The sequence below is a fragment of the Ruegeria sp. AI2 genome, assembly GCF_056541275.1.
This window is the reverse complement of the sequence record NZ_JBQFYB010000001.1, coordinates 168,427-399,112: the sequence shown is the minus strand read 5'-3', so window position 1 is coordinate 399,112 and position 230,686 is coordinate 168,427. Positions and strand designations below refer to the sequence as shown.

The window sequence follows — 230,686 nt, the reverse complement described above, 5'->3', positions numbered from 1 at the left end:
CTCGCAACGCGAATGCAATTCAACGCGCCCTCTGTCATCTCTTGCTTGCAATGGGTCTCAGTGGAGTTCCCTATTTCCCTCGCGGAGAAATTTTGAAATTTCGATAACATAATTATATAGTTACAATCATTTACAGCGGTGGAAACAAATTCAATTCATGCGGCCCCGAAGTGCCTGAACGTCAATTACTAAAAATTTAGTTTGACACATACGCAAAAAATCGCTGATGCTGTTCTGCATCCGGTTCCCGCCGGAGAACCATAATTTTTGGGAGGAGACAGATGCGGAGACATCTACTTTCCGCAGTGGCGGCGGCTGCCGTCATTGCGGGGCACGGGTCCGCTTGGGCCGACGAAGCCGCAGCACAACGTTGGATCGACGACGAATTCCAGCCATCGACCTTGTCGAAAGACGAACAGATGGCCGAGATGCAATGGTTTATCCAAGCTGCACAGCCCTACGCTGGCATGGAAATCAACGTCCTGTCCGAAGGTATTCCGACGCATTCCTACGAGTCGGAGGTTCTGACCAAGGCGTTTGAAGAAATCACCGGCATCAAGGTCAATCACCAGATCCTTGGCGAAGGCGAAGTGGTCCAGGCTGTTCAGACCCAGATGCAGACAGGTCGGAACCTGTATGACGGCTATGTCAACGACAGTGACCTGATTGGTACCCACTCACGTCTGCAACTGGCCTATCCGCTGACCGACATGATGGGCGGCGACTGGGCGGCGACAACCTCGCCGACAATCGATCTGGATGACTTCATGGGCATTCAGTTCACCACCGGGCCGGACGGCAAGCTGTATCAGCTGCCCGACCAGCAGTTTGCGAACCTTTACTGGTTCCGCAAGGACTGGTTCGATGACGAGGCCAACAAGGCCGCGTTCAAAGAGAAATACGGCTATGATCTGGGCGTTCCGGTCAACTGGTCGGCCTATGAAGACATCGCCGAGTTCTTCACCAATGACGTGAAAGAAGTCGACGGCGTTGCGATCTACGGCCACATGGACTACGGCAAGCGCGCGCCCGACCTTGGCTGGCGCATGACCGACGCCTGGCTTTCGATGGCCGGTGCTGGTGACAAGGGCGAGCCGAACGGTATTCCGGTTGACGAATGGGGCATCCGCATGGAAGCGGGCACCTGTAACCCGGTCGGCGCCTCGGTGTCGCGCGGTGGTGCTGCAAACGGTCCGGCTGCGGTCTATGCGATCCGCAAATGGGACGAATGGCTGCGGGCCTACGCGCCTCCGGGTGCGGCGTCTTATGACTTCTATCAGTCGCTGCCGGCACTGAGCCAAGGCAACGTGGCCCAGCAGATTTTCTGGTACACCGCCTTTACCGCCGACATGGTGAAGCCGAAGTCCGAAGGCAACAACACCGTGGATGACGAAGGCACTCCGCTGTGGCGGATGGCGCCCAGCCCGCACGGCCCCTACTGGGAAGAAGGTCAGAAGGTTGGCTATCAGGACGTGGGTTCCTGGACGTTCCTGAAATCGACCCCCTCGGATCGTGCGCAGGCAGCCTGGCTTTATGCTCAGTTCGTGACGTCCAAGACTGTTGATGTGAAGAAGTCCCATGTGGGTCTGACCTTCATCCGCGACAGCTCGGTCAACCACGAGTCGTTCACCGAACGCGCATCCAAGCTGGGTGGCCTGGTCGAATTCTATCGCTCGCCTGACCGCGTGGCATGGTCGCCAACCGGCATCAACGTACCGGACTATCCAAAGCTGGCACAGATCTGGTGGCAGCAGATCGGTGACGTGAACTCGGGCGCCTTCACACCGCAAGAGGCGATGGACCGTCTGGCCGAAGAGATGGACATCACCATGGCTCGTATGCAGGCCGCGGATGAAAGCGCCGGTGTCTACGGTGGCTGTGGCCCGCGTTTGAATGAACCGCAGGACGACGCATTCTGGCTGGAAAAAGCGGGTTCGCCCAAGGCCAAGCTGGAAAACGAAAAGCCGCAGGGCCAGACCGTCAACTATGACGAACTGGTTAAGCGCTGGCAGTCCCAGTAAAAGCAACATCGTAGGCCGGGCTAAAGCCCGGCCTACCCCTGAATGCCCCGCGAGTTTCCCAGATGATCGAACTTCAAGACGCGACCAAACGGGTCGGCAACGTCATCCATATCAAGCCAACCAACCTGACGCTGCAAACCGGCCATTTCAACGTGCTATTGGGCGCGACAGGTTCCGGAAAAACGTCACTGATCAAGATGATGGCCGGGTTGGACCCGATCGCCTCGGGCAAGGTCCTGATGGATGGACAGGACGTGACACGGTTGAACACGCAAAAGCGGCAGATCAGCCTGGTGCACCAGTTTTTCGTGAACTACCCACATATGACCGTATTTGACAACATCGCCTCGCCCCTGCGCGTGGCTGGCATGGCTAAGTCCGAGATCGATGGCCGCGTGGAAGAGGCCGCCGATCTGCTGCAACTGCGCCCCATGCTGCACCGCCGCCCGCATGAGCTGTCGGGCGGGCAACAACAGCGAACCGCGCTGGCGCGTGCCATCGCAAAAGAAAGCCGCGCCGTCTTCCTTGATGAGCCGCTGGCGAACCTTGATTATAAACTGCGCGAAGAGCTGCGCGAACAACTGCCCGATCTGTTCGCTGGTCGCGGGGCCGTCGTTGTCTACGCCACCTCGGAGCCTGAAGAGGCATTGCTGTTGGGAGGCTACACCGCACTGATGGAAGACGGCCGTGTGACCCAGTTCGGCCCAACCACAGACATTTATCGTAATCCGGAAAACATTGCCGCGGCGCGTGTTTTCTCGGACCCGCCTATCAATGTGGCTCGTATCACCGTTGCCAGCGCCCGGGCGCAATTGGCAGGTAATGTCGGCTGGGCTGTCTCGGACATGTCCGACGGGGAATATATGGTCGCCGTGCGCCCTCATCGCGTGACGCCATTTCGTACGTCTGACGCCGATGTCGAACTGACTGGACGTGTGATCGTGACCGAACTGTCAGGTTCGGATTCCAGCGCGCATTTCCAGCATGGTGATGAAGCCTGGGTTTCACTCGCCGCTGGTGTGCATCCCTATCAGGTCGGCGAAGATCACAGTTTCTACATGAACCCGGCGCATTGCCGGTACTTCAGCCAAGACGGCAAAAGGGTGGCCTGACATGGCACAGATCAAGCTTTCAAGCCTCCGACACAGCTATATGCCGTCACCAAAAGGCCCCGAGGACTATGCGCTGAAGGAAATCGACGTGACATGGCGCGATGGCGGGGCCTATGCGCTTTTGGGGCCATCAGGTTGTGGCAAGTCCACGCTGCTGAACATCATATCCGGTCTTCTTACCCCCTCAGAAGGCCGGATACTGTTCGATGATAAGGACGTCACCGCCCTGCCCCCGGACCAACGCAACATCGCGCAGGTATTTCAGTTCCCGGTGATCTACGACACGATGACCGTGGGCGAGAACCTGGCCTTCCCGTTGAAGAACCGGGGTGTCGACGCCGAAACCATCAAGCGTCGCGTTCTGGAAATCGCCGAGATGTTGGACGTCACGGACATGCTGAACACCCGCGCGTCAGGTCTGAGCCCGGACAACAAACAGAAGATCTCGATGGGTCGCGGCCTTGTTCGCGACGACGTGAATGCGGTGATGTTTGATGAACCGCTGACCGTGATCGACCCGCACCTGAAATGGAAACTGCGGTCCAAGCTGAAAGAGCTGCATCAGCGCGTGCGGGCAACCATGATCTACGTGACGCACGACCAGACCGAGGCGCTGACCTTCGCCGACGAGGTGGTGGTAATGCAGGACGGTGAAGTGGTTCAGATCGGAACGCCGGTCGAACTTTTCGAACGGCCACAGCACACATTTGTCGGCCATTTCATCGGCTCGCCGGGCATGAACGTCCTTCCATGTGAAGCCAAAGGCGACCGCGCCGTTTTTGAAGGGCACGAGGTCATGCTGGAAGGTCCCACACATGGTGACGGCGGCCGCACCGATCTGGGTATCCGCCCGGAATATGTAGGTTTCGGCGACACCGGCATTCCGGCACATGTGACTAAGGTCGCCGATATCGGCCGCCACTATGTGGTCAGCGCCGTGGTCGGCAACACCGCCCTCAAGGTTGTGACCGAACACAGTGTACCGGAACCGGGATCACAGGTCTTCTTGCAATTCAAACCCGAACAATCCCGCGTCTACCGCGACGGCTGGATCGCAACTCAGGAGCGGGCGCAATGAGAACGGAAAACCAAAAAGCATGGTTCTTTGTCCTGCCCGTTCTTGCGCTGGTGGCGTTCAACGCGCTGGTGCCCATGATGACGGTGGTCAACTACTCGGTGCAGGAAACCTTCGGCAACAACCAGTTCTTCTGGGAAGGTTTGGGCTGGTTCGAACAGATCCTGCGATCCGACCGGTTTCAGGCAGCACTTGGTCGGCAATTCCTATTCACCTTCCTAATCCTGCTGATCGAGGTGCCCTTGGGCATCATCGTCGCCCTGTCGATGCCGCGCAAGGGCTTTTGGGTGCCGGTCTGTTTGGTGCTGATGGCTTTGCCGATGCTGATCCCATGGAACGTTGTGGGTTCGATGTGGAACATCTTCACTCTGCCCAAAATCGGATTGCTGGGATATTTCCTGAATGACGTGCTGGGCATCAACTATGATATGACGCAACAGCCGCTTTCGGCCTGGACCACCGTCATCGTCATGGATGTGTGGCACTGGACGTCGCTGGTCGTGCTGCTGTGCTATGCTGGCCTCGTGTCGATCCCCGACGCCTATTATCAGGCCGCCAAGATCGACGGCGCCAGCCCGTGGTCAGTGTTCCGCTATATCCAGTTGCCCAAGATGAAGACGGTTCTGACCATCGCTGTTCTGCTGCGGTTTATGGACAGCTTCAACATCTATACTGAGCCATTCGTGCTGACCGGCGGCGGTCCCGGCAACTCGACCACCCTGCTGTCGATTGACCTTGTGAAGATCGCACTGGGGCAGTTCGACCTTGGCCCGGCGGCAGCGATGAGCCTGATCTACTTCGCCATCACGCTGCTGGTGTCGTGGCTCTTCTACACTCTGATGACAAAGGACGACGCAGAATGAAAAAGCGGTCCATCATCCCGATCCTCTATATCGCGTTCCTGATGCTGCCGATCTATTGGCTGGTGGCGATGTCCTTCAAGACAACGAACGAGATTCTGTCGGGCTTTTCCCTGTTTCCCCAGACTTTTACGCTGGAAAACTATATTACCATCTTCACAGACCCAACCTGGTACTGGGGTTACATCAACTCGATCACCTATGTGACTCTGAACACAGTGCTTTCCGTCTGCGTTGCCTTGCCTGCGGCTTATGCGTTCTCGCGCTATCGGTTCCTCGGTGACAAGCAACTGTTCTTCTGGCTATTGACCAACCGCATGGCCCCAGCGGCGGTGTTCGCCCTGCCGTTCTTCCAGCTCTATTCGTCGATCCACCTTTTCGACACCTATCTGGCCGTGGCTTTGGCCCATACGCTGTTCAACGTGCCGCTGGCGGTGTGGATTCTGGAAGGGTTCATGCGTGGTATCCCAAAGGAGCTGGATGAAACCGCCTATGTGGATGGATATTCGTTCCCGCGCTTCTTCGTGACAATCTTCCTGCCCAACATCAAGGCAGGTGTCGGTGTCGCGGCGTTCTTCTGCTTTATGTTCTCATGGGTGGAAATGCTGCTGGCCAAGACCCTGACCGCGGTCGAGGCCAAGCCCATCGCTGCTGTGATGACCCGTACAGCATCCAGTGCCGGGTACGAATTGGGTCTGCTGGCCGCCGCGGGCACCCTGACCATCATCCCTGGTGCCATTGTCATCTGGTTTGTTCGCAACTACATCGCGCGTGGCTTCGCGATGGGACGTGTGTGAGGTTCGACATGCGAAAACTGCTTCTCACCCTCCCCTTCCTGCCCTCAACAGCCTTTGCCCAGGCCAAGGCCGGATGGGGCAATGTCGGACAAGAGGCCGAAAAAGGGTTCTCGTGGACGGACCCCCTTTGGCCTGATTTCTGGATGGCATGGACACCTGCCACGCTGGCCGTGTTTGTCGGTATCTTCTCGGCCATAGCATGCATTGGCTTGCTGGAGGGCTTCAAATTCCGCGACGGAATTGAACGGCGCGGGGTTCTGGGGCTGACAACCACGCTGGGGGATCGCCTGTTCATCACCCTTCTGGGGGCCGCATATATTTTCCTGGCGTGGCTTGGACTGGTCGGGCAACCCGTCTGGACACCGCTGTTCCTGTCCATTGGCTGGGGCGTTTTTGTTTTCTGGAAAGTTTAGACTTTGAGAAATCGCGAAAGGATGCTTGTCTGTCAGGCATACTAACCATGACGACACCGAGACCAATGCGAAAGAAAAAGACAACAAATCTGCTGACCGAGGTCGAACTGGAGTTCATGAACGAGCTCTGGGCCCTCGGGCAAGGCTCGGTGCGTGATGTCCTGGACCGCCTGCCATCAGAACGCAACCTGGCCTATACATCCGGGGCCACGATCCTGCGCATTCTGGACGAGAAGGGTTTTGTGGAAAGCCACAAGTCGGGAAAGACCCTGATCTATACGCCGCTTCTGGAAAAGGACAGATATCAGGCCCGTTCGCTTCAAAATCTGTCGCGCACGCTTTTCGACGACACCCCCGCCACACTGGTGGCGCGGCTGGTCGACGACGCGGGGCTGAGCGAAGCCGACCTGGAGGAAATTCGAGCACTGGTAGAGAGGAGACTGCAAAATGACAGCGGTTAGACCGGTTCTCGACGCATTCATCGAACTCAACATCGTGCTGGCATTTTCGGCGGTCATCTGGCTGGTGACCCGCACGGCCCTAAGCCGCACCGTCCTACGCAATGGCTATGTCGCACAGTTGCGGGTGCTCAAGACCTTGAGCATTTGTGTTCTTGCCAGTCCGTTTCTCGCGGTTTGCGTGTCGTCGCTGGCGACTTACGTTTGGCCGGGCAGTGCCGTGGCCCTTGGCGATATCGCCGTTGCAGCCTATCTGCGCGGTGACATCGCAATGCCTGCCACGCAGTTCGAAGCACTGCTGAACACCCGCGAAAGGTGGGTTGATCTGGCATTGTCCGGACAGCAGCCTGTGATCACCCTCGTTGCCGCCATACTTGCCTGTATCGCAGCCGTGTACGCTGCGCGTGCTTTGCGGGACGCAATGACGATCCGTCAGACTGTCAATTCCAGTTTTCTTTGGCGGCGGTCCGCCAAGGTGGATATTCGACTTTCCGATCGCATCACTGTGCCCTTTGCCGTGCGAGGACTTCGCCGCCGCCACGTCGTTCTACCCAGCCATCTGCTGGACACCCCGCGCGAGTTGCGTTTTGCACTTGCCCACGAGTTTCAGCATATCCGTACGGGTGACGTCGAATGGGAACTGGGGTTTGAGCTGCTGCGTCCGCTGTTGTTCTGGAACCCGGCCTATCTGATGCTCAAGTATCAGTTCGGCCGGCTGCGCGAGTTGGCCTGCGACCAGTCGGTTGTTGCGCGCAAACGGATTGATGCGCGGGAATACACGGCGTGCCTGCTGGACTATTGCGCCCGGACAATCTCAACCAACAGCCCACGCGTTCTGAATGTTGCTTTTGTGACTGGCGGCAAGGCAAAACGCGTGTTGCGGCAACGTGTAATCGCGCTGACCGATGTTCAGCCATCGGTACCTGCCCTACCGGGAGTGTTCCTTGGAATGACGCTGATCTTTGGTGCGCTTTTGGCTCTGGGGTCGGCCTCAATCCAGCAGACACGGGATTGGAGCCATGACCGCCTGATGCTGTCGACAGTGGTCAACCTGGAACGGCTGGAAGCGCGCAATCAGGGGAACTGACCTGATCGCTTACCAGCCGCGACGCCCGAACAGCGAGTGAAGCCGCCCCTGATCGGCAAAAGGCTCGGGCGTTTGCACGCGTTCCAGCCGTGCCACTACGCGCGCGACAAGAACCCATCCTATGACAGCAAAGATGACGCCCCCAAAAGCCTGACCCAGCAGAACGCCCGACGCCCCGGCGATTTGTGAGCCAATCATGGCAAACACCCATGTGCCAATAGTGTGACGACCCCAGTTTATCCATGTGGAATAGACCGGATGGCCCAGATTGTTGAAACTGGCATTTGTCACAAAAATCACACCGTTGAAGAACGAAGCCAATGCCAGCGGGCCGCAGAACAGATAAATCAGTACGCGCGTTTCCCCCTGGGCTGCGAACAAATTCGCAATTGGCGAACGCAGTAAAAACAAAATGGCCGACATGCAAAGAACGTAGATTGCGGTGAACTTGATCCCGGCCAAAAACGCGGCACGCACGCGATCAAATTTTTCTGCCCCGAAATTCTGCCCGATGATTGGCCCTATCGCGCCGGACAGCGCAAAGATGACCGAAAACGCCACCGGCAACAGCCGCCCAATCACCGCCATGCCCGCAACCGCATCCGTTCCAAACTGTGCAATTTCCCGCACTACGATGGCATTCCCGATCGGCGTGGCGACATTCGTCAGAACGGCAGGGATTGCGATGGCCCGCACGGGCCGAAAATCCTGTGCCACCTGTTTCAGCGATGGGCGTGCAAATCCCTGATGCACCCGCAGCGCGGGCCACAATGCTGCTCCCAACATGCATAGCCGCGCCAGAACCGAGGCTATCGCGGCCCCATCCAACCCCAGCCCGACGGCAAAGATCAAAATCGGGTCAAGAACTGCATTCACAACGCCGCCGTAAATCGTTGCCATCATTGATCGGCGCGCATCGCCGTGCGCGCGCAGCACAGCCATCGCCGCCATCGCAATCGACATCACCCACATGGTCGGCAGAATGATCGACACATAACGCGTCGCCAGCCGCAAAACCTCGCCCTTTGCGCCAAGCAGCGACAGCAGAAAACTGACGTTCAGCAACACCAGAACAGAGGTTACCAACCCGACGATCAGCCCCAGAACGGCGACACTGGATGCGTATTGCCTTGCCTGTTCAGCCCGCCCGCCGCCCAACTCACGCGCGACCAGCGCCCCGGCAGAAATCGACAGACCGATATTGATTGCGTTGGTGAAAAACAGCAGCGTCCCGGCATAACCTACCGCTGCGGCCAGCGCGTCGTTGCCCAGCATCGAGATAAAGACCATATCGACAAAATCGACAGCAAATATCGCCATCAATCCAATGCTCGTGGTCAGCGACATGCGCGTCACATGTAGCATCAGACTGCCACTTAGAAAGATTGCCTTACCTGCCGATTTTTCCACCAAGTCTTTGGTCGTCCCACCTGCGCGACCCGGACGGGCCCATGATGCCACTGCGTTCGACAAGGGAAAGCCCCGGACAACGCCTAAGTAAACTCACGCGTTTCCGGGGCTTTGTACACCGAATATTTCAGTTCAGGCTCAGCCGACCGGAATTACACAAAGCGGTTCACGTAGTTCTCAAGCACTTCCTGACGCCCCGAGCGTGGCTGAGGATTGAGGTCTTCGGCAAGCACCCGCGCTGCAATCTCGTCGAGGCCAAAGGTTAGCATCGCCTGAGCTTTAGGCGTTTTCCAGCCTGCATACCGGTCGGCCAGCGCCTGTTCCAGACCACCATCTTCAAGCATCGCAGCTGCCGCCTTCAGGCCCCGGGCGCAGATATCCATCCCGCCCACATGCGCCGCGATCAGGTCTTCGGCATCGATGGATTGCCTGCGAAGCTTGGCGTCGAAATTGGTACCACCCGTGGTAAACCCGCCCGCTTTCAGGATGTGGTAATAAGCCAGCGCGACTTCAGGCGTGTTGTTGGGGAACTGATCCGTATCCCACCCGGACTGGTAATCGTTCCGGTTCATGTCGATGGACCCAAGCATACCTTCGGCCGAGGCAACAGCGATCTCATGTTCAAAGCCGTGTCCTGCCAGGATTGCGTGCCCTTGTTCCAGGTTCAGCTTGACCTCATCCTCAAGGCCGTACTTGCGCAGGAAACCGATGCAGGTTGCCGCATCGAAGTCATATTGATGCTTGGACGGCTCCTGCGGTTTGGGTTCTACAAGGATCGTGCCTTTGAAGCCGATCTTGTGCTTGTACTCGACCACCATGTTCAGGAACCGGCCCATATGATCCAGTTCGGCCTTCATGTCGGTATTGAGCAGCGTCTCGTAGCCCTCGCGCCCGCCCCAAAGCACATAGTTTTCGCCGCCCAGCTTGTGGGTCGCGTCCAAACAGGATTTCACCGTGGCGGCGGCAAATGCAAAGACATCTGGGTCGGGGTTGGTGCTGGCACCCCCCATCCAGCGACGGTGGCTGAACATATTGGCTGTGCCCCACAACAGCTTGGTGCCGGATGCCTGCATCTTTTCACCGATATATTCGGTGATCTCGTTCAAAGTGCGCAGATTGTCGGCGAAGTTCCCCTGTTCGGGGCGGATATCCGCGTCATGCCAGCAGAAATAGGGTTGGCCAAGGATCTCGAACATCTCAAAGGCGACATCGGCCTTCATTTTGGCGCGGCCCATGTCGTCTTGCGGATGCCATGGGCGTTCAAAAGTCGAGCCACCAAACGGATCCCCGCCTTCCCAGGCGAACGAGTGCCACCACGCCACGGCAAAACGCAGGTGATCCTCCATACGCTTACCCATCACGATCTCGTCCGGGTTGTAGTGACGGAATGCGAGCGGGTTCTTACTGTTCTCGCCCTCGAATTGGACCTGCTCGATCCCCTGAAAGAAACCGCTCGTCATCTCGTTTACCTCATTCCGTCTTTTCGCCGGGCTTCTTGCCCAGAATGATCATCGACAACAGATCGTCATCCGTGACATCGGCGATGTCGACAGTGCCAACCAGTTGCCCGTTTTTCATGACCGAAGCCCGGTCGCACAACTCCATCACTGCATGCACGTCGTGGTCGATCAGGAAAATCCCGATCCCCTGCGCCTTGAGCTGCTGGATCAGGTCCGCCACCATCTGTGTTTCGTGCGGGCCAAGCGCGGCTGTGGGCTCGTCCATGATCAGGATACGCGCATTGAAATATACCGCCCGCGCAATGGCCACTGACTGCCGCTGACCGCCGGATAGCGCCGAGACCGGGTCGTTGAACTTCTGAAAATTCGGGTTCAACTGTGCCATGATCTTGCGGCATTCGGCCTCCATCGCGGCATCATTGACCAGCCCGAAGGGCGTGACCATTTCCCGCCCCAGGAAAAGGTTCGAACTTGCATCCAGATTGTCCGCCAAGGCCAGCGTCTGGTAGATCGTCTCGATATTGTTGGCACGCGCATCACGGGGGTTGTTGATCTCAACCTTCTTGCCGTCGATCAGAATCTCTCCGTGGTCCATTTGATAGGCGCCGGAAAGCACCTTGATCAGCGTAGATTTGCCGGCCCCGTTGTGGCCCAGAAGGCCCACAACCTCGCCCGGGTACAGATCGACCGAGACACGGTCCACCGCCTTGATACCGCCGAACGAAATCGAGATATCGCGCATTTCGACAAGCGGAGGCTGGCCGGACCCACGGCCCGAAGTTTGGTTCTGTGTTTCTTGTGCTTGCATCATTTCGCTCCCAGACGTTTGCGATAGACGATGTCGATATAGACGGCCAAAACCAGAACGGTGCCCACGACGATGTTCTGAAACGGTGCGTCCACGCCAACCATGGCCATGCCCGATTGCAGCGCCTGCATGATCAGCGCGCCAAGGATCGCGCCGTAAATCGTACCGATACCGCCAGACAGGGCGGTGCCGCCGATCACGGCCGCAGCAATCACGCGAAGCTCATCCAATGTGCCGATATCGTTCGAGTGGTTGGCCAGACGGGCCGAGGCCACGACCGCCGACAGCGCACACAGGAACCCCATCAGGGCAAAGATCTTGACGGTCATCATACGGGTATTGATGCCCGACAGTTCCGCCGCATCCGGGTTGCCCCCCGTGGCAAAGATATAGCGGCCAAATCGGGTTTTGCGGGCCACAACAGTCAAGGTTACTGCAACAAGGATCAGGATCAGAACCGAGATCGGGATACCATAACCCACAACAAGCCCTTCAGGCATGGTCTCGCCCCGCGCTTCGAACATACGTTCCAGCCTGCGTGTGGGGATCGAGTAACTGTTGACGATCAAGACATAGCCCATAATGGCAATGCCAATGATCCCCGCCAAAGTTGTTTCGGCCCAAACCGGTTTCACAGGGAACCCATGGGCAGCCTTGGAGCGGCGTCCGCTCCACAACGCCCAGACCGCAATAGCGGTGGCGGCAAGGCCGAACAGAAGGCTGACCGTTGTTCCCAACGTCCCGTTGGTTCCGCCAAATATCAGGAACGTGCTGTCCAGCGGGCCGATTGTCTGGCCATCGGTCATGTACCAGGCGACGTTGCGCCAGACCAGAAAACCGCCAAGCGTCACGATAAAGGCCGGTATCGTCAGATAGCCTACCATCCAACCGTGGAATGCGCCGATCAAGGTTCCGACTGCGAGGCCGACAACAAGGGTGATTGCCCAAGTCGCCGGGTGATTTAAACCTAACCCCAGCACGTTCGGCAGAAGTTCGGTCTGTGTCATCGCCATGACGGCGGATGTGGTCGCCAGCAGCGCGCCGACCGAAAGATCAATGTGGCGCATCACGATAATGAACACCATGCCGCAGGCCATTATCGCGACCGAGACGGTCTGGATCGACAGGTTGAACAGGTTTCTGGGCGTCAGAAAACGGCCATCCGTTACGATGTTGAAGCCGATGCACAGGATGATGAAGGCGCCGATCATGCCCAATAGCCGCATGTCCAGTTCCAGTTGCTGGAACAGGTTGGCCTTTGCTTTTTGGGGTACCGGCTGAGACGAAGTTTCGGTCATATCCGATCTTTCATGTTCAGCTATGGTCTCTGGCCCGGCCTTGCGGGCCAGAGACATTATGGTTTGGAGACTTGACTTAGTTGCAGGGTGCAGGGCCGTTTTCGACGCCCTGGCACAGGTCTTCCAGCGGAATCCAGCCAGCATCGACCACAACGGAAAGGTTGTCTTTTGTGATCGGCACAGGCGCCAGGAAGACTGACGTCATTTCGGTCCCACCGGGCGAAGTCCAACTGACCGCGCCTTCGACGTCCGCCGCAGCCGTTCCACCGCTCAGCGCGACTGCGATTTCACCTGCGGCCTTGCCCAGCTCACGTGCGTCTTTCCAGACCGAAACGGTTTGCGTGCCTTTGGCCACCCGGTTCAGCGCCGCATGGTCGCCATCCTGACCCGACACCGGAATGCCGTCCATACCTTGTGCGGTCAGTGCAGCAACTACACCGCCTGCGGTTCCGTCATTTGACGCGACCACAGCATCAACTTTGTTTTCGTTGGCCGTCAGGATCTGTTCCATGTTGCGCTGCGCGTTCGCAGGCAGCCAGCCGTCGGTATAGGCTTCGCCAACGATCACAATGTCACCACTGTCAACAGCACCCTGAATGATCTCCTGTTGACCACCGCGCAGGAAATCCGCGTTCGGGTCGGTGGGCGAGCCCTTGATCATCACATAGTTGCCTTTGGGCATGGCGTCGAACACCGCACGCGCCTGCATACGACCGACTTCGACATTGTCAAAAGTCAGGTAGAAGGCCCGATCATCTTCGATCAGACGGTCATACGCGATGACTGGGATACCTTCGTCAGCCGCTGCCTGAACAGCTGGACCGATGGCCTGGGAATCCTGGGCCAGAATGATCAGCGCATCAACGCCCTGGGCGATCAGGCTTTCAATATCCGACAACTGCTTGGCCGACGACGATTGCGCATCTGCCGAAATATACTCGGCACCGCCCGCCTCAAGCGCGGCTTTGATTGCCGCTTCATCGGTTTTCCAGCGCTCTTCCTGGAAGTTCGACCAGCTTACACCGACCGTGGTTTCTGCAAACGCAACCGTCCCCATCAGGACGGCCACAGCAGAAGCGCTGAGAATTCGTTTCATGATTTCCTCCCGGTTTATTGAGCCATCGCTTCATGATTCGTGGCTCTCACAATTCTGCGTAGCATATTTATTTCAGTCAGTAAAATATTTATGCTACCCGAAAGAAGAAAAACCGCTTACGCTTGGGAAATCACCAGATTCGCGAGGGCAGAATGCTGAAAAGCAAGGTTTCTTCAAACGCTACGGATCAACGAAACATCACCCGCTTGCGCGTGCTGGAACAAATCCGGTCGACCGGAGCGATATCGCGGATCGACATTGCAAGCGCGCTTGAGACCAGCCCGGCGACAGTGACAGCGGCAACGTCAGATCTGCTTTCAGCTGGTCTGATTCAGGAAATCGAAAGCGAAACACCGTCAAAATCCGCGCGCCGCGGCAGACCCCGTGTGCTGCTGAAACTGCATGGCGGATGTCACCTGATTGCAGGTGTAAAAGTGGCCCGGCACCAGATTTCAGTCATCCTAGTCGATTTTGAAGGCACTGAGATCATCTCCTACACACATCCGTTGGAAGAGGCCCGGATGGCTCCGGAGGCGTTTGCAAAAAAGATATGCGCGGCGCTGGAACAGGCCTGCGCCTCTGCAAGCAGGTCCCTGACAGAGGTCTCCGGCGTCTGCATCGGGATTGCCGGACTGGTCGACGCAGAGCGGAATTTTGTACATTGGTCATCTTCGCTGACAGAGCGCAACGTGGATCTGAGCCCGCTTCTGTCCCAAGCGCTCCCCTGCCCAGCATTTATCGAGAACGACGCCAATCTGGTTGCAAAGGCCGAACAGCTTTTCGGTCTTGGCAAAGGGCTGAAGAACTTTCTGGTTGTCACGATAGAACACGGCATTGGTCTGGGCATTGTTTTGGATGGCAAGCTTTATCGCGGCGAGCGCGGCTGCGGCGCGGAATTCGGGCATGTCAAAGTTCAGCTGGATGGCGCATTGTGCCAGTGCGGGCAACGCGGATGCCTTGAAGCTTATGTTGGGGAATATGCCCTGATCCGCGAGGCAACCATTGCCAGTCAGGCAACTGACCCGCACACTCTTGCCGATATTCACGCCGCCGCCCAATCCGGTGATGCCCGGTCCATTTCAGTTCTGTCCCGCGCTGGCCAGATGTTTGGAATGGGGCTTTCCAACTTGATCAATCTGTTCGATCCGGAATGTATCATCCTGTCCGGCACCCGAGGCAGCTTTGAATACCTGCATTCTGAGGCAGTGATGACCCGTATCAAAAACGGTGTCGTCAGCGTTGACGCGCCACTGCCTGAAATCAACGTAAACCATTGGGGGGATTCAATGTGGGCAAAAGGGGCAGCAGCCTATGGGATCGAACAAGTCTCGATCCTGAAAGTCAGGGAACTGGCGGAAAATGCGAGTTGAACTGACGATCCTGCTAGCGACAGCGTCTGCCGCCACGGCCGACATCAACCTTCCGCAGTTTCACAGCATCGACATCCCCAGCCATGTTTACGACGGCGGATGGGAGCACTTCGTGGGCGGAGGCATCGCCGTTTTCGACTGCAATGGCGATGATCGGCCCGAACTGTTTGCCGCAGGGGGAACCAACCCGGCGCAATTGTTTGTCAACACATCAGGACCCGATGTCAGTTTTCGGTCAGAAACGCCAAGCGCACTGTCCCTGACCGGCGTGACCGGTGCCTACTCACTGGATATCGATGGGGACGGGTTTCTGGATCTGGCGGTTTTGCGCGTTGGCGAAGACGTTTTGTTGCGTGGCAAAGCGAATTGCGCATTTGAACCGTTCACCTCGTTGAATTTCCAGTCTCAGGATCACTGGACCACCGGTTTTTCCGCCACCTGGGAAAGTGGTCAAACCCTGCCGACACTGGCTTTTGGAACATATGTCGACCGAACCAATCCCGATGGCCCGTTTGAAGCCTGCGGGCCGACGCTTTTGTATCGCCCAGAAGGGACGGCCTATGGCCCGCCTCTCCACCTGGTACCGGGACATTGTTCCTTGTCCATTCTGTTTTCCGACTGGGCGCGCACCGGGCGCGCGGACCTGCGTGTCAGTAACGACCGCCATTACTATGTGCGCGGCGGGCAAGAGCAGCTTTGGGCTATGGAAGACACGCCACGCCTTTACGCGCCGGAAGATGGGTGGCTGCCCTATTCGATCTGGGGCATGGGGATTGCATCACGGGATATATCAGGGGACGGCTTCCCTGATGTTTACCTGACCTCGATGGGGGATCAGAAGTTTCAGATCTTTGATCCCACTGCAGAGGGGCCGACATGGCGCGACGCGACTTATGACCGGGGGACAACGGCGCACAGGCCGCATGTCGGTGGCGATGGTCGCCCCTCAACCGGCTGGCATGCGCAGTTCGGCGACGTCAATAACGACGGGCGCGACGACATATTTGTCGCCAAGGGCAATGTCGAACAGATGCCTGATGCGGCGCAAACCGACCCCAACAACCTGTTGCTGCAATCCGCAAATGGTCAGTTTTACGAAGCTGCCTCAGCGGCGGGTGTCGCCTCTATGGGCAAGTCCCGCGGTGGGGCCCTGGCGGACCTGAACGGGGATGGATCGCTTGATCTGGTCGTGGTCAATCGCGGGTCAGCGCTTGAGGTATTTCAGAACGAACAACAACTTGGAAACTGGATTCAGGTTGATCTTGGCCAGGATCGTCCCAACCGCGCAGCTGTCGGAAGCTTCATCGAGGTTAAAACCACCGACGGAATCCAAACGCGGGAAGTGACCATTGGTGGCGGCCATGCAAGCGGCATCTCCGGGCTTCACCACTTTGGCTTGGGCCACGCGGACGAACTGGAGCTGCGGGTTATCTGGCCAGACGGCACGGTTGGTGATTGGCAGACCTTCAGAAGCAACCAAGTGCTTCGCATCGACCGCTGATCATTGATCAACAGGCAAACCGCTGGGAACATGCGCTGGCACACCCAGCCGGACTGCCGGGTCTTCCAATGTGCTGAGAAAACTCAAAATGGCGTTCACCTCGTCATCACTCAGGCTGATTGGGGCCAGATCATTCGACGCTGCAATCGCCTCGGTCAGCGTGGGGTCGAGCAAGGCTTTTTGATCTTCCGCGCCCGGAAACTCTGGCAAAGCTGCTTTTTCAACCGAGTAGCTGCGCAGAGCTGCGACCGGGCCCAGATGATGACGGACAACATCTTCAAGCCGCGCGTAGGCTCCGTTGTGACCATAGGGTGCCGTAAGGGTCACATTGCGCAAGGATGGCGTGCGAAATGTGAAGGCGTCATCCGCATTGCCCGTCACACGCAATCGCCCGTCATCGCGAACATGGTTCTCGAACCGGGCGGCTTTTCCCGGCCCGATTTGCGGCATGGCGATAGAATGAAATCCATGATCCGTCTGGAACCAGCCGGAATGGCAGGTGCTGCACCCGGCTTTGCCGTAAAAAAGGTCGAGCCCCATTTGTGCCTGTTCGGGCAGCGCCTCTTTCCCCTGCATCGCGCGATCAAACAGGCTGTTGTCAGCGCGCCATTCAAAGGCGATGAAATCGGCAATGATATTGGCGATTGCGGTAAAAGTGATCTCTTCTCCGGGCGCGAGCTGGTCAAAGCGCGCCCTGTATTCCGGGATTGCGGCAACACGCGCCGCGATAAGGTCCCATGCGCCGTCCTTTTGGGTCAGCAAACCAAGACGCACAGCTTTGCTCACTTCGTTTTCCGAATAGTGGCCCGCCATTTCGTCAGCCGACAAGACCGGGAACATCGCTTGCGCGGCCAGTGCAGATTGGAAGCCCGGCCTCATATCTGTGCCCAAGGGCGTTCGGAACCCGTCAGGCTGTGACGGGTCTGCCTCAAGACGCCCGTCATGAAAAAAGGTGGTGAATTCCAGCGCTCCAAGGTTCCACAGCCCCGGTGCATTTCGGGGAATGCGCTGCTCGGGCATGTTTTCCTGATCAAGCCTGCGCGCTGCCCCCAGCCCCACACCGCCTTCGCCGATACCCAGAGACAGCGCGTCTGACGTTCCCAGTTTCGGATGATGACAAGTGGCGCAGCTGATGTTTTTGTTCCCCGACAGGATCGGGTCGTAAAACAGCAACTGTCCCAGTTCGACCTTGACAAGGTCCGGTTCTACAAATTGCGGAAGCGACCCGAGGTCCTGCGCCTGCGCCTGCGCCGCCGACAGTGTCACGCAAAAGGCCAGAGCATACACCGATGCCGCAACTTTCATGCCTGATCCTCTGCGATTTCCAACGTCAGAACTTGTTTATACGGATTGTCCGGAGAATAGATGACGGACGGAAACAAGGGGTGGTTCACAGCGTCCGTGTAACCGGAAGGCTCAATGCAAAGCCCTGCGCATGGCGTGAAAGGATCGGACAGGTGCGCGGCGGAATAGACCTGCGCGCCGGGCTGATCAGAGTAGATATTCATACGCAAACCTGACGGTGTTTCGACTGTGGCAACCGGTCGATCGAAATTGCCCGCCTCTTCAAACACGAAGTAGTGGTCAAGGCCGCGCCCCTCATCACCGATAACGCGCGGGGATGAGAAATCCAGCGCTTGGTTTTCGATCTCATCCACGACGCCTGTCGGAGTGGAGCTGTCGTCCAGTTCCAGTACCCGCTTGGAATTCAGGGTCAAACGGTTGCCAAGAATACCGCTTTGGCACCCAAGAGTATAGTAATTGTGCTGCGCAATGCTGATCGGCGTAGGCCGGTCCGGCCATGCGGTGATCGTGTAAGTCAGCCGTGGAAAAGCCAGCTCGACATGAATCACGAATCTGATTTCTCCGGGAAAACCGTCAGCGCCGTCAGGTGACGTCAAGGACAGAACCGCACGGTTCGGCTTGGTCTTCCTGATAATCCAGTGGCTGCGTGACAGCCCGACCACACCGCCATGCAGCGTGTTTTCCCCCTCATTCGCCATCAGGCGATAAGCGGCATCCTGAATTTTAAACTTTGCGCCACCGATCCGATTGGCGACGCGACCCACGATTGCACCCAGAAAATACGGGTCCGTCAGATATTCCTGCGGGTTTGGATAGCCCAGGATCAAGGGCGTTTCACCGATCCACCACCCTTGTGTGATCGCCCCATAGCTCAGCAGGGAAACCGACATCGCACCATCTTCCAGAACAACCTGTTCGATGGGTAGGGAAGTGACGCCCTTCATCATGGCGTAGACAAGGGGGATAGTGCCGCATAAAACTGGCGATATCTTTGATATTCAGCCTCATAGGCATCGAATAACCCCGCGCGCGGCTGAACAATTTCAGAGATTTCTGGCGATGTCATGAGTTCCACCGGGTCTGCGCCGTCTACTGCACAGGCAGCAAGGCGCGCCGCGCCGATGGCGGCTCCGAATTCACTGCCTTTGGGCAAGGCAAGCGGGACGCTCAGAACAGTTGCCAGCGTCTCGACCCAGAACCGGGATCGTGCGCCCCCACCCACAACCATCAGGCTTTCAGGCTTTGTTCCCGTGCTCCTGAGGGCCTCAAGGCAATCGCGCAGCGCGAATGAGACACCTTCCATCACGGACTGTGCAAGATCCGCTGGATCCGACGCAATATCCAACCCAAGAAACGCCCCCCGGATGGCGCTGTCATTATGAGGGGTACGTTCCCCCGACAGGTATGGCAGGAACTTGGTCTTCGACGGCCCGGTGACGGTATCCGGCAAAGCCGATGCGAGTGCACCAACGGATTGGCCGAGATTCCGGGACAGCCAGTTCAGGCTGTTGGTCGCCGACAGGATGACGCCCATTTGAATCCAGCGCTCCGGCACCGCGTGGCAGAAGCAGTGAACCGCCGTTTCCGGTGCGGGCGCGTAACTGTCCTTGGCAACCAGCAGCACACCCGACGTTCCCAGCGATAGAAAACCGCTGCCTTCGGCGATGCTTCCAATACCACAGGCCGCCGCCGCGTTGTCGCCAGCCCCGCCGGCAACGACAACGGGTCCGGTCAGACCCCAGTGCTGCAAAATCTCCGCCCTCAGCTCGCCCCCGGCAGCGCTACCTTCGACCAGTTCGGGCATCTGATCCCAACGCATGTGGCTTAGCTCAAGCGCTGTTTCCGACCATTCACGGCATCCGACGTCCAACCACGCTGTACCCGCGCTGTCAGACATGTCGCTGATGTATTCTCCGGTCAGCCAGAAGCGTAAATAGTCTTTGGGGAGCAAGACTTTGGCGGTCTTTTCAAAAACGTCAGGTTCATGCCTGCGCACCCATTCCAGTTTAGGCGCAGTAAAGCCGGGAAAAACGATGTTTCCGGTGATCGATCGCATCGCGGAAAGCGCATCCAGTTCGGCAGCTTCACGGGCAGACCTGGTGTCGTTCCAAAGGATACAGGGCCTCAAGACGCTACCATTTCGGTCCAGAAGCGTCGCGCCATGCATATGCCCGCTAAGACCAATGCCGCGCACTGCCGAAAACGCAGCGTTGTTTTGCCCGCGCAACTGGGCAAAGACCTTTTGACACGCTTCAACCCAATCCGCAGGTTCTTGCTCTGACCAGCCCGGATGCGGTGTCGATGTATTCACGCTTGCTTCGGCCTCGGCAACGACGTCGCCGTCTTCACTGACCACAATTCCCCGAAGACCTGACGTCCCCAAATCAAGACCGAGATACACCTGTTCCTCCCACTTGTAAGCCGCAATACGTAGGCAACAGAAACCCAGTTTTGCAAAGGTATCAGGCTTCACTGGCACAGTTTGCGCTAACATAACAAGGTGAAACAACACAAGGCACATAAAAATTGATGCCGTGCTGGACAGCACCGAATGACCGGGACCCAGACAGCGACCAATGCGAAGGCACCCGGTGAGAGGTGACCTGAACTAAGCCGCAGGAGAGATTTTTTGCGATTGTCTGGCGCCATGTTTCCGTAAAAACTTCGGAACGTTCTCATCTTACTGATTTCGGGCAGGCAGAGCGTCTGACACCATGATCAGTCGCAAGAAGGAAATCGGCAAATGAAGTCACATGCCAAAGTTGTTGTCGTTGGCGGCGGATGTGTGGGCGCGTCCATTCTGTATGGGCTGACACAGCACGGCTGTAGCGATGCGGTGATGCTGGAACGGACCACGCTGACCTCAGGCTCGACCTGGCATGCGGCCGGTCTGCTGGTCACCTTCGTGCGGTCCCGAAACGTGTCGAAGATGACGATGGAAACCATCCGCATCTATTCCGAAGTCGAACAGAAGATGGGTGCATCTGTAGGCTTGCGCAAAGTGGGTCAGCTGCGCGTTGCCAACACCCAGGAGCGTTGGGATGAATTCCAGTCATATATCTCGATTGCCGAGGCCGCCGGTGTGCCCTGCAAACTGTTGACGCCGGCGGAAATTGCCGATGTTCACCCCCTTTTGAGCCAGTCCGAGCATATTCGCGGCGGTATCCTGCATACCGAGGACGGCTATGTGAACCCGGCCGACATCACCATGGCAATGGCAAAACTGGCGCGGGATGCAGGCGCCACAATCTGTCAGAACACCGAAGCACAGGCGTATAAAAAGCTGGAAAGCGGTCATTGGAAAGTTACCACCAATCAGGGTGAGATTAACTGCGAGCATCTGGTTTTTGCCACCGGCAACTATGCCCGTGAAAATGCCCGGCGCGTTGGGCTGGACCTGCCCTGCATTCCCATCGTTCACCAGTACTGGACCACGGAAACCGTTCCACTGCTCAAGGAACGTCGCGCGCAGGGTTTGCCCGAGTTCCCGATCCTGCGGGATGAGGATTACGGCGCATATCTGCGCGAAGATGTCGGTGGCATTCAGTTCGGGCCCTATGAATTCACCAAGGACCTAAAACTGTTTGCCGAAGACCGCGTGCCACCTGACTTTGGCGCAGACCTCTTGCCCGAGGATTTCGATGCCGTGGAAACCCAATGGGCACGGGCAATCGAACGGGTTCCAGTTCTTGGCGAGGTGGGCATCAAGGCCAACACGCGCGGCCCCTTCCAAATGACGCCGGACGAATTGCCACTTGCCGGGCCAGCGCCGGGGTACAAAAACCTGTGGCTGGCCGAAGGGATGCCCGGTGGCATTCTGTGGGGCGGCACCGTGGGCGAACGGCTGGCCCGCTGGATCGTCGACGGTGATCCGGGCATGGACATGTCGGAACTGGACCCGCGCCGTTTCTCTGACTACGCCTCCAAACGCTGGACCATGGATAAGGTTCGCGAAACCTGGGGAACACATATGAACGCGCATATCCCCGGCGAAGATTTCCCGGACGCGCGCCCAATGAAAACCGTGGGGTCTTACGATCTGCTGACGGCGCATGGCGCAGTCTGGACCAGCTTCAACGGCTACGAATTCCCGCGCTGGTTCGCCAAATCGCCGCAAGAGGCGATCCCTGAACATTCTTTCCGCCGCACTAACCACATGGAACGCGTTCAGGAGGAAGTACGTACCACCCGCGAGGCGGCCGGGTTCATCGAGATGTCGCCGATGACCAAGTTTACTGTACGCGGTCCCGGCGCCGCGCGGTGGCTGGATGGTCTGATGGCAAACAAATTGCCCAAAGTGGGCCGGATGAACCTGTCGCTCTTGTTGAATCCAAAAGGTGGCATGGATGCGGAATACACAGTTGTCCGCTATGCCGAGAATGATTTTTACCTGGTCTCTACCCCGAATTGGCGCGCCTATAACTGGGATCAGCTGCAACGCCTGCTACCACAAGATCAATCGGTTATCCTTGAAGACGTTTCGGAACAGTTGGGTGTGATCGCGCTGGCCGGTCCCAAGGCGCGCGAGATTTTGCAACCATTGACCGACAACGATTTGTCGAATGCTGCTTTTCCCTGGCTCTCTGCACAAAAAGGTGAAGTGGGCTATGCCAAAGACGTTCACCTGCTTCGGGTATCTTACACAGGCGAGCTGGGTTGGGAACTGCACCATCCGGTCGGGTATAACCGCCACCTTGTCGACCTGCTTTTGAAAGCCGGTGTAAAACCCTTCGGTCTTGAGGCTTTGGAATCCATGCGCCTTGAAAAATCCTATCGCGCCATCAACCGCGAGATTTGCAAGGACATGACGCCGTATGAGGCCAGCCTTGATCGGTTTGTTGTCACCGAGGGGCGAGAGTTCATCGGAAAAACGGCGCTGGAGAAGCAGAGAAGCGAGGGCAATCACAAACGGCTGGTCACGTTGAAACTTCCCTTTGGCGAAACTTCGGTGATGTTCGATGAAGGCGTTTATGCAAACGGTGAACTGATCGGGCACGTTACGTCGGGCGGGTTCTCTTATTATTGCAACCACGACATAGCGATGGCACTTGTACCAAACGATTTGACCGCGCCGGGTACACGGATGCAGGTGTTGGTCCATAACGAAATGCGTGATGCCGAGGTGATCGATACTTGCGCCGTTGATCCCACCAGCGCGCGTGCGCGTGCCTGACCCCTGAAGTAAAAAGACTGGATTTGAAAAGATGACCGAACAATCGACCAAAACGCTTTCTCTTGCCGAGGTTCGGGCGCTGGCGAAATCCGTACTTGTTTCTGCCGGTGTAAACGCGCAGGGCAGCGATATTCTGGCCGACATTGTTACCCGGTCCGAGCGGGACGGACCGCGCAGCCACGGATTGCGTATGCTGCCGGTCTATGTCCAAAGCTTCACCTCGGGCTATGCAAACGGCAATGCGAAGCCCAAGTTAGAAAAGGCTGCCCCGGGCGTTCTGCGCTGTGACGCAGATAACGGGTACTATCAGGTCGCCGCAGCAGAAGCCCGCGACGCGTTGATCGAAATGGCGCGGGAAAACGGCATTGCCGCTTTCACCTGCGCAAATTGCCACCATCTGGGCGCGTTGCGGTTTGACACCGAACCGCTGGCCGAAGCGGGTCTGGTAGCTTTCGCCGTGATCAACTCTTTGTCCATGGTGGTGCCGCAAGGCGGGGTGCGCCCGGTATTTGGCACCAATCCGATGTCTTTTGCCTGCCCGCGCGAGGACGGCGCGCCGATAGTCTGGGATCAGGCGTCTTCAATGGTTGCTTTGATGGATATCCGCATGGCCGCAGCCGAAGGGCACGACCTGCCCCGCCCTGCCGGGCTGGACCCTGACGGCGCACCCAGCACGGACCCGAACGCCATTCTGGAGACCCGCAGCCTGTTACCTTTTGGCGAGCACAAGGGCGCCGCAATCGCTTTCATGGTTGAAGTGTTGGGTGCAGCTCTGGCTGGTGGAACCCTTTCCGTAGACAATCAGGAACGCGAGGCGTTCGGGGCCCTGAACATCAAAGGCGGCGCAACACTGATTGCGATTGATCCGACGCGGTTCGGCAACGCGGCCTTCAATCAATATATCACGCGCATTTGCGCAGAAATTGTCGGCAATGGGGAAGCCCGTGTTCCGGGTGACGGGCGTCTGGCCAAACGGGCGGCAGCCGAGGCTGACGGTGTTGTGGTCAGCACCGAGGTTCTGGCCGCGTTAAACGCGTCCTGAAATACCCGCGCTTAGCTTCCTGGCTAGAGAGCCTTCCTGCGACACGGGCGGCTTCAAGCGCCAATCCAGATTTGCCCAGGCGGCAATCCTGCAGAACCAAGCACGGATGCGACAAACCATTCTCCCCTCGGAACGGCGGTCCGTTGTGACCTGAGACGTCGTACTTATCGACCGCCGCCCGAAACAAATAGTCTGGAGAAGAAGTCAAACAGGTCAGCGTGACACTCCAGAGGCAAAACATGCGCCACATATTGGTCCGGTCTGACGACGACCATACAGCCCTTTGTCCGGTCAATTCCGCGCATTTCGTAGATGTCTTCGCGCCTCTTGTGATCAACGCAAAAAACCTTCTCGAAGTCGCGCAGGCCATACCTGCCCTTCTCGGGTTTCAAAAGAGACGGCATATCCTCATAGGCCAGCGAATTGAAATCCTGCGGGAAGATGGCCCGTAGATCTATCAAACCGTCGATGTCTTCGTCAGGGCGCGTAAACCGTCGCAGAGGAGAGTTCGGATCGCTTTGCAAAGCCTCGCAAAGGTGATGGATCGATCCGCCTTGCGTACCTGCGTCTCCCTGTCCAGCGAAGGCATAGAGCCTCCAACGCGCATCCGCTTCGGCCACATGTCCCAATTGCATAGGCATGGCATCCGCAAGCCGGACAACTGGTGCGGAATGAAATCGCTTGCCTATAACCAGCCCACGCGCCAGATGCTGGTGAACCGGTTCGGCGACCAAGTCCGAAGGCCCATAGTGAACCGAAAGCCCGCCGGTGAATTCCAGATTTTCGATAAACTGTTTTTGAAATCGGGGCATGTCGGTGCCGTCAAGCTCTGACTCGCCCGGTGGCGCACTCATGATCCGGGCCCATTTATGGTCGGTTTCGACCAGTCTTTTGGCCTCTTGCAAACGCTCGGCCGAGTAGCTGTGAAGAAGGTCAGGCATTGACCTTCCTGTCAGCACATGTACCAGTTTCCAGCCCAGGTTGAATGTATCGCCCATCGACACGTTCATCCCCTGACCCGCCTTGGGGCTATGGGTGTGGCAGGCGTCGCCCGCCGTGAACACGCGCGGGGTGCGTGTTGCAATTTCATGCTGCGGGACATCGTCGAACTTGTCGGTTAACCTGTGGCCGATCTCGTAGACCGACCACCAAACGACTTCTTTTACGTCGATGGAATAAGGACGCATGATCCGGTTCGCGGCAGCGATGATATGGTCAGCCGTCAGATTGCGGTTGGCGACCCGCTCATCCGGGTTCAGCTTGTCAAGCTCGACATACATTCGGAACAGGTATCCGCCTTCGCGTGGAAGGATCAGAACGTTTCCTTCCGAAGCCGATTGAACAAGGCATTTCCGCCGCAAGTCGGGGAAATCGGAATTCGCCAATATGTCCATAACGCCCCACGCCTGGTGTGCGGCGTCGCCTTGCAGCTTACCCCCGATAGCCCTGCGCACATTGCTGCGTGCACCGTCACAGCCTACGACATAGTTCGCACGTACTGTAAGCCGTTTAACCACGTCACCATCATCGCCCAGGCGTTCAAGCTCGGCCGTGACAGGGTGATCCGTGGAACCGGTATCAATCGTCAAATCGCTGACACGAAGCCCGTAATGGGGTTGCAACCGCGTTGGAGCATTTCTCATCACCTCCAGAAACAGCTCATGAATCCGGGCTTGATTCATCAAGGTATGTGGCATCTCGGATTGATCGTCGGCCACGTCCTGCACCGTGCCCGCCCGGCGGATGTGGTCCGGGTTTGCGGGATCGGGCGTCCAGAATGCCGTTTGGTTGACCCAATACGCTTCGCGCTTCACTTTCTCAGCGAAACCAAACGCCTGAAACATCTCCATCGAACGGACGTTGACACCGTCCGCCTGGCCTTTCTCCATCGGACCCGGCTTTTGATCCACGATCATTGTCGAAATTTCGGCGAACCCGGCCAGTTGCGCCGCAAGGCAAAGCCCGGCCGGTCCACAACCCGCGATCAGAACATCAACCTTTTCGGGGAAGGTTGTGGGGTGGTTGTGGTGACCGAACGCAGCCGGTTTGATATCCGGATCACCCGGACGAAATCCATCAACGTAATATTGCATTGCCCCCTCCTCCGCAGGTTCATGCAATTTTAATAACTATACTTACTATTTCTTGTCAACAAAGATATGTACACTCACTAATTGCCGCGGTAGTTCTGAAAAAGTGACGGCGTAAAGTGATTTCGGAGGTTTTGAATGAGTATTTACGGAATGGCGGGTCACCTCATCCGCAGGCTCAATCAGATTTCAACCCACGTGTTCTCGGTCCGGATGCAGGAGGCCGGGATCGACCTTACATCCGTTCAGTACGCAGCACTTGAAACAATTCGCGCCGAACCCGGCATTGATCAGGCCACAATCGCGGCGAAAATCGCCTATGACCGCGCGACAATCGGCGGGGTTATCGACCGGCTGGAGCAGAAAAACTACGTCAAGCGCGCGGTCAGTCAACGTGACAGACGCGCGCGAGAGGTCACCTTATCCGAAAAAGGAAAAGACATCCTAGCGGCAGCTGCGCCAGTCGTAATTGACCTGCAAAACGAGATACTCGAAGGGCTAACTCCGAATGAACGCGAAACATTCCTGAAGCTCGCAGGCAAGGCAGTTGAAGCTGTCACCGACGATAACACACGGTCTTGAATTCCACCGCGGGCGCTGGTCCAATTGAAACAGGGAAAGCAAATCCACCGTTTTCGCGCTTTAGTTACCGAAAACAGAAACTAAAATCTAAGAAATCTCAATTTACCTTTGAGCCAACCGAGGGCAATGTAATCCTGAGAGGATAACTTGGCGTCCGCGCATAACCTGTCTGTTGCGTAGCGTTTCGACGAAAAGGTTCACATGTGTGAGCATTCTGTTTTCCGAAAAGGACCTGAAACCAAACACTAAGAAAGTGGATCAAAATCGTTATATAACATAACTAATATGAGCAATCATGAACAGGGATGATACTCATAGGTCATCTAGGGAGGAGACCATGACCAACTTGCGCAGAACCATACTCAAATCTGCAGTGGCGGCGATTGCTTTTGGCGCCATGTCAACCACTGCCATTGCGGCCGAAGTGACACTGCGGATGCACCAATTCCTGCCAGCACAAGCCAACGTACCCAAGAACGTTCTGGATGTCTGGGCCGACAAGGTCGAAGCGGATTCGGATGGCCGGATCGAAATTCAAAGGTTTCCGTCCATGCAGCTTGGGGGCAAACCCCCCGAACTGATCGACCAGGCCATTGATGGTGTGGCCGACATTGTCTGGACGGTGTCCGGATATACGCCGGGCCGCTTTCCCCGGACCGAAGTGTTCGAACTGCCGTTCACCATGACGAATGCAGAAGCCGTCTCACGCGCCTATTGGGATCTGGCCGAAGAAACCATGATGGACGATGACTTCAAGCAATTCAAAGTTCTCGGGCTCTGGGTGCACGGGCCCGGTCTTATCCATTCAAAGGAGCCGATCGAAAGCATCGAGGATCTGAACGGTGTAAAGCTGCGCGCACCGACACGCGTAACGAACGGCCTTTTCAGCTCGCTTGGGGCGACCCCGGTTGGCATGCCTGTTCCCGCGGTACCTGAAGCGCTGTCTAAAGGCGTGATCGACGCAACTGTGATTCCCTGGGAAGTGACAGGCGCCCTGAAGGTCAACGAACTGGTCGGAAACCACACGACCTTTGGCGATGACACGCTATATACCACCACCTTCATCTTCGCGATGAACAAGGACCGCTGGGATGCATTGCCGGATGATCTGAAGGCCGTCATCGACGCCAACTCGGGCGCTGAATTCTCGGCCTTCGCAGGCAAGCAGATGCAGGCCGATGATGACGGGCCACACAAGCAGGCGATGGAACGCGGCAACAACATCATCACGCTGAGCCCGGAACAGGTTGCGGAATGGAAGGCAGCATCACAGCCGACCACTGACGCCTGGATCGCCGAAATGGATGAAAAAGGTCTGGACGGAACCGGCTTGCGCGCCCGCGCGCTCGAACTGATTTCGCAATACTCCGGCAACTGATCCGGTCGCTCTTCCGGCGCTATTTCCCGCTGGGAGAGCAATCCCTTTGGAGTTGATCATGCAGAAACAGGTTGAGCGCATCGCGCGCTTCATGGCCGTTCTCGGCGGTGTGGTTCTGACTGCGCTGGTCCTGCTGACCTGTGTCAGCGTGCTGGGGCGCGGCTTGAACACGCTGGGTCACTCGGACATTCTGACGTCACTGTCGGAAGCAGCGGCAAATGCGCTGATTGCATCGGGCGTCGGGCCGGTGAATGGCGATTTTGAACTGGTCGAAGCCGGCGTTGCATTCGCCATATTCTCGTTCCTGCCGATCTGCCAGCTCTACGGCTCTCACGCCACGGTCGATGTATTCACAAACGCCCTTCCGGCTAAAGTGAACAAGGTGATCATCACGTTCTGGGAAATCGTCCTGTCGCTTGTCATCCTTTTGATTACATGGCGCCTGTTTGTCGGCATGCAAAACAAGCTGGACTATGGTGAAACGACCTTTCTGCTGCAATTTCCGGTTTGGTGGGCCTATGGGCTAAGCTTTGTTGCCGCCCTTGTCGCATCACTTGTTGCTGTCTATTGCGCCGTCGCGCAGGTCATCGAGCTTGTCACCGGGCGTCATATCCTGCCCTATCGCGGGGAGGCCGCACATTGACCATGCTCGAACTGGGCTACGTGTCCTTTCCCGTACTTCTTATCATGATTTTCCTGCGCGCACCGATTGGCCTTGCCATGTTGCTGTGCGGGATTGGCGGGCTGTATTTTGCCATGGGTGGCACCAGCATGTTCATGGCCAAGCTCAAAACCGAAACCTACTCTACCTTCTCCAGCTATTCGCTGACGATCATTCCGATGTTCCTGCTGATGGGGCAGTTCGCGACATTATCGGGCATGTCTTCGGCCTTGTTCAAAGCGGCCGAAAGCTGGTTGGGCCACCGTAAAGGGGGCGTCGCCATGGCGGCAGTTGGCGCTTGTGCCGGATTTGGCGCAATCTGCGGGTCCTCCCTGGCCACCGCCGCGACGATGAGCCGTGTCGCGCTGCCCGAACTGCGCCGCTACGGCTATTCCGGCGGGTTTTCGACCGCAACGCTTGCTGCTGGCGGCACATTGGGCATTCTGATCCCGCCTTCGGTGATCCTTGTGATCTATGCAATCCTGACGGAACAGAATATCGCCAAACTGTTTCTCGCGGCCTTTGTCCCCGGCATTCTGGCAGCGCTCGGCTATATCATCACGATTTCGATCTATGTGCGCATGTATCCTGACGCCGCGGGCACCCGCGAAGCGATCCCTTATCCTGAACGCGTACGGGCACTGCTGGATGTCTGGCCTGTCCTGCTGGTTTTTGGCCTTGTTGTTGGTGGCATCTATCTTGGCTGGTTCACCCCAACCGAAGGCGCAGCCGTGGGGGCGGCGGGAACCGGGTTGATCGCTCTGATCTCGGGCAATCTGAACTGGCAGGTCTTCGTCGAAAGCATCATTGCCACGGCCTCAAGCACGGCGATGATCTTCTTCATCGTGTTGGGCGCAGGGCTGTATAACAGTTTCCTAGCGCTCACTCAGGTACCGCAGGAACTGTCTGGCTGGGTCGTTGGACTTGGGCTCAGCCCGTGGATGGTGTTGTGCCTGATCCTGGTGTTCTATCTGATCTTCGGATGTCTTATGGACAGCCTGTCAATGATCCTGCTGACAATCCCGATCTTCTTTCCGGTCATCAGCGCACTGGATTTCGGCATGAGCCCCGAACATGTGGCCATCTGGTTCGGTATTCTGGTTCTGATCGTTGTCGAGGTCGGGCTGATCACCCCTCCGGTCGGAATGAATCTGTTCATTATCAACGCCATGGATCGTTCAACCCCGATGACCCAAACTTACAAGGCAGTCATGTGGTTCGTCACCTCTGACATCATTCGGGTCATGATCCTGGTGCTGTTTCCAGCCATTACCCTGTTCCTGATCCCCTAGCTTAGACACCAACAGCGGTCCGGAGCAGGCCCATCCGAAAATAGGTATGAGATACAACAATGATTGAGCATACTAAATTGGAGAGAGCACCATGCAGTTAAGTGGATGTATCGCCCTGGTCACCGGCGGTGGAAGCGGACTGGGCGCTGCAACGGCAAGGCATTTCGCCGCCAGCGGAGTAAAGGTTGCCGTTTTGGATTTCAATGCTGCAGGTGCGAAGGCAGTCGCTGACGAAATTGGTGGTCTTGCCCTGCAAGCCGATGTCAGTGACGAGGCCGCCGTCAGTGCCGCGTTTGAGACGGCAGTATCCCATTTCGGGTCGGCGCCCAGAATCGCCGTCAGTTGTGCAGGCGTCGGCATGGCGGCCAGGATCGTTGGGCGCGAAGGCAAGCTGTCATTCGACGTGTTCGAGAAAACTCTGCGCGTGAACCTTTTTGGCACCTACAACGTGATGAGCCACGCGGCGAGACTCATGGCCGAGCTGGACCCGTTGGCTGACGGTGAACGCGGTGTGATCATCAACACGGCGTCGGTTGCGTGGCAGGACGGTCAATTGGGTCAAGCGGCATATGCCGCGTCCAAAGGGGCAATCGCGTCGATGTGCCTGCCTGCCGCTCGGGAACTCGCACAGTCGGGTATTCGGGTGATGGCTATCGCACCCGGCCTGTTCCACACGCCAATGATGGAAGGCTTGCCGGAAGAGGTCACTGCCAAGATCACTGCGAACATTCCTTTCCCTGCCCGCCTTGGCGAAGCGCGCGAGTTCGCAATGCTCGCCGAACAGATCGTTGAAAACCCGTTTTTGAATGGCACCACTATTCGACTTGACGGCGCCGTTCGTCTGCCGCCCCGGTAAGGAGTTCCCCATGGACAGCCAAATCCTGAACATTGAGGTCAACGGATCCATCGCGACCCTGACCATGAACCGCCCCGACAAGCGAAACGCGATGTGCGAGGAACTGTTGGGAGCGCTGGATGATTTCTTTTCTGCACCACCCAAGAACGTGCGTGTGGTGATCCTGACCGGAACTGAAGGGCACTATTGTTCCGGATTGGACCTGTCCGAGCATGTTCATCGTACAGCCGAGGAAAACCTGCATCATTCCCGCCACTGGCACAGTGTCATGGACAAGATCCAGTTTGGTGGGCTTGCGGTTGTCTCGGCCATGTTTGGTGCCGTGATCGGCGGCGGGCTGGAGCTTGCAGCGGCAACACATGTTCGCATCGCTGAACCTTCGACGATCTTTCAGCTTCCCGAAGGCCGCCGCGGAATATTTGTCGGCGGCGGTGCGACCGCGCGGGTCGGTCGCCTGCTGGGGGCCGATCGGATGACCGAGATGATGCTGACCGGCCGCAAATATGGTTCCGATGAAGGGGTATCGCTGGGGCTGGCACATTATAGCGTTGGTGAAGGCGAGGCTTTGGCGCTGGCCCAAACGCTGGCAGGTAAGATTTCCCGAAACGCGCCACTGTCCAACTATCTGATGATTCAGGCGGTCGCGCGGATCAATGAAATGTCGCAAAACGACGGGCTGTTTACTGAATCTCTGGCTGCGGCCCTGTCGCAAACAACACCGGATGCGCAGGAGGGGCTGCGGGCCTTTCTTGAAAAGCGCGCCCCGAACTTCAGGTGAACACATGAAAAGGAAACATGAACACACGCCAGAAGACGGCGCACCAAACACGATTAGCGATGCTACGCTGCGGGGGTTTGTCGGGTATCGCATGAAACGGGCCTTCAATGTGGTGCAGGAAGATCTGACGACAACTCTGCGCCCCTTTGATCTGCGAATGCTGACGTATACGGCACTGGTTCTCATCGTCGACAACCCCGGTTTGCGGCAGTCCCAACTGGCTGACGCAATGGATATCGAGCGCCCGAACCTTGTTGTTATCATTGATGAACTGGAACGCAGGGAACTGATCGTCCGCGACCGGGTACCCACCGACCGGCGCGCCTATGCCCTCAGGACGACACTGGCGGGAAGGCAATTATATGAAAAGGCCGTCGCCGCGGTTACCGCCCACGAAGGCAAGCTGATGGCCGGTTTGGATGACGCAACCATCACCACCGTTTTCGATGCCCTCAGGACGATCGAAAAAGCGAGGAAAAGGGGCTGATCATGCAACGCACATCGGAATACCTGGTGCATTCTGTTTCGCGCGAAGATCGGGCCGACGGCTCCATCCTGCTAAAATCGAACCACACTCTTGGTCCTGTCGTCGACAAAACCGGTGTCTGGCTGCACACCTGGGCCTCGGACGCGCCTGACCGCACGTTCATTGCTGAACGCAGCGGCGCGGGATGGCGCAAGGAAAGCTATGCGACCACGCTTGAAAAGGTGCGAGCCATCGCAAGCTCGCTATTGGGGCGTGGGATGGGGCCAGACACGCCGATCCTGATCATGAGCGGTAACGGCTTGGATCATGGCCTTCTGAGTCTGGCTGCTCAGTATATCGGCATACCAACAGCCCCCGTGGCTGAGCAGTACGCGTTGATCCATGGCGCGCACGGCCGCCTGCGCCATGCCATCGAACTGGCGCGCCCGAAGATGGCCTATGTCGTCGATGCGGATAAATACCGAGAGGCGCTGGAACTGGATGCGCTTCAAGGGGTCGAAATCGTAGCCAGCCGACAAGGCAGGAACAGTCAGGTCACAGCGTTCGACGAACTTCTCAAAGGGGATGTCAGTGTCGATCTTGGGGCCGCCTATGAACTGGTTGGCCCCGACTCCGTCGCCAAGATCCTGATGACCAGCGGTTCAACCTCGGCCCCGAAAGGGGTCATCACGACCCAACGCATGATGTGTGTGAACCAAACCATGCTGGCGGACGCGTTGCCATTTCTGCGCACGCGTCCGCCCCGAGTGGTCGATTGGCTGCCATGGAACCACGTCTTTGGCGGATCACATAATTTCAACATGATGCTCGCCAACGGCGGAAGCTTCTACATCGACGACGGCAAACCGGTAGCTGGTCTGTTTGAGAGGACGCTGGAAAACCTGTCCATGGTCACCGGCACGCTCAGCTTCAATGTTCCCGTAGGTTACGGCATGCTGCTGGGCGCATTGCAGCGGGATGGCGATTTGCGTCGGCGGTTCTTCGAAGAACTTGATCTGATCTTTTATGCGGGCGCTTCACTGCCACAGGACATCTGGTCTGGATTTGAACAGATGGCGCTGGATGTCAAAGGTGAGATACCGCTGATGACCTCGTCCTGGGGACTGACCGAGACAGCGCCCGCCACAATGATGCAGTCCGAGCCCATTGATCGTTCCGGGGTTGTTGGCGTTCCGATGAACGGCGTGACACTCAAGCTGATACCGGATGAAGACATGCGGTGCGAAGTGCGCATCAAAGGGCCAAACGTGATGCCAGGTTATTTTAACGAACCCGAAAAGACGGCCAGTGTTTTCGATGAAGAAGGGTTTTTCATTACCGGCGACGCCATGCGGTTCATCGACCCGCAGGACGTAAACAAAGGTATGAAATTCGATGGCCGGATTTCTGAAGATTTCAAGTTGCTGACCGGTACATGGGTGCGTGCCGCGCAATTGCGGATGGACTTGTTGACCTGTCTTGCGCCTCTTGCCTCAGATCTGGTCATTACAGGTGCCGACAGAAATGAGATCGGCGTCATGGTCTTTCCCGATGTTGCCGAGCTGAAGCGGGAAGGATTTGACCTGAACGACGACAGTGGCGCCTACTGCTGCAAATTGCTGCAAGGCGAAATTCACCGCCGCCTGGCAGAGCGCGCCCGCGAGTTATCGGGCAGTTCCACACGGGTCGGGCGCGCCATTGTCCTTAGCGAGCCCGCCTCGATGCCCGAGGGCGAAATGACCGCCAAGGGGAACCTCAATTTCCGCAAAATACTGACACGGCGGCAAAATTTACTTGAGCGTCTTTATGACGACGCCGACCCGGCAATCGTAAAGATCTGAGAAAGGAACGAACAGATGGTCGATATCACCAAGGTTCGCGCAATCGACATTCACACCCACGCTGAAGAACCCTGCGGGTGCCACTCGGATGATGGCTATGACGACCTGCAGGCAACCATGGCCAATTACTTTGGCGCTCCGTGGAGCCACCCGCCTACGGTTCCCGAAACTGCACAGCACTATCGCGAGCAAAACATAGCCGCGGTGATCTTCCCGGTCGATGCCGAGCGGGAAACCGGCTATCGGCGCTACAAGAACGAAGAAGTTGCCGCTTTGGCGGCGGAAAATGACGATGTGCTCATCCCGTTTGCGTCAATCGATCCGCACAAGGGCAAGATGGGCGCACGCGAGGCGCGCCGCCTGATCCGTGAATTTGGTATCAAAGGGTTCAAGTTTCATCCGACGATGCAGGGGTTCTACCCCAATGACCGTATGGCTTATGAACTATACGAGGCAATCGCCGAGGAAGGCTGCATCGCCCTGTTTCACACAGGCCAGACCGGTGTCGGTTCGGGCATGCGCGGCGGTAACGGAATGCGGCTTAAATACTCGAACCCGATGTTCATGGATGACGTCGCCGTCGATTTTCCGGATATGAAGATCATCCTCGCCCATCCGTCATTTCCCTGGCAGGAAGAGGCTCTGTCCGTGGCACAACACAAGCCCAACGTCTATATCGACCTGTCCGGTTGGTCACCAAAGTATTTCCCCGAGATTCTGGTGAAATACTGCAACTCGATCCTCAGGAAAAAGGTCCTGTTTGGGTCCGACTGGCCAATGATCACTCCTGAACGCTGGCTGTCGGATTTCGAGAAGATCAATATCAAGGACGAACTGCGCCCGGACATCATCAAAGGCAATGCCGCGCGCCTGCTGGGACTGATCCCGTGATGCTGCCCCCCGCCCCATCGCGTCCCTACCCAGTCACTTTGAGCTTCGACAGTGCCAAACCGCCAGAACCGGGCCGCGTCGTGGCCGTCGGAATCGCTAACTGTCGGGTGATATGACCATGAAGCCATTCGAAGCCCCGCTTGCGGACATCTTATTCACGTTGAACCACGTAGCCCGGGCTACCGAGCTTCCAGACTGGGACGCTGACCTGGCTGGTGAGATCGGCGAACATTTTGCCGCCTTCGCACAAGGTGAAATTGCCCCGCTGGACGAGCCGGGAGACAGGCAGGGATGCACGCTGGAAAACGGTCGCGTATCCATGCCCGACGGCTTTGCCCAAGTTTATGCCACGTATTCGGAACAGGGCTGGCCCTCTCTCACCGTGCCTGAAGAATATGGCGGTCAAGGGCTTGGTGCCCTGATGCTGGCAATTACCTCCGAGGTGTTTTCGGGCGCAAACCACAGCCTTCAGATGGTTACGGGGTTGGTTCCGGGCGCGGTGCGTACCTTGATGCGCTTTGGCACAGAGGATCAGCAATACCGGTACATTCCGTCTCTGGCCTCGGGTGAAACTCTGGCCACCATGTGCCTGACCGAACCTGGGGCCGGATCTGACCTTTCACGCGTGCGCTGCCGGGCGGAACCTGCCGAGGATGGCTGGAGGATCACGGGCGAAAAAATCTTTATCTCTGGCGGTGACCAGGACATGAGCGATCACATCCTGCATCTTGTGCTTGCGCGCACGTCCGATGACGGCGTCAGAGGTTTATCGCTGTTTCTATGCCCCAGCTCCTGCACTGACGGCAGCCGCAACCACGCTACCGTAACGCGCATCGAGGAAAAGATGGGCCTGCATGCCTCGCCCACGTGCCAGCTGGCATTTGATGGGGCCAAAGCCGAATTGATCGGGGCCGAGGGTGAAGGTCTGATGGCCATGTTCACCATGATGAACCACGCCCGGCTTGATGTCGCCCTACAGGGTGTCGCGCACGCCGCGCGGGCCTATGACATTGCCAGTACTTATGCCAGTGAAAGGGTGCAGGGACGCAATGCCGACGGTCGACCGGCAACACTGGATCAACATGCCGACATCCGCCGCATGCTGGATCAAATCGACTGGCTGGCAATCAGTAGCCGCAGTCTTGCACATCTTGCATTTGTCACCATGGAACGGGGTACATCGCCTGACCTGGTCGATTTTCTGACCCCGGTTGCCAAGGTCTATTGCACCGACGCCGGTATCGAGGCCGCCGAAATGGGTATGCAGGTACTGGGCGGCTATGGCTATTTGCGCGAATACCGGCTGGAGCAGACCTATCGTGATGCCCGTATTACCTCGATTTACGAAGGGGCCAACGGCATACACGCGCGTATGCTGGCAACACGTCTGGCCGCAGGGCCTGCGGGCGACGCCTTTGCCGAATTTGTTGCACAAGAAGCCGAGCATTGGACATGCAATGCTATTTCGGACGCACTGGACACTTGGCAATCCGCTCGCAGAAAGCTGAAGCAGGGTGACAGCGCGGCGATGGCGCATGGGTTCATGCAAACGACGATTGATACCGCTCTGATCTGCTTGCGGGCGCGGCTGCGCAACGCCGCGAGCCTCCACCCATCCCCGGAACGGATCAAACGCATTTGCGGTTGAGGCTTGATCCACACGCACCGATTATCGACAACCAATACCCATCGCCAGTCGGACAGAAAGGCAGGCAACATGACAGATCCAAAAGTGCTGATCGCGGGCGGTGGTATTGCCGGGTTGTCGCTGGCGCTGACACTGCATCAGATTGGCATCGACTGCACCGTCTTTGAAAGCGTTCGGCACCCGCGCCCGCTGGGTGTCGGGATAAACCTGCAACCCAACGCCGTGCGTGAGTTGTACGATCTGGGTTTCAAGGCTCAGGACCTGGATGGGTTTGGCGTCCCTGCGCAGGAATGGGCGCTTGTCGGGCTGAACGGGCACGAGATTTACTCGGAACCGCGCGGAACTTTTGCCGGTTACAACTGGCCGCAATACGCGGTGCATCGCGGCGCGTTTCACATGGCGCTTTACAAGCGGTTTGTCGAACGCGCAGGCCCGGATGCCGTACGCCTTGGCGCTCGGGCCACTGGGTACCAGATCAATGCGGACGGGACGGTTACAGTGCGGCTGCAAACTGACGAGGGGGCTATCCGCGAAACCGGTGCCATTCTGATCGGCGCCGACGGTATCCATTCAGCCATCCGCGCCCAAATGCATCCAAGCCAACCTCCGATCCACTGGGGAGGCGCCGTCATGTGGCGCGGCACAACATTGGCAAAGCCTGTGCGCACGGGTTCCTCCTTTGTCGGACTGGGTACGCATAAGAAACGAATGGTGATCTACCCGATCTCGCACCCCGACCCCGAAACCGGCTTGGCGCTGATAAACTGGATTGCCGAAGTCACCCACGATGACCCGGCCGCGCATGCGGCAACCGGATGGTTCCGGCAGGTTGAGGCCAAGGATTTTGCGCACCATTTTGACGGCTGGACCTATGACTGGCTGGATGTTCCAGCTCTGATCCGCGGTGCGGATGTGACATATGAAAACCCGATGATCGACCGCGATCCGGTTGAAACGTGGGTTGACGGGCCGGTTGCCTTGATCGGAGACGCCGCCCATCCGATGTACCCCACCGGTTCGAATGGGGCCAGCCAAGCGATCATGGACGCCCGCGTTTTGGGGGCCAGCTTGCTCAAGCATGGCGTGGGTCCAACCGCGCTGGCGGCTTATGATGACACGCTGTGCGGGCCGGTGTCAGACCTTGTCCTTCGCAATCGGGGTGCCGGGCCTTTTGGCCTGTTGAACTTGGTCAACGACCGCTGTGCCGGTGTGTTCGACGATATTGAAACGGTCATTCCCTTGGCTGAAAGGGCCAGTTTCATGGCCAAATACAAAGCTGCCGCCGGTTTCGCGCGTGATGCCCTGAACAGTGCACCGCCAACGATTGCGCCCGGCTCGCAACTTGTGTGGCAGGTGTAATGTATGAGCCGTCGGAAATAGAACACCTGCGCCTATGACAACAGCGTTTCGCCGGGCCTGTGTATCGCCCGCAAAATCACTCGCTGCCGTGAACGATTTTGCGGTACCGCAGCTTGCCCCTCTGAATTTTCGTTTGTGGCGAAACGACCAACAGCTAAACGGAAAGAATGTACCGGATCAGACCTGTCTGAACGCCAGACATGGTTTGATCGAAGAAAATTAATTTCATTGCACCGCCTTCTCATGTTCAATTGCACGCAAGGCGACAGGGCCATTGAAAGGATTGAATATGCAGGATCATGGATATGCGTCAGGACGACTGAACCTACCTTTCGTTGGAATATCGACCTTTGGAAAATCTCCGTATGTCGAGGATTGGGATAATATTGATGCGGATGTTTGTGTCCTAGGTGCCCCCTTTGATTTCGGCACGCAATGGCGCGCCGGGGCAAGGTTCGGCCCTCGGGCCGTGCGCGAAGCTTCGACCCTGTTCAGTTTTGGACATGCTGGAGCATATGACCACGAAGACGATGCAACCTATCTGGACAGTTCCGTGCGTATCGTGGATTTGGGGGATGCAGATATCGTCCACACAAAGACCGAGGTCAGCCACGAAAACATCGCCTATGGTGTTCGCAAAATTCTGTTCGCCGGGGCGCTGCCGCTTGTGATCGGCGGCGATCACTCTGTCAACATTCCCTGCATTTCCGCGTTTGAATATGATTGTGCACAAAATGGCCCGATCCACGTGGTTCAAATCGATGCGCATCTGGATTTCGTGGACGAGCGTCACGGTGTCACCAATGGCCACGGCAACCCCATGCGACGGGCGATCGAGAAAGACTATGTCTCGGGGATGACCCAGTTGGGCATTCGGAACGTCTCGTCAACCGCCAAGGAAGGATACGAGGACGCACGCGCACGTGGATCAGACATCCTGTCCGTGCGTCAGGTGAGAAAGCTGGGAACCGGGGGCGTTCTTGAACGCATTCCTGAAGGTGCTCGGTACTATGTGACAATAGATATCGACGCCTTTTGCCCCTCTATCGCGGCGGGGACTGGGACGCCAAGCCATGGGGGATTTTTGTATTATGACGTTCTGGAAATCCTTCAGGGCCTCGCTAAACGCGGCAATGTCGTCGGCATCGACCTTGTCGAAGTGGCACCAGCCTATGACCCCAGCGAAAGCACGCAGATTTTGGCCGCGCAGCTATTGTTGAATTTCCTGGGTTTTATCTTTCACGAACGCGCCGGTCGCGAAAAATGAAGGGGGAGCGTTTGCTCCCCCTTCTTTGTATCAGGCACCGATGATGTTGTGGCCGGGCCCATATGGGAAGCCGGTGATGTTCTCGGCCCCGTCTTCGCCCACCACCAGAATATCATGCTCGCGGTAGCCCCCTGCACCGGGTTGCCCTTCGGGGATCCACAGCATGGGCTCGATTGAAACGACCATGCCAGGTTCCAGCACGGTGTCGATATCCTCGCGCAGTTCCAGACCCGCCTCACGCCCGTAATAGTGGCTGAGAACGCCGAACGAGTGGCCATACCCGAACGAGCGGTATTGCAGCAGCCCCTCATCGGCAAAGAAACGGTTGATCTCGGCGGTGATGCCTGAACAGGTCGCACCGGGTTTGATCAGGCTCAGGCCCAGTTCATGGGCCGCCACATTGGCCTTCCAAAGGCGCAGGCTGTCAGCGTCCGGCTCGCCCAGAAACAGGGTACGTTCCAGCGCGGTGTAATAGCCCGAGATCATCGGGAAAGTGTTCAGCGACAGGATATCGCCTTTTTGCAGAGCGCGTTTTGTAACCGGGTTATGTGCGCCATCGGTGTTCAGCCCGGACTGGAACCAAACCCAGGTGTCGCGATATTCGGCGTCTGGATAAGCGCGCGCGATTTCCTCTTCCATTGCGTCACGGCCCGCCATGGCAATCTCGATCTCAGTTGCGCCTTCACGGATGGCGGCATGGATCGCCGCCCCGCCAACATCCGCGGTGCGAGCCCCACCCTTGATCAATTCAATCTCTTCAGCGGATTTGACCATGCGCGCGGTCATTGTATCCGGCGCGATGTCAACCAGCTCGGGGGTACCCAGCATCCGCAGGGCGGTGTCGCGGGCGGCCAGCGTCATGTGGTCGCCTTCAATGCCGATCCGCTTGGCGTTGCCGATCAGACTTGCAACCGCACGCCAATAGTTGTCGCGCTTCCAGTCAGTATAAATCACGTTGTCTTCGACTGACCGGCGCCACGGTTGCCCGGCGTCGATGTTGGCCGAAACGGTGGTGCAGGCCTCTTGGGTGACCACGCAGCCATACGGACGGCCAAAGGAACAATACAGAAAGCCCGAGTAGTAGGCGATATTTTGCATTGATGTCAGCAGAACCGCAGGAATATCACGTGCGGCCATAATGCTGCGAAGCCTGCTGAGACGGCGATCATACTCACCCTTGCTGAACGGCAAAGGCGCTTTGTCACCATTGTGACAGGTAAAGAATTCGGGGCGTTTTGTTGTGTCGGTCATCACTTGGTCTCTCATCTTTGCCGGGCGACAAATCCCGGCCACATGTCCCGGCGTTCAGGACAGGCGGTCTCGGGGTCCGAGAGCCGATCATCCCCTTAAACGCCGCGACGCCATCGCAGCGGAGATGAACACGAGAATCGTTAGATCAGACAGAATGCTCCGTCAAGCGGGTGAAAGCCCCCGCAAACGTTCGGACCGACGACGCAGCAACTCGACCGTGGTCAGCAACGCAATCGACAGAACCACAAGGATCGTCGCAACCGCCAGAATGGTTGGGCTGATCTGTTCTCGCAGGCCGGTGAACATCTGCCACGGCAAAGTCTTCTGACTGGCAGAGCCAACGAACAGAACCACCACAACTTCGTCGAAAGAGGTGATGAAGGCGAACAGACCACCCGAAATCACACCCGGCAGGATCAGCGGCATCTGGATCTTGAAGAAGGTCCGCACCGGCCCTGCCCCCATGTTGGCAGCCGCACGCGTCAGTGAACGATCAAAGCTCACAAGCGTGGCGGTCACAGTGATGATCACGAACGGGATACCCAGAACGGCGTGCGCCAGGATGACTTTCAGATAACCCACAAAGTTCTTGTTCATACCCAGCGTGCCTTCAAGGAACCGACCGATATCGCTGTAGAAAAAGAACATGCCAGTGGCCGAAATGATCAGCGGAACGATCATCGGCGAAATCAGGATTCCCATGATAGCACGGCGGCCGGGGACGTGGCTCTGGCTGAGGCCAATGGCAGCCAAAGTACCAAGCGAAACCGAGATGATTGTGGCAATCGGGGCAATGATCAGCGAGTTCTTGAAGCTGCGTTGCCATTCATTGTTGGTAAAGAAATCACGGTAGTGCTTTAGTGAATACCCTTCAGGGTCAAGCCGCAACATCTCGGGCGTGAAGGTAAAAAAGTCCTGTGCGTTGAACGACAGCGGCAAGACCACAAGGATCGGTGTGATCAGGAAGACGAAGATCGCACCGCAGATCACCCGGAACAGGTAGTGGTAAAACACCTGCTGCGCGGTCAGGTACGGCAACAGCTTGCGCCGGTATCGCCCTTCGTACAACCAATAAGTAAACCAGGCGAAGAACCAGCCCCCCAACAGGCCAAGTACTCCCCCCATTGGGCCGGACATCAAAAAGCCCGCGATGCCAAAGCCGAGGATATTGATCCAGCGGGCCAACTGCTCATTCTTTAGAATGTTGATGTAAAGCCATGCCAGTCCGGCAATCACGATGGCACCGCCCACGATCCCTAGCAGGACCGAGCCGTTTCCGGCGCCGACAAAGATACCAGCGAATGCTCCGGCCAATGCAACGCTGGGCAGAACCATCGACATAGGTTTACGGGATATCGGAGTAAGTGCGGCCATGTCGATTATCCCAGCTTCACGTTATCAATGCCCACGATCTTGTCGTAGACCCAGTAGAGCAGCAGAACGACCGCCAGAAGTATCGTTCCCAGCGCCGCCGCCAGTCCCCAGTTCAGTGAGGATGAGATGTGATAGGCGATCCGGTTCGAGATGAAGACACCTTTGGTACCGCCCACGATTTCAGGTGTGATGTAGTAGCCGATCGCCAAAATGAATACGAGTATTGAACCCGCGCCGATACCCGGAATGGATTGAGGGAAGTAGATGCGCCAGAACGTTGTCCAGTTGGTCGCACCCATGGATTTCGCGGCACGTGTGTAGGATTCTGGAATGGTCTGCATCACCGAATACATGGGCAGGATCATGAATGGCAGCAGGATATGCGTCATTGCGGTGATCGTACCGATCTGGTTATTGATGATCACCAGTCGCGCATCGTCAGCCACCAACCCCAGCCAGACCAGCGTTTCGTTGATCACGCCCTGTTGTTGCAGCATCACCTTCCACGCCGACGTCCGCACCAACAGTGACGTCCAGAACGGCAGAAGCACAAGGATCATCAGCAGATTTGAGACACGCATCGGCAACGTCGCCAGCAAATAGCTGACCGGATAAGCCAGCAGGATACAGGCACCCGTTATTACCAGAGACATAAACAGCGTTCGACCGAACAGCTTAACAAGGATTTGCTTGTCTTCGGGTTGTGCCTGCGCGCCGTCGGGGGTTCTGCGCATATCTACCGCATTCAGAAAATACCCGTTGGTGATCTTCGGCGAATGGGTTTTGATCACGCGCCACGTTTGTGTATCGCCCCATCCGTCGTGAATATCTATTAGTTGCTCTTTAAACGGACCATCCGTTTCAGGATCCAGTTTCTTGATCTGACGACCTGACTTGCGGAACATCGAAGACATACCGGTTTCTTCGTAGTTCAAACGCGAACCAAGGCGTGTGTGCTCTTTATTGTCAATCGCAACAATCATATCCCGCACAAAGGCATCATACACGCCCTCGCCCGGCAAATCTCCAGACTGTTCATCCCAGTTTTGAAGCGCCTCGACGGTAAGAGGTAGAGTATCAGAGACGATGTTGTTTTCTACTGAACGGAATAGCATCGCAGCTATTGGAACAATAAAGGAAAACAGAACGAACAGAAGCAAAGGAGCGATCAACAGCAAGGCACGCAGCTTTTGCCGCCGCAACGAGCGTGCCAGCGATAGCTTGAGCGGTGTTCCATCCGCTGCCAGCATGGGTCCGGCGTTTTGGCTTGCGTCAGTCATTGGAGCCCCTTGGATCTGTCTTGGTTCAGGGGCGGCGCACCGCCCCCGACTGTGTCATGAAATCAGACGCTTATTGCGCCAGCCACGCCTGGAATTTGGCGTCGATGTCATCACGGTAATCCGCCCAGAACTCGTAGTTATACAAGAACGTGTTCTTGGCGTTTTCCGGATCGGTCGGCATATGCGGGGCCATATCAATCCCCAGATCGGCGTGCTGACCTACCAGCGGAGCCGACGAGGCGCGGGCCGGACCGTACGAGATGTACTTGGCCTGATCCGCCAGACGCTGAGTGTCGGTTGCGAACATGATATAGTCCAGCGCGCGCTGCTTGCGCTCATCGCTCAGACCGGCAGGAATGATCCAGCCATCCAGATCGAACACCTGCGCGTCCCACAACATTGCAACTGGCTGTTTCTGCTCTTCAATCACGCTGAACAGACGGCCGTTATAGGTCGAACCCATGATGACTTCGCCGTCAGCCAGCAGTTGTGGCGTGTCCGCACCAGCAGACCACCAGACAACGCTGTCTTTTATGGTGTCCAGCTTGGCCAAGGCCTGATCCTGACCTTCCGAAGTCGCTAGAACGTCATAGACATCATCCTTGGCGACACCATCACATAGCAGCGCCCATTCCATGTTGTTGATCGGACGCTTCTCCAGCGAACGTTTGCCCGGATAGGTTTCCAGGTCGAACACTGCGCAGATGTCGGTCGGCGGGGTGTCACCGACCAGATCAGTGCGGTAGCCGAATGTGGTCGAATAGACGATCTGCGGGATAAAGCAGTCGCTGACCAGCAGGTCGCCGAAATCCTCAGAGGCGGGCGTGCCATCCGGAGCTGCGGCCAATTGGCTGTCGAAATCGATCTCAAGCGCCAGACCTTCGTCGCAAAGACGGATCGCGTCAGCGGCTACAACATCTACCACATCCCATGTGATGTTGCCCGCTTCGTTCATTGCGCGCAGTTTGGCAACGGCTTCGGCGGAGCTGTCATCGTTCAGAATGGTGATGCCGGTCTTTTCCGAATAGGGCTCGTGATACGCCTTCAACTGCGACTTTGAATAGGCACCGCCCCAGGAGACGATAGTCATCTCCTCGGCTGAAACAGTGCCCGCAGCCGTCGCAATCGCAGCCGCAGTGAGCATGATCTTGGTTGGTTTCATGTGTTACTCCCAGTTCATCCCGTTTTATGTGGTGGTCAGCCGATGCACGGGTTTTCACCGGCCGGTCCCTCAGCTTAACCGCGCTTGTCCCGCGCGGTTTGGTCTATGCGTCGAGCGCACGACAATCCTGTGCCAGCCAGCCGATCTCAATCTCTTGACCCGGGGTCAGGCGTACGGCGTCAGGCGCATTTCGAGTTTTGGCGATGAATTCGTTGTTTCCGGCAACGGACATGCGGAACCGGAATACGTCGCCCATGTAAATGAACTCTTCGACCCTTGCTTTCAAAGTATGCGCGTCAGCATGCAGTCGGTCTTTGTTGAATTCCACACGTTCAGGGCGGATCGAAACTTTGGTCCGGTCGCCTGCGCTGTGGACGTTGATCGGAACCGCGTCGATTTCCGAGCCATCATCCAGACGTACGACGCAAGTGTCGCCGTCAATTGATTTAACAACACCTTCCAAAGTGTTGTTTTCACCGATGAATTGCGCGACAAAACTGTTTTCCGGCTCTTCGTAAAGCTGATCAGGCGGCGCCAGCTGTTGAATGCGGCCGTCATCAAATACAGCCACCCGATCTGACATGGTCAGCGCTTCGGTCTGGTCGTGGGTCACGTAGACTGTTGTGATCCCAAGCTCATGGGCCAGACGCGTGATTTCGAACTGCATATGTTCACGCAGCTGCTTGTCCAATGCCCCCAATGGCTCATCCATCAAGACCAGTTCGGGTTCGAATACCAAGGCACGAGCCAAAGCAATCCGCTGTTGCTGCCCGCCCGACAGCTGAGCAGGACGTCGGCCACCAAAGGCGCCCATCTGAACCATATCTAGTGCGCGCTTGACCTTTTCATCCCGCTCCGACTTGCCCAACTTACGGACTTCCAGTGGAAACGACAGGTTTTCGGCTACCGTCATATGCGGGAACAACGCGTAGTTCTGAAAAACCATGCCAATACCGCGCTTGTGCGGCGGGATATTGTTGATGGGCTTGCCGCCCAGGAGGATTTCACCGTGCGTGGCGGTTTCAAATCCGGCGAGCATCATAAGGCAAGTCGTCTTGCCCGAGCCTGACGGCCCAAGCATTGTCAGAAACTCACCTTTGGGCATTGCAAGGTTTAAGTCTTTTACGACGAGGTTCTCGCCGTCATAAGACTTCTGTACGCGTTGGAATTCGACAAACGCGGCGTCGTTCATTGTATCGGCCACAAGACCCCCTGTTACGTCAAATGATTATCCGTCTTCTGCGGATTTCATTGATCTGTAGCCGTTAGTTAAGACCAAGCGATGTTCACATTGCAACAGTGAATCCTGATTTTGTTACACAATATCGGGATTTAACAGCTCACCCGGCTTCGTTCAGAGCACGCATATGCCACGCAAGACTTTGATTACTGGACAGAACCGGCTTGCCGATACGCGCGCAAATCTCGGGAATAGCCTGTTGCGTGCGAAGGTTTGTGCAACTTAGAAAAACCGCATCAACCGACGGGTCCGAGCCCAGTTTTGTGGCAGCGTCAATGACGGATTGCACCGAAATCCGAACAACTTTGGCCTCTTCTGATTCCCCGAATGTCCCAAAAACATCCATCTCCACTCCGCCTTGGGCAAAGGCCCGGCGCAGGGGAAGGTTTACCTCTTCAATATAGGGCGACAGCAGCGCGAATTTCGAAACGCCCAGGTGCCGCGCATAGGCCGTAGCCGCACGCAAAGGGTTTGTAACCTCGGCGGTCTGGCATGTCTGCTTAACAAGTTCTGCCACGCGGTCGGACCCGATAACCGAGCTTGCAGACGTGCACCCGTACCCGACAACGCGATAAGGTCGCGCGCTGGGCAGCAATCCGGCGGCGGCCGGCAGCGCCTTCTCCATTTCCGCAAGGCTTTCCGTCGTCACCTCGATCCCGCTGGGAATTCGCGTCACGTAGATTGGATACTTGCGGTCCGAAAAATACGAGCTGAATTCGGGCTCCAACGTTTCATCTGTCTGCAACACGATCAGACCAAGCGGGGTGGACTTGGGATCGTCTTCATCAAGAGCGTAATGGATCCGGGTCATATCTCGATCACCTCTGGCCCGATGCGTGGGCTTAGAAAACGTGGGGTGCCTTCGGTGATGACAATGTTTTCTTCATGGACAAGTATTTTTGTACCAACGGCGATGCCCGGCTCCAACGTCAAAACCATGCCGGGTTCCAGCACGGTCTGGTCTGCCGGGATAAGGGACGGCCACTCTGTCAGTGACATCCCCAACCCATGACCCAACCGCCCCGCATCTGTGCCTTCGGCCTCTTTGGTCAGAACCGTGTTCATGGCATGAAACAAATCCGAGGCAGTAGCACCGGGCCGTGCGATCTCGAGCGCGGCATCCGAGGCTTCTACCAGTCTGGCGTGCGCTGATCTCACCTCGGGTCGGGCTGGGCCGACGGACCAATTGCGATCAAAATCACAGAAGTAGCCATCCCAAACCAGACCTGTATCCAGCATAAGTACGTCGCCAGGTTCCAACGGCGCCGAAGTTGCAGGTGATATTACATCACTGTAGCCGCCCTGCTCTGCCCCGCCTGCAAGATACGGCACCCAATCGGCCCCTTCCTCAAGGCAGAGCATCTGGAACCGGCGAAAAACCATGTCCAAAGGCACTCCTGCGCGGGCAACCTCGGGCACGCGGGCGAACGCGCGTCCAGCGATATCGCAGGCTGTTTGGATCTTCGCAATTTCAGCCTCGGATTTGATCATGCGCAACCGGCGCAGGATTCCCTGATCACCGGTAATGCGACGCGAACCGAGAGCGCCGCGCAAGCGTTCAATGTCCGCCATAGGCATCCGCACATGTGTCTCATGACCATCCGGCACCCCGATATTGCCCGAAACGGGTGTCAGTTCGGCCAGGACGTCGGCCAGAAGCGAGATACCGTCGTCCTGCAAGTCGGGCGCACTCCAGGTTCGGATGTCATCGATCCAGGTCTGCTCCATGAGCGCGGCCCCGATCGAAGGGATCACGGCCACCGGTTTGCCCGTGGCAGGCACGACCAGAAACCATGGCCGGGTTGGGCTTTCCCAAAATCGGGTCAGATAGCCGGTAAAGTAGCGCACATCAGTTTCTGTCGTCAGCAGCAGCGCCGATAAATCCGCGGCTCGCATCAGCTCCTGCGCGCGTTTGGTACGCGCCTCGAATTCTGCCTGATCGAACCCCCTCATTCCGCGATCTCCGACAGAAAGCACAAAACGCGTGAGTGTTCGTCGATCCCTATGGCTTTCCGCGCGGTTTCGTTCATCACTGCCGCAAGGCCTGCCCCGCCGGACGCCGTGGTGGCCAGCCCGGCCTTTGCCATCGCGTCAAGCTTTGCCGCCACATCGTCGTCTGACAGGGTCAGGAACAGGTCTGCGTCGCGAGCCAATCCGTTTAACGCGATCAACGATGGTTCCTTGCAGTCCAGACGCCCCATGATGCTGTCTGGGCCATCCGCAAAAACACATCTTCCGGCGGCTATGCTGGCCTGCAACGCGGGTGCCGCTTCGGGTTCAACCACAACGATCTTCGGTGCGTCGCCCCAGATGTGTCGTGCATAGGCAGCAACGGCACCGGCCAGCCCGCCCACGCCTGCCTGCAACAGAATGTGCGTCGGAACATCGGGACACTGCCTGACAGCCTCTGCCGCCATTTGCAGATAGCCTTCCATAAGCGTCCATGGCAGGTCATAATATCCTTCCCACGAACTGTCCGATAGCAATATCCAACCGTTTTCGTCGGCAGCCATTCTCGCGGCCTCCATGCTGGCGGCATAGTCAGCACCACTTCGAACAACTTCGGCTTTTTGGCCTTTCAGACGTTCCGAAAAGGTTTCGGGCACAGTTTCAGCAATGTAGACGACGGCCTTCGCACCGAAAATTCTGGCACCCGCCGCTACACTCATGCCGTGGTTCCCGGCGCTGGCGGTCACATAGGTTGCGCCTGCCAGAGTTTGTTCACCCGGCTCACCTGTCCTCTCGGCCGCATGACGCGCAATTACATAGGCCGCCCCTAAAGCTTTGAACGAACCAAGGTTCATCCGCGCCCGCTCATCCTTCACCCAAAGCTGGGCTACAGAGGCCAGTTTCCCAACATCCACCAACGGCGTTTCTTTCGCGACAGGGCACTGAGAAAGCAAATCTGCAACACGGGCAGCGTTTGTAGAAGGATACGGCGCAGACGGTGCAAGCTTTTGGCCCGCCCGATGTGGATTGGTGATGACCTGCATACTTCTCCCCTGAGTTTAGGCCCGTTGACGTGATCCCATCGGTGGAACACTGTCAACCAACGTCTGACGTCAATCAGGGACGTTGACGGCATTCGAGGCCTGTTCTGCAACCAACGCCAACAGCCAGTCGTGAAACAACCGGGCAGCCGGATTGGCAGCGTTGGACGAAAGGTAGTACCCTTCGTTGCTGTCCACCGAACATTCATGCACGCGTACGACCAGACCCGCGGCAATCGCATGGGTCGTCAGTAATTCGCTGACCAAGGCGACACCGCTACCATGAACGGCCAGTTGCAGGGCCATCCCAAATGTATCGACAAAAACACCGGGTTGGCGGCGCAAGTCCTGTTTTTCAAACCATGTGCCCCACCCACTTGATGTCCCGACAGCCTCGATCAGCGGCAGGTCAAACACGTCTCCTGCGACTGCCGGGGATTTCACAGCAACCAACCGGTCAGGTATCAGTCGGACAGCGCCATGCCCTACCTGTTTCTTTGACCCGAACCGAACCTGAACATCAGCGTGAGACGCGTGGAAATCATCGGGCCAGATCGCACTGAGAAGCCGAACGCGAACTTCAGGATGGCGTCTGGTAAAATCTGACAGGTATGGGGCAATAACCCAATGGGCGATGCTAACAGACGTGGCGACAGTCAAGATGTCTCCGGAGGCACTGGCGTCCACGCGCCCGGCAGCCGCGGCAAGCGCTTCAAGCGCGCTGCCAACCTCGGGCAATAGTTTACGCCCCGCATCCGTCAGCGCCAAGCTTCTGGGCTGCCTCACAAAAAGAGCTGTTCCCAAACGCATTTCGAGCGATTTCACCTGCTGACTGACCGCCGATTGCGTCAACCCAATCTCTTCGGCAGCCGCCGTAAAGCTAAGCGTTCGTGCCGCCGCCTCGAAGGATCGGAACCAGGTCAGTGGTGGAAGAGATTTACCCATTTGGTCAAGCTGTCCATTAATCTTTTTAATGACAAAGCACATAATTCAATCATTTGTCAAAAACCCTGTCCGTTTTTAACGTTTGCGAGCGCGACAGGAGAGCTTTGATGCAACCGGAAATACGTAAGATTGTCACCTACGATGAGGAGGTCCTTGTCGAGGGCTTCCGAGCCGCCAAAACCCCATGGCGCATGTTTGCCGTGGCCGCAGTGGTTCACAACCCCTGGGCAGGACGGTTTGTGGAAGACCTTAAACCCGAGATACAAGCCTATGGCCCTGTTCTGGGTGAGATGATGACGAAACGCATGATCAAACTGGCCGGGAGTGGAGAGGCAATCGAAGCCTATGGCAAAGCCGCTGTGGTCGGGCTGAATGGTGAGGTCGAGCACGCTTCGGGCCTTATTCACACCTTGCGATTTGGTAATCACTACCGAGAGGCCGTCGGCGCGAAATCCTATCTGGCGTTCACCAATACACGTGGTCCGGCAAATGCGCCGATCATGGTGCCGTTGATGGATAAGAACGACGCTGGGCGGAGGTCGCACTACCTGACAATTCAGTTCTCGATTTCTGACGCACCGCGCGATGACGAAGTTGTGGTCGTATTAGGCGCAGCAACCTCGGGCAGACCGCACCACCGTATCGGTGACCGTTATCAGGATCTTAAGGATTTGGGCCATGACTTGGACAACCCGGCCGCGGTCTGAGATCGGCGGGCTGGCGGCAATCCAGACTGGTTCGGGTCAGAATATACTTCTGTTGCATGGTGTTGGCTTGCGGGCTGAAGCCTGGGGCGCACAATTGGACGGGCTGGCTTCTGAAGGTTGCATAACCGCTCCGGACATGCCCGGTCATGGAAACAGCCCTTTGGCTGACATGAGGTTGGGGTTGTTGGCGTACACCGAAGCGGCACTGGGTGTTCTGGACTGCCTGAGTGGTCCGGTCGTTTTGGTGGGCCACTCGATGGGGGCCATGATCGCGCTTGATCTTGCCGCCAAAGCGTCAGACCGGGTTTGTGGGGTCGTCGCATTGAACGCGGTTTTTGAGAGAGACGCGAATGCGGCACAGGCCGTGCGCGACCGTGCGGCGCTGCTGGATGACAAAACGATCGCTGATCCCACCAGCACATTGCATCGATGGTTCGGAGACGTCACCTCGGCCGAGCGCGATGCCTGCCGTAGATGGCTGACGGCGATGGACCCGGCTGCGTATAAAACGGCCTACTCCGTCTTCGCCCACAGCCAGTGCCCCCGACGCGACGCGTTGGAGAAACTAAGCTGCCCGGCGCTTTTTCTAACCGGCAACCTTGAGCCCAATTCGACCCCGGAGATGTCACGCGCCATGGCGGACACCGCGATGAACGGACGCGCGCAAATCATTGAAGGCGCTGCACATATGATGCCAATGACGCACGCACCTCAGGTCAACGCCGCCATTTCCAGCTTTCTGAGTGAGCTGCGCCAATGACCGCTCTTGATCCTCGTGACCTTCGTCGTGCTTTTGGACGGTTCATGACCGGTGTGACGGTTGTGACGACGCGCGATGACGCAGGCAATCCACTCGGCTTTACGGCCAATTCCTTCACTTCGGTTTCTCTCGACCCGCCGCTGCTTTTGGTTTGTCCGGGAAAAAACCTGTCTTCTTATTACGAATTCGCAACCTGCGCCCGTTTCGCGGTGAACATTCTGGCCGAGGGGCAGGAAGATGTATCCAATACGTTTGCCGGGTTCAAAGGTGATCGATTTGCCAAAGTCGATCACTGCTTTGATACGCACGACGTCCCTTTGATCAGAGGGGCAGTCGCAACGTTTTCCTGCCGTACTCATCAGGTTGTCGAAGCCGGGGACCATTGCGTTTTGATCGGTCAGGTCGAAACGTATTCTCAGGACGATGCCCCCGGGCTTGGCTATGCGAACGGGCAGTATTTCAGCCTCGGGCTGGAGCGTGGCGCGCTGGAACCATCCGGGCGAAACGTGGTCTGCGGCGCAATCATCGAACAGGACGGGCACGTCTTGCTGGAGAAAACAGAAGCCGGTTTCCGTCCGCCGCAAGTCACGCTGTCAGATCGGCAAGATTTGCGAAACAGCCTTGTGCAAAACCTGACGGCTAAAGGTGTCGATGCGCGCCTTGGGGTTGCGTATTCCGTCTATGACGATGCCAACACGCATCATGTTTACATTCTTGCGTCTGCGCCGCCCCTGCCCCGGCATGGCACTTTTCAGGCGATCGCAATCAAAGACCTGGCGACCCTGCCATACGCGTCAGCACCCATCGCCACAATGATGGCTCGTTTTGCGCTGGAAAGCCGAACCCGCAATTTCTCGCTTTATCTGGGTGACGCCCAGCGGGGCGATGTGCACAGCCTGTCGGAAAGGACCTGAAGAATGGAGTTTTCCCTTTTTGCCCATATGGAACGGCTGGGCCCCGAAGAGCCGCATGAGAAATTGTATGAAGAGTTCATCGAGCTGTGCAAGATGGCTGATCAGGCAGGGATGCGTGCGGTCTGGACTGGCGAACATCACGGGATGGATTTCACCATCGCACCCAACCCGCTGATGTCGCTGGTGGATATCGCGCATCATACCAAAAACGTGCGCCTTGGCACCGGCACTGTGATCGCGCCGTTCTGGCATCCGATCAAACTGGCGGGCGAAGCAGCCGCAGCGGATATCATGACCGGTGGCCGGATCGAGCTGGGCATAGCGCGCGGTGCCTACTCTTATGAATACGAGCGGCTTATGCCCGGTCTGGACGCATGGACCGCCGGTCAGCGAATGCGAGAGATCGCTCCTCTGCTGCCCAAATTGTGGGAAGGCGACTGCACGCATGACGGAGAGTTCTTTCAGTTTCCCGCCACCAGTTCGGCCCCAAAGCCAGTGCAACCCGGCGGGCCGCCCATCTGGATTGCCGCGCGGGATCCGAACAGCCACGAGTTCGGCGTTCAGAACGGGTTCAACATTCAGGTCACCCCGCTGTGGCAAGGTATCGAAGAAATTGAGACACTGATGACTCGCTTTGAGACCGCCTGCGCCAATCACGGCGGAGCGCGCCCCAAGATCATGCTGCTTCACCACACCTATGTCGGGCGCGATGACACTGAACTGGATCAGGCTGCGCGGGATTTGTCCCGGTTTTACAACTATTTCGGCGCGTGGTTCCAAAACAAGCGACCAGTCCGACAGGGATTGATTCAGGCGCTAACCGAAGAAGAAATGGCAGCCAACGCAATGATGGCACCCGAAAATCTGGCGCGCGATCTGACAATCGGCACGGCGGACGGGGTAACAGAACGTCTGAAACGCTATGAAGACCTTGGATATGATGAATACTCGTTTTGGATCGACAGCGGCATGAGCTTCGAACGCAAACGCGCATCACTTGCCCGTTTCATCGACGATGTAATGCCAAAGTTTCAGTGAGGGGCCGCAATGCACCAAAAGCCACATTACCAGCTATTTATCGACGGCGCTTGGACCGAAGGGGCACGTGGGCAAGTGATGGCCTCGTTGAATCCGGCAACGGGCGAGGAATGGGCCAGTTTCGCCTGCGCCGCAGCCGAAGACGTAGAGCGCGCCGTTTCCGCGGCGCGCCGGTCACTTGATGATCCGGCGTGGCGGGGCATGACGCAAACTGCACGTGGCAAACTGTTGTTCCGGCTTGCAGAACTGATCGAACAGAACGCAGGACGCCTTGGTGAGATCGAGACGAAGGACAGTGGTAAGCTACTGGCGGAAACCGCGACCCAAACGGCATATGTCGGCGATTACTACCGCTACTATGCGGGGTTGGCGGACAAAATCGAAGGCGCGGTCCTGCCGATCGACAAACCGGACATGCATGTCTTTACGCGGCGCGAGCCCATTGGCGTGGTGGTCGCAATTGTCCCCTGGAACGCGCAGATGTTTCTCACGGCTACCAAGCTTGGGCCAGCTCTGGCCGCGGGGTGCTCGGTTGTGCTGAAGGCGTCAGAGATTGCGCCCGCCCCAATGCTGGAGTTCGCCCGCTTGATCGACAAAGCGGGATTCCCACCCGGCGTCGTTTCCGTCATTACCGGGGACGCAGAAAACTGTGCGATCCCTCTCACCCGACATCCTGACGTAGACCGGATCGCATTCACTGGCGGCCCGGAAACGGCGCGTCATGTGGTGCGCAACTCGGCTGAGAACTTTGCCGTAACCACTTTGGAATTGGGTGGAAAATCCCCGATCATAGTATTCGATGATGCCAATCTGGATGGTGCGGCCAACGGACTGATCGCGGGCAATTTCGGCGCTTCGGGTCAAAGCTGCGTCGCAGGATCGCGCGGGTTGATCCATCGTCCTCTTATGGAATCTCTTATCGCCAAAATCGAAGAAAAGATGACGGGCATTGTCATCGGCGATCCATTGGAACCTGAAACCCATATTGGCCCGCTGTGCACCAATGCCCAGATTGTTAGAATTCAGGCGACACTGGCCAAGGCCAGGGAACAGGGTGCCCGTATTCGTTTCGGGGGCGCGCCACTGGATCGGTCAGGTCATTTCATGGCCCCAACGCTGGTGGAATGCGCCAGTGCCGAGACAGAGACCCTGAAAGTCGAAATGTTCGGCCCCGTCATGTCATTGTTGCCCTTCGACACCGAGGAAGAGGCAATCGCACTGGCCAATGACACACCGTTCGGGCTTGGCTCGGGTATCTTCACCGAAAATGTCGCCCGTGCTCACCGTGTTTCATCCCGCCTGAAATCGGGCATCTGCTGGATCAACACCTACCGCGCGGTCTCACCCATCGCGCCCTTTGGCGGCTTCAATCAATCCGGTTATGGCAGGGAAGCGGGAATAGAGGCCATTCACGATTACACGCGGACCAAGACCGTTTGGCTGAATACATCGGACAAGCCGATGTCGAACCCCTTTGTTATGCGCTGAGGCGATCTGCACCACGATCAGCATAACCCAAGGGGCGCTTATCTGAATGCGGCGGCTCCTGTTACTCTGCCGCCGTTCTCACCCTCTCCGGCGCGGTCAACCGCTGCCAAGCGTCGTACTGGGCCAGAAAGATTTGCCCGTTGAGGTCGTCGAGGAAATGCGACTGTTTCAGGCGGTCCATGACAGGGCCTTTGACTTCGGACAGGTGCAGACCAACGCCCATGTCACGCAGGCGGTGGTTGATGGCCTCAAGGCTTTCGAGGGCCGAAAAGTCGACTTCGTTCACCGCCGAGAACATCAAAACCACGTTGCGGATTTCGCAGCCCTCGGTCACACGCGCCTGAATCAGGTCTTCGAGGAAACGGGCGTTCACGAAATACAGGCTTTCATCCACCCGCAGCGTCACCAGTGACGGCTCGGTGTCGACCTTGTGGCGATTGATGTTACGGAAGTGTTGCGTACCCGGCACAAGCCCGACCTCGGCCACATGTGGGCGCGAGGTTTTGTAGAGATGCAAAAGGATCGAAATTGCCACGCCGCTGGCCACGCCGGTTTCGACCCCGGCCAACAAAGTCAGGACGATGGTGGCGGCCACGGCTGTAAAATCGGCGCGCGAATATCCCCAGGTCTTTTTCAGGATCGACAGGTCCACAAGGCTCAGCACCGCAACAATGATCGTCGCGGCCAGCGTGGCCTTGGGCAAAAAGTACACCAGCGGTGTCAGGAACAGTGCGGCGATCGCCAGACCACCAGCGGTAAAGATGCCTGCCGCCGGGGTTTCCGCCCCCGCATCGAAGTTCACGACCGAGCGTGAGAACCCGCCGGTGACCGGAAAGCCGCCGGTAAATGCCGCGCCCAGGTTGGCTGCGCCCAGACCGATCAACTCCTGATCGGGGTCCACGCGCTGGCGTTTCTTGGCAGCCAGCGTCTGCGCAACCGAGATGCTTTCGACGAAACCGATGATCGAGATCAGGATCGCTGGCACCAGCAATGCACCGATGAGGTCCGGGAACAGCCCCGGCAAAGTCAGAGGCGGAAGGTTCTGAGGCACTTCGCCGACGATCTTGACGCCCTGCGCATCCAGCCCGAAGCCCCAGACGACAACCGTGGTCACCACCACGGCGGCAACTGGTCCGGCCTTGGTCAGCACGTCAGCCAACAGGGGCGGTACCCCCATGCGCCGCAACGCTGGCTTGAGGTTCTTGCGCACCCAGAACAGGAACGCAGTGGCCAGCACGCCGATGATTATCGTCAGCCAACTGATTTGCCCGAGGTTTTCGAAGATTGAGCCCAGCATCCCTGGCAGGGTATGCCCATGGGCGCTGACACCCAGAATGTGCTTTAACTGGCTGGTCGCGATCAGGATGCCCGATGCGGTAATGAAACCTGCGATGACAGGATGGCTGAGGAAATTGGCCAGAAAGCCCAGTCGAAAAACGCCCAGCAGCACCAGAAACCCACCTGACAGGAAAGCCAGCGTCAGTGCTGCCACCATGTATCCGGCCGTGCCCTGCTCGGCCACCTGCCCCACGGCGCTGGCTGTCAGCAGTGACACTACCGCGACAGGCCCCACCGCCAACGCCCGACTGGTGCCAAAAACCGCATAAAGGACGATCGGCAATATCGAAGCATAGATCCCGGCCTCGGGCGGCAGCCCTGCCAGCAAGGCATAGGCCAAGGACTGTGGGATCAGCATGATCGTGACGATTACAGCCGCGATTAGATCATTCGACAGCGACGCACGGCTATACTGGCGACCCCAGTCAAGAATAGGAAGGAAACGTAAAAGGCTCTGCATGGGTTCACGTCCTGAGAAAAGCGGCGGCCAGAGCGCGGGAGGCTCTGACCGCCATACCTTGGCCGGTCGCACTTTTGGTGAAGGCGGGACAGGCCAGAACTTACGCCGGTTCTTCCGGTGTCAGTTTCGAGAGGAGTTAATCGGTCGCCACCTTCAATGGTTCGGGCTTGGCCAACCACTCTTTGCCCTTCAGCATCGCAGACCAGTAGATCGGCGGCAGCAGCTTCTCCTTCAACAGCCACGCCAACCGGCTGGGTTTGGTTCCGTCGATCAGGAATTTCGGGAAACTGGGCGTCATCACCCCACCATAGGCGAACTCGGCCAGCACGATCTTGCCGCGCTCGACCGTCAACGGGCACGAACCGTAGCCGTCATAGGCGGCAACCGGGCCGCGGCCCTGAATATCGGCCACAATATTATCGGCCACGGTCGGTGCCTGTTTACGCGCCGCCGCTGCGGTTTTGGCGTTGGGCGCGTTCATCACGTCGCCCAGCGACCAGATATTGTCAAAGCTCTTGTGGCGCAGCGTCGCCTGATCAACATCGACCCAGCCACCCGCATCCGCCAGCGGCGACACGCGAATAAAGTCCGGCGCGACCTGTGGTGGGCAGACATGCATCATGTCAAACTCGACTGTGACCAACTCGGGCTCGGCGTCCGGCATTGCAACCTTAAAGGTCGCTTTTTTCGCCGCCCCATCTACCGACACCAGATTGTGAAAGAAATTCAGTGAGGCGTCGTATTTTGTGACGTATTCCATCAGCGCCGGGACATAGTCCTTGACCCCGAACAGCACTCCGCCCGCGTTCATGAACTGGATGTCGATATCCTTCAGAACGCCGCGCCGGAACCATGCATCACCCGACAGGTACAGCGCTTTTTGTGGCGCACCCGCGCATTTGATTGGCATCGGCGGCTGCGTGAACAGCGCCCGGCCTTCCTTAAGCCCTTCGACAAGCTGCCAGGTGTAGGGCGCCAGATCATAGCGGTAGTTCGAGGTCACCCCGTTGCGGCCCAAGGTTTCTTCCAGCCCTTCGACCGCGCCCCAATCCAGCTTGAGCCCCGGAGACACGACAAGACGGTCGTATTTCACCACGCGACAGCCATCCAGAATGACGGCGTTGTTTTGCGGCTCGAAGGCCGCAACTGCCGCCTTGATCCACTTAACACCGCGCGGAATCAGGGATCCCATCGTCTTGGCGGTCTGTTCTGCCGAGAAGACGCCCCCGCCCACCAACGTCCAGCCGGGCTGATAATAATGCACGTCAGACGGATCAATGATGGCGATCGACAGGTCGGATTTGCGCGCGTGCAGGCTGGCCGCAGTGGCAATACCGCCAGCCCCACCGCCCACGATAACCACATCAAAAGATGCGTCGCCCGTGTCGGTCGGCGTTTTCCCACCATTGGCAATGCGGCGGGCAACGCCGCTCATGTCATAACCGGCGACCTTGGTGGCTGACAGGATCTCGGACACCGGACGCTTGTGCGCCGCCTCGTTTAGCGACCACAGAGTGGCCGAACGCGTGCCGGTCCGGCAATAGGCCAGAACCGGACCCGGCAACTCGGTCAGCGCGCGGCCAAAGGCCTCGGCGTCTTCGTCCCTGACGATCCCGGTTTGCACTGGAACATAGCGTACCTCGAGACCCAGTTTCTCTGCTGCTACTTCGATTTCCTCGAATGTCGGCTGATCGGCACCTTCTCCATCGGGGCGGTTGCAAATGATGGCACGAAAGCCCGCGCCTTTTATCGCCTCGATGTCATTTGGCGTAACCTGCGGCGACACCGAAACTGAGCCTGATATCTTTCTGATGTCCATGGGTGCCTCTTGCGTTCAGAGCTTGTTGACTGGAACTTTGAGCATCTGGTTCCCATCCTGGTCCGTTGGAATGCCGCCCGCCCGGATGTTGACCTGAATAGAGGGTACGATCAGCGTCGGCATCGCCAGCGTCGCGTCGCGCTCGGACCGCATCTTGATGAACTCGTCCCTAGTCTTGCCACCGCCCACGTGAATGTTGTGGGCCTTCTCCTCGGCCACCGTGGTTTCCCACTGGATGTCACGCCCGTTGGGACCATAATCGTGACACATGAACAGCCGGGTTTCGTCCGGCAGGCTGAGCACCTTGTGGATCGAGTCAAATAATGTCCCCGCGTCGCCACCGGGGAAATCGGCCCGCGCCGAGCCACCGTCAGGCATGAACAACGTGTCGCCCACAAAGGCTGCATCCCCGACAACATGCACCATGCAGGCGGGTGTGTGGCCCGGTGTATGCATGGTAAAGGCGGTCATGTTGCCGATCTTATAGGTCATGCCATCGACGAACAGGACGTCAAACTGGCTACCATCCCGCTGAAACTCGGTGCCTTCATTGAAGATCTTGCCAAACACGTCTTGCACGATCTTGATGTTTTCACCGATGCCGATCTTGCCGCCCAGCTTTTGCTGGATGTAAGGCACCGCTGACAGGTGGTCGGCATGGGCGTGGGTCTCAATGATCCATTCCAGCTTGAGCCCCCTCTTTTCAACCTCGGCAATCAGCATGTCGGCATGGCCAAACGTAATGCGGCCAGCGGCATAATCGATGTCCATGACACTGTCGATAATCGCACAGGCATTCGAGGTCGGGTCTGCAACGATATAACTGATTGTCGCGGTCGCCTCGTCGTAAAAACCCTGGACATCGGGCTTCACGCTCAGATCCACCGGGTAGCTGTCAATCGGCGTCGCTATCGCGTCGGCCATCTTTTGGTTGTGTATCTCGATAGACTTCTGATCATTCATGATCTTGCCTCCTAACTGGCGCGGATCCGTTACCCGTTTCCGCCGCGTGTCATCATCATTTCGTGGACGGCGTCCATGCCGCGATCCGCCATCGCGCTCACTTCGGCCGCATGGATATGCATGGCTTTGGCTATTTCCGGATCGTCGGATGTTTGCATCACTACGATCCCTTCGGATGTCACTTCGATGTCCGAGGTGATCTTGTCGCCATGGTCAAAAAATACGTCGAGGGTCGGACTCTGAATAATGATCATTGGATCATCCTTGCGGCCCACCCGATCGATCATCCCGGCAACATGGGAGATCAGAGCATCCATGACATCCGGGTCGGAAGATCGTGTGACAGTGCGAATACCATTGGGAAGGTTTTCAACCTCGCGCGTGATCGTATCGAAATTGCGGAACATCACAGCCAGCTCGGCGCTTTCCTCGGGCGTCGCGTTCTCGCCCCGCAGCCCCGGCATGTTGACCTCGTCGTGGCCTTGCCCATCTGCACCGTGACGATGCTCTGCCCGTTCACCGGCCATGCCCTGGCGATGCCCGTGCCCGGACATCAGAAAGATGTAGCTGCCAGCCGCGCCGACCAAAGCAGCAACAAGCAACGCAATGGCAATGCCGCCGAACGTCCGGGCGTGTTTGCGGTCATCCATCTTTGTCTCCTCCGTTTCTGCCAGCCCATATCCGGCCTTCGCGTGAGACCTGCAATCACCTTGGCGGCATGAAAAGTTTAGGAGTAGATATAACTTTGAAATCCTGACTTCAGTGACAAAGTCACGAAACCGGAAAATTTCCCGAAATGGTCAAGTGCTTTGCGCCAAGCGTTCCAATGCCGCCTTGTCGGTTATCGTAATGCGCCCCCGCGATTGGGTAATCATCTCGCGCTTTTGAAAGTCCTGCAGAATCCGCGAGACAACTTCACGCGCGGTGCCCAGTTCGCTGGCAAGTTGCTGATGCGTTGCCTGAATGTCTTCCCTCCCCCCGGCCAGAACCAGAAGACGTTCGGCAAGGCGAATATCCAGGTGCCCGAATGCCACGTCATCGACCACCCGCAACAGATCAATCAGCCGGCGCGAGTAGGCCTCAAATACAAACTCGCGAAATGCGTCTTCTTCCGAGACCAGACGATCGAAGGCATGTTTCGGCAAGGTCACCGCCGTTACGTCGGTTTCGGCAATACCTTCAGCGTTATATGCTTCTTCTGCCAGCATACAGGCCGTCGTCAGTACACAGCTTTCCCCCGCCTCGACCCGATAGAGCACGATCTCGCGGCCCGAATCCGAACTTTGAGAAACGCGAATTCGTCCTTCGTACAAGAACAATAGGCTGTCGGGAACGTTGTCAGGGCCAAATACCTGAGCGCCTTTTGGGCACCGCACGATACGGGCCGCTGTACGCAACCTTTCACGCACAGCTTTCGGAAGGCGACTTGTCCCGTGAAATCGCTCAGTCCAGTCCAAAATTGTCATCTTACGTTGCGCATGGGTGCCAAGATGCCCTCTTCAATCAGCGCGATACGGTTTAACAACTCGTTTCTGTTTGAGGCAATGTCAGCCAGCGTCAGATCATCAAGCACAGCCATGAATGCCCCGGTCGCTTTTTGGATCGCTTGGGACAATTTACATATACCGATCAGAGGGCAGGTGTTTTTTTCAGGGTTAAAGCATTCGACCACATCCAGGGGCCCTTCGGTCAGTCGAATTACATCGCCGATCTTTATCTGTTCCGCGGGTTTAGCCAACCGGAAACCACCGCCTCTGCCGCGTGCTGTTTCCAGATACCCGGCCCGACCCAACTCGTGCACGATTTTTACGATATGCGGCCGGGCAAGACCGTGCACCCGCACGACATCGTCAACGCGAATGCGGTCCGGAGCCTTGAGCGCTGCCAGCTGCAAAGATCGCAGCGCATAGTTGGAATAGGATGTCAGTTTCATGCGTGCCTCCGGCAAAAGCTCTAGGCGCAATATAACTTATTTGCAATTTCTGTTTGTTTTCACTGACCATGTGTTTTCACTGACCATGTGTTTTGCTGAAGGTGAAGTCAGGCCAACATACCCGAACTTCACGTGGACTGAGTGGATGACTGGGACCCCGCGTGCATCGCGTCATCTTTGCTCGGGAAGCTGTCGGCATCTGACCGGAACGGCAGTTCAATTCTCTGCAAAAACCGCTGAACAAAGACGGTATGAGTGGCGGTGCTGTCAGACGAATTCGAACCGGTCTCAGTGTGCCGCGGAAACCGCGAACCTATCCAGAACAAAGTTGACGCCACTCTGCGAGAGCGGCGTCGCGTGTTAGCTTGAATGTATCTCTGCGGGTCGGCGATCTTTCCTGATTGAAGTGGTTGTATACGGAGGAATGGACGGCGGCGAACTTCTGCAAACTTCGCATGCGCCTGAAACGTTGCATCGCGCGTTCGCGTCGTCGAAACGGCAGGTGCGAATTCTCGACGCGATTGTTGACCCACCTGCCCGTCTGTTGTTTTTCGAGCGCGCCAAGCTCTCTGAGCGCGGCTCTGTATGAGGCGAAGCGATCCGTGACGACGGTTTCCGCTTTACCGTATCGCTTCATCAATTTCTTTAGGAATTTCAGCGCTGCGGCTTTGTTTCGGCGTTTGGTAACAACGGCTTCCAGTACCTCGCCTTCGTGATCGACCGCACGCCATAGATAGTGGCGTTTGCCATTCACCTTCACAAAAACCTCGTCCACGTGCCACTTCCAATTCGAGAATGCGCGCAGCTGCTGAACACGCTTTCTTCGGAATTCAGCAGCAAACATTGGGCCAAACCTGTTCCACCAATACCGGACAGTTTCGTGACTCACGTCGATGCCTCGCTCGTGCAACAAGTCTTCGAGATTCCGAAGCGAGAGCGGGAATCGGATGTACAGCATCACCGCAAAGTGGATGATCTCGGGGCTGGATTTGAAGTACTTGAAGGAGGCAGGTTTGGTCATGGGCAAAAGCTACGCAACACCCCTGCCCGCCTCAAGACAAGTTCTTCTGACAAGACCTTGCGGACAATCCTGCCGTTAGCTCATCTTCAGTTGTAGAGTCGATCAGGTCGCACCGATCACCCTAGCCGGTGTGCTTTCTCCCGCCCTGTACGTCATCTGAATAGAACCAGTCGTCGGGATATGGATACCACCAGTCCGCCTCCTTCGCCTTTGGATCAATCACGACCATCTTGGGTCGTCTGAAAGCCTCGAGGCCTTGAAGGCCTAGTGTGCGCCCAAGCCCAGAATTCTTGACGCCGCCAAAAGGCAAGGCATCGTTGTCCACGAGCGGGTTGTTGACCCAGACCATCCCCACCTGTAGCTTGTTCACCCCTTGAAATGCCTCCTCCAAGTCGCCGGTAAACAGGCATCCGCCAAGACCGAACTGTGACGCGTTTGCCAGTTCAAGCGCTTGGTCAAAGTCGCTCACCCGAATGACCGAGGCGACTGGCCCAAAAACCTCTTCCTGAGTTAGCGCCATGTCCGTCGTCACGCCGGTCAGGATCGTTGGTTCGAAAAACCAACCCGGCCCGGCGTGATCCGGGGTACCGCCTCCTACCTCAACCACCGCGCCTTTCTCAGTTGCATCGCGCACCAGACGCTCGACCTTGTCGCGTGCCTCCTTGGAGGCCAAAGGTCCGATTTCCGCCACCCCCATTCCGTCGCCGATGCGCAGTTTCCGGGTTCGGGTCACGAACTCATCGACAAAATCGTCGTACACGTCATCCACTACAAAAATCCGTTCAGACGATGTGCAAACCTGGCCCGACTGCAAAAATGCAGCGGTAACCGCCCCGGCAGCAGCGACCGAGATGTCGGCGTGTTTACTGACGATCAGTGGATCGCTTCCCCCAGCCTCGATCACTGCAGGTTTCAGGTTCTCCGCTGCGGCCACTGCGACTGCACGACCTGTCGGCACGGACCCTGTAAAAGCGACCACATGGGTTTTGGGGCTGGCAATCAGCTGTTTGCCCACGTCTGCACCACCCGGCAGGCAAGCAATCAGGTCTTGGGGTAACGCCCGAAAAAACTCCATGAACGCCATCGTGCACAAAGTTCCAGCGGGTGAAGATTTCAACACTACACCGTTACCTGCCGCAAGTGATGCGGCCATCGACCAGCAGCCAAGAATGAGGGGGAAATTGTACGGAACCACATGCACGGACACGCCGTAGGGCTCGTATGTCTGATACTGAAAAGATCCAGTTTGCATCGTGCCGGCGATCTTGCCCGCGTCATTGCGCGCCATCTCGGCATAGTAGCGGAAAATCGGCGGGATGTTCGCAATCTCGCCGATCGATTCAGGGTAAGGTTTGCCCGTTTCCAATGTCATCAAGCGGGCGATCTCAGTCATGTCGCCGCTTTCGATGTCGTTGGCGATCTGGTGCAATACCCGCGCGCGAGATTTGCAGTCCATCGCAGACCACCTCCTTTGCGCCGCATTGACCCGGTCCAGGACCTGGTTCACGATCTGCGGCGACGGCTCACCAAAAACCCCGACGGGCTGCAAGGTAGACGGGTTGACCAGAGTGGTCCCACCACCCTCCAATGGCACATGCTTGGGGTTGAGGTAGTAGGTAGATTTGAACGGGTCACGCATTGGGCAGCCCCCTTGTTTGACAGGCATTGCGCCGTTAGCGGATCATGTAAACTTTCTTAACCGTCTCGTGGACAGTGCAAACGCCTTTCCAGTCCTGCGGAAAAAAGGCCACCGTATCGGACGCAATCTCAATTACCTCGCCGCTTTCATGGACATAAGTACAGCGGCCTTCCAGAAAGTGGCAGAACTCGTCCTTAGTGACGTGGCATTCCCACTTACCGGGAGTGCAGACCCAAAGGCCGCATTCGGACTGGCCGTCAGGCCCCTTGTGGATCAGCTTTCCCGAGGTGCGGGATTCCCCTTCAATCATCGTCGGGATTACCCCCCAATCGACAAGGTCACTCTGCTGGAGCGGGTTTTGCATACGTGGCGTGGTCATGATTCAGGTTCGCGATCCGTTAAGTAGTAGGTGTTGCGCAGTGTTTCCTCGACTGTGCATTCCCCTAACCAACCGGCGGGGAATAGTACGGCCGTTCCGGGCGTGACCTCGATGGTCTCGCCTTCCTCCGACCGATAGACCGCGCGGCCCTGCACAAAATAACAGAACTCGTCACGGGGTATCGTTAGGCGCCAGCGGCCTGGAGTACAGACCCATGCGCCGATCTCCGGCCGGTTGTCAGGACCCTTGTGAACCAGCATACCCGATGAATGCGACTGGCCTTCAATCATGTCCGGTTGTAGCCCCCAGTCCGTGAGGTCGGTGCGGGTCGAGATTTCCGAAAGATGCGGGGCGCTGCTCATTCCGCGGCTTTCAGGATTTCGTCGAGAATGCCAGCTGCCTTGGTCGGGCCATGCCGTGACTGCATGTGAGCAGAGGTTGCCGCCATCTTCGCCTGCATTCCTGGATCGTTGATACATTTGTCAAGGGCAATAGCCAATTCATCATCGGTCCAGTCGTATCGGTGAAACCCGAACCCGTGGCCGGTTTCCTGAACACGGGTGGCGTTATCGTGGCCGTCCCAGACATAGGGCATAATGATTGCAGCTTTGCCGAAATAAAGGCACTCTGTGAACGAGTTGTTACCGCCATGATGTATCACCGCGTCAACCTGCGGAATTACCGAAGGCTGGGGATACCAACTCTGTATGTGCACGTTGTCGGGAATGTCTGTGTATTCGTCAATGTAATCCCCGACATTTACGAGCGCCCGGTAGGGCAACCTAGAAATGGTCGAAATGATCCTCTTTAGCAGGTCGGTGTCGCCTGCGCCAAGCGACCCGAAAGATACATAGAGAAGTGGTTTGTCATTGTTCGACTTAAACGTTGGCACCTCAAAGGGTTCTTCTTCGCGCACGCAACCTTCAAGATACTGAAACCGGTTTGGGTCCAGTGGGTTCTGCCGTTCGTACTTTGCCGGCTCGGGATAAAGCAGAAAGTTCATTGTGGGCGACGCTTCGAAAAACTCTCCAATCGGATAGGCGTCTTCGTTGCATCTGGCCAGGAACGCATTGTAGTCGTCGTGGATCGGCTTGATCACCTCGTGGAACTTTGCCTCATAGGCCTCCATGCCCTCGCGGTCATCCACCCGGCAGCCCGATAAGTGTGGCGGCACAATCGGGTCAGGGATTTCATTTTCGGAACATGAGATGATCCGCACCCACGGTACGCCGAACTGCTTGATGGCTGGAAACATAATGACATTATCCACGCAGATCATATCTGGTTTGATTTTTGCCAATACGTCGGGCAGATCTTTTTGCGCCCATTTTGCGCTGTCGACAATCGCCTCCCAACAATCCTTGACGTAGTTATCGATCTGGTCAATCGGGGCTTTGCGAAAATTTGGGATATGACCGTTGATGAAATCCTCCCAGAACTTTGCCATCGCCTCGGGTTCCATCGGCTCGGACAGGGCAACAGGATGCGCCTCAAACCCATAACCTTCATATACCTCGACAAAGCCGGGATCGCTTAGAAATACAGCCTTATGGCCCAGTTTCTCGCAGGCCTGCGCGATGCCAACCGAATTCAGCGCAGGGCCAAAGGCAGCTTCGGGGAAGAAGGCGATGGTTTTCTGTGACATTGTAGGTCTCCGGTTAGATTTGGCTTAGCAGTTGGGAAGGATGCGGGAATGTTTCGCGTCCCATACGCAGTGGACATCCTGACCCGGCTGGATATTTTCACGGTCGGCTTGGCTGGCAGGAACGCGGGCGGAAAGGGTGCTCCTCCCACCGCGAACGCGCACATGCACACCCAGGTCTGATCCGTGATAGGCGACTTCCTCGACAGTGCCGGGAAGGCAATTGCGCCCATCTTGAGGGGCGGTCTGCATCAGGCTGACCCGTTCCGGGCGCACAGCAATAGTGGCAGCACCGCGCAGCTCGGAAACGCCCCTCAGCACTCCCGCCCCTTCGACATCGACACCGCCGTCGACCGCGTTACCATCCAGAAAGTTCATCACGCCGATAAAATCTGCAACAAAGCGCGATCCGGGGTGTTCGTAGAGCTCGTGAGGAGTACCGACCTGCGCCAGCTTGCCATCATGCAAGACCGCGATCCGGTCGGCCATGACGAGGGCCTCTTCCTGATCATGGGTCACAATAAGAAATGTAATCCCCACCTCGTGCTGCAACCGTTTGAGCTCCAGCTGCATCTCTTCTCGTAGTTTCTTGTCCAGAGCTGAAAGGGGCTCATCCAGCAACAGGACTTTTGGCCTTTTGACCAGCGCGCGCGCCAAAGCAACCCGCTGTCGCTGTCCACCAGAAAGCTGATCCGGCTTGCGCCCGGCAAATCCCGAAAGTTTCGCACTTTCCAGAACCTCGGCCACTCTCGTGGCAATTTCGTCCTTAGGCAATTTCTCCATTTCTAACCCATAGGCGATGTTTTTTTCGACGCTCATGTGCGGAAACAAGGCATAGGATTGGAACATCAGGTTCAGGGGCCGCCTGCTGGGACGTATGTTTGTCACGTCCTGCCCGGCAACGATTACCTGTCCTTCCTGTGGTGTTTCGAATCCCGCCAGCGTTCGCAACAGTGTGGTCTTGCCGCAGCCTGATGGGCCCAGAAGTGCAAAGAACTCGTTGTCGCGAATATCCAGTGAAACGTTGTCGATCGCAGTAACCAACCCGTATCGCTTGGTTATTTTCCTGAGTTGAACCCCTTGGCTCATCGGCTGAAAACCTCTTTGTCGGCACGCTGCGCGAAGAAGACCAGCGTGAACGAAACGAACATGACGATGGTAGCCATCGCATTGATTTCCGGTGTGACGCCAAATCGGATCATTGCGTAAATCTGCATCGGCAACGTGGTCGAGGATTGCCCAGCACCGGCGGTAAAGAAGGCAATAATGAATTCGTCCACAGACAGGGTGAAAGACAACAACGCCCCGGCGATAACCCCCGGCGCGATGGCGGGCAGCAGGATGCGGCGAAAGGTGGTTAATTCGCTGGCCCCAAGGTCGGCACTGGCCTCAAGTATCGAATGGTCGAAATTGCGCATCCGCGTACGCACCACGGCGACAACAAAGGCTATGTTAAATACGACATGGCTGAGGATGATCGAATGAAGCCCCAGCGTCATGTTGAGTAGGGTGAAAAAGGACAAGAGCGCGATGGCCAGAACTATGTCGGGGATGATCATCGGTGCGAACAGAACCGCGTCTAGAACTGAAGAATTACGCCGTGTCTCGACACCGACCGCCAAAAGCGTGCCTATTATTGTCGCCAGAACGGTCGAGATTAAGGCCACGATGAGCGTGTTGCGCGCCGCCGACAGTATTGGATCCGCGGTAAACAACTTGCCGTACCATTCCAACGAAAACCCGGTCCATACAGTTGGAAGTCCGGCCCGATTAAAGCTTAGCGCCATGAGCACAAGGATCGGCACATAGAGAAAGGTGTAAAACAAAACCAGGTGCAGCTTCAGGCCCATGTTGGATCGGTCCCGCATCAGTCCTGCCCTCTCTGTCCCGCTGCGCGATTGGCCAATACCGCCTGTGCGAACAAAAGCCCCATCATAATCGCAATCAGGAACATCGAAAGCGTTGCTCCGAATGGCCAGTCGCGGGCGCTCAGGAACTGGTCATAGATCAGGTTTCCAACCATCTGAAGTCGCCCGCCACCAAGCAAATCGGGCGTAATGAAATTGCCGATCGACAGCACAAACACAAAAACACCACCTGCCGCGACACCGGGAACGGTCTGTGGCAGTATCACCCGGCAGAAAGTGGTCCAAGCGGGCGCTCCAAGATCTTCCGAGGCTTCTATGGTTTCGACATTTATCCGGTTTAGCGATGAATAGATCGCCAGAACCACAAAGGGGGTGTAGTTATAGACAAGCCCAACGATCACCGCGAAATTGTTATAAAGCAGAGACAGCGGCTCATCGATCAAGCCTGCCCCCTGCAGGGTATTGTTGACCAACCCCTCGCGGTTCAGCATCACGATCCAGGCGTAAGTGCGGATTAGGTAGTTGGACCAGAACGGCAGGAGCACCAAGATCAGCAAGCCGGTCTGCCAACGGCGCGGCGCCAGCGTGATGGCATAGGCCGCCGGATAGGCGATCAGGATCGCGATTATCGTGGCCAGAAATGCGATCTTGGCCGAGCGTAAGAAGATCCCGAGGTAAAGAGGATCGGCGGCCCGCACAAAATTTTCAAACGTAAAGACGTGGTCGATGCCGCCATAGATACCGCGTTCAAAGAACGCATAGGTAAAAATAAGGCCACACGGCACCACCATAAGAAGTGCAAGCCAGCCCAGGCCCGGCCCCAGCAAGATCACCGATTTCAGTCGATTGGTCATATACTTGGCAATCTGTGGAGTGATGTCGTACAGGCCCGACCCTTTGTTCGGGTCGGGTTTTGCTCAGGGTTTGATCACTTACTGTGCGGCCATGATTTCGGTCACGGTCCGTGCAAAGGGTTTCTGGCCATTGCCGAGATCGCGCAATTGCTCGTACTTGGTAAGGTCTGCAGGCGACATTCCCATGTTCGGGAAGGTTTCGATCAAGGACGGGTCCAGCGCCTCCATCGCAGCCCTGTTCGGCGTTTTGTAAAGGATATTGCTGGCAACCCAGACACCGACGTCCGCGCCCAAGACATAGTTCACAAAGGCATGCGCCGCATCTTTGTTTTCAGATGCATCCGCGATGACTAGCGCATCTACCCACAGATCCGATCCTTCTGATGGTATCGTGTACTTGATGTCCGCGTTTTCACCGATGCCGTAGTTGCACCAGCCATCCCAGGCGTGAACCATCGTTGCCTCGCCCGATACCAACTTCAGATAAAAAGTTGCGTCGTCGTAGGCCAGCAGATCCTGCTTCGCCCCAACCAGCAGGTCCTTTGCAGCCGCCAACGTCTCATCCGACGTATCGTTCAGCGACTTTCCGAGGGCCAGCGCGGCAGCCCCCATCAGCCAACGATCAGTCGAAAGCATTGTCACTTTGCCCTTAAGGTCGTCAGAGGGTTTGAGCAGATCGTTCCACGAAGTTGGCTCTGCCATCAAGTCTGACCGGTAGCATAAGCCCGTCGTGCCCCAAGCGTATGGCATTGAATAGTTGTTGCCCGGATCATGGGCTAGTTCTTTAGCTTCGTCATACAGGTTAGAGGCATTCGGAACCTTGTCGTGGTCGATTGCAGCCACCAGCCCCAGGTTGTTTAACGCCTCGGCAAAAGGCGACGAGACAAAAAGAACGTCGTAGCCCTTGCCTCCACCGGCTACGACCTTGCCCATGATTTCTTCGTTAGTGCCATGCACCGAGAGCTCGGCCTCGATACCGGTTTCCTTGGTGAAATTCTCCAGCAGGTCCGGCGGCATGTAGCCGTCCCAGTTCGAGATCACGATTTTTTCTGCTTGAGCCGCTCCGGCGAATACGCTGAGTGCGCAGGCCGCCCCGGCGGTGAGCCAAGCAAATGGCAAACGGAACGAATTGGTGAACTTGTTGGTCATGTCTTCCTCCCTTGACATCCGCGCTCGCTTCTGGGGCGAGATATATGATGCAATCACGGTATTTTTTGATGAAATAAAACTCAACAACTTTTTGAATCATTTATGTATGGCCCGGAGAAGCCATTTAAGATACCGTTTTTATTGTATATTAACTGGGTATGACGAAAGCCGTCTTCTTATGCCACCAAGCAAATACTTGAAACTTGCTCAAAAAATACTGGATGTTGCGATGGATCTCGATTTGCATCAGGGCGACAGACTGGTGGAAAAAACCCTTGCTGATTCGTGCAGCGTCTCTCGCACTCCGGTTAGATCCGCATTGAGGCTGCTGGAAAAGGAGGGGATGGCACGCAAAGCGGCAGAAGGCGGGTATGTCCTAGAATGCGAACCCGAAAAGGGGCATTCGATACTAAACCAGCATGCGGTCGGAGCAGGTGTGGATCTCGCTGGTGCCATCCTACGAGATCGCGGCGCCCGACGCCTGGACGGTGCCATCAATGTCACAGACCTGATCCGCAGATATTCGGTTTCCCGCAGCGCTGCACAGCGTGCGCTCGAAGCCCTCCTGGCCCAAGGCGTGATTCAGAAAGCCGAAGGTCAATCCTGGGTTTTCACGCGCATGCCGGGAGACCGCTCCGGACGAATAGAGAGCTACGAATTTCGTCTGATACTGGAACCGCAGGCCATTCTGTCCGACGGTTTCAAGTTGGACACCAAGCGCGCCGATCTGGTCCGGAGCCAGACCGAAGCGCTTCTGGCGCAGGCGGAAAACTCTTTCAATAGCCAGGATTTCCAAGACGCGGATCTTTCCTTTCACAAGCTCATCGCTCGATCGTCCGGAAACCAGTATCTAGCTTCTGCTCTCATGGCCCATCATGGGTTGCGCCACCTGCCAGGCGGATCATTCGGTATGATCGACTTTCGGATGAGGCAGGCGCTTGATGAACATCTGCGTATACTTGATTTCATCGAACAGGATCATTTCGATCTTGCGGCGGATCAGATGAGGGTGCACTTGCGGCTTTCAATGCACCAAAGGCCCAGCGTCGCCAATCGTGGCGCTCCGGCGCTAGTCCAAGCAACCCGCGGGTCAATCCGGTGAGTAAATGATGAACCGCAAGGAAGCACCCGTAATCGCGTTTTTCCCCGAAGCTAGTTTTGGGGCTGCACTGAATTGTGTGGGGATCGCTCAGGAACTTCGCGCAATGGGTGCACACCCCGTTTTCGTCACCCACGGTGGCTTTGGTGGCGTATTCGCGGATTACGGTTTTGACGAGTTCGCCGTCCCTGTTCAGTCAGAGTTGACAGAAGAGGAAACCCAGACCTACTGGCAGGAATTCCTGAGCCATCATCTGCCGCATTTTAACATGCATCCAACTGACCAACTGACCACCTATGTAGAGCCCGTTTGGAACGCAATCGTCGAGACAGCGGAATCGGTCGAACAGGGGTTGGAAACGGCGCTAGAGCGGATCAACCCAGATGTCGTCGTCCTCGACAACGTCATCATGTTCCCGGCCATCGTACGATCCGAGTGCCCATGGGTCAGGGTTATTTCTTGCGCGGAAACCGAGTTGCCAGACAACTGCCTACCGCCGTACCTGTCCGGTCTGCCGGCATCTGACGCTGCCGGGTGTGCGGCATTCCGAGACCAGTACCTGGAGACCCTTGGCCCAATTCATGCTCGCTACAACAAATTTCGCCAAGATAAGGGGCTTGAGCTATTGCCTGAAGGTGAGTTCCTAGAAACATCACCGCATCAAAACCTTCTTTTAGCGCCATCTATCATTCGCCATGATCGTGATCAGGTGCTGGACTCTGGCCAATTCACCTTTCTCGAAGGCTGCGTTCGCCAGGAAGGTCCTTACCGTGTACCTCAAATGCCCCGCAACGACGGGCCTCTGGTGTACGTGAGTTTTGGCAGTCTGGGTGCCATGGATGTCCCATTCTTCGAGGGCCTGTTCGACGTATTCAAGACAATGGACATGAGGTTTCTGGTCAATGTCGGCGCCCAAATCGATGCCTATTCCAGAGTCCCAGACAATGTTCATCTGCAGGAATGGTTCCCGCAGCCTTCCGTGGTTGAACAATGCGATCTGTTTATTCACCACGGCGGCAACAACAGCTTTTGCGAAGCGCTGTATTTCGGGGTCCCGTCGCTGATCCTTCCCTATTGCTGGGACGGACACGATAACGCCCAGCGGGCAGTTGAGACCAGTGTAGGACTCAGAGTAAATCGATGGGATTGGACACCGGAGCAGTTGGATAATTCGATTAACCAACTCCTTGGAGACGCGGAGATGAAGGCCCGGCTGGCTGCGAACTCAGAGATCATGCAGTTGAAAAAGTCGGTTCAGTTAGCTGCTCAGAAAATTCTGGAGTGTGTAAATCCTAACCGAATCTAGGTTATTCCCGTCGGTCATCCGTTTTGTCATGAAGGATGGAAAGGTGCATCGCAATGACCTCTAAATCACTGAACCTAAAGTGTCGGTTTGGGCTCACACCCGACCTAGGATGCGGCGCGGCATCTCCTTGCGATCAAGCCAGGCCAACGACGAGGGCGGCCCAGAGCGGACTCTGAGCCTAGAGCCAAATTTCTGCGATCGCAGCCCGCCTAGCGGTCGTTCGCCGCGCATGCAAAATTTGGAGATGACCAAACTCACAGTCTGCGGACAAAAACCGACAGTTGGCGCGCCTTCGGTACGCTTTAAGTGATTGGTGTTGCAACAAAAGGACTATCGTTGCTTGGGCAAAGAGTTCTGTTATGCTTGACGATCATTGGGAGAGCGGCTTTGGAACGGCGTCTGAGTGCGATACTTGCTGCCGATATGGTCGGCTACAGTCGACTGATCGAAGCTGACGAGATTGGGACACTTCAACGACAGAAAGCCCATCGCCTTGAACTCTTCGATCCGAAGTTCCGCGAGTTTCGAGGACGCATTGTCAAGGAAATGGGGGATGGAGTTCTTGCCGAGTTTCCCAGCGTCATAGACGCCGTGCAATGCGCTGTTGCCCTTCAAAAGGAAATAGAAGAGCGAGAGGCAGCAAGTGAAGATGTCAAGCGTATCCGCTACCGCATTGGTATCAATCTTGGCGATATTATAACCGAAAACGAAGACATTTTCGGGGATGGTGTAAACATAGCCGCGCGACTGGAGCAAATGGCGAAACCCGGCGGTATTCTCATTTCGGGTACGGCTTATGACCAGCTCAAGTCGAATGTGGCTGTCGGTTATGAATCTCTGGGTCATATCAAAGTCAAGAATATCCAGAACCCCGTGCGGGCTTACCGAATTTTGACCGACCCCGAACTGGCAGGAAAAGTCATCGGCGAAACGCTTTCGGGGCGCTTCCATATTTCTGGATATGCAATCGTGGTCGCTCTCCTGTTGGCCATAACTGTCGGGGGCGGTACGTGGTGGTGGTCGCTTGGTAGAGACATAGAACCGGCCGATTTGGACAAAGCAGCCTACAGCTTGCCGGATAAACCGTCGATTGCAGTGCTGCCATTTGCGAACCTTTCCGAAGATCGGGATCAGGAATATTTTGCGGACGGTTTCACTGAGGATCTGATAACGAATATCGCTCAATCTCGGGAACTGTTTGTGATCTCCCGCAACTCTACCTTCACCTACAAAGGGCAGGCCGTGAGCGTCACGAAAGTCGCCGAGGAGCTGGGTGTCCGATATGTTCTTGAAGGCTCTGTACGGCGCATTGGAGACAATATCCGGATCACAGCCCAGTTGATCGACGCGGGAAACGGCGCCCACATCTGGGCAAAGCGCTATGACCGCCCAGCAGCAAGTGTGTTCGATGTTCAGGACGAGTTGAGCCGGGAAATCGCGGGGACGCTGCTTGCAAATATCAGCAAGGCGGTTCTGGCCGGGGCGGCTCTGAAGCGACCCGATGATCTGACAGCCTACGAGTATGTGCTGCGGGCGCGCAAGTTCTACGACGAGGGCGGACGCAAGGCCCAGTTGCAGGCCAGAGCGCTTGCTGAACAAGCCATCGCCATCGATCCAAATTACGCGCGCGCGTATGCAATGCTCGGAAATACTCTCAACAACGACTATATCCGCCAATGGGGAGGTGCGGACTCGCTGGACCTGGCCGAGGCGGCTGCGCGGAAATCAATAGAACTCGATCCACTGTTATCTGCCGGACACGAACTGCTTGGACGGGTGCTTTTGCGAAGGAACCGGCATCGCGAAGCCATTGAGGAAATCCGCAAGGCGATTGAACTCAACCCGAACGAGTCTCAGCACTACGCGAGCTTGGCCGATGCTATGACGTTCTCGAACCACCCTGCAGAAGCCGTCGAAATCATGAAAACAGCCATGCGTCTCAATCCCTTTTATCCTTCCTTGGAGAATATGTACTACGGCAGGGCTTTGTATTTTTCTGGCAGGTATGAGCAAGCTGCTGCAGAGCTAGAACTATGCCGTACACGCTCACCTCGACGCCGGTCCTGCTATATGTATCTCGCTCCATCCTATGCTGAACTCGGCGAACAGGAAAATGCAGATCGGGTGGTCGCGAAACTGCTTGAAATCGATCCGAATTTTTCCATCAGTAACTCCGTCGTCGATCACCTCCCATTTGTACATGAGGCAATGGAGATTTATGTCTCTGGACTAAGGAAATCCGGTGTGCCGGAATAACTGCAACGGATCGAATTTCCGCATCAGTTTCGTTCTGGGGCGTCGCATTCCTGCCGTTCGACCTTGGTCAATGTCACTGCACTGCAGCCCGCACTCCGGCCATTCGCTGCAAACGCAAAAACGAAGGCCCGTCGAACGCATAGTCGCGGGCGAAACGGTCCTTCATCCGGCTCGCCCGCCTCTGGTCACCTACAACTGGAACAGACCCAAGGCACTCACAACATCCCGCCTTGTCGCCTCGGTGCGCTCTCGCGCCCGTTCCGTGCCCTCTTTGATTACCTCAAGGACGTGTCCCCGGTCCTCGGAGAGCTGTGCCCTACGCTCGCGAATTGGGGCGATGAGCTCCTGAAGGATAGCTTCCAGACGCGCCTTGATCTTGCTGTCGCCAAGTCCGCCTCTCTGATACTGGGCCTTGAGCTCGGCAAGCCCGTCCTGGTCCGGGTCGAAGGCGTCGAGATACGTAAAGACGACATTGCCCTCGATGCAGCCGGGGTCTTCGGCGCGAAGGTGGTTCGGATCGGTGAACATCGCCCTGACTGCATTTCGGATCTCCTCAGGTGCCGCGGAAAGTGCAATGGCGTTGCCGCCAGATTTCGACATTTTGGCTTTGCCGTCTATACCGGGCAACCGGCCCGCCCGTGGAATGATCGCCCGTGCCTTGGGCAAGACGGCGTGACCTGCGGTTGCGTTGATGCGCCGCACGATCTCGTTCGTTTGCTCAATCAGCGGGCCCTGATCCTCGCCGACCGGCACGACCGTCGCCTTGAAAGCTGTTATGTCCGCCGCCTGCGCCGCCGGATAACACAGGAATCCGGCGGGAATATCACGTCCGAACCCGCGCACGCGAATTTCGTCCTTGATCGTCGGGTTCCGTTCGAGCCGCGCGACCGTGACGAAGTTCAGGTAGAGCATCGACAGCTCCGCCAACGCCGGAAGATGCGATTGCAGGCAGATGGTGGTGCGACAAGGATCAATGCCTACGGCCAAATAATCCAGCGCGACCTCCATCACGCTGCGCCGCACCTTCTGCGGGTCATGGGCGTTGTCAGTTAGGGCCTGAGTATCCGCCAGCAGCAGAAATTGTTCATGGCTGTCCTGATAGCGCAGCCGGTTTGCAAGCGAGCCTGCATAGTGCCCGATGTGAAGCGGCCCCGTAGTGCGGTCACCTGTCAGAATGGTCGGTCTGTTCATTTGTGTCTTCTCATGAAACGGGAGGCAGCGCATCGGGAAGCTCGGAAAACAACAGGCCGCCCATGCGGCGGCCTCGGAATACATTTGGTCATCCGGCCACCCTATCAGGAGGCCAGCCACCAAGTCGTTGCGATCATCATAGTGTTTTCCATGGAACACTGACTATCGGCTTCAAGATTACTGGTCAATCAAATGGTGGAAAAGGCTCGAGACTGAAGTCGGATGCGGTGCAGCACTTTCGTGATCGGGGTCGCTATGCGATGGAAGGACGAACCACAAGAGACAGTCATCGAAGTGACCACGCTGCATTGCAGCTTCGCCGAACCGGGCTTTCGTTGCCGCTGCGAAATCACAGTCTGCGAACGGAAGCGGACGCTCAATCGTTTGATTTTCGCCCCAATTTGTATTCTGGAAGTTTGGCCAAGGCCGATTTCAACGCGTCACCCCATCTATTTGAAACAATGCGAAAGTACTGATCGTCGGGTTCGAATCTTGACCGCGTACCGCCTTCAAAGCTGTCTTCTTCGTAGAAAAGTAGGTCAAGTGGAGCCCCGACAGACAGATTGGCCTTAATCGTGGAGTCGAAGCTGACCAGCAGGAGTTTTACGGTTTCCGAAAAACTCATTTCCGGATCATAGGCCCGCACCAGAATTGGGCGACCATATTTTGTCTCACCGATCTGAAAGAACGGGGTATCATCGCCAGCCTCGATAAAGTTGCCTTCGGGGTAGATCAGAAACAGGCGAGACGGGCCGCCTTTGATCTGACCACCCAGAATGAGCGTCGCGTGAAAGGCGCTGTCAGCTTGCTGACCAGACCGGGCATGCTCCTCGATGACGTCGTTCAGCGTAGCCGCGACCAGTTGCGCAACTTGAAACATCGTCGGTGCCTCTAAGATCGATGGCGAGCGATCTGCCAGCGCTTTTGTTCGTTCTTCCAGAAGGCTTATCGTGGCCTGAGTAGTGGCCAGGTTTCCGGCCGTTAGGATTGTGATTGACCGGTCCCCTTCGACTGTCCAGTTGAACATCTTGTTGAAGGTCGAAACATTGTCCACTCCAGCATTCGTGCGCGTATCGGACATGAACACCAGCCCGCGATTCAGCCGCATGCCCACAGCATAGGTCATCAAATTCTCCGTTACTGCTGTGCGACTTGCAATTGCACTGTCAATCGCTCGCCCGCTGTCCCAATTCTATTCCCTATTACCGGTGCGGCTTGGGCATAGTCCAGCCCGGTTGCGACGCGTACGTATCGATCGTCAGATGAAATCCCATTTGAGATGTCAAACCCTACCCAGCCAAGCCCGTCCAAATGCACTTCGGCCCAGGCATGGGTCGCATCCTGAAGTTCCGTTTCGTTCATCATCAAGTAACCCGATACATAGCGTGCTGGCACTCCAATCTGTCGTGCACAGGTAATGAAGATATGAGTATGGTCCTGACACACTCCGCACCCAGCTTTGAGTGCATCTTCTGCGCTCCAGCCCGGGTGCGAGCTTCCGATCTCGTACGCGACCTGAGTACGAATTCTTTCGGATAGAGAATGCATCTGTTCCAGTGGTTCGCCTTTGGGCAACGCGCCTATCAGTTCAGCAACCCCTTTCCCCGGCGTTGTCTGCGCGGTGCCCCTTTTGAACAGCCACAAAGGCGTCGACCCTTCGTGACGCCCCAAGACGCCGTGGGTGTCTTCCACCTCAACAACACCTTCGGAGATCAACGAGATACTTTGGGTGTTCGCGTCGAAACTGATCAATTCCACGGTGTTGCGATGGTAGTCTTCAAATGTCAGCTCTTTGCGCCCGCCGGTGATTTTGGTGTTCCAACTTTCAATTCTTTGATTGCGAAATGACTTTGGTGTCTTCCTCAGTTGTTGCAACCCGAAGGAAACTGGTGCGTCGAAATCGTATCGTGTCTCGTGTCGAATGTGCAGTTTCATTATCTACTCGTAGAACCGGTAATCAATCTCGATCTGACGGCTTAAGTTGCCGAGATCGGTCAGAAAATCCTGAATGTACTCATGCAGGCCGAATTCAAAGATATCGGAAATTTTCTGATCCAGATATTTCTCGTAGAGAGCATTTGATGCCTCGCACGAAGGCCCGGCAAAGCCGTAGTCTTTTTTTAAGTAGGACAGGTTTTCCTGAATCTTTCTGCAGCAGAAGTGCAAACTGCGGGGCATCCGCTGATCCAGGATCAAAAACTGCGCGATGTCAGACGGACGCGTTTTCTCCCCATGGGTCATTCGATACCCGCCGCCAGCGCCGACAGAGCGCAGGATGCTTTCCCATTGGATGTTGTCCAGTGACGAGCCGACCGAGAAGGCTGTGGGCAGAAGAACATAATATTTCACGTCTAGAATGCGCCCGGTATTGTCGGCCCTTTCGACAAACGTCCCAATGCGGGTGAAATCGAAAATGTCGTTGCGCAGCATGGTCCCCAAAGTGGCACCACGGACCAGAGCAGCCTGTTGTCGAATGAGTTCCAACGTTGCAGGTAAGTCCCGCTCATTCACGCGTCGTTTCATCACCTTATCGATCTGCATCCAGGTGGAGTTCACCGCGCTCCAAACATCATGGGTCAGCGCCGTCCGAACAAGGCGCGCGTTGTCTCGGGCGTGCTTGATGACCGACTTGATCGAGGATGGGTTTTCAGCGTCACGCAACACCCAATCGACCGCATTGTCTTTTGAAATCTCATCGTACTTGGCGTGGTACCCATCCAGAACCCCGGCCGTTTTCAGAACTGAACCCCATTCCTCGGCAGAATTCTTAGTACGGGTCAACGCCATCCGCTGACCTGTTTCAAGCAGCCTTGCCGTGTTTTCCGCTCGCTCAAGATACCGGGACATCCAGAACAACCCGCCAGCAGTTTTTCCAAGCATGGTCAGTCCTCCAGAACCCAGGTGTCTTTGGTCCCCCCACCCTGACTTGAGTTCACGACTAGAGATCCCTTTTTAAGCGCCACGCGGGTCAAACCGCCAGCCGTGATCTTGATCCCTTCGGGTGACACCAAAACGAACGGCCTTAGGTCAACATGTCTGGGCGCAAGTCCCGAGCGCGCAAAGATCGGAACCGTCGAAAGCGACAGAGTCGGCTGAGCAATGTAGTTCCCGGGCCGCGATTTGAGCTTGTCGCGGAACGCCGAAATCTCTTTCTTGCTGGCGGTCGGTCCGATCAACATTCCGTAGCCGCCAGATCCGTGTACTTCTTTCACAACAAGCTCGGACAGATTGTCGAGAACATAGGATAGAGACTCGGGATCGCTGCAACGCCACGTGGGAACATTTTGAAGCAGAGGCTTCTCGCCGGTGTAGAATTCAACGATTTCAGGCATGTATGAATAGATCGCCTTGTCATCGGCAATGCCTGTTCCGGGCGCGTTTGCAATCGTGATGCCGCCAGCGCGATAGACGTCCAGAATGCCCGGCACGCCCAACGCGCTGTCCGGGTTGAAATTCAGCGGATCTAAGAAGTCGTCATCCACCCTTCGATAGAGAACGTCGATGGGCTTATAGCCTTTCGTAGTGCGCATACAGACGCGCCCGTCTACAACTCGCAGATCATGCCCTTCGACCAACTCGACAGCCATCTGATCCGCGAGAAACGCGTGCTCGTAATAGGCCGAGTTGTATATGCCGGGTGTCAGGACAGCGACAGTGGGTTCACCCTCTGCGCAGGTTGGAGCGCAGGCCGCCAAAGACCGCCTGAGACTGCGCGGGTAATCGGAAACGTTCCGAACGTTTGTGGCGCCAAAGAGTTCGGGAAACATTTTCAGCATCGTTTCCCGGTTCTCGAGCATGTAGCTCACCCCTGACGGCGTGCGGGCATTGTCTTCCAGCACAAAAAACTCATCCGGACCGGTACGCACCAAATCGACACCAACAATGTGCGTATAAACCTGACCGGGTGGTGAGACACCAAGCATCTGCGGCAGGAACGCTTCGTTTCCGGCAATCATCTCAGCCGGCACACGCCCGGCACGGACAATTTCCTGACGATGGTAGATGTCGTGGAGAAAAGCATTGATTGCGCGGACCCGCTGTTCGATGCCGCGTTCCAGCCGCTGCCATTCCCGCGCTGAAATCACTCGTGGCACAATATCAAACGGTATCAACCGTTCCTCGGCCTCGGCTTTGCCGTAAACGTTAAAAGTGATCCCTGTCAGCCTGAAAACTTCTTCGGCTTCGCGCTGTTTCGCCCGCAGTCTTGATGCGTCTTCAGCATTGAACCAGCGGCCGATCTCTTCATATGGACCTCTGAGCGATCCATCGCCGTTGAACATTTCATCAAAATACTCACTCATGCTTTGAGTTTCACGCATAAATCAGAATTTTCAAGTCATTCAGGCTTGATTGGATGCTGCCTTGGGAAGAAGTGTCTAATTTTCAGGCTATTTGAATAACGCAATGATCTGACAACACTGAGCCGTTGGTGTTTTCAGTTGATGTCACATTCATTGAGCTGCACTAATCAGTGCTGAACTTTTTGCGGCATCGAAACTTCCGCTTTGGGTTTTTTTATCAACGCACGCTGTCCAGCCGGTTCTGTTGAGGAGGCTCAGTTATCCGGCCACCCTGTCAGGAGGCCGGCCACCAAGTCATTGCGATCATCATAGTGTTTTCCATGGAACACTGACAATCGTCTACAAGATTACTGGTCAATTAAATGGTGGATAAGGCTCGAGACTGAACTCGGATGCGGTGCAGCACGTTCTTGATAGGGGTCGCTATGAGACGCAAGGACGGCCCTTTGCTGCCCTTGGCCGTCTGGTCTGGATGCTGCGCCGCGGCTCGCCAGACAGGCCATTCACCGCGCGTGCAAAATCTGGAGATGATCGAACTCACGGTCTGCGGACGAACCTGCATTTCTCTGCAAACTGTTCAACCATTGCTGAGGGCCCTAGAGCATATACTCAGGGCCCAATCTCAACTCCAAAGCTCAGAAGTCGTCACGGGGTAAGATCCATTGCCGCCACGACCTTGTCGTAAGGAAGTCCGGCGGTATCATTCAATCGACGAACTTGATCGGCACTTTCACCATCAAACAAGCACATGCAGCGCCCGTCTTCGGGAGCAAATGTTGAACGAACATAGCTGATTTTATCGCCATCTGCTGTCATTTTCTGTGCTGTTGCTATCGCGGCTTTTTGAGCAGCACCCAAGTCATCCATGGTGATACCCTTGAGGTTTCTTTCGACCATAAAAACAGACATCTCGTTCCCTTTCCGAACAATCAAAACCAGTGCATCTATTACACTATGGAGCTTCGGCTCGGGGAACTATCGATACCTTATGACTTAATAACTCCAGGTTTGGATAAAACGGTGTATCCTGCGTTGTGATTGTCTTTCGCCATCAGTGACGAGGTGCCCCAATATGGAGATGTCTCAGATTAGATATGTCTTATCTGCCGCAAAGCATCTGAATTTCACCAAAGCTGCCGCAGAATGCAATGTAAGCCAACCAGCGCTTACCAAGGGCGTCAAGTCACTAGAGACCGAACTTGGCGCACAGGTTTTTCATCGGGAGGGCCGGAAAATTTTGGTCAGCGACTTTGGAAAGTCAATGCTGCCGCATCTACAGCACATCGTTGACGAAGCAGAAGCTACACAAGCGCTGGCTCAGAATTTTCGTTTGCTCGAAAAGGTGCCGTTGCGCTTAGGTGTCCTTTCAACAATTGGGCACGTTCGCCTTGCACGGTTTCTGGCTCAATTCGAGAAAAACCACAGCGGCTTGGAGTTGTCAGTCAATGAAGCAAGCGCGTCGGATCTCAAGAAAAAACTTTCTGATGGTGATATCGATGTCGCTTTGATGACGCTGACTGAAGAACTGGAAGAAGAGTTTAGGGCTAGACCACTTTACGTCGAAAGATATGTGGTTGTTTTTCCGCCGGAGCACCGCCTTGGACAACTAAACTCAATTTCGCTCCAAGATTTATCTCGAGAAAACTATGTAGATCGTTTGGCTTGCGAGTTGCGCGAGATGGTAATGTCCGTTTGTCAGTCAAAAGGTGTGGAACTTTACGCTCGCTTCCGTTCTGAGCGCGAAGATTGGGTACAAGCAATGGTTGCTGCAGGCATTGGTTTTGCTTTCATGCCTGAGTATTCGGTTACTCTGCCGGGCTTGTTGCAGCGCCCGCTTGTGGAGCCAGAAGTTTCAAGAACTATCGCGGCCTTTACAGTCCCTGGCCGAAAATACTCGCCGGCTCTCGATGCGCTGATGAGGTCTTCGCAGACTTTTGCATGGCCGGGATAAGAAACTTCGGTTTTGGGCCTGCTCTGAAACCCGATTTTCCTGCCGTTTGTAGTTAGAGTTTTTCGCTCGTATTTTCCTTTGGTCGTTCCAAGAGTTTGCGACACTTTCATCAAACGGCAAGTTAACGTGACAACCCCCGTCTGCCCTATGCCCACAACCAGATTCTAAGCTAAGTCGATCCAAGCCGCATTCCTTGAAGAGCTTTGTACGCACGCGGCCACAAATTTAACGCCATTGAGCCCGTCATAGACTGTTGGATAAACAACCGAAGCGTCAGGTGAAATACCATTTCGGAAAGCTTGGATCGCTTCAGCAGCCTCTCCATAGATATTCGCGAACCCCTCAAGATATCCCTCGGGATGTCCCGGAGGAACTCTACTCAACCGCTTGGCTGCATCAGCAGCACTAGCTCCATTTCGGGTGATTAGACGCTTTGGTTCGTTGTATGGCGTGAACCACAGGTAATTGGGATCTTCCTGAGCCCACTCCAACCCACCTTTTTCGCCATAGACGCGCAAACGAAGAGCGTTTTCATTGCCGGGAGCCACCTGAGAAGACCACAGCATACCGCGCGCTCCGCCTTTGAAGCGAAGCAAGACGTGGGCGTTGTCATCGACTTTGCGCCCCAGCACAAAGGCCTGCAAGTCTGCCGCAAGGCTTTCCGCTTTTAGCCCGGTCACGAAGCAGGCAAGGTTGTATGCATGAGTTCCGATGTCACCGGTTGATCCACCAGCGCCCGAGCGTTCGGGATCGGTTCGCCATTCCGCCTGTTTGAAATCCTGCTGCTCTGTCAGCCAATCCTGTGGGTATTCAACCTGAACCACGCGGATCTTGCCAATGTCGCCGTTGGCAACCATTTCACGCGCCTGCCGAACCATTGGATAGCCTGTGTAATTGTGGGTCAAAATGAATAGGGCATTCGCGCTTTCTGTTGCTTTGACCAGCTTTTTCGCATCGGCAAGGGTCGAGGTGAGTGGCTTGTCACAAATTACATGAATACCGCGTTTCAGGAATTCACGTGCGGCTGCATAATGGACGTGATTTGGCGTGACAATTGAGACTGCCTCGATCCCAGATTTCAGTCGGGCTTCCCTGATCGCCATTTGTTTGAAGTCTTCATAGACCCGTTCGAGCCCCAATGCCTGACCACTTTCAAGAGATTTCTCTGGCGTTGAAGACAAAGCACCGGCAACCAGCTCGAACTTGTCGTCCAGTCGCGCGGCTATGCGATGAACGCCGCCTATGAAGGCGTCGTTTCCGCCACCAACCATGCCAAGGCGAATACGACCCGAGGTTTCTTCTCTGCGCCCTGTGACCATCACTCAATCCCCAGCATTTTACGATTGGCGGCTTCGTCTGCGCCACCATCAGCGAAATCATCAAAGGCTTTCTCGGTCACACGGATGATGTGATCTGACACAAACTGAGCGCCCTCGCGTGCGCCATCTTCGGGGTGTTTGAGACAGCACTCCCATTCGACCACAGCCCAGCCATCAAAGTCATTCGCGGCCATTTTTGAGAAAACTGCACCGAAATCCACCTGACCATCGCCCAGTGAGCGGAACCGCCCGGCCCGTTCTACCCAGCTTTGATACCCGGAATAAACACCCTGCCGGCCGGTTGGATTGAACTCGGCATCTTTGACATGGAACATCCGGATCCGATCTTTGTAGATGTCGATATTGTCCAGATAGTCGAGGCATTGCAGCACGTAATGCGACGGGTCGTATAGCATGCAGGCCCGTGGGTGATTGCCTGTCCGCTCGAGAAACATCTCGTAGGTCACACCATCGTGGAGGTCCTCTCCGGGGTGGATTTCGTAGCAGACATCGACACCGCATTCATCGGCGTGATTCAGGATGGGCACCCAGCGGCGCGCAAGCTCATCAAATGCCGTTTCAATCAAGCCGGCAGGGCGCTGCGGCCAAGGATAGACATATGGCCATGCCAGTGCGCCTGAGAATGTCGCATGTGCCGAAATGCCCAAATTTTTCGAAGCGGATAGCGCTTTTTTGACCTGGTCCACGGCCCATTCTTGTCGGGCTTTTGGGTTCTCCCGGACGCTTTCGGCCGCAAAGCCATCAAACGCACTGTCATAGGCTGGGTGAACGGCCACAAGCTGGCCCTGAAGGTGTGTTGAAAGTTCCGTGACTTCGACACCATTTTCCTTGGCCTTGCCTTTGAAGTCATCGCAATAACCAGCGCTGGATGCGGCCTGTTCGAGGTCGAACAACCGGCCATCCCAACTGGGAACCTGAACGCCTTTGTATCCACAGTCAGCCGCCCATTTAGTGATCGCGTCCCACGAATTGAACGGCGCTTCGTCCCCGGCAAATTGTGCAAGAAACAAAGCTGGACCTTTGATTGTCTTCATTAAATTTCCTCCCCAAAACCTGAGCCTCTATGGCGGTAAATTTTCCTTCAGATAGATGTCGATACGGATACGTTCCTGGGCTTTGTTGAATGGCACTCTGTCTGAAGTTGCACGCAGCAGACGGACGGCTGAACGAACAATGTGCCCAGTGTCTTGCGAGATAAGTGCGTCAAATGTACCGAGCCTAAGCGCCTCACGACTAAGCGGAGTAAGCTCATGAGCTATGATTACCAGATCTTTGCTGAGCTTGTTTTCTGAAAGAAATTGAACCAGTCCTGCATTGCCCGCTGCTGACGAGTATATTCCGACCAGATCCGGATAGGTTTCAAAGATTTCGGGCATCATCTTGTAAATCAGATCCGGGTCATCCCGGCCCTCGACAGACGCCACGACTTCGAGGTGCGGAAATTCCTCAGCCACAACAAGATCAAAGCCCTGGCGACGCTCCAAGTGGTCACGTGCCAAACGGGATCCTGTAAGAACCAAGACCTTGCCGTCGCGATGAACAAATCTTCCCATCAGCTGAGCGGCGGTTCGTCCTGCCGAAACGTTATCGATTCCCACAAAGTGGTCTCGCTCAGAACTCGGCAAGTCAGACACCAACGCAACCACCGGAACGCCTTTGTCCCTGAGCCTTTTGACAGCATCGCGGACAGAAGGCGTTTCGGGTCCGAAAACGGCGACTCCGTCAACATCCAAACTGTCGACGGCATCCAGAATGTTGACGATATCTTGCGGCTCAAACGGAGCCACTTTCTTTATCGCAATACGAGTCCGCTCGATAAATTGGTCACGGGATTGTTCTGCGATCTGACTGCTGATTGCCTCCACAAACTCGTTGTCCGTGTCCGGCAGCACAAAGAGGAAGTTGTAAACGCGGTTTCGCGCTAGGTTGGCCGCGGCCGTATCGCGCACATAGCCCAGCTCATCAATCGCCTTTTGCACCTTCTGTACGGTTACGGCCCGCACGCCGGGACGTCTATTCAAGACCCGGTCAACAGTCGCCAGACTGACACCGGCGACGCGCGCGAGGTCGTTGACGGTTGGCTTTTTCACCAATTCTAGTTTTTGTTTTTGGTCTTCCACGTGTTCTTCAGCCCTCAATCTCCCGCGCTAAACCTTCAAATAACAAGGCAACGGCCTCAGCCCCGGGATCGTTATGTCCAACTAGATTTTCTTCGGGAACATAAGCTGCACGACCCGCCTTCGCACGACGAATTTTTGCCGTGTTGTCCGCGCCTTCGCGAGCAGCCTTGGCCGCATCGGTTAGGCCAAACGGGAGAGCGGCAAGTGCGGGTGCCAGAGCGTCAATCATCGTTCTGTCGCCGACCTTGGCCCCGCCAACCTGGCTGACCCTATTCAGACCTTCGATCAAGGATTTCGGGACAGACGCGCCGCTCGCACAAGCATCTCCGGCTGCGTTGAAGAAGATTGCGAGTATCACACCGGAAGAACCACCCATAGTCTGGCTCAATTCATTGCCCAATGCCGGGAACAATTGTGTCAGATCAGCAAGCGGCATGTGGTCAAGGCTACCTTGCAATGCTCTTGCGGCAGTGGCCAATGTGCTTCCTGTATCGCCATCTCCGGATTTCGCGTCCAGCTCGTTCAGGTTCTTCTCTGCGTTGATGAGCAGTTCAGACAACCGGGTGATCGTTTCCCTTGTGGTGGGATTGTTCGAAGGGATTGGATCGATTGGAGTCAGGCCATCAGGCAACGGAGCTACTTTGATCGGATCGATGGAATTGACGCCGGGCCATGCGGCCAGATCAACGGGTGCTTCAAGAGCTGACAATTCGTCCTGATCCACAGGCAGAATGGAAACTGAAAACCCGTGCATATCCAGCGATGTCATCATGGGAGCCGGGCCAATGATATGGTGGGCTATACCAGTTTCAGACAACGCATGCGTGAGGACAGCCATTTCTAGCGGAGTTGTAGAGCCGAGGTTGTTGACCAACGCCACACAATCCCCTGAACTCACCCTTTGCTTTAGTTTCTCCACCACTGTGGACATGGCCGATACTGCATTTGAGAATTCGACTTGTTGTACACCGGGCTCGCCATGAATACCCAAGCCGAGCTCCGCTTTGCCGGGGGCAATCCTGTCCTCTTTTGGAGATCCCGGAACAGTACAGGTGTCCAGACTCATACCGATGCTAACGACCTTCGCTATGGTGCTTCTTGCTGCTTTGGTAACAGTGTCCAGGTCAGCACCGCTTTCAGCAAGCGCTCCGGCGATTTTGTGCACGAATAACGTACCTGCCACGCCACGTGGTTGCGGAAGGTCGGGCAAGGCGATGTCATCATCAACTACGACCATCTCTACTTTGCGGCCCAATGCACGGGCGCGTTCAGCCGCCAGTCCAAAATTCAATCGATCACCGGTGTAATTTTTGACGATAAGCAGGCACCCGGCCTCACCCGTGACCGCAAGAATGCCCGCCAGAACTGCCTCGACCGAGGGCGAGGCGAACACTTCCCCGCAGACCGCTGCGGTCAGCATACCGGCGCCAACGAAACCTGCGTGGGCGGGTTCGTGGCCGGACCCTCCGCCAGAAACCAGGGCGACTTTCGACTTTTCCCAATCTGATCGGTAGACAACCTTGATATGCGGGTATCCGTCCAGCCGGATAAGCTGCCCGCCAGAGGAAGCCAGAAGGCCGTCTATCGCCTCGGTTACCAGGGTTTCTTTTGTGTTGAGGAACTGGGCCATGCTTTTGCTCCTTAATTCACCCGCGCGCCGGACGCGTCAAAATACAACGGGTTGTGGGGGCGGATTTTTATAATCTTTCCAGGTGGGTAATCCTGATTAATTTCAATCAAAGTCACAACCGGGTGACCATTCAGGTCCAAATGCAGCCGTGTTTGATCGCCCAGATGCTCGGCACGTATCACACGCGCCTCGCTGCCTTCGCCTTCAATGATGTTTTCCGGGCGAAGACCAATCTGCGAGCCTTTGTGATCGCCTCCGAACAACTCGGACGGCAGGATGTTGATTCGCGGCAGACCCAACCTGCTGGCAACGTAAACACTGCCGGGGTTTTCATAGATATCGCGAGGAGTGCCGTATTGAACCAGCCTGCCGTTCTCCAAAACGCCGACATGCGTGGCCATTGTCATGGCTTCCACCTGATCATGGGTCACGTAAAGCAAGGTTGATCCCAGATCGGCCTGAATTCTTTTCAGTTCGACCCGCAAATTCGCCCGAAGCTTGGCGTCCAAAGAGCTGAGCGGTTCGTCCATCAGGAAGATCTGGGGATCGCGCACCAGCGCCCGTCCGATTGACACACGCTGCATTTCGCCGCCGGACAATTCGGTGGCTTTGTTGTCCAGCTTGTGCGGGATCTGCAGGATCTCCGAGACTTCGTTGACCTTCCTGGCGATCTCATCCTCTGGCGTTTTCAGGATCGGCGATCGCAGAGGGAAAGACAGGTTTTCACGCACTGTCATATGCGGGTACAGCGAATATTGCTGGAAGACCATCGCCACATCGCGCTGGGCGGGTGTATCCATCCCGACGTCGCGCCCGGCAATGCGAACAGTGCCTGAATCCAGTTTCTCAAGCCCGGATATCAATCTCAGCGTTGTTGTTTTTCCCGCGCCCGTCGGACCCAACAACACCACAAAGGCACCGTTGGGGATCGTCATTGAGATATCATCCACCGCTTTGATTTCGCCGAATGACTTCGAAATGTTTTCCAGAACGACTTCAGCCATTGCTTAGTACCTCGTCGTTCAGAGCGGACCTCAACGCGCGTCCGGTAGAATTTTCGAAAAGGGTCACTGCGGATGAGCGGAACTCCAAGCCAACCGTCTCGCCGGGGTTAACGGTTTCGCGCGCATCAATGCGGGCTTTCAGCTCTCCGTTCGGGCTTTGCAGCGTCACGATCTGGGTGGTTCCAAGATATTCTGCGGCCAGGACCTTGGCTCGGTAGGCGCTGGCATCCGACAGAAAAACATGCTCGGGTCGAACGCCGAAAACCAAGTCACCTTCCGCCCCTTCCATCAGTTTGGGTACGGCTTCGTCATGGCCATTCAGTCGAACCATTTCCGAGCCAGACGCGACCTTTCCCTGAAACGGCAGGAAGTTCATCGAAGGAGACCCGATAAAATCTGCAACGAACATTGTAGCGGGTTTATCGTAGATTTCCTGAGGTGTGCCGAATTGCTCGATTAAAGCGTTGTTCATAACTACGATCTTGTCGCCCATTTGCATTGCTTCCAACTGATCGTGTGTGACGTAAACAGTGGTTGCGCCCATGCGATCATGAAGCGCGCGGAGTTCTTCGGCCATGTGTTCCCGGAACTCGGCATCCAAGGCACCAAGGGGTTCGTCCATCATGAACGCCTTGGGTTCGCGCACAATCGCGCGCCCCAGAGCCACGCGCTGCCTGTCGCCTCCTGACAAGCCACCTACCGAGCTATCGAGGATGTCCTTGATCCCCAGAATTCCCGCGACTTCTTCTACTTTGGCTTTGACAGCAGCACGCGGCATGCCCTGCGATATCAGGGGGTAGCTGATATTTTTTCGCACGTTCATGTGCGGATACAGCGCAAACATCTGGAACACGAAGGCAATGTCTCGCTCCGATGGGGGTCGCTGGCTGATCTCTTCGCCGTCCAGGTAGATTTCACCTGACGTCGGAAGTTCCAAGCCTGCGATCATCCGCAGTGTCGTCGTCTTTCCGCAGCCGGATGGCCCTAGCAACATGAAAAACTCACCGTCCTCAATCGTGAACGAGCTTTCGCGGACAGCCGTGAAATCGCCGAACATCTTCTTTACGTTTTTAACTACGATCTGGGCCATTTCTACTCCGGGAAATGGCTGACGATAATGAACATGACGGTTCCGATCAGCGTGACGATGAAAGAATATGTGAAGGCCCAAAGGACAAAGGGCTGCATAAGCATGAAGACACCCAGAGCGATCAGGATGGTCGCGATCATCTCCCATGGGCCCCGGCGAAAACGCATCAATCCGGTAAGAAACTCGCTCATTTGCGCACGGCTCCGAATGTGATCCCACGCAGCAGGTGTTTGCGCATCAGGATGGTGAAAATCATGACAGGGATCAGGAAGATCGTGGCACCTGCCGCCACTGCAGGCCAGTCCAGGCCGCCAATACCGATAATGGTTGGGATGAACGGTGGTGCAGTCTGCGCGTTCGCGGATGTCAGCAGCACGGCAAACGCGTACTCATTCCAGGCGAAGATCAGGCAAAAGATAGCTGTTGAGGCTATGCCGGTCGCGGCTTGCGGCAGCACCACTTTGTAAAACGCCTGAAACCTCGTGTAGCCATCTATGAGCGCGGCTTCTTCATACTCTCTTGGGATTTCATCGATGAAGCCTTTTAGCAACCAGACCGCCAAGGAAATATTCACGCCCGTATACAGCAGGATCATTCCCAGATGCGTGTCGCTTAATCCAAGGTTTCTGAACATCAGGAAGATTGGGATGGCGACAGCGACCGGTGGCATCATCCTTGTACTCAGGATAAAGAACAAAAGGTCGTCCTTGAGCGGGACCTTGAACCTGCTGAACGCATAGGCGGCCAGCGTACCAAGGAAGATACTCAAGAACGTCGAGCCAAATCCGATGATAACCGAATTCATAAAGCGCTCGCCAAACTTTGATGGCCCGACAATCACCATGTCGTATTGGCGGACGATCTCATCGGCCCAGTTCTGCGGCGGGTTCGCTTCCAAAAACTCCTGCGTCTGCCGCGTGCGCGTGGTGAAGAGATTTACATACCCTTCAAGCGTTGGGTCAAAGACCACTTTGGGTGGGTAGCTGATCGCATCGGCTGGGGACTTGAAGCCTGTCAGTAAAATCCAAACCAGCGGGATCATCGTGATCAGCGCATATGTGACGACCAGAAAACCGGCGATCCACTTGGAACGGTTCGAAGGTTCGGTGACGGAAAAACTGCTCATCTCTGTTTCACCTTGTTCAGGGCTTTGACGTAGATCGACGCAAGGCCGAACACGGTGACGAAAAGGATGATCGCATAGGCCGAGGCGTAGCCCGTACGCCACTTCTCAAACGCCTCCCGCTTGAGATTGATTGAGGTGAGTTCCGTTACAGAACCGGGCCCTCCGCCGGTTAGCTGAACCACCAAGTCGAACATCTTGAAGTTCTCGATCCCTCGAAACAGCACGGCAAGCATCAGGAACGGCAGGACCATCGGGATGGTGATCGTAAAGAACTGCCGCAGCTTGCTGGCCCTGTCGATCTCAGCCGCCTCGTAAATGTAATCGGGAATGCTGCGCAGCCCGGCCAGACAGATAAGCATCACGAAAGGTGTCCACATCCAGGTGTCGACAATCACGATCGCCCACGGGGCCAACGTGACGGATCCCAGCATTTCAAAGCTCGATGGGTCTTTGCCTGTGAACCATGACACGATGTAGTTAAACAACCCGATTTGAGGTTGATAGAGGAACTTCCAGAAGTTCCCGACGACTGCAGGAGACAGCATCATCGGCAGCACGATGATCGTGGTCCAAAGATCGTTGCCCTTAAATTTCTTGTTGATCAGCCAGGCCAGAGTAAACCCGATCAAGACCTGGAAAATGATCGTCCAGAACAGGAAATGCGCCGTCGCCTGCATATTCAGCCAGGTGTCCGAGTCTGTCAGGATACGCTCGTAATTCCTAAGCCCGACATCTTTGACTTCACGCCCGATCCTGTTGGCCTTGTAGTTGGTAAAGCTCAGTTGGATGGTCCAGATCAACGGAAAGATGTTGATCGCCAGCAATAGGAATATCGTTGGGGAGATGAATATCCAGGCGATCGCGCGGTCGGATAAACCTCGGATTTTTCGCGCAACTCGCTCGGGCGTTGCCTGGGCAACGCGATCTACGGTCCGGTCAGACATCTCTTTGCCAGTTCTTGTTGGTTTAGGACTCACGGGTGAAGGTGGAGCGGGATTGCGCCCGCTCCTGCCTGTGTCCGGACTACAGCTTGCCTTCGTCTTCGAAGACTTCAGTCCAATCTTCGATCAAAAGATTAAGCGCTTCTTGAGCTGTACCTTGATCAGCAACGACGTAGTCGTGGATGCGTTTCTGCATGGCCAGCAAGAGTTCTGCATAGGCAGGCTCTTGCCAGAAATCCTGAACCCCAGCCATTGCTTCCAGGAAGTCACCGGCAAACGGTTGGCTGTCCACGAAACCAGGATCTTCCAGCACAGAGTTATGCGCCGAGTAGCCGCCTAGCTCCCACCACTTGGCCTGCACTTCAGGCTGTGCAAACCACTTGATGTACTCAAGTGCAGCGTCCTGTTTGTCAGAGTAGCTGACAACAGAGATACCTTGTCCGCCCAGTGTCGAACCTGCCTGATTTTGCGGTGGGTTCACAAAGAAGTCGATCTTGTCACCGCCGGTATTGGGGTCAGCATAGAGACCTGGGAAGAACGCAAACCAGTTCATGGCCATGGCGACCTGACCGGACTTGAAGGCGTCCAAGCTCTCACCCATGTAAGAGTTGGTATATCCCGGAGGCGTCGCCGTTTCGTAGAATTCCTTATAGAATTCCAGCGCCTCTACCGCTTCGGGTGAGTTTACGGCGCCTTCCATGTCATATGAGCCCGGGGTGTTTTCGTATTTAAAGCCCCAAGGATACAGTGCTCCGGTCACACCCATGGTGATCCCTTCCGAGCCGCGCTCGGTAAAGATAGCTGCCCCGTAGACTGTCTTGCCGTCGATCTCACGGCCCTGGAAGAACTGCGCGATCTGCAACAACTCTTTCTGAGACTGAGGTTCACGTAGGTCCTGACCAGTCGCCTCCTTGTATGCAGCTTGGATTTCGGGGTTTTCGAACCAGTCCTTGCGATAGAACCAGCCGTTTGCATCGCCCATCGCAGGCAGCGCATAGTAGTTTGGCGTACCCTTGGGCCAGGTCGAGTAAGCGTAAACAGTGGCCGGCGCGAAATCGTCCATGCTGATGCCTTCAGCATCGAAGAAGTCGTTCAGCTGGACATAGTGACCATTCTCTGCGCCACCGCCGATCCATTGGCTGTCACCGATCAGTAGGTCGCAGAGCTTACCCCCAGAGTTCAACTCGTTCAGCATTCGGTCCGCAAAATTTGGCCAGGGAACAAATTCGAAGTTCATCGTGTGTCCGGATTCTGCTTCGAATTCTTTTGATAGCTCAACAAGTGCGTTGGCCGGGTCCCATGCAGCCCAACAAAGCGTCAGATCTTCAGCATTTGCCTTGGTAGAAAGAGTAGTAGTGGCAAGGACTATTGCGCTGGCCGAGGCCAGTTTTGTGTAAGTCATCCATTCCTCCCTTTTTGCGCCGTCAATCGAGGATGTGCGAATCGCGGCATACTTCCAAGGCTATTTGAGGTACGCACCTCATGTCCAGATTTTTTTGAGGTTCGTACCTCAAATTGCCAGAAGAGGCCGTCAAATATTCTTTTAGCTGTTGATTGGCTTTGTTGCGCAAAGGCTGGGTGAGGGATTCATCTCGTGAATCCAGCGTGGTAGCTGGTCTGCATGAGCAGACCTATCCCGCCGAGCTACAAGACCAAGAACTGGCCAGCCTACAATAAAGCCCTCAAGCAACGTGGCTCCCTGGCGATCTGATTTGATCCGGACATGGTTTGGGTGCCGCCGCCGACCGGTAAGCAAGGCCGGCAGCCGCAGTATAGCGACGCTGCGATCCAGACATGCCTGACGACGATGAAGGTCCTCTTCGGCATGGCCCTCAGGCAGACCACGGGCTTCGTGGAGAGCCTGCTGCGCCTGGTCGGCCTCGACTGGTCGGTGCCGGATTTCAGCACGCTGAGCAGGCGCCAGAAGACTCTCGCGGTTTCCATCCCCTATTGCGGCTCGCAAGGTTCCCTTAACCTTCTGATCGACAGCACCGGCTTCAAGGCGGAGGGCCAAGGCGAGTGGCATGCCCGCAAGCATGGCGGCGCGAAACGCCGTCTCTGGCGCAAGATCCACATCGGCGTTGACGAACAGACGCTGGAGATCCGCGTCATCGAAATCACCGGTAACAACATCGGTGATGCGCCCATGCTGCCTGAACTACTCAGCCAGATCCCGGTCGATGTCGAGATCGCCTCGGTCACCGTAGACGGGGCGTATGACACGCGCAAATGCCACGATGCCATCGCAGACCGGGGTGCCCACGCCGTTATCCCGCCGCGCAAGAACGCAAAACTGTGGAAGCCATCGACAGCAGGCGCTATCGCCCGTAACGAGGCGCTGTGCGCCTCGAAGTACCTTGGCCGTACCATCTGGCGAAAATGGAGCGGATACCGCCGCCGCAGTCGCGCCGAAACGAAGATGCACTGCGTGAAGCTGTTGGGGCAGAGCCTCATGGCGCGCGACTTCGAGCGTCAAGTCGCCGAACTCCAAATCCGTGCAGCCGTCCTGAACAGCTACACCGCGCTCGGCATACCGGTCACAGAGCCCACAGGATAAGTACGTCCGGGGAAAGGGGAAATCCGGGCTTTAGGCTCTTTGCGCAACAAAGCCTAGCTGGAGTGCTAAATTGCGCCCCTTAAACCCTGAAGCTTCTCGCCGCTCAATGGGCTGGTTCCTTTATGAATGTCAAACCGATACGCTTTGCAGAACCTGTTCCCGCGACAGCTCGTCCCGCCTACCTTGCGTCAGGACCGCGCCGCGCCGCAGGACGATGAACTTGTCGGCAAGATTATAGGCAAAATCGAAATACTGCTCGACCAGAATGATCGCCATCTCTCCTTTGGTTCGGAGGTGGCGAATAACTTCGCCGATCTGCTGGATGATGTTGGGCTGAATGCCTTCGGTCGGTTCGTCCAGCAGCAAAAGTTGAGGCCTGGTGATCAGCGCCCGGGCGATGGCAAGTTGCTGCTGCTGGCCACCCGACAGATCACCCCCGCGCCGGTTCTGCATTTTCTTCAGCACCGGGAACATATCGAAGATCTCGTCCGGAACGAAATGTTCGCTTGATGCCAGGCAGGCAAAACCGGTTTCCAGATTTTCGCGCACGGTCAGCAAAGGGAAAATCTCGCGCCCCTGCGGCACATAGGCCACGCCTTTCCACGCCATGCGATGGGCTGGCAGAGGTGGCAGGGCCTCGTCATTCAGCATCAGATCGCCGCCCGAGCGCGGATGTGTGCCCGAGATCGCCTTGATCAGGCTGGTCTTGCCCACGCCATTGGTGCCCATCACGCAAGTCACCTCTCCTCGCGCGGCCTCCAACGAGATACAGTTGAGGATTTGCGAGTGCCCGTAATGCAGGGTTAGATCGGTCAGTTTCAGCATTGTTTAGCGCCCCAGATAAACGTCGATGACATCCTGATTTGATGTGACATGATCCAGCGAACCTTCAGCCAGAACCGAGCCTTCGTGCAACACCGTGACCCGACAATTCAGGCGGCGGACGAACTCCATGTCATGTTCCACAACCACCACGGCGCGGGTCTTGGCGGCCTGAACCAGCAGGTCGGTTGTGTGTTCGCGTTCTTGCGGGGTCATCCCGGCGGCGGGTTCGTCCACTAGCAACAAACGTGGTTCCTGCGCCAGTAGCATACCGATTTCCAACCATTGCTTTTGTCCGTGGCTTAGTTCGCCGGATTTGCGGAGCAGTTCGCCATACAGGCCAATCTCAGCGGCCAGTTCCTCGACCTTCTCCAGATGATCCGTCGAAGGGCGATAGAACAGCACACCCAGCCAGCCCCGTTTATTCTTCAACGCCATCAGCAGGTTCTCCTGCACGGTCTGGTCCTCGAACACGGTGGGTTTCTGGAACTTACGCCCGATGCCGGCTTGCGCGATCTTGGCCTCGCTCATTCGCAGCAGGGAAACGGATTTCTCACCCCAGGTTACCCGGCCCTCGTCAGGCCGGGTTTTGCCGGTGACAATATCCATGAAGGTAGTTTTACCTGCCCCGTTCGGCCCGATAACCGCGCGAAGCTCGGCGTTGCCAATCTGGAAGGACAGGTTGTTGATGGCGCGGAACCCGTCGAAGGTGACTGAAACGCCGCTGACCTCCAGCAGAGTGCTCATTCCAAGGCCTCCATTTCGCGCAATGCGCTTTCATCGGGTCCAAGCGGGGCACCGTAGCGTTGCGGCGCGCGGTGGTTGGTCCAGAGGTCGAATAGCCCTCCGATACCCTTTGGAGCGAACAGGGTTACCAGCACGAATGAGACGCCCAGCAGCACCTGCCACCAGTCGACCCATTTGATCGTGTAGAACCCAAGTGGGATGTCCGGCGCTTGTCCACCTGTGAACCATGTGCTGAGCAGGCTGACAAACGCCGCGCCGATGACCGCTCCATACAGGCGACCACGCCCGCCGATGGCGACCCAGACGGCAAGATATATCGAGGCAACGGGGGCCATCTCCTCGGGGTTGATGATCCCCGCCTGCGGATAATACAGCGCGCCCGCGATGGCGGCGATGCAGGCAGTCAATGTGAAGACAGCCAGCTTATAAATCTCGACCGAGTAGCCAAGGAACCGCACTCGCGCCTCGTTATCGCGGATGCCGCGGATGACCGAGCCGAACTTGCCCGCCACGATCCATGCCGCCAGCATATATCCTAGCCCCAATGCCGAAGCCGAGGCCCAGAGGAACCAGATCGACACCACGTCCTGTGAGGCGGTGACGCCCGGCAGGTTCTGCAGACCCGACAAGCCGTTGTTGCCGCGCAAGCCGCTGTCGTTCTGGAACAGGTACAGCGCGAGTGCCAGTGTCATGGCTTGGGTAAGGATCGACAGGTAGACACCCGTGACCCGGCTGCGGAAGGCGAGCCAGCCAAAGATCAGCGCCAACAGGCCCGGCGCCAGTACGACCAGCGCCAATTGCAGGAACAAACTGTCCGAAAAGGCCCAGATCAGGGGGAATTCGGACGATCCGACCACGCCGAAGATTTGCGTGCCGATAGCGTCCACGACCTCGGCCGATGTCGGCGGAATGTCGGCTTGGGAGAGCGACTCCACCACGATCAGGCGGGTACGTTCATACATCAGCCACATGCCGATCATGTAGCCGCCCAGCCCGAAGAACGCGAAATGGCCGAGGGACAGGATGCCCGTAAATCCCCAGACTAAATCCATGGCCACCGCGATCAGGCAAAGGCACAGGGTCTTGCCCAGCGTTTTGACAAAGCTGGTCGAGATCACGCCAATCCCGAACCCTTCGGACAGGACGGTGACGCCCAAAGTGAACAGGGAGAGGATGGCCAGAAAGACCAATACCGATGGGTTTTTGGCGACAAAGCTGCGTTCCATGGCTCAATCCCCCGCCGCACGACCTTTGAGGGCAATGATGCCCCTTGGCCGGAACTGGATGAAAATGATGATGAAGATGATCATGTATGTTTGCGCGGCGAGGGTGTTCGAGGGGTTCATCCACTCGATCCCCTTTTGCAGGAAGCCGATCATGCCCGCACCTGCCAGCGCCCCCCAGATGTTTCCGACGCCGCCAACAACCACAGTCATGAAACTTTGCACGATATAGTCGCTGCCCAGATCGGACGTGACCTTGGCGAACAGACCAATCGCAACCCCGGCAATCCCGGCGATGCCCGAGCCCAAGCCGAAAGTCAGCATATTCACCCGCCCCGGATTGATACCCATCGACCCGGCCATGCGTGGGTTCTGTGTCACCGCGCGCATCTCAAGCCCAAGCCGCGTGCGCTTCATGATGTAGAGGAACAGTCCCAAAAAGATCGTCGCCAGCACAAAGATCGCGATGCGGATATAACTGATCGAAACCACATCGTTCAGCACCCACGCCCCATCCAGCCAGCCGGGCGCGGTCAGCGGGCGGGCCTGCGTGCCGAAGATGTTCTTGGCCAGCTGTTGTAACGCGATCGAGATACCAAACGTCGCTAGCAGGGTCTCAAGCGGACGGGAATAGAGCCAGCGGATAACCAGCCGCTCCATCGCGACGCCCATGGCGAAGGTGACGGCAAAGGCCATCGGGATGGCGACGATGATCGAGAGCGTATGGTCGGGGATGAACTGCTGCACCACGTATCCGGTATAGGCGCCCATCATGATGAACTCACCATGGGCCATGTTGATCACGCCCATTACACCGAACGTGATGGCCAGACCGATGGCAGCCAGGAAATAGATCGACGCCAATGAGATCGCGTCCAGCGTCAGGTCCAGGGTCTGGTTCAGACCGACCTTCAGCTCGATCTGTTCAAGTGCCTTTTCGGCGGCGGCTGTGACTTCGTGCGAGGGTTCGGCATAGGTCTCGAAGAAGACATGCGTTTCCAACGCGGTATCGATATCGGCTTCGGTGATCAAAGCTGGTGCCAAGCCGGCTTCGGCCAGAGCAGCGTAAGCCTGAGCACGCGCGGCGTCAGAGTTCAGCTGCACAACAGGAATGTCTCCTACGCGTCCACCGTCGATATTGGCGGCCAGTGCGGTGCGTATGTCACCGGGCGACGTGCGCGGTTCAGCAAGATCATTGGCGACCAATAGATCATATGCCTCACCCCTTGTCAGGGCTTCTGATCCGGGGTCTAGAATAGTGGCGATATTAGCATCAGAAGGCAGATCGGTGCCCGTTTGTCGATTCGTCACGACCAAAGGGTTTAGAGCGGCGCGGACGTCCACACCCAGATCGTCGGACATGTCTTCAATCGCAGCAACACGCGCTGCGGTATCCTCGTCATACCCGATGGTTAGCAACCGCTCGAGACGTTGCTTCTGCGCTTTCAGATCGGCATCGGGCTCGTCGCCAATCGAGGCGCGCAGCGGTTCTAGCAGAGCGCCTTCGGGATCGCGTTGGATAGATGTCAAAGCGGCCAGACGTTTCGTAGGATCCGGGTCGGTCAGTTGGAACTGCACCAGAGCTGTTCCAATCATCGAGCGGATACCGCTGTTGGGTTTCAGTTGTTTCAGGTCGGATTTCCCGAACGTGCCGACAACCTCGCCGGTATCGAAATCGATCAGCTCGTAAGACCGCCCTTCGCCTTTTTTCCCGGCGAAGAACAGGCCGTCCGACTTTCGCATCCACACGTCCTTGGCGGCCCATGTCTCAAGCATCACCTGCGCTTGCGGCAACCCGCTGCTGGCAATCGCATCAATCGCGGGCCCGATTGTCTTGCGTGAGCTTTTGGCGATGATCTCCTGATGCTCTTGCAGGATCGGTTGCAGACCGGCCTCTTGCGCGTTGGCGGTCAGGTAGGCGCATAGAATTGCGAGGCCCGCAAGGAAAAGTCGTAACATGTGGTGAAACCCGAGTGTCTTTGGGGGCAAGGCGGGCATCACACCCACCTTGCGTGTCGGTTAGTAGTTCGAAAGGGTCTGAACGCAGGTCTCGGTCTCGGTGTTGTACATACCGCAGCCCAGCTCTTTCCAATCCGATACCAGCACCGCCGATTCCGGTAGGAAGTCGGTCCAGGCGTCGCCCGGCACAACGTCGGTTTCGCTGATGATGTCGAACTGACCGTCTTCCTGAATCTCACCGATCAGAACCGGCTTGGCCAAATGGTGGTTCGGCAGCATGACAGCGGTTCCACCGGTCAGGTTCGGGAATTCCTGCCCGTACATCGCGGCGCGCACGGCATCTACGTCGGTCGAACCGGCCTCGGTCGCGGCGTTAACCCACATGTTGAAACCGATGTAATGTGCCTCCATCGGGTCGTTGGTCACCCGGTCTTCGCCCATGGTAGCTTTCCATGTTTCAACAAATTCAGTGTTGGCGTCGGTATCCGCCGACTGAAAGTAATTCCAAGCAGCCAGATGGCCCACAAGGTTGGTTGTATCAAGGCCCGACAGTTCTTCCTCTCCGACCGAGAACGCAACGACCGGAATGTCATCCGCCGAGACGCCAGCCGCAGCCAGTTCCTTGTAGAAGCCGATGTTGGCGTCGCCATTGACGGTCGAGATCACACCGACCTTCTTACCATCCGCACCCAGCGCAACCACATCCGCCACGATCTTGGACCAGTCGGAATGGCCAAAGGGCGTGTAGTTGACGAAGATATCACCGTCCGCGATGCCCTTTTGCTTCAGATAGCTTTCGAGGATATTGTTGGTGGTGCGGGGATAGACATAGTCTGTGCCGAGCAGCGCGAATTTCTCAACGCCAAGCTCGTCCAGGAAATAGTCGGTCGCCGGAATCGCTTGTTGGTTCGGCGCGGCACCGGTATAGAAGACGTTTTTCGAGCTTTCTTCACCCTCATACTGCACCGGATAAAACAGCAGGCCGTTCAGTTCCTCAATCACCGGCAGCACCGATTTGCGGCTGACGGACGTCCAATTGCCAAAGATCACATCCACCTCATGCACGGTCAGTAGCTCACGCGCTTTTTCCGCAAACAGCGGCCAGTCGGATGCAGGATCAACCACAACTGCCTCAAGCTGCTTGCCCAGCAGGCCGCCTTTGGCGTTCTGCTGGTCGATCAGCATCAACATCGTGTCTTTCAGCGTGGTTTCCGAAATCGCCATAGTGCCTGACAACGAGTGCAGTACGCCGACTTTGATCGTGTCTTCAGCAGACAGAGCGGCCGTTGCCATGGCAGCAAAGACAACCGATCCGAAGAGCGTGGATTTGAGAGATGTCATGTAATTCTCCTGGCGGGGCGGGCACAGAAGCCTTGCGTTGACACGCTGTCTTCTACTACCTGATCCCCGCAACTGTATGTTGCGTTACGTGTGGCGGTTGTGTCCGAGGTCCAATTCGCGCAGCCGTCACACACCCCCGGTGGTCGTTAGCCCGGTAGGCCCCACATCGATTCTGCATTGCAGCGAAATAGGCAAATCTGGCCCCATAGCATTCTGGCAAAGTGGACTGATATGCCCGATTTTTGATCTACATGCTGCATGCGTGATTAAAAATTGCACTTACGGGACGGGACTTGGTCGAAAATCTGCACCTGTCGATAGAGTTTCGACATCGCAAAGGTGAAAAAGCGCCAAACGATCATGACGCGAAAGCCGCTGCCATCACTCAATTCACGCCCATATCGTCAGCGTCACATGCGAGACCGCCACGCGCTGAAGGCCGGGTTACGCTGTCGGCCAAACTGTTCCACGGGCGCAGTGTGATTGATCGCTTGCGGCTGGCGGGTTCGTTCAAATGTCTCTTCCCACGCGGACACGGCACCCAATTGGACGCCGTGCTTTTAAACACGGCCGGTGGTGTTACTGGCGGTGATGATTTCCGGTTTTCAGGTCGCGCAGGCCGGGGCACCGAACTGACACTGACCACGCAGGCTTGTGAGCGGGCATACAAAGCACAACCCGGTCAGGCCGCACGCATCGTCAACGCTTTAACCGCCGGTCCGCAGGCGAGGCTGAACTGGCTTCCGCAAGAGACGATCCTGTACAGTGGCAGCGCATTAAACCGGCGCTTGCGTATTGATTTGGCCGAGGATGCCTCGGCCCTTATGGTCGAACCTTTGATCTTTGGTCGTACCGCGATGGGTGAAACTCTGACAGATATCCGCCTCAGCGATCGGATCGAGATTCGGCGCAACGATGGGATGGTGTTTCTGGACGCCACCCGGTTCACCGGCGACCTTAGCGCGCATCTGGCCCGTCAGCACATTGCAGATGACGCGGGCGCGATGGCCTTAGTCGCCTTTGCCTCGCCCACCGCCGAAGGGCATCTGAAGGCAATCCGCCAGATGCTGCCCGATACCGCCGGGGCCAGCCTGATTCAACCAGACCTGCTGGTCGTCCGACTGCTGGCCAAGAACGGGTTTGCCCTGCGCCAAAGTCTGTTGCCCGTGCTTCGGCGACTGAACAACGACTCGCTTCCAAGATGCTGGACAATCTGACATGAACCTGACTCCCCGTGAAAAAGACAAACTGCTGGTCGCCATGGCCGCCGAAGTTGCCCGCAAACGACTGGCCCGTGGTGTCAAACTGAATCATCCCGAGGCGATTGCCCTTATCACCAGCGCCGTGGTTGAAGGCGCACGCGACGGGCGGTCGGTCGCCGATATGATGCAAGCCGGGGCCGAGGTGATCACCCGCGCGCAATGCATGGAAGGCGTCCCCGAGATGATTCACGAGGTTCAGGTTGAGGCCACCTTTCCCGACGGCACCAAGCTGGTGACCGTTCACAACCCTATTCGCTAAAAAAAGGAACACTGATATGACCCGTATGCTTTTCCCTGTTCTGATCCTGGCTGGCCCCGCCGCCGCGCATAACGGCACGCATATCCACGCGCATGGCACGGACTATGCCGCTCTGGCCGTGGGCCTCGCGATTGTCGCGTTGGCTGCTGTTGCCTTGATGGTGAAGCTAAACAAATGATCCCCGGCGAGCATTTCCCCGCTGAAGGCGAAATCACGTTCAACCTGGGTGCCGAGCCGTTGACGCTGATGGTGGCCAATACTGGCGACCGCCCGATTCAGGTCGGCTCGCACTATCATTTTGCCGAGACCAACCCGGCGCTGGAGTTCGACCGCGCTGCCGCCCATGGCCTGCGTCTGGACATCGCCCCCGGCACCGCCGTGCGGTTCGAACCGGGACAGGAACGCGAGGTTTCGCTGATTCCGATCTGCGGCGCACGCAAGGTCTATGGGTTCAATCAAAAGGTCATGGGGGCGTTGTGATGCCAGCAAAAATCAAACGCTCCGACTATGCCGCCATGTTCGGCCCCACCACCGGCGATAAAATGCGGCTGGCCGATACCGACCTGATCATCGAGGTCGAACGCGATCTGACCATCTATGGCGAAGAGGTCAAGTTCGGCGGCGGGAAAGTGATCCGCGATGGGATGGGGCAGTCTCAGGTTACGCGCGCCGAGGGAGCCGTGGATACGGTGATCACCAACGCGCTGATCGTGGATCACTCGGGTATCTATAAGGCGGATGTCGGTCTGAAGGATGGGCGCATCGCCAAGATCGGCAAAGCTGGAAATCCCGATACGCAACCTGGTGTCGACATTATCATTGGCCCAGGAACCGAAGCCATCGCTGGCGAGGGCCGCATACTGACAGCGGGCGGGTTCGATAGCCATATCCACTTCATCTGTCCTCAACAGATCGAGGACGCGTTGCATTCCGGACTGACGACCATGCTCGGTGGAGGCACTGGTCCCGCACATGGCACTTTGGCGACGACCTGTACGCCTGGACCATGGCATATCGGCCGGATGTTGCAGGCGGCGGATGCTTTTCCTATGAATCTTGCCTTTTCGGGTAAAGGAAATGCCTCGCTTCCCGCGGCGCTGGAGGAACAGGTCAAAGCCGGGGCATGTGCTCTGAAACTGCACGAGGACTGGGGAACCACCCCTGCCGCAATCGACTGCTGCCTATCGGTGGCAGACGCTATGGACGTGCAGGTTATGATCCACACCGACACACTCAATGAATCCGGCTTTGTCGAAAACACCGTGGCGGCCCTAAAGGGTCGCACAATTCACGCCTTCCACACCGAAGGCGCAGGCGGCGGCCACGCCCCTGACATCATCAAAATTTGTGGCGAGAACCACGTTCTTCCCTCCTCGACCAACCCGACGCGACCCTTCACTGTAAACACGGTCGAGGAACATCTGGATATGCTGATGGTCTGCCATCACCTCGACAAGTCCATCTCCGAGGACGTAGCCTTTGCCGAAAGCCGCATCCGGTGTGAGACCATCGCGGCCGAGGATATCCTGCACGACATGGGCGCGTTCAGCATCATCGCTTCCGACAGTCAGGCTATGGGCCGGGTCGGAGAGGTGCTGATCCGTACCTGGCAGACCGCTGACAAGATGAAGAAGCAACGCGGCCGCCTGCCTGACGAAACAGGCAACAACGACAACCTACGCGTTCGCCGCTATATCGCCAAATACACCATAAACCCGGCCATTGCCCACGGCCTGAGCCATGAAATCGGCAGTATCGAAGAAGGCAAACGCGCCGATCTGGTCCTGTGGAACCCAGCGTTCTTCGGCGTGAAACCCGAGATGGTTCTGCTGGGCGGTACAATTGCCTGCGCGCAGATGGGCGACCCGAATGCCTCGATCCCGACACCGCAACCGGTTTACAGCCGTCCGATGTTCGGGGCTTATGGGCGGTCGGTGGAACACTCGGCGATTACCTTTGTCTCGGCAGCAGCGCAGGCGGACGGGATCGGTGAAACTCTAGGCCTGGCCAAGAAAACGGTCGCCGTGCGGAACACGCGCGAGATTGGCAAACGCGATTTGCGGCTGAACGATGCGACGCCCCATGTCGAAGTAGACCCGGAAACCTACGAGGTCCGCGCCGATGGTAAATTACTGACCTGCCAACCTGCCGAGGTGCTGCCGATGGCGCAGCGCTTTTTCATGTTCTGAGATACAAGGAGCACCAAGATGACCACCGCGATCAAAACCGCTCGTATCTACCACGACCATGCGCATGCACCCGCTCATGCGCAGGTCTCGCTGGACTATGATGGCCGCTTCCTGCGCCGCAAGATGCTGGCCACGGATGATGGCGAGGCGTTTCTGGTTGATCTCTCCAACACCAAATCGCTGGATCATGGCGGGGTTTTGGTATTGGAAGACGGTCGTGAGATTGAAATCGTCGCGGCCCCCGAAGAGCTGCTGGAGGTAAAGGGCGACCACCTGCTGCGCCTTGCCTGGCATATCGGCAACCGGCACACACCCTGCCAAATCGAATCTGACAGGCTGCTGATCCAGCGCGATCACGTCATTCGCGACATGCTGATGAAACTGGGCGCCGATATTTGCGAAGTCGTCGAACCCTTCACCCCCGAAGGCGGGGCCTATGGCCACGGCAGGACCCATGGTCACGCCCATTAGCTCTGACTTCCTGACACTGATCCAATGGTTGTCCCCCAACTATCCGGTTGGGGGCTTCGCCTATTCCCACGGGCTGGAGGCAGCGATTGAACTGGGCCGGGTCGCCAACGCAGACCAGACAGTCGACTGGGTCGCCACGGTACTGCAACATGGCTCGGGCTGGAATGACGCGCTGTTTCTAGTGGCCGCGTATGACGCCGATGACAGGGCCGCGTTGGCCCGAATCGATGCCTCCGCCCGCGCCTTTTGCGCCGGGTCGGAACGGCTGATGGAATCCGACCTTCTGGGTCAGGCTTTCGGATCCGTGACCGGAGATATCTGGGGGCTCGACCTGCGGCGCCTCACCTACCCGGTCGCGGTGGGCCGTGCCGCACGGATGCAGAATCTGCCGCGCCCGCTGGTGTCGCAGATGTTCCTTCAGGCCTTCATGAGCAATCTTGTGGCCTGCGCAACCCGCCTTGTCCCTTTGGGACAGACCGATGCTCAGCGGCTGATACGTGATCTGACCCCGCTCTGCATTTCGATTGCGGAAACAGCACAACACACGGGCCTTGATGAACTGGGCTCAACCGCATTCCTGTCCGACATCTTGTCGATGAAACATGAAACTCAATATTCAAGGATATTCCGAACATGAGCAGTATGAACGGCCCCCTGCGCGTTGGTATCGGCGGCCCGGTTGGCGCTGGTAAAACGACCCTGACCGCCGCTTTGGCAGAGGCCCTGCGCGAGGCCTTTTCGATTGGTGTCATCACCAACGACATTTATACGCAAGAGGATGCCGAAGCGTTGATGCGGATGCAAATCCTGCCCCGGGACCGGATTATCGGTGTCGAAACCGGCGGTTGCCCGCATACCGCGATCCGCGAGGATGCCTCGATCAATCTGGCCGCCGTGGCAGAGATGCAGGCCCGTCACCCTGGCCTGGATGTAGTTCTGATCGAAAGCGGCGGCGACAATTTGTCGGCCACATTCAGCCCGGAACTGGCGGACCTGACACTCTACGTGATCGACGTTGCGGCGGGTGAGGAAATTCCGCGCAAGGGTGGTCCTGCGATAACGAAATCGGACATTCTGATCATCAACAAAACCGACCTCGCCCCTCACGTCGGTGTCTCACTCGGCGTGATGGAGCGTGACGCCACGCAGATTCGAAAGGGCCGACCTTTCGTGTTTTCGTCCCTACGCCACCGAACGGGCGTTGACGCGATCGTCAGTTTGTTAGCGCAGATTGGGGGTCTGAAAATTGCAGATGGATGTGTTGCAGAGGCTTCTGGCGGTTGACGTGCGCCTTTGACGACGGAATGACGACCGAACCATGTAGCTCGTAGTCCGCTCACAATTTCGTTCTTGGGCGCGGCGAACCGGCCCGATCGCCGATACAGTGCTCCGCCGCAAGGTGTCGTGCCGACACCCCCCGAGGATGAACGCAATCGTCATCAATGGGTTATCTTCAGCAAGTCTCCGAAAGAGCTCATTTGTCTCGTTGCTCGAAGGGTCAGCGCCTTCTTGAAGAGATCGATGCCGGGCGTATTGATATGGCGGTGGTTTACAAGATCGACCGGCTGACCCGGTCGCTTACCGACTTCTCGAAGCTGGTCGAACGGCTGGAACAGGCAAACTGTTCCTTTGTTTCGGTTACACAGGCCTTCAATACCTCATCTTCCATGGGGCGACTGACTCTCAATGTGCTGTTGTCCTTTGCCCAGTTCGAACGGGAAGTCACTGCGGAACGTATTCGCGACAAGATTGCTGCGTCGAAGAAAAAGGGGCTTTGGATGGGTGGTAACCTGCCCCTTGGTTATGACCGCCACCCCGATCCAAAAGCAAGAACGCTTGTGGTGAATGAAGAGGAGGCTAGAACGGTCCGGCTTCTCTTTGGTCTTTATGAGGAATTAGGTTGCTTGCGCAAAGTAAAAGAACGGGCAACAACGGAAGGGTTGCGGTCAAAACGGGTAGTTCGGGCAGATGGCAGCGTGAAAGGGCATTGTCCGCTGTCACGGGGTCACATCTATTACCTGCTGCGCAACCCGGTTTATCTCGGGAATATCCGACACAAGGATAAGATCTGGGACGGGCAACACCCGGCGATCATCGACAAGGGCGTCTGGGACCGGGTGCAACAGAAAATGCGGCAGGCCTCCAATCGTTCCCGGGCGCGCGGCGGCTCGGATACGCGCCAACACACCAAAGACCCCGGCGCCTGGCTCACCGGTCTGCTGCAGGACGAAACTGGTGATCGGTTGACACCGACCCACACCACACGCAAAGGCCGACGGCTGCGCTATTACGTCTCCAATCGACTGATCTCGGGCGGCAAGGATATCTCGGGTTAGCGACTGCCTAGCCCTGCGCTGGAAAACGCAGTTATTGATGTCATCGTCAGACATCTGCAAGACGCCGCCGCCGCGCATCAGGTACTGGCGCAGCCGGAGGCCGGGTCAGCGGAGGCGGTTCAGACTTCGGTTGCGGATTTAGTAACCCGGCTTCAACGCCAAGCCGGTCAGGTCGGCGCTGCTTTTCTGGCCAAAGGCCGAATTGCACGAGGTCAGATCGACCTCGAATTGAACCCCAAAACTCTGGCAAGCGCAGTTGGCATTGCTGCGGACCATCTGCACCCGGATCTCACCCACGTCACCGCATCTTTCGATCAGCGCCGCCGCGGCGTCGACGCCAATGTCATCGCCGGAGACATGGCACTCCAACCCGATCCCCACCTCCGGTCCATGCTGATCCGCGCCCATGGCTGGGCCCGTGATCTAAAAGCCGGAGTTCAACTGATGGAGATCGCACGCCGCGAAAGCGTCCCCGGCGCCTTCATCCGCACCCGCGCCCAGCTCGCGTTTCTCTCACCGAAGGTTCAGGCCGCGATTCTCGACGGGACCCAGCCGCCCGAACTCACACTCAAGCGTCTGGTCAGCGTGACCCACCCACTTGATTGGTCCGAACAGGAACGCCAGTTCGGCTTTTGATAGCTTCAGATCCTGCGTCCCTGATACAGACTTCGCGCTCCCTGATCCGTCGGCACAACTCCCTGTTCCCACGAGAAAATTCCCTGTTCCACCTTTTAGGGAATTTGCAACATAAACTATTGGAAAAAATAGAGTTGTGACATCTGAAATGTCGGATTCCAGACCTGTTTCGCGAAAATTTCCTGTAAATTGCAGGGTATCAGGGAAATCCAGCCCAAAGCGACCCCGCCAAAATGCGCCACTGAGACTGCGGCCGAAATTGCGCTCTGAGTGTGCGATCTGCTCCGTCTCTGATTGAAAGCACACGCGCCAACGCGCGGGAATTGCGGCACAATTCCGGGTCAGAAAACACGACTGAAGTGAGACAGGTATGAGTGGCGGGGAGACAGGGATTCGAACCCTGGGGACGCTCTCACGCCCAACGGTTTTCAAGACCGCCGCATTCGACCACTCTGCCACCTCCCCGTCGAAGGCAGGGTCTAAGCGCAAGTTCGGCCAGAGGCAAGTCGAAATCGGGATTTCTTGCCGAAGCCCGCGCAGCGGTCTTTCCATGACTCTTCAGCCGCGTTATGATCCCCGAAATAGACCGAAACAGGCTGGCAAGCAGAACCAGCAGACCGGCAGTGGGGTTCCTAGAACGAGACCCCTTCAGGCAAGGGATAAGCAGATGAAGCGAGCGATCATGACACGCCCGGGACCGAAACGGTTGGCGTATCTGGCGTTGACTTTGACAGTTTTAAGCGGGTGTGAAGACATTCTTCAAGAGACTGAAAAACCTGAAGAAAAATCAAACAAAACCGAACTCCTTCCCGAGGTAGCCTCGGGCTCCCAGCGTGACGTCGAAGCCCCCGAGGTTTTTCAGGTCACCGAAGCGGGGCTTTGGGATGGCAGGCCCTCGCTGGGCGGAATCTGGGTTGCCTATCCGGAAGTATCCCAGCCCGAGCGTGTCGTAATTACGAACACCGCAAACAACAAGTCTGTAACAGGGGCCCTGTTCCGACGTGAACGCAACCTGCCCGGCCCGGCGCTTCAGGTGTCATCTGCGGCTGCGGAACAGCTCGGAATGCTGGCGGGCGCGCCGACAAAGGTCAGTGTGGTCGCTTTGCGCCGTGAAGCTGTAAAGGAATCACCACCAGAGGACGCGCCCAAACCGGAAGACGAGGCGGCAGATACGGCTGCGGTGTCGGACACCGCGGCCACCGGCGATCCATCCGCGGCAGATACCGAAAAACCGGCCAAGCCGAAATGGTGGCAAAAAAAGGCACCAGCGGCGGCAGCCGGTACAGCAGTGGTTGGGGCGGAAGCGGCAAGTTCTGCCAACGAAGCGACCGAAGGTACGGAAACGACCACCGATGCGGCATCGGCCACTGAGGACCCAACAGAGCCCACTGAAGAAAAACCCGCCAAGCGGAAGTGGTGGCAGAAAAAAGAGCCAGCAGCGGCAGCGGCGGGAGCCACCGTGGCTGCGGCGGATGTCGCGACAGACAGTGTTGATGTAGCCGCAGATGTAGCGGTAGCCGCAGCTGCACCGGCGTTGTCGGATGCGCCGGTCGAAGCCCCCATTGAAAAACCCGCGAAACGGAAGTGGTGGCAAAAGAAAGACCCCACTGAAATCACCGAAACGCCGCTGGACCCCATCGAAGGCGCAGCAGCCGCGATTGACGCGACCGAAGCGGTTCCGGCCGCGGCGGCGGCAACAGGCGCTGCGTCGTCGCTGAGCAAACCATTTGTGCAGATCGGTACGTTCAGCGTCGAAGCAAATGCGAATGCCGCCGCTGAGAAAGCGCGCCGGAATGGCATGTCGACTGTTGTGCGGGAACTGAAAACCGAAAACAAAACAGTATGGCGGGTCCTGGTTGGCCCTGCCGCAACCCGGGCTGAACGCAAGGCCATTCAAAAAGATGTAAAGGATCTTGGTTTCAAAGATGCGTTCACCGTGTCCGACTGATACAAGGAGGCATAACATGCTATCCTCATTGCGAACTTCTGTTCTGGCCATTGGGCTTGCTGTACTGGCAATCCCGGCTCAGGCTTTTGATACATCTGCCCGCGCGGCGTATGTGATCGATCAGACCACCGGTACGGTGCTTTTGGCAAAAGACGCCGATCAGCCCTTGCCTCCTGCATCCATGTCCAAGCTCATGACGCTGTATGTTGCTTTCGAAGCGCTGCGTGACGGAAGACTGACGCTGGACGAAACCCTGCCCGTGTCCGAACACGCGATGAGCTATGGCGGCTCAACCATGTTTCTGAACACGCAGGACCGGGTTCGGGTCGAGGACCTGCTGCGCGGCATCATCGTTCTGTCAGGCAACGACGCCTGCGTGGTCCTCGCCGAGGCGCTAAGCCCTGACGGGACAGAGGCCGGGTTTGCCCGCTATATGACCCAGCGCGCAAAGCAGATCGGTATGAACAACTCGAATTTCGCGAACTCGAACGGTTGGCCTGCCGCCGGACATATGATGTCGGTTCATGATCTTGCGGTTCTGGCCGACAGGCTGATTACCGACTTTCCTGAATACTACCCCCTGTTTTCAGAAGAGGTATTCGAATTCGATGGCCGTGCGCCGTCGAATGCCCGTAACCGCAATCCATTGCTGAAACTGAGCATTGGCGCGGATGGCCTGAAAACCGGCCACACACAGGAGGCCGGATACGGCCTGGTCGGGTCTGCCAAACAAGGCGATCGCCGTGTCATCTTTGTCCTCAGCGGGCTGGACAGCACCGGTCAACGGGCAGAGGAGGCTGAGGCCGTGGTTAACTGGTCGTTTCGAAATTTTGTCGAGAGGACAGTTGCCAACGCGGAAACGCCGATAGCCGAAGCCAAGCTGTGGATGGGCGAGAAAAAGACTGTTGGTCTTGTACCTGACGGCGATCTGACGGTTCTGTTTCCGGTTCTGGGCACACAAAACGTCAAGGCTGAAGTTGTCTATCAGGGTCCCGTCAATGCACCGGTCAAGAAAGGCCAGCAACTGGCCGAGCTTGTCATCAAGCCTGAAGGATTGCCTGAAATACGACGTCCACTGGTGGCAGCGGAAGACGTTGCAATTGGTGGATTTGTCGTCCGTATGCTGACCGTTGGCGGCATAGTTCTGAAAGATGTGATCAATAACCCACTGGAGTCGATGTGACCAAGGCGGGGTTATTTCTGACTTTCGAAGGCATTGACGGATCAGGCAAGTCAACTCAGGCGCGGATGCTGGCGGATCAACTGCGGGCGCAGGGTCATGAGGTCGTTTTGACGCGTGAACCGGGCGGCTCACCCGGCGCGGAGGAAATCCGCAGCCTGGTATTGGAAGGTGATCCCGACCGCTGGTCGGCCGAAACGGAAATCCTGCTTTTCACGGCCGCCCGCCGCGACCATCTGGAACGTACGATCGAACCCGCACTTGCCGCAGGGCAAGTGGTGATCTGCGACCGCTTTGCCGACAGCACACGTATGTATCAGGGCCTGTCGCGGGGCGATCTGCGCGGCCTTGTTGATCAGCTGCACAGCCTGATGATCAAGCGCGAGCCGGACTTGACGCTGCTGATCGACATGGACCCCGATACCGGCCTGTCCCGCGCCAAAGGGCGGCAAGGCGCGGAAGAACGGTTCGAAGATTTCGGCCCGGACCTACAAAGGAAAATGCGGGCGGGCTTTCTGGCACTGGCCCATGAGTTTTCCGACCGTTTCCGCGTGGTGGACGGTAACCGGGACATGGACAGCGTTGCGCAGGATGTGACAGAAATCGTCCAGGCTGCTTTGCGATAGACGATGAATGACGAAATCCCCTCTCCGGATCAGGTGCCCGGTGCGCCACATCCCCGCGAGACCGTCCGGCTTTTTGGTCAGGATGCGGCGGAACAGGCGTTTCTGACCGCCTACAACTCGGACCGGCTGCACCACGGCTGGTTGCTGACCGGGCCGCGTGGCGTCGGCAAGGCAACGTTGGCCTGGCGGATTGCGCGGTTCTTGCTGGCTACACCTTTGGCAAACGACGGTGGGCTGTTTGGCGCGCCGCCACCGCCAGAGACGCTCGACATTGATCGCGACCACCCGGTGTCACGTCGCATTCTGGCCGGGGCCGAGCCGGGATTGGCCGCGATAGCCCGGTCGCTGAATGATCAGGGGCGGCTGCGCAACGAAATCGTTGTGGACGACATCCGAAAGCTGGGAAAGTTCTTTGGCCTGTCCTCTGCCGATGGTGGGCGCCGGGTCGTAATCGTGGATTCGGCGGATGAGATGAATGTCAGCGCCGCCAATGCTTTGCTGAAGATGCTGGAAGAGCCTCCGGCGCGTACAACTCTTTTGCTGGTATCGCACCAACCCTCGCGCTTGTTGCCGACCATCCGCTCTCGGTGCCGGACCTTGCGTCTTGGGCCCCTGAGTGCCGGGGATATGCAGGACGCGCTGTCGCAAACCGGGACGACCTTACCGACGCATCCCGAATATCTCGCCGCATTGGCCGCTGGCTCGGTCGGGGACGCCGTTCGCCTGATCAATCTGGGCGGGCTTGAAATCTATGCCGAACTGATTGCCATTCTGGGCACCCTGCCCCGCCTGGACCGGCAGCGCGCGCTGGCCCTGGCCGAGGCTGCGGCACAACGCGGCGCGGCCGAGCGCTTTGATCTGCTGCTGACACTGATCGATATCGCCTTGTCTCGGCTGGCCCTGACCGGGGCAACCGGAGCACCGCCGACCTCTGAGGCCGCCCCGAACGAAGCTGAAACGCTGGCCAGACTGTCAGATTCTTCGGATCAGGCCCGTCGCTGGGCCGAAGTCGCAGCGACAATCACAGCCCGCACGCGACATGGTCAGGCGGTGAACCTTGACCCTGCCGCTCTGGTCCTAGATACGGTGTTCAAGATACAGGAAACCGCCGGCCAGGTCAGATGAGCGACACCCCCCAGATCACCGACAGTCACTGCCATCTGGACTTCCCGGATTTTGACGGTCAGTTGGACGACATCATCTCGCGCGCGGCCGAGGCTGGCGTGACTAGGATGGTGACGATTTGCACCAAGCTACGCAATGAACCCGCAGTCCGTGCAATTGCCGAAGCCCATGCACCGGTATTCTACGCCGCAGGCACCCACCCGATGAGCGCCGCAGACGAGCCTATGGTCTCGGTCGATGAATTGGTTGCGCTGGCACAACATCCCAAATTTGTGGGCATCGGCGAATCCGGTCTGGATTACCACTATACCGCCGACAGCGCTGAGCTTCAGAAGCAATCTCTGCGCATTCATATCGAAGCAGCCCAGCGCACAGGGTTGCCTTTGATCATTCATGCCCGCGCGGCAGACGACGATATGACCCAAATTCTGGCCGAAGAGTATCGCAACGCGCCCTATTCCTGCGTGATGCACTGTTTCTCGTCCTCGGCCGAGTTGGCCAAAGCCGCGCTGGATCTTGGGTTTTATCTGTCCATGTCCGGCATTGCGGCCTTTCCCAAAAGCCAGGAGTTGCGCGACATTTTCGCAAGCGCGCCGGTGGATCGCATTCTGGTGGAAACCGATGCGCCCTATCTTGCACCGCCCCCTTATCGTGGCAAGCGAAACGAACCGGCCTATACCGCACATACAGCCCGAAAAGGGGCTGAAGTGTTCGGTCTGGAGTATCCGGCTTTTGCCGCCCAAACTCAGGCGAACTTTGACCGGCTGTTCAGCAAGGCGGCAACGAACAGGGCCGCTGCATGACCGAATTGCGATTTACCATTTTGGGCTGCGGATCGTCAGGCGGCGTACCCCGGTTGGGTGGCCACTGGGGTGCTTGCGATCCTGCTAACCCCAAGAACATTCGCCGGCGCTGTTCCCTGCTTGTCGAGCGTGACGGCCCCGGCGGCACAACCTCAGTGTTGATTGATACGACCCCGGACATGCGCAGCCAGTTGCTGGACACGGGCACCGGGCGGCTTGATGGTGTAGTCTATACACACTCTCACGCGGATCATGTCCATGGAATCGACGACCTGCGCATGATCGTGTTCAACATGAAAACCCGTGTTCCGGTCTGGGCTGATGGTGATACTCAGAACGCCCTGCTGGGGCGGTTTGGATACGCCTTCATTCAACCCGAAGGGTCACCTTATCCTCCGATCCTCGACCTCAAGTCCATCGACGGGCCGTTCGAAATCGACGGACCGGGCGGGCCCATTCCGTTTCGTCCATTCAAGGTCAATCACGGCTCGATAGATTCTCTAGGTTTTCGCATGGGACGGCTCGCCTATTTGCCGGATGTTGCCGAAATATACGACGACGCATGGCCTGAAATGGAAGGGTTGGAATATCTTATAATAGACGCCCTGCGCCGAAGCCCTCATCCCACACATGCACATCTGGAAAAAACGCTTGAGTGGATTGAGAAGCTGCAACCAAAACAGGCGATACTAACCAACATGCATATCGATCTGGACTATATGACCGTCGATGCAGAAACTCCGGACAATATCACCCCCGCCTATGACGGGATGGTGATACATCACGCGTTTCAGGTCCCTGTTCCTTTTGCATAAGATATTGCAACATGGCCGTTGCACGGGGGCCAAATGCTGCAAAGCCTGATTGACGTCATTCTTCCTGTCTTTCTTGTGATCGGTGCCGGCTACACGGCAACACGAACAGGATATTTCAAAGAAGACCATGTCGACGGGCTGATGAGATTTACGCAAGGGTTCGCGATCCCATGCCTGTTGTTTCTTGCCATCGCGCATCTGGACCTCAGCGCCAGTTTCGATCCCCGGCTTTTGGCCAGTTTCTATTCCGCCGCCGCCTTGTGTTTCATCGCTGGTCTTTTTGGTGCGCGCATCATTTTCGGCCGCGAATGGGAAGACTGCGTGGCAATCGGGTTTTGTTGCCTGTTCTCTAACTCGGTTCTGCTGGGACTGCCGATTACCGAACGCGCTTATGGTCCCGAGAACCTGACAGGCAACTATGCGATTATCGCCTTCCATTCCCCGTTTTGTTACGGCGTAGGGATCACGGTGATGGAGGTTGTCCGCAATCGCGGAAACGGTGGCGTACGCATGGCGCGTTCTGTTCTGTCGGCAATGTTCAAGAACGCGCTGATCCTTGGTATTGCACTGGGATTCGTGGTTAATCTATCCGGTTTGGCCATCCCGGCTGTGGTGGACGAAGCCCTTGGTCTGATCACGCGGGCCGCCCTGCCTGGCGCCCTGTTTGCACTGGGCGGGGTACTGGTCAAATACAAACCCGAAGGCGATCTGCGCACCATCGCTTTTGTTTGCTGTATCTCGCTGATGCTGCATCCCAGCCTTGTGTGGATATTCGGCAAATCCACAGGGCTGCCTCAGGACCTGTTCCGCTCGGGCGTGTTGAACGCAGCCATGGCGCCGGGGTTCAACGCCTATATCTTTGCCAACATGTATGGCCGCGCCAAGCGGGTGGCAGCTTCGGCTGTTCTCATTGGGACAGCCACATCCATCCTGACTGTCTGGCTTTGGCTAACGGTTCTGGGCTAACAGTAGTGTTGACTTCGGTTCGCACAGAGGCACCTAACGCATATCGTGTCAGGAGATCCAAATGCCACATGCCATCATCGTCGCACATGGTCAGCCGTCCGATCCAGAACCAGCCGAGGCTGCTTTGGCTGCGTTCGCGGCTACGGTCGACGCCCTGACCGAGCATGTAACGGTGCATGCAGCAACTCTGGCCGCGCCCGGCGCGTTCGAGGCTAAGCTGAGCAGCCTGCCGGAAAACACGGTCATTTATCCGCTTTTCATGGCAAATGGATGGTTTGTCACCAGCGCTTTGCCCAAACGATTAGGGGATCACAAAGCGCGCATCCTAGACCCATTAGGTATTGACCCAGAGCTACCGGCCTTGACCGCACGCGCCCTGCAATCCGAGTTGTCCAAAAGGAATTGGGCAGCTGCGTCGACCGACCTGGTCATTGCAGCACATGGGTCAGGGCGTAGCCGAAACCCGTCGGCGGTGGCACTGAATTTCGCATCTCAACTTGAGGAAATGCTGGCTTTGAAATCTGTCCGCGTTGGGTTTGTTGAAGAACCACCTTCCATTTCCGAAGCCGCAACCGGCACGGGGGCTCAGGCGCTGTGCCTTCCGTTCTTTGCCTGCACCGGGGGGCACGCAGTGGACGACGTGCCCACCGGATTGAGCCAAGCAGGGTTCAAAGGCGTTCTGCTGCCAGTGGTAGGGGAACTGCCACCCATCCGGCACCAGATTGCCAAGCAGTTAACAAAGGCCGTTCAGCTCGCTTGAAAATTCGCCTGAAATCTCCGACCCGGAAACAGGAAAAACTCAGGTTTGCGCTTTGATCAGCGTGGAATACAGGCGGTGACAGGACCGGCCGTCTCGCTTGGCCTGATAAAGGGCGACGTCGGCGGCGTGAAGGATGTCGGCGGCTTTGGGAACCTTGAACTGGGTGGATAAGGCCGTTCCGATACTTGCAGAGATACAGCACGGTTGGTCCTGAAACATCATGGGTTCATTCAACCTCGCGATCAGACGGCCGGCGATGGACTCCAGAGTTTCTTCCCGCGTCAGGCCCTTGAAAATTATGACAAACTCATCCCCACCAACCCGGGCAACCGTATCGTCTCCACGCGTCTCTTCAAGCATGATGCGGGCGGCCTGTTGCAGAACGTAATCCCCGGCGGCATGGCCCAGCCGATCATTCACGGATTTGAAGAAGTCTAAATCCAGATGCATAAGGGCAAATGTAGAATTTGCCAGGATCAGATGCCCCAACAAATGATCCATCGCGCGGCGGTTCTTCAATCCTGTCAATGTATCGGTATATGCCTGCTCTTCCGCGGCTAGCATTGCCCCCTGAAGCCTGAGATTAAGTGAACGGGACGCTTCCATCGCGGCGGATTTGGCTTCGACCAGATACAACAGCTCGATCGCCAGGTCAGTGCCGGAAAAATCAGCGCTTGTCAGGGCGTAATCCCGAACCGCATCCAAAATCGAAATACCGAATGACAGATTGATGACTGCACCGCCCGAGTCGGGCAAGGGCGCGACCAGGCCTTTCAGGGTCGTACGCGGTTCATCGCGAAATCTCAGATGCAGTTTGGCACCGGCCATCGACATCAACGCGGGAAGGGTGGTGACTGTTCTGGGGCGGATCAGCTCGAACACGTCCAGAACCCCCAGCCCGACCAAAGGCAATTCGGGCCGCAGCTTTTGCAGTGTCGGACCCGCTTGTTGAATGCATCCGCTTCGGTCCACCAACAGGAACATCGGGCAAAGCGTTTCCAGAAGATCTGCCAGTTCCTGAGTATGTGTCATCTGTTCCGAGCCCCCAGATCAAAATGGCGCCCCTCGGCAAAGGCGCTTTCGACCAAAATGATTGAAATGATTTCACAACGCTCTTGACGACCCTCATGCGACAGCATCACCAGCGCACCATAATCATCGGCCATCGCGCGCAGGACCCCAACCATAACACTGGAAAATCCCGGTAAGTCCGGAAGGCAGCACAACTGGTATTCCGTGGCTGAAAGCTCTCTCAACTCAAGCGCAGGCAAATTCAGATCAGAGACAGCCAGTCTTACACGATCCGCAAGATCATCAAGGGAATGAAGGAACTCAACATAGGTGACACCCCCAAACCTAAGCAGTCGGCGCAGCCCTTCCATGTTCGGATGGGACACCAGATATGTTCCCAGATCTTCGAGGATTTCCGCCTGTGGTCGGTTGAGGTCAATACTCAGGGCCTCGAGCAACCGGGTCGTCATGTCATCATCATAGATGAGCATGGCTTCAAATTCGACAAACCCTAGCCGCGCACCTTCGGTCACGCGAACCCAGCAGGATTGCCCGTAGGTCGCGCCGACAAAGGACTGTATCGCCCGATTGATCAGACCATGCATCGGATGCCTCAGATTGGTGTCCTTGGCACTGTGGTCTGAGAAACCTTAACAAATAGCCAAAATTCGCCCCGATTTGCTGTGAAAGCAACGGAGTATCAAGTCGACACTACCCGCCCTGTCAGAAGTCCGTCGGCGCGCCGCCTTCAGCCTTGCGGCGTTCAACGAACTCGGCCAGTTCCTCGCGGATACCATCGTCCATCGGAGGTGCCTCAAAGCTCGAGATGATCTCTTTGAACATGTGATGCGCACGCTCAGCCGTCCAGATGCCTCCGGCGGCCTCCCAGCCCTCATAGTTCTTCCAGTCGCTCAGGAAGGGCTGGTAGAAGGCCGTGGTGTAGCGATCCTGTGTATGCTGGATTCCAAAAAAGTGACCGTCATTGCCAACTGCGCGGATGGCATCCAAAGCAATCTCATCCGGCCCGGTCGCGGTTAGATCAGGGTTCATATAACGCTGAATTTGCTGCAAAACCTCGCAATCCATGATGAATTTTTCCGGGCTTGCGATCAGGCCGCCTTCCAGCCAACCGGCGGCGTGGTACACCATGTTAGTGCCCGACTGCACGGCCGCCCAGAGCGAGTTCGAGGTTTCCCACACGGATTGCCCGTCTGGCACATTGGCCGCACACACACCGGATGAACGTAGCGGCAGCCCATAATATCGCGCCATCTGCCCGGTCATCTGGGTCGAGCGCATGTATTCCGGCGTCCCGAAAGCGGGCGCGCCTGATTTCATGTCTACGTTCGACGTGAACGTTCCGATTACGCAGGGAATACCAGGGCGCACATATTGGAACAAAGCGATAGCACATAAGGCTTCGGCCAGGGACTGGGCAACCGCCCCCGCCATTGTTACGGGCGCCATTGCTCCCGCCAGCGTAAAGGGGGTTACGACAATCGCCTGCCCGCGCCGCGCCAATCTCAGGCAGCCATCAATCATCGGATGGTCATGCTTCAACGGCGAGGTCGAGTTGATGTTGGTGTACATCCGTGGCGAGGCCTCGAATTCCTCATGGCTGAGACCGCCCGCGATGCGCACCATTTCCATCACATCTTCGACACGTTCCTTACCCAACGAATAAGCGTGCATCGCCTTGTCGGTCAGGGTCAGCTTGTCATACAGCACATCCAGATGCCGGACGCTGGCATGAATATCGACGGGTTCTACAGGATATCCGCCTGCGAAGTGAATACAGTTGAAGTACTGCGTCAGTTTCAGAAGATTCCGGCACATCTCGCGATTGCCGGGCACTTTCTTTCCAATCTCCATGTCCCAGTAATTGGGCGGCGACGAAACGTTGCCAAACAGGATGTTCTTTCCACCTATCTCGATCCTGTGGTCAACATTGCGGGGCGTGATGGAAAACTGGCTGGGCGCCTTGGCGATCATCTCCATGACGAAATCGCGCCCCATGCGGACGTTGTCACCATTGATCGTGCACCCCGCTTCGCGCAGGATGCCGATTGCCTCTTCGTTGTAGAATTCGATCCCGATTTCTTCCAGAATTCGCATGGCCCCTTCATGGATCGCTTCGATCCCGGCCTGATCCAGCGGTTCAGTCGGGCGATCTATATTGATGGGTGGGTCCCACGGCATCTGGTCAATCACCGCGCTGCCCCTGCGTGCTGCCGCACCTGCGCGTCCTCCGCCGCGGCGTTTGCGTGTGTTGGTCTCGGCCATGGTTGCCTCCGTTCTGGCTTGATACAAGCAAGACCCGAAGACGCATTTCTGGCCGCTCCATCTGCGACAGAGCTTGTCGGTTTTCTATAATTGTGCGTCGATTTTCCGGATCAACGCATCATTTTTCGGCCAGCCATGCAGGAATGTGACCGATATCCGGCAGGACCACATCCGCCATCGGTGCCAGCGCATCTGCTTCTGCCAATCCGGTCAAAACGCCAATGGTGATCATCCCGGCTGCGCGCCCCGCTTGCAGGTCATGAACACTGTCACCCACCATTGCAATGCGCGACGGCTCGACCCCGACCTGTGCGGCAAAGGCCAGCAACTGACCTGGTCCCGGTTTGAACCCATGACCACTGTCATACCCGGCGATAAAATCAAAGTGTTCGCGTATTCCAGCAGATTCCAGATGCTGCAATGCCGGATGCTCGCTGTCATTTGTCGCAACGCCCAGTTTGATCCCGGATTGCTGCAACCCTTTCAGGAATGGGCCCAACGGCACGGCAGGGGATTGAGGAGCCGCCGTGGCCTCGGCATTCATCATGTCCACAACTTCCTGCAATGTCACATCGTCAACATGCGCAATAAGCACCTCGGCGATTTCTTCGACCGTTGCGGCGATCACAATGCTATCTGTGGCATACCGCTCTTGCTCGTAGTCAAACCCGATGACGCTCCCGAGTTCCACCGCCCGGTCTACATCCCCCTTTGTCAGACGCATCAGCAACGAGCGCCCGAAGGTTCCCCAGGTTTTGGCAAAATCGAACAAAGTGCCATCCTTGTCGAAGACGATTGCTTCTATTGGCATCGCGTGCTCCTGCGGAAAAGGTGTTCAGGTCCAGTGTACATCGCCACCGCCTGACAGAACGGCCCGCGCTTGGGCCGGGTGATCATAGGCGATCGAGTTGGCGTCACAAAACGCCATGACCCACGAATCGTCAAGCACCAGAAAATCGAGAACCGAAGCCAGAAAGTCCCTATCACCGGCCCGAGTGCGAACATCCCCGATCGAAGCACCTGTCGAGCCAAGAAATACAGGCAAAAGCTCGTCATTGCTGACCAGCCACCCCAGGGCTGTCAGAGCAAGTGTCTCGGCTGAATCGGGCGATAGGGGCATAAACTGCGCTCAGAGAATGGTGTTGGAAAGAGTTTGTTAACCAGACTCATAAACAATTTGTTCACGCATGCAATCAACGGTGAAAGACTATGTCTGTGCAAGGCACCATCCTTGTCCTCGACGGGGTATCAACCAACCGCATAATGCTGAAGGTTCAACTGACTGCTGCCTGGTACCACGTGGTGCAGGGTGGAAAACTTGAAGGGCTACAAGCCCTTGCCCGTCGCGTGCAGCCAGACCTTGTTCTGACGGCCCAAACATTGCCCGATGGAACAGCCGCAGATGTCAAGAAAGCCCTCGCCGAAGTATCAGGCCTTGATGACGTGCCCGTTGTCGTACTGGCAGCACAGAATGACAAAAACGCGCGCCTGCGTGCCCTGAAAGACGGGCTGGACGATGTGTTGACGCACCCTTTCAAAGATACGTTGCTACTGGCACGCATTCGCAGCCTTTTGCGCGCGCGCGCAGCTACTCAAGATTTGCAGGTCAGCAACGGATCGCAACCTATTGGATTTGGGGAACCCGCCCCTGTCATGATCAGCCCACCGAACGCGGCCCGGGTTGATATCTTGACCGATACTGTCCGAACTGGTGCCCTTTGGTACAAGGCCTTGCAAGGCCACCACCATTTCGATCTGTCCTGGCACCTTCAATCGAACCTGCAAGGCGTTTTGTCCGGGCCGATACCGGACGCGATTGTGGTCGAATTGGGCTCGCACCCACCTGCGCTGAATATCCTTGCAGATCTCAGATCACGCGCTGTAACCCGAAACACTGTCCTGATTGGCGTCCTGCAGGACTACGACGCCGTGCAGGCCTCGGAAGCGCTGGACAGAGGAGCGGACGCCGTATGCCTGGGGGGGTTCTGCGCGCAAGAGATTCTGTTGCGGCTGAACAATCAGATTGCGCGCAAGGCACGGCTTGATCATTTGCGCGTATCACTGAGAAAAGGGATCGCCGAGTCCTGGATTGACCCGCTGACCGGGCTGCACAATCGTCGTTACGCCATGCGGGCATTGGATCAGATCGCGCGCCAGTCTGCCCGTACCGGACGTGGCTTTGCCGTCATGCTGGCGGATCTGGACCACTTCAAGACCATCAATGACTGCCATGGCCATGGCGCCGGTGACAGTGTTCTGACGCAGGCCGCAAAACGCATGCAAAGCGCACTTGGATCCAAAGGTTTTGTCGCCCGTATCGGCGGTGAAGAGTTCATGTTTGCGGTGCCTGATGTGTCACAAAAGCAAGCCAGAAAACTGGCTGAAACCATCTGTGACAGCATTTGTCGCGCCCCGTTCCGGCTATCGGAGCAAGGTTTGCAGGTTAACGTCACGATCAGCATTGGGCTGGAGATGCCGCAATCGGGTCAGCCGGGAAAAGAACGCACACCCGTTCCTGTAGAAGATATCCTGAAAGCCGCCGACAAAGCCCTTTACGCGGCAAAGAAAGCAGGGCGCAATCAGGTGAGTATCAGGCAAAGCGCAGCCTGAACCCGTCAATCCTTTTTCTTGTGCCCATGCGGCCCGCGTTCGACGATCTTTTGCAACCTGTCCGCATAAGACTGCCGCTCTGCGTCACTCATGGCGGTGACGCGAGCCAGCCATTGTGTCTGCAATGCTAGTTGCAGTTCTGCCGTCGCCTGCGACTGTTGCTGCAACAACACTTCAACGGCGACCGGATCGAAGGGCACCCTGCGCAGTGCCAGGCTCAGGGCTTGAAAGTCCTGTCTGCGCCCCCTTAAGTCTTTTTCGCGCAGCGCAGACAGTTCCCCTCGCATCGCTTCGCGGTCATCTTTCGGCAAAGCGCGATACAGCGCAGGACCGAATCCCGGCGGTGCCTCGGTGTGATCTCCATCCTTCAGGCGCAGCACGGTTCCAACTGCAACACCGACAACCAACAGGTTCAGTGCCAATGACGAAACCAGCAAAACCGTCATCCACCGGCGTTTCGGTTTAGGGGCAGCATTCATTCAGTGCTCTCCAGAAAACTCGTGTCATATCCAAGGTCCGCCACAAAAAGGACCGTCTCCTGCGATGCCAGCAGATTGGCGGGATCAGGCAGGAACCCCGGCGCGGAAAAGCCGATCCAGAGCCCCGCCGCACTGGCGGCGATCAAGCCGCCCAACCCCTGCCAGCCACCTACGTTGTCCATCATTCGATGCCAGATCGAAGATTGAGGACGCGGTTCAGGCCTTAGGCGACTGAGGCGGAGTTTTTCAGCATCTGTCTGAATGCGCACGGCCAGATCGTCGGGCAGCGCCGGTCGGTTCTGCCGAGCCTGCGCAAACAAATGATCCAGTTCCAGGTTTTCATCCGTCATCGTCATACCCCAGTTCTTCACGTCGCCCGGCCAGTATCGCGGTCAGGCTTCGTTTGCCCCGCGCGGTCAAGCTTTCGACCGCTTCTACTGAAATTCCCATGATCCCGGCAATTTCAGGGTTGGGCAACTCTTCGATGTGGCGCAGAATCACTGCCTGCCTCTGCCTTTCCGGCAGCTGAGACAAGGCAAGCTGCAACGCATCCACGCGGGCCTCATCCTGCAGTCGGTCGGCTACGCTGGCATTGCCATCTTCTGGCTCAGGAATATCCGACAACCTGCCGGGGGACTTCCTGCGCCGAATGTCCACACACAGATTCAACGTCACGCGATACAGCCATGTCGACACTTTGGCCTGACCCGGCACCCATTCCGGCGCCATCTGCCACATCCGCATCATAGCCTCCTGCGTTACGTCTTCTGCCTCGGCCCGATTGCCCAACATACGCAACGCGACGGAATAACAAAGCGGCCCAAGGCGATCGGTTAAGACCCGCGCAGCCTGTGCGTCACCCTCAGCAAATTGGCTCAGCAACACATCGTCGCTGAGAGAGCTCGCGGTGCAACCCGCACCGCGAACATCGTGTAGGTGGGAGGTCAGGTCCTCCACCCTGCATCAGTTGTCGATTGCACCCGACTTGTGGTGCTTTTTCTTATGGTGCCGTCCCATCCGGTCTTTGGCATCGGCAAATTCCTGTTCCGATATTCCACCACTGTTATCTGCATCCATCCGGTCAAACATCTTGTCACCCCGGCGCGGTTTCGGCAACTCGTCCTGGCTTAGGAACCCGTCTTTGTTCGCATCGTTGTTTTGGAACATTTTGGTGACGCGGTCGTTTGCTTTTTTCTGAGCGGTGGCCTGCATCTCCTCAAGGCTGAGCTGGCCGTCCCCATCAGTATCCGCGGCCGAGAAACGCTCGGTGCGATGTGCTTCCATTTCCTGCTGTGTCACTTGACCGTCGCCATTGGCATCCAATTCCTGAAAGGACACTGGCTCACGACCACCCGGGCCAGCCGCCAGAACAGACGTGCCGGTGATTGCAACACCCGACAGGACAATCGCCGTGATGAACTTTGCGTTTTTCATTTCGGTTTTCCCTTGTTGACGCGGCCTGAGTGCCGCTGCTCATATCCATTCAAACGCGCGAGACAGGGAGTTCCGTCGCAGTGCCAGCAACTTTTTTTAACCAGTGCGGTATTTCACGACGTGGTTCACCTTAGGTGCGTTGCAAAGCGACGCACCCCCCTTTAAAAACCACCCGTTCAGGCGCATTATCCGCCAAAGATTACTGCGCGAGTTATATTATGACGGATCAGACGATCGACACCACAACTGAGAGCGAGCGTGAAACCTGGCCCGCTTTGGTCAAAGGGTTTCGGTGCAAGTGCCCTAGTTGCGGCGAAGGCAAGCTGTTGCACAGCTACCTGAAAGTGAATGACACCTGCTCGAACTGTGGACAGGAACTGTTTCATCATCGCGCCGATGATGGGCCCGCCTATCTGACGATCCTGCTGGTCGGGCATTTGTTGGCCCCGGCCCTGCACGTCTCGTATGTGAACTGGCGCCCGGACCCATGGGTGATGGCCATCGGGTTTTCCATTGCTTGCATTGCACTGTCGCTGTTTTTGCTCCCCCGTTTGAAAGGCGCTGTGGTCGCCTATCAGTGGGCGCGTCGTATGCACGGTTTTGGCAACGATTCATGAGCCGGAAGAAGGGATTGTTTTAGGCATGATGACCGACAAAACCGCCATCCGCGACGCCGCAACCGTCATCGTGCTGAGGAACAGGTGGACCAATCCGTCGATCCTGATGGGTCAACGTGGGTCCAAGGCCGTGTTCATGCCCAACAAATTCGTATTCCCCGGTGGAGCGGTCGATCCGGCGGATGCGGATGTACCGCTCGCGACCTCACTGCCTGACCTGTGTTCTGAGCGGTTGGCGGAACAGGCGGAATCCGGAAAACAACACGCCCTTGCCGCCGCAGCAATTCGCGAGCTTTGGGAAGAGACAGGACTTGTCCTTGGCCAGACAGGACACTGGCCGGGCAGCATTCCCGACGACTGGCAGAGCTTCTCCGCCATGGGTTATGTGCCGTCGGCAGCTGCGCTACAATTTGTTTTTCGCGCAGTCACACCGCCCGGCCGCCCCCGCCGGTTCGATGCGCGGTTTTTTCTGGTCGATGCCGATGCGCTGCAGGGCGATCTGGATGATTTCAGCCATGCCTCGGACGAGCTGTCGCATCTGCAATGGGTGGAACTGGATCGGGCGCGCGACCTAGATTTGCCGTTTATCACCGAGGTTGTTCTGGCCGAGGTCGCGGCCCGGGTGACCTCACCCGAGCCGCCAGTATCGGTTCCGTTCTATCAGAACAACGAAGAAGCCAATCTGTTCCTGCGGCTCAGAGGCTATCCGATGCCCGAGCACGACTGACCGATCAGTTTCACCGCATCCGGCTGACAACCACCGTCACTTCGGGTTTTTTGCCGATTTCCGCTTTTGCCGTCTGACGCACAATCCGGCGCATTTCGTCTTCCAGCTTGTCGTCATCCCGTAGGGTCTTGGCTGCCGCCCGCATCAGGAACTGGTTCAGGTCTTCTTCCAACACCTCGACCAATCCGGCCCGGGACGTTCCAACCTCGGGCAGACCCATCGTATCGCACCACGGTTCGCCCAGCGGCTCGTCTTCTTCGTCCAGAACGACTGTCACAGTTACGTGGCCGTTCAGCGCCATGCGAATACGGTCACGTACCACACCGTCCATCGCACCGATTTTCACCGTACCGTCCAGATAGGTACGCCCGGTTTCGACATAGTCGACCACCACGGGTGCATTGCCGCTGAGATCCAGCATGGTGCCGTTCACGGCCAGCACGCCCGTTCTGCCACCCTGCTCAGCCAGTTTGACATGCTCGCGCAGGTGACGGTGCTCTCCATGCATTGGGATCACAACTTGCGGATCGATCAGCGCGTGCACCTTCTCAAGATCGGGCCGGTTCGCATGGCCAGAGACGTGATAGAGGCCCGAGCTGTCATCCACCACATCCACGCCCTTTTCACTGAGCTGGTTCATGACGAAAATCACACCACGTTCATTTCCGGGAATGGTTTTCGACGAAAACAGGAAAAGGTCGCCTTCGGACAGTTCCAGACCACGGTACTTGCCGCGGGCCAGTTGCGCGCTTGCCGCACGGCGTTCGCCCTGGCTGCCGGTCACGATCAGCATCAGGTTTTGGCGCGGCAGGTCCAGCGCCTCTTCCGCGCTGATCACCTTGGGGAAGTCCGACAGGATACCGGTTTCGGTCGCGGCCTCGATCATCCGCCGCATTGCGCGCCCCAGCAACACAACTGAACGCCCCGCGCGTGCGCCCGCCTCGGCCAATGTTTTAACCCGTGCCACGTTCGACGCGAAGGTGGTAGCCACAACCATACCCTCGGCGTTTTCGACTAGCTTTGTAATCTCTGGCCCGACCTCGGATTCCGAACGGCCCGGATGCGCCGAGAAAACATTCGTGCTGTCGCAAACCAACGCCTTGACACCCGGCTTGGCAATCTCGGCCCACAGGTCGGGATCGAAGGGTTCGCCCACGACCGGGTTTGCATCCAGCTTGAAATCACCCGAGTGCACCACGCGCCCTGCGGGCGTGTCGATGACCAACGCAGCACTTTCCGGGATCGAGTGTGAAACCGGAAGGAAACCGACGGCAAACGGTCCGACTGAGACCGTTTCAGGCCAAGCGGACACGGTTGTCACCGCATCGGTCGGGTGCGCATATTCTTCCATCTTGCGACGCGCGATATTGGCCGTGAAAGCCCGGGCATAGATCGGAGCTCCCAGTGCCTCATAGCAATGAGCCACGGCGCCGACATGGTCTTCATGCGCATGGGTGATGAAAACGCCATCCAGCCGGTCGGCCCGTTCTTTCAACCAGGAAATATCCGCATAGATCAGGTCGACACCCGGTGTTGTGTCCATATCGGGAAAGGTGACGCCCAGATCCACCAGGATCAGGCGTTCCTGCCCGGGCTGACCATATCCGTACACGTAGGCATTCATGCCAATTTCGCCCGCGCCACCCAGCGGCAGGTAGATCAATCTTTCACTGCTCATATCGAGCCATTTTCCTTGTTGTAGCGATGAATCACGGTCAAGCCGTGCATCGTCAAATCATCTTCGATTACGTCGAACCCCACGTCGGCCTGATCGAACAAGGGGGCCAACCCTCCGGTTCCCACGACTTTCATCGGCATTCCATATTCGGCCTTGATCCGCGCGATCAGCCCCTCAATCAGGCCGGAGTATCCCCAATACACGCCCGACTGGATACAACCAACCGTATTTGTACCGATCACCTTCTCGGGTCGCGTTATGTCGATATGCGGCAGTGCAGCTGCGCCCTGGTGCAAAGCCTCAAGGCTGAGGTTCACACCCGGAGCGATGACGCCCCCTACATAGGCACCGTCCGCGGCGACAACGTCGAAATTTGTTGCGGTACCAAAGTCCACCACGACGACATTGCCGCCATGACGGTCAAATGCGCCAACCGCGTTGGCCAGTCGATCCGGGCCCGGCACAGTTCCTTGATCCACACGCGGCGGCACGGGCAACAGGCAGTCCGGCCTACCCACCACCAGCGGCCTGCACCCAAAAAAGCGATCAGCAAAGATGCGCAGGTTGAACACGACGCGCGGCACAGTCGAGGCAATGATGACATCCGAGATATTCGCCTCGATCCCGTAATGTTTCACCAGCGTCGAATACCAGGTGAAATAGGCGTCCGCCGTGCGTGCGTGATGGGTCGAGGTACGCAGGGTGCACAGAAATTCCTGACCGTCCCAGATTGAGAAGACTGTATTGGTATTGCCGCAATCAATGGCCAGAAGCATTTGAGCCCCTTTCAGAAATAGACATCCGCCGCAGGAATGCTTACGCGGCCTTTGGCGGTGTTTAAGACAAGGTTACCGCTTGCGTCTACCGTTTCGAAGGTCCCAACCGTCTCGGACGTGCCGGTACGGGCCGTGATAACCTCGCCCAGCCGGGCAGCACGGGACAGCCACGCAGTGCGAATGGGTTCGAACCCGTAGGTAACAAACTGAGTTTCATATTTGGCATAGGCCGAGGCAAGCTCGGTCAGAAAATCCTCGGGCGTGACGTTTGCACCGGTTTCCGACAACAGCGAAACGGGACGGATCGCGCCCGGTTCTACCGCGTCGGCGTCTGGGGCGTTGGCCAAATTCACGCCAATACCGATCGACAGATGCGCTACACCGCGCCCCTGACCGGCGCTTTCCAGCAAAATACCAGCAAGCTTACCACCGTTCAGCAGTACGTCATTGGGCCATTTCAACGACAACCCCGCGGCACGCCCTGTCACAGAGACGCAAGCGTCAAACAGAGCCAGTGCCGCAACAAAACTGCGCAGTGCCGCCTGTTCTGGTGCACCTTCGGGGCGCATCAAAAGTGTCGCGGCAAGGTTGCCCATGGGGTTGCCCCATGACCGTCCGCGTCGCCCACGCGCAGCCGTCTGATGATGCGCCATGATCCAGACAGGACCACGGGCATTGGGGGCAATCCGCGCCGCTTCGTTGAGTGTGCTATCGACTTCCTGCACCTCGTGCAGGCCATAGCCTTTTGGCCACTTGGTCATATCAAAAAGGCCCGGTCACGCGACCGAGCCCCTCTCTCAGATTGTGCAAAACGTTCAGTTGACAAGAGTCGCCGCCGCGGCCGCTGCCGCGCCCTCAATCCCGAACTGATAGAAGACCCCGATCAGCATCAGCGCCGCGGATCCCATCAGGGCGACCCATAGAACGGGTGTCGACCGCGTTTCGATCGGGTCCTCGTTCTCGGCCCCGAAATACATGTAGAACACGATCCGCAGGTAATAGAAGGCGCCAATTACCGATGCGATGGCTGAGACCACAACAAGGCCTGTCAAATCGGCACTTACACCAGCCCGCCAAACACCAAACTTCGCAAAGAAACCCAGCATCGGTGGGACACCGGCAAGCGAGAACATCAGGATCAGAACAGCAAGGGCCTTGCCCGGATCACGTTTGGAATACTGGCGCAGCGCATCAATGTCAGTCACGGGTTTGCCGTCGCGTTCCATCATCAGGATAAACGCAAACGTGCCAATGTTCATGGTCACGTAAATCGCCAGATACATCAGCATCGCCTGAATACCCAACTCGGTACCAGCCGCCAGACCGATCAGCGCATAGCCCATATGGGCAATCGACGAGAACGCCATCAGTCGCTTGATGTCGCGCTGACCAATTGCGGCAACCGCCCCCAGCAGCATCGACAGCACCGACAGCAAAACAATCACTTGCTGCCAGTCTTTGACCACGCCTCCGAAGGCGTCATGCAGAAGACGTGCAAACAAGGCCATTGCCGCGACTTTCGGCGCGGTGGCAAAGAAGGCCGTAATTGGCGTCGGCGACCCTTCATAAACATCTGGTGTCCACATATGGAACGGAACCGCCGACACCTTGAATGCCAGACCCGAGATCAGGAAGATCAGGCCAAACAACAGACCAACCGAGACGTCCCCATGATGGACCGTCTGAATAATGCCCGAGAACAGTGTCGTGCCGGTGAACCCATAGACCAGCGACGCACCATACAGCAGCAGACCTGAACTGAGAGCGCCCAGAACAAAGTATTTCAGCCCTGCTTCGGTTGATTTCGCACTGTCACGACGCAGCGCGGCAACAACATACAGCGCAAGGGATTGCAGCTCGAGCCCCATGTAAAGAGACATCAGATCGCCCGCGCTGACCATCATCATCATACCAACGGCAGCAAGCGCCACCAGCAGCGGATATTCAAAGCGCAGCAGACCCCGGCGTGCCATGTATTCCTGGCTCATCACCAGAACGGCACCTGCCGACAAAAGGATGGCAACTTTGGCAAAACGCGCGAACCCGTCATCTACGAACATGCCGTTGAACGCCACGTTGGTGCCACTGCCCTGGGTAGCGATCCAGATCGCCAGGACCGCCATCAGGCCCGCCGTGGTCCAGACTAGAACCGAAGCCAGCCCGTCTTTCGACGTGTAGACTGCCCCCAACAGAGCCACCATCGCATAGATCGCCAGAACGATTTCCGGCAGGATAATTGTCAGATCAGCCTGGATCATGTCTCCAAAGCTCCCTTAATGCGAAGCGGCAGTCTGGGTCGCAGCCTCAGCCGCGGCCAGAGCCGTGTCATAGTTCGAAATGAGTGCCGTCGTCGATTGCCCGATCACATCGGTCACCAGCGACGGGTAGACCCCCAACAGGATCGTCATCACGATCAGCGGGGCAAAAATCAGCCGCTCGCGAGAGCTCATGTCGGTCATCGCCTTCAGGCTTTCCTTGATCAGGTCCCCAAAGACAACGCGGCGGTAGAGCCACAACGCGTAGGCTGCCGAAAAGATCACACCTGTCGCCGCAACGGCGGTCACCCAGGTGTTAACCTGGAATGTACCCATGAGTGTCAGGAACTCACCAATAAACCCGCTGGTGCCCGGCAGGCCGACATTGGCCATGGTGAACAGCATGAAGACCAGCGCATAGGCGGGCATCCGGATGACCAGACCGCCATAAGCCTCGATATCGCGGGTGTGCATCCGGTCATAGATCACGCCGACACAGAGGAAGAGCGCGGCAGAGATGAACCCGTGGCTCAGCATCTGGAAAATTGCGCCGTCAATGCCTTGCTGGTTCGCAGCAAATATGCCCATCGTGACAAAGCCCATATGCGCCACCGAGGAATACGCGATCAGCTTTTTCATGTCTTCCTGCACCAGTGCCACCAGCGAGGTATAGACAACCGCTATGGCTGACATCCAAAGCACCAGATCAGTCATCACCGCCGTGCCAACCGGGAACATCGGCAGGCTGAACCGCAGGAAGCCGTAGCCGCCCATCTTCAACAGGATCGCCGCCAGCACGACCGAGCCCGCCGTCGGCGCCTGAACGTGCGCATCAGGCAACCATGTATGCACCGGCCACATCGGCATTTTCACCGCAAAAGATGCGAAGAAGGCCAGGAACATCAGCGTCTGCATACCGCCGGTGATATAGATGCCCAACACGCTGAAACTCTCGGATGCGAACTGATGGGCCATCAGCGCCTCGATATCCGTAGTGCCTGCGTCAGCATACATTGCAACCATGGCTACCAGCATCAGCACCGAGCCGAGGAAGGTGTAAAGGAAGAACTTGAAGCTGGCATAGATACGGTCCTTGCCGCCCCAGATCCCGATGATCAGGAACATCGGGATCAGACCCGCCTCGAAGAACAGGTAGAACAGCACCAGGTCCAGCGCCATGAACACGCCCAGCATCAGCGTTTCCAGCAGCAAAAAGGCAATCATGTATTCCTTGACGCGGTCTGTCACATTCCAGCTGGCCAGAATGGTCAGCGGCATGATGAAGGTGGTCAGCAACACAAACAGAACGCTGATGCCATCCACACCCATCTTGTATTTCAGACCCATCAGCCATTCACCCTCTTCCACCATCTGGAAGCCGGTGTTCGAAGGATCAAAGCCTGTGTAGATGCCAATTGACACCAGAAACGTCACAGTTGTCGCCAGCAATGCAATCCACTTGGCGTTGCGCTGCGCTGCGACGTCGCTGCCGTGCAGGAACAGCGCCAGAATGCCTGCTGCGATGGCGGGGATAAAGGTGACAATAGATAGGATATTGTCCATTAGTGTGCGCCTCCGCCGATCGACATCCAGGTGACAAGGGCCGCAATGCCCAAAACCATCCAGAAGGCGTAAGTAAAGATGTACCCGGTCTGCGCCTTGCCTGCGAGGCGGGTGAAGAAGGGAACAACGCCCATTGCAACCCCATTCAGGAAGCCGTCGATTGTATTGCCGTCACCGCGTTTCCACAGGAACCGGCCAAGGGCGACAGTGGGTTTGACAAAGATCGCGTCGTAGATTTCGTCGAAATACCATTTGTTCAGCAGGAACAGGTACAGCGGGCGCTGATTTGCGGCCAGACGTGCGGGTAGCGACGTGTTCACGATGTAGAACCAATAGGCCACGATAAAGCCAAGCACCATCGCAACAAATGGCGAAACCTTGACCCATTTCGGAGCCGCATGCGCATCGTCCAGAATGTGGTTGTCCGGCGCCATGTAAAGCGCACCTTCACCCGGCTCACCCGCAAACATATAATGGTGGTCCCCGCCCACTGCGGCATTCTCACCATTCGCGGCCTCGTCAGCATGGCTGTCAGCCGCATGGCTTTCATCGGCATGGCTGTCTTGGCCGTGCGACGCATCCGCCGCCGCGTGATCACCGGCCTCGGCATGCTCTGAAGCTTCTGCAACCGGAATACCGTAGAACTTGCCGACCTTGTCGGCATGGCCAAAGAAGTTTCCGTACCAGATCATGCCCGCGAATACCGCACCCAGCGACAAAACTCCCAGCGGCACCAGCATGACCATCGGGCTTTCATGTGCGTGATCATGCGTATGCTTGTCCCCACGCGGCTCTCCATAGAAGGTCAGGAAGATCAGACGCCAGCTGTAGAACGAGGTGAACGCCGCAGCGACAACCAGCAACCAGAAGCCATAGCTTGACCCGCCCGCATAGGCGCTTTCGATAATTGCGTCCTTTGACAGGAAACCAGCAAACCCAAAGGTGGTCAGCGGGATGCCAACACCGGTAATCGCCAGGGTACCGATCATCATCGCCCAGAAGGTATAGGGGATCTTTTTGCGCAGACCGCCATATTCGGTCATCTCCTGTTCGTGATGCATCGCGTGGATCACGGAACCGGCCCCAAGGAACAACAGCGCCTTGAAGAAGGCATGCGTGAACAAGTGGAACATCGCTGCCGAATACATGCCGACGCCCGCCGCCACAAACATGTAACCCAACTGGGAACAGGTCGAATACGCGATGACACGTTTGATATCGGTCTGAACCAGACCAACAGTGGCCGCAAAGAACGCAGTCGAGGCCCCAAGAACAGTGATGAACCCTGTCGCGCCCGGTGCGAACTCCATCAGCGGGGACATGCGGCAGACCAAAAAGACGCCTGCGGTCACCATGGTCGCAGCGTGGATCAGCGCTGACACAGGCGTCGGGCCTTCCATCGCATCCGGCAACCATGTGTGCAGGATCAACTGCGCCGATTTACCCATCGCCCCGATGAACAGCAGCACGCAGATCACTTCGATCGCGGTCCATTCCCCCCACAGGAAATGCAGCTTTTCTTCGGCCAAGGCAGGGGCAGAGGCAAAGATATCCGAGAAGTTGATACTGTCGGTCAGGAAGAACAGCGCGAAGATGCCCAGAGCAAAACCAAAGTCGCCGACCCGGTTGACTACAAAGGCCTTGATCGCCGCCGCGTTGGCCGAAGGCTTGCGATAATAGAACCCGATCAGCAGGTATGAAGCGACGCCGACGCCCTCCCAGCCAAAGAACATCTGCACCAGATTATCCGCCGTCACCAGCATCAGCATGGCAAAGGTGAAGAAGGACAGATAGGCAAAGAAGCGCGGTTTATAGCTTTCGCCTTCGCGCCATTGCGGATCGTGATCCATGTAGCCGAAGCTGTACAGGTGCACGAGCGCCGAGACCGTCGTCACCACGATCAGCATGATTGCCGTCAGTCGGTCCAGACGGATGGCCCAGCTTGTCGAAAGCGAACCGCTTTCGATCCAGCGCATGATCTCGATCTGCTGCGTGTGGCCGTCGAAGGTGAAGAACACGATCCAGGACAGCAGACAAGCCAGAAACAGCAGGCCCGTGGCCGTCCACATGGCGGCTTTCTCGCCAATGAACTTCCAGCCGAACCCGCAGAGCAGCGCGCCCACCAGCGGGGCAAAGAGGATGGTGGTTTCCATGTTCTCTTACCCCTTCATCATATTGACGTCTTCAACCGCGATGGTGCCGCGGTTGCGGAAGAAACAAACTAGAATGGCCAGCCCGATTGCTGCCTCGGCCGCCGCAACGGTCAGAACGAACAGCGTAAACACCTGCCCGACCAAATCGCCGAGAAAGCTGGAAAACGCCACAAGGTTGATATTCACCGCCAGCAGCATCAGTTCGATGCTCATCAGCAGGATGATGACGTTCTTGCGGTTCAGGAAGAGACCGAAGATGCCGATGACGAACAGCGTCGCCGCGACCGTAAGATAGTGTTCAAGTCCGATCATAGCTTCGCCTCGCCTTCATCTGAGACAGTTCCCGTTTTGCAGAATTTCGCCGGATCGAGTTGCTCATCGCGTACAATTGGATCAGCACCGATCACCGTGAGGTCGGAGACAACCTCGGTCAGCATTGGTGGAGTATCGAGGTTGGCGTACTGCTCTCTGAGCACATTCAATTCTGAACTCAGATCAAATTTCAGGCTATCTGCACGAAAACCTTCAACAACAACATCGAGAGTTTCACCCGTAGCGCATGACACAACGGTCCAAGAGTAACCGGGGTTTTCACACCCAATCTCTCTTGCAACCCACCAGTCATGAATGCCGGGAATATCGAACTCAAAGGTACCGTCATACCCAGTGCACTCTTTCGGCGGTACTGGGCTCGTCTCCGCGTGAGACGTCGTAACCGAACATATGAGCATTGCAGCGGTCATCGCTCGTTTCACAACCCCTGGCCCGGTTTCACGTCCTTCAACTCCATCGCCTTGGCCGGGTCGCGCATCATCTGGCCGATGATGTCCTGACGCTTGATGTCCTTGCGGTGGCGCAGCGTCAGAACGATGGCTCCGATCATTGCCACCAGCAGGATCAGGCCCGCCAGCTGGAACAGAAGGAAATATTGATCGTAAAGGATGAGGCCAAGCGCCTCGGTGTTGTGGCGGTCTGTCGGGACCGGCTGGGCCAGATTGGCCGCCGCACCCTGTGCGCTGTCCCATGCCCCGAAGGCCATGACAAACTGCATCAGAATGATCAGACCAATCAGCAGGGCCAGCGGCATATAGCGCGCCATTTCGGCCTTGAGCTCTGCAAAGTCCACGTCCAGCATCATCACCACGAAGAGGAACAGAACCGCGACCGCGCCGACATAGACGATGACCAGCAGCATCGCCACGAACTCGGCCCCCAGCAGCACGAACAGCCCTGCCGAGGACAGAAACGCCAGGATCAGCCACAGGACCGAGTGCACCGGTTGGCGGCTGATCACCGTAAACAGCCCGCCGGTGATGGCGCTGATGGCAAACAGGTAGAAGGCAAAGACGGTCATTGATCCTCATCCTCGTTGTCGCCCATGACCTCTTGCGCCAGATCCAGCGCGCGGGTCATGGCCGGGATGCCGGCAAAGACCGACATCTGACCGATCGTTTCCACGATCTCTTGTTTCTTTGCGCCCGCTTCCAGCGCATGACGTACGGTCTGGCGCACGGCCGAATCCGCCTGAGCGCCCTGACAGGTCAGCCCGGCCAGCGTCAGCAGCAGGCGTGTTTTGGCATCCAGCCCGTCCTTGTTGACGGTGTTGCCGAACATCATCTCCATGACCTCTTTGGGCATGGTTGGCCACAGCGCCTCGAACCCTTTGGGCGAGAAGCTTTCCATCGCCGGGTTCATCGCCTTGGCCATGTCCTGAGCCTGCTTCATCATCAGCTCGAACGGATTTGTCGGGCTATCAGTCATCGGTACGGTGCGTCCAGTTCCAGATTGCGCGCGATCTCGGCTTCCCAGCGTTCGCCATTCGACAGGAGTTTTTCCTTGTCGTAGAACAGCTCTTCCCGGGTTTCCGTGGCGAATTCAAAGTTCGGGCCTTCGACGATGGCATCAACCGGGCATGCCTCTTGGCAGAAGCCGCAATAGATGCACTTGGTCATGTCGATGTCATAGCGCGTGGTGCGGCGGCTGCCGTCTTCTCGCGGTTCGGCGTCGATGGTGATGGCCTGCGCCGGGCAGACCGCCTCGCACAGTTTACAGGCGATGCAGCGCTCTTCGCCATTCGGATAGCGGCGAAGTGCGTGTTCACCGCGGAAACGCGGGGACAGAGGGCCCTTTTCGTGCGGGTAGTTCACGGTGGCTTTGGGAGCGAAGAAATACTTCAGACCCAGTTTCATTCCGACCCAGAAATCCTGCAGTAGGAAGTATTTGGCAGCGCGGGTGTAATCGATGTTTGCCATATCAGCCTCCTACGCTCCAACGGGCAAATGCGCCCCAGAACCAGTCGAATTTCGCCGCAAAGGCCACGAACACCACCCAGACCAGCGAGAATGGCAGGAACACTTTCCAGCCCAGCCGCATCAGCTGGTCATAGCGGTAGCGGGGCGTGATGGCCTTGACCATCGCGAAGATGAAGAAGAAGAACGCCATCTTGGCGACCATCCACAAAACACCATCGGGCAGGCCCGGGATCGGCGACAGCCAGCCGCCGAAGAACAGCAGCGAGGTCAGCGCGCACATCAGGAAAATTGCAATGTATTCACCCGCCATGAACAGCAGGAAGGGCGTGGCCGAGTATTCGACCTGATAACCCGCCACAAGTTCCGATTCCGCTTCGGGCAAGTCAAACGGTGGCCGGTTTGTCTCAGCCAGCGCCGAGATGAAGAACAGAAAGACCATCGGGAAGTGCGGCAGCCAGTACCAGCTGAAGAACCCGAACGACCCATCCTGCGCCCGCACGATATCGCCAAAGTTCATCGACCCGGTCGAGATGATCACACCGATGATGATCAGGCCGATGGAAACCTCGTACGAAATCATCTGCGCGGCTGAGCGCAACGAGCCGAGGAACGGGTACTTTGAGTTCGACGCCCAACCGCCCATGATCACGCCATAAACCTCAAGCGAGGATACGGCGAAGACATAGAGGATTGCGACGTTGATATCCGACAGGACCCAGCCATCGTTGAACGGGATCACCGCCCAGGCGATCATCGCCAGCACGAAAGAGGTGAGCGGCGCGAGGATGAAAACCGTGCGGTCGGCTCCTGCGGGGATAACGACCTCTTTGACGACGTATTTCAACGCATCCGCCACCGATTGCAGCAGACCGTAGACGCCGACCACGTTGGGCCCGCGGCGCATCTGGACAGCGGCCCAGATTTTGCGGTCGCCATAAACAAGGAACAACAGCGAGATCATCACAAAGGCAACAACAGCAAGCACTTGCGCCAGAATGATGATGGCTATTCCGCCGGGGGTGTTAAAGAATTCAGCCATTGGTCCTCACACCGTGGGTATTCCGTTTTTCGCGCGCTATGCAAAGGCCAGATGCCTGCGCAAACTGCGGCTGGGTCGGCGCGTTGGTGTAAACAGCATCTGCCGCCATTGCGCCACCCTTTTTCTTTCGTTTCCCGCACATTTCCGGCGCAGTCAGGTGCGACCCAACCGCAGCACTGGCTTGCGATATGAAACTGCTATGGTTCATTCCGCCGCAATCTTCTCGGCTTTGCGGACCTGCGCCTGCGCCGACAGCTCGGCCATCAGTTGCGAGGCACGTGCGATCGGGTTGGTCAGATAGAAATCCTTGATCGCGTTGCGGAAGGTCGCCTTGCCCAAAGATCCGGCCTCAAGCGCTTGAACCTCATTCTCGATCACCTCGTCGATGCGGGCCAGATGGGGGACCGCCTCAATCAAGGCTGTGCGCAACTGCGCCAGCGAGTCATAGGGGAGCGTCGCCCCCAGTTCAGCCGACAGCGCACGAAGGATGGCCCAGTTTTCCTTGGCCTCACCCGGCGCAAACCCGGCGCGCATCGCCAGTTGCGGACGGCCTTCCGTATTCACGTACAGACCGTTTTCCTCAGTATAGGCCGCGCCCGGCAGAATCACATCTGCGCGGTGTGCGCCCCGATCCCCGTGGCTGCCCTGGTAGATCACAAACGCGCCTTCGCCGATTTCGACCTCATCCGCACCAAGGTTATAGATCACATCCGCAGCATTGATCGCTTCCATGCCGCCTGCGTTGGTGGCGTCCACATCCATCGCGCCCACGCGCGACGCCGCAGTGTGCAGAATGATCAGGCCGCTTTCCGTATTTGCGGCAATTGTTTGCGCGGCAGCCAGAACAACGGCTCCATCCGCCTCCTGCAGCGCTCCCTGCCCGACGACGACCAGCGAGCGTTTGCCCCTGATTTCATCGTCGCCCCCCATGTCGATAACCTTTTGCAGCGCCGCGCGGTCATCGCCCACATGATGGTACGCATAAGTCAGATCGACCGCTGGACCTACCAAAGCGACTTCGGCCCCGTGCGCCCACGCCTTGCGGATACGCGCGTTCAAAACCGGTGCTTCATCGCGCGGGTTGGTGCCAATCAGAAGAATACGCTCGGCCGTATCGATGTCTTCAATCGCGGCCGTCCCGGCATATGCGCCACGGTTCCCGGCCGGAAGCTTGGCTCCATCGGTGCGGCATTCGACAACACCGCCCTGCCCTTCGATCATCTGCTTCAAAGCGAACGCAGCCTCGACCGGCGCCAGATCACCGACGATACCGGCTGGCTTCTCAGCGCTTTTCAGCGCCTCTGCGGCCTTGGTCAGTGCTTCGGACCATGAGGCCGGGCGCAGCTTGCCGTTTTCACGGATGTAAGGCTTGTCCAGACGCTGACGCCGCAACCCGTCCCAGACAAAGCGGGTTTTGTCACTGATCCACTCCTCATTCACACCGTCATGATTGCGAGGAAGGAAGCGCATCACCTCGCGCCCTTTGGTATCGACACGAATGTTCGATCCCAGCGCGTCCATGACGTCGATGCTTTCGGTCTTGGTCAATTCCCACGGGCGGGCGGTAAACGCATAAGGTTTCGAGGTCAGTGCCCCAACCGGGCACAGGTCGATAATGTTGCCCTGCAGGTTCGAATCCAGCGTCTGGTTCAGATACGAGGTGATCTCGGCATCCTCACCGCGCCCTGTCTGACCCATCTGAGTGATCCCGGCGACTTCGGTGGTGAAGCGCACGCAGCGGGTGCAACTGATGCAGCGGGTCATTGCAGTGCCCACAAGCGGTCCCAGATCCAGATCATCAACCGCGCGTTTGGCTTCCTTGAACCGCGAACCGGACAGGCCATAAGCCATCGCCTGGTCCTGAAGATCGCACTCTCCGCCCTGATCGCAGATCGGGCAATCCAGTGGATGGTTGATCAGCAGGAACTCCATCACACCCTCGCGGGCCTTCTTGACCATGGGAGAGTTCGTCTTGACTACCGGCGGCTGCCCTTCCGGCCCCGGGCGCAGATCGCGCACCTGCATCGCGCAGGAGGCAGCCGGTTTCGGCGGTCCGCCCACTACCTCAACCAGACACATCCGGCAGTTTCCCGCAATCGACAGGCGCTCGTGATAGCAGAAACGCGGTACCTCGACCCCGGCTTGTTCACAAGCCTGTATCAGGGTCATCGCACCATCGACTTCGATTTCCTGCCCGTCGATATTGATCTTGCGGAGGTCAGACATGGCTCTCAATTCGCTCTCAAATAAACGCCAATGGCGCTGTTTCTTTGGATTTCTTTCTGCCCCAGAGAGCAGAATGTTTTGGGGTTGTCGTAGGACACGCCGTTTTTCGCCAGATAAGCCTCGCCCTTGGCCCGCATCCGATCCTTTTCAGCATCCGACTCGACATAGGAGCGGATTTCCGTGTCCGAGTACCCCAGATTATTCGCTTTGGACCGCAGTCCCCACATCACACTGATCGCTTTCAATCGCCGCCCGCTGATCGACGGGCAGAACTCGGAAATCTCATTTGCAATGGCGATGTAGTAGAGTTCGTTGTCGATCTCTTTGACATCCCTCAAGGGCGGCTTTGCTTCTGTCACCGTCGGCAAGGCCATCAGCGATGCGAGGGCAACTAGTTTTACAACAGACATGGGTTTTCCTTTCGTCTTGGACTGTCCAAGACGAAGCGCTTTGCCGCTGCTAGGCAATAACACCCTGCCCGCCCACCGAAGATATGGAAAAACACCGGTCATGGCCGCTGGCAGGTTCCTGCAAATGTCAGTTGATCATTGCTGACGCTGAGGTTCTGCGGGTCAGTATCCGGACCCACCTTCCAAGCAATCCGAGACGATCCGAAGTTCTGGATGCAGAATTTGGTACCTTCATGACGTCCGGCCTCGCGCGCACCATCGAGTGAAGCAGAGACGCCTTTGACGACAACCGTAAAGTCCGCGGGCGAGGTTTTCTTGTTGACCACCTTCGCCTTGGCCCTGAACGACTTGCCGTCGAACAAAAGCCGGTCTGCCGACGGCTTCACCAGACCGCATGCAGAAACACCAGCCAGCGCCAACACAACAATAAGGGCTTTGGGGGCCTTCATACTTTCCCTCTTTGTTTTCTGTTCCGCTGCGTCGCCATCAAAACGCCGCCACCAATGCCATAAGCCCGATCACGACCATGCACGCCCAGCCGATCACATACAGAATTGTCCGCGGACCGCTGCTTGGCTTGCCAATCCCTTTCAGGTGCACAACCAGCATCGCCAAGCGCGCAACCAACGCCACTGAGGCCAGCAGGTTTACCCAGAACGGGCTGACGCCCAGCAAAATCGCCGCTGTTATGACAGTCACAAACGCAGGAAGTGTTTCCGTTCCATTCAGATAGGCCCGGTTCAGACGATACGCCTTGTCGGCATAGTCCTGCTCGGGCGTCGCACCGGGTGCCAGCCCTTTGGCTTGTTTGGCCAGTGCAGAAAACGGCGCCAGAAACAATACAACCAGCGTGAATAGCACAACCGACGCAATCGCGTGGCTATATACAGCAAACACTTCCATCTTCGTTCACTCCGCTGCCATCGCACCCATACGGCCCGATTTCTGAGCCTTGATGCGGTCTTCGATCTCTTCCCGGAAATTGCGGATCAGGCCCTGGATCGGCCAGGCGGCCGCATCGCCCAAAGCGCAGATCGTGTGTCCTTCGACCTGTTTGGTCACGTCGAACAACATGTCGATCTCTTCCAGTTCAGCCTCGCCGCGCACCAGACGATCCATCACACGCATCATCCAGCCGGTGCCTTCGCGACACGGCGTACACTGACCACAGCTTTCATGCTTGTAAAACTTCGACAGTCGCCAGATCGCCTTGATGATGTCGGTGGATTTGTCCATCACAATCACCGCTGCCGTACCCAGACCCGACCCCAGATCATTGCGCAGGTAATCGAAATCCATAATCGCGTCGCGCATGTTTTCACCGCGAACGCAGGGAACCGAGGACCCACCGGGGATAACCGCCAGCAGATTATCCCACCCGCCGCGAATGCCGCCGCAATGGGTTTCGATCAGCTGTTCGAACGGGATCGACATCGCCTCTTCGACGACACATGGGTTGTTCACGTGGCCCGAGATCGCAAACAGCTTGGTACCGGCGTTGTTCTGGCGACCAAATCCAGCGAACCAATCCGCACCCCGACGCAGAATGGTCGGCACCACCGCGATGGATTCCACGTTGTTTACCGTGGTCGGACAGCCATACAGCCCCGCACCCGCCGGGAACGGAGGTTTCATCCGCGGCATGCCCTTCTTGCCCTCAAGGCTTTCAATCAGGGCGGTTTCCTCGCCACAAATATAGGCCCCTGCCCCGTGATGAAGGAAAAGATCGAAATCCCAGCCCGAACCAGCGGCATTTTTGCCAAGAAGCCCCGCGTCATAGGCCTCATCAATCGCAGCCTGCAATGCCTCACGCTCGCGGATGTATTCGCCGCGCAGGTAAATATAGCAGGTATGTGCGTTCATCGCGAAAGAGGCGATCAGACACCCTTCAATCAACGTGTGGGGATCATGGCGCATGATCTCACGGTCTTTGCAGGTGCCGGGCTCGGATTCATCGGCATTCACAACCAGATAGGAAGGGCGACCGTCGCTTTCCTTTGGCATGAACGACCATTTCAGGCCAGTTGGGAAGCCCGCACCGCCGCGTCCGCGCAGCCCGGAATCCTTCATTGTCTGAATGATCCAGTCCCGGCCCTTTTCAATCAGGCCAGCTGTGCCGTCCCAATGCCCGCGGGCTTGCGCGCCTTTCAGCGTGCGTTCGTGCATCCCGTAGATGTTGGTAAAGATCCGGTCCTGATCCTTCAGCATCATTCGTTACCTTCAGCTGTCCTGACGCATGCGCCAGAGTTGAAAAATGTTCACACCCGCATAAATGAATGCCGCCAGAGCGGCAAAATCAAACAGCAGCGCGTGCCGGGCTGTCAAACCCAGCGCGGGGCCAATGAACAGGTTCATGGCGAGCCAGATCACCATCGTCACCGCAATGACGATGCCGATATGTCGGCCCTTTCGGGCTATAGCCTGATCCTTGTCCTTGTCCATCATCCCCCGATGCCCCGATGGGACACCCGTTTAGTCTTTGTAGGTGCCATCTTCCTTGGCACGTTTGGCAAATTCAGTTTCCTCACCCGCCGCAAGCTTGGCTGCCTGTTCAATCCAGCCATCGCGCTCGATCCGGCCCTTGAACTTCAACCGTGCATCGACCCAGGCGACCTGTTCCGGTGTCCAGGCAGCGATCTGATCATAGTGGAAGAAGCCCAGCTCGTTCAGCGTCTGCTCCAGCTTGGGGCCTACGCCTTTCAACAGTTTCAGGTTATCTGCCTTGCCATCGCGCGCGCCTGCCAGTGTTTCGGGCTGGTCCTCTTTCGCTGCCTTCGCCTCAGCGGCCTGTTTCGCAGCAGGTTTCGCCGGGGCTGGCGCTTTGGGCGGCTTCGGTGCCGCTTTGGTCGCTGCCGCCTTGCCATCCTTGCCCAACCAAGGGGTCAGGATCGGAACCTCGGTCCCATCGATGCGTTTGACCGTATCGCCAATACCGGTGGCCAGTTCGACGCAGGCGTTATACCGGGCCTTTCCGGCCTCATGATCGGTCAGACTGGTCAGCCCTTTGAGCGGTTCAGCCGCATAACGTCCGTTTTGTGGGCCCGGCGTCGGAACTTTCCCCGCCACCAGATCATCGAGGATCTTGCCAAAGCTCTCGGCGGTCAGGTCTTCGTAGTAATCCTTGCCGATCTGCGCCATCGGCGCATTGGTGCAGGAGCCAAGGCATTCGACCTCTTCCCAACTGAGCTTGCCATCAGCCGACAGTTCGTGCGGTTTCGCCGAGATCTTTTCCTTACAGACCGCAATCAGGTCCTCTGCTCCGCAGATCATGCAAGAGGTCGTACCACAAACCTGAATATGCGCAGCCGACCCAACGGGTTGCAGTTGGAACATGAAGTAAAACGAAGCAACCTCAAGCACACGGATATAGGCCATACCCAGCATGTCGGCGACGGATTCAATCGCCGGACGGCTCAGCCATCCCTCTTGTTCCTGTGCGCGCCACAGAAGCGGAATGACCGCGCTGGCCTGACGGCCTTCGGGGTATTTGGTGATCTGCGCTTCGGCCCATTGCTGGTTGGCAGCGGTGAAGGCAAAGCTTTCGGGTTGTTCGGGATGAAGACGGCGGAGCATTAGCGGTCAATCTCTCCAAATACGACGTCCATGGTGCCGATGATGGCGGCGACGTCGGCCAGTTGGTGGCCTTTGGCAACGTGGTCCATGGCTTGCAGGTGCAGGAAGCCCGGTGCGCGCAGTTTGGCGCGGTAGGGTTTGTTGGTGCCGTCGGCAACCAGATAAACGCCGAACTCGCCCTTGGGGGCTTCGACGGCAGCATAGACCTCACCAGCAGGCACGTGGAAGCCTTCGGTATACAGCTTGAAGTGATGGATCAGGCTCTCCATCGAGGTCTTCATGTCCGAGCGTTTCGGTGGAGTGATCTTGCCGCGTGCCAGAACGTCACCGGGGCACTCGCGGATTTTGGCGATGGCCTGACGGATGATCAGCAGCGACTGGCGCATTTCCTCCATGCGGACAAGATAGCGGTCATAGCAATCGCCGTTCTTGCCGACGGGAATCTGGAATTCAAACTCATCATAGCACTCGTAGGGCTGCGCGCGACGCAAGTCCCAGGCCAGACCCGATCCACGCACCATCACGCCCGAGAAGCCGTATTTCTGGATGTCATCCTCGGTCACCACGCCGATATCGGCGTTGCGCTGCTTGAAGATGCGGTTTTCGGTCAGCAGCCCGTCAATGTCATCAAGGACGCTTGGGAATTCGTGACTCCAGGCCTCGATATCGTCCAGCAGTTCGGGCGGCAGGTCCTGATGGACACCACCGGGGCGGAAATAAGCGGCGTGCAGGCGGGCGCCACAGGCTCGCTCATAAAACACCATCAGCTTTTCGCGTTCTTCAAAACCCCACAGCGGCGGGGTCAGAGCGCCCACATCCATCGCCTGCGTGGTCACGTTCAACAGGTGATTCAGGATGCGTCCGATCTCGGAATACAGCACCCGGATCAGCGAGCCCCGGCGCGGCACCTCGACCCCGGTCAGCTTTTCGATGGCCAGACACCAGGCATGTTCCTGGTTCATCGGTGCCACATAGTCCAGACGGTCGAAATACGGCAGGTTTTGCAGATACGTCCGGCTTTCCATCAGCTTTTCGGTGCCACGATGCAGCAGGCCGATATGCGGGTCGCAACGTTCGACAATCTCGCCGTCCAACTCGAGCACCAGACGCAAAACTCCGTGCGCCGCGGGGTGTTGCGGGCCGAAGTTGATGTTGAAGTTGCGGATCTTCTGCTCGCCGCTCAGCGCGTCCGTGCTGCCGTCATCATATCTTGAGCCGTCCATCAACGCCCTCGTTTCTTCTTTGCTTCGGCCCGAACCCGGACCTTTTCGGCCTCGACCGCCTTGACCGCAGACCCGGCCAGTAGAACCCCAAACGCGCCCAGAATGACCAACTCACCTATCATCTCAGCGGCGCTCCAACTCTTGCAGTTTCAGCCCGACCCACCACAGCAATGCGATCGTGCCAAAGGGAACCAGACACAGCAGGCACCAGTATTTGTTGATCCCGAAGAACGGCAAAATCTTCACCATCGGAATGATGGTCAGCGCAGACAGGATCAGCCACCAGATGCCACCCATTATTCGGTCTCCTGTTTCTCATCCCCCGGCAGAATGTAGTTCGCACCTTCCCATGGGGACATGAAATCAAACTGACGGTACTCCTGCACCAGACTGACCGGCTCGTAGACGACGCGTTTCTGCGCCTCGTCATAACGCACCTCGGTGTAGCCCGTGGTCGGGAAATCCTTGCGCAGCGGATGGCCACGGAAGCCATAATCCGTCAGGATGCGCCGCAAGTCTGGATGGCCCGAGAACAGGATGCCGAACATGTCGAACACCTCACGCTCGAACCAGTTGGCCGAGGGGTGGATATCGACTATCGAAGGCACCATGTCATCTTCGCGGATCGAAACCCGCAGACGGATGCGCTGGTTCTGGTACATCGAAAGGAAGTGGTACACCACGTCGAACCGCTTGGCGCGTTCGGGGTAATCGACGCCGGTGATATCCACCAGTGTCGAGAACTTGCAGTTTTGGTCCGACCGCAGAAATTCTACGAATTCCACGAGGTTCGACGGCGCCACATCGACGTTCAGCTCACCATGGGTCACATCCCAGGACAGAACACAATCGGCTCGTTTCAGTTCAAGCTGGGTGCCGAGTTCTTTGAGTGCTTCGCTCATCTACCCTTCCCCTCAGCGTACAATTGTGCCGGTGCGGCGGATTTTGCGTTGTAGCTGTAGCAGACCGTAAAGCAGCGCCTCGGCGGTCGGAGGGCAGCCGGGCACATAGATATCCACGGGAACAACTCGGTCGCAGCCGCGCACAACGGAATAAGAATAGTGATAATAGCCGCCGCCATTCGCGCAGGATCCCATCGAGATCACATAGCGCGGCTCGGGCATTTGGTCGTAAACCTTACGCAACGCAGGGGCCATCTTGTTGGTCAGCGTGCCAGCCACGATCATCACGTCAGATTGGCGCGGAGAAGCGCGCGGGGCGATGCCGAAACGTTCCGCATCATAGCGCGGCATCGAGGTGTGCATCATTTCAACCGCGCAGCAGGCCAGACCAAAGGTCATCCAGTGCAGCGAACCGGTACGGGCCCAGTTGATGATATCCTCGCTCGAGGTCAGAAGAAAACCTTTGTCCTGCAACTCGGCATTCAGGGCCTGGGTGGCGACTTCCTTGTCGACGCCAGCGGTGTTTGCACCGGTCATCACTCCCATTCCAAGGCCCCTTTCTTCCACTCATAGGCAAAGCCGATGGTCAGCACGGCCAGAAACACCATCATCGACCAGAAGCCGACATCGCTGATATCGCGGAACCCGACGGCCCAGGGAAACAGGAATGCGATCTCAAGATCGAAGATGATGAAGAGAATCGAGACCAGATAGAATCGGACGTCAAATTTCATTCGCGCATCGTCGAAGGCGTTGAAGCCACATTCATATGCGCTGACCTTTTCGGGGTCGGGATTGCGGACAGCCAGCACAACGGCGGCAAGAATCAGGACGATTCCAAGGCCTACGGCAACGGCCAGAAACACCAGAATCGGGAGGTACTCCCGCAGCAGGTCTTCCACGAATAGCTCCTTTCTTGCGCACGCATCTTGTCGGGTGCGCCGTCAATTGGCGTGTTGACTGGACATTCTCTATCCCCGCCGGGTCAGAGGGTCAACCGAACACAGCCCCGTTCACCATCAAACATACGCTTGACAGCGCGGCATAGAATCGCATTTCGCGCGTTTTGCATTGGCTTGCGGAAACTCGGTAAACTTACTTATTCCATGCAGGTTTACGTTTTTCGAAGAACGCCGCGATCCCTTCACGCGCCTCTTCCGTTTCCCAGCGTTCGACCAGTTCGTTGATGGTCTGGTCGATTGTGGCATCATCAATACGAGGTCCCAGAGTTCGAACCAGTGCCTTGGCAGATGCAACCGCCCCCGGCGCGCACGAAAGATAGGGCAGGACTTCATCTTCTATCGCGGCCGCAAGCTGCTCGGAGGGCACAGCCTTTGCCAGCAATCCCAGATCAACCGCTTCGGGCGCATCGAACAACCGGGCCGACATGAACACACGCCGTGCCCGCGCCTCACCCATACGAGCGATAACATAAGGGCCGATTGTCGCCGGAATCAGCCCCAGCCGGGTCTCGGTCAGTCCCATCTTCAGACTATCTACACCGATGGCGACATCGCACACGGCGGCCATCCCAACGCCTCCGCCAAAGGCGTTGCCTTGCAGCGCCCCGATCAGGGGTTTGGGCATTGTGTTCAACGCCTGCAACATCTCGGCCAGCTTGCGCGCTTCGACAAATCGCGTCGCCTTGTCGGCCGCCATCTGGTCCTGCATCCACCCCAGATCACCACCGGCGCAAAACGTCTTTCCCGCAGCGGCCAGAACGACCACCCTGACAGAGCCATCCTGACCCAGTTGCGACGCGGCCTGTGTCAGCTCGGTAATCATTTGACCCGACAGCGCGTTGTGCTTTTCCGCCCGGTCCAGAGTTAACGTGGCAACACCGCGTTCGTCTGCTGAAATCGAGATTGTTTCGAACATGTTAGCCTCTCAACGCCTTGGCCATCTGCGCGGCCTCTTCGACCACATCGATATCCAGACCGGTTTGGTAGCCCAACCGGTGCAAATGCGCTGCAACGGTTTCAGTCGCGACATTGCCCGCGGCCCCCGGAGCATACGGGCAACCGCCAAGCCCACCCACGGCCGCATCGAACACGCGCACCCCCAGCGAAAGTGCCGCATCGATATTGTCGATTGCACGCCCATTGGTGTCATGAAAATGCCCGGCAAGCCGCGTCACAGGAACCCTTTCCCGCACCGCCAGAAGCATATGAGCGATCTTGTCTGGCGTGCCTTGCCCGATCGTGTCCCCCAAAGACACCTCGTAACAGCCCAACGCAAACAGCCGGTCGGCAACTTCGGCCACTTTCTCGGGCGGGGTCGGGCCGTCATAAGGGCAATCCGTCACGCAAGAGACATAGCCGCGAACCGGAAGGTCGATATGGCGCGCCGCTTCGAGAATCGGCGTGAACCGTTCGATTGACTCGGCGATCGAGGCATTGATGTTTGCCTTGGAAAACCCCTCGGAAGCAGACGCAAAAATGGCAATCTCATCCGCTTTGGCGGCCAGCGCATCCTCGTATCCGCGCATATTCGGCGTCAACGCCGCGTAACGCACTCCGTCCGCGCGGGTAATACCGGCCAGAACCTGCGCCGACCCCGCCATTTGAGGAACCCATTTGGGAGAGACAAAGCTTGCAACTTCGATCCGACGGAACCCGGCGCGGCTGAGGCAATTGATCAGCGCCACCTTGTCGGCAACCGGTATCTCACGTGTTTCGTTTTGTAGCCCGTCGCGCGGTCCAACTTCGTAGATTTCGACCAGATCACCCATGTCAGAACCCCTTATGGCTTGTTCTCATTCCAAATACGGATCGCGCGACCGTGCCACGTCAAACCGCGCGGGTACAGATCACTCTTCTTCCAAACGCACCAAAGCCGCCCCAGCCTCGACCTGCGCGCCATCTTTGACCAGCACCTCGGCCACCACACCATCTCGCGCGGCTAGTAACGAATGCTCCATCTTCATCGCTTCGAGAATAGCCAAACGGTCGCCTTCTTGAACGGTCTGCCCCGCGGTGGCAAAGACTGCCTTGACCAGACCCGGCATCGGCGCCTCGATCACGTTGGTGTCACCCGTCGCGCTGGCATCCCGGTCAAGCGGATCTATAACGTCGAAACTGCGACCGTAGTCAGTAAATACGGTCAAAGTAGTTCCGCTGACAGCCACCCGGGGCATCGGTGCGCCGCTCAGCGCCCACCGCCCCGAGATCCGCTCGGCCACGACACGGTGTTCGCCCAACTGCCAAAGCTGGCGATCCGACCCGTCGACTTGCACGTCCAGATCAAGAACCTCTCCCTGATCGGACAATTGCACTGCCCGATGCAACGGAGCCCAGAGCGAAAACCCGGTGTCAGGCGTGACATTAACCAAATCCAGTGCGGTCATCGCAGCCGCAACAGCGGTTGTGGCCGAAGTCGGCGATTCCTGCACCAACCCGTCAAGATCGCGCCCGATCAGGCCCGTATCTACATCGCCCGAGGCAAATCCGTCATGGCGGGTCAGCGCGCCCAGAAAGGCGAGATTCGTAACGGTGCCCGCCACTTCGGTCTCCCTCAGCACTCGGTTCAACGTCTCAAGGGCGACGGCGCGGGTCGGACCGTGCACCACCACTTTGGCAATCATCGGGTCATACCACGGGCTGATCGTGTCGCCTGCGCGAACGCCACTATCCGCACGGCAGTTGGCCGGGAAAACCAGATGGGTCAGTGTACCTGTCGCCGGCAAGAATCCTTTCGGCACGTCCTCGGCATAAAGCCGGGCTTCGAAGGCGTGGCCCGAGATCGACAGATCATCCTGTTGCCTGGGAAGGCTCTCTCCAGCAGCAACGCGCAACTGCCATTCCACCAGATCGACGCCGGTGATGGCCTCTGTCACCGGATGCTCCACCTGTAGGCGCGTGTTCATCTCCATGAACCAGAACCTGTCTGGGCGCAGCCCGTCCGAGGCATCGACGATGAATTCAACCGTGCCTGCGCCTTTGTACCCGATCGCCTCGGCGGCGCGCACGCCCGCCTGCCCCATCGCCTCGCGCATCTCAGCCGTCATACCCGGCGCCGGAGCCTCTTCGATCACCTTCTGATGGCGGCGTTGCAACGAGCAGTCGCGTTCGAACAGATGCACGGCATGTTTACCATCGCCAAACACCTGCACTTCGATATGGCGAGGTTTGGCCACGAATTTCTCGACCAGCACAGCGTCATTGCCAAAAGCGGTTCTGGCTTCGCCCCGTGCGCTGTCCAATGCGGAATGAAAATCCTCGGGGCGTTCGACCAGACGCATACCTTTGCCGCCACCGCCTGCAACGGCCTTGATCAGAACCGGATAGCCGATGGTGTCAGCCGCCCCCGCCAGATGCTCGGGGTCCTGATTGTCGCCGTGATAGCCCGGCACCACGGGCACGCCCGCGTGCTCCATCAACACCTTGGCTGCGTCCTTGAGGCCCATTTTGCGGATCGCATCCGCTGATGGGCCGATAAAGGTCAAACCAGCAGCTTCGACCGCGTCAACGAAATCGGGGTTCTCTGACAGGAAGCCATAACCGGGATGGATCGCCTGCGCGCCCGTATCCAGCGCAGCCTGAATAATCACATCACCCTTCAGATAGCTTTCCGCCGGGGCGGGGCCGCCGATATGAATGGCCTCATCCGCCATCTGCACATGCTTGGCCGCCGCGTCCGCATCAGAATAAACAGCAACGCAAGATACGCCCATCCTCTGAGCGGTTTCCATAACCCGGCAAGCAATCTCGCCCCGGTTGGCAATCAGGATTTTGTTGAACATAGCTTACCCCTCAACCGCCAGATCTTCGACAAGGCGAAATCGTTCGCATAGCAGCTCCATCTCCGGATCAAATCCGCCATTGCGTTCGAAATACTGGCGATGCCCCTCTCTCCATCCCTCAAGCGTTTCATTTTCGCCCTCTGCCAACGCGAAATCCTCGGTTACGTCGCAGTATCGGCAGGTCGAGACCTCGACCGTTTCGATCACCAAGGCCGGACGATCATCCCATTCCATCGCAATATCCCTCCGACCGACCACAGGAGTGTCAGGGCTGCCTTCGGGATAGTCGCGCAACGCACCGCAGGTTGCCGTTTTCCGCCCTGATCGTACCAATGCCAGCAGCTCAGCACTCAGCCGGGCATTGTCACCAAACTTGAAAGTCTGGGCACCCGGATAGCGTGCCATGACGTCATTCAATGAAACGTTCATCTTACATCCTGAACACGCCGAAACGTGTCTCCTCAATCGGGGCGTTCAGTGCGGCGCTCAGCGACAAGGCCAACACATCGCGACTTTTGCGCGGGTCGATGATGCCGTCATCCCAGAGACGGGCCGAGGCATAAAGCGGGTGCGATTGCTCTTCGAACATGTCCAACGTCGGACGTTTGAATTCGGCCTCTTCTTCTGCCGACCAGGTGCCGCCCTGTCGTTCGATCCCATCGCGCCTGACGGTGGCCAGAACACCGGCTGCCTGCTCGCCCCCCATCACCGAAATCCGCGAATTCGGCCATGTCCACAGGAACCGCGGCTGATAGGCCCGACCGGCCATTCCATAGTTTCCAGCCCCGAACGAGCCGCCGACCAGCATGGTGATCTTGGGCACGTTGGTAGTGGCCACGGCGGTCACCATCTTGGCCCCATGCCGCGCGATGCCTTCGTTTTCGTATTTGCGACCAACCATGAAGCCGGTGATGTTCTGCAAGAAGACCAAGGGCGTTTTGCGCTGCGAACACAACTCCACGAAATGCGCGCCCTTTTGCGCGGCCTCCGAGAACAGCACGCCATTGTTGGCAATGATCCCGACGGGACACCCTTTGACATGGGCAAAGCCGGTGACCAGTGTCTCGCCAAATCGGGGTTTGAACTCATCAAATCGAGAGCCATCGACCAGCCGTGCAATCACTTCACGGATGTCATAGGGCGTGCGCAGGTCGGCGGGAACAACTCCCAGAATTTCCTCCGGATCAAAAGCTGGCTCCTCGGGTGCTTCGAACCGTAGGCCGGGCTTCAGCCCGGCACCCCCCAATGACCCGACAGCCCGCCGCGCCAATGCCAGCGCATGTGCGTCATCCTCGGCCAGATAATCTGCCACACCCGACAGGCGCGTGTGCACATCGCCGCCACCCAGATCTTCAGCGCTGACAACCTCACCCGTTGCAGCTTTGACCAATGGTGGCCCTGCCAGAAAGATCGTGCCCTGTTCCTTTACGATGATCGTCACATCGGACATCGCAGGTACATAGGCCCCACCCGCCGTGCATGATCCCATCACCACGGCGATCTGAGGGATACCCTTCGCGCTCATCCGCGCCTGATTGTAGAAGATACGCCCAAAGTGGTCGCGGTCGGGGAACACCTCATCCTGATTGGGCAGGTTCGCGCCGCCGCTGTCGACCAGATAGATGCAGGGCAGATGGTTTTCCTCGGCAATCTCCTGCGCGCGCAGGTGCTTCTTGACGGTCATCGGATAATAGGTGCCGCCCTTCACGGTGGCATCGTTACACACCACCATGACTTCGCGCCCCTGCACCCGGCCAATCCCCGCGATGACCCCGGCACAAGGTGCTGCATCGCCATACATCCCATGCGCCGCTGTCGCGCCGATTTCCAAAAACGGAGACCCCGGATCAAGCAGGTTCGCCACCCGCCTGCGCGGCAACATCTTGCCTCGGGATTCATGCCGCGCTCGGGATTTCTCACCGCCCCCCATACGGGCGGTTTCGGCAGCAGCAGAGATTTGCGCCAGCGCATCGAGATGAGCGGCGCGGTTTGCCTTGAAGCCCTCGGAGCCGGGCATGGCTTTGGATGTGAGTTTCATTTTCGTTCACCCTCCAGCAGCCGGTCTGCATGCCGCAAATCCAGCCACCTCAAAGTTGCATTCTTTAATTGGCACTGTTTTTCAGACAAATCGGCACCGCAAATTGCTTGAGTAACTTCCGACGCACGCTGCAAAGCATTGGCATACGAAAAACGCCTGACTTCCGTTAGGTTCGGGTTCACAGGCAATGATTTCGAAATTTCTTCACTTCGAAATAGAATATGCTCAACCAAAATGTCGTGACATATCTCGCCATAAGAGTTCGACTGCTCCCGTGTACAATATTCCAACGCTAACAAGACACAGTCGGTTTCCAGTTCGGTTTTCGAAACCGTCATCACCGTTTCTTCGCTGAGTCGCGCGCACCCATCTAACCAATCTTCAACGCCGAGGACGGGCTCATGGAACTGACTCGGATCATCGTCAGTACTCAGTGCTGCTGACGGAAAGATCAGAGCGACCGAGGCCGACCATAGTAACCTGCTTATGACGCGAGTCTCTCTCACGAACCAATCTCCCCCGCCGCCCGCGCCTTCAGTTCCTTTCGGATCACCTTCCCCGTCACCGTCATCGGCAGCTCCTCCAGAAACGCGACCTCACGCGGATAGGAATAGTGCGCCAAACGGTCTTTGACCCAATCCTGCAACTCCTGGCCCGCCGCCTCAGCACCCGGCTTCAACACCACATAAGCCTTCACGATCTCAGTCCGCAGCGGGTCGGGTTTTCCGACCACACCCACAGTCGCCACGGCTGGGTGGGTCAGCAGGCAATCCTCGATCTCGGCGGGGCCGATGCGATACCCAGCGGACGTGATCACATCATCGTCCCGACCGACAAAGCGCAGATAGTCGCCCTCCCACACGCCGCGATCACCGGTGATCAGCCAGTCGCCGCGAAACTTGTCTGCGGTCGCTTCGGGGCGGTTCCAGTATTCCAGCAGCATCGAGGCCGAGCCGCGCCGGATGGCGACGTCGCCCTCGTCCCCGGTCGGGCTTCCGTCCTCATCAATCACCGCAACCTGATGCCCCGGCACCGGTTGGCCGATACAGCCGGGGCGCACAGGGAAATCTTCGGCGCAGGAGGATACGACCATGTTGCACTCGGTCTGGCCGTAAAACTCGTTGATCGTCAGACCAAAGGCCTTCTGTCCCCATGCCAGCATTTCGGCACCCAGCGGTTCACCCCCGGACGCGACCGAGCGCAGACCGGGGATCACCTGATCTGCTGCCTTGAGCATTCGCAGCGCCGTTGGTGGGAAAAAGACGTTCCGCACCCCGCCACGCGCGATGATGTCAGCGCAGGCCTCGGGGGTGAATTTCTCAAGCCGTGCCGCGACAACAGGAATGCCCAGCGCAAGACCCGGCATCAGCACGTCGAACAACCCGCCGATCCACGCCCAATCCGCCGGGGTCCAAAGACAGTCGCCTTCGCGCAAGTGATTATGGCTAATCGAAACCCCTGGCAAATGACCGGTCAGAACCCGGTGCCCATGCAGCGCGCCCTTCGGGCTGCCGGTTGTGCCTGAGGTGTAGATCAACACAGCCGGATCGTCAGGACCGGTCGTGGCGAATGTTACAGCGGGACCGTCTTCGCCAATTTCCGATGCAATCAAGGGCGTGGCCAGATCACCCAACAGATCAGCCCCTTCGGCGTCGGTCAGTACAATCCGGGCACCAGCGTCACTGACCCGCGACCGCAGCGCGTCCTGCTTGAACAGTTTGAACAAAGGGACCGACACAGCCCCGATCTTCCAGATCGCCAGATGGGCCGCCGCGCACCATGGCGACTGGCTCAGCAACACTCCGACGCGATCACCGGGTTGCACATGGCGCAATAATGCGCGGGCTATTCCGTCTGTCATTTGCGACAGCTGCGCAAAGCTGATGTGCTGCGGGTCCGGTCCGGTCAAATCGATCAGCGCGACCCGGTCCCCCGCATGCCGCAGGCACTGCTGCGCCATGTTCAGCCTGTCCGGCAGATCCCAGCCTCCATCCGGGCGCAAACCCGGTATGCGCTCAACGGTCAGCACGGCGAATTTTCCCTATATTTCCTGCACTTCTCGGTTCAACTGCACCCAACTCCTTCACAAAAACTTGATGCAGATCAGAGTGGGCAGTTCCAATCGCTGCAACACCAAGGTCATCAACAGAACCAAAGGCAAAACAATGACCAAGAAACTCGCCGCATTGACCCTTTCCACCGCGTTGGTGGCTCTGGCTGCTCCTGCGTTTGCCCAATCTCAGGGGGATTGGACGCTCGGAATCGGTGTGGGGTACCTGGACCCGAAATCCAACAACGGAACACTGGCCGGTCTGAGCGCCGATATCGACTCGGATACGCGCCCGATCTTCACCGCCGAGTATTTCATCCAGGACAATCTGGGGATCGAGCTGCTGGCCGCGACCCCGTTCAAACATAACGTCACATTGGGCGGAAGCGTGGACGCTGGCAGCGTCAAGCATCTGCCGCCCACCTTGTCGCTGAACTATCACTTCCCGACCAATAGCGCCTGGAAGCCCTATGTCGGCGCCGGTCTGAACTATACCATCTTCTTTGACGAGCAATCTGCCCTTGGCAACCTCAAGGTCGATGATTCTTTCGGCGTTTCGCTGCAAGCCGGTCTCGACTACATGATCACCGACAAAGGTGCGATCCGTCTGAATGTACGCTGGTTCGACATCGACTCGGACGTCACTCTGAACGGAGCCGATATTGGCACTGCGAACATCGACCCTTGGCTGGCCGGTATTTCCTACGTTCATCGCTTCTGATCCTTTGATCAAAACGCCCCGCTGTAACCTCGTCTGCGGGGCGTCTTCATTCAGCGCATTTCGTTCATCATTTCCCGGCCGATCAGCATCCGTCGAATCTCGCTGGTACCTGCGCCGATCTCCATCAGCTTGGCGTCCCGGAAGATTCGGCTGACCGGTGCATCCGACAGAAACCCTGCCCCGCCCAGCGCCTGAACCGCCTGATGCGCCTGAACCATCGCCTGTTCGGATGCATAAAGACAGCACGCCGCTGCATCCTGCCGGGTGACGTCCCCACGATCACATGCCTTAGCCACCTCATAGACATAGGCCCGCGCCGAGTTCATCGCGGTATACATGTCGGCAATCTTGCCCTGCATCAGTTGGAAGCTGCCAATCGGTTTGCCGAATTGCTTGCGCTCGGCCAGATACGGCATCACCTCATCCAGACAGGCGGCCATGATGCCGGTGCCGATCCCGGCCAGAACCACGCGCTCATAGTCCAGACCTGACATGAGCACGGCTACGCCCTTGCCCTCTTCTCCCAACACGTTCTCGAACGGCACTTCAACATCTTCAAAGATCAGTTCGGCTGTGTTCGACCCGCGCATCCCCAACTTGTCGAAATGGGGCGAGGTCGAAAAACCCTTCATCTCTTTTTCAATCAGAAATGCGGTAATGCCTTTTGATCCGGCATCGGGGTCCGTCTTGGCATAAACCACCAGTGTATCCGCGTCCGGCCCGTTTGTGATCCAGTACTTGTTGCCGTTCAGGCGGTAATGGTCGTTGCGTTTTTCCGCCCGCAGCTTCATCGACACCACGTCTGAACCTGCGGAAGGTTCCGACATTGCCAGCGCGCCTACGTGTTCGCCCGAGACCAGGCGCGGCAGGTATTTCTGTTTCTGCTCTTCCGAACCGTTCAGCTTGATCTGGTTCACACACAGGTTGGAATGCGCCCCATAAGACAACGAAACCGAGGCCGAAGCACGCGCGACCTCTTCGACAGCAATTGTATGCGCCAAATAGGACATGCCCGCACCGCCGTATTCTTCTGGCACGGTGACACCCAATAGCCCAAGCTCTCCCATTTCTTTCCACAGTTCATTCGGAAAGCTGTTCTTGGCATCAATCTCAGCCGCCATCGGCTTGACGCGCTCCTGCGCCCACCGATGTACCATCTCGCGCAGGGCGTTCACATCCTCACCCAGATCAAACTTCATCGTGGCCATGAACATCTGTGTCCTCCCTCCGCATTAATGAACAAGTGTTCAATAAATCTCTAACAGCGAATCTGTCTTCGGTCAATCTTTGTGAAAGCCTGGACCAAAACACAAAACGCCGCCCGGACCGGGCGGCGCTCTCAAGGGTCGAGCGTGCGCTGAAAGCGCACTCTGTTTGGCTAGGATTGATAAACTGCGCCCACTTCGGCTCGGATGATGCGCGCGATCACTCGGCAATCCTCCAGCGAAAAGGTCAGCGGCACACGCATATCCATGATGCCTGCCAGAACACGGTCACTTTCCGGCATCCGTTCGCTTTCGAAATATCTCCAGCTGTCATAGCGCGACGTGAACCCTGTTGGCTCAGCCCCGCCAAACCATTTGATCTCGACCCCACGCGCGGCGCAGCGGCTGATAACGTCGGCTATCCGCTCAGGCGACCAATCCAGCAGCAGGAACTGGATCGAAGACCCGACATAGGTTTCCTCTTCGGGTCGCTCGACTATCGTCAGGCCCGGAGTGCCGCGCAGCCCGGTCTCGATCTCGCGATAGCGCTCGTTCCACCGTTCCACCTGCCGGTCCAATTCCCGCAACTGAGGGCGCAGGATGGCGGCACGCAAATTGTCCATGCGACCGGACACATTGGGTGTGGTGTACTTTATCCGCTCGAACACTTCAGGTCCCGGCGCCGCCAGATGGCGTTCATACAGCATGTATGACCCCGACAGCATTGTAGCCTTGGCCGCCAGTTCCGCGTCATCAGTAACCAGCAAACCGCCCTCGCCCGAGTTTACGTGCTTGTAGGTCTGGCAGGAATAACACCCGACCGCGCCCTGCCGTCCCGACAACTGACCGCGCCAAGCCGCGCCCATCGTGTGTGCGCAATCCTCGATCACGATAACGCCTGCCGCGTCACACATCTGCATCAGACGATCCATGTCACACAGATGCCCGCGCATATGGCTGAGCATCAGGACACGGGCCTGATCCAGTTTGCCCTCAAGATCCTCCAGATCGATGGTCAGGTTTTCTGAGACGCCGACAAAGATCGCCCGCGCCCCGACCGAGGCAATTGAACCCGGCACCGGGGCCAGAGTGAACGCGTTGGTCAGAACCGGGTCGCCCGGCTGCACACCGACGGCCCGCAACGCGGTGGCAAGCGCATACCCGCCAGAGGAAACCGCCAGACAATACTTGGACCCCATCTGTGCCGCAAATTCCTGCTCTAGCAGGGCCGTTTCCCCAAACTCACCGGGGACCACGTTATAGCGATGCAGCCGCCCGTGACGCAAGACAGCCAGCGCTGCCTCAATTGCGTCGTCTGGAAGGGGTTCCTGCTGTGTGAAATTACCAGTGAATGTTTCTGTCATGGTCTTTTCTGGATCTCCGACAGGGTCCGGTCAAGGTTTCAGGCTGCCGCACCGATCAGATCAGGCACAAGATCGGGCAAGTCGTCAAAGTGATGCAGCAGGGCTTCGGGCTCCAGCGCTGCCATGTCCTCTCCTGACGGTCCGAAAGTCACCAAAACCGATGGGACCCCTGCCGCTCGGGCGGTATTGCGGTCGGTATCCGAGTCTCCGATCAGCACGCACCAAGCCGGATCCCCCCCGGCCCGTCGAGCAGCCTCGCGCAGAGGGGCCGGGTCCGGCTTGCGCACTGGCAGCGTATCCGCCCCGACCAACGAGGCAAAACGATCCCGTACTCCCATGCGCGTCAGTAACAATTCGGCCAGATGTTCCGGCTTGTTGGTGCAAATGCCGACACCGTAGCCCGCGGTACTCAGAATCTCGACGGCCTGCAACGCTCCCGGATAGAAACTTGTGTGGGTGTCGATATCCTGCGCGTAAGCCTCAAGCAGAACAGGATAATAAGCCTGAACGGTGTCCTCGTCGTAAGCTCCAACTCGTTTCAACCCTTGTGTTAACATCATGCGACCGCCACGCAGCGCGATGCCTGCATCCTGCCCATGAACCAGGACATCACCATACCCCATTTCGCGAAAACAATGGTTCGCCGCCGCCAGCAAATCGCCCGATGTATCCGCCAATGTGCCGTCCAGATCGAAGATGACGGTCCGCATGTTGCCTCCTGTTTCGGCAGGTTTTCGCCGTGTCCTGTTTCAATCGGCAATCTTGTTTGATGGCCGAACAGCTTGCGCCTTTGCCCTCAGCGGATAAAACGGTCGACAACAAAACACAAAGAGAAAACGATTTCATGACCATTGCCCTTGTCATCCTTGCCGCCGGAAAAGGCACCAGGATGAATTCGGATCTTCCCAAAGTCCTGCATCCCATCGCTCAGGCTCCGATGCTTGTTCACGCGATGCGCGCCGGGTCTGTCCTGTCGCCCGAACGTACGGTGATCGTTACCGGCCACGGGTCCGAGGCAGTAGCAAAGGTTGCTCAGGACGAAGACGACGATGCCCGGATAGCCGTTCAGGAAGAACAGTTGGGTACGGCCCATGCGGTCGGTCAGGCCAGGACAGCACTGGACGGGTTCGACGGTGATATCGTGGTTCTTTACGGCGACACCCCGTTTTTACAACCCGACACGCTGGAACGGATGGTCGAGGCTCGATCCCGAAATGACCTGGTCATCCTTGGGTTCGATGCGGCTGATCCGGCCCGCTATGGCCGGTTGGTCATGAATGGCGACACGTTGGAACGCATTGTCGAATTCAAAGACGCATCAGATGAAGAGCGCGCCATAACATTTTGCAACTCGGGCCTTTTAGCTTGTAATGCCCGGTTGCTTTTTTCGCTGATTGATGCCGTTGAAAACAACAATGCCTCAGGCGAATACTATCTGACAGACGTAGTTCAGATCGCCCGCAACCGCGGTCTGAACGTAACCGCCATCGCCTGTGACGAGGCCCAGACGCTGGGCGTGAACTCACGCGCTGATCTGGCCGCCGCCGACGCGGTGTTTCAGGCGCGCGCGCGGGAAGAACTGCTGGATATGGGTGTCACATTAATGGCACCGGATACGGTATACTTGTCCGCAGACACTGTGATTGGGCGTGACACAGTAATCGAACCCAACGTGGTCTTCGGCCCCGGAGTGACCATCGAAAGCGGTGCGACTATCCGGGCCTTTTCCCATCTGGAAGGGTGCCATGTCAGTCGCGGCGCCATTGTCGGCCCTTACGCGCGGCTACGCCCCGGCGCGGAACTGGCCGAAAACACGCGGGTTGGCAATTTCGTCGAGATCAAGAATGCAGAAATCGCCGAAGGCGCGAAGGTCAACCACCTCAGCTATATCGGTGACGCATCAGTGGGTGCTGCGACGAATATCGGCGCAGGAACAATCACCTGCAACTATGATGGCGTGATGAAGCACAAAACCAACATTGGTGCGAATGTCTTTATCGGCTCCAACACCATGCTCGTGGCCCCAGTCACTGTGGGCGATGGCGCAATGACAGCGACAGGCACCGTGGTGACCAAAGACGTAGCACCCGAGGCGTTGGCCGTGGCGCGCGCCAAGCAGGAAAACAAACCCGGCTACGCGCGAAAACTGTTTGATATGTTGAAGGCGAAGAAGGCTCGCCGCGATAACGAGGCCTGAGATATGTGTGGAATTGTAGGTGTCTTGGGCCAGCATGAAGCGGCCCCTATTCTGGTAGAAGCCCTGAAACGGCTGGAGTATCGAGGCTATGACAGTGCCGGGATTGCAACCGTTAATGACGGTGTCCTGGGTCGTCGGCGTGCGGTCGGCAAACTGGTCAACCTCAGCGATCTGTTGGTGCATGATCCGCTGCCCGGTAAATCCGGCATTGGTCACACCCGATGGGCCACACATGGTGCGCCTTCCGTCAACAACGCGCATCCCCACAAGGCGGGCCCGGTGGCCGTGGTTCACAACGGAATTGTCGAAAACTACCGCGACCTGAGGGCGGAACTGGCCAAACACGGCGTAGCCTTCAAGACCGAAACCGACACTGAAACCGTCGCTCTGATGACGGAGCATCACCTCAACACAGGCATGTCCCCGGTCGAGGCCGCCTTCAAGACCATCGACAAGTTGGAAGGTGCCTTCGCCCTTGCATTCCTGTTCGATGGTGAGGACGACCTGATTGTAGCGGCCCGCAAAGGATCACCCCTGGCCATCGGCCACGGCGATGGTGAGATGTATGTGGGCTCGGACGCCATTGCCCTTGCGCCGCTGACCAACCAGATCACTTATCTTGAGGAAGGCGACCGCGCGGTTCTGACCCGAACATCGCTGGAAATCCGCAACGAAGCCGGTGAACTGGCCAACCGGGAAAAGCGCAAGATCAAGCTGGATCATGCGCGCGCGGACAAGGGCGAGCACAAGCATTTCATGGCCAAGGAAATCGCTGAGCAGCCTATCGTCGTGGCCGAGGCCATCCGATCCTACCTGCCCACGGGCGGTGATCGAGTGGTGTTCCCCGACGCCGAGCTGGATTTCAGCAAGCTGGACCGTCTGACCATGGTCGCCTGCGGCACCGCGTTTTACGCCTGCCTGACCGCGAAATACTGGTTCGAACAACTGGCCAAGATGCCGGTCGAGGTCGATATCGCCAGCGAGTTTCGCTACCGCGAACCTCCGATCACGGGTCGCACACTGGCGCTGTTTGTCAGCCAGTCAGGAGAAACCGCCGACACCCTGGCAGCGCTGCGCTATTGCGAGGGCAAGGCGGACAAGATCGTTTCTGTCGTCAATGTTCCTGAAAGTTCGATTGCTCGGGAAAGCGATATCGCCCTGCCGATCCATGCTGGCGTTGAAATCGGTGTGGCTTCGACCAAAGCCTTCACCTGTCAACTAAGCGTTTTGCTGATGCTGGCGCTCAAGGCGGCGACAGATCGCGGCACCCTGACGGATGAGGAAATCGCCGATCATGCCGCTGCGCTGCGCGGATTGCCGACCGTGCTGAACACGGCACTGGATCAGAACCGGGCGATCCGCAAAGCAGCCCAACGCCTGTCCGAGGCGCGCGACGTTCTGTTCCTGGGCCGTGGCCTGATGTATCCGCTGGCAATGGAAGGGGCGCTGAAGCTCAAGGAAATCAGCTATATCCACGCCGAAGGCTATGCGTCAGGAGAGTTAAAACATGGCCCCATCGCCCTGATCGACAAACATATGCCCGTGGTTGTCATGGCGCCCCGTGACACGGTGTTCGACAAGACCGTGTCAAACATGCAGGAAGTGATGGCGCGCAAGGGCAAAGTGATCCTTGTGTCTGATGATGATGGAATTGACGAGGCCGGAGACGGAGTCTGGAGCACGATCCGGATGCCGCATGTTCACACCAGTCTTGCGCCGATCCTTTATTCGGTTCCCGCACAGTTGCTGGCCTATCACACGGCTGTAGCCAAAGGGACGGATGTAGACCAGCCGCGCAATCTGGCAAAATCAGTGACGGTAGAGTGACCCATGTCCAAACAGTTTCCCCAGCTTGATGACGCGCATCAAAAGTTCATCGAAGATCAGCATATGTTCTTCGTCGGCACCGCCGGGACCGAGGGAAAGGTCAATATCTCTCCCAAAGGTATGGACTCGCTGCGGGTGCTGGGGCCAAACCGCATCGTCTGGATGAACCTGACTGGCAGCGGCAACGAGACGGCGGGGCATCTGATGCAGGTCAACAGGATGACACTGATGTGGTGCTCCTTCACCACGCGCCCACTGATCCTGCGCACATATGGCACAGCCCGCACTCTGCACGTCAGAGATGAGGGCTGGGATGAACTGGCCAATCTTTTCCCCAACCACCGCAGCGCGCGACAGATCTACGACCAGTCGATCGAAATGGTTCAGACCTCTTGCGGGTATGCAGTGCCATTCATGGAATTCCAGTCCGACCGCGACACGATGCAGAAATGGGTCGATGGCAAGACGGACCGCGACATCCGGTCTTATTGGGCCGAAAAGAACAGCCAGACGATTGACGGCGAACCGACAGGCGTTCCGGTCTGCCCCCAATGCTGACCCCTTTTCTTGATCAAATCAAAGCCCATACCGACCCCGAACGTGCGGGTCAGATGGCCAGTTATCACAAGGCGGATCGCGTCTATCTGGGTGTTGCCAATCCGGTTCTCAACGATCTGACCAAAACATGGCGGCAAGAGCTGGATGTGAACAAACGCGTCACGCTTGCCAAGGCGCTGTGGCAAACCGATATCCACGAAGGGCGCCTTGCCGCGGCCAAGCTTCTGACCCAGGCCCGCATCCGGCCCGACGATCAGGTTTGGGACCTGCTTCAAAGCTGGCTACCGGACTTTGACGCCTGGGCCGTCGCCGATCATGCCTGCATGGCGATGCAAAAACGACTGATGACCGACCCCGAGAGGTTGGACGCCGTCGAACAGTGGACACAGTCCGATCACATGTGGACCCGGCGCGCCGCCCTTGTCGCAACGCTGCCCTGGACCAAACAGAACCACCCCAAGCCCGAAGACCTGCAACGCCGCGACCGTATCCTCGGCTGGGCCGCCGGATATGTCCCGGACCGCGACTGGTTCATTCAGAAATCAATCGCCTGGTGGCTGCGGGAACTGTCCAAACACGACCCCGAACGCGTGATCGCGTTTTTGGACAGACATGGTGATGCCATGAAGCCGTTTGCCCGCCGCGAAGCAGCCAAATACCTGAAAAGTCAGTCGGCATAAACCGCGACTTCGACCAGTTCGTCTAATGGCACCAGAAGGGCCCGCATGGCATCCAGCGACAAGCGACTGCCGCTACTTTCCGAGCCTGCGGCAGGAACCAGAGTGATATAGGCCTGCGCGCCGGTTCTGGGCACAACAACCCGCGCCGTTACCTCGCTATCGACCAGCGGCGTCTGCATCCAGCGTCCTGGTGTGGTCGGATCACCAAGCCCGGCAATGGTTGTTTTGGCCCCGACCCAACTGGGGCGTGCCGCAACCGGTTCGGGCTGAAGAACCTCGTCAGCGACAACCGGCGCAGTTTCGACATCCGATACGGCCTCAGCCGCCTCACCCCCGGACCCGAACACACGTTCCGTAGTTGCCCGGACAGTATCGCACCCGGTCAAAACAACGCATAGAAATACAAATGTCTTTTTCATGCCCGGAAACTACAATCCCATGCTGGCGTTATCCAGTGCAAAGCGCAGTTCGCACTTGTCGCAGGCAGGTTACAGCTTTACCTATGTCGCATGTCTGCTCCGCTCATCGACCCGTTTGCCCGCGCCATCACATATCTCCGCGTCTCCGTTACGGACCGCTGTGATTTTCGTTGCGTCTACTGCATGTCCGAAAACATGACCTTTCTGCCCAAGAAAGACCTTCTTACGCTGGAAGAGCTGGATCGCATGTGCTCGACCTTTGTAAGAATGGGCGTTGAGAAACTGCGCATTACCGGCGGTGAGCCATTGGTTCGTCGCAATATCATGACTTTCTTCAACGCCATGACTCGCCACTTGGACAGCGGTGCGTTGAAAGAGCTGACGCTGACGACAAACGGTTCGCAATTGCATCGCTTCTCCGAAGATCTTTATGCCGCCGGTGTGCGCCGTGTGAATGTATCCCTGGATACTCTGGATGACGACAAATTTGCTAAAGTCACACGCTGGGGCCGCCTCAAACAGGTACTGAACGGCATTGACGCGGCGCAAAAGGCAGGGCTGCGGATCAAGATCAACGCTGTTGCGCTCAAGGGGTTCAACGAACCCGAATTGCCCAAGATCACTGAATGGTGCGCCGAGCGCGACATGGACCTGACCTGGATCGAGGTCATGCCGATGGGCGATATCGGCAACGAGGATCGCCTGGACCAGTACTGGTCGCTCAAGGACGTGCGCAAAGAGTACGAAAACCATTACACAATCACGGATCTGGCCGAACGCACTGGCGGCCCGGCCCGCTATATCAGGCTGGAAGAAACCGGTCAGAAGATCGGCTTCATCACGCCCCTGTCCCACAATTTCTGCGAAAGCTGCAACCGAGTGCGCCTGACCTGTACTGGCGAGCTTTATATGTGTCTTGGGCAGGAGGACATGGCGGATCTGCGCGGCGCATTGCGGGATCACACCGATACAGAACAGCCGCTTGAAGATGCCATCCGCGCGGCGATCAACCTGAAACCAAAAGGTCACGACTTCGACTATTCCCGCCAGTCCGTCGATGGCCGGATGAGCCGCCATATGAGCCATACAGGCGGCTGATACATGCCGGATCACCAAGACCGACCCACAGCGCTGTACTACCTGTACTGCGCCCTGATCTCTCTGGCCGCACCTCTGGTCTGGAGAACCGTCCGAAAGAAACTTGAGGCTGCGGGCGTAGCAGCCGACCGCCAGCACGAGCGTCTTGGCCATGCCAGTCAGCCCCGCCCCGCAGGGCAGTTGATCTGGTTCCACGCCGCCAGCGTCGGCGAAAGCCTGTCGGTCCTCACTCTGATCAATCGGCTGGGCACCTGCCTTCCCAAATCCGAGTTTCTGATCACCTCAGGCACGCCAACCTCAGCGGCCCTGATCGAAAAGCGCTTGCCGCCCCGCACCCGGCACCAGTACCCGCCGCTTGACACAGCCAACTCGGTCCAACGCTTTCTGGACCATTGGCAACCCGATGCCGGGATCTTCGTCGAAAGCGAGATCTGGCCGCGGCTGATTGTCGAAAGCGCAGGGCGCGACATTCCACTGGCTCTGCTGAATGCTCGATTGTCGGACAAATCTGTCTCCGGATGGAAGAAGCGCCCTAAAACGGCAAGGTTTATTCTGAATAAGTTTCGCCTGTTCTTGACGCAAAACGACAAAACAGCTGCCGACCTGATTGCCATGAGTGCCCCTGCCCAACGCGTGCAGCCCGGCACCAACCTCAAGGCCATGTCCGATCCTCTGCCTGTGGACCAGAACACGCTGGATGACATTCGCGCGCAATTAGCCGCCAGACCGGTCTGGATCGCCAGTTCCACCCATGCCGGAGAAGAAGACAGCGTTCTGGCAGCCCACAAAGCATTGTTGCAGCATTGGCCCGACCTTCTGCTGCTACTGATCCCACGCCACCCCGAACGACGCGGCGAGGTTGCAGAACTTCTGAACAACGCGGGGCTCAAGGCGTCCTTCCGGTCAAAAAACGCACCGATCACAGATACGACGCAGGTGTATGTTGCCGATACACTGGGCGAAACCGGAACCTGGTACGCGCTTTGCCCGATCGTTTTCCTTGGGGGATCACTGAAAGAGATTGGCGGACACAACCCATTTGAACCGGCACAGGCCGGGGCCGCAGTGATCACCGGCCCGGGGTATTTCAACTTTGCAGAAACCTTTGCCCCGCTGATCGACGCCAAGGGCGCTGTCGAGGTCCAGACATCCGCTGACCTCTCTGAGGCCGTTTCACATTGGCTGTCGGACCAGAATGCCCTCCAAGCCGCCAGAACGGCTGCACAATCCTGCGTCATCACGCAATCGACCGCCTTGGATGCCGTCGTCGAAACCCTCTGCACGGTGCTTGATCTGCAAGCAGAGGATCCCGCTTCATCTGGCTAGAAGTATCCCGGGGGGGTGGGGGCAGAGCCCCCACACTCTCCATCAGGCGGCTGGCATCCGCTGTTCAACAATCTCCGCCCACCAGCTGCATCCGGCCGGAATGGCTTCGTCGTTGAAATTGTATTCCGGGTGATGAACCATTGCGGTGTCACCGTTGCCCACAAGAATATAAGCGCCTGGGCGTTCCTCCAGCATGAAGGCAAAATCTTCGCCCCCCATGACCAAAGGTGCCTCGTCGCAATCACCGGACACCGACCGGGCCACATCCGCCGCAAACTCTGTTTGCTCGTCGCTGTTCACCATCACCGGATATCCACGAATATAGGTCACGTCAGCGGTGCCGCCAAACGTGGCCGCAACACCGTTGCAAATCTCGTTGATCCGCTTTTCAGCCAGATCCCGCATGCCCTTGCTCATGGTGCGCACCGTGCCTTTGATCTGCACGGTCTGAGGGATCACATTGAACGCCTTGGATGACGTCTCGAACGATGTCACTGACACCACAACCTGATCAATCGGGTCGGCATTGCGCGAAGAAATCGTTTGCAGCATTAGGACAGCCTGCGCTGCCAGTACTGTGGTATCCACGGTCTCATGCGGTTTGGCCGCATGTCCGCCGCGACCCTCAAAGGTGATGTCGAACTGATCGGTTGCCGCAAAGAACGACCCCGGTCGGATTGCGAACTTGCCGACAGGCTGTCCCGGCCAGTTATGCATGCCGTAGACTTCCTGAATGTTCCAGCGGTCCATCATGCCGTCTTCGCACATTTCGCGGCCCCCGCCGCCCCCTTCCTCAGCAGGTTGGAAGATCACGACAACGGTGCCGTCAAAGTTGCGGGTTTCCGACAGGTACTTTGCCGCCCCCAGCAGCATCGCGGTGTGCCCGTCATGGCCACAGGCATGCATCGCACCCGGCGTTTTCGAGGCATAGTCCAACCCCGTTGCCTCATGTATCGGCAACGCATCCATATCTGCGCGCAGGCCGATCACCTTTCCCTTGCTGTCCGACTTGCCTTTGATCACCCCCACAACGCCGGTACGTCCGATACCGGTCACAACCTCATCGCATCCGAACTCCTTCAGCTTCTCGGCCACCTTCGCGCTGGTGCGGTGGGTCTCAAACAGGATCTCTGGATTTTCGTGCAAATCCCTTCGCCATTCCGTGATTTCATTCTGCAATTCGGCAAAGCGGTTCTTGACTGGCATGTCTTTTCTCTCTCCTGATTCAGGTCAAGCCGCCGGCATCCGGCGCTCGACCATTTCCGCAAACCACGAGCACCCAATGGGGATGATCTCGTCATTGAAATTGTATTCGGGGTGATGCAGCCCGGCACTGTCACCGTTGCCCAAAACGATGAATGCACCGGGCCTCTCTTCCAGCATGAACGAGAAATCCTCGCCCCCCATCACCATCGGCGCTTCAATGCAACTGCCCCCAACCGACACCGCAGCCTCTGCTGCATATCCCGTCTGGGCTTCGGCATTGATCGTCACCGGAACACCGCGCGTATAGTTGACGTTCACGGACCCGCCAAATGTTGCAGCGGTCCCTTCCAAGACTTCCTTCAGCCGTTGTTCGATCAGGTCGCGCAACTCGTTGGAATGGGTCCGAACGGTGCCGCGTATCCGTGCCGATTGCGGGATCACGTTGAACGCTTTCGAGGACGTCTCGACCGAGGTCACAGACAGCACGGCCTGCAAAATCGGATCCGCGTTGCGCGACACGATCGTCTGCAACGCCACGATCAGCTGCGACAGCATCACCGTTGTATCAATCGTCTGATGAGGTTTTGCCGCGTGGCCGCCGCGCCCTTCAAGTTGGATGTCAAACTCGTCCGCCGCTGCCAGCAACGGGCCCGAACGAATGGCAAACTGCCCGGTGGGAACACCCGGCACATTGTGCATCGCATAGACTTCCTGAATGCCGAACCGATCCATCAGACCGTCCTTGCACATGGCCTCGGCGCCATTCCCACCCTCTTCGGCAGGCTGAAAGATCACAATTGCCGTGCCATCAAAGTTGCGGGTTTCCGCCAGATACTTGGCGGCCCCCAAAACCATCGCAGTATGCCCGTCATGACCGCAGGCATGCATCGCATTCGGTATTTCTGAGGCATAGTCCAACCCGGTCTGTTCCTGCATCGGCAGGGCATCCATATCGGCGCGCAAGCCAATCACACGGCCCCGCGTGTCGCTTTTGCCGCGAATGACCCCGACGACTCCGGTGCGACCGATGCCGGTCACGACCTCGTCGCACCCAAACTCGTTCAGCTTTTCCGCAACCAGCGCACTGGTGCGGTGGGTGTCGTACAGAATTTCCGGGTGTTGGTGAATGTCACGCCGCCAACCGGTGATCTCATCATGCATCTCTGCGAGACGGTTCTTGATCGGCATGTCATTCTCCCTGTTTCATGCGACAGGCAATCGTCGTTCCACAAGCTCGGCAAACCAGCTGCAACCGGCGGGGATCGCGTCGTCGTCAAAGTTGTATTGCGGGTGATGGCACATGGCCGTATCCCCGTTCCCGATAAAGATGTACGCGCCGGGGCGTTCTTCAAGCATATAGGCAAAATCTTCGGACGGCATGATCGGGTCCGTGCTGTCATTAACCTTGCCCGCAACCGCAGCTGCCGCCTCGGCGGCATAGCCTGTTTCGGCCTCGGAATTCACTGTCACCGGGTATCCCGGTGTCCAGATAACCTCCGCCTTCGCGCCAAAGGCCGAGGCCGTATCCTCGGCGATCCGGCGCACGCGTTCTTCGGCGATTGTGCGATACTCGGGGTCAAGTGTCCGCACGGTTCCCTGCAAACGAACCGTATGAGCGATCACGTTCGACGCTACGCTGTCCGTCACAAACGTACCAACGGTGAGGACAACTCGCTTGATCGGGTCAACGGTCCGGGACACCACCGATTGCAAGGCAACAACGATGTGCGAGGCCACCAGTGTCGTATCCACCGCCTCATGCGGCGCAGCGGCGTGTCCGCCCTTGCCAGTGACGGTGATTTCAAACTCATCGGACGAGGCCAGCAACGCACCGGGTCGAATTGCAAACTCTCCCACCGGAAGACCGGGCATATTGTGCATGCCATAGACCTCGTGAATGCCCCAGCGGTCCATCAACCCGTCCTGACACATGGCCAGACCGCCGGCCCCGCCTTCCTCGGCAGGCTGGAAGATCAGAACCACGGTGCCATCGAAATTGCGCGTCTCGGAAAGGTACTGCGCGGCCCCAAGCAGCATCGAAGTATGCCCGTCATGTCCACAGGCGTGCATCTTGCCCGATACGGTCGAGGCATAGTCCAGCCCTGTCGCCTCTTCAATCGGAAGCGCGTCCATGTCTGCACGCAGGCCGATGACGCGCCCCTGCGTATCCGTGCGCCCTTTGATCACCCCGACAACGCCCGTTTTGCCAACGCCCGGAGTGATCTCGTCCACTCCAAATTCTTTCAGACGGGCAGCGACAAACGCCGCAGTTTCATGGACGTCATACATCAGCTCCGGATGGGCGTGCAGGTGGCGACGCCATTCGGTGATCTCGCCATGCATTTCTGCAAGTCTGTTTTTTACGGGCATCTCAAGACCTCCCTCTCAACCGCTGGCACCATTTTAGACCGGGCTAGGCGCATAGTTTTTCAACCAATCGCTGCATGAATTTATGACCGGCTTCGAATTGTTCAATCGTAATGAACTCATTCGGCTGATGGGCCTGCGCTATGTCTCCGGGTCCGCATATCACGGCAGAATACCCGGCCTCCTGAAACTGACCTGCCTCGGTCCCGTAACTGACAACATGGCTTGCGTTGTCTCCGGTCAGGGCGCGTGCCAGTGCTTCGGCTTCACCATCCTCTTCCGGGATCAACCCCGGAATCGCGAAGTTTTCAGTCAGTTCGATGCGGGTATCCGGGTGAACGGCCTGCATCTGAGCCTCAACTTGCCGAACCTGTTCGAAATAGGCATCGCGCCATTGGGCCTGCGTTTCATCGGGCACAGTCCGGAAATCCATCATGAACCGGCAGTCTTTGGCGGTAATGTTATGGGCTGTTCCGCCTTCAATCATACCGACGTGGCAGGTTGTCCAGGGTGGATCGAACACGGCAGCAACGGTACTGGGTTGCGCCGCCATGTTTCGCGCGTTCTGTTGGTTGGCCCAGTCGATTAACGGGGCCGCCGCCATGATGGCGTTGACGCCTGTGTGCATGATCGAGCTGTGAACTTCGAACCCGACGACATGAGTGTCAAAGCCGAATCCGCCCTTGTGACCCGTCACCGCCTGCATCATCGATGGCTCGCCCACAACCACCGCCGAGCCTTTGGGGAGAACGCCCTGCATCGCCTCGATCATCGGCGGCGCCCCGGTACACCCGACTTCCTCATCAAAACTCAGCGCAAGTTGGAGCGGTCGTTTCACACGTGCGTAATGCGCCTCGACCAGTGCCCAGATGGCAAGCGCATCAAATCCCTTCATGTCACAGGTGCCGCGCCCGAAATATTTGCCGTCCTCCTCGGTCACGGTGAAGGGGTCGGTGTCCCAGGGTTGCCCGTCAACCGGTACGACATCCGTGTGCCCGGACAGCACAACTGCGCCTTCTTCCAAAGGGCCAACATGCGCAAAGATCGCCGCCTTATGCGGCTGATCCGGATCAGGCCAGCGGTGCGACGTGATCCCATGGCTTTGCAGGTATTCTTCCACCCAGTCGACCAACGGCAGGTTGGTGTCACGACTCACGGTTGGGAATGAGATCAGCTTGGTCATGATCTCAAGCGGCGTCAGGCGCTTGCCCATCGTGTCAGTACCCACTGTCTGTGGTCAGGATAAAGTGACCCGGTTCAACCTCTTGATATTGCGAGGGTTCCGGTTTGTAATCGACAGGATGGATCGGTGACGGGATCGGTTTGAAGTTCAGGTCTTTTTCAGTCTTTCGCTTGTTCGGGTCAGCAATTGGAACCGCCTTCATCAATGCCTGTGTATAGGGGTGTTGCGGGTTTTCAAACACACGTGCACGCGGGCCCAGTTCCACAATGCGGCCCAGATACATAACACCGACATAGTGGCTGACACGTTCAACCACGGCCATGTCATGACTGATGAACAGATAGGACAGCCCCAGATCGGACTGCAGCTCCATCATCAGGTTCAGAACCTGCGCCTGAACCGACACGTCGAGGGCCGAGACCGCCTCATCCGCGATGATCAGCTTGGGGTTCAGGGCCAGTGCGCGGGCAATCGCGATCCGCTGACGCTGTCCCCCGGACATTTCATGCGGGAAACGACGCATGAAGCTGCGCGGCAGCTGCACCTTGTCGAACAATTGCGCGACGCGGTCCTGCAATTCGGATCCCGACGCCACGCCATAGTTGCGCATCGGCTCGGCAACCTGATCGACCAGCTGCATCTGTGGGTTCAGCGAGGCGAACGGGTCCTGAAAGATCATCTGCATGTCCAGCCGCGCCTTGCGCAGGCCGGACGGGTCCAGCTTCATGATATCGACACCGTCCAGATTGACCTCGCCCGCCATCGGCTCGACCAGCCGCAGGATCGAACGCCCGGCCGAGGACTTTCCGCACCCGGATTCACCCACAAGGCTGAGTGTCTGACCTTTGTTCAGTGTGAATGACACATCCTCGACCGCATGAACGTTCGAGATCGTGCGCCGCAGAAGACCACCTTTGACAGGAAACCGCGTGGTCAGGTTCTTTACGGTCAACAAAACTTCTTCGGTTCCGGGGATGGGCGCAATTTTCTGCCCCTCGACACCCAGCAACTTCATCGGTTCAGGTGCCGACTTGCCCTGCATTTCACCCAGTTTCGGTACTGCGGCCAAAAGGGCCTTGGTGTAATCATGCTGCGGGTTTTCAAAGATTTCCTTGACGGTCCCCTCTTCGACCTTGTTGCCGCGATACATGACAACAACACGGTCAGCCATCTGGGCGACCACGGCCATGTCGTGGGTGATGAACATCACCGCAGTTCCGGTTTCGCGCTTGAGGCGATCCATCAGGGCCAGGATCTCGGCCTGAATGGTCACGTCCAGCGCTGTGGTTGGTTCATCGGCGATCAGCAGGCGGGGTTCGCAGGCCATGGCCATCGCGATGACGACACGCTGGCGCATCCCGCCCGACAGCTCGTGCGGGTATTGTTTCAGACGACGCTCGGGCTCGGGGATGCGAACCTGGCGCAGCAACTCAAGCGCCCGGTCCTCGGCCTGCGCCTTTGACATCTGCTTGTGGATGCGCAGGCCTTCGGTCAACTGGCGACCAACGGTAAAAACCGGATTAAGCGCCGTCATCGGCTCCTGAAAAATCATCCCGATCTCGTTGCCGCGAATCTGTTTCATCAGATCCGGATCGGCTTTGGACAGGTCCATCTCGCCCCCATCGCGGCGATCAAACAGAAGTTCACCACCCGCGATTTCACCCCCACCGAACTCGACCAACCGCATCAGCGACAGCGACGACACCGATTTTCCAGACCCCGATTCGCCAACGATACAAACGGTTTCACCTGGTTTGACCTCGAACGAGACATCCTCAACACCGACAACGGGGCCATCCTTCGTCTGAAACTCCACCCGCAGTTTTTTAATCTGTGCAATAGGCTGATCCAGCACGCGCGCGCTCCCTTGACGACGGTATTCTTTTTCTGAATTCCGAACGCTAAGGCGGGCCGCCGGGAAAAGTCAAACCCATTACACATTTTCGCGACGGCACTACTTGCATTTTTCTCAGGTTCTGTTTCGATACGCCATGTAACCGACCTGGGGAGGCGGCGCAGACCGAAATCGTTAGCGCTATTATCTTTGTTGATCAGAACCTTACCTTGGGGCGGCAACGCCAAACCCGCAGGCCTTGCGGAGATAATCGAGACACGAACGTGTCCAACTTGGGAGTAACTTATGAAAATCAAAACCCTTTTGCTTGGTGCGATTGCAAGCACAGCGATGGCCCCGATGGCCTTTGCCGAGCGCGGATCGGACGGCAATGTCAGCATCATTTACTGGCAGGCACCGTCGATCCTGAACCCGTTCCTTTCGGGTGGCACCAAGGATGTGGAGTCGGCTTCGCTGGTGATCGAACCGCTCGCCCGCTACGATCAGGACGGCAACATGGTGCCTTATCTGGCATCGGAAATTCCAACCGTTGAAAACGGTGGTGTCAGCGAAGATCTGACCTCGATCACTTGGAAAATCGCACCGGGAATCACCTGGTCTGATGGTAGTCCGTTCACTTCTGCGGACGTGAAATTCACCGCAGACTACTGCATGCACCCCGAAGGTGGCTGCGCGCAGGTGACCAAATTCGAAGGTGTCACATCGGTCGAAGCCGTGGACGATCTGACCGTAAAGGTCACGTTCGATGCACCGACCCCGTTCCCTTATGGTCCGTTTGTCGGCGGTGAAAGCCCAATCATTCAGGCCGCACAGTTCGCTGACTGCCTGGGCGCGAAGGCCCCCGAATGCACCGAGCAGAACTTTAACCCGATCGGCACCGGCCCATTTGTCGTCACCGAGTTCAAGCCGAACGACGTGATCACCATGAAGGCAAACGACAACTACCGTGATCCGGCAAAACCTGCCTTTGCGACGCTGACCTTCAAAGGTGGCGGCGATGCGACAGCGGCGGGCCGCGCGGTGATGGAAACCGGCGAATTTGACTATGCTTGGAACCTGCAGCTGGCACCTGAGGTGATCCAGCAGATGCAGGAAGGTGGCAAGGGCACTCCGGTCGCAGGCTTCGGCCCGCTAGTCGAGCGCATCATGCTGAACCAGACCAACCCGTCGCCCGATCTGCCGGAAGGCGAGCGTTCGACTGCTGCGCACCCGCATCCGTTCCTGAAGGATCCTGCGGTTTACAAGGCGATGTCTCTGGCAATCGACCGTCCGCTGCTGGTGGAAATTGGCTATGGTCAGGCCGGTCAGGTCACCTGTAACTGGGTTCCGGCCCCGGCTGCCGTGAATTCGGACACCTTTTCCTGTGACACGCAGGACATCGAAGGTGCGAAGAAACTGCTGGATGACGCGGGTATCGTAGACTCTGATGGCGACGGCGTTCGTGAAAAAGACGGCGTTCCGCTGAAGATCGTATACCAGACGTCGACCAACGCCGTCCGTCAGGACTTCCAGGCGCTGATCAAGGAATGGTGGAGCCAGATCGGTATCGAAACCGAGCTGCGCAACATCAACGCATCGGTCTTCTTCGGCGGTGACCCGGGTTCACCCGACACGTTCCAGAAGTTCTATGCGGACGTTGAAATGTACGCCAACACCTTCAACGGCACCGACCCGCAGTCCTATCTGGGCAACGGCCTGTGCGACAAGGCACCCAAGCCGGAATCGCAGTGGCAGGGTGAGAACATCAGCCGCTTCTGCAACGAAGAATTCGACAAGCTGCATGGTCAGCTGGCCGAAACCGCTGGTGCGGAAGAGCGTGCGAAAATCGCCCGTCGTCTGAACGACATCATGGTTGAAAACGGCGGCATGATCCCGCTGGTGCACCGTGGCCGTCTGTCAGCGCACGCAAACACCCTGGGTGGCGTGATCCTGAATGTTTGGGACAGCGAGCTGTGGAATGCAGCAGACTGGTACCGCAAGACCGGGTCCTAAGCGTTAAACCTGCCAAGCCGCGCCCCGATCTTCGGGGCGCGGTCATTTGCAGGCCGCTCCAACAAGAAGACGCATCAACAAAGGCGCCTTTGAATGCTCAACTTTACAATCAGACGACTGGTGTTGGCGGTGCCCACACTGCTGTTCATCAGCCTCGTCATCTTCCTGCTGCTCGAACTTGCCCCTGGCGACCCGATGGCACAGGTTCCACTCACCGTTCCCCCGGAAGTCAAAGAGAAGATGCGCGAGGCGCTTGGCCTCGGCCAGCCGATGCATATCCGGTTCTGGAAATGGATCGTGCAGTTCTTCTGGATAGAACCGCAGGTATTGGTCGATTCTGTATTCGGCACAACTTTCTCCGAAGGCGACCTGCGCGTGATTTCCTGGCAGACACGCTCGCCGGTCATGGACATCGTCGTTCAGCGTATCCCGCAGACCCTGTGGGTTGTCGGCACCGCCTATGTGGTCGCCATCCTGATCGCGCTGCCCATCGGCATCTATTCGGCCTACCGTCAGTATTCCTGGTTCGACCAGATGGGTACTTTCGTGTCGATGGTCGGCTTTTCCGTTCCACCCTTCTTTTCGGGCGTGCTGGTAATCGTGATCTTTTCAGTCCAGCTGGGCTGGTTCCCGTCGATCTATGACACCACGCTGGTGGTCAACAGCTGGGACAGCTTTGTTGTGCAGCTCAAACAGATGATCATGCCGGTCATGGTTTTGGCCTTGCAGATCACCGCACAACTCAGCCGGTTCATGCGCGCGTCCATGCTGGATAACCTCAATCAGGATTACGTTCGCACCGCCCGCGCCAAGGGTCTCAGCGAATATACCGTGGTCATGGTTCACGTCCTGCGAAACTCGATGATCCCGGTGGTCACCGTGATCGCGCTGGGTATTCCGTCCATCTTTGGTGGCGCCATCATCACCGAGCAGGTGTTCAAGGTGAACGGAATCGGGCAGTTGCTGATCGGCGCGATTCAGGCCAATGATCTGCCGATGGTGCAAACCCTGACCTTTATTTTCGCTGTACTGATCGTCTTGTTCAACCTGATCGCTGACGTACTTTATGGCATTCTGGACCCGAGGATTCGATATGACTGATCATGATCGTACCGATACGCTGGTCCCGGACGAAGGACTTGCACCAGCCTCAACCGCCTTGCCGACAGCCGACGTGATGGAAGAACTGGCCACCCCTCCCCGCAGCCAATGGCGCGATGTTTGGGATCAGTTCAAGACCCACAAAGGCGCAATGGTCGGGGCGATCCTGTTTATCATCATCGTTGCCGGTGTCTATCTGGGCCCGTATCTGTGGAGCATTGATCCAACCCAGATCGATATCCGGTCGCGCAATCAGGGGCCCAGTTGGGCGCATCCCTTTGGCACCGACCAATTGGGTCGCGACATTCTTGCGCGCATGATGTCGGGTGGTCAAACCTCAGTCTCGGTTGGCATAACCGCGATGTTGCTGGCGCTGTTTCTGGGTTCGTTCATCGGCGTTCTGGCGGGATTCTTCAGGCGGCTCGATGGGCCGCTGATGCGCCTGACCGACCTGTTTCTGGCCCTGCCCCTGCTGCCTTTGCTGCTGGTCATGATGCTTCTGTTCCGCGAGCCCCTGTCAGCGGCTTTTGGGCTGGAGCGCGGGATTTTCATCCTGATCGTCTGCGCCATCGGCATCACCTCATGGATGCCGACTGCACGGATCGTGCGCGGTGACGTGCTGGCCATCAAGGAACGTGAATTCGTTCTGGCCGCACGCTCCATCGGCACCAGCAACAGTCAGATCATCACGCGGCATATCCTGCCGAACGTTCTTTCGCCGATCATGGTGTCGGCAACACTGGGGATTGCCACAGCGATCATCACCGAAAGCGCGCTGTCCTTCCTTGGGTTGGGCTTCCCGCCCGACTTCCCGACATGGGGCCGCCTGTTGTTTGATGGTGTCGACTATCTTCAGCAATACCCCGAGCGTGTATTCTGGCCCGGTCTGGCAATCTCGCTGACTGTGCTGAGCGTCAACTATCTGGGTGATGGTCTGCGCGACGCGCTGGATCCCCGCATTCGCGGACGCTGAAACAAGTTAGCCGGCGCGCTTCAGCGCGCCGGCCAACAGCACGATCAGAACGGCCAATGGCAATAGCACGGCGAACGCCAGACGCAGGCCGAACAGTTCCGCCAAGAAGCCGATCAGCGGCGGCCCAATCAACAGCCCGCCATATCCCAGCGTAGCGACACTTGCGATGGCTTGCCCCGGCGGGACAAGCGGATCGCTGGCAGCACGGCTGAACGCCAGCGGCATGATCACCGCATATCCTATGCCCATCAGCGCAAACCCCGCCAATGCGGGCAAGGGCGCGACCGAAGAAACCACAGCGAAAACGCCCAGTACCGCGCAGATTCCGCCGAACCGAGCCGTGGCGACAGGACCAAACCGCATAATGACAATCGCGCCTGCAAGGCGAAACGCCACCATCGTCACGGAAAACACGGCATAGCCCAGTGCGGCAACACTTTCGGGCGCACCGGAAACGTCTCGCAGGAAAATCGCGCTCCAGTCTGCGACGGCGCCTTCACCCAATGCACCACACATGGCCGCGAATCCGACCAGTATCAGCGCACCCGAGGGCAAAGCAAAAACCGAGCTTTGCGACCGCTCGGACCGTTTCGACGTCCAGCGCACCCACGACGAGGCCAGCGCGAAGGCAACAACCGCGCCACCCGCCACTAGGAAGTGCACCAGTACCGTCAGCCCCATCTGAACTGCCACATACCCGCTGAGCGCGCCAAGACCGGCCCCAAGGCTCCACATGGCGTGGAATGACGACATTACGGGTTTGTCATATGCCTGCTCGACTTCGGCGGCCCAGGCATTCATTGCCACATCCATCGATCCGTGGAACGCGCCGAAAACAAACAAACAAAACGCCAGCGCCCAAAACCCGCCAGCTACAGCAAGCAGAACCAGCGACAGCGTGTACAGAAGGGCCACTATCCGGGTTACCGCGACTGCGCCATACCGATCCGTCAAACGCCCCGTAACCGGAAACGAACAGACAGCCCCGGCCGCCATGAACAACAACCCGTACCCCAACGCGTCATGGGACAGCTCCAACCGGTCGCGCACGGCCGGAATGCGCGAGGCCCAGATACCAAACAAGGCCCCGTTCAGGATGAACATGGCAGCAACTGCCCGCCATGCCGAGAAAACGCCAATCAACAGAGAACCTCGTGCTGTCTGCCCGCCCTACCTGTTCTACAGGTTGGGCGCAAATTGGCAATTGCAGCTTAACCCAGGCGTTTGCGGATGCGCCGAACGGCGAACCATACGCCCGCTACAACCGGGATCGTCGCCGCCGCCGTCAGCATTCCCTTGCTTATACCGGTGGCCGTCAACGGATACAGAAGGTAGCCAACCAGTGAGACCGCGTAATAACTGATGGCCACCACAGAAAGCCCCTCGACCGTGTGTTGCAAGCGCAAGGCAAGATCAGCCCGACGATCCATGCTTTCCAAAAGGGCCTGATTTTGTGCACTCCGCTCGACGTCCACCCTTGTGCGCAACAACTCACCCGCACGGATGGCCCGGTCAGACAGCGCCTGCAGGCGGCGTTCGGTTGATTTCACGGTACGGATCGCAGGGTCATAACGGCGCATCATGAAATCGGCAAAGCTTTGGCCGCCTTCGAACCTTTCCTCGCGCAGGACGTCGATCCGTTGATTCACCAGCGCCTCATAAGCGCCGGTAGCCCCAAATCGGAACGAACTGCGGGCTGAAATGGTCTCGAGCTCAGTCGATGTGGCCAGCAATTGAGGTAACAGCGCATCTGGTGGTGTGGTGTCATCCGTCATTTCAACCATCAGCTTCGCCAGCTGGGCGTCCAGTTCCTCGATCCGGGGGGCCAATTGTTTGACGCGGGCAAAGCCAAACATCGACATCGCCTTGTATGTCTCGATCTCGCACAGCCGCTGGATGATACGCCCTGTGCGGCGCGTGCCCGTGCCTTCGGTCACGAACAGGGCAAAACGCATGTGACCAGCCGGGTCGATGCGGAAATCACTGGCGCAAATCGCCGAAGCATCCAACACCCGCGACACCGCCAGACTTTCAGGTTCGAACCAATCAGCCAGAGCGACCTTTACAGCTGCATCTTCCGGGCGCTGTACCACCCGCATTAGCAGCGAAGTGATCCTCTGGCCCGGGCTGGCCATCAGCCAATCTGGGGGAAACACTTCGAAATCAGCCGGGTTGAAGGGGCGGCCGCTGACGTTCGGCACAATCGCCGTATAGGTGACAAACTCTGTGTGCTGCTCCCATTTCAGCCAATGGCGTCCTATCTGCCCGGCATAATGCGTGGCCCCCGGCTGCGGATGTTGCGCCCCATGCCGGTCAAGCAGATCGATCAGATGCGCAATATCCTGATTGCGGTCCCGAGCGACGGCTGCTTCAGGCTTCTTGATCGCAATAAATGCGACCGTGCACGGCGTATCGGCGGCCGGAAACGGGCGGGCATGAAGTTCATTGGCCAGCGCATAGCGCAGCGGGTGATCATCGATTGGCGTCATTCCGAGGCTCCGATAGCGGTGTCCGCACTATACGTCACAACTCGGAGACATCAATTCTTATTTTATTTCATATACTTACACGAATACAAAGGTATACAAACCGACTATCTCATTGATTTGGCTGCCACAGCTCGATCGGATTTCCTTCCGGATCGTGAAGTCGCGCGAACTTTCCGATTTCACTGTCCCAGTCGGGGCGGGTCTCAACAGCGATTCCGGCAGCTTCAAGCTGCTGTATCATCGCGCCCAGATCGTCGACCCGAAAATTGATCATCCATTGCTGATCCGGGTTTCCGAAATACTCGGTGTCCTGCGCGAACGGCGCAAACACCGTATACCCTTCGCGCTGCTTCCAGGGCACCGGATCATAGTGGTTTACGCCCAGATGTTCTTCGTACCAACGGCTCAATTCCTCGGGATCACTGGCCCGAAAGAATACGCCCCCAATACCGTTCACTTTCTGCATGTTTCGCTCCTACCACACGTGCATCGAGTATATCACAACCCGCCTGCTTCATCTGGGCATAAATATCCTGGGGGTTTGGGGGCAAAGCCCCCAACAGCACAAAAAAAGAAAAGGGCGCCCAAAGGCGCCCTTAGCAATTGGATCAAACCGGTTAATCACTCGATCATCGGCAGCAGCTTGTCGAGCGATGCTTTGGCGTCGCCATAGAACATGCGGGTATTTTCCTTGAAGAACAGCGGGTTTTCGATACCCGAATACCCTGTACCCTGACCACGTTTTGACACGAAGACCTGCTTGGCCTTCCAGCATTCCAGAACCGGCATACCGGCAATGGGGCTGTTGGGATCTTCCTGCGCCGCAGGGTTCACGATGTCGTTCGAGCCGATAACGATGGCCACATCCGTATCCGGGAAGTCGTCATTGATCTCGTCCATTTCCAGAACGATGTCATAGGGCACCTTCGCCTCGGCCAGCAGCACGTTCATATGGCCCGGCAAACGACCCGCGACCGGGTGGATCGCAAAACGTACCTCTTTACCCTTGGCGCGCAGCTTACGGACCAGTTCACTGACCGATTGCTGTGCCTGCGCAACCGCCATCCCATAGCCGGGGATGATGATCACGCTGTCGGCATCGTTCAGGGCAGCAGCAACGCCATCCGCCTCGATGGCCACCTGCTCGCCTTCAACTTCCATCTGCGGACCAGAAGTGCCGCCAAATCCGCCCAGGATCACGCTGACAAAGTGACGGTTCATCGCCTTGCACATGATGTAGGACAGGATCGCACCCGACGAGCCCACCAGCGCACCGACCACGATCAGCAGGTCATTGCCAAGCGAGAAACCAATCGCCGCGGCGGCCCAGCCCGAATAGCTGTTCAGCATCGACACAACCACCGGCATGTCCGCGCCACCGATGCCCATGATCAGATGATAACCGATGAACAGCGCCGCCAGGGTCATCAGGATCAGCGGCAACAGCCCGCCAGACGCAGTGTACCAGATCAGACAGATCAGCGAGAGACCCGCTGCCGCCGCGTTCAGCGCATGACCACCGGGCAGCTTGGTCGCCGCCGAAGTCAACTTACCCGCCAACTTGCCATAGGCCACGACCGAGCCGGTAAAGGTGATCGCACCAATAAAGATGCCAAGGAACAGTTCCACATGCAGGATTGCCAGTTCGGCCGGCGTCTTCTTGGCGATAAGTTTGGCAAAGGTGCCCAGATCATGCAGATCCGCCTCTTTCGCCGTATCCACAATTGCCATGACTTGTGCCACGTTGCCGATTTCAAAATGCGCGTTGAAGCCGACGAACACAGCCGCCAGACCGACCAGTGAATGCATCGCGGCGACCAGCTGCGGCATCTCGGTCATCTGGACGCGCTGCGCCACGTATTGACCGATCAGACCGCCGCCAATGATCAGCAGGATCGACAGCAGCCACAGGCCAGAACCGGGGCCAACCAGCGTGGCAAAGACCGCCAGCGCCATACCGACAATGCCGTACCAGACCGCGCGCTTGGCGCTTTCCTGGTTCGACAACCCGCCAAGGGAAAGGATGAACAGAACAGCCGCAACAACATAGGCGGCAGTGGTGAAGCCAAATTCCATGTGCCCGGCCTCCTTAAGATTTCTGGAACATGGCGAGCATGCGCCGGGTTACGAGGAAGCCGCCGAAAATGTTGATCCCGGCCATGAAGACGGACAGTGCCGCCAGCAGAATGACCAGGAACGACCCCGATCCGATCTGCATCAAGGCCCCAACGATGATGATCGACGAGATCGCGTTGGTGATCGCCATCAGCGGCGTATGCAGGCTGTGCGAGACATTCCAGATCACCTGGAAGCCCACGAAAATGGCCAGCACGAAGACGATGAAATGCTGCATGAAGCTGGCCGGGGCAACCAGCCCCACCAGCAGCATCAGCGCGCCACCAACACCCAACAAAGTAAACTGCTGCTTGGTCTGCGCCTTGAAGGCCGCAATCTCCTGCGCCTTTTTCTCTTCCGGGGTCAGTTCCTTGACCTCGGGCTTTTTCTGCGCCGCAATCGCCTGAATCTTGGGCGGCGGTGGCGGGAAGGTGATTTCACCTTCATGCGTCACGGTCGCGCCGCGGATCACATCGTCTTCCATGTTGTGATTGATCTGACCATCCTTTTCGGGCGTCAGGTCTGTCATCATGTGACGGATATTGGTGGCATAAAGCGACGAGGATTGTGCCGCCATCCGGCTGGGGAAGTCGGTATAACCGATTATGGTCACGCCATTGTTGGTGACAACTTTCTCATCCGGCACGGTGCCTTCGACGTTACCGCCACGCTCGGCTGCAAGGTCGATGATGACCGAACCCGGCTTCATCGCCTTGACCATATCCTCAAGCCACAGCTTGGGCGCCGGACGGTTGGGGATCAGTGCGGTGGTGATAACGATGTCCATCTCGGGCGCAAGTTCGCGGAACTTGGCCAGCTGGGCGTTGCGGAATTCTTCCGACTGGACCGAGGCATACCCGCCTGTGGCCGCGCCGTCCTGCTGCTCTTCCTCGAAGTCCAGATAGACGAACTCAGCCCCCATCGATTCGACCTGTTCGGCCACTTCAGGGCGCACGTCGAACGCGTAGGTGATCGCGCCCAGCGACGTGGACGTCCCGATTGCGGCCAGACCGGCCACACCGGCCCCAACGATCAGCACCTTGGCAGGAGGAACTTTACCGGCGGCGGTCACCTGACCGGTGAAGAAACGGCCAAAGTTGTTGCCTGCTTCGATTACGGCGCGATAGCCTGCGATATTTGCCATCGACGACAGCGCGTCCATCTTCTGCGCGCGCGAGATGCGTGGCACCATCTCCATGGCGATCACGTTGGCGCCCTTGGATTTGGCCAGCTCCATTCCTTCTTCGTTGCCCGCAGGATTGAAGAACGAAATCAGGGTCTTGCCCTTGGTCAACCGTTTCAGTTCGGCCTCAGTCGGGATACGAACCTTGGCAATGATATCCGCAGTCTTCCACAGCGACGCTGCGGTCTTGACCACCTCAACGCCTACGGCCTCGTATGCGGCATCCGAAAAACCGGCAGCCGCGCCCGCGCCTTTCTCGATCAGGCACTCATAGCCCAGTTTCTGCAATTGCACGGCCGAGTCGGGCGTCATTGCAACCCGGTTCTCACCGTCCAGTATTTCCTTTGGCGTGCCTATCTTCACTGGCAGTCCCCCTAATTTTTACTCTGTCCGAGCGGGTGGTCGGTATTCTTTGTTAAGCAAAGATGTATCCTGCGCAACATTATTTCGCAAGCGCAGCATTTTTTACGTGACATCACAAAATCAGCCACCTTAGATCCAACGCCGCGTCTTGCGTTCATAGCGTGCGAAATCCGTGCGGAACTGCCGGCGCAGGCGGTCTTCTTCCGGCAGGATAAACCGGCGTTCTAGCACCCAGACGAAGACCGGAACCAAAACCAGTGACAACACGGCGTCAAACCGCAGAATCAAACCCGCAAGAATCAGTACGTCCCCGACGTAGATCGGGTTTCGACTGCGTTTGTAGATGCCCGTTTGCACCATCGCGGTCGGTGTCTCATGGGGAATGACGGTTGTTTTGTGGCGGCGAAACTCGACAATGGCCAGAACGGCCATCAGAACGCCACCGCCGATCAGAACTCCACTGAGAAGGTCGGTCAGGCCGCTCTCAAGTGACAGGCCCAGCGCCATGTATCTGGCTTGTGCCCATGCCAGCACCGCAAAAGCGATCAACCAAACTGGCGGTACATCTATCCAGCGCATTCTAAGCCCTCATGAACGACGACAGTGTCGGGTATATGTCGCTTCTGACCGACGTCCTACCGTTTTTCGGCCAGATTAGCAAAAGACCAGTATGTCGCATCGATAGACAGACATGTCAGGATCGGCTACCCCAAATGCAACAAAAGACGACCACACAAGTGAGTGAGCCTTTATGACCGATTTTGTAGCAACCAAAGCCATGTTCGACCTGCCCGAGGGCGTGATTTATCTGGACGGCAACTCTTTGGGCCCGCTGCCTAAAACGGCTGCGTCTCGTGTGCAGAATATGCTGACCGAGGAATGGGGGCAAATGCTGATCACCGGCTGGAACAAAGCCGGTTGGATGGGCCTTCCCACAGGGCTTGGAGATCGAATTGGCCGCCTGATCGGAGCCGAGCCAGGCAGCGTCGTGACCGGCGATACCCTGTCGATCAAGGTTTATCAGGCCGTGTCCTCTGCCCTTGAACTGAACCCGGCCCGCAAGGTTGTGCTTTCCGACAATGGGAACTTTCCGTCAGACCTGTACATGGTCGATGGCCTGCTGCGATCCCTTGGGAGCCCATACGAACTGCGCGTCGTCGACCCGCAGGACGTCGCAGATGCAATCACCGAAGAAGTCGCAGTCCTGATGCTGACCGAAGTGGATTATCGCACGGGCCGGATGCACGACATGAAGGCACTGACGGAACTGGCCCACGCCAACGGAGTCGTGACGGTTTGGGATCTGGCGCATTCCGCAGGGGCCATCCCCGTTGACCTTGCAGGGTGCAATGCAGATTTCGCAGTCGGGTGTACTTATAAATACCTCAATGGCGGCCCTGGTGCGCCCGCGTTCATTTATGTTGCGCCCCGACTTGCAGATAGTGTGCGCCCGGCCCTGTCCGGCTGGCTGGGGCACGAAGCGCCCTTTGCCTTTGACCTGGACTATCGCCCCGGACGCGGGATTGAGCGTATGCGCGTGGGAACACCTCCGATCATCCAAATGACCGCGCTGTCGGCGGCCATGGACATCTGGGATATGGCCGACATGGCGGATGTGCGCGCCAAATCCATTGAATTGACCGAGCTTTTCATTCGTCAGGTCGAGGCGACCTGCCCAGACTTGCAATTGGACAGTCCGCGCGCGCCCGAGCAGCGTGGCAGTCAGGTTTCATTCCGCTTCAAGGAAGGCTATGCCGCGATGCAAGCGCTGATCGCGCGTGGTGTCGTCGGAGATTTCCGCGCACCTGACACAATGCGGTTTGGTTTCACGCCGCTGTATATCGATGAAAGCGATGTCGAGCGTGCAGTCGGGATCCTGGCGGATGTCATGCAGAACAAGCTTTGGGACACGCCCGAGTACAAAACCCGGCAGCGCGTTACCTGATTTCCAGCCCGGCCCCGATCAGGGCCGCCAACTGGTTGGTGCGCCTTTCAAATTCCTCGGCGTCTGACGCAGTCAGCTTGATCCCCTTCAGCGTGACCGTAAGTGTTTTCGCCGTTTCTTCAGGCGTGTCGAACAGACGAACGCGGCCAGCACCCTGCTCTCGCCTCAGCCATTCGGCATAAAGCGCGGTTAGTTCACCTTCGCCCCGCTCAACAATATCGATGGCCATGGATTTGGTCGTGTCCAGCATCTCAAGCCCATGCGGCGACGCCAAAACCGCAGCCATGCCCTCGGTCTGGGCGTGGATCGCCTTTCTGGCAATGTCCGAAACCGAGCCTTCACCGTTCAGCGCCTCGGCCACCGCTGCGGTCTTTTCCTCGTAATGCCGTTCGGTCAGCTTGCGAACGATCGCTTCCTTGTTCCTGTAATACAGATAAACCGCTGGCCGTGACATCCCCGCACCGCGCGCAATGTCATCCATCGAGGTCTTGCGGAACCCGTATGCGGAAAAGGCCTGAAAAGCAGATGCTAGGATCGCTTTCTGCCGGGATTCGTCACTCGTATCTTTCATGCGCAAATCTCTGACATTTTTTGTTTAATTTGTCAATTGACAGACTGACACTTTGCAACCATTATGTCAGAACCTGCCACAGTTACAAAAGGTGCGCCATGGCGACGGCCCTGAAGATTAACGGAACCCCTCATCAGATCGACCTGCCAGATGATGTCCCCCTGCTTTGGGTTCTGAGGGATGAGGTTGGCCTGACCGGCACCAAGTTTGGCTGTGGCGTCGCCGCTTGCGGCGCCTGTACGGTTCATATCGATGGCGAGGCGGTACGTTCGTGCCAAGTGGCGCTGTCGGATGTCTGGGGTGACGTGACCACAATCGAAGGCGTCGGCACGCCAGAAGCACTGGCTACGATCCAGAAATCCTGGGCTGATCATCAGGTGGCGCAATGTGGCTATTGCCAGTCGGGCCAGATCATGCAGGCCGCTGCCCTGCTTGCGGAAAACCCTGCGCCCACGGACGCAGAGATCGATGAGGCGATGCAGGGAAACCTGTGCCGCTGTGGCACCTACCCCCGCATCCGGGCCGCGATCCACGACGCAGCCTCCAAGTTGAAGGAGGCGTAAGAGATGGCTTCTGTTGGCAAAATTATCCGCCGCACGTTCCTGATCGGCTCGGCCGCGATCGTCGGTGGCGTCGCCTTTGGCGCGTATTATGTCACCCGCCCTGCCCCCAACCCGCTGAAACCGAAAGAGGGTGAAGCGGCCCTGAACCCCTTCGTACTGATCGATCAGAATGGCATCACCCTGTTCGCGCCCCGTGCCGAGATGGGACAGGGCGTGAAAACCACGTGGGCCGCGCTGATCGCCGAAGAACTGGATGTCGATCTGGATCAGATCACCGTTCTGCATGGTCCGGCAGCCGCCGCCTATTACAACTCAGCCATGATGGGCGAGGGACTGCCAAACAAGGGCTACGACATCTCGGACTTCCAGCACAACTTAGGTGAAGCACTAGGTGTTCTTGGTAAGGCCCTTAGCCTGCAAGTCACAGGCGGCTCCACCTCGATGAAGGACGGGTTCGAGAGGATGCGGCAAGCCGGTGCTTCGGCCCGTGAAACGCTGAAACGCGCCGCCGCTGATCGGTTGGGTATCGACCCCTCGGATCTGAAAACAGCTTCAGGCTATGTCATCGCGCCGACCGGTGACAAGATCGCTTACACCGATCTTGCAGTGGAAGCGGCCGGACTGGAACCCGTCGAGGTACCTTTGCGAGACCCGTCCGAATGGCGTTATCTGGGACGGACACAACCGCGACTGGACATGGTGGGCAAAGTGACAGGCACTGCCGAGTTCGGCATCGATGTTCGCCTGCCCGGTATGAAATTTGCTGCCGTGCGCATGAACCCCAAACTGGGCGGCGCGATGAACAGCTTTGACGACAGTGCTGCAGTATCCATGCCCGGGGTCGAGAAGGTTGTTGATCTGGGCACAGGTGTTGCCGTGATCGCGAACAACACATGGCTGGCCAATCAGGCGGTTGAGGCTGTTGAGATCGACTGGGGTGATGCGCCATATCCACCTGATACCGATGGCATTTTCTCAAAGATTGCAGAGGCGTTTGACGAAGCGCCGAACTCGACCATGCGCGATGATGGCGATATCAGCGTGACGCCGGATGGCGCAACCGAGGTCACTGCCGAATACCAAGTGCCTTATCTGGCGCACGCCACGATGGAGCCGATGAATGCCACCGCGCTCTATACCGGAAACGCTCTGGAACTGTGGTGCGGCAATCAGGCCCCGACGCTGATCCGTTTTCGCGCTGCGAATACCGCAAATCTGGACACTGAGGCTGTTCAGATTCACACCACCTATCTGGGGGGAGGGTTTGGCCGCCGGGGCGAACTGGATTTCGGAGAAATCGCCACCAAGGTCGCCATGGCCATGCCTGGCACACCGGTCCAGACAACCTGGAGCCGCGAAGAAGACATGCGTCACGACTACTTCCGCCCCGGCGCCATCGCCCGGATGCGCGGCGCTGTTCAGGACGGCAAGGCCGTTCTTATTGACGGCAAGGTTGCAGCGCAGTCCTGCACGCAACAGGCGGTCGAGCGTTACACCGGCTTCCCCGGAGGCGGACCCGACAAAGTGCTGGTCGAAGGGTTCTTCAACCAGCCTTACGCCGTGCCAAACTACCGGATGAGCGGCCACGTCGCTGATCTGGCTGTCCCGGTGGGCTTCTGGCGTTCGGTCGGCAACAGCCACAACGGCTTTTTCCACGAGACCTTCATGGACGAATTGGCCCATGCCGCAGGGCGCGACCCGCTGGACTTCCGGCTAGAACTGATGAGAACCGAACATGCCCCATCTGCAGGATGTCTGGAGGCGGTCAGGGAAATGTCCAACTGGACAGGAAAAACACCTGACGGTGTAGGCCGTGGCGTGGCCTTCACCTACAGCTTCGGCACTCCGGTGGCTCAGGTTATCGAAGTGGTCGACGAAGACGGTGCCATCCGCATCCACAAGGCCTGGATCGCCTGCGACATGGGGCTGGCGCTAGACCCGGAAAACGTCAAGGCACAGATGTTTGGCGGCATGATGTATGGCCTGTCGGCTGCGTGTTTCGGCGAGATTACCTTTGCCGACGGGGAAGTCGAGCAGTTCAACTTTCCCGACTATGACGCCCTTCGTATGCATACTGCGCCACAAGTCGAGGTGCGCGTTCTGGAAACCAACCGCCATATGGGCGGCGCTGGTGAGCCCGGCACGCCCCCCTCGATGCCCGCACTGGGCAACGCCCTGTTTGATTTGACGGGAAAACGCGCGCGCAGCCTGCCGCTGGTCAATCAGTTCAACCTGCTGGTCTGATTGCCATTTACCTTCCCCTGCACCGGTCCGTCGCGCGCCCGCACGGTCCGGTGCCCAAGTCAGGCTGTTTTCTGAACTGCCTGACAGGCAATCCCCGCCGTCCATCCCCGCACAGCCATGCCGAAGGCTTCGAACAAGGGGCGTGAAACCGGGTCGTTGATCGCATCCCATTCGGGATGCCATTGCACGGACAGCGTAAATCCGGGCGCGTCCTTGATGTAGATCGCCTCGGGCGTTCCATCCGGCGCATGCCCATCGATCACCACACGCTGTCCGATGCACTTGATCCCCTGCCCGTGCAGCGTGTTTGTCATGACCTCCTGCGCACCAAACAAGTCGTGGAACACACCGTTTTCCGTCAGTTTCACTACGTGGCGCAGCGCAAATTTTTCCTCAAGTGTACCATCGGGCGGCATCCGGTGGTTCATCCGCCCCGGCAGATCGCGAATTTCCGGATAGAGTGTTCCGCCCATGGCCACGTTGACCTCTTGAAATCCGCGGCATATGCCCAGAAACGGCTGACCCCGTTCCACACAGGCCCGAACCAGCGGCAGGGTGATCGCGTCACGCGCGCGGTCAAACTCTCCATGCGCCTCGGTTGCAGGTTCACCATATTCTTCGGGATGCACGTTGGGGCGACCGCCGGTCAGAAGAAAGCCGTCGCAAACTTCCAGCAACTCCTCAACCGACACATAACGGGGATCGGCGGGGATCAGCAGCGGCAAACATCCCGATACGTTCGCCACAGCGTCCGAATTCATCGTCCCCCCTGCATGGGTCGGGTATTGATCGTTCATGAGGTATGAGTTGCCGATAATACCAACAACGGGTCGAGACATTCCGCTTTCCTTGTTATTCATCCCCTTGAAAAGGAAGCTAACCGCAGCTTCACAGTCGTGCAAGAATACACCTCCTGCGTGACAGCGCAGGGACGTGTTCAGGGGTGCACAAATACCCCCCCGCGATCAGTCAAGTCACGGCTCGTTTTCCCCGCCTAAAACTTCAAGTCGGAAACATGCGCCAAGTCATTGCTTTGACGGAGATGCTCTCAATGGTCGGACCTAAATCTCGCCGTCCAACCCGGCGGCCTCAATTCCCGCCATCGCAACGGTAGCATCGTTTTCTGACGTGTCGCCGGTCACCCCTACGGCACCGATCACGTCCCCTTTTCGACCCCGCAGCAAGACCCCGCCCGGAACTGGTACGACCTGCCCGCCATACACTCCGTTTACCGCCGCCATAAAGTAGGCTTGCGCCTCGGCCCGTTGCATCTGTGCCGTGCCCGCCATGCCCAGCATGACAGAGCCATATGCCTTGCCATGCGCGATCGCAAAGCGGCCCGGTGCTGCATCATCCTCACGCTCGAACGCGATGACGTGGCCGCCTGCGTCCAGAACAACCACCGAAAGTGGCTTCAGCTCCATCTCGCGGCCTTTCTCAAGCGCTTTGCGGATAATGGTGCGGGCTTTGCGAAGGGAAACTTCCATGTGCATTCCTGTGTCTGCATGTCGAAAGAAGAAAGGGGGCGGATCGCCCCCTTCGTTTTACGCTGTGGCTGCCTTCAATTCCAGACGGCGTGCGTGCAGGACCGGCTCGGTGTAGCCCGAGGGCTGCACACGGCCTTTGAACACAAGGTCACAAGCCGCCTGAAAAGCAATTCCGTTAAAGCCCGGCGCCATCGGGACATAACCCGGATCGCTTTCATTCTGGCGGTCCACGACAGCCGCCATTTTCTGCATCGCAGCCATCACCTGTGCTTCGTCGACAATGCCATGATGCAGCCAGTTGGCCAGTGCCTGAGACGAAATCCGGCAGGTCGCACGGTCTTCCATCAACCCGATGTCGTTGATGTCGGGGACTTTGGAACATCCCACGCCCTGATCGACCCAACGCACGACATAGCCCAGAATGCCTTGTGCATTATTCTCGACCTCGCGCGAGATTTCCGCGTCACCAAGATTGCGGCCCCCCAGCAGGGGAATGGTCAGCAAATCGTAAAGCGTACCTCGGGCACCCGCCGCTGCGATCTCGTCCTGACGGGCCAGTACGTTGACCTTGTGGTAATGTGTGGCGTGCAGCGTCGCAGCTGTAGGCGACGGCACCCAGGCGCAGGTGGCGCCAGATTGCGGATGGCTAATCTTTTGCTCCAGCATATCGCCCATCCGGTCCGGCATCGCCCACATGCCTTTGCCGATCTGCGCCTTGCCTTTCAGGCCACAGGCCAAACCGATATCGACATTGCGGTCTTCATAAGACGCAATCCAGGGCGTGTTCTTGATGTCGCCCTTGGGCAGCATCGGCCCAGCCTCCATCGAGGTATGAATCTCATCCCCCGTGCGATCTAGGAAACCGGTATTGATGAAGGCGACGCGCGATTTCGCGGCGCGAATGCACTCTTTCAGGTTCACCGACGTGCGGCGTTCCTCATCCATGATCCCCAGCTTCACGGTGTTGCGCGGCAGGCCAAGGATGTCTTCGACCATGTCGAAAATCTCAACCGCAAAGGCAACCTCTTCCGGACCGTGCATCTTGGGCTTCACCACGTAGACCGACCCTTCGACCGAGTTACCCCCATCCCGTTGCAGGTCATGCATTGCGATCAGAGTGGTGCAGAGCGCGTCCATCAGCCCTTCGCCAATCTCGCGCCCTTCGGCGTCCAGAACGGCCGGGTTCGTCATCAAGTGGCCGACATTCCGCACCAGCATCAGCGAACGGCCTTTCAGGGTCGCCTGCTCACCTGTCGGTGTGGTGAAGGTCAGATCTTCTGCCAGCTTGCGGGTAAACGTTGCGTCGCCCTTGGTGACGTCTTCAGTCAGATCACCCTTCATCAAGCCCAGCCAGTTGCCATAGGCCACGACCTTGTCTGCCGCATCAACACAAGCGACCGAGTCCTCGCAGTCCATAATCGTTGAAAGGGCGGATTCCAGCCGGACATCGGCGATACCTGCGCGATCAGTGGCACCGATAGCGCCAGTCGGATCGATCATGATCTGAATATGCAGGCCATTGTTTTTCAGAAGCACAAAATCCGGCTTGTCTGCCGCGCCACCGAAACCAACAAATTGAGCAGGGTTTGCCAGTGCTGGGGAAAGAACACCTTCTTCGACATGCAGTCCCGACACGTCGACCCAAGACCCACCAGCCAGAGGAACAGCGTCATCCAGAAAAGCTTTCGCCCATGCAATCACCCGTGCACCGCGCGCCGCATCATACCCACCGCCTGTTGGCAGATCGCCTATCGCATCGGTGCCATAAAGCGCATCATACAGGCTGCCCCATCGCGCATTCGCCGCGTTCAGCGCAAAGCGCGCGTTGGTTATCGGCACAACCAGCTGCGGACCCGGCGTCAGCGCAATCTCGGGGTCGACATGCGTCGTGTCGATCTGAAACCCGTCGCCTTCCTCGACCAGATAACCAATTTCCTTTAGAAAAGCCTGATAGTCAGTGGGATCATTGCTCTGACCCTTGCGCGCAATATGCCAGCCATCGATGCGCCCTTGTATCTCGGCCCGCTTGGTCAGAAGCGCGCGGTTCTTCGGCCCCAGTTCAGACACCAGTCGCGCCAGACCCGCCCAGAAATCCTGTGCCGACACACCCGTACCCGGCAATGCCTGCGTCTCGATAAACTCTGCCAGTATTGGATCAATCTGCAGCCCGCTCAGGGTTTGTCTGCCACTCATCTTCCTGCTCTCCTGCGATTGTGTGCCATTGTATGCGTAAGTGACTTAGGCCGAAAGTTTCCGATAGGCAACTTTCGACTTAGCGTTTGGGTTATTCGGATCGAACGGAAGCTGTTTCAAAAACATCAAGGGAATGGCGGGGGCCAGTTGCAGCTCTGGAACGATGCCCCTAACGTCGCGCCAGACACGAACCGATGCGAGGCCCCCATGCGCGACGCTGCCCCCACCACGATCTTCCTGAAAGACTACACTCCGTTTGGTTATCTGCTGGACAGCGTGCACCTGACCTTCGATCTGTCTGCACATGCCACTCGAGTCACGTCGCGTATCGCGTTTCGTCCAAACCCCGACGCGACCGATCGCACCTTTTTTCTGCACGGCGAGGATCTGAACCTGATCCGCGCGTCCATCAACGGAACCGAAGTTTCGCCTGATGTCACGGACAAGGGCCTGACCGTCCATGTTCCCGACACCCCGTTCCTCTGGGAAGCCGAAGTTGAGATCGATCCGGGCAACAACACGGCGTTGGAGGGGCTTTATATGTCGAACGGCATGTATTGCACCCAGTGCGAGGCGGAAGGTTTCCGCAAGATCACATATTATCCGGATCGCCCCGATGTCATGTCCACCTTTACCGTGCGTATCAATGGCGACCTGCCGGTTCTTCTGTCGAACGGCAACCCCTCGGGCAAGGGCGAAGGATGGGCCGAATGGACCGACCCGTGGCCCAAGCCTGCCTATCTGTTTGCGCTTGTCGCTGGGGAACTTGTGGCCCATCCTGATCGGTTCACCACCAGATCAGGCCGGGATGTTGAGTTAAACCTGTGGGTGCGTCCGGGGGATGAAGGCAAGTGCGCCTTCGGTATGGAGGCGCTGAAGAAGTCCATGAAATGGGACGAAGATGTCTATGGCCGGGAATACGATCTGGACGTCTTCAACATCGTCGCCGTCGATGACTTCAACATGGGCGCGATGGAAAACAAGGGGCTGAACATCTTTAACTCTTCGGCTGTTCTGGCCAGTCCTGAAACCTCGACCGATGCCAATTTCGAACGGATCGAGGCGATCATCGCGCATGAGTATTTCCACAACTGGACAGGCAACCGCATCACCTGCCGCGACTGGTTCCAGCTGTGTCTGAAAGAAGGTCTGACCGTCTTCCGCGATGCACAGTTCACATCCGACATGCGCTCGGGCCCTGTGAAACGCATTCACGACGCCATCGACCTGCGCGCGCGGCAATTCCCCGAGGATAACGGCCCGCTCTCGCACCCGGTCCGGCCCGAAAGCTTTCAGGAGATCAACAATTTCTACACGGCCACCGTTTACGAAAAAGGTGCCGAAGTCATTGGCATGCTAAAACGGCTGGTCGGGGATGAGGCCTATGCAAAGGCGCTGGACCTCTATTTTGACCGCCATGACGGGCAGGCCTGCACGATCGAGGATTGGCTGAAAGTGTTCGAAGACACCACGGGCCGCGACCTGACCCAGTTCAAACGCTGGTACGGCCAGTCGGGCACACCGCGTTTGACCGTATCTGAAGATTGGGCCGACGGGACCTATACCCTGACGCTGAAACAGCGCACCGATCCCACACCGGGTCAGGCAGAGAAGCTGCCCCAGGTGATCCCAGTCGCCGTTGGCCTGCTGGGGTCAAACGGGGATGAGGTCCGCGCGACCGAAGTGCTGGAACTGACAGAGGCCGAGCAGAGTTTTCAGTTCACCGGGCTTGCGACAAGGCCCACAGCCTCGATCCTGCGCGATTTCTCGGCACCGGTCATTCTGGAACACGATCAGTCAAACGCCGAACGCGCGTTTCTGCTGGCGCATGACACAGATCCGTTCAACCGCTGGCAGGCTGGCAGATCGCTGGCGCAAAACACCTTGCTGCGGATGATCTTGGACGAGGCAACCCCGGACGCCGATTACCTTGACGGGCTGCTGGCCGTGCTGCGCGACGACACGCTGGACCCGGCCTATCGCGCCTTGATGCTTGGGCTGCCGACGCAATCCGAACTGGCTGCGGCGTTGCATGAACGCGGCCAGACGCCCGATCCGATGGCAATCTGGTCGGCGGTCGAAACGCTGCGGCAGGCCACGGCACAGCACGTGCAGGATCTGCTGCCCCGACTGCACAGCGAGGCGTTGGTGGATGGCCCCTACAGCCCGGATGCCGAGCAATCCGGCAAACGCGCCCTTGGCAGCGCGGCATTGGCGCTGACCTCTCGTCTGGACGGAGGGGCAATGGCGGCCGCTGTATATACCAAAGCGGATAACATGACCCTGCAACTGACAGCCCTGTCCTGCCTGTTGCGCGCCCGCAAGGGCGAGGCCCAGCTGACCGCCTTCTATGACCAATGGCATCATGACCGGCTGGTCATGGACAAATGGTTAGGCTTGCAGGTGACCATGGCCGCCCCCGAGGCGACACCGGAAACGGCAAAGGCATTGACCGGGCATCCCGATTTCAACTGGAAGAACCCGAACCGATTCCGCGCTGTCATGGGGGCCTTGGCGATGAACCACGCAGGGTTCCACCAGCCGGATGGTGCCGGGTACAGCCTGCTGGCCGATTGGCTGATCCGCCTTGATCCTGTGAACCCGCAAACCACGGCACGGATGTGTGCCGCCTTCCAGACCTGGAAACGGTACGACGCCGAGCGTCAGGGCCAGATGCGCGCGCAGCTTTCTCGCATTGCAGAAACACCGAACCTGTCGCGCGACACGACGGAAATGGTATCCCGCATCCTCGGCGCATGACACCCTACAGCTTTACCCGCCGCAACCGGAACACACGAACACTGGTCATTCTGGCCAGTGTCTACGCGGCCCTGCTGGCGCTGGTCATCCTGTTCGACGCGGCTTGGTGGGTTGTTGGCCTGCTGTCTCTTGCCACTCTCCCCGCAATCTGGGACGTGATCCAGAATACCAGCGCTGGCGTGCATCTGGACCGGGATGCGGTGCGCTGGTTCACGGGCAATCGTAAGGGAGATATCCCGATGCGGGATATCGACCATTTCCGATTTGACACCCGGTGGGACTTTTCCGTTCGCGTATCCATCGTCCTGAAATCCGGGAAACGAATCCGGCTGCCAGATGAGTCTCTGCCGCCGCATCGGGATCTGGAAACCATTCTGAAACAGGCAGGTTTTCGCGTAAACCGTCATCATTTCACTGTTTTCTGAAACACTGCGTGATCTAAGGGCGCATTGGACACAAAAAACAAAGTTTATTAAGCAAATTACTTGAATTGAGCCTGATACCTCGCCAGACTTCAGACTCAGTTAAGTGTTTTTACAGTTTTGAGTTTTACCATGTTTCGGTCGTTAAGGGCGCTGTTTGCCCAGCCCATATCCAATCCCACGGACGCCTCAGAAGATCTGTGCGCAACGAAATCTGCGCTGGCCGCTGCCCTGCCTGAACATGGGCAGCTCAACATTCCTGTTGCAACGTCGAATTGCGACAATCTGATTGGACATTCTACAATCGAACATGGGCGCTATCTGGCCAGACAGGATCGCTGGACCGAGTTGTCCGATGAAATGCGTGCAGCGGATCAGGATCGTGCCGCCGTATCAGATGGTATGCCGATTGCCGATCTTTTGGCGTTCGGGGCCCGATCTGACGTGGTTCTGGCTGCGGAACATGCGCTGTCGGACGGCAAGGCCATATCCGATTACGATTTGCTGGGTGGTATTTCGGAACTGGAAGGCGAGTTGTCAGACAATCCTGGTGATCCGATGATCGCTGCCGTTGTGGCGCTGGCCCATATCGACCTGGCCTGGGCCTGGCGCGGGAACGCCACGGACACGGCCCTTCCACCCTTGCACCGTTCGCGGTGTGCCGCTCATTTCGACCGGGCCGCTGCGATCCTGCCCAAGTGCAAGGCGGATGCACCAGACAGCCCTCTGATTGCGGCCGCCGGTTGTGCCCTGTTGGCCGGGCAGCGCAAATCAAACGCCCGCGTTGCCGATGAGTACGAGCGTTTGATCACGCTGGATCCGCGCAATCAGCGTCACATGCGCGCGATGGGCAGCCATCTATTACCCCGGTGGTTCGGCAGCTACGCGGAACTGGAATTGCAGGCCTTGCGCAATGCCGTCCGGACACAGGATATCTGGGGCGCTGGTGGATATACGTGGGTGCAATTCGATGCCATCGCTTTGGACGAAGAGGCCTGCGCGCAGGTCGATGTCGAGTATTTCCTTGAAGGATTACGCGATATCGTCGGTCTGCGCCCTGACCAGCAGATGATCAATATGTTGTCGGCCTATTGTGCAATCACCATTCAGAATGGTCACGGGCTGAACGAAAAGGCAGACAATGTCCGCGCTCAGATGCGCGACACCGCAAACTGGCTGATCCGCGATCACCTGACCGAGCTTCACCCCCTGATCTGGGCCCATGCCGCCAACGGGTTCAACAACTCGGTCCGCATCAACTCGCCCGAGCGGTTTGCTGCGCGAGGTCAGCGCGACGCACTGCGCGCCATCTCGGATTTGTTCCGGGACGAACTGCGCAGCGGCAAGGATGTGACCTTCACACCGTCCGGTCTGCAGTTTTCCAAGAACTGAACGCGTCAGGATTCCCCCTTGCCCCTAGGCCCTGCCGGGCCTAATACGCAGGCTTAGACTTCTGCGGAAATGAGGCGCGCCATGCTCGACCTGACATACGAAATGCCCAAACCCAAAACCATTGCCGGGGCCAAGCACGATTGGGAACTGGTAATCGGGATGGAGGTGCATGCGCAGGTCTCATCCAATGCCAAGCTGTTCTCGGGCGCGTCCACCAAATTCGGGGCCGAGCCGAACTCGAACGTGGCTTTCGTGGATGCGGCGATGCCGGGAATGCTGCCGGTGATCAACGAGTTCTGCGTGGAACAGGCGGTGCGCACCGGGCTGGGCCTGAAGGCGGATATCAATCTGAAATCGGCCTTTGACCGCAAGAACTATTTCTACCCTGATCTGCCGCAAGGTTACCAGATTTCCCAGCTTTATCATCCCATTGTGGGCGAAGGCGAGGTTCTGGTCGAGATGGGTGACGGCACTGCGCGCATGGTGCGGATTGAACGTATCCACATGGAGCAGGACGCCGGCAAATCAATCCACGACATGGACCCGCACATGTCTTTTGTCGATCTGAACCGGACCGGTGTCTGCCTGATGGAGATCGTCAGCCGCCCTGATATTCGCGGCCCGGAAGAGGCCGCAGCCTATATCGCCAAGCTGCGCCAGATCATGCGCTATCTGGGCACCTGCGACGGCAACATGCAGAACGGCAACCTGCGGGCGGACGTGAACGTCTCGATCTGTTTGCCGGGTGCTTATGAAAAATATCAGGAAACACAGGACTTTTCGCATCTGGGCACCCGTTGCGAGATCAAGAACATGAACTCGATGCGGTTCATCCAGCAGGCCATTGAGGTCGAAGCCCGCCGCCAGATCGCCATTGTCGAAGCCGGTGGCAAGGTCGAGCAGGAAACCCGCCTGTATGATCCGGACAAGGGCGAAACCCGGTCGATGCGGTCCAAGGAAGAAGCGCATGATTACCGCTATTTCCCCGATCCCGACCTGCTGCCGCTGGAGATCGAACAGGCATGGGTGGACGATATCGCCGCCCATCTGCCAGAGCTGCCTGACGACAAAAAAGCGCGCTTTATCAGTGAGTTCGGCCTGACCGACTATGACGCTTCGGTGCTGACTGCCGAAGTGGAATCGGCGGCCTATTTCGAAGAGGTCGCGCAGGGCCGCAATGGCAAACTGGCCGCGAACTGGGTGATCAACGAGCTGTTCGGACGTCTGAAAAAAGAAGACCACGACATCACGGAGTCGCCGGTTTCTCCGGCGCAGCTGGGTGGGATCATTGACCTGATTTCCTCTGATGCCATCTCGGGCAAGATCGCCAAGGACCTGTTTGAAATCGTCTATACTGAAGGCGGTGACCCGGCGCAGATCGTCGAGGATCGCGGAATGAAACAGGTCACCGACACCGGCGCGATCGAGGCCGCTTTGGACGAGATCATCGCGGCCAATCCAGCGCAGGTCGAGAAGGCCAAGGTGAACCCGAAACTGGCGGGGTGGTTCGTGGGTCAGGTGATGAAAGCGACCGGCGGCAAGGCCAACCCGAAGGCCGTTAACGATTTGGTCAGCAAGAAGCTGAGTTCCTGAACCTTACAATTTGTACAAGCCTGCCAGTGGCAACTGTCAGGTTTGTACAATCAGATTTCCACGATTTCTTAAGAAATGGGGTCAGCTCATCGGCTTGACTTCGCCTGTGATTGCACCCTTTCTTCCGACCCAGAGAGGTGAGGTATCATGCAGAACAGATTTGATCAGGAACTCGAAGATCGGCTGGTGCGTTACGCGGCGATCAGCAGTCAGAGCGACGAGACCTCGGCGACCACGCCGAGCACACAGATACAGTTCGACATGCTGAACCTGCTGAAGCAGGAACTGACCGAGATCGGCGCCAGCGATGTGACGCTGACAGGTGACAGCGTGGTCATCGCGACCATCCCCGGCACCGCACCCGGCCCGACGGTAGGCTTTCTGGCGCATGTGGATACGGCCCCCCAGTTCAATGCAACGGGCGTCAAGCCGCGGGTGATCAAGGGGTACAACGGTGGCGACATTTCCTTTCCGGACGATCCGGATCTGGTGCTGTCTCCGGACGAGAACCCCTATCTGGCCGAAAAGATCGGACATGATCTGATCACGGCATCGGGTACCACCCTGCTGGGCGCGGATGACAAGGCCGGGGTGTCGATCCTGATGACTATGGCCCGGCATCTGATCGAAAACCCGGATATCCCGCACGGGCCTATCCGCATTGCCTTTACCCCGGATGAAGAGATCGGGCGCGGCGTTACCGAACAGCTGCCCAAGGATCTGGGGGCGGATTTCGCCTATACTCTGGACGGTGCCGAAGTGGGCGAGATCGAATATGAAAGCTTTTCGGCCGACCGTGCCGTGATCCGGATCGAGGGGGTATCGATCCACCCCGGACTGGCCAAGGACAAGATGGTGAACGCAGCCCATCTGGCGGCGAAGATCGTGCAGACCTTGCCGCAGGCCACCATGACGCCCGAAACAACCGATGGCCGCGACGGGTTCATCCATGTCACCGACATGAGCGGTGGATCGTCCGAGATGGAAATCAAGCTGATCCTGCGCGATTTTGAGATGGAGGGCCTTGAGGCCCAACGTGACATCGTAAGGCAGGTCTGTGCCGCCGTGCAGGCCACGGAACCGCGCGCGACCATCACCTGCGATATCAGCCACCAATACCGGAACATGCGCTATTGGCTGGAAAACGACATGACACCGGTTGATCTGGCGCGCGACGCCTGCCGCGAGCTGGGGATCGAGCCGCTGTCGGTCCCGATCCGCGGCGGCACCGACGGGTCGCGCCTGACCGAGTTCGGTACCCCCTGCCCTAACCTGTTCACCGGAATGCAGTGCATTCACGGGCCGCTGGAGTGGATATCGGTGCAGGACATGGCAGTGGCGACCGAGCTGTGCCTGTCGGTTGTGACCAAGGCGGCACAGGCTGGCGGCAATAATCAGGGCTGAAAACCGCCGGTCGGGCGACGGCTCTTTCACCCGGGGGTCAGCGTGGTAAGTTGGCGTGAACAGGTATTTAGGAACACTTGATGCAGCTTTTTGAGTACAAGGTCGTCCCCGCGCCGCAAAAGGGCGTGAAAGCCAAGGGCGTGAAAACGGCCGAGGGCCGCTTTGCGGTCTCGGTCGAACAGGTTCTGAACCAGATGGCGCAGGACGGCTGGGAATACCAGCGCGCCGAGCTGCTGCCCAGCGAGGAACGCTCGGGCCTGACCGGATCGACCACAAACTGGCGCAATGTGCTGGTGTTTCGGCGGGTCGTGGCCGAGGAAGTCGATGCGTCGATGATCGGAGACGTACCCGAGTTTGACGACACCCCATTGGCCCAACCGATCCCCGGCCCCGGTGTGGTGGCCGCGCCGAAACCAATTTCGGAAGACGCGAATGAGCCGCCTTTGTCGTTGAAAAGCCGGGAACAGGTTGACCAAGATACGGATACCGCGGGCGACAAGAAAGACGCCTGAGACGGATCAAGGTTTGACCCGCGGTCACACCTGCAACACGGTGTGCACCGCAGATTGATCAGCCCGCCCGCGGGCAGGTTTGGCGCTGCGGGCGCGATATGTGCTTATCAACCCAGCGAAATCTGTGGCATGTTAGCCGGACAACCGGGAGGGACTTTGAAATGGGTATTCGGCAGACACAGGGGCGGGCACGCCTGTATGACAGCATCCTTGATACAGTCGGCGACACGCCCTGTATCCGGGTCAACCGGATCGCGCCGGAACATGTGACCGTTTATGTGAAGTTCGAAGCGTTCAATCCGGCGGGGTCGGTCAAGGACAGGCTGGCGCTGAACATCATCGAGGCGGCAGAACGGGATGGGCGGCTGAAACCCGGCCAGACGGTTGTCGAGGCGACGTCGGGCAATACCGGGATCGGGCTTGCCATGGTCTGTGCGGCCAAGGGATATCCGCTGGTCGTGACGATGGCCGAAAGCTTTTCGGTCGAGCGGCGCAAGCTGATGCGCTTTCTGGGCGCGAAGGTTGTTCTGACCCCCAAGGCACAAAAGGGGTTCGGCATGTATACCAAGGCCAAGGAACTGGCCGAGGAAAACGGGTGGTTTCTGGCCAGCCAGTTCGAGACTGCTGCCAATGCCGATATTCACGAGAATACGACCGCGCGGGAAATCCTTGCGGATTTCGAAGGCAAGCAGCTGGATTACTGGGTGACGGGCTATGGCACCGGCGGCACTGTCACCGGGGTGTCACGCATGTTGCGCAAAGAGCGGCCCAATACGAAAATCATCCTGACCGAACCGGCTAATGCCGCCATCGTGTCGTCAGGCTATGTGAATACGCGCAACGACGATCACCAGCCCACCGAAAGCCACCCCAATTTCGAGCCGCACCCGATTCAGGGTTGGACACCGGATTTCATTCCATGGGTCCTTCAGGAAGCCATCGACAATTCCTATTACGACCAACTGGTCCCTATTCCGGGGCCGCAAGGGATTGAGTGGTCGCGCCGCCTTGCCTCGGAAGAGGGGATATTCACCGGGATCTCGGGCGGGTCGACCTTTGCGGTGGCGATGAAGCTGGCCGAAACCGCAGCCCCGGGATCGGTCATGCTGGTGATGCTGCCGGATACGGGCGAGCGTTACCTGTCGACGCCTCTGTTCGAGGGGATCGAAGACGTCATGACGGATGAGGAATATGCGATCTCGGCCTCGACCCCGTCGGCACAGATGAGCGCGGAATAAGGCGCAGCGTCAGGTTCCAATATCCAGCGCCAGCGCGTGGATGCGGGGCACGATGTCGCCCAGCGCCTTGTGCACGGCCCGGTGGCGGGCGACGCGGGATTGACCCGCAAACGCGGCGGCGCGGATGCGGACGTTGAAATGGCTTTCGCCGCCTTCCCTGTGGCCTGCATGGCCGCGATGGCTTTCGCTGTCGTCGATCACGTCAAGTTCATGCGGGTCAAAGGCGGCTTGCAGGCAGGTTCGGATTTCGTCGGTCACGCTCATTTTTTTGCTCAGCGGCAAAATTTTTGCCGCTCCCCTCTTCTACTTTCGGCTGCTTAGACTAAACTGCTGCCTCCGAGTCGAAAAGATGCGTTCGTGAGGATAGAGCATGGCGAAATCAGACCCCTTCGGATTCGATATGTCCGTTTCCAGCGCCAAGAAAAAGAACCCGCGTGGGCGCCGGGGCATGTCGGGCGCGTCCGAGACCTCGGTCCGGATCTGCGATCACGACGGGTGTGACGAGCCGGGCAAGTTCCGCGCTCCCAAGGCACCGGATGTGCTGGATGACTATTTCTGGTTCTGCCAGCAGCACGTGCGCGAGTATAACCAGAAGTGGAATTTCTTCGACGGCACCACCGAGGCCGAGCTGAACGCGCAGCGCTCGAAGGACAAGGTTTGGGAACGTGAGACCAAGCCGATGGGAGACCCGGAGGCGCGCGCCTGGGCCCGTCTGGGCATTGAGGACCCGCATCAGGTTCTGGGCGCCAACAGCACGCAGAACAAGGGGCGCACCTCGGGTGGTGGTGGACGTCGCCTGCCCCCCACTGAACGCCGCGCGATCGAGATTCTGGAGGCCAATGACAGCTGGTCAAAGACCGAAGTGCGCAAAGCGTACAAGAAGCTGATCAAGGTGTTGCACCCGGACATGAACGGCGGCGACCGGTCGCAGGAAGAGCAGTTGCAAGAGGTCGTCTGGGCCTGGGACCAGATCAAGGACAGCCGGAATTTCAAGTAAGGCCGCCTTCAATCGCCAGTTGTTTACACAGTTTGAAACGATTGTGAGGATGCTGTCTGGAAACCCGTTTCAATTCCCGCGATAGTGGCAGGGAATAGAACCAGAGCTTTTCCCGGAGCATCCACTGTGCGTATGCCTTTCTTACTGTTGCTTGCCTCGCTTTGCGGGCTGGTCGTGGCGCAGTTCTATCCAACCGAGATGGACTGGCTGTTCCTTTTGTCCCTGCTTTGTGTGTTCGCCAGTACGATCCTTCTGATCCGGGCATGGTTCGACTGGCGCAGGGCCAACACGTGGATCATCGTGGACGGTTCGAACGTGATGCACTGGAAAGACGGCGCCCCGGATCTGGCGACGTTGCGGCAGGTTCTGGCCAGCCTGAAGCAAGCCGGGTTCAAACCGGGCGTCGTGTTCGATGCGAATGTCGGGTACAAGGTCGAAGGGGAATACATGAACGACCGGGCGCTGAGCCGCGCCCTGGGCTTGCGGGCCAAGCGGGTCATGGTCGCGCCCAAAGGCACGCCGGCAGATCCGCTGATCTTGCAGGCGGCGCGGGACAGCAGGGCGCGTATCGTGACAAATGACAGGTTCCGCGACTGGGAGGACGAGTTTCCGGATGTGTTGAAAGCGGATCGCCTTGTGAAAGGTGGTTTTCGCAAAGACGAGCTTTGGTTTTCGCTTTGACCACGCGTCCACAGCTTTACGCAACGATCCCGGTTTCGTAGCGTTCAGGAATGATACCGACGGGCCCCTGCCCCGAAATAACCGTTTTGGATGCAAGCACCGTGGCACGCAAAGAGCAGAAACCGCCAAAAGCCAAGATCCCGCCAGATCATCTGTTTTCTGACATCGTCAGCGAAGCCTACAGGGTTTTCGCCTATCCAAAGCCGACCAGTATCGAGGTTTGCGAAGGCTGCTGCATGGACGCCGATATTGAGGCGGATTTCTTTACACCGCCCGTTGCCGAGCTTCCCCTGCATTACGTTCAGGACTGGTTCTTTGCCGCTTGTGATCCTGCGGGGATAGCCCGCGACACATGGGGGTACCTGCTGCCCCGGATCCTTGAGATTCTGGCCATGGACGAAGACCCCGCCAGCGTTGGGCTGGAGGTGAGCCTGAACCGGTTTGAAACCGGCAACCCAGAGAACTGGTCACCCGAGGAATGGCAGGTTCTGGACCGGTTCCAGCGTGCATATCTGAAACGCGAAATGGAACGGGAACGCGGCTGCCTAGACGATACGCTTTGCATGTTCGCCCTGGCAGGATGGCCGCTGGAGTCGCTGTTCGAACAGGTCGCCGCAAGCCCGGATACCGAATTGGTGCTGCGTCTGTGGCGCGATTGGTGTGCATATTGTATTCCGGGGCGGGACTCGATCTGGATTACCGCATTCTGGAACAGCCCCGGCAATACGCGGGCCTTTGAGTTTTACACCTCGGAAGCGATGCACGACAGAATGACCCGCATCGCGTTCGCCGAGGACACTCCGAAGGATATCGCGGAAAAGGCACTGTCCGTAGCCAGTGTTATCGAGACCCATGCCGATTGGGCAATGGGTGGGTTGTCGACCTAAGGTCTGAGCCGGAACTCGACAATTTCGGTTTCCTGAAACCAGTTGAAATTGTCGTCGGATATCACGGATATGCGTATGTCACCTGCTTCGTCGCGCCATACCGATATCCCCTCGAGGTTGTCGTAAGCCCCCAGACGTGTCCTCAGGAGCAGTTGCGCGTCTTCCAAACCTGTTTCGGTGTACAGAAAGCTTCGGATCTGGGTGGCGACGCCCAAAGGCCAGACATATCTGCGCTCGAGAACATACAGGCGGCCATCCGGGCCAAAATCCGCCCCGACAGGGTCGAATCCCGGCGTGACCGGCATGTAAAACGGGATATCCCAGTCGGTTTTCACCGCTGCTTCGTTTTTGTCGGTTCCCTTCAGCGGGATCAGCGTTACGACCATTTCGGTGGCAGCGACACTGGAGCGAAACAGCGGGACCACTCCGTCTTCCTCTGGCCAGCGCTCGGGGATAGCGATCAGTTTGCCATCCGGATCGATCGCCAACGATTCCAGCCCTTTATTGTACGATAGCCGCCCGACCTGTTTCGGCGCCGGTACCCAGGCGGAGTCGTTATGCCCCGGCAAAAACAGGTTGAGACCCTGGGATCCCTCGATGGAGACAAAGAGACGCCCGTCGGATGCCAAAGCCAAACCCTCGGAATCTGCGGACGAGTAATTCCCCAGATCACTGACCAGACGGTCAAGGTGTATGTCCGAGACGCCGACAATCCGCCCCTCCTGCCGCTGAAAGCGGCCGCGCTGAAAGGCGGCTCGGTCCGACAAGGCGATGAAGTCGAGCCCATTGCCTTGAACCTCCAACCCGGAAAAGCCGCCGCTGCGTTCGTTTTCGGAGGTATCCCAGACAAAAACGCCCACCTCTTCGACTTTGGAAACGGGCAGCGGCACGAAGGTCAGGAACAGGCCAAAGGCACCAACCAGCGCGACCAGTACCAAACCGATGGGAAAGGCGTTGCGCCTGATCTTGGTGAGAACCGATGCCTTGGGCATGCGCCGCCTCCGGGAGTGTTGCGACCTGCTGTTTCGCGATCCATGTTCTTGATTCCAGACGATACCGGGACATTCAACTGAATTGAGCCCGACCTGCGGTAAATCTCGCCGCCTCAGGCCCTGCGTGTTTCGTTAGAGGCTCTAGCAAAAGGGTGTTGTGCTGTGACTGAAGCCTGGCTGCCCTAGGCCACGTATGATTTGCGCAACGCGCGTGCCTCGCGCCCGGTCAGGCAGCTTAGGCGCGTTTGGGGGGGCGGTCCTGCGTCTGAAAGCAACCCCGGAAAGAGCGCGCGCAGTTCCTCGACATCGTCGCGGTGCAGCGATTTCAGCGCCATGTCGCCCGGAAACAGGCTTTCGCTTTGCAGACCGTGCGAGGTGAGGATCACATGTTCGGCGCAGGCGATATGGTAGTATGTCACCGCCTCGTCCGTCGTCACCTGCCGGATGGTATCATCGTTGACCAGATGAATGGCCGCGCAGAACACGCTTGGCGCGCCAAAATAAAGCTCGGCCCGCCAGCCCCCCAGCACGACGCGGTGTTGCGGAGAAAGGTAAAGATCCCTGTCCGGCAGACCCTTGCCCAACGCATCGCGCCGGATGCAAACCGGGTTGTATTGGGGCCGGATGCGCAGGATTTGCGCGCTGAGTGTTCGTTTGCCGATCCATTCGATGGGCAGCGTGGTCCCACCGGCCACGCAAACCCGGTCGCCCACAGCCAAATCCTCGACCGGGCGCGGGCCGCAATCCGTTTCGATCAGGGTGCCCGAAACAAAACAGGGCGGATCGGTCGGGTTCAGATCATTCGGGGTGATCTTCCAGTTGCCCGTGGTCATCGGACCGGTTGGGTTATTGGCATCCCAGGCGTAAATCTGTCCGCCGACCTGAATGAACTCTCCGGTTTGTCCGGTTCCGCGATAGTTTCCCTGACCAAGATAGGTGTAAGGCTGGAAAGTCGCGCCCCCGTCAAACGACACCATCGACCCGCTGATGATCGCGGATTGTGTCGTATCCTGGACAATCAGGCTGTCCTGGCCCGTTTTCTTGGCCGTATGGAGAAGAACGCTAAATGCCACCGGGCGTCACCAAGGCCATGCTGGCAGATATCGACGCCTGCTGATCACTCGACCCAGAGCAACATTGCAGACGGAGCCGCACCCGGCATTCCCGTTTCACCAACACCCGATCACTTATAAAACGCCCCATAAGACCATTTTATATGTCTGATAAGGTCACTTTCCACAACATATAGTTTGCCGAATGCCCACCTGCATGCAGCATTTCGGACACATGGTTCGGCATCTGCATCCGATCAGGCCGCGCTGTCATTGAGGAACGCAGCGTGATCTGTGCCTTGTACCCGTCGCAGTTGAGGATCACCCGCGCGTCAATAGGGCCAGTTTGAAAGAAAAACCTGCTCACCTTTCCGAGCGGGCGGCTTTCCCTTGCCCTTGCCCGCAATATGTTGCACCACACACGGGTTCAAACCCGGCAATACGGGCCAAAGGATAAGGACAAGGCGAATGGCTGACGGATCGATCGATGTAAACGCAAAACCCACCGAAGATATCTCGGTCCGTGACGTATTTGGCATTGAGACGGATATGAAGGTCAAAGGGTTTGCCGAAGCCACCGACCGTGTGCCCGTCATCGACCCGACCTACAAGTTTGACCCCGAGACGACATTGGCGATCCTGGCGGGCTTTGCCCATAATCGCCGGGTGATGATTCAGGGCTATCACGGCACCGGCAAATCGACCCATATCGAGCAGGTCGCCGCCCGCCTGAACTGGCCCGCTGTGCGCGTGAACCTGGACAGCCACATCAGCCGGATCGACCTGATCGGCAAGGACGCGATCAAACTGCGCGACGGCAAACAGGTGACCGAATTCCACGAGGGCATTCTGCCCTGGGCCCTGCGCAACCCCGTCGCCATCGTGTTCGACGAATATGACGCGGGCCGTGCGGATGTGATGTTCGTGATCCAGCGGGTGCTGGAACATGACGGTAAACTGACCCTGCTGGACCAGAATGAGATCATCACGCCGAACCCGTGTTTCCGCCTGTTTGCCACCGCAAACACCGTGGGTTTGGGCGATACCACGGGCCTGTATCACGGCACGCAGCAGATCAACCAGGCGCAGATGGACCGCTGGTCGCTGGTCTCGACCCTGAACTATCTGAGCCATGACGCCGAGACGATGATCGTGCTGTCGAAGGCGCCGCATTACAACACCGCCGAGGGGCGCAAGACCGTCAGCCAGATGGTCACCGTGGCCGATCTGACCCGGACCGCCTTCATGAATGGCGATCTGTCCACTGTCATGAGCCCGCGGACCGTGATCAACTGGGCGCAGAATGCCGAGATCTTCCGCAACGTGGGCTATGCTTTCCGCCTGTCGTTCCTGAACAAATGCGACGAGTTGGAACGTCAGACCGTGGCCGAGTTCTATCAGCGCTGTTTTGACGAGGAATTGCCGGAAAGCGCGGCGAGTGCGAGCTTGGGCTAAGCGCCCGGATTGCGCCCGTTCCGGGCGCAATGCCTCCGGCGGGGATATTTTTTGGCCAGATGAAGTCGGATCCGTTACTGTTTTCCGCGCCGGGCAGGTCACTTTGATGAGGGCTTAAGGACATGGCACAGAAGAACGACAACCCTGCCGATCCCTTCAAGAAGGCCTTGGCCGAGGCCACCAAGGTCATGGCCGATGATCCTGAGCTGAACATCTCGTACACCGTCGATCCGTCGGGCCTGTCGGGCGAGTCGATGCGGCTGCCGCAGGTGTCTCGGCGTATGACGCGGGAAGAGGTTCTGCTTGCGCGCGGCACGGCGGACGCTTTGGCGTTGCAGCGCCGGTATCATGATGACGCAACCCATGCGCGCTATGCGCCTCCGGGGGATATGGCGCGGGACTTGTACGAGGCGATGGAGACGGCGCGCTGCGAGGCGATGGGCGCGCGGGATATGCCCGGCACTGCCAGCAATATCGACGTCAAGATCGGGCATGAGGCGATCCGGCGCGGATATGACCAGTGCAAGCAGCCTGCCGATGCGCCCTTGTCGGTGGCGGCGGGATATCTGATCCGGCATCTGGCCACCGGGCGCGATCTGCCGCCTGCGGCCGAGAACATCATGAACCTGTGGCGCGGGTTCATCGAGGAACAGGCCGGTGGCGTGTTGGAAAACCTTGATGACGTGCTGTCGGATCAGGCGGAGTTTGCCAAATTCGCGCGCCAGATGATCAAGGATCTGGGCTATGGCGACCAGCTGGGTGATGACCCCGACGAGTTGGACGACGAGCAGGAGGATCAGGCCGAGGACGACGCCGAGGAACAACCCGATCCCGACAGCACCGGTCAGGATGATCAGGACGAGCAGGACGCGGATGCGACGCCTGAGCAGACGCAGGAAGAGCAGCAGGATCAATCTCAGGCGCAGGTCTCGATGGACGAGATGGCCGAGGATGAGCTTGGTGACGAGGCCGAGATGCCTGATGGCGAAGCGCCGCTGGAGCCGCCTGCCCCGCCGCCCGCATCCGAGGCCGACCCGGATTACAAGGTCTATCTGAGCACGCATGATGAAGAGATTGCCGCTGAGGATTTGGCGGAACCGGCCGAGCTGGAACGGCTGCGGGCCTATTTGGATCAGCAGCTTGAACCGCTGAAAGGCGCGGTGAGCCGTTTGGCCAACAAGCTGCAACGTCGGTTGCAGGCGCAACAGAATCGCAGTTGGGAATTCGACCGCGAGGAAGGTATTCTGGATGCGGGCCGATTGGCACGTGTGGTCGCGAACCCCACCACTCCGCTGAGTTTCAAGGTCGAAAAAGACACCGAGTTCCGCGACACGGTGGTGACGCTGCTGCTGGACAATTCAGGGTCGATGCGGGGTCGTCCGATTTCGATCGCCGCCATCTGCGCCGATGTTCTGGCGCGGACGCTGGAACGCTGCAATGTGAAGGTCGAGATATTGGGCTTTACCACGCGGGCGTGGAAAGGCGGTCAGGCGCGCGAGGCATGGCTGAACGATGGCCGCCCGCAGCAACCTGGCCGTCTGAACGACCTGCGCCACATCATCTACAAGGGCGCCGATGCGCCGTGGCGGCGGGCGCGGCCCAATCTGGGCCTGATGATGAAAGAGGGCCTGCTGAAGGAAAACATCGACGGTGAGGCGCTGGAATGGGCGCATCGCCGGATGATCGCGCGGCGCGAGCAGCGCAAGATTCTGATGGTGATTTCGGATGGGGCTCCGGTTGATGATTCAACCTTGAGCGTGAACCCCGCCAACTATCTGGAAAAGCACCTGCGCGATGTGATTGCCATGGTGGAGAAGCGCAAGATGGTCGAGCTGCTGGCGATTGGCATCGGTCATGATGTGACCCGGTATTACGACCGTGCGGTGACGATCACCGATGTGGAACAGCTGGCCGGTGCGATGACGGAACAACTGGCGGCCCTGTTTGACAGTGATCCGCGGGCGCGGGCACGGGTGATGGGGATGAAGAAGGTCAGCTAGGCTGGCCTTGCCTCCGGCGGGAGTATTTCCCAAAAGATGAAAAGGCGGCGAGATCGACCGCCCGGCTGAGGGAGGTGTAGCATGTTCCAGTCCTTTGAGGTGACCGCGCGGCCCGAGCAGGGGCCGCCGCGTCTGGCTGCGTTGCGCGCGGAGCTGGTGCGCGAAGGGTTGGACGGGTTTCTGATCCCGCGCGCGGATGCGCATCAGGGCGAGTATGTGGCCCCGCGGGATGAGCGTCTGGCCTGGTTGACCGGGTTTACGGGATCAGCCGGGTTCTGTGCTGCGCTGACCGGCATGGCCGCTGTGTTCATCGACGGGCGGTATCGCACGCAGGTCAAGGCGCAGGTCGCGGATGTGTTCACGCCGGTGCCGTGGCCTGACATCAGCCTGAGTACATGGCTGAAAGCGCAGTTGCCCGGTGGTGGTAAGGTGGGCTTTGATCCGTGGTTGCACGCGGCAGGGCAAATCTCGTCCACGCTTGGCGAGCTTGAGGGCACAGGCATCGAACTGGTGCGCTGCGGCAATCTGGTGGACCGCATTTGGGCGGACCAGCCTGAACCGCCGATGCAGGCGGTCAAGGCGCATCCGATCGAGTTTGCGGGCGAAACCGCTGACAGCAAGATTACCCGACTGGCCGCAGACCTGCGGCAGGCCGGACGAAAGGCTGCGGTGATTACATTGCCGGATTCGATCATGTGGCTGCTGAACATTCGGGGGTCGGATATCGCCTATAATCCGGTGGCCCACGGGTTTGCGATCCTGCATGACGATGGCCGGGTCGATCTGTTCATGGCTGCGGCAAAACTGTTGGAGGTGCAGGATCATCTGGACCCGAAGGTAACGGTGCGCCACCCTGCGGAGTTTCTGGACGCGGTGGCAGCGCTGGACGGTGTGGTACAGGTGGATCTGAGCACGGTGCCGCAGATCGTGGCGGACGCGTTGGGTGATGCCATGGTGGATGGCGGCGACCCCTGTGCCCTGCCCAAGGCCTGCAAGAACCCGGCCGAAATCGCGGGCATCGCCGAGGCGCATTTGCGCGATGCGGTGGCGGTGGTCGAAACCCTGTGCTGGCTGGACGCACAGCCCCCCGGCAGCCTGTCCGAGACGCAGGTGGTCACGCGGCTGGAAGACAACCGCCGCAGGGACAACGTGTTGCAGGATATCTCGTTCGATACCATTGCCGGGACAGGACCAAACGGCGCGATCATGCATTACCGCGTGACGGACGAGACCGACAGCCGGTTGCAGGACGGTCATCTGCTGGTGCTGGACAGTGGCGGACAATATCTGGATGGCACCACCGATATCACGCGGACGCTTGCCATCGGCTCTGTCGGGGCGGAGGAAAAGACCTGCTTCACCCGCGTGCTTAAGGGCATGATTGCCATGTCGATGCTGCGCTGGCCCGCAGGGCTGGCCGGGCGCGATATCGAATGCGTGGCCCGCACGCCGCTATGGGCGGCGGGGCAGGATTTCAACCATGGTGTCGGACACGGCGTCGGGGCCTATCTGAGCGTGCATGAGGGGCCTCAGCGCCTGTCGAAGGTCAGCCATGTCCCGCTGCAACCCGGCATGATCCTGTCGAATGAGCCGGGATATTACCGCGAAGGGGCCTTTGGCATCCGCATCGAAAACCTTGTGGTTGTGGAAGAAGCCCCGGCCCTGCCCGGTGGCGATGCGGAACGCGCGATGCTGTGCTGGCGCACCCTGACATTTGTGCCAATTGACCGCAGGCTGATCATGGTGGATATGTTGACGCCTGACGAGCGCGGCTGGCTGAACGCCTATCATCGCGACGTCGCGGAAAAAATCCGCCCAAGGCTGGGACATGACGCGCAACTGTGGTTGGATGCCGCAACTGCGCCGATCTGACACCCGCCTGTTACATAGAACGGGCAGAGGAGAGGCCCCAATACGTCGACGGAAGGACCAGAGATGACTGAGATCACGATCCAAAAAGCACCGGGCAAATGGACTGTCCGTTCGGGCGGTGCGATTCTGGGCGAAACGAGCAACGCGCTGGAACTGCACGAATGCGACAAAGCTCCGGTGATTTACTTTCCGCGCGGCGATGTTGCGATGGCGTTTCTGGACCAGACCGACAAGGTGACGCATTGCGCCGGCAAGGGTGACGCGACGCATTTTTCCATCGTCAACAAATCCTCGGTGACCGAAAACGCGGTCTGGAGCTATGAGGATCCGATTTCCGCCGTGGCCGAGATCAAGGGATATCTGGCGTTTTATCCGGTAGACTCGGTGAAGGTGGAGCAGATCTAGAGGCGCCGGACAGGGTTTCAGCGGAGGCTTTGGGAACGCTTGCCCCGGTGGCGGGAGTCTTATGAATGTTCCTCGGCCGCGGTGGCTGCAAGGGCCCGGTTGTACGCCTTGAGCGCGTCGACATGGTAGAGCGCGCCGACGGGTGTCTCGGACCCGTCCTGTTCCAGAACGATAACCGGAATGCAGGGTATGTCATCGCGGTCGAAATAAGGCATCGCGGCCTCAAGCGTGGCGCTGGCCTGAATGCACAGGCCCTGTTCGATCAAGGCGCGCGCCTCGTCCGCAGTGATTGAGCGGTCATCCCCGATGGGGCGCATCACCGCCCCGGCGCGCAGCATCGCCAGCAGATAAGCCTGCGGCCCGGCGGCCAGGTGGACATCGCGGCGTTCCAGCTGGGTCAGGAAGAACGACCGGTCCACAAGGCGCGACGCCAATGCGGTGGATATGGATACAGTCACCATCACGGCAAGGCCGATCTGCCAGTCTCCGGTCAGTTCAAACACGATCAGAGTGGTCGAGATCGGGGCGCCCAGCACCGCTGCGGCCACCGCGCCCATTCCGGCAAAGGCATAAAGCGTATGCGTGCCCGACACATCCGGCAGCAGCCCGGTGGCGATCAGACCGAAGGCCAGCCCGGTCAACGCGCCGACCATCAGAGACGGAGAGAACACCCCACCCCCCATGCGCCCTCCCATGGTAATCGCCACCGCGACCGTTTTGATCACCGCAAACAGGATGGCCGTGGTCAGCACCAGATCACCGGTCAGGGCGCGAATTGTCGTCTCGTACCCCACGCCGATGATATGCGGAAACCAGATCGCCATCAGCCCCAACATCGCCCCGGACACGGCCGGGCGCAGCCAGGCCGGAATCGACAGGCGGTTCTGGATATGGCTGCCGATATCCTCGGCAAAGAAAATCGACCGCATCAGCAGCAGCGCGACAAATCCGCAGATCAGGCCAAGGATCAGGAAGGCGGGAAGTTCGACATAGAATTGCAGCGATCCCGGCGTCTCCAGCGTGAACTCGGTAACGTCGCCGTACTCCAACCGGTTGATCACCGTTCCGGCAACCGAGGCGATGACGATCGGAGCAAAGGCGTGAACGGCGAAATGGCGCAGCACGACCTCGAGCGCGAACAAGGCCCCGGCGATGGGGGCGTTGAAGCTGGCCGAAACGGCCGCAGCGACGGCACATCCCAACAGGTCACGTCCCGTGATCCCATCCGCGTGTATGCGGTTGCTGACCCATGTGGAAATCACTCCGGCCATATGCACCACCGGGCCCTCGCGGCCTGTTGACCCGCCCGAACTGAGCGTGATCAGCGAGGCAAAAAACGACGCGATGCCCGCCTTGACTTCGACCCGCCCATCGGTGATGGCCGAACCTTCGATCACGTCGGCAACCGACCGGACGCGCCCATCATTGGTGAACCGGTTCAGGATCACGCCAACGACCAGACCACCGAAGATGGGAATGATCAGGACCATGAACCATGGCAGTTTCTCGGCGTGGCTGTGCAGCAGCAGGATATCATTAGTGTCGTACAGATAGGCCTGTAATGCGCTAATGGCCTTGCGGAAGCCAAGCGCCATGAAACCCGCCGCGATCCCGATGGCCAGCGCAATGAACCAGAACTGGATCTGGCTTGGTCCCCGGCGCAGCATGACCCGCCACGCATCCTTGATCGCGGCCAGAGCCTGATTGAACTGGTTGCGCAGAACGGTGCGGGTCGATTGGGTCATTGGCCCTCGGGGATCATCACTTAACCCTTAGTAAGCCACGGAGCGCCCATATAAAAGTGAGATAGCGACAGTGTGAAGCCAATTCGTGCCACGGGCGCATCAGGCCTGCAGCAGGGCCCGGGCGGCGGCGCGGGCCTCGTCCGTGATGGTGTCGCCCGCCACCATGCGCGCAATCTCGTCCACCCGGTCGGGTTGGGCCAGAGGGATGACGGTGGACAGGGTTTGCCCGTCCGTGACCTGTTTCTGCACCCGCCAGTGATGCGCCGCACGGGCAGCGACCTGCGGGGAATGGGTGACAACCAGCACCTGCCCGCCCTGTGCCAATGACGCCAGCCTGCGCCCGACCGCGTCGGCAGTGGCCCCGCCGACGCCGCGGTCAATCTCGTCAAAGATCATCGTGCGGGCGCTGTCATCGCCCGACAGGCACACTTTGAGCGCCAGCAGGAAGCGGCTGAGTTCACCCCCCGAGGCGATCTTGTTCAGCGGCCCCGCAGGCGCGCCCGGGTTGGTGGCCACGGTAAAGGCCACCGCGTCGGTCCCTTCGGGGCCGGGTTCCGCCGGGGTGAGTTCGGTCCGGAACACCGCGCGTTCCATCTTGAGCGGGGCCAGTTCCGCCATGACGGCAGCGTCCAGCCGCCCCGCAGCCGCCGCGCGGGCCGCGCAGAGGTCAGCGGCGGCATTATCATAAGCCTTTTGTGCCGCCTCCAAAGCGGCGCGCCTGTCTGCCAGGTCGGCGTCGCCTGCTTCCAACTGGTTGAGGCGGGTGCGCAGAGTGTCGGCAAACGCGCCCAGATCATCCGGGGCCACGTCATGTTTGCGGGCCAGTGCGCGGATGGCAAACAGGCGTTCCTCGGCCTGTTCCAGTTCCGAGGGGTTGAAGTCCAGCGCCTGAAGGCAGGTGTTCACGCCATCCTGCGCCTCGCCCAGCTCAATCATGGCGCGCCCCAGCGCGGCAATCGGTTCGTCAAGCTGACCACCTGCGTTGCCGGACACACCTTCCAGCCAGCGGATAGCGTCGGACATCGCCCCTTCGGCACCGTCCCCGGTCAGCATGGCATAGGCGCGGGCGACATCATCGCGGATACGCTCGGCCCCCTGCATCATGCGGCGACGGGCATCAAGTTCGGCATCCTCACCGGGCTGAGGATCAAGCTGATCCAGCTCGGCAACCGCGTGGCGCAGGAAATCTTCCTCACTTCGGACGGCAGCCAGAGCGGCCTCGGTCTCGGCCAGCACCTTGCGGGCGCGTGACATGTCGGTCCAGGCCGCACGAACGGATGTAAGCCGGTCCGAAACCCCGGCGAAATCGTCCAGCATGGCCCGGTGGCCACGCGGGTTCAGCAGCCCGCGGTCATCGTGCTGGCCGTGCAGTTCGATCAGGGTTTCCGATAGCGCCCGCAGCACATCGCCCGAGCAGCGGCGGTCATTGACCCAGGCGGTCTTGCGCCCCTCGGCGGTGTTGATCCGGCGCAGGATCAGCTCATCCCCGCCCGGCAAGCCCGCCTCGGCCAAAATCGCATGTGCGGGATGATCGGCGGAAAGCTCGAACTCGGCCACAACCTCGCCCTGCGCCGCACCCTGCCGCACCAGTTCGGCCCGCCCGCGCCAGCCCAGAACAAACCCCAGAGAATCCAGAAGGATCGATTTGCCCGCGCCGGTTTCGCCGGTCAACGCATTCAGGCCCGGCTGAAAACTGAGTTCCAGCCGGTCGATGATCAGCATGTCGCGGATATCAAGGGCGCGCAGCATCGGGTCTTCAGCGTCCCAAGCCTAATGCCATGGCGATTACAACCACTCACCCTTGATGGTCTGACGATAGATCGTGCTGAGCCAGTTGTTGCCACGGCTCTTGAGCTGGAGCCCGCGTGAGGTCAGCAGCTTGTAGGCATCGTCATACCATTCCGAGGATTGGTAGTTGTAGCCAAGGATGGCACCTGCGGTTTGCGCCTCATCCAGCAGGCCGAGGGACAGATAAGCCTCGACCAGACGATAAAGCGCTTCGGCGGTGTGGGATGTGGTCTGGAAATCCTCGACCACGACGCGGAAGCGGTTGATGGCGGCGACAAAGTGATCCTGACGCAGGTAGTATCGCCCGATCTCCATCTCTTTGCCGGCCAGATGGTCAAAGGCCAGATCGAATTTCAACACTGCCGAGGTGGCATATTCGCTGTCGGGATAAACCTCGATCACGGTGCGCAGCGATTGCAGCGCCTGAAAGGTCAGCCCCTGATCGCGCCCGACCTCGTCAATCTGGTCATAATAGCTGAGCGCCAGCAGATACTGGGCATAGGCCGCATCTTCGTCCGTTGGATAGAAGTCGATATACCGCTGGGCCGCGGCCCGGCTTTCTTCGTAGTTCTTGTCGGAATGGAACGAGAACGCCTGCATGATCAGCGCGCGCTTGGCCCAGTCGGAATAGGGATACAGACGCTCGACCTCGGAGAAATACCAGGCCGCGTCATCCGAGCGATTCTGCGACAGTTCGTATTCGCCACGGGTATAGATCTGTTCCGGTGTGAACCCTTCCAGATTCTGATCCCGGTCCGCGCCCTTGTTGCCAAAAAGGCCGCCTGCGTTTCCACATGCCGTCAAAACTGCTGCCAGAAGAACCGCGCCTGCGAATCTGACTGCCGCTTTGCTGCCAACCATACCGCCCATCCTTGTCGTCTTACTAAAGGGGGTTCGCCCCGAATTGAGCCATGGTCTAGCACAGAAAATTCCGGTGCAAAACGCCTTATGCAACATCTGGCGCAAATGTCGTCAGAGTTGATCTGATCAGGCGACTTCGGGAATTTCGTTTACGATCAGGCCCTGCCCCGGCAGGCGAGCGGCCTGTTCCGGTGTGCACAGAACCGGACGCACCGCACCGGGTGTTTCAAACAGATTGCGCAGCAATGTGTTGGTCAGCGAATGACCCGACTTGTCGCCCGTGAAATGGCCCAGAATCGGCCCGCCTGCCAGGTAGAGGTCACCCAGAGCATCCAGCATCTTGTGGCGCACGGCTTCGTCGGCGCGGCGGAACCCGCCGGGTGTCAGCACCTCACTGCCCTGCACCACCACGGCGTTATCCAGGGTACCGCCAAGGGCCAGCCCGTTTTCGCGCATGGCTTCGACATCAATGCGGCGGCAGAACGTGCGGCAATCGCTGAGTTCGCGCGCGAACGACCCGTTGCGCATATCCAGCGTCTTGGTCTGGCTGCCGATTGCGCTGTCTTCGAAATCGATGTGAAAGTCGATGATCAGCCCATCCGCGGGCGCGATGCTTGCGCTGGCCCCTTCACGCGATGCGGTGACGGTCTTCAGCACCTCATAGGCCAGCACCGGGCTGGCCTGACGACGCACGCCTCGGGCCATGATACCGCGCACGAAATCGATCGAAGACCCGTCCATGATCGGCACTTCGGGGCCGTCGATTTCAATCAGTGCGTTGTGAACGCCGCACCCGGCCAGAGCAGCCATGATATGTTCGATGGTGGATACCGACACCCCGGCGTCATTCACCAGACGGGTGCAAAGCGGGGTCCGTTCGACCACGTGATAGATCGCCGGGATCATCGCATCGCCCAGATGGATATCCGTCCGTTTGAACCAGATGCCATGACCAGCCGCAGCCGGTTTCAGGATCATGGTCGCAGGCTTGCCGCTGTGCAGCCCGACGCCTTTAAACGTGACCGGAGATTTGAGCGTATGTTGCAAAATGGGCCTCGGCGAGTGGTGTCCAGCCTTCTGGGGCTGTGTTGGACACTCAGTTAAGGAAGCCCGCGTCAAGGCTCAACTCACTCTTTGTAACCGAATGAAACATGTATGTAACAGATCGGCAAAACCCTGCTTACCTATTCGTAAGCCACTGTTTTAAAACGAATTAGGGCCGCCAAGTGGCGACCCCATGAGTGGATTTTGTTACCGCGATCAGTTGGCCTGACGGCGCAGGAAGGCCGGAATTTCGATACGATCCTGATCCGGGTCGGCCTCATCGTGAATCGGTGCCGTGGCCTCGGACTGGCGCAAAACGGGCTGCTGACGCGGCGGTTGGGCCGGTGTGTCAGAGGCGTGCCCGGTCATCCGGTCGATCAGCCGATTGAAGCCAAACCGCGAGCGTTCTTCGGGTTCGTGATGCGAAACCGCCGCTTGCGGGCGGGTCGCAGCGCCGCGCTGAGCTGCCGTGGGAACCTTCTGAACCGCTGCCTGCAAACGCTGGAGCGCTTCGGGCGACGGGGTGCCTGCGACAGGCGCGCGCGGGGCAACAAAAGCCTCGGGTGTCGGTTCGACGTGCTCGGGCTGCGGCTCGAATTCGGCGACGCGCGGCTGATAGGCCGGGGGCGGCAGATCGTCCTCATCCCGCTCGTCGAACGGCTGGAACTGCGGCTGGGCGGGCTCTTCCGCGGCTTCAAACAGCGAAGGTTCGCGGTTTTCTTCCATCTGCGGCGCGGGCTCTGCCATTTCGGCGGCTGCGGGCGCTTCTTCGCGACCGTATTCTTCGGCCGAAACGGTGCGGGTCAGCGGCTCGGACATCGAGCGGCGCGCGACCGGAATGTCAGCCGTTTTTTCGGTGGCGTCGATGCCGGTTGCAACAACCGACACGCGCATACCGCCTTCCATGGCGGTATCTAGCGTCGAGCCGACGATGATGTTCGCCTCGGGGTCCACTTCCTCGCGGATGCGGTTGGCGGCTTCGTCCAGTTCGAACAGGGTCAGGTCGTGCGAACCGGTGATGTTGATCAGCACGCCTTTGGCGCCTTTGAGGCTGATTTCGTCCAGCAGCGGGTTCGCAATGGCTTTCTCCGCCGCCTGAATGGCGCGATCTTCGCCGGTTGCCTCGCCAGTGCCCATCATGGCTTTGCCCATCTCGTCCATCACGGCGCGCACATCCGCAAAGTCGAGGTTGATCAGGCCCGGACGCACCATCAGGTCGGTTACGCCTTTGACACCCTGATACAGGACATCGTCGGCCATCGAGAACGCCTCGGTAAAGGTGGTCTTTTCGTTGGCGAGGCGGAACAGGTTCTGGTTCGGAATGATGATCAGCGTGTCGACGACCCTTTGCAGCGCCTCAACGCCGTCTTCGGCCTGACGCATCCGCTTGGCACCTTCGAACTGGAAGGGCTTGGTCACGACACCCACGGTCAGCACACCCAGTTCACGCGCGGCTTGTGCGATGATCGGAGCAGCGCCGGTGCCGGTGCCGCCGCCCATGCCCGCAGTGATAAAGCACATATGCGCGCCTGCCAGATGGTCGACGATCTGTTCGATGCTTTCTTCGGCAGCTGCGGCACCCACGGCCGGACGGGCCCCTGCCCCCAAACCTTCGGTGACCTTCACACCCAGTTGAACCCGCGCCGAGGACTGGCTTTGCTGCAGCGCCTGCGCGTCGGTGTTGGCGACGACAAAATCGACGCCGTCCAGCTGTTTTTCAATCATGTTGTTGACAGCGTTACCGCCCGCACCGCCAACGCCAAATACTGTAATCCGAGGCTTCAGTTCGTCTTGCCCGGGCATCGAAAGATTCAATGTCATGCTCTGTCCGCCTGTATTTATGTTCCGCCAAAGCGGTGTTTTTCTTACCTATCCTTGCTCGATTCTAGCGGGCTGATGCGAAAAGGTCACGTCAAAAATCGCGATTCACCACAAAATATGGAGGAAATAAGGCAGAAACCGGCGGCATTTCGCAGGTACTGCCAGATATAGCGGAAACGCCGGCGACCATCACAAGGCAGACGACCCCGGCGCGAGGACTCAGCCGTTCGTCACGCTTTGGTCGACCATCATTTACACTGCGGAAAACTGCTCAGGTCCTGCCGCGAGGCCTCTGCCGGGCCTTGTGGATATCTTGAGGGATAAATCGACGCGCTGCAACCGGATTTTTCAACTGAGCGGTGCACTTGGACAGTTCAGGCTGGTTTCGGTGATGCTGCGCACCTCCTGAATTTCGCTTTCTGCAAACGAGGCCAGACGCACCATCAGACGGCCTTGGTGCAGGAAGGGCCACCAGCAGACGGGAATACCATCCGGATCGTTGTCATAGAGAAAGCAGATCTGACCGTTTGGCGTGGTGATCTGCCCATAGACACAGCCCTGCCCCTCTTGCCGCCAGACCGAGATGTGACGGTTCAGAAATTGCTCGGTCCCGACGAAATAGCCGCTGCGAATCTCATGGAAGGTGAGCGTTTTGCCGACGGCGGCATCCAGAAATGCCTCGGGCGTGATGATGGTCTGGGCCGAAACCCACCCCGGCAACAGGGCCGCACACAAAGCGGCCCGGCACAGGGGGCTACCAATTGTCACGGAACCACCGAACGGCCCGCTTGAACGGGCGCGCGGCGTAGGTGTCGACCGGGATTTCGAAATCCCACCATTCGTCCTGCGGGTGCGCCGCAAACAGGCTGAGCCCCACGGAGGACGAGAACGCCGGACCTGTCGCCGATTGCGGCAGGCCATGCACCCGCAGCGGGCGACCCAGACGCACGCGCTGACCAAGGATGCGGGTTGCCAGACCGTCCAGCCCCATGATCTGGCTGCCGCCACCGGTCAGAACGATCTGCTGGCTTGGCATATGTTCAAACCCGGCCGCATCCAGACGCACGCGGACCTCTTCAAGAATTTCTTCGACGCGCGGGCGCATGATGCCGATCAGTTCGGCCCGGCTGACGGTGCGGCGGTCGTGTTCCCAGTCACCGGTATCGCCGCCAATATCGATCATGTCACGGTCATCAGCGCCGGTCGCATGAACGCCGCCATTGAATGTCTTGATCCGTTCCGCCACTGCCGCGGGCACGCCCAGCCCCATCGAGATATCGGCGGTCACGTGATCGCCGCCCATGCGCACGCAGTCGGCATAGATCATGTGTTTCTTCATGAAGATCGAAACGCTGGTGGTACCGCCGCCCATGTCGATACAGGCCGCGCCCAGTTCCTGCTCATCCTCGACCAGCGCGGAAATTCCCGAGACATAAGCCGAGTTTGCAATCCCGGCGAGTTCCAGATCGCAGCGTTTGATACAGCGCACGATGTTCTGGATCGCCATCGCATCGACGGTCAGCATGTGCATATCGACCGCAAGGCTTTGGCCCATCTGCCCGCGCGGGTCGATCAGGCCCGAGCGGTTGTCGAGCGCAAAGTTGACCGGCTGTGCGTGCAGCACCTCGCGCCCGTCGCCGTAATCCGGCACGTCACAGGCGTTCAGAACACGGCCCACTTCGGCCTCGGACACCAGTTGGCCATCCAGATCGACCAGCGCGTCCAGCCCGTAAGAGCGCGGGTTGGCCCCCGAGAAACAGGCGATGACGTGATCGACGCGAATATCGGCCATCTTCTGCGCCGCTTGCAGGGCGGTGCGGATGGCGCGTTCGGTTTCCTGCATGGCGGTGACTTCGCCAAACTGTACGCCACGCGAACGTGTCGTTGCGGCCCCGATCACCCGAAACCCCGTCTGCCCCGCCATTGAGCCGATGGTGTTATCTTCACTCAACCGGCCCGATCCGTCAAAACGCAGAACGAGGCAGGCAATCTTGGAACTGCCCACATCCAGAATCGCGATCACACCGCGTTGCAATGCCTGGCGCCGCATCTGACGCATGGCGCGTTGAGACTGATAAAGATCGGTCATCATGCTCGTTACTGCCCGTTACTCATTGTCACTTTTGTATTCCACCAGTCTTCGCTGGCGGCTTTGGTCATTCGAATGGTGGGACGCTGGCCAAGGCGCATGTCGACCACGGCCACGTCGCGTTCCAGAAGGTCCTGCACCTCGTTCACCGCAAGCACGCGTTCCAGCGCGCGCACCGGGCGTTCGGTCGGCAGCATGATGCGCTGGCCACGGTCCAGGACCAGATCCCAGCGTCGTTCACCCACGCGCACCAGCCCGCGCACACGGTTGCCCAGGCTGCGGGCGGTCTGAAAAATCTCGAGCGCCTGCGCCACATGGGCATCCGCGCCCGCGCCCGCGATCAGCGGCAGGTCGGCATGGTCCTTGCGAGAGGTGGTTTCCTTGACATGCGCGCCGGTCTCGTCGAGCAGTTCGAGCCCGTCATGCGTCCGCCAGACAATCACGGGCTGACGCTCGACCACGTTGACCTGAAGGATGCCGCCCGGACGGATGCGGACGGTGGCCGATTTCACCGGATCAAGCCCGGTGATCGTGTCGCGCATCTGTTCGACATCCAGATCCCAGGAACTGATCGGAAAATCCAGAGGCACGACCTCGCGGATATCATCGGACAGGCTGGTGCCTGCCCCGTCGATGGCCATCAGGTTGACCATGAACTCGGGGCGTTCCTGAATCGAGGTGCGAATATCGGCGATATACGTGCCAAGCGCTTCGCGCCGGTCCTGAGAGGCAAAATAGACACCAACTGCCGCAGCAATGGCACAGATCGGCAGGCCAAGCTTGACGCCCAGACGGATACCCGGTGTCAGCATCCAGCGCTGAAGACGATAACTGAGGCGCGACGGAGCCGGATCGCTGCGGCGTGCGGCGCGGGAAAACACCCGCGCCCCGCGCAGACGCAGAATGGGCTGGGTGTCATGCGGTTCCGTATCGGCCGAGGCAAAATCGGCATCCGGCCCGGCAAGGGGTTTGGTGCGATGGATTTCCAGAGAGCGGCTGGCGATTAACGGTTGCATGAGGCGTCCTTAACCATCCAGGCGCAGAGCTGGCCAAATGTCATGCCCAGATGCGCGGCCTGTTCCGGGACCAGTGAAGTGGGCGTCATGCCCGGCTGGGTGTTGGTTTCCAACAGAAACAAACCATCAGCACCCGCGCTGTCATCCCAGCGAAAATCGGTGCGGCTGACGCCCCTGCAGCCCAAAGCATCATGCGCGCGCAGGGCATAATCCATGCAGCGATCAAAGATGTCCTGCGGGATATCGGCGGGGACCACGTGCCATGATCCGCCGGGTTTGTACTTGGCGTCATAATCGTACCAGCCGCCATCGGTCATGATCTCGGTCACGGTCAGGGCGCGGTCGCCCATCACGGTCACGGTCAGTTCGCGCCCGGCCACGTATTTCTCGACCATGATCTGGTCGGGCATGTCTTCGGACAGCTGCGGCGGGCCATTGGCGTTTTCGTGGACGATGTAGATACCGACGCTGGACCCTTCGTTATTGGGTTTGGCCACATAGGGCGGTTCCATCACATGGGCGCGGGTCACCTCGGCACGCGGGACGATCACACTGGGGACAACGGGCAGACCTTCGGACCGGAACACCTCTTTGCTGCGTTGCTTGTCCATTGCAAGGGCCGAGGCCAGAACGCCCGAATGGGTATAGGGAATCCGCATCCATTCCAGCATTCCCTGCACGCAGCCATCTTCGCCCCAGCGGCCATGCAGGGCGTTGAAAACCACATCCGGCTGAATATCCAACAGGCGCGCATAGAGGTCGGGACCTGCGTCCAGTTCGACCACTTCAATACCTTCTCCCACAAGGGCGGCCGCGCATTCGCGCCCAGAGCTGAGAGACACCTCGCGTTCCGCCGAGGGGCCGCCCATCAATACCGCCACTTTGGGGTTTGTCCTGCTCGACATACCCAATGTGCGCCTCAATGTCCCCGGACCTTATGTGGTGGTCCGTACTGCGTTTATGCCTTTGATCCGTCGCCTGAATTTGCCTGTTTTGGTCTGACGGTCGGGGCTTTATTCTTTTAGCGGATCACCGACCCGCATGATTTCCCACTCTAGCGTGATGCCGCTTGTTTCGTAAACCTTTTTTCGCACCTCTTCGCCCAGACCTTCGAGGTCGTCAGCGGTGGCGGTGCCGGTATTGATCAGGAAGTTCGAGTGTTTCGGGCTCATCTGTGCCCCGCCGCGTGTCGCGCCGCGCATTCCGGCATCGTCGATCACTTTCCACGCCTTGAGGTCATGCACGTCATCAGCCTGCCCGGTCGAGGAAAAACCGGCCGGGTTGCGGAAGGTCGATCCGGCGCTGCGGTCCTTGGTGGGCTGGGTTTCGTCACGCTTTTTCAGTTGCGCTTCCATTCGGGCGTGAAGGTCATCGGGATCGCTGGACGGGCCTTCGAACGTGGCCGAAATCAGAACGGCGCCTTCGGGCAGGTCGGACTGGCGATAGCGAAAGTTCAGATCCTCGGGCGTCAGGTCCCGCAGGTCGCCCTGCCGGGTGACAATGGTGGCCTTGCGCAGCACATCCGCTGTGTAGCTGCCATAACAGCCCGCATTCATCCGCACCGCGCCCCCGACCGAGCCGGGGATAGTGCGCAGGAAGGTCAGGTCCACGCCCGCATCCGCCGCCTTGCGCGCAACATGTGCATCCAGCGCCGCCGCGCCCGCAGTGACGGTGTTGCCCGCAACTGAGATGGCGTTGAACCCGCGCCCCAACCGGATCACAACGGCCCGCAAGCCACCATCGCGCACGATGAGGTTCGAGCCGACCCCCATCGGAAAGACCGGCACATCATCCGGCAGATCGCGCAGGAAGGCCTGCAAGTCTTCGACATCGGCAGGTTGAAACAGGTAATCCGCCGGCCCACCGACGCGGAGCCATGTGAGATCAGACAGGTTGCGCGCTTTGGACAGGCGGCCCCGGACGTCAGGAAGGACAGGGGGAGGCAGAGTCATGTAGTCGCGCGCACCGCCAGGCTGCGCCCACCGACCCCGCCCATGATCGCGGCGAAAAGGAAGGGAAGAACACCGGCAGTCAACCAGACCAGCGGGCCGAACGCCTTGTCTTCTTCACCCGTTCCGACACCGGCCAGCACGACGATCAGCCCCAGACCAACCGCGGATGTCAGCCCGATCAGCCACAGAAGGCTGCGCAGGCCAAGCCAGCGGCCAGCCGTAAACCCGGCAGCGGCCCCCAGAACGAAGGAAACGAGCGGCAGATAGGCAAATGTGGCGATTGTCGCCATGACAGACCTCCTGAAGTTGGCCGGTTATTCTTTGGCCGCCTTCATGCCCTGCATTTTCGACTTTGTCCAACGGGTCAGATAAATCACCGGCCAGCGCAGCACGGACATGCCCATTGCCAGCACCAGCAGCCCGATCCAGGGGCCGTTTTCATAGGTGACATAGCCGACGATGGGAATGCCCACGATGATCAGGATATAGGCGCGCGTCCAGTGGTTGTCGGTGCTGGGGATCAGCGCAAGAACGTTGGCAGCAAAGCCCCACAGGGCCGCCAGAGCGATAGACCATGTCATTCTGCGACCTCGCGCCCTGTCCATTTGCGCCAGTAATACCGGATGGGGTTGCGGAACATCGACACGAACCCTGCAAATGCCGCGACCGACCAGAACCAGCCGTGGACATATCCAAGCCACACGATAAGCATTGGTGCGCAGACCAACAGGACAAACCCCGGCGGGAATTGCAGCCGCATCGGCAACATTGCCACGATGGTGGCGCAGATCACCCAAAGCGCTGCAAAGATCATCGAATAGTCCATTCGCCCCTCCGAGGACACGCGACTGTTGCGGTCAGAGTATCACACTTTTAAGTTGTGCAACAAACAAATGACGCGTCAAACAGCTTGTTTTCTTTGCAATCTCTCGGGCAGGCCATTGGCCCAGGCGCTGATCGTACCGGCCCCGAGGCAGACGACCATATCGCCCGGACGGGCCTGTTCGCGGACGAGGCGTTCAAGGTCGTCTTCATCCAGCAGCGCGCGGGCGTGGCGGTGGCCGTGACGGATCAGGCCCTGCACCAGATCGTCGCGCGACGCGCCTTCGATCGGGTCTTCACCAGCGGCAAAAACCTCGGCAATGGCCACGACATCGGCGTCATTGAAACAGGTGCAGAAATCGTCAAACAGGTTGGACAGGCGCGAATAGCGGTGCGGCTGATGCACAGCAATCACGCGGCCTTCGGTCGCCTGACGGGCGGCCTTGAGAACGGCGGCTATTTCGACCGGGTGGTGGCCGTAATCGTCGATGATGGTGACACCGTCGATTTCTCCGACCTTTGTAAAGCGACGGTTGACGCCGCCGAAATTGGCCAGCGCATCGCGGATTTCCGCAGCTTTCATGCCCAGATGACGGGCGACGGCAGCGGCGGACAGCGCGTTTGAGACGTTGTGATCGCCGGGCATCGGCAGGGTACAGCCTTCGATCATCTTGTCTTCGTATTGCAGATGGATGTCGAAATGCGCCACGCCGCCCTTGTAGGTCAGGTTCACCGCCCGCACATCCGCCTGCGCGTTGAATCCATAGGTGCGGACACGACGGTCGGTGATGCGCCCGACAAGGGCCTGAACCTCGGCATGATCGGTGCAGCAGACGGCCAGACCGTAGAATGGCAGGTTCGAGACGAATTCGTAGAAACCGTCGCGCAGCCTGTCGAAATCACCCCAATGTTCCATATGCTCGGGGTCGATATTGGTGACAATGGCGATGGTTGCGGGCAGGCGGTTGAACGAGCCATCGCTCTCGTCGGCTTCGACCACCATCCATTCGCCCTGCCCCATCCGCGCGTTCGATCCATAGGCGTGGATGATGCCGCCATTGATCACGGTCGGATCGAAATCGCCTGCAACCATCAGTTCGGCCATCATGGTCGTCGTGGTGGTCTTGCCGTGCGTTCCGGCAATGGCAATGTTCGAGCGCAGGCGCATCAGTTCGGCCAGCATGTCGGCGCGGCGGACAACGGGCAGACCTTGGGCGCGGGCTTGGTCCAGCTCCGGGTTGCCCGGTTTGATCGCGGTCGAGACAACCACGACGGCGGCGTTTTCAAGGTTTTCGGCGCGCTGGCCGACGAAAATCTCGGCCCCCAAACTGGCCAGACGGTCAGTGATCTTCGAGGCTTTCAGATCGGAGCCCTGCACCTGATACCCCAGGTTCAGCAGCACCTCGGCGATGCCCGACATACCAATCCCGCCGATGCCCACGAAGTGGATCGGCCCTACGTCCTGCGGCAGTTTGGTTGCTGGGTTCATGTGGTCTCCTTCTGCGCCAGCTGCTCGACCAGAGCGACCAGACGCTGGGTGGCATCGGGCGCCCCGACCGACAGGGCACCATGGGCCATTTTCTGTGCGGCTTCGGGGTTCGTGAGAACCGTGGTGATTTGCTGTGTCAGCGTGGGAACGTCAAGCGCATTTTCCGGGATCATGATGGCCCCGCCGGCCTGGACCAGCCCGCGCGCGTTGGCGGTCTGATGATCCCCAGCGGCAGCAGCAAACGGAATCAGGATCGAAGGGCGACCGATGACCGAGATATCGGCCACGCTGGACGCGCCCGAGCGCGAGATCACCAGCTGCGCATCCGACATGCGGCGGGGAATGTCATCGAAGAAGGGCTGAACGTCGGCGCGGATACCATGGTCTTGGTAGAATGCACTGACCCGTTCGCCATCTTCATCCCGCGCCTGATGCGAGACACGGATATGCGCGCGAAGGTCTTCGGGCAGCGCGGCAATCGCACCGGGCACTATATCGCTGAGGATGCGCGCGCCCTGCGAGCCACCTATCACCAGAACCGACATCGGATAGTCACCCGGCGGGATATACCCGGCGGCGGCACGGTCCAGGACCGCGGCACGCACCGGGTTGCCGGTGTGAATGCCATGCGCGCCTTCGGGCAGATCCGTCGGCCAGACGCCGCAGGCCACCTGCGCAACGCGGGTTGCAAACAGCTGGTTCACGCGGCCCAGTACCCCGTTCTGTTCATGGATCATCCGCGGTATTTTCAGCAGGGTCGCGGCGCCCAGCGCCGGGATCGACGGATAACCGCCAAAGCCCACGACAACATCGGGTTTGTCGCGCATCATCTGGAAGATCATGCTGGTGACACCACCAGCGATAATCGGGCCAACCATCGCCTTCGCCGCCAGGCCGCCACGGGCGAAGGTGGCCGAGGACGCCTCGACAATTTCGGTCGAATGGGGAAAGCCACCGGTATAGCGCGCACCGCGCGGGTCGGTGGACAGGCGCACGCGCCAGCCCTTGTGCAGCATCGCCTCGGCCAGCGCCTGAGCGGGGAACATATGGCCCCCGGTGCCGCCAGCCGCAATCAACAGGTAAGGGTTCCCCATTATCCTCGTCCGCGCAGAATATCGCCAAGTTCGCCCTGTGGGCGGGTTCGGGTGAAGGCCAGCAGCATGCCGACGGCGATACCGCCTGCAATCAGGGATGAGCCGCCATAGCTGACGAACGGCAAAGTCATGCCCTTGGCCGGCAGCAGACGTACCGCAACACCCATGTTGATCATCGCCTGAACGCCAAACATGCAGGCCAGTCCCGTGCCCGCAAGACGAATGAACATGTCGCGTTCGCGCATCAGCCGCAGCAGCGAGCGCACGACGATCAGCGCATATAGCGCAATGATGATCATGACAAGGATCAGGCCGTATTCCTCGGCCGCGACGGCGATGATGAAATCGGTATGGGCATCGGGCAGCGACCATTTCACCTGCCCCTCTCCCACGCCGACGCCGAACAAGCCGCCCTCGCGGATGGCATTGGTGGCATAGCCCAGCTGGGTTGTGGGATCGACCTCTTGATTTAGAAAGCCGTCGATGCGGCGGGCAAAGTGTTCAGAATTCGAATAGGCCAGCATCCCGCCCAGAACGACAACACCGGCCATGCCCAGCAAAAGCAGCATAGGTGCCCCGGCCACGAAATACATGACGCCCCAGCCGAACAGGATCAGGCAAGCCTGACCGAAATCGGGTTGCATAACCAACATGGCCACGATGGCCATGCAGAGCGCAAAGGACCACAACCGCCCCGGAGGGCCATTGATTTCCTGTGAGGCGGCCAGCAGCCACGCGGCCACGACGACAAAGCCGGGTTTCAGAAACTCGGACGGTTGCAGCGAGGCGAAGCCCAGCGAGTACCAGCGCACTGCGCCCTTGCCGAAATCCGTACCGAACACCGGCAGGAAGACCAGAGCGACGAAGGCCCCCAGAAAACCAAGAACGGCCAGACGCCGCACCAAGGTTGGAGACATCATCGAGGTCAGCAGCATCGCGATCAGCGCCAATCCGCCGAACAAGGCCTGACGCTCGACATAATGGAAGGGATCGAACCCGTTGCGACCGGCCAGTGGCGGTGAAGAGGCCAGCCCCAGCAACAACCCGATGGTAAACAGGATCAGAACGCAGGACATCGTCCAGCGATCGATAGTACGCCACCATTTCGGTAGAATCGGTTCTCCGCGCTGGTCCTGGACCGCGCCATACACCATCTCAGTCATGAGATACCGCCACTCTCTGCCTCGTTAACGCCCCGTTTTCGGGATCTGGCTGAGAGTCTACATGCAATTTGGCGATCAGGCCAGCCTGTTCAGGGGCAAATCGGGATTTCCCGCCCAAGACCCGCGCCGCACGCCCGGATCGCCGGTCAGCCGTTTTACGACGGCCACCGGACGGGAGGAGGTGGGCATCAGACCTTGCTTAGCAGCAGCGGCACATCCAGCAACCCCGCCACACCGAACAGTTCGGCCCTGGGGGGTAGCGTGTAACCGTTGATCGCGTCAGCTTGCAGGGTTCCTGCGGCAGAGGACCAATACCAGTGGGTGTTGTCGAAACGCGTTGCAGATGTTTCGAGGTTCTTGAAGATGGCTTTGATCTGCACCCCGTTGAGAACATTGGGCGACTTTCGCTGCATCATCGCTATTGCCCCGGCAACAAGGGCCGAAGCCCCCGAAGTGCCGCCGAATTCAGTATACAGCCCGGCAGGATCGTCCACCGCCTTTTTTCGGGTTTTGACCGCCGCGGCAAGGCTGCCTTCGACATAGCCCCGCGGGCCCGGCACATCCAAGGTCACCAACCGTTGAGGCGCGAATTCGACAATCGGGATCGCGTCACCACTGCCGTCGCGTTTCAGGTGATGTTTCGGGTTTTCCAGATGGAAGTCAGTGGCCGAGGCTGCATCACGGTCCAGACGAATTTGATAGCGGTTGTAGATCTCACCGTCATCCGAGGGGGCGGACACGGTCAGATCAGCAGAGTGGTTTGAATACCCGGACCGGGTGCCATTATAGTTGACGGCCCCCACCGAGATGATCCCGTTGGTTGGATCACCGGACAGGCTGGCAGGGTAAATCAGTTCACTTCGACCGTCATTGCCAGCCGCGCAGACCACCGGAATTCTCGTGCTGACCCATTTGATGATCTTGTCCAGCGCCGACCATGCCACCGAGATGTCGCGCGCGTCGCCGTCGGGTTCGTCGCGCCTCGTCTCGTGCAGGCGCGTCTTTTCGTGCGAGTCCAGACCCGGATAGAACGGCTCGGTGCCAGTCGCAGGGCGAAATCGATATCCCGGCCAGTGGTCCGGGTTCGCGGCATCGCGCGGAAACAGGATGACATGCGCGCCTTTGTGGAGGGCATAAAGAAACGCCGCAATCAATTCTTCCGGGCTGGGCGAGATAGACGTCGTGATCGGAATAATCCTGCTTTTGGGATCAACCCCATAATACGCCGCGATATTGCCGGTATTGCCGAATTGATCCACCGCAAAGCTGGTTCCGCAGGCCAGCCCGGCACAGCTGGTGCCGTGCCCGGCATAGCGATCATCATAGGCATCGATGTAACGCTTGACGCCAAAACCCGACCTCAGCCCGGCAATCACCCGCCGTTCCTGAGAGGTCAGGCCCGGAATGCCCAAGGGGTCCTGAATGCCCGACAGATGTTGTACCTGCTCTTCGATATGCTCGGCCCCTGCCCCAACGGTAGACCGGTCGATGTATTTGACGCCGAATGGGTGGCTGGCCAGATCAAGGGCGTCGTCCCGAATGACCCTGTCCGCCGGAACCGGTCCGATATCCGGCGCTTTCAGGTTCGGGTGATGCGGGGCCACGCCCATGTCGATCAGGGCGATTTTCGCCTCGTCCAGAGCAGGACCTGTGAAATCCCAGATCGCGATATCGATTTCCGGGCAGGTCTCTCCATCAGCGGGTGGGGGCGCCTTGACGGTCAAGGCTTTGATCGCGACCAGATGCCAGAGATAGTAATAGCGTGCGTAGTCTTCGTTTCCTGCGGTCATTTCGTCACCTCGCGTTGATCCTTAGCCCAGCCATTCGTCTTGTGCTTCGTCCATCAGTTCGTCCAGAACCTCGGTCAGGTAAGCCACGGTTTTTCTGGCCAGACTTCGCCCGGCGGCTGTGTCGCTTGGATAATGCAGACCGGCCCATTCGCGGTTTTCAGCAATCCGCTGGGCGCGGTGGAACAAAGCGACAGTGCCCGGATGTTCGGGGATCAGCCGCGAGAACAGTTCGGCAATCGCGAAAGATTGGTAGGAGTGGTTCGAGGGGTAAGCCGCATGAAAAGGCACCGGAAGGAAGGGCCGGATCAGCGGCTGGATGATATTGGGTCTGGGCCGGCTGAAGCGGTTCTTGTAGGTCAGGCCGATTTCATTCGTCAGTTCCAGCAGGATCGTCATCAGCGCGCGCGTCGCATCAAAGCCGCCCTTCTCGTCAATGCCCAGCGGACTGAGATATTCATCAATACCAAAGCCTGCCTGCGTCACGATTTCCTCGCGCCGCGTCGCCTGATTTGACCACTTGAGCCGCCCTTGCAGGATCAGCAGGTATTCGGTTTCCTTCATGCTTTCGTCAGGGCCCGGTGGCGGCAGAAGATCGATGTTTTCCCAGATTTTGCCCAGCAGTCCGGACGCGGGCAGCATACCGATCCGGCACAGATCGCGCATCTCGCGCCAGCCGAAGGAAGCATCGCTGCCGCCGACGTCAAAATCGCTGCGGTTCCGGTTACGATTGCGATTTCTGTTTCGGTTCCGGTTTCTGTTCCGATTGCGGTTTCTGTTGCGGTTCCGGTTCAGTGCGAATGCCGAAGATGCGCTCATCGCGACGGAAGCCGCGCCGAGGGCAGAGCGTTTCCCGATCTCTTCGTCTTTCGCACCTTTTACACGGCTGTCAGACCTGAAGGGGTCGATGAATTCTTCGTTCTGCATGAACTCGGTAAGCTCGCGCAGTTTTCCATCATCCAGCAACTCGGGGTCCAGATCATGAATGGCATTGAGATAATTGATGAAGCTTTCCCTCTGCGCGTCGTAAATGAAATTGTCCAACGCCTTTCGATTGTCCCCCGGTGAGGCACCGAGACCACCGGTTCCGGCAAGGTTCATCAATTTCACCACTTTGCAGGAAATCAGCTCTCCACGTCGGGCCATCATGCCAAAATCATTGAGCGTGGACACGTAAGACATAAGTAAACCCCCTACTTTTACCCCTACTTCAAGCGTGTTGCGGCAACCCGATCCGGGACAGGCCGCTTTCCATCAGTTGCGCGCTGAACCGCGTTGGCACCGGGAACCGGTCCTGCTGGATGCAGGCCAGCGACATGTCCGGTTCCAGATTGGTCAGCCGCTGCAAGGCGAACTCGCCTCGCCGCCGGTCACCTGCGTGCCCGTAAGCCGCAGCCAGATAACGCATGACGGTTTTGAACTGCGGTTGAACCTCCATCACGGATTCGCCGAACCTGATGGATTTCTCGAACTCGCCATTGACCAGCGCGGCGACGCAACCGGCCCCGTCAAACAGATGCCGGTACGGGCTGTGCCGTCCGATAAGCCGTGCCTTCTGCGCGGCTTCCACCGCCAGCGCGGGGCGATCCGTGTAGCAATAGAGCATGGCTGCTGAATCCCAGCTCATCGCCCGATAAGGGCTGAGCTCGAGCGCGCGGTCGACCAGATCCTGCGCCACCGAAAACTCTCGGAACACGTAGGAATGAACGTGGGCGACAAGGCCCAGAACAGTGCCGTTATCCGGGTCAGCCTCGACAGCGCGGCGGGCCAGATCGCGCGCCTGCGCTTCCAGTGTGGCATCCCAGGTTCCGTACCGTTCGCCGACCTTGAAGGTCGTGACATAGGCCAGCCACGCAAGGTAGACCGGCTTGGGATCAAGCTCGTAAGCCGCCAGAATATCCGCCTCGAGCTGGTCCAGCCCCGGGCCGGTCATGGTCAACAGGTGATGCACGGCGGCAACGGCGGTTTTCGCCGCGTGATGGGAGGCCGGGTCGCGCATGTGGCGCCCGTTCAGCAAGGCCGTCAGCAAGGCGTCAGTGGCGTAGCTGATGAACGATGTCAGACCCGAGCAGTTTTGCCCCAGAAAGTCACCCTGATCG

219 protein-coding genes, 1 tRNA gene and 1 pseudogene (1 of these 221 cut by a window edge) are annotated in these 230,686 nt (G+C 58.0%); 82 read left to right on the top strand and 139 right to left on the bottom strand.

Annotation, left to right across the window (positions count from 1 at the left end; all coding sequences use genetic code 11):
* The first annotated feature begins 281 nt into the window (after positions 1 to 281).
* The 8 genes from ACR0LL_RS01955 (at position 282) to ACR0LL_RS01920 (ending at position 7,823) form a co-directional block, all read left to right on the top strand.
* A complete protein-coding gene (locus tag ACR0LL_RS01955) occupies positions 282 to 2,021 on the top strand; it encodes an ABC transporter substrate-binding protein (RefSeq protein WP_480476378.1) in 1,740 nt (579 codons plus the stop codon).
* 62 nt (positions 2,022 to 2,083) lie between these two features.
* A complete protein-coding gene (locus ACR0LL_RS01950; RefSeq protein ID WP_267364649.1) occupies positions 2,084 to 3,133 on the top strand; it encodes an ABC transporter ATP-binding protein in 1,050 nt (349 codons plus the stop codon).
* A gap of 1 nt (position 3,134) precedes the next feature.
* Entirely contained in the window at positions 3,135 to 4,211 is a 1,077-nt protein-coding gene (locus ACR0LL_RS01945; protein ID WP_480583459.1) for an ABC transporter ATP-binding protein, read from the top strand.
* Positions 4,208 to 5,071 (top strand): carbohydrate ABC transporter permease, encoded by an 864-nt coding sequence (locus tag ACR0LL_RS01940; RefSeq protein ID WP_480583456.1) that lies wholly within the window; start codon positions 4,208 to 4,210, stop codon positions 5,069 to 5,071. Before ACR0LL_RS01945 ends, ACR0LL_RS01940 begins: the two co-directional genes overlap by 4 nt.
* Complete coding sequence (locus ACR0LL_RS01935; RefSeq protein ID WP_155139158.1) at positions 5,068 to 5,865, top strand: carbohydrate ABC transporter permease; 798 nt, start codon at positions 5,068 to 5,070, stop codon at positions 5,863 to 5,865. The genes ACR0LL_RS01940 and ACR0LL_RS01935 overlap by 4 nt, the downstream gene beginning before the upstream one ends.
* 8 nt (positions 5,866 to 5,873) lie before the next feature.
* Entirely contained in the window at positions 5,874 to 6,278 is a 405-nt protein-coding gene (locus ACR0LL_RS01930; RefSeq protein ID WP_480583453.1) for a DUF2160 domain-containing protein, read from the top strand.
* 65 nt (positions 6,279 to 6,343) lie between these two features.
* Positions 6,344 to 6,739, top strand: coding sequence for a BlaI/MecI/CopY family transcriptional regulator (locus ACR0LL_RS01925; RefSeq protein ID WP_209504337.1), 396 nt, complete (start codon positions 6,344 to 6,346; stop codon positions 6,737 to 6,739).
* Entirely contained in the window at positions 6,726 to 7,823 is a 1,098-nt protein-coding gene (locus tag ACR0LL_RS01920; RefSeq protein ID WP_480583451.1) for a M56 family metallopeptidase, read from the top strand. Before ACR0LL_RS01925 ends, ACR0LL_RS01920 begins: the two co-directional genes overlap by 14 nt.
* Positions 7,824 to 7,832: 9 nt before the next feature.
* Here ACR0LL_RS01920 and ACR0LL_RS01915 read toward each other — a convergent pair whose 3' ends face one another.
* From ACR0LL_RS01915 to xylF, 5 genes are all read right to left on the bottom strand, one after another.
* Positions 7,833 to 9,188 (bottom strand): MATE family efflux transporter, encoded by a 1,356-nt coding sequence (locus ACR0LL_RS01915; RefSeq protein ID WP_480583448.1) that lies wholly within the window; start codon positions 9,186 to 9,188, stop codon positions 7,833 to 7,835.
* Positions 9,189 to 9,385: 197 nt separating this feature from the next.
* Positions 9,386 to 10,693 (bottom strand): xylose isomerase, encoded by a 1,308-nt coding sequence (xylA, locus tag ACR0LL_RS01910; RefSeq protein WP_480583446.1) that lies wholly within the window; start codon positions 10,691 to 10,693, stop codon positions 9,386 to 9,388.
* Between the two features lie 10 nt (positions 10,694 to 10,703).
* Positions 10,704 to 11,501: an ATP-binding cassette domain-containing protein gene (locus ACR0LL_RS01905; RefSeq protein WP_267364642.1), complete on the bottom strand. Its 798-nt coding sequence runs from the start codon at positions 11,499 to 11,501 to the stop codon at positions 10,704 to 10,706.
* Positions 11,501 to 12,799, bottom strand: a complete 1,299-nt coding sequence (locus tag ACR0LL_RS01900; RefSeq protein ID WP_267364641.1) for a sugar ABC transporter permease — start codon at positions 12,797 to 12,799, stop codon at positions 11,501 to 11,503. The genes ACR0LL_RS01905 and ACR0LL_RS01900 overlap by 1 nt, the downstream gene beginning before the upstream one ends.
* A 76-nt stretch (positions 12,800 to 12,875) precedes the next feature.
* Complete coding sequence (gene xylF / locus ACR0LL_RS01895) at positions 12,876 to 13,895, bottom strand: D-xylose ABC transporter substrate-binding protein (RefSeq protein WP_267364640.1); 1,020 nt, start codon at positions 13,893 to 13,895, stop codon at positions 12,876 to 12,878.
* A gap of 152 nt (positions 13,896 to 14,047) precedes the next feature.
* Between xylF and ACR0LL_RS01890 the strand changes: the two genes are divergently transcribed.
* Both ACR0LL_RS01890 and ACR0LL_RS01885 read left to right on the top strand, forming a co-directional pair.
* On the top strand, positions 14,048 to 15,265 hold the full coding sequence (locus ACR0LL_RS01890; protein ID WP_480583443.1) for an ROK family transcriptional regulator: 1,218 nt from the start codon (positions 14,048 to 14,050) through the stop codon (positions 15,263 to 15,265).
* Entirely contained in the window at positions 15,255 to 16,766 is a 1,512-nt protein-coding gene (locus tag ACR0LL_RS01885) for a CRTAC1 family protein (RefSeq protein WP_480583440.1), read from the top strand. The genes ACR0LL_RS01890 and ACR0LL_RS01885 overlap by 11 nt, the downstream gene beginning before the upstream one ends.
* On the opposite strand, the gene ACR0LL_RS01880 is transcribed toward ACR0LL_RS01885, so the two are convergent.
* From ACR0LL_RS01880 to xylB, 3 genes are read right to left on the bottom strand one after another with little or no spacing between them, the layout of a single operon-like run.
* Positions 16,767 to 18,071, bottom strand: coding sequence for a cytochrome-c peroxidase (locus tag ACR0LL_RS01880; protein WP_480583437.1), 1,305 nt, complete (start codon positions 18,069 to 18,071; stop codon positions 16,767 to 16,769). It lies immediately after the preceding gene.
* Complete coding sequence (locus tag ACR0LL_RS01875) at positions 18,068 to 19,015, bottom strand: aldose epimerase family protein (RefSeq protein ID WP_480583434.1); 948 nt, start codon at positions 19,013 to 19,015, stop codon at positions 18,068 to 18,070. Before ACR0LL_RS01875 ends, ACR0LL_RS01880 begins: the two co-directional genes overlap by 4 nt.
* Complete coding sequence (xylB, locus tag ACR0LL_RS01870) at positions 19,015 to 20,472, bottom strand: xylulokinase (protein WP_480583431.1); 1,458 nt, start codon at positions 20,470 to 20,472, stop codon at positions 19,015 to 19,017. The genes ACR0LL_RS01875 and xylB overlap by 1 nt, the downstream gene beginning before the upstream one ends.
* A gap of 342 nt (positions 20,473 to 20,814) precedes the next feature.
* Between xylB and ACR0LL_RS01865 the strand changes: the two genes are divergently transcribed.
* Both ACR0LL_RS01865 and ACR0LL_RS01860 read left to right on the top strand, forming a co-directional pair.
* Positions 20,815 to 23,244: a GcvT family protein gene (locus ACR0LL_RS01865; protein ID WP_480583429.1), complete on the top strand. Its 2,430-nt coding sequence runs from the start codon at positions 20,815 to 20,817 to the stop codon at positions 23,242 to 23,244.
* Between the two features lie 31 nt (positions 23,245 to 23,275).
* Positions 23,276 to 24,286 (top strand): Ldh family oxidoreductase, encoded by a 1,011-nt coding sequence (locus ACR0LL_RS01860; protein WP_480583426.1) that lies wholly within the window; start codon positions 23,276 to 23,278, stop codon positions 24,284 to 24,286.
* A gap of 164 nt (positions 24,287 to 24,450) precedes the next feature.
* Here ACR0LL_RS01860 and ACR0LL_RS01855 read toward each other — a convergent pair whose 3' ends face one another.
* Entirely contained in the window at positions 24,451 to 26,379 is a 1,929-nt protein-coding gene (locus tag ACR0LL_RS01855) for an FAD-dependent monooxygenase (RefSeq protein WP_480583423.1), read from the bottom strand.
* Between the two features lie 135 nt (positions 26,380 to 26,514).
* Between ACR0LL_RS01855 and ACR0LL_RS01850 the strand changes: the two genes are divergently transcribed.
* The 12 genes from ACR0LL_RS01850 to speB all read left to right on the top strand — a co-directional run bounded on the left by ACR0LL_RS01850 (position 26,515) and on the right by speB (position 39,395).
* Positions 26,515 to 26,958 (top strand): MarR family winged helix-turn-helix transcriptional regulator, encoded by a 444-nt coding sequence (locus tag ACR0LL_RS01850; protein ID WP_480583420.1) that lies wholly within the window; start codon positions 26,515 to 26,517, stop codon positions 26,956 to 26,958.
* A 337-nt stretch (positions 26,959 to 27,295) separates the two neighbouring features.
* A complete protein-coding gene (locus ACR0LL_RS01845) occupies positions 27,296 to 28,336 on the top strand; it encodes a TRAP transporter substrate-binding protein (protein ID WP_480476338.1) in 1,041 nt (346 codons plus the stop codon).
* Positions 28,337 to 28,394: 58 nt separating this feature from the next.
* Positions 28,395 to 28,979, top strand: coding sequence for a TRAP transporter small permease (locus ACR0LL_RS01840; protein ID WP_480583417.1), 585 nt, complete (start codon positions 28,395 to 28,397; stop codon positions 28,977 to 28,979).
* Positions 28,976 to 30,289 carry a TRAP transporter large permease gene (locus tag ACR0LL_RS01835; protein WP_209504353.1) on the top strand — a complete coding sequence of 438 codons (1,314 nt, stop codon included), beginning with the start codon at positions 28,976 to 28,978 and terminating at the stop codon, positions 30,287 to 30,289. The genes ACR0LL_RS01840 and ACR0LL_RS01835 overlap by 4 nt, the downstream gene beginning before the upstream one ends.
* Positions 30,290 to 30,380: 91 nt before the next feature.
* A complete protein-coding gene (locus tag ACR0LL_RS01830; protein ID WP_480583415.1) occupies positions 30,381 to 31,145 on the top strand; it encodes an SDR family NAD(P)-dependent oxidoreductase in 765 nt (254 codons plus the stop codon).
* 10 nt (positions 31,146 to 31,155) lie between these two features.
* On the top strand, positions 31,156 to 31,923 hold the full coding sequence (locus ACR0LL_RS01825; protein ID WP_480583412.1) for a crotonase/enoyl-CoA hydratase family protein: 768 nt from the start codon (positions 31,156 to 31,158) through the stop codon (positions 31,921 to 31,923).
* A gap of 4 nt (positions 31,924 to 31,927) precedes the next feature.
* Entirely contained in the window at positions 31,928 to 32,410 is a 483-nt protein-coding gene (locus tag ACR0LL_RS01820; protein WP_480583409.1) for a MarR family winged helix-turn-helix transcriptional regulator, read from the top strand.
* A gap of 2 nt (positions 32,411 to 32,412) precedes the next feature.
* On the top strand, positions 32,413 to 34,230 hold the full coding sequence (locus ACR0LL_RS01815; RefSeq protein ID WP_480583407.1) for a feruloyl-CoA synthase: 1,818 nt from the start codon (positions 32,413 to 32,415) through the stop codon (positions 34,228 to 34,230).
* Between the two features lie 15 nt (positions 34,231 to 34,245).
* A complete protein-coding gene (locus tag ACR0LL_RS01810; RefSeq protein WP_480583405.1) occupies positions 34,246 to 35,121 on the top strand; it encodes an amidohydrolase family protein in 876 nt (291 codons plus the stop codon).
* Between the two features lie 118 nt (positions 35,122 to 35,239).
* Positions 35,240 to 36,769, top strand: a complete 1,530-nt coding sequence (locus ACR0LL_RS01805) for an acyl-CoA dehydrogenase family protein (protein ID WP_480583403.1) — start codon at positions 35,240 to 35,242, stop codon at positions 36,767 to 36,769.
* A gap of 69 nt (positions 36,770 to 36,838) precedes the next feature.
* On the top strand, positions 36,839 to 38,128 hold the full coding sequence (locus ACR0LL_RS01800) for a flavin-dependent oxidoreductase (protein ID WP_480583401.1): 1,290 nt from the start codon (positions 36,839 to 36,841) through the stop codon (positions 38,126 to 38,128).
* A gap of 289 nt (positions 38,129 to 38,417) precedes the next feature.
* Positions 38,418 to 39,395, top strand: coding sequence for an agmatinase (speB, locus tag ACR0LL_RS01795; RefSeq protein WP_480583398.1), 978 nt, complete (start codon positions 38,418 to 38,420; stop codon positions 39,393 to 39,395).
* Between the two features lie 30 nt (positions 39,396 to 39,425).
* On the opposite strand, the gene ACR0LL_RS01790 is transcribed toward speB, so the two are convergent.
* From ACR0LL_RS01790 to ACR0LL_RS01750, 9 genes are all read right to left on the bottom strand, one after another.
* Positions 39,426 to 40,646 carry an aminopeptidase P family protein gene (locus tag ACR0LL_RS01790; RefSeq protein WP_480583395.1) on the bottom strand — a complete coding sequence of 407 codons (1,221 nt, stop codon included), beginning with the start codon at positions 40,644 to 40,646 and terminating at the stop codon, positions 39,426 to 39,428.
* A gap of 162 nt (positions 40,647 to 40,808) precedes the next feature.
* On the bottom strand, positions 40,809 to 42,020 hold the full coding sequence (locus ACR0LL_RS01785) for an ABC transporter permease (protein ID WP_480583392.1): 1,212 nt from the start codon (positions 42,018 to 42,020) through the stop codon (positions 40,809 to 40,811).
* A 5-nt stretch (positions 42,021 to 42,025) separates the two neighbouring features.
* Positions 42,026 to 43,300, bottom strand: coding sequence for an ABC transporter permease (locus ACR0LL_RS01780; RefSeq protein ID WP_480583390.1), 1,275 nt, complete (start codon positions 43,298 to 43,300; stop codon positions 42,026 to 42,028).
* A gap of 70 nt (positions 43,301 to 43,370) precedes the next feature.
* On the bottom strand, positions 43,371 to 44,462 hold the full coding sequence (locus tag ACR0LL_RS01775; RefSeq protein WP_480583388.1) for an extracellular solute-binding protein: 1,092 nt from the start codon (positions 44,460 to 44,462) through the stop codon (positions 43,371 to 43,373).
* Between the two features lie 103 nt (positions 44,463 to 44,565).
* Positions 44,566 to 45,666 (bottom strand): ABC transporter ATP-binding protein, encoded by a 1,101-nt coding sequence (locus tag ACR0LL_RS01770; protein WP_480486135.1) that lies wholly within the window; start codon positions 45,664 to 45,666, stop codon positions 44,566 to 44,568.
* A 136-nt stretch (positions 45,667 to 45,802) separates the two neighbouring features.
* The gene (locus tag ACR0LL_RS01765) at positions 45,803 to 46,513 is read right to left on the bottom strand and encodes a maleate cis-trans isomerase family protein (protein WP_480583385.1); all 711 of its coding nucleotides are present in this window, start codon (positions 46,511 to 46,513) and stop codon (positions 45,803 to 45,805) included.
* Positions 46,510 to 47,655, bottom strand: coding sequence for a M24 family metallopeptidase (locus tag ACR0LL_RS01760; protein ID WP_480583382.1), 1,146 nt, complete (start codon positions 47,653 to 47,655; stop codon positions 46,510 to 46,512). The genes ACR0LL_RS01765 and ACR0LL_RS01760 overlap by 4 nt, the downstream gene beginning before the upstream one ends.
* Positions 47,652 to 48,695: a pyridoxal-phosphate dependent enzyme gene (locus ACR0LL_RS01755; protein ID WP_480583380.1), complete on the bottom strand. Its 1,044-nt coding sequence runs from the start codon at positions 48,693 to 48,695 to the stop codon at positions 47,652 to 47,654. Before ACR0LL_RS01755 ends, ACR0LL_RS01760 begins: the two co-directional genes overlap by 4 nt.
* 69 nt (positions 48,696 to 48,764) lie before the next feature.
* Positions 48,765 to 49,637, bottom strand: a complete 873-nt coding sequence (locus ACR0LL_RS01750; protein ID WP_480583377.1) for a LysR family transcriptional regulator — start codon at positions 49,635 to 49,637, stop codon at positions 48,765 to 48,767.
* A gap of 107 nt (positions 49,638 to 49,744) precedes the next feature.
* On the opposite strand from ACR0LL_RS01750, the gene ACR0LL_RS01745 reads away from it, so the two are divergent.
* The 5 genes from ACR0LL_RS01745 to ACR0LL_RS01725 are packed head-to-tail and all read left to right on the top strand — an operon-like array spanning position 49,745 to position 54,544.
* Entirely contained in the window at positions 49,745 to 50,344 is a 600-nt protein-coding gene (locus ACR0LL_RS01745) for an amino acid synthesis family protein (protein ID WP_209504371.1), read from the top strand.
* On the top strand, positions 50,316 to 51,104 hold the full coding sequence (locus ACR0LL_RS01740; protein ID WP_480583374.1) for an alpha/beta fold hydrolase: 789 nt from the start codon (positions 50,316 to 50,318) through the stop codon (positions 51,102 to 51,104). The genes ACR0LL_RS01745 and ACR0LL_RS01740 overlap by 29 nt, the downstream gene beginning before the upstream one ends.
* Positions 51,101 to 52,018, top strand: a complete 918-nt coding sequence (locus ACR0LL_RS01735) for a flavin reductase family protein (protein WP_480583371.1) — start codon at positions 51,101 to 51,103, stop codon at positions 52,016 to 52,018. The genes ACR0LL_RS01740 and ACR0LL_RS01735 overlap by 4 nt, the downstream gene beginning before the upstream one ends.
* A 3-nt stretch (positions 52,019 to 52,021) precedes the next feature.
* A complete protein-coding gene (locus ACR0LL_RS01730) occupies positions 52,022 to 53,056 on the top strand; it encodes an LLM class flavin-dependent oxidoreductase (protein WP_480557417.1) in 1,035 nt (344 codons plus the stop codon).
* Between the two features lie 9 nt (positions 53,057 to 53,065).
* Positions 53,066 to 54,544, top strand: a complete 1,479-nt coding sequence (locus tag ACR0LL_RS01725) for an aldehyde dehydrogenase (RefSeq protein ID WP_480583368.1) — start codon at positions 53,066 to 53,068, stop codon at positions 54,542 to 54,544.
* Positions 54,545 to 54,605: 61 nt separating this feature from the next.
* Here the strand turns inward: ACR0LL_RS01725 and ACR0LL_RS01720 are convergent, their stop codons facing one another.
* The 15 genes from ACR0LL_RS01720 to ACR0LL_RS01650 form a co-directional block, all read right to left on the bottom strand.
* Entirely contained in the window at positions 54,606 to 56,342 is a 1,737-nt protein-coding gene (locus ACR0LL_RS01720) for a SulP family inorganic anion transporter (RefSeq protein WP_480583366.1), read from the bottom strand.
* Between the two features lie 136 nt (positions 56,343 to 56,478).
* The gene (locus ACR0LL_RS01715; protein ID WP_480583363.1) at positions 56,479 to 58,161 is read right to left on the bottom strand and encodes a bifunctional protein tyrosine phosphatase family protein/NAD(P)/FAD-dependent oxidoreductase; all 1,683 of its coding nucleotides are present in this window, start codon (positions 58,159 to 58,161) and stop codon (positions 56,479 to 56,481) included.
* Positions 58,162 to 58,176: 15 nt separating this feature from the next.
* Positions 58,177 to 59,061 carry an MBL fold metallo-hydrolase gene (locus ACR0LL_RS01710; protein WP_480585234.1) on the bottom strand — a complete coding sequence of 295 codons (885 nt, stop codon included), beginning with the start codon at positions 59,059 to 59,061 and terminating at the stop codon, positions 58,177 to 58,179.
* A gap of 92 nt (positions 59,062 to 59,153) precedes the next feature.
* On the bottom strand, positions 59,154 to 59,774 hold the full coding sequence (locus ACR0LL_RS01705) for a hypothetical protein (RefSeq protein WP_480583360.1): 621 nt from the start codon (positions 59,772 to 59,774) through the stop codon (positions 59,154 to 59,156).
* 150 nt (positions 59,775 to 59,924) lie between these two features.
* On the bottom strand, positions 59,925 to 60,590 hold the full coding sequence (locus ACR0LL_RS01700; protein WP_480583358.1) for a Crp/Fnr family transcriptional regulator: 666 nt from the start codon (positions 60,588 to 60,590) through the stop codon (positions 59,925 to 59,927).
* Positions 60,587 to 61,057, bottom strand: coding sequence for an Rrf2 family transcriptional regulator (locus tag ACR0LL_RS01695; RefSeq protein ID WP_480583355.1), 471 nt, complete (start codon positions 61,055 to 61,057; stop codon positions 60,587 to 60,589). Before ACR0LL_RS01695 ends, ACR0LL_RS01700 begins: the two co-directional genes overlap by 4 nt.
* Positions 61,058 to 61,370: 313 nt before the next feature.
* Positions 61,371 to 62,078: an IS6 family transposase gene (locus ACR0LL_RS01690; RefSeq protein WP_480583353.1), complete on the bottom strand. Its 708-nt coding sequence runs from the start codon at positions 62,076 to 62,078 to the stop codon at positions 61,371 to 61,373.
* Between the two features lie 121 nt (positions 62,079 to 62,199).
* On the bottom strand, positions 62,200 to 63,717 hold the full coding sequence (locus ACR0LL_RS01685; protein WP_480583350.1) for an aldehyde dehydrogenase family protein: 1,518 nt from the start codon (positions 63,715 to 63,717) through the stop codon (positions 62,200 to 62,202).
* 34 nt (positions 63,718 to 63,751) lie between these two features.
* Positions 63,752 to 64,096, bottom strand: a complete 345-nt coding sequence (locus tag ACR0LL_RS01680) for a cupin domain-containing protein (RefSeq protein ID WP_480583347.1) — start codon at positions 64,094 to 64,096, stop codon at positions 63,752 to 63,754.
* Positions 64,093 to 64,458, bottom strand: coding sequence for a cupin domain-containing protein (locus tag ACR0LL_RS01675; RefSeq protein ID WP_480583345.1), 366 nt, complete (start codon positions 64,456 to 64,458; stop codon positions 64,093 to 64,095). Before ACR0LL_RS01675 ends, ACR0LL_RS01680 begins: the two co-directional genes overlap by 4 nt.
* Positions 64,455 to 65,741 carry a nucleotide disphospho-sugar-binding domain-containing protein gene (locus ACR0LL_RS01670; protein ID WP_480583342.1) on the bottom strand — a complete coding sequence of 429 codons (1,287 nt, stop codon included), beginning with the start codon at positions 65,739 to 65,741 and terminating at the stop codon, positions 64,455 to 64,457. Before ACR0LL_RS01670 ends, ACR0LL_RS01675 begins: the two co-directional genes overlap by 4 nt.
* 24 nt (positions 65,742 to 65,765) lie before the next feature.
* Positions 65,766 to 66,827 (bottom strand): ABC transporter ATP-binding protein, encoded by a 1,062-nt coding sequence (locus ACR0LL_RS01665; RefSeq protein ID WP_480583339.1) that lies wholly within the window; start codon positions 66,825 to 66,827, stop codon positions 65,766 to 65,768.
* Positions 66,824 to 67,606 (bottom strand): ABC transporter permease, encoded by a 783-nt coding sequence (locus tag ACR0LL_RS01660; protein WP_480583336.1) that lies wholly within the window; start codon positions 67,604 to 67,606, stop codon positions 66,824 to 66,826. The genes ACR0LL_RS01665 and ACR0LL_RS01660 overlap by 4 nt, the downstream gene beginning before the upstream one ends.
* The gene (locus ACR0LL_RS01655; protein WP_480583333.1) at positions 67,606 to 68,460 is read right to left on the bottom strand and encodes an ABC transporter permease; all 855 of its coding nucleotides are present in this window, start codon (positions 68,458 to 68,460) and stop codon (positions 67,606 to 67,608) included. Before ACR0LL_RS01655 ends, ACR0LL_RS01660 begins: the two co-directional genes overlap by 1 nt.
* Before the next feature lie 78 nt (positions 68,461 to 68,538).
* The gene (locus ACR0LL_RS01650; protein WP_480583330.1) at positions 68,539 to 69,609 is read right to left on the bottom strand and encodes a polyamine ABC transporter substrate-binding protein; all 1,071 of its coding nucleotides are present in this window, start codon (positions 69,607 to 69,609) and stop codon (positions 68,539 to 68,541) included.
* Here ACR0LL_RS01650 and ACR0LL_RS01645 point away from each other — a divergent pair.
* The 3 genes from ACR0LL_RS01645 (at position 69,608) to ACR0LL_RS01635 (ending at position 74,270) form a co-directional block, all read left to right on the top strand.
* Entirely contained in the window at positions 69,608 to 70,711 is a 1,104-nt protein-coding gene (locus ACR0LL_RS01645; protein ID WP_480583327.1) for a GntR family transcriptional regulator, read from the top strand. The two genes, ACR0LL_RS01650 and ACR0LL_RS01645, sit on opposite strands and share 2 nt — an antisense overlap.
* A 4-nt stretch (positions 70,712 to 70,715) precedes the next feature.
* Complete coding sequence (locus ACR0LL_RS01640) at positions 70,716 to 72,014, top strand: nucleotide disphospho-sugar-binding domain-containing protein (RefSeq protein WP_480583324.1); 1,299 nt, start codon at positions 70,716 to 70,718, stop codon at positions 72,012 to 72,014.
* A 387-nt stretch (positions 72,015 to 72,401) separates the two neighbouring features.
* Positions 72,402 to 74,270: a tetratricopeptide repeat protein gene (locus tag ACR0LL_RS01635; protein ID WP_480583322.1), complete on the top strand. Its 1,869-nt coding sequence runs from the start codon at positions 72,402 to 72,404 to the stop codon at positions 74,268 to 74,270.
* A gap of 189 nt (positions 74,271 to 74,459) precedes the next feature.
* On the opposite strand, the gene trpS is transcribed toward ACR0LL_RS01635, so the two are convergent.
* The 6 genes from trpS to ACR0LL_RS01605 form a co-directional block, all read right to left on the bottom strand.
* Positions 74,460 to 75,461, bottom strand: coding sequence for a tryptophan--tRNA ligase (trpS, locus tag ACR0LL_RS01630; RefSeq protein ID WP_480583319.1), 1,002 nt, complete (start codon positions 75,459 to 75,461; stop codon positions 74,460 to 74,462).
* Positions 75,462 to 75,837: 376 nt separating this feature from the next.
* A complete protein-coding gene (locus ACR0LL_RS01625) occupies positions 75,838 to 76,587 on the bottom strand; it encodes a proteasome-type protease (protein WP_480583316.1) in 750 nt (249 codons plus the stop codon).
* Positions 76,588 to 76,598: 11 nt separating this feature from the next.
* Positions 76,599 to 77,396: a transglutaminase family protein gene (locus tag ACR0LL_RS01620; RefSeq protein WP_480583313.1), complete on the bottom strand. Its 798-nt coding sequence runs from the start codon at positions 77,394 to 77,396 to the stop codon at positions 76,599 to 76,601.
* A gap of 3 nt (positions 77,397 to 77,399) precedes the next feature.
* Positions 77,400 to 78,341 carry an alpha-E domain-containing protein gene (locus ACR0LL_RS01615; protein WP_480583310.1) on the bottom strand — a complete coding sequence of 314 codons (942 nt, stop codon included), beginning with the start codon at positions 78,339 to 78,341 and terminating at the stop codon, positions 77,400 to 77,402.
* Positions 78,342 to 78,343: 2 nt separating this feature from the next.
* A complete protein-coding gene (locus ACR0LL_RS01610; RefSeq protein ID WP_480583307.1) occupies positions 78,344 to 79,762 on the bottom strand; it encodes a circularly permuted type 2 ATP-grasp protein in 1,419 nt (472 codons plus the stop codon).
* A gap of 645 nt (positions 79,763 to 80,407) precedes the next feature.
* Positions 80,408 to 80,671 (bottom strand): DUF4242 domain-containing protein, encoded by a 264-nt coding sequence (locus tag ACR0LL_RS01605; RefSeq protein ID WP_209504391.1) that lies wholly within the window; start codon positions 80,669 to 80,671, stop codon positions 80,408 to 80,410.
* Between the two features lie 163 nt (positions 80,672 to 80,834).
* Between ACR0LL_RS01605 and ACR0LL_RS01600 the strand changes: the two genes are divergently transcribed.
* Complete coding sequence (locus ACR0LL_RS01600) at positions 80,835 to 81,713, top strand: LysR family transcriptional regulator (RefSeq protein WP_480583304.1); 879 nt, start codon at positions 80,835 to 80,837, stop codon at positions 81,711 to 81,713.
* A 164-nt stretch (positions 81,714 to 81,877) separates the two neighbouring features.
* Here the strand turns inward: ACR0LL_RS01600 and ACR0LL_RS01595 are convergent, their stop codons facing one another.
* From ACR0LL_RS01595 to ACR0LL_RS01550, 10 genes are all read right to left on the bottom strand, one after another.
* Positions 81,878 to 83,032 (bottom strand): Gfo/Idh/MocA family protein, encoded by a 1,155-nt coding sequence (locus tag ACR0LL_RS01595; protein WP_480583302.1) that lies wholly within the window; start codon positions 83,030 to 83,032, stop codon positions 81,878 to 81,880.
* A complete protein-coding gene (locus ACR0LL_RS01590) occupies positions 83,032 to 84,087 on the bottom strand; it encodes a sugar phosphate isomerase/epimerase family protein (RefSeq protein ID WP_480583300.1) in 1,056 nt (351 codons plus the stop codon). Before ACR0LL_RS01590 ends, ACR0LL_RS01595 begins: the two co-directional genes overlap by 1 nt.
* 27 nt (positions 84,088 to 84,114) lie before the next feature.
* On the bottom strand, positions 84,115 to 85,173 hold the full coding sequence (locus ACR0LL_RS01585; protein ID WP_480583297.1) for a LacI family DNA-binding transcriptional regulator: 1,059 nt from the start codon (positions 85,171 to 85,173) through the stop codon (positions 84,115 to 84,117).
* A 7-nt stretch (positions 85,174 to 85,180) separates the two neighbouring features.
* Positions 85,181 to 86,803 (bottom strand): dihydroxyacetone kinase subunit DhaK, encoded by a 1,623-nt coding sequence (locus tag ACR0LL_RS01580; protein ID WP_480583295.1) that lies wholly within the window; start codon positions 86,801 to 86,803, stop codon positions 85,181 to 85,183.
* Between the two features lie 11 nt (positions 86,804 to 86,814).
* A complete protein-coding gene (locus tag ACR0LL_RS01575) occupies positions 86,815 to 87,807 on the bottom strand; it encodes an ABC transporter ATP-binding protein (RefSeq protein WP_480583292.1) in 993 nt (330 codons plus the stop codon).
* Positions 87,800 to 88,897, bottom strand: coding sequence for an ABC transporter ATP-binding protein (locus ACR0LL_RS01570; protein WP_480583290.1), 1,098 nt, complete (start codon positions 88,895 to 88,897; stop codon positions 87,800 to 87,802). Before ACR0LL_RS01570 ends, ACR0LL_RS01575 begins: the two co-directional genes overlap by 8 nt.
* Positions 88,898 to 88,899: 2 nt before the next feature.
* Positions 88,900 to 89,088, bottom strand: coding sequence for a hypothetical protein (locus ACR0LL_RS01565; protein ID WP_209504399.1), 189 nt, complete (start codon positions 89,086 to 89,088; stop codon positions 88,900 to 88,902).
* A complete protein-coding gene (locus ACR0LL_RS01560) occupies positions 89,085 to 90,023 on the bottom strand; it encodes a carbohydrate ABC transporter permease (RefSeq protein WP_480583288.1) in 939 nt (312 codons plus the stop codon). The genes ACR0LL_RS01565 and ACR0LL_RS01560 overlap by 4 nt, the downstream gene beginning before the upstream one ends.
* Positions 90,020 to 90,967 carry a carbohydrate ABC transporter permease gene (locus ACR0LL_RS01555; RefSeq protein WP_480583285.1) on the bottom strand — a complete coding sequence of 316 codons (948 nt, stop codon included), beginning with the start codon at positions 90,965 to 90,967 and terminating at the stop codon, positions 90,020 to 90,022. The genes ACR0LL_RS01560 and ACR0LL_RS01555 overlap by 4 nt, the downstream gene beginning before the upstream one ends.
* Positions 90,968 to 91,046: 79 nt before the next feature.
* Positions 91,047 to 92,366, bottom strand: a complete 1,320-nt coding sequence (locus ACR0LL_RS01550) for an ABC transporter substrate-binding protein (protein ID WP_480476260.1) — start codon at positions 92,364 to 92,366, stop codon at positions 91,047 to 91,049.
* 219 nt (positions 92,367 to 92,585) lie between these two features.
* On the opposite strand from ACR0LL_RS01550, the pseudogene ACR0LL_RS01545 reads away from it, so the two are divergent.
* A pseudogene (locus tag ACR0LL_RS01545) lies at positions 92,586 to 93,521 on the top strand (IS5 family transposase).
* Between the two features lie 129 nt (positions 93,522 to 93,650).
* Here ACR0LL_RS01545 and urtE read toward each other — a convergent pair.
* Genes urtE through urtA form a run of 5 tightly spaced genes read right to left on the bottom strand, consistent with a single transcriptional unit; the run spans position 93,651 to position 99,613 of the window.
* Entirely contained in the window at positions 93,651 to 94,346 is a 696-nt protein-coding gene (gene urtE / locus ACR0LL_RS01540; RefSeq protein WP_480583282.1) for an urea ABC transporter ATP-binding subunit UrtE, read from the bottom strand.
* A gap of 3 nt (positions 94,347 to 94,349) precedes the next feature.
* Positions 94,350 to 95,090, bottom strand: a complete 741-nt coding sequence (gene urtD / locus ACR0LL_RS01535; protein WP_480583280.1) for an urea ABC transporter ATP-binding protein UrtD — start codon at positions 95,088 to 95,090, stop codon at positions 94,350 to 94,352.
* On the bottom strand, positions 95,087 to 96,316 hold the full coding sequence (gene urtC / locus ACR0LL_RS01530; protein ID WP_480583277.1) for an urea ABC transporter permease subunit UrtC: 1,230 nt from the start codon (positions 96,314 to 96,316) through the stop codon (positions 95,087 to 95,089). Before urtC ends, urtD begins: the two co-directional genes overlap by 4 nt.
* A 3-nt stretch (positions 96,317 to 96,319) precedes the next feature.
* Positions 96,320 to 98,272: an urea ABC transporter permease subunit UrtB gene (gene urtB, locus ACR0LL_RS01525; protein WP_480583274.1), complete on the bottom strand. Its 1,953-nt coding sequence runs from the start codon at positions 98,270 to 98,272 to the stop codon at positions 96,320 to 96,322.
* A gap of 60 nt (positions 98,273 to 98,332) precedes the next feature.
* Entirely contained in the window at positions 98,333 to 99,613 is a 1,281-nt protein-coding gene (urtA, locus tag ACR0LL_RS01520; protein WP_480583271.1) for an urea ABC transporter substrate-binding protein, read from the bottom strand.
* A 293-nt stretch (positions 99,614 to 99,906) separates the two neighbouring features.
* Between urtA and ACR0LL_RS01515 the strand changes: the two genes are divergently transcribed.
* The 9 genes from ACR0LL_RS01515 to ACR0LL_RS01475 all read left to right on the top strand — a co-directional run bounded on the left by ACR0LL_RS01515 (position 99,907) and on the right by ACR0LL_RS01475 (position 106,130).
* Positions 99,907 to 100,830, top strand: a complete 924-nt coding sequence (locus ACR0LL_RS01515) for an urease accessory protein UreD (protein ID WP_480583268.1) — start codon at positions 99,907 to 99,909, stop codon at positions 100,828 to 100,830.
* 1 nt (position 100,831) lies between these two features.
* Positions 100,832 to 101,134, top strand: a complete 303-nt coding sequence (locus ACR0LL_RS01510; protein ID WP_209504406.1) for an urease subunit gamma — start codon at positions 100,832 to 100,834, stop codon at positions 101,132 to 101,134.
* A 16-nt stretch (positions 101,135 to 101,150) separates the two neighbouring features.
* A complete protein-coding gene (locus ACR0LL_RS01505) occupies positions 101,151 to 101,312 on the top strand; it encodes a peptidase M23 (RefSeq protein ID WP_209504407.1) in 162 nt (53 codons plus the stop codon).
* Complete coding sequence (locus tag ACR0LL_RS01500) at positions 101,309 to 101,614, top strand: urease subunit beta (RefSeq protein WP_480583265.1); 306 nt, start codon at positions 101,309 to 101,311, stop codon at positions 101,612 to 101,614. The genes ACR0LL_RS01505 and ACR0LL_RS01500 overlap by 4 nt, the downstream gene beginning before the upstream one ends.
* Complete coding sequence (ureC, locus tag ACR0LL_RS01495; RefSeq protein WP_480583263.1) at positions 101,614 to 103,323, top strand: urease subunit alpha; 1,710 nt, start codon at positions 101,614 to 101,616, stop codon at positions 103,321 to 103,323. The genes ACR0LL_RS01500 and ureC overlap by 1 nt, the downstream gene beginning before the upstream one ends.
* Before the next feature lie 18 nt (positions 103,324 to 103,341).
* Positions 103,342 to 103,794: an urease accessory protein UreE gene (gene ureE, locus ACR0LL_RS01490; RefSeq protein WP_480583260.1), complete on the top strand. Its 453-nt coding sequence runs from the start codon at positions 103,342 to 103,344 to the stop codon at positions 103,792 to 103,794.
* Entirely contained in the window at positions 103,778 to 104,431 is a 654-nt protein-coding gene (locus tag ACR0LL_RS01485; protein ID WP_480583257.1) for an urease accessory protein UreF, read from the top strand. Before ureE ends, ACR0LL_RS01485 begins: the two co-directional genes overlap by 17 nt.
* Entirely contained in the window at positions 104,428 to 105,078 is a 651-nt protein-coding gene (gene ureG / locus ACR0LL_RS01480; RefSeq protein ID WP_480583254.1) for an urease accessory protein UreG, read from the top strand. Before ACR0LL_RS01485 ends, ureG begins: the two co-directional genes overlap by 4 nt.
* A gap of 158 nt (positions 105,079 to 105,236) precedes the next feature.
* On the top strand, positions 105,237 to 106,130 hold the full coding sequence (locus ACR0LL_RS01475) for a recombinase family protein (protein WP_480583251.1): 894 nt from the start codon (positions 105,237 to 105,239) through the stop codon (positions 106,128 to 106,130).
* 138 nt (positions 106,131 to 106,268) lie between these two features.
* Here ACR0LL_RS01475 and ACR0LL_RS01470 read toward each other — a convergent pair whose 3' ends face one another.
* Positions 106,269 to 106,538: a hypothetical protein gene (locus ACR0LL_RS01470; RefSeq protein ID WP_480583248.1), complete on the bottom strand. Its 270-nt coding sequence runs from the start codon at positions 106,536 to 106,538 to the stop codon at positions 106,269 to 106,271.
* Positions 106,539 to 106,574: 36 nt separating this feature from the next.
* Between ACR0LL_RS01470 and ACR0LL_RS01465 the strand changes: the two genes are divergently transcribed.
* Positions 106,575 to 106,766, top strand: a complete 192-nt coding sequence (locus ACR0LL_RS01465; RefSeq protein WP_480583246.1) for a hypothetical protein — start codon at positions 106,575 to 106,577, stop codon at positions 106,764 to 106,766.
* A gap of 375 nt (positions 106,767 to 107,141) precedes the next feature.
* Here the strand turns inward: ACR0LL_RS01465 and ACR0LL_RS01460 are convergent.
* Positions 107,142 to 107,231: transfer RNA gene (locus tag ACR0LL_RS01460), tRNA-Ser, on the bottom strand.
* A 202-nt stretch (positions 107,232 to 107,433) separates the two neighbouring features.
* Here ACR0LL_RS01460 and ACR0LL_RS01455 point away from each other — a divergent pair.
* The 8 genes from ACR0LL_RS01455 to ACR0LL_RS01420 all read left to right on the top strand — a co-directional run bounded on the left by ACR0LL_RS01455 (position 107,434) and on the right by ACR0LL_RS01420 (position 114,989).
* A complete protein-coding gene (locus ACR0LL_RS01455; protein ID WP_480583243.1) occupies positions 107,434 to 108,714 on the top strand; it encodes an SPOR domain-containing protein in 1,281 nt (426 codons plus the stop codon).
* A gap of 16 nt (positions 108,715 to 108,730) precedes the next feature.
* Entirely contained in the window at positions 108,731 to 109,897 is a 1,167-nt protein-coding gene (locus ACR0LL_RS01450) for a D-alanyl-D-alanine carboxypeptidase family protein (protein ID WP_480481762.1), read from the top strand.
* Entirely contained in the window at positions 109,894 to 110,520 is a 627-nt protein-coding gene (gene tmk / locus ACR0LL_RS01445) for a dTMP kinase (protein ID WP_267362759.1), read from the top strand. Before ACR0LL_RS01450 ends, tmk begins: the two co-directional genes overlap by 4 nt.
* 3 nt (positions 110,521 to 110,523) lie before the next feature.
* Entirely contained in the window at positions 110,524 to 111,645 is a 1,122-nt protein-coding gene (locus ACR0LL_RS01440; RefSeq protein WP_480583240.1) for a DNA polymerase III subunit delta', read from the top strand.
* The gene (locus tag ACR0LL_RS01435; RefSeq protein WP_480583237.1) at positions 111,642 to 112,448 is read left to right on the top strand and encodes a TatD family hydrolase; all 807 of its coding nucleotides are present in this window, start codon (positions 111,642 to 111,644) and stop codon (positions 112,446 to 112,448) included. The genes ACR0LL_RS01440 and ACR0LL_RS01435 overlap by 4 nt, the downstream gene beginning before the upstream one ends.
* On the top strand, positions 112,445 to 113,263 hold the full coding sequence (locus tag ACR0LL_RS01430; protein ID WP_480583234.1) for an MBL fold metallo-hydrolase: 819 nt from the start codon (positions 112,445 to 112,447) through the stop codon (positions 113,261 to 113,263). Before ACR0LL_RS01435 ends, ACR0LL_RS01430 begins: the two co-directional genes overlap by 4 nt.
* Positions 113,264 to 113,296: 33 nt before the next feature.
* Positions 113,297 to 114,229: an AEC family transporter gene (locus ACR0LL_RS01425; RefSeq protein ID WP_480583232.1), complete on the top strand. Its 933-nt coding sequence runs from the start codon at positions 113,297 to 113,299 to the stop codon at positions 114,227 to 114,229.
* A 61-nt stretch (positions 114,230 to 114,290) separates the two neighbouring features.
* Positions 114,291 to 114,989, top strand: coding sequence for a CbiX/SirB N-terminal domain-containing protein (locus ACR0LL_RS01420; RefSeq protein ID WP_480583229.1), 699 nt, complete (start codon positions 114,291 to 114,293; stop codon positions 114,987 to 114,989).
* Positions 114,990 to 115,028: 39 nt separating this feature from the next.
* On the opposite strand, the gene ACR0LL_RS01415 is transcribed toward ACR0LL_RS01420, so the two are convergent.
* The 5 genes from ACR0LL_RS01415 to ACR0LL_RS01395 form a co-directional block, all read right to left on the bottom strand.
* Positions 115,029 to 116,021: a diguanylate cyclase domain-containing protein gene (locus ACR0LL_RS01415; RefSeq protein WP_480583226.1), complete on the bottom strand. Its 993-nt coding sequence runs from the start codon at positions 116,019 to 116,021 to the stop codon at positions 115,029 to 115,031.
* On the bottom strand, positions 116,018 to 116,605 hold the full coding sequence (locus ACR0LL_RS01410) for a heme NO-binding domain-containing protein (RefSeq protein ID WP_480583223.1): 588 nt from the start codon (positions 116,603 to 116,605) through the stop codon (positions 116,018 to 116,020). The genes ACR0LL_RS01415 and ACR0LL_RS01410 overlap by 4 nt, the downstream gene beginning before the upstream one ends.
* Before the next feature lie 118 nt (positions 116,606 to 116,723).
* On the bottom strand, positions 116,724 to 118,283 hold the full coding sequence (locus ACR0LL_RS01405) for a trimethylamine methyltransferase family protein (protein ID WP_480583220.1): 1,560 nt from the start codon (positions 118,281 to 118,283) through the stop codon (positions 116,724 to 116,726).
* A 118-nt stretch (positions 118,284 to 118,401) separates the two neighbouring features.
* The gene (locus ACR0LL_RS01400; protein ID WP_267362780.1) at positions 118,402 to 119,094 is read right to left on the bottom strand and encodes an HAD family hydrolase; all 693 of its coding nucleotides are present in this window, start codon (positions 119,092 to 119,094) and stop codon (positions 118,402 to 118,404) included.
* A gap of 24 nt (positions 119,095 to 119,118) precedes the next feature.
* The gene (locus ACR0LL_RS01395; RefSeq protein WP_480583217.1) at positions 119,119 to 119,403 is read right to left on the bottom strand and encodes a DUF3572 domain-containing protein; all 285 of its coding nucleotides are present in this window, start codon (positions 119,401 to 119,403) and stop codon (positions 119,119 to 119,121) included.
* A gap of 89 nt (positions 119,404 to 119,492) precedes the next feature.
* On the opposite strand from ACR0LL_RS01395, the gene ACR0LL_RS01390 reads away from it, so the two are divergent.
* Entirely contained in the window at positions 119,493 to 120,893 is a 1,401-nt protein-coding gene (locus ACR0LL_RS01390; protein WP_480583214.1) for a diguanylate cyclase domain-containing protein, read from the top strand.
* A gap of 5 nt (positions 120,894 to 120,898) precedes the next feature.
* Here the strand turns inward: ACR0LL_RS01390 and ACR0LL_RS01385 are convergent, their stop codons facing one another.
* The 4 genes from ACR0LL_RS01385 to ACR0LL_RS01370 are packed head-to-tail and all read right to left on the bottom strand — an operon-like array spanning position 120,899 to position 122,806.
* A complete protein-coding gene (locus ACR0LL_RS01385) occupies positions 120,899 to 121,372 on the bottom strand; it encodes a periplasmic heavy metal sensor (RefSeq protein ID WP_480583212.1) in 474 nt (157 codons plus the stop codon).
* Positions 121,369 to 121,722 (bottom strand): hypothetical protein, encoded by a 354-nt coding sequence (locus tag ACR0LL_RS01380; protein ID WP_267362789.1) that lies wholly within the window; start codon positions 121,720 to 121,722, stop codon positions 121,369 to 121,371. Before ACR0LL_RS01380 ends, ACR0LL_RS01385 begins: the two co-directional genes overlap by 4 nt.
* The gene (locus ACR0LL_RS01375) at positions 121,712 to 122,329 is read right to left on the bottom strand and encodes an RNA polymerase sigma factor (protein WP_480583209.1); all 618 of its coding nucleotides are present in this window, start codon (positions 122,327 to 122,329) and stop codon (positions 121,712 to 121,714) included. Before ACR0LL_RS01375 ends, ACR0LL_RS01380 begins: the two co-directional genes overlap by 11 nt.
* 6 nt (positions 122,330 to 122,335) lie before the next feature.
* Complete coding sequence (locus tag ACR0LL_RS01370; RefSeq protein WP_480583206.1) at positions 122,336 to 122,806, bottom strand: EF-hand domain-containing protein; 471 nt, start codon at positions 122,804 to 122,806, stop codon at positions 122,336 to 122,338.
* A gap of 218 nt (positions 122,807 to 123,024) precedes the next feature.
* Here ACR0LL_RS01370 and ACR0LL_RS01365 point away from each other — a divergent pair, with 218 nt between their 5' ends.
* Together ACR0LL_RS01365 and ACR0LL_RS01360 are read left to right on the top strand one after the other, a co-directional pair.
* Positions 123,025 to 123,423 (top strand): DUF983 domain-containing protein, encoded by a 399-nt coding sequence (locus ACR0LL_RS01365; protein WP_480583204.1) that lies wholly within the window; start codon positions 123,025 to 123,027, stop codon positions 123,421 to 123,423.
* Between the two features lie 25 nt (positions 123,424 to 123,448).
* Positions 123,449 to 124,150 carry an NUDIX hydrolase gene (locus ACR0LL_RS01360; protein WP_480583201.1) on the top strand — a complete coding sequence of 234 codons (702 nt, stop codon included), beginning with the start codon at positions 123,449 to 123,451 and terminating at the stop codon, positions 124,148 to 124,150.
* Between the two features lie 10 nt (positions 124,151 to 124,160).
* Here ACR0LL_RS01360 and ACR0LL_RS01355 read toward each other — a convergent pair whose 3' ends face one another.
* The 32 genes from ACR0LL_RS01355 to ACR0LL_RS01200 form a co-directional block, all read right to left on the bottom strand.
* Complete coding sequence (locus ACR0LL_RS01355; protein ID WP_480583198.1) at positions 124,161 to 125,828, bottom strand: ribonuclease J; 1,668 nt, start codon at positions 125,826 to 125,828, stop codon at positions 124,161 to 124,163.
* The gene (locus tag ACR0LL_RS01350) at positions 125,825 to 126,604 is read right to left on the bottom strand and encodes a type III pantothenate kinase (RefSeq protein ID WP_209504438.1); all 780 of its coding nucleotides are present in this window, start codon (positions 126,602 to 126,604) and stop codon (positions 125,825 to 125,827) included. The genes ACR0LL_RS01355 and ACR0LL_RS01350 overlap by 4 nt, the downstream gene beginning before the upstream one ends.
* Positions 126,605 to 126,615: 11 nt before the next feature.
* The gene (locus ACR0LL_RS01345) at positions 126,616 to 127,365 is read right to left on the bottom strand and encodes a biotin--[acetyl-CoA-carboxylase] ligase (RefSeq protein ID WP_480583196.1); all 750 of its coding nucleotides are present in this window, start codon (positions 127,363 to 127,365) and stop codon (positions 126,616 to 126,618) included.
* A gap of 54 nt (positions 127,366 to 127,419) precedes the next feature.
* On the bottom strand, positions 127,420 to 128,862 hold the full coding sequence (gene nuoN / locus ACR0LL_RS01340; protein ID WP_480476104.1) for an NADH-quinone oxidoreductase subunit NuoN: 1,443 nt from the start codon (positions 128,860 to 128,862) through the stop codon (positions 127,420 to 127,422).
* Between the two features lie 15 nt (positions 128,863 to 128,877).
* On the bottom strand, positions 128,878 to 130,422 hold the full coding sequence (locus ACR0LL_RS01335) for an NADH-quinone oxidoreductase subunit M (protein WP_480481778.1): 1,545 nt from the start codon (positions 130,420 to 130,422) through the stop codon (positions 128,878 to 128,880).
* Complete coding sequence (nuoL, locus tag ACR0LL_RS01330) at positions 130,422 to 132,575, bottom strand: NADH-quinone oxidoreductase subunit L (protein ID WP_480583194.1); 2,154 nt, start codon at positions 132,573 to 132,575, stop codon at positions 130,422 to 130,424. The genes ACR0LL_RS01335 and nuoL overlap by 1 nt, the downstream gene beginning before the upstream one ends.
* 6 nt (positions 132,576 to 132,581) lie before the next feature.
* Positions 132,582 to 132,887 carry an NADH-quinone oxidoreductase subunit NuoK gene (nuoK, locus tag ACR0LL_RS01325; RefSeq protein WP_005984024.1) on the bottom strand — a complete coding sequence of 102 codons (306 nt, stop codon included), beginning with the start codon at positions 132,885 to 132,887 and terminating at the stop codon, positions 132,582 to 132,584.
* Positions 132,884 to 133,318, bottom strand: coding sequence for a hypothetical protein (locus tag ACR0LL_RS01320; RefSeq protein WP_480583192.1), 435 nt, complete (start codon positions 133,316 to 133,318; stop codon positions 132,884 to 132,886). The genes nuoK and ACR0LL_RS01320 overlap by 4 nt, the downstream gene beginning before the upstream one ends.
* Before the next feature lie 8 nt (positions 133,319 to 133,326).
* Positions 133,327 to 133,929, bottom strand: coding sequence for an NADH-quinone oxidoreductase subunit J (locus ACR0LL_RS01315; RefSeq protein WP_480516396.1), 603 nt, complete (start codon positions 133,927 to 133,929; stop codon positions 133,327 to 133,329).
* The gene (locus ACR0LL_RS01310) at positions 133,926 to 134,336 is read right to left on the bottom strand and encodes a carboxymuconolactone decarboxylase family protein (protein ID WP_152458579.1); all 411 of its coding nucleotides are present in this window, start codon (positions 134,334 to 134,336) and stop codon (positions 133,926 to 133,928) included. Before ACR0LL_RS01310 ends, ACR0LL_RS01315 begins: the two co-directional genes overlap by 4 nt.
* Complete coding sequence (gene nuoI, locus ACR0LL_RS01305) at positions 134,333 to 134,827, bottom strand: NADH-quinone oxidoreductase subunit NuoI (protein ID WP_267362826.1); 495 nt, start codon at positions 134,825 to 134,827, stop codon at positions 134,333 to 134,335. The genes ACR0LL_RS01310 and nuoI overlap by 4 nt, the downstream gene beginning before the upstream one ends.
* A gap of 1 nt (position 134,828) precedes the next feature.
* A complete protein-coding gene (gene nuoH, locus ACR0LL_RS01300; protein ID WP_117868407.1) occupies positions 134,829 to 135,866 on the bottom strand; it encodes an NADH-quinone oxidoreductase subunit NuoH in 1,038 nt (345 codons plus the stop codon).
* 204 nt (positions 135,867 to 136,070) lie between these two features.
* Entirely contained in the window at positions 136,071 to 138,092 is a 2,022-nt protein-coding gene (gene nuoG, locus ACR0LL_RS01295) for an NADH-quinone oxidoreductase subunit NuoG (protein ID WP_480583189.1), read from the bottom strand.
* 5 nt (positions 138,093 to 138,097) lie between these two features.
* Positions 138,098 to 138,604, bottom strand: a complete 507-nt coding sequence (locus ACR0LL_RS01290) for a DUF5333 domain-containing protein (RefSeq protein WP_480583186.1) — start codon at positions 138,602 to 138,604, stop codon at positions 138,098 to 138,100.
* Positions 138,601 to 138,951, bottom strand: coding sequence for a hypothetical protein (locus ACR0LL_RS01285; protein ID WP_267362834.1), 351 nt, complete (start codon positions 138,949 to 138,951; stop codon positions 138,601 to 138,603). The genes ACR0LL_RS01290 and ACR0LL_RS01285 overlap by 4 nt, the downstream gene beginning before the upstream one ends.
* A gap of 37 nt (positions 138,952 to 138,988) precedes the next feature.
* The gene (locus ACR0LL_RS01280) at positions 138,989 to 139,405 is read right to left on the bottom strand and encodes an MAPEG family protein (RefSeq protein WP_480583184.1); all 417 of its coding nucleotides are present in this window, start codon (positions 139,403 to 139,405) and stop codon (positions 138,989 to 138,991) included.
* Positions 139,406 to 139,411: 6 nt separating this feature from the next.
* Positions 139,412 to 140,710 carry an NADH-quinone oxidoreductase subunit NuoF gene (gene nuoF / locus ACR0LL_RS01275; RefSeq protein WP_209504919.1) on the bottom strand — a complete coding sequence of 433 codons (1,299 nt, stop codon included), beginning with the start codon at positions 140,708 to 140,710 and terminating at the stop codon, positions 139,412 to 139,414.
* 12 nt (positions 140,711 to 140,722) lie between these two features.
* The gene (locus ACR0LL_RS01270; protein WP_209598087.1) at positions 140,723 to 140,944 is read right to left on the bottom strand and encodes a DUF5337 domain-containing protein; all 222 of its coding nucleotides are present in this window, start codon (positions 140,942 to 140,944) and stop codon (positions 140,723 to 140,725) included.
* A gap of 30 nt (positions 140,945 to 140,974) precedes the next feature.
* On the bottom strand, positions 140,975 to 142,075 hold the full coding sequence (gene nuoE / locus ACR0LL_RS01265) for an NADH-quinone oxidoreductase subunit NuoE (protein WP_480583181.1): 1,101 nt from the start codon (positions 142,073 to 142,075) through the stop codon (positions 140,975 to 140,977).
* Entirely contained in the window at positions 142,075 to 143,298 is a 1,224-nt protein-coding gene (locus ACR0LL_RS01260; RefSeq protein ID WP_171631140.1) for an NADH-quinone oxidoreductase subunit D, read from the bottom strand. Before ACR0LL_RS01260 ends, nuoE begins: the two co-directional genes overlap by 1 nt.
* Positions 143,298 to 143,420, bottom strand: a complete 123-nt coding sequence (locus ACR0LL_RS01255) for a hypothetical protein (protein WP_480583178.1) — start codon at positions 143,418 to 143,420, stop codon at positions 143,298 to 143,300. The genes ACR0LL_RS01260 and ACR0LL_RS01255 overlap by 1 nt, the downstream gene beginning before the upstream one ends.
* A 1-nt stretch (position 143,421) precedes the next feature.
* Complete coding sequence (locus tag ACR0LL_RS01250; RefSeq protein ID WP_010442775.1) at positions 143,422 to 143,595, bottom strand: hypothetical protein; 174 nt, start codon at positions 143,593 to 143,595, stop codon at positions 143,422 to 143,424.
* Positions 143,595 to 144,200, bottom strand: a complete 606-nt coding sequence (locus ACR0LL_RS01245; protein ID WP_267362853.1) for an NADH-quinone oxidoreductase subunit C — start codon at positions 144,198 to 144,200, stop codon at positions 143,595 to 143,597. Before ACR0LL_RS01245 ends, ACR0LL_RS01250 begins: the two co-directional genes overlap by 1 nt.
* Positions 144,201 to 144,212: 12 nt before the next feature.
* Positions 144,213 to 144,746 carry a NuoB/complex I 20 kDa subunit family protein gene (locus ACR0LL_RS01240; protein ID WP_209504454.1) on the bottom strand — a complete coding sequence of 178 codons (534 nt, stop codon included), beginning with the start codon at positions 144,744 to 144,746 and terminating at the stop codon, positions 144,213 to 144,215.
* Positions 144,737 to 145,102 carry an NADH-quinone oxidoreductase subunit A gene (locus ACR0LL_RS01235; RefSeq protein ID WP_209504455.1) on the bottom strand — a complete coding sequence of 122 codons (366 nt, stop codon included), beginning with the start codon at positions 145,100 to 145,102 and terminating at the stop codon, positions 144,737 to 144,739. Before ACR0LL_RS01235 ends, ACR0LL_RS01240 begins: the two co-directional genes overlap by 10 nt.
* A 193-nt stretch (positions 145,103 to 145,295) precedes the next feature.
* On the bottom strand, positions 145,296 to 146,078 hold the full coding sequence (locus ACR0LL_RS01230; RefSeq protein WP_480583175.1) for a crotonase/enoyl-CoA hydratase family protein: 783 nt from the start codon (positions 146,076 to 146,078) through the stop codon (positions 145,296 to 145,298).
* A 1-nt stretch (position 146,079) separates the two neighbouring features.
* Entirely contained in the window at positions 146,080 to 146,931 is an 852-nt protein-coding gene (locus ACR0LL_RS01225; protein ID WP_267362861.1) for a hydroxymethylglutaryl-CoA lyase, read from the bottom strand.
* 78 nt (positions 146,932 to 147,009) lie between these two features.
* Entirely contained in the window at positions 147,010 to 148,941 is a 1,932-nt protein-coding gene (locus ACR0LL_RS01220; protein WP_480583172.1) for an acetyl/propionyl/methylcrotonyl-CoA carboxylase subunit alpha, read from the bottom strand.
* 3 nt (positions 148,942 to 148,944) lie between these two features.
* Positions 148,945 to 149,370 carry an ASCH domain-containing protein gene (locus ACR0LL_RS01215; protein WP_480583170.1) on the bottom strand — a complete coding sequence of 142 codons (426 nt, stop codon included), beginning with the start codon at positions 149,368 to 149,370 and terminating at the stop codon, positions 148,945 to 148,947.
* A 1-nt stretch (position 149,371) separates the two neighbouring features.
* Positions 149,372 to 150,979, bottom strand: coding sequence for a carboxyl transferase domain-containing protein (locus ACR0LL_RS01210; RefSeq protein WP_480583168.1), 1,608 nt, complete (start codon positions 150,977 to 150,979; stop codon positions 149,372 to 149,374).
* On the bottom strand, positions 150,976 to 151,485 hold the full coding sequence (locus ACR0LL_RS01205; protein ID WP_480583166.1) for a hypothetical protein: 510 nt from the start codon (positions 151,483 to 151,485) through the stop codon (positions 150,976 to 150,978). The genes ACR0LL_RS01210 and ACR0LL_RS01205 overlap by 4 nt, the downstream gene beginning before the upstream one ends.
* Positions 151,482 to 153,005: an AMP-binding protein gene (locus ACR0LL_RS01200; protein WP_480585231.1), complete on the bottom strand. Its 1,524-nt coding sequence runs from the start codon at positions 153,003 to 153,005 to the stop codon at positions 151,482 to 151,484. The genes ACR0LL_RS01205 and ACR0LL_RS01200 overlap by 4 nt, the downstream gene beginning before the upstream one ends.
* Before the next feature lie 139 nt (positions 153,006 to 153,144).
* On the opposite strand from ACR0LL_RS01200, the gene ACR0LL_RS01195 reads away from it, so the two are divergent.
* Positions 153,145 to 153,750: an OmpW/AlkL family protein gene (locus ACR0LL_RS01195; protein WP_480583163.1), complete on the top strand. Its 606-nt coding sequence runs from the start codon at positions 153,145 to 153,147 to the stop codon at positions 153,748 to 153,750.
* 50 nt (positions 153,751 to 153,800) lie between these two features.
* Here ACR0LL_RS01195 and ACR0LL_RS01190 read toward each other — a convergent pair whose 3' ends face one another.
* The 3 genes from ACR0LL_RS01190 to ACR0LL_RS01180 all read right to left on the bottom strand — a co-directional run bounded on the left by ACR0LL_RS01190 (position 153,801) and on the right by ACR0LL_RS01180 (position 157,029).
* Positions 153,801 to 154,964, bottom strand: coding sequence for an isovaleryl-CoA dehydrogenase (locus tag ACR0LL_RS01190; protein WP_480481794.1), 1,164 nt, complete (start codon positions 154,962 to 154,964; stop codon positions 153,801 to 153,803).
* Positions 154,965 to 155,128: 164 nt separating this feature from the next.
* Positions 155,129 to 156,319, bottom strand: coding sequence for a DegT/DnrJ/EryC1/StrS family aminotransferase (locus ACR0LL_RS01185; RefSeq protein ID WP_480583160.1), 1,191 nt, complete (start codon positions 156,317 to 156,319; stop codon positions 155,129 to 155,131).
* A gap of 38 nt (positions 156,320 to 156,357) precedes the next feature.
* Positions 156,358 to 157,029 carry an HAD-IA family hydrolase gene (locus ACR0LL_RS01180; protein ID WP_480583157.1) on the bottom strand — a complete coding sequence of 224 codons (672 nt, stop codon included), beginning with the start codon at positions 157,027 to 157,029 and terminating at the stop codon, positions 156,358 to 156,360.
* Positions 157,030 to 157,163: 134 nt separating this feature from the next.
* On the opposite strand from ACR0LL_RS01180, the gene glmU reads away from it, so the two are divergent.
* From glmU to ACR0LL_RS01160, 4 genes are read left to right on the top strand one after another with little or no spacing between them, the layout of a single operon-like run.
* Positions 157,164 to 158,516, top strand: a complete 1,353-nt coding sequence (gene glmU, locus ACR0LL_RS01175; RefSeq protein WP_480583154.1) for a bifunctional UDP-N-acetylglucosamine diphosphorylase/glucosamine-1-phosphate N-acetyltransferase GlmU — start codon at positions 157,164 to 157,166, stop codon at positions 158,514 to 158,516.
* A 3-nt stretch (positions 158,517 to 158,519) separates the two neighbouring features.
* Positions 158,520 to 160,343, top strand: coding sequence for a glutamine--fructose-6-phosphate transaminase (isomerizing) (glmS, locus tag ACR0LL_RS01170; protein ID WP_480506295.1), 1,824 nt, complete (start codon positions 158,520 to 158,522; stop codon positions 160,341 to 160,343).
* Between the two features lie 3 nt (positions 160,344 to 160,346).
* Positions 160,347 to 160,901 (top strand): pyridoxamine 5'-phosphate oxidase family protein, encoded by a 555-nt coding sequence (locus tag ACR0LL_RS01165; protein WP_480583151.1) that lies wholly within the window; start codon positions 160,347 to 160,349, stop codon positions 160,899 to 160,901.
* Entirely contained in the window at positions 160,895 to 161,581 is a 687-nt protein-coding gene (locus ACR0LL_RS01160; RefSeq protein ID WP_480583148.1) for a DNA alkylation repair protein, read from the top strand. Before ACR0LL_RS01165 ends, ACR0LL_RS01160 begins: the two co-directional genes overlap by 7 nt.
* Here ACR0LL_RS01160 and ACR0LL_RS01155 read toward each other — a convergent pair.
* Entirely contained in the window at positions 161,569 to 162,000 is a 432-nt protein-coding gene (locus ACR0LL_RS01155) for a hypothetical protein (protein WP_480583145.1), read from the bottom strand. The two genes, ACR0LL_RS01160 and ACR0LL_RS01155, sit on opposite strands and share 13 nt — an antisense overlap.
* Before the next feature lie 90 nt (positions 162,001 to 162,090).
* On the opposite strand from ACR0LL_RS01155, the gene moaA reads away from it, so the two are divergent.
* On the top strand, positions 162,091 to 163,098 hold the full coding sequence (gene moaA, locus ACR0LL_RS01150) for a GTP 3',8-cyclase MoaA (protein ID WP_480583142.1): 1,008 nt from the start codon (positions 162,091 to 162,093) through the stop codon (positions 163,096 to 163,098).
* Between the two features lie 3 nt (positions 163,099 to 163,101).
* Positions 163,102 to 164,424, top strand: coding sequence for a 3-deoxy-D-manno-octulosonic acid transferase (locus ACR0LL_RS01145; RefSeq protein WP_480583139.1), 1,323 nt, complete (start codon positions 163,102 to 163,104; stop codon positions 164,422 to 164,424).
* 42 nt (positions 164,425 to 164,466) lie between these two features.
* On the opposite strand, the gene ACR0LL_RS01140 is transcribed toward ACR0LL_RS01145, so the two are convergent.
* Genes ACR0LL_RS01140 through ACR0LL_RS01120 form a run of 5 tightly spaced genes read right to left on the bottom strand, consistent with a single transcriptional unit; the run spans position 164,467 to position 171,035 of the window.
* A complete protein-coding gene (locus ACR0LL_RS01140) occupies positions 164,467 to 165,630 on the bottom strand; it encodes a M20 aminoacylase family protein (RefSeq protein ID WP_480583136.1) in 1,164 nt (387 codons plus the stop codon).
* A 24-nt stretch (positions 165,631 to 165,654) separates the two neighbouring features.
* The gene (locus ACR0LL_RS01135; protein ID WP_480583133.1) at positions 165,655 to 166,818 is read right to left on the bottom strand and encodes a M20 aminoacylase family protein; all 1,164 of its coding nucleotides are present in this window, start codon (positions 166,816 to 166,818) and stop codon (positions 165,655 to 165,657) included.
* A 15-nt stretch (positions 166,819 to 166,833) separates the two neighbouring features.
* The gene (locus ACR0LL_RS01130) at positions 166,834 to 168,000 is read right to left on the bottom strand and encodes a M20 aminoacylase family protein (protein ID WP_267362903.1); all 1,167 of its coding nucleotides are present in this window, start codon (positions 167,998 to 168,000) and stop codon (positions 166,834 to 166,836) included.
* A gap of 43 nt (positions 168,001 to 168,043) precedes the next feature.
* On the bottom strand, positions 168,044 to 169,210 hold the full coding sequence (gene argE / locus ACR0LL_RS01125) for an acetylornithine deacetylase (RefSeq protein WP_480583130.1): 1,167 nt from the start codon (positions 169,208 to 169,210) through the stop codon (positions 168,044 to 168,046).
* A 4-nt stretch (positions 169,211 to 169,214) separates the two neighbouring features.
* Positions 169,215 to 171,035 carry an ABC transporter ATP-binding protein gene (locus tag ACR0LL_RS01120; protein ID WP_480583127.1) on the bottom strand — a complete coding sequence of 607 codons (1,821 nt, stop codon included), beginning with the start codon at positions 171,033 to 171,035 and terminating at the stop codon, positions 169,215 to 169,217.
* 285 nt (positions 171,036 to 171,320) lie between these two features.
* Here ACR0LL_RS01120 and ACR0LL_RS01115 point away from each other — a divergent pair, with 285 nt between their 5' ends.
* From ACR0LL_RS01115 to ACR0LL_RS01105, 3 genes are all read left to right on the top strand, one after another.
* A complete protein-coding gene (locus tag ACR0LL_RS01115) occupies positions 171,321 to 173,027 on the top strand; it encodes a peptide ABC transporter substrate-binding protein (protein ID WP_480583123.1) in 1,707 nt (568 codons plus the stop codon).
* Positions 173,028 to 173,120: 93 nt separating this feature from the next.
* Positions 173,121 to 174,128, top strand: coding sequence for an ABC transporter permease (locus ACR0LL_RS01110; protein ID WP_209504480.1), 1,008 nt, complete (start codon positions 173,121 to 173,123; stop codon positions 174,126 to 174,128).
* Complete coding sequence (locus tag ACR0LL_RS01105; RefSeq protein ID WP_267366742.1) at positions 174,121 to 175,101, top strand: ABC transporter permease; 981 nt, start codon at positions 174,121 to 174,123, stop codon at positions 175,099 to 175,101. The genes ACR0LL_RS01110 and ACR0LL_RS01105 overlap by 8 nt, the downstream gene beginning before the upstream one ends.
* Positions 175,102 to 175,107: 6 nt before the next feature.
* Here ACR0LL_RS01105 and ACR0LL_RS01100 read toward each other — a convergent pair whose 3' ends face one another.
* The 6 genes from ACR0LL_RS01100 to ACR0LL_RS01075 form a co-directional block, all read right to left on the bottom strand.
* Positions 175,108 to 176,244 carry an MFS transporter gene (locus ACR0LL_RS01100; protein ID WP_480583120.1) on the bottom strand — a complete coding sequence of 379 codons (1,137 nt, stop codon included), beginning with the start codon at positions 176,242 to 176,244 and terminating at the stop codon, positions 175,108 to 175,110.
* 68 nt (positions 176,245 to 176,312) lie between these two features.
* Entirely contained in the window at positions 176,313 to 177,590 is a 1,278-nt protein-coding gene (locus ACR0LL_RS01095) for a DUF3422 family protein (protein WP_480583117.1), read from the bottom strand.
* A gap of 109 nt (positions 177,591 to 177,699) precedes the next feature.
* Complete coding sequence (locus tag ACR0LL_RS01090; protein WP_480557517.1) at positions 177,700 to 178,056, bottom strand: VOC family protein; 357 nt, start codon at positions 178,054 to 178,056, stop codon at positions 177,700 to 177,702.
* 155 nt (positions 178,057 to 178,211) lie between these two features.
* Positions 178,212 to 179,666, bottom strand: coding sequence for an NAD(P)(+) transhydrogenase (Re/Si-specific) subunit beta (locus ACR0LL_RS01085; protein ID WP_480583114.1), 1,455 nt, complete (start codon positions 179,664 to 179,666; stop codon positions 178,212 to 178,214).
* A 13-nt stretch (positions 179,667 to 179,679) separates the two neighbouring features.
* Positions 179,680 to 181,251, bottom strand: coding sequence for a Re/Si-specific NAD(P)(+) transhydrogenase subunit alpha (locus ACR0LL_RS01080; RefSeq protein WP_267364292.1), 1,572 nt, complete (start codon positions 181,249 to 181,251; stop codon positions 179,680 to 179,682).
* Positions 181,252 to 181,380: 129 nt separating this feature from the next.
* The gene (locus ACR0LL_RS01075; RefSeq protein ID WP_267364290.1) at positions 181,381 to 181,830 is read right to left on the bottom strand and encodes a methyltransferase family protein; all 450 of its coding nucleotides are present in this window, start codon (positions 181,828 to 181,830) and stop codon (positions 181,381 to 181,383) included.
* Positions 181,831 to 182,002: 172 nt separating this feature from the next.
* Here ACR0LL_RS01075 and kynU point away from each other — a divergent pair, with 172 nt between their 5' ends.
* Positions 182,003 to 183,196: a kynureninase gene (gene kynU, locus ACR0LL_RS01070; protein WP_480583112.1), complete on the top strand. Its 1,194-nt coding sequence runs from the start codon at positions 182,003 to 182,005 to the stop codon at positions 183,194 to 183,196.
* Here kynU and ACR0LL_RS01065 read toward each other — a convergent pair.
* Positions 183,189 to 183,767 carry a TetR/AcrR family transcriptional regulator gene (locus ACR0LL_RS01065; RefSeq protein WP_480583109.1) on the bottom strand — a complete coding sequence of 193 codons (579 nt, stop codon included), beginning with the start codon at positions 183,765 to 183,767 and terminating at the stop codon, positions 183,189 to 183,191. The two genes, kynU and ACR0LL_RS01065, sit on opposite strands and share 8 nt — an antisense overlap.
* A 98-nt stretch (positions 183,768 to 183,865) precedes the next feature.
* Here ACR0LL_RS01065 and ACR0LL_RS01060 point away from each other — a divergent pair, with 98 nt between their 5' ends.
* A complete protein-coding gene (locus tag ACR0LL_RS01060; RefSeq protein ID WP_480583107.1) occupies positions 183,866 to 184,330 on the top strand; it encodes a (2Fe-2S)-binding protein in 465 nt (154 codons plus the stop codon).
* Between the two features lie 3 nt (positions 184,331 to 184,333).
* Entirely contained in the window at positions 184,334 to 186,574 is a 2,241-nt protein-coding gene (locus ACR0LL_RS01055) for a xanthine dehydrogenase family protein molybdopterin-binding subunit (protein WP_480583104.1), read from the top strand.
* A gap of 59 nt (positions 186,575 to 186,633) precedes the next feature.
* Here ACR0LL_RS01055 and ACR0LL_RS01050 read toward each other — a convergent pair whose 3' ends face one another.
* The 3 genes from ACR0LL_RS01050 to ACR0LL_RS01040 form a co-directional block, all read right to left on the bottom strand.
* Entirely contained in the window at positions 186,634 to 187,413 is a 780-nt protein-coding gene (locus tag ACR0LL_RS01050; protein ID WP_480583101.1) for a gamma-glutamyl-gamma-aminobutyrate hydrolase family protein, read from the bottom strand.
* Positions 187,414 to 187,635: 222 nt separating this feature from the next.
* Positions 187,636 to 188,061 (bottom strand): GlcG/HbpS family heme-binding protein, encoded by a 426-nt coding sequence (locus tag ACR0LL_RS01045; RefSeq protein WP_480583098.1) that lies wholly within the window; start codon positions 188,059 to 188,061, stop codon positions 187,636 to 187,638.
* Positions 188,062 to 188,118: 57 nt separating this feature from the next.
* Positions 188,119 to 190,254, bottom strand: coding sequence for a malate synthase G (locus tag ACR0LL_RS01040; protein ID WP_480583095.1), 2,136 nt, complete (start codon positions 190,252 to 190,254; stop codon positions 188,119 to 188,121).
* 207 nt (positions 190,255 to 190,461) lie between these two features.
* On the opposite strand from ACR0LL_RS01040, the gene pepN reads away from it, so the two are divergent.
* From pepN to ACR0LL_RS01005, 7 genes are all read left to right on the top strand, one after another.
* Positions 190,462 to 193,014, top strand: coding sequence for an aminopeptidase N (pepN, locus tag ACR0LL_RS01035; protein WP_480583092.1), 2,553 nt, complete (start codon positions 190,462 to 190,464; stop codon positions 193,012 to 193,014).
* On the top strand, positions 193,011 to 193,439 hold the full coding sequence (locus ACR0LL_RS01030; protein WP_267364279.1) for a hypothetical protein: 429 nt from the start codon (positions 193,011 to 193,013) through the stop codon (positions 193,437 to 193,439). The genes pepN and ACR0LL_RS01030 overlap by 4 nt, the downstream gene beginning before the upstream one ends.
* Before the next feature lie 129 nt (positions 193,440 to 193,568).
* The gene (locus ACR0LL_RS01025; protein WP_480481823.1) at positions 193,569 to 194,828 is read left to right on the top strand and encodes a hypothetical protein; all 1,260 of its coding nucleotides are present in this window, start codon (positions 193,569 to 193,571) and stop codon (positions 194,826 to 194,828) included.
* 81 nt (positions 194,829 to 194,909) lie between these two features.
* Entirely contained in the window at positions 194,910 to 196,421 is a 1,512-nt protein-coding gene (gatB, locus tag ACR0LL_RS01020; protein WP_267365910.1) for an Asp-tRNA(Asn)/Glu-tRNA(Gln) amidotransferase subunit GatB, read from the top strand.
* Between the two features lie 147 nt (positions 196,422 to 196,568).
* Positions 196,569 to 197,825, top strand: a complete 1,257-nt coding sequence (gene pepT, locus ACR0LL_RS01015; protein ID WP_480583089.1) for a peptidase T — start codon at positions 196,569 to 196,571, stop codon at positions 197,823 to 197,825.
* 80 nt (positions 197,826 to 197,905) lie between these two features.
* Positions 197,906 to 198,337 (top strand): DUF4177 domain-containing protein, encoded by a 432-nt coding sequence (locus tag ACR0LL_RS01010; RefSeq protein ID WP_480583086.1) that lies wholly within the window; start codon positions 197,906 to 197,908, stop codon positions 198,335 to 198,337.
* A gap of 161 nt (positions 198,338 to 198,498) precedes the next feature.
* On the top strand, positions 198,499 to 199,575 hold the full coding sequence (locus ACR0LL_RS01005; protein WP_480583083.1) for a PLP-dependent cysteine synthase family protein: 1,077 nt from the start codon (positions 198,499 to 198,501) through the stop codon (positions 199,573 to 199,575).
* A gap of 9 nt (positions 199,576 to 199,584) precedes the next feature.
* Here ACR0LL_RS01005 and ACR0LL_RS01000 read toward each other — a convergent pair whose 3' ends face one another.
* On the bottom strand, positions 199,585 to 199,839 hold the full coding sequence (locus ACR0LL_RS01000; protein WP_267365906.1) for a BolA family protein: 255 nt from the start codon (positions 199,837 to 199,839) through the stop codon (positions 199,585 to 199,587).
* Between the two features lie 106 nt (positions 199,840 to 199,945).
* On the opposite strand from ACR0LL_RS01000, the gene ACR0LL_RS00995 reads away from it, so the two are divergent.
* From ACR0LL_RS00995 to ACR0LL_RS00985, 3 genes are all read left to right on the top strand, one after another.
* A complete protein-coding gene (locus ACR0LL_RS00995; RefSeq protein ID WP_267365905.1) occupies positions 199,946 to 200,572 on the top strand; it encodes a DnaJ domain-containing protein in 627 nt (208 codons plus the stop codon).
* Between the two features lie 132 nt (positions 200,573 to 200,704).
* Positions 200,705 to 201,253: an NYN domain-containing protein gene (locus ACR0LL_RS00990; RefSeq protein WP_267365904.1), complete on the top strand. Its 549-nt coding sequence runs from the start codon at positions 200,705 to 200,707 to the stop codon at positions 201,251 to 201,253.
* A gap of 101 nt (positions 201,254 to 201,354) precedes the next feature.
* Positions 201,355 to 202,140 carry a hypothetical protein gene (locus tag ACR0LL_RS00985; RefSeq protein ID WP_480583080.1) on the top strand — a complete coding sequence of 262 codons (786 nt, stop codon included), beginning with the start codon at positions 201,355 to 201,357 and terminating at the stop codon, positions 202,138 to 202,140.
* Here the strand turns inward: ACR0LL_RS00985 and ACR0LL_RS00980 are convergent.
* From ACR0LL_RS00980 to ACR0LL_RS00970, 3 genes are all read right to left on the bottom strand, one after another.
* A complete protein-coding gene (locus ACR0LL_RS00980; protein ID WP_480583077.1) occupies positions 202,137 to 203,132 on the bottom strand; it encodes an esterase-like activity of phytase family protein in 996 nt (331 codons plus the stop codon). The genes ACR0LL_RS00985 and ACR0LL_RS00980 overlap by 4 nt on opposite strands.
* A 182-nt stretch (positions 203,133 to 203,314) precedes the next feature.
* On the bottom strand, positions 203,315 to 204,205 hold the full coding sequence (locus ACR0LL_RS00975; RefSeq protein ID WP_480583074.1) for a Hint domain-containing protein: 891 nt from the start codon (positions 204,203 to 204,205) through the stop codon (positions 203,315 to 203,317).
* A gap of 139 nt (positions 204,206 to 204,344) precedes the next feature.
* On the bottom strand, positions 204,345 to 204,551 hold the full coding sequence (locus ACR0LL_RS00970; protein WP_480583071.1) for a hypothetical protein: 207 nt from the start codon (positions 204,549 to 204,551) through the stop codon (positions 204,345 to 204,347).
* A gap of 101 nt (positions 204,552 to 204,652) precedes the next feature.
* Between ACR0LL_RS00970 and cobS the strand changes: the two genes are divergently transcribed.
* The 4 genes from cobS to ACR0LL_RS00950 all read left to right on the top strand — a co-directional run bounded on the left by cobS (position 204,653) and on the right by ACR0LL_RS00950 (position 209,916).
* A complete protein-coding gene (gene cobS / locus ACR0LL_RS00965) occupies positions 204,653 to 205,639 on the top strand; it encodes a cobaltochelatase subunit CobS (protein ID WP_209504507.1) in 987 nt (328 codons plus the stop codon).
* Between the two features lie 122 nt (positions 205,640 to 205,761).
* Positions 205,762 to 207,639, top strand: a complete 1,878-nt coding sequence (cobT, locus tag ACR0LL_RS00960; protein ID WP_480506269.1) for a cobaltochelatase subunit CobT — start codon at positions 205,762 to 205,764, stop codon at positions 207,637 to 207,639.
* A gap of 81 nt (positions 207,640 to 207,720) precedes the next feature.
* Positions 207,721 to 209,511 (top strand): aminopeptidase P family protein, encoded by a 1,791-nt coding sequence (locus ACR0LL_RS00955; protein WP_480583067.1) that lies wholly within the window; start codon positions 207,721 to 207,723, stop codon positions 209,509 to 209,511.
* Between the two features lie 63 nt (positions 209,512 to 209,574).
* A complete protein-coding gene (locus ACR0LL_RS00950) occupies positions 209,575 to 209,916 on the top strand; it encodes a DUF427 domain-containing protein (protein WP_480583065.1) in 342 nt (113 codons plus the stop codon).
* A gap of 59 nt (positions 209,917 to 209,975) precedes the next feature.
* On the opposite strand, the gene ACR0LL_RS00945 is transcribed toward ACR0LL_RS00950, so the two are convergent.
* The 19 genes from ACR0LL_RS00945 to ACR0LL_RS00855 form a co-directional block, all read right to left on the bottom strand.
* Complete coding sequence (locus ACR0LL_RS00945; RefSeq protein ID WP_480583062.1) at positions 209,976 to 211,661, bottom strand: chloride channel protein; 1,686 nt, start codon at positions 211,659 to 211,661, stop codon at positions 209,976 to 209,978.
* A 99-nt stretch (positions 211,662 to 211,760) separates the two neighbouring features.
* Positions 211,761 to 213,410, bottom strand: coding sequence for a DNA repair protein RecN (recN, locus tag ACR0LL_RS00940; protein WP_480583059.1), 1,650 nt, complete (start codon positions 213,408 to 213,410; stop codon positions 211,761 to 211,763).
* 36 nt (positions 213,411 to 213,446) lie between these two features.
* Positions 213,447 to 214,310 carry an outer membrane protein assembly factor BamD gene (locus tag ACR0LL_RS00935; protein WP_267363885.1) on the bottom strand — a complete coding sequence of 288 codons (864 nt, stop codon included), beginning with the start codon at positions 214,308 to 214,310 and terminating at the stop codon, positions 213,447 to 213,449.
* Between the two features lie 126 nt (positions 214,311 to 214,436).
* Entirely contained in the window at positions 214,437 to 215,357 is a 921-nt protein-coding gene (gene lpxC, locus ACR0LL_RS00930; RefSeq protein ID WP_267363883.1) for a UDP-3-O-acyl-N-acetylglucosamine deacetylase, read from the bottom strand.
* Positions 215,358 to 215,570: 213 nt separating this feature from the next.
* Complete coding sequence (ftsZ, locus tag ACR0LL_RS00925) at positions 215,571 to 217,175, bottom strand: cell division protein FtsZ (RefSeq protein WP_480583056.1); 1,605 nt, start codon at positions 217,173 to 217,175, stop codon at positions 215,571 to 215,573.
* 348 nt (positions 217,176 to 217,523) lie between these two features.
* Positions 217,524 to 217,943, bottom strand: coding sequence for a hypothetical protein (locus ACR0LL_RS00920; protein WP_480583053.1), 420 nt, complete (start codon positions 217,941 to 217,943; stop codon positions 217,524 to 217,526).
* Positions 217,930 to 219,264, bottom strand: a complete 1,335-nt coding sequence (gene ftsA / locus ACR0LL_RS00915; protein WP_480585228.1) for a cell division protein FtsA — start codon at positions 219,262 to 219,264, stop codon at positions 217,930 to 217,932. Before ftsA ends, ACR0LL_RS00920 begins: the two co-directional genes overlap by 14 nt.
* 8 nt (positions 219,265 to 219,272) lie before the next feature.
* Positions 219,273 to 220,280, bottom strand: coding sequence for a cell division protein FtsQ/DivIB (locus tag ACR0LL_RS00910; protein ID WP_480583050.1), 1,008 nt, complete (start codon positions 220,278 to 220,280; stop codon positions 219,273 to 219,275).
* A complete protein-coding gene (locus ACR0LL_RS00905) occupies positions 220,268 to 221,185 on the bottom strand; it encodes a D-alanine--D-alanine ligase (RefSeq protein ID WP_480583047.1) in 918 nt (305 codons plus the stop codon). The genes ACR0LL_RS00910 and ACR0LL_RS00905 overlap by 13 nt, the downstream gene beginning before the upstream one ends.
* A 108-nt stretch (positions 221,186 to 221,293) precedes the next feature.
* A complete protein-coding gene (gene murB, locus ACR0LL_RS00900; protein WP_480583044.1) occupies positions 221,294 to 222,232 on the bottom strand; it encodes a UDP-N-acetylmuramate dehydrogenase in 939 nt (312 codons plus the stop codon).
* Entirely contained in the window at positions 222,229 to 222,522 is a 294-nt protein-coding gene (locus tag ACR0LL_RS00895) for a hypothetical protein (protein WP_209504519.1), read from the bottom strand. Before ACR0LL_RS00895 ends, murB begins: the two co-directional genes overlap by 4 nt.
* A 24-nt stretch (positions 222,523 to 222,546) precedes the next feature.
* Positions 222,547 to 222,813, bottom strand: coding sequence for a DUF2484 family protein (locus ACR0LL_RS00890; RefSeq protein ID WP_267363876.1), 267 nt, complete (start codon positions 222,811 to 222,813; stop codon positions 222,547 to 222,549).
* Complete coding sequence (locus tag ACR0LL_RS00885; protein WP_480583041.1) at positions 222,810 to 223,058, bottom strand: DUF2484 family protein; 249 nt, start codon at positions 223,056 to 223,058, stop codon at positions 222,810 to 222,812. Before ACR0LL_RS00885 ends, ACR0LL_RS00890 begins: the two co-directional genes overlap by 4 nt.
* Positions 223,059 to 223,133: 75 nt before the next feature.
* Entirely contained in the window at positions 223,134 to 224,543 is a 1,410-nt protein-coding gene (murC, locus tag ACR0LL_RS00880; protein WP_480481858.1) for a UDP-N-acetylmuramate--L-alanine ligase, read from the bottom strand.
* Complete coding sequence (locus tag ACR0LL_RS00875; protein ID WP_480583038.1) at positions 224,540 to 225,637, bottom strand: UDP-N-acetylglucosamine--N-acetylmuramyl-(pentapeptide) pyrophosphoryl-undecaprenol N-acetylglucosamine transferase; 1,098 nt, start codon at positions 225,635 to 225,637, stop codon at positions 224,540 to 224,542. The genes murC and ACR0LL_RS00875 overlap by 4 nt, the downstream gene beginning before the upstream one ends.
* Positions 225,637 to 226,800 (bottom strand): putative lipid II flippase FtsW, encoded by a 1,164-nt coding sequence (gene ftsW, locus ACR0LL_RS00870; protein ID WP_480506256.1) that lies wholly within the window; start codon positions 226,798 to 226,800, stop codon positions 225,637 to 225,639. Before ftsW ends, ACR0LL_RS00875 begins: the two co-directional genes overlap by 1 nt.
* Before the next feature lie 188 nt (positions 226,801 to 226,988).
* Positions 226,989 to 228,590, bottom strand: a complete 1,602-nt coding sequence (locus ACR0LL_RS00865) for a S8 family serine peptidase (protein ID WP_480583035.1) — start codon at positions 228,588 to 228,590, stop codon at positions 226,989 to 226,991.
* Positions 228,591 to 228,611: 21 nt separating this feature from the next.
* Positions 228,612 to 229,769, bottom strand: a complete 1,158-nt coding sequence (locus ACR0LL_RS00860) for a phosphatase PAP2 family protein (protein WP_480583032.1) — start codon at positions 229,767 to 229,769, stop codon at positions 228,612 to 228,614.
* A gap of 28 nt (positions 229,770 to 229,797) precedes the next feature.
* Positions 229,798 to 230,686: the 3' end of an adenylate/guanylate cyclase domain-containing protein gene (locus ACR0LL_RS00855; RefSeq protein ID WP_480583029.1), read on the bottom strand. Its footprint extends 935 nt past the window's final position; 889 of the gene's 1,824 nt are visible here — the last part of the coding sequence; its start codon lies off the right edge, out of view; its stop codon occupies positions 229,798 to 229,800.

Coding starts and splice junctions, on each gene's coding strand:
- ACR0LL_RS01945 (WP_480583459.1), top strand. CDS start 3,135: ATGGCACAGATCAAGCTTTCAAGCCTCCGACACAGCTATATGCCGTCA.
- ACR0LL_RS01830 (WP_480583415.1), top strand. CDS start 30,381: ATGCAGTTAAGTGGATGTATCGCCCTGGTCACCGGCGGTGGAAGCGGA.
- ACR0LL_RS01745 (WP_209504371.1), top strand. CDS start 49,745: ATGCAACCGGAAATACGTAAGATTGTCACCTACGATGAGGAGGTCCTT.
- ACR0LL_RS01840 (WP_480583417.1), top strand. CDS start 28,395: ATGCAGAAACAGGTTGAGCGCATCGCGCGCTTCATGGCCGTTCTCGGC.
- ACR0LL_RS01730 (WP_480557417.1), top strand. CDS start 52,022: ATGGAGTTTTCCCTTTTTGCCCATATGGAACGGCTGGGCCCCGAAGAG.
- ACR0LL_RS01320 (WP_480583192.1), bottom strand. CDS start 133,318: ATGACCGCTGCAATGCTCATATGTTCGGTTACGACGTCTCACGCGGAG.
- pepT (WP_480583089.1), top strand. CDS start 196,569: ATGCAGAACAGATTTGATCAGGAACTCGAAGATCGGCTGGTGCGTTAC.
- ACR0LL_RS01440 (WP_480583240.1), top strand. CDS start 110,524: ATGAATGACGAAATCCCCTCTCCGGATCAGGTGCCCGGTGCGCCACAT.
- ACR0LL_RS01880 (WP_480583437.1), bottom strand. CDS start 18,071: ATGAAAGTTGCGGCATCGGTGTATGCTCTGGCCTTTTGCGTGACACTG.
- ACR0LL_RS01550 (WP_480476260.1), bottom strand. CDS start 92,366: ATGACTTACACAAAACTGGCCTCGGCCAGCGCAATAGTCCTTGCCACT.
- ACR0LL_RS01510 (WP_209504406.1), top strand. CDS start 100,832: ATGAACCTGACTCCCCGTGAAAAAGACAAACTGCTGGTCGCCATGGCC.
- ACR0LL_RS01095 (WP_480583117.1), bottom strand. CDS start 177,590: ATGACGCCAATCGATGATCACCCGCTGCGCTATGCGCTGGCCAATGAA.
- urtA (WP_480583271.1), bottom strand. CDS start 99,613: ATGACATCTCTCAAATCCACGCTCTTCGGATCGGTTGTCTTTGCTGCC.
- ACR0LL_RS00990 (WP_267365904.1), top strand. CDS start 200,705: ATGCCTTTCTTACTGTTGCTTGCCTCGCTTTGCGGGCTGGTCGTGGCG.
- ACR0LL_RS01500 (WP_480583265.1), top strand. CDS start 101,309: ATGATCCCCGGCGAGCATTTCCCCGCTGAAGGCGAAATCACGTTCAAC.
- ACR0LL_RS00910 (WP_480583050.1), bottom strand. CDS start 220,280: ATGCAACCGTTAATCGCCAGCCGCTCTCTGGAAATCCATCGCACCAAA.
- ACR0LL_RS01650 (WP_480583330.1), bottom strand. CDS start 69,609: ATGACCAACAAGTTCACCAATTCGTTCCGTTTGCCATTTGCTTGGCTC.
- ACR0LL_RS01790 (WP_480583395.1), bottom strand. CDS start 40,646: ATGACCGACACAACAAAACGCCCCGAATTCTTTACCTGTCACAATGGT.
- glmS (WP_480506295.1), top strand. CDS start 158,520: ATGTGTGGAATTGTAGGTGTCTTGGGCCAGCATGAAGCGGCCCCTATT.
- ACR0LL_RS01935 (WP_155139158.1), top strand. CDS start 5,068: ATGAAAAAGCGGTCCATCATCCCGATCCTCTATATCGCGTTCCTGATG.
- ACR0LL_RS01590 (WP_480583300.1), bottom strand. CDS start 84,087: ATGAAGACAATCAAAGGTCCAGCTTTGTTTCTTGCACAATTTGCCGGG.
- ACR0LL_RS01365 (WP_480583204.1), top strand. CDS start 123,025: ATGACGGATCAGACGATCGACACCACAACTGAGAGCGAGCGTGAAACC.
- ACR0LL_RS01220 (WP_480583172.1), bottom strand. CDS start 148,941: ATGTTCAACAAAATCCTGATTGCCAACCGGGGCGAGATTGCTTGCCGG.
- ACR0LL_RS01925 (WP_209504337.1), top strand. CDS start 6,344: ATGCGAAAGAAAAAGACAACAAATCTGCTGACCGAGGTCGAACTGGAG.
- xylA (WP_480583446.1), bottom strand. CDS start 10,693: ATGACGAGCGGTTTCTTTCAGGGGATCGAGCAGGTCCAATTCGAGGGC.
- ACR0LL_RS01850 (WP_480583420.1), top strand. CDS start 26,515: ATGAGTATTTACGGAATGGCGGGTCACCTCATCCGCAGGCTCAATCAG.
- ACR0LL_RS01610 (WP_480583307.1), bottom strand. CDS start 79,762: ATGAGTGAGTATTTTGATGAAATGTTCAACGGCGATGGATCGCTCAGA.
- ACR0LL_RS00865 (WP_480583035.1), bottom strand. CDS start 228,590: ATGACCGCAGGAAACGAAGACTACGCACGCTATTACTATCTCTGGCAT.
- ACR0LL_RS01425 (WP_480583232.1), top strand. CDS start 113,297: ATGCTGCAAAGCCTGATTGACGTCATTCTTCCTGTCTTTCTTGTGATC.
- ureC (WP_480583263.1), top strand. CDS start 101,614: ATGCCAGCAAAAATCAAACGCTCCGACTATGCCGCCATGTTCGGCCCC.
- gatB (WP_267365910.1), top strand. CDS start 194,910: ATGCTCGACCTGACATACGAAATGCCCAAACCCAAAACCATTGCCGGG.
- ACR0LL_RS01905 (WP_267364642.1), bottom strand. CDS start 11,501: ATGCAAGCACAAGAAACACAGAACCAAACTTCGGGCCGTGGGTCCGGC.
- ACR0LL_RS01675 (WP_480583345.1), bottom strand. CDS start 64,458: ATGAGCAGCGCCCCGCATCTTTCGGAAATCTCGACCCGCACCGACCTC.
- ACR0LL_RS00890 (WP_267363876.1), bottom strand. CDS start 222,813: ATGACATGGTCTATCGCTCTGGCGGCCCTGTGGGGCTTTGCTGCCAAC.
- ACR0LL_RS01575 (WP_480583292.1), bottom strand. CDS start 87,807: ATGGCTGAAGTCGTTCTGGAAAACATTTCGAAGTCATTCGGCGAAATC.
- ACR0LL_RS01785 (WP_480583392.1), bottom strand. CDS start 42,020: ATGGCCGCACTTACTCCGATATCCCGTAAACCTATGTCGATGGTTCTG.
- ACR0LL_RS01720 (WP_480583366.1), bottom strand. CDS start 56,342: ATGCAGAGCCTTTTACGTTTCCTTCCTATTCTTGACTGGGGTCGCCAG.
- ACR0LL_RS01190 (WP_480481794.1), bottom strand. CDS start 154,964: ATGTTCATGGCCACGATGAAGTTTGATCTGGGTGAGGATGTGAACGCC.
- ACR0LL_RS01410 (WP_480583223.1), bottom strand. CDS start 116,605: ATGCATGGTCTGATCAATCGGGCGATACAGTCCTTTGTCGGCGCGACC.
- ACR0LL_RS01625 (WP_480583316.1), bottom strand. CDS start 76,587: ATGACCTATGCTGTGGGCATGCGGCTGAATCGCGGGCTGGTGTTCATG.
- ACR0LL_RS01005 (WP_480583083.1), top strand. CDS start 198,499: ATGGGTATTCGGCAGACACAGGGGCGGGCACGCCTGTATGACAGCATC.
- murB (WP_480583044.1), bottom strand. CDS start 222,232: ATGACTCTGCCTCCCCCTGTCCTTCCTGACGTCCGGGGCCGCCTGTCC.
- ACR0LL_RS01285 (WP_267362834.1), bottom strand. CDS start 138,951: ATGAAGGCCCCCAAAGCCCTTATTGTTGTGTTGGCGCTGGCTGGTGTT.
- ACR0LL_RS01455 (WP_480583243.1), top strand. CDS start 107,434: ATGAAGCGAGCGATCATGACACGCCCGGGACCGAAACGGTTGGCGTAT.
- argE (WP_480583130.1), bottom strand. CDS start 169,210: ATGGGCAAGCGCCTGACGCCGCTTGAGATCATGACCAAGCTGATCTCA.
- ACR0LL_RS01815 (WP_480583407.1), top strand. CDS start 32,413: ATGCAACGCACATCGGAATACCTGGTGCATTCTGTTTCGCGCGAAGAT.
- ACR0LL_RS01245 (WP_267362853.1), bottom strand. CDS start 144,200: ATGAGCGAAGCACTCAAAGAACTCGGCACCCAGCTTGAACTGAAACGA.
- ACR0LL_RS01115 (WP_480583123.1), top strand. CDS start 171,321: ATGAAAATCAAAACCCTTTTGCTTGGTGCGATTGCAAGCACAGCGATG.
- ACR0LL_RS01930 (WP_480583453.1), top strand. CDS start 5,874: ATGCGAAAACTGCTTCTCACCCTCCCCTTCCTGCCCTCAACAGCCTTT.
- ACR0LL_RS01240 (WP_209504454.1), bottom strand. CDS start 144,746: ATGGGAGTGATGACCGGTGCAAACACCGCTGGCGTCGACAAGGAAGTC.
- ACR0LL_RS01890 (WP_480583443.1), top strand. CDS start 14,048: ATGCTGAAAAGCAAGGTTTCTTCAAACGCTACGGATCAACGAAACATC.
- moaA (WP_480583142.1), top strand. CDS start 162,091: ATGTCTGCTCCGCTCATCGACCCGTTTGCCCGCGCCATCACATATCTC.
- ACR0LL_RS01135 (WP_480583133.1), bottom strand. CDS start 166,818: ATGCCGATCAAGAACCGTCTCGCAGAGATGCATGATGAGATCACCGGT.
- ACR0LL_RS01025 (WP_480481823.1), top strand. CDS start 193,569: ATGTTTCGGTCGTTAAGGGCGCTGTTTGCCCAGCCCATATCCAATCCC.
- ACR0LL_RS01420 (WP_480583229.1), top strand. CDS start 114,291: ATGCCACATGCCATCATCGTCGCACATGGTCAGCCGTCCGATCCAGAA.
- ACR0LL_RS00860 (WP_480583032.1), bottom strand. CDS start 229,769: ATGTCTTACGTGTCCACGCTCAATGATTTTGGCATGATGGCCCGACGT.
- nuoK (WP_005984024.1), bottom strand. CDS start 132,887: ATGATCGGACTTGAACACTATCTTACGGTCGCGGCGACGCTGTTCGTC.
- ACR0LL_RS01760 (WP_480583382.1), bottom strand. CDS start 47,655: ATGAGGGGGTTCGATCAGGCAGAATTCGAGGCGCGTACCAAACGCGCG.
- recN (WP_480583059.1), bottom strand. CDS start 213,410: ATGCTGCGCGCCCTTGATATCCGCGACATGCTGATCATCGACCGGCTG.
- ACR0LL_RS01620 (WP_480583313.1), bottom strand. CDS start 77,396: ATGAAACTGCACATTCGACACGAGACACGATACGATTTCGACGCACCA.
- ACR0LL_RS01130 (WP_267362903.1), bottom strand. CDS start 168,000: ATGCCCGTAAAAAACAGACTTGCAGAAATGCATGGCGAGATCACCGAA.
- ACR0LL_RS01700 (WP_480583358.1), bottom strand. CDS start 60,590: ATGACAATTTTGGACTGGACTGAGCGATTTCACGGGACAAGTCGCCTT.
- ACR0LL_RS01435 (WP_480583237.1), top strand. CDS start 111,642: ATGAGCGACACCCCCCAGATCACCGACAGTCACTGCCATCTGGACTTC.
- ACR0LL_RS01395 (WP_480583217.1), bottom strand. CDS start 119,403: ATGCCCCTATCGCCCGATTCAGCCGAGACACTTGCTCTGACAGCCCTG.
- ACR0LL_RS00980 (WP_480583077.1), bottom strand. CDS start 203,132: ATGCCCAAGGCATCGGTTCTCACCAAGATCAGGCGCAACGCCTTTCCC.
- ACR0LL_RS01145 (WP_480583139.1), top strand. CDS start 163,102: ATGCCGGATCACCAAGACCGACCCACAGCGCTGTACTACCTGTACTGC.
- trpS (WP_480583319.1), bottom strand. CDS start 75,461: ATGAACAGACCGACCATTCTGACAGGTGACCGCACTACGGGGCCGCTT.
- ACR0LL_RS01555 (WP_480583285.1), bottom strand. CDS start 90,967: ATGTCTGACCGGACCGTAGATCGCGTTGCCCAGGCAACGCCCGAGCGA.
- urtE (WP_480583282.1), bottom strand. CDS start 94,346: ATGCTGAAACTGACCGATCTAACCCTGCATTACGGGCACTCGCAAATC.
- nuoN (WP_480476104.1), bottom strand. CDS start 128,862: ATGATCCAGGCTGATCTGACAATTATCCTGCCGGAAATCGTTCTGGCG.
- ACR0LL_RS01045 (WP_480583098.1), bottom strand. CDS start 188,061: ATGGAAGTTTCCCTTCGCAAAGCCCGCACCATTATCCGCAAAGCGCTT.
- ACR0LL_RS01260 (WP_171631140.1), bottom strand. CDS start 143,298: ATGGACGGCTCAAGATATGATGACGGCAGCACGGACGCGCTGAGCGGC.
- ACR0LL_RS01065 (WP_480583109.1), bottom strand. CDS start 183,767: ATGAAAGATACGAGTGACGAATCCCGGCAGAAAGCGATCCTAGCATCT.
- murC (WP_480481858.1), bottom strand. CDS start 224,543: ATGAACCCAGCAACCAAACTGCCGCAGGACGTAGGGCCGATCCACTTC.
- ACR0LL_RS01805 (WP_480583403.1), top strand. CDS start 35,240: ATGAAGCCATTCGAAGCCCCGCTTGCGGACATCTTATTCACGTTGAAC.
- ACR0LL_RS01075 (WP_267364290.1), bottom strand. CDS start 181,830: ATGCGCTGGATAGATGTACCGCCAGTTTGGTTGATCGCTTTTGCGGTG.
- ACR0LL_RS01355 (WP_480583198.1), bottom strand. CDS start 125,828: ATGAGCAGTGAAAGATTGATCTACCTGCCGCTGGGTGGCGCGGGCGAA.
- ACR0LL_RS01950 (WP_267364649.1), top strand. CDS start 2,084: ATGATCGAACTTCAAGACGCGACCAAACGGGTCGGCAACGTCATCCAT.
- ureG (WP_480583254.1), top strand. CDS start 104,428: ATGAGCAGTATGAACGGCCCCCTGCGCGTTGGTATCGGCGGCCCGGTT.
- ACR0LL_RS01640 (WP_480583324.1), top strand. CDS start 70,716: ATGATGAACCGCAAGGAAGCACCCGTAATCGCGTTTTTCCCCGAAGCT.
- ACR0LL_RS01600 (WP_480583304.1), top strand. CDS start 80,835: ATGGAGATGTCTCAGATTAGATATGTCTTATCTGCCGCAAAGCATCTG.
- ACR0LL_RS01140 (WP_480583136.1), bottom strand. CDS start 165,630: ATGCCAGTCAAGAACCGCTTTGCCGAATTGCAGAATGAAATCACGGAA.
- ACR0LL_RS01255 (WP_480583178.1), bottom strand. CDS start 143,420: ATGATAGGTGAGTTGGTCATTCTGGGCGCGTTTGGGGTTCTACTGGCC.
- ACR0LL_RS01485 (WP_480583257.1), top strand. CDS start 103,778: ATGGTCACGCCCATTAGCTCTGACTTCCTGACACTGATCCAATGGTTG.
- ACR0LL_RS01110 (WP_209504480.1), top strand. CDS start 173,121: ATGCTCAACTTTACAATCAGACGACTGGTGTTGGCGGTGCCCACACTG.
- ACR0LL_RS01345 (WP_480583196.1), bottom strand. CDS start 127,365: ATGACCAAGTGGCCAAAAGGCTATGGCCTGCACGAGGTGCAGGAAGTC.
- ACR0LL_RS01655 (WP_480583333.1), bottom strand. CDS start 68,460: ATGACCAATCGACTGAAATCGGTGATCTTGCTGGGGCCGGGCCTGGGC.
- ACR0LL_RS01560 (WP_480583288.1), bottom strand. CDS start 90,023: ATGAGCAGTTTTTCCGTCACCGAACCTTCGAACCGTTCCAAGTGGATC.
- ACR0LL_RS01050 (WP_480583101.1), bottom strand. CDS start 187,413: ATGTCTCGACCCGTTGTTGGTATTATCGGCAACTCATACCTCATGAAC.
- ACR0LL_RS01660 (WP_480583336.1), bottom strand. CDS start 67,606: ATGCGGGACCGATCCAACATGGGCCTGAAGCTGCACCTGGTTTTGTTT.
- ftsZ (WP_480583056.1), bottom strand. CDS start 217,175: ATGACATTGAATCTTTCGATGCCCGGGCAAGACGAACTGAAGCCTCGG.
- cobT (WP_480506269.1), top strand. CDS start 205,762: ATGGCACAGAAGAACGACAACCCTGCCGATCCCTTCAAGAAGGCCTTG.
- ACR0LL_RS01605 (WP_209504391.1), bottom strand. CDS start 80,671: ATGTCTGTTTTTATGGTCGAAAGAAACCTCAAGGGTATCACCATGGAT.
- nuoH (WP_117868407.1), bottom strand. CDS start 135,866: ATGGCTGAATTCTTTAACACCCCCGGCGGAATAGCCATCATCATTCTG.
- ACR0LL_RS01450 (WP_480481762.1), top strand. CDS start 108,731: ATGCTATCCTCATTGCGAACTTCTGTTCTGGCCATTGGGCTTGCTGTA.
- ACR0LL_RS01040 (WP_480583095.1), bottom strand. CDS start 190,254: ATGAGTGGCAGACAAACCCTGAGCGGGCTGCAGATTGATCCAATACTG.
- ACR0LL_RS01875 (WP_480583434.1), bottom strand. CDS start 19,015: ATGAAGGGCGTCACTTCCCTACCCATCGAACAGGTTGTTCTGGAAGAT.
- ACR0LL_RS01060 (WP_480583107.1), top strand. CDS start 183,866: ATGGCGACGGCCCTGAAGATTAACGGAACCCCTCATCAGATCGACCTG.
- ACR0LL_RS00895 (WP_209504519.1), bottom strand. CDS start 222,522: ATGGCGACAATCGCCACATTTGCCTATCTGCCGCTCGTTTCCTTCGTT.
- ACR0LL_RS01595 (WP_480583302.1), bottom strand. CDS start 83,032: ATGGTCACAGGGCGCAGAGAAGAAACCTCGGGTCGTATTCGCCTTGGC.
- ACR0LL_RS01360 (WP_480583201.1), top strand. CDS start 123,449: ATGATGACCGACAAAACCGCCATCCGCGACGCCGCAACCGTCATCGTG.
- ACR0LL_RS01725 (WP_480583368.1), top strand. CDS start 53,066: ATGCACCAAAAGCCACATTACCAGCTATTTATCGACGGCGCTTGGACC.
- ACR0LL_RS00885 (WP_480583041.1), bottom strand. CDS start 223,058: ATGGACTATTCGATGATCTTTGCAGCGCTTTGGGTGATCTGCGCCACC.
- ACR0LL_RS01105 (WP_267366742.1), top strand. CDS start 174,121: ATGACTGATCATGATCGTACCGATACGCTGGTCCCGGACGAAGGACTT.
- ureE (WP_480583260.1), top strand. CDS start 103,342: ATGACCACCGCGATCAAAACCGCTCGTATCTACCACGACCATGCGCAT.
- pepN (WP_480583092.1), top strand. CDS start 190,462: ATGCGCGACGCTGCCCCCACCACGATCTTCCTGAAAGACTACACTCCG.
- ACR0LL_RS00945 (WP_480583062.1), bottom strand. CDS start 211,661: ATGACCCAATCGACCCGCACCGTTCTGCGCAACCAGTTCAATCAGGCT.
- ACR0LL_RS01010 (WP_480583086.1), top strand. CDS start 197,906: ATGCAGCTTTTTGAGTACAAGGTCGTCCCCGCGCCGCAAAAGGGCGTG.
- ACR0LL_RS01940 (WP_480583456.1), top strand. CDS start 4,208: ATGAGAACGGAAAACCAAAAAGCATGGTTCTTTGTCCTGCCCGTTCTT.
- ACR0LL_RS01250 (WP_010442775.1), bottom strand. CDS start 143,595: ATGGGTGGCATCTGGTGGCTGATCCTGTCTGCGCTGACCATCATTCCG.
- ACR0LL_RS01180 (WP_480583157.1), bottom strand. CDS start 157,029: ATGCGGACCGTCATCTTCGATCTGGACGGCACATTGGCGGATACATCG.
- ACR0LL_RS01290 (WP_480583186.1), bottom strand. CDS start 138,604: ATGACCGGTGTTTTTCCATATCTTCGGTGGGCGGGCAGGGTGTTATTG.
- ACR0LL_RS01570 (WP_480583290.1), bottom strand. CDS start 88,897: ATGGCCCAGATCGTAGTTAAAAACGTAAAGAAGATGTTCGGCGATTTC.
- ACR0LL_RS01270 (WP_209598087.1), bottom strand. CDS start 140,944: ATGGACAAGGACAAGGATCAGGCTATAGCCCGAAAGGGCCGACATATC.
- ACR0LL_RS01230 (WP_480583175.1), bottom strand. CDS start 146,078: ATGTTCGAAACAATCTCGATTTCAGCAGACGAACGCGGTGTTGCCACG.
- ACR0LL_RS00995 (WP_267365905.1), top strand. CDS start 199,946: ATGGCGAAATCAGACCCCTTCGGATTCGATATGTCCGTTTCCAGCGCC.
- ACR0LL_RS01225 (WP_267362861.1), bottom strand. CDS start 146,931: ATGGGTGATCTGGTCGAAATCTACGAAGTTGGACCGCGCGACGGGCTA.
- ACR0LL_RS01920 (WP_480583451.1), top strand. CDS start 6,726: ATGACAGCGGTTAGACCGGTTCTCGACGCATTCATCGAACTCAACATC.
- ACR0LL_RS01335 (WP_480481778.1), bottom strand. CDS start 130,422: ATGGACAATATCCTATCTATTGTCACCTTTATCCCCGCCATCGCAGCA.
- ACR0LL_RS01215 (WP_480583170.1), bottom strand. CDS start 149,370: ATGAACGTTTCATTGAATGACGTCATGGCACGCTATCCGGGTGCCCAG.
- ACR0LL_RS01400 (WP_267362780.1), bottom strand. CDS start 119,094: ATGCCAATAGAAGCAATCGTCTTCGACAAGGATGGCACTTTGTTCGAT.
- ACR0LL_RS01845 (WP_480476338.1), top strand. CDS start 27,296: ATGACCAACTTGCGCAGAACCATACTCAAATCTGCAGTGGCGGCGATT.
- ACR0LL_RS01580 (WP_480583295.1), bottom strand. CDS start 86,803: ATGGCCCAGTTCCTCAACACAAAAGAAACCCTGGTAACCGAGGCGATA.
- xylF (WP_267364640.1), bottom strand. CDS start 13,895: ATGAAACGAATTCTCAGCGCTTCTGCTGTGGCCGTCCTGATGGGGACG.
- ACR0LL_RS01565 (WP_209504399.1), bottom strand. CDS start 89,088: ATGAGCGAGTTTCTTACCGGATTGATGCGTTTTCGCCGGGGCCCATGG.
- ACR0LL_RS01185 (WP_480583160.1), bottom strand. CDS start 156,319: ATGACAGAAACATTCACTGGTAATTTCACACAGCAGGAACCCCTTCCA.
- ACR0LL_RS01800 (WP_480583401.1), top strand. CDS start 36,839: ATGACAGATCCAAAAGTGCTGATCGCGGGCGGTGGTATTGCCGGGTTG.
- urtC (WP_480583277.1), bottom strand. CDS start 96,316: ATGGAACGCAGCTTTGTCGCCAAAAACCCATCGGTATTGGTCTTTCTG.
- ACR0LL_RS01755 (WP_480583380.1), bottom strand. CDS start 48,695: ATGCAGGTCATCACCAATCCACATCGGGCGGGCCAAAAGCTTGCACCG.
- ACR0LL_RS01860 (WP_480583426.1), top strand. CDS start 23,276: ATGACCGAACAATCGACCAAAACGCTTTCTCTTGCCGAGGTTCGGGCG.
- ACR0LL_RS01820 (WP_480583409.1), top strand. CDS start 31,928: ATGAAAAGGAAACATGAACACACGCCAGAAGACGGCGCACCAAACACG.
- ACR0LL_RS01825 (WP_480583412.1), top strand. CDS start 31,156: ATGGACAGCCAAATCCTGAACATTGAGGTCAACGGATCCATCGCGACC.
- ACR0LL_RS01735 (WP_480583371.1), top strand. CDS start 51,101: ATGACCGCTCTTGATCCTCGTGACCTTCGTCGTGCTTTTGGACGGTTC.
- kynU (WP_480583112.1), top strand. CDS start 182,003: ATGACCGATTTTGTAGCAACCAAAGCCATGTTCGACCTGCCCGAGGGC.
- ACR0LL_RS01705 (WP_480583360.1), bottom strand. CDS start 59,774: ATGGATGACCGCAAACACGCCCGGACGTTCGGCGGCATTGCCATTGCG.
- ACR0LL_RS01685 (WP_480583350.1), bottom strand. CDS start 63,717: ATGCGTGACCCGTTCAAATCTACCTACTACCTCAACCCCAAGCATGTG.
- ACR0LL_RS01370 (WP_480583206.1), bottom strand. CDS start 122,806: ATGAAAAACGCAAAGTTCATCACGGCGATTGTCCTGTCGGGTGTTGCA.
- ACR0LL_RS01915 (WP_480583448.1), bottom strand. CDS start 9,188: ATGCTACATGTGACGCGCATGTCGCTGACCACGAGCATTGGATTGATG.
- ACR0LL_RS01645 (WP_480583327.1), top strand. CDS start 69,608: ATGTCTTCCTCCCTTGACATCCGCGCTCGCTTCTGGGGCGAGATATAT.
- ACR0LL_RS01280 (WP_480583184.1), bottom strand. CDS start 139,405: ATGGAAGTGTTTGCTGTATATAGCCACGCGATTGCGTCGGTTGTGCTA.
- nuoL (WP_480583194.1), bottom strand. CDS start 132,575: ATGGAAACCACCATCCTCTTTGCCCCGCTGGTGGGCGCGCTGCTCTGC.
- ACR0LL_RS01405 (WP_480583220.1), bottom strand. CDS start 118,283: ATGGCCGAGACCAACACACGCAAACGCCGCGGCGGAGGACGCGCAGGT.
- ACR0LL_RS01505 (WP_209504407.1), top strand. CDS start 101,151: ATGACCCGTATGCTTTTCCCTGTTCTGATCCTGGCTGGCCCCGCCGCC.
- ACR0LL_RS01690 (WP_480583353.1), bottom strand. CDS start 62,078: ATGACCAAACCTGCCTCCTTCAAGTACTTCAAATCCAGCCCCGAGATC.
- ACR0LL_RS00955 (WP_480583067.1), top strand. CDS start 207,721: ATGTTCCAGTCCTTTGAGGTGACCGCGCGGCCCGAGCAGGGGCCGCCG.
- ACR0LL_RS01780 (WP_480583390.1), bottom strand. CDS start 43,300: ATGACTGACGCAAGCCAAAACGCCGGACCCATGCTGGCAGCGGATGGA.
- cobS (WP_209504507.1), top strand. CDS start 204,653: ATGGCTGACGGATCGATCGATGTAAACGCAAAACCCACCGAAGATATC.
- ACR0LL_RS01000 (WP_267365906.1), bottom strand. CDS start 199,839: ATGAGCGTGACCGACGAAATCCGAACCTGCCTGCAAGCCGCCTTTGAC.
- ACR0LL_RS01160 (WP_480583148.1), top strand. CDS start 160,895: ATGCTGACCCCTTTTCTTGATCAAATCAAAGCCCATACCGACCCCGAA.
- ACR0LL_RS01750 (WP_480583377.1), bottom strand. CDS start 49,637: ATGGGTAAATCTCTTCCACCACTGACCTGGTTCCGATCCTTCGAGGCG.
- ACR0LL_RS01885 (WP_480583440.1), top strand. CDS start 15,255: ATGCGAGTTGAACTGACGATCCTGCTAGCGACAGCGTCTGCCGCCACG.
- ACR0LL_RS01030 (WP_267364279.1), top strand. CDS start 193,011: ATGACACCCTACAGCTTTACCCGCCGCAACCGGAACACACGAACACTG.
- ACR0LL_RS01390 (WP_480583214.1), top strand. CDS start 119,493: ATGTCTGTGCAAGGCACCATCCTTGTCCTCGACGGGGTATCAACCAAC.
- ACR0LL_RS01055 (WP_480583104.1), top strand. CDS start 184,334: ATGGCTTCTGTTGGCAAAATTATCCGCCGCACGTTCCTGATCGGCTCG.
- urtB (WP_480583274.1), bottom strand. CDS start 98,272: ATGTTACGACTTTTCCTTGCGGGCCTCGCAATTCTATGCGCCTACCTG.
- ACR0LL_RS00950 (WP_480583065.1), top strand. CDS start 209,575: ATGACTGAGATCACGATCCAAAAAGCACCGGGCAAATGGACTGTCCGT.
- ftsW (WP_480506256.1), bottom strand. CDS start 226,800: ATGACTGAGATGGTGTATGGCGCGGTCCAGGACCAGCGCGGAGAACCG.
- ftsA (WP_480585228.1), bottom strand. CDS start 219,264: ATGACCGATCTTTATCAGTCTCAACGCGCCATGCGTCAGATGCGGCGC.
- ACR0LL_RS00875 (WP_480583038.1), bottom strand. CDS start 225,637: ATGGGGAACCCTTACCTGTTGATTGCGGCTGGCGGCACCGGGGGCCAT.
- ACR0LL_RS01615 (WP_480583310.1), bottom strand. CDS start 78,341: ATGCTTGGAAAAACTGCTGGCGGGTTGTTCTGGATGTCCCGGTATCTT.
- ACR0LL_RS01855 (WP_480583423.1), bottom strand. CDS start 26,379: ATGCAATATTACGTTGATGGATTTCGTCCGGGTGATCCGGATATCAAA.
- ACR0LL_RS01165 (WP_480583151.1), top strand. CDS start 160,347: ATGTCCAAACAGTTTCCCCAGCTTGATGACGCGCATCAAAAGTTCATC.
- ACR0LL_RS00905 (WP_480583047.1), bottom strand. CDS start 221,185: ATGTCGAGCAGGACAAACCCCAAAGTGGCGGTATTGATGGGCGGCCCC.
- urtD (WP_480583280.1), bottom strand. CDS start 95,090: ATGAGCACTCTGCTGGAGGTCAGCGGCGTTTCAGTCACCTTCGACGGG.
- ACR0LL_RS01955 (WP_480476378.1), top strand. CDS start 282: ATGCGGAGACATCTACTTTCCGCAGTGGCGGCGGCTGCCGTCATTGCG.
- ACR0LL_RS01900 (WP_267364641.1), bottom strand. CDS start 12,799: ATGACCGAAACTTCGTCTCAGCCGGTACCCCAAAAAGCAAAGGCCAAC.
- ACR0LL_RS01380 (WP_267362789.1), bottom strand. CDS start 121,722: ATGACGGATGAAAACCTGGAACTGGATCATTTGTTTGCGCAGGCTCGG.
- nuoF (WP_209504919.1), bottom strand. CDS start 140,710: ATGCTGAAGGATCAGGACCGGATCTTTACCAACATCTACGGGATGCAC.
- ACR0LL_RS01765 (WP_480583385.1), bottom strand. CDS start 46,513: ATGACCCGGATCCATTACGCTCTTGATGAAGACGATCCCAAGTCCACC.
- ACR0LL_RS01385 (WP_480583212.1), bottom strand. CDS start 121,372: ATGAATGCTGCCCCTAAACCGAAACGCCGGTGGATGACGGTTTTGCTG.
- ACR0LL_RS01475 (WP_480583251.1), top strand. CDS start 105,237: ATGGGTTATCTTCAGCAAGTCTCCGAAAGAGCTCATTTGTCTCGTTGC.
- speB (WP_480583398.1), top strand. CDS start 38,418: ATGCAGGATCATGGATATGCGTCAGGACGACTGAACCTACCTTTCGTT.
- ACR0LL_RS01715 (WP_480583363.1), bottom strand. CDS start 58,161: ATGGACATCAGAAAGATATCAGGCTCAGTTTCGGTGTCGCCGCAGGTT.
- ACR0LL_RS01430 (WP_480583234.1), top strand. CDS start 112,445: ATGACCGAATTGCGATTTACCATTTTGGGCTGCGGATCGTCAGGCGGC.
- ACR0LL_RS01195 (WP_480583163.1), top strand. CDS start 153,145: ATGACCAAGAAACTCGCCGCATTGACCCTTTCCACCGCGTTGGTGGCT.
- ACR0LL_RS01155 (WP_480583145.1), bottom strand. CDS start 162,000: ATGAAAAAGACATTTGTATTTCTATGCGTTGTTTTGACCGGGTGCGAT.
- ACR0LL_RS01085 (WP_480583114.1), bottom strand. CDS start 179,666: ATGGAATTTGGCTTCACCACTGCCGCCTATGTTGTTGCGGCTGTTCTG.
- ACR0LL_RS01415 (WP_480583226.1), bottom strand. CDS start 116,021: ATGACACATACTCAGGAACTGGCAGATCTTCTGGAAACGCTTTGCCCG.
- ACR0LL_RS01865 (WP_480583429.1), top strand. CDS start 20,815: ATGAAGTCACATGCCAAAGTTGTTGTCGTTGGCGGCGGATGTGTGGGC.
- ACR0LL_RS01350 (WP_209504438.1), bottom strand. CDS start 126,604: ATGCTTCTGGCCATTGATTGCGGCAATACCAATACAGTCTTCTCAATC.
- ACR0LL_RS01310 (WP_152458579.1), bottom strand. CDS start 134,336: ATGACTGATAGCCCGACAAATCCGTTCGAGCTGATGATGAAGCAGGCT.
- ACR0LL_RS01695 (WP_480583355.1), bottom strand. CDS start 61,057: ATGAAACTGACATCCTATTCCAACTATGCGCTGCGATCTTTGCAGCTG.
- ACR0LL_RS01665 (WP_480583339.1), bottom strand. CDS start 66,827: ATGAGCCAAGGGGTTCAACTCAGGAAAATAACCAAGCGATACGGGTTG.
- ACR0LL_RS01775 (WP_480583388.1), bottom strand. CDS start 44,462: ATGAAACCAACCAAGATCATGCTCACTGCGGCTGCGATTGCGACGGCT.
- nuoI (WP_267362826.1), bottom strand. CDS start 134,827: ATGGCAAACATCGATTACACCCGCGCTGCCAAATACTTCCTACTGCAG.
- ACR0LL_RS01740 (WP_480583374.1), top strand. CDS start 50,316: ATGACTTGGACAACCCGGCCGCGGTCTGAGATCGGCGGGCTGGCGGCA.
- nuoG (WP_480583189.1), bottom strand. CDS start 138,092: ATGTCTGACCTCCGCAAGATCAATATCGACGGGCAGGAAATCGAAGTC.
- ACR0LL_RS01210 (WP_480583168.1), bottom strand. CDS start 150,979: ATGAAACTCACATCCAAAGCCATGCCCGGCTCCGAGGGCTTCAAGGCA.
- ACR0LL_RS01315 (WP_480516396.1), bottom strand. CDS start 133,929: ATGACCGTCTTTGCCTTCTACCTGTTTGCCATCAGCGCCATCACCGGC.
- ACR0LL_RS01810 (WP_480583405.1), top strand. CDS start 34,246: ATGGTCGATATCACCAAGGTTCGCGCAATCGACATTCACACCCACGCT.
- ACR0LL_RS01470 (WP_480583248.1), bottom strand. CDS start 106,538: ATGGGCGCGGATCAGCATGGACCGGAGGTGGGGATCGGGTTGGAGTGC.
- glmU (WP_480583154.1), top strand. CDS start 157,164: ATGACCATTGCCCTTGTCATCCTTGCCGCCGGAAAAGGCACCAGGATG.
- ACR0LL_RS01090 (WP_480557517.1), bottom strand. CDS start 178,056: ATGCAGAAAGTGAACGGTATTGGGGGCGTATTCTTTCGGGCCAGTGAT.
- ACR0LL_RS01670 (WP_480583342.1), bottom strand. CDS start 65,741: ATGTCACAGAAAACCATCGCCTTCTTCCCCGAAGCTGCCTTTGGCCCT.
- ACR0LL_RS00935 (WP_267363885.1), bottom strand. CDS start 214,310: ATGGTTGGCAGCAAAGCGGCAGTCAGATTCGCAGGCGCGGTTCTTCTG.
- ACR0LL_RS01680 (WP_480583347.1), bottom strand. CDS start 64,096: ATGACCACGCCACGTATGCAAAACCCGCTCCAGCAGAGTGACCTTGTC.
- nuoE (WP_480583181.1), bottom strand. CDS start 142,075: ATGCTCCGCCGTCTTCATCCCGAACAACCCGAAAGCTTTGCCTTCACC.
- ACR0LL_RS01465 (WP_480583246.1), top strand. CDS start 106,575: ATGGAGATCGCACGCCGCGAAAGCGTCCCCGGCGCCTTCATCCGCACC.